Origin of the sequence: Blastopirellula marina DSM 3645 (assembly GCF_000153105.1) — a bacterium.
In the GTDB taxonomy this organism is placed as follows: Bacteria; Planctomycetota; Planctomycetia; order Pirellulales; family Pirellulaceae; genus Blastopirellula; species Blastopirellula marina.
This window is the reverse complement of sequence record NZ_CH672376.1, coordinates 2,765,200-2,945,963: the sequence shown is the minus strand read 5'-3', so window position 1 is coordinate 2,945,963 and position 180,764 is coordinate 2,765,200. Positions and strand designations below refer to the sequence as shown.

138 protein-coding genes and 1 tRNA gene are annotated in these 180,764 nt (G+C 56.8%); 89 read left to right on the top strand and 50 right to left on the bottom strand.

Features of this window, described 5'->3' with window-relative positions; genetic code table 11:
* Positions 1-52 precede the first annotated feature (52 nt).
* From DSM3645_RS13905 to DSM3645_RS13895, 3 genes are all read right to left on the bottom strand, one after another.
* Entirely contained in the window at positions 53-1,048 is a 996-nt protein-coding gene (locus tag DSM3645_RS13905; RefSeq protein WP_002652841.1) for an NADPH:quinone reductase, read from the bottom strand.
* A 92-nt stretch (positions 1,049-1,140) separates the two neighbouring features.
* Positions 1,141-2,127 carry a glycosyltransferase family 2 protein gene (locus DSM3645_RS13900; protein ID WP_050769380.1) on the bottom strand — a complete coding sequence of 329 codons (987 nt, stop codon included), beginning with the start codon at positions 2,125-2,127 and terminating at the stop codon, positions 1,141-1,143.
* 277 nt (positions 2,128-2,404) lie between these two features.
* Positions 2,405-2,713, bottom strand: coding sequence for a hypothetical protein (locus tag DSM3645_RS13895; protein ID WP_002652839.1), 309 nt, complete (start codon positions 2,711-2,713; stop codon positions 2,405-2,407).
* A gap of 193 nt (positions 2,714-2,906) precedes the next feature.
* Between DSM3645_RS13895 and DSM3645_RS13890 the strand changes: the two genes are divergently transcribed.
* Positions 2,907-4,253 (top strand): nucleotide sugar dehydrogenase, encoded by a 1,347-nt coding sequence (locus DSM3645_RS13890; RefSeq protein ID WP_040351841.1) that lies wholly within the window; start codon positions 2,907-2,909, stop codon positions 4,251-4,253.
* Between the two features lie 143 nt (positions 4,254-4,396).
* Here the strand turns inward: DSM3645_RS13890 and ilvE are convergent, their stop codons facing one another.
* The 5 genes from ilvE to DSM3645_RS13865 form a co-directional block, all read right to left on the bottom strand.
* Positions 4,397-5,257: a branched-chain-amino-acid transaminase gene (ilvE, locus tag DSM3645_RS13885; protein WP_002652837.1), complete on the bottom strand. Its 861-nt coding sequence runs from the start codon at positions 5,255-5,257 to the stop codon at positions 4,397-4,399.
* Between the two features lie 244 nt (positions 5,258-5,501).
* Positions 5,502-7,427: an ABC transporter ATP-binding protein gene (locus DSM3645_RS31700; protein ID WP_002652836.1), complete on the bottom strand. Its 1,926-nt coding sequence runs from the start codon at positions 7,425-7,427 to the stop codon at positions 5,502-5,504.
* A gap of 27 nt (positions 7,428-7,454) precedes the next feature.
* Positions 7,455-8,579 carry an ABC transporter permease gene (locus DSM3645_RS13875; RefSeq protein ID WP_040351840.1) on the bottom strand — a complete coding sequence of 375 codons (1,125 nt, stop codon included), beginning with the start codon at positions 8,577-8,579 and terminating at the stop codon, positions 7,455-7,457.
* 12 nt (positions 8,580-8,591) lie between these two features.
* The gene (locus tag DSM3645_RS13870; RefSeq protein WP_002652834.1) at positions 8,592-9,578 is read right to left on the bottom strand and encodes an ABC transporter permease; all 987 of its coding nucleotides are present in this window, start codon (positions 9,576-9,578) and stop codon (positions 8,592-8,594) included.
* A 38-nt stretch (positions 9,579-9,616) separates the two neighbouring features.
* Positions 9,617-11,614 (bottom strand): peptide-binding protein, encoded by a 1,998-nt coding sequence (locus DSM3645_RS13865; protein ID WP_116344405.1) that lies wholly within the window; start codon positions 11,612-11,614, stop codon positions 9,617-9,619.
* 412 nt (positions 11,615-12,026) lie between these two features.
* Here DSM3645_RS13865 and DSM3645_RS13860 point away from each other — a divergent pair, with 412 nt between their 5' ends.
* Positions 12,027-15,854 carry a DUF7133 domain-containing protein gene (locus DSM3645_RS13860; RefSeq protein ID WP_237564815.1) on the top strand — a complete coding sequence of 1,276 codons (3,828 nt, stop codon included), beginning with the start codon at positions 12,027-12,029 and terminating at the stop codon, positions 15,852-15,854.
* A gap of 178 nt (positions 15,855-16,032) precedes the next feature.
* Positions 16,033-17,532 carry a hypothetical protein gene (locus tag DSM3645_RS13855; RefSeq protein ID WP_002652830.1) on the top strand — a complete coding sequence of 500 codons (1,500 nt, stop codon included), beginning with the start codon at positions 16,033-16,035 and terminating at the stop codon, positions 17,530-17,532.
* Between the two features lie 7 nt (positions 17,533-17,539).
* Here the strand turns inward: DSM3645_RS13855 and dusB are convergent, their stop codons facing one another.
* The 3 genes from dusB to DSM3645_RS13840 form a co-directional block, all read right to left on the bottom strand.
* Complete coding sequence (gene dusB / locus DSM3645_RS13850; RefSeq protein WP_002652829.1) at positions 17,540-18,625, bottom strand: tRNA dihydrouridine synthase DusB; 1,086 nt, start codon at positions 18,623-18,625, stop codon at positions 17,540-17,542.
* A gap of 56 nt (positions 18,626-18,681) precedes the next feature.
* Complete coding sequence (locus tag DSM3645_RS13845; protein WP_040351839.1) at positions 18,682-19,206, bottom strand: hypothetical protein; 525 nt, start codon at positions 19,204-19,206, stop codon at positions 18,682-18,684.
* A gap of 166 nt (positions 19,207-19,372) precedes the next feature.
* Positions 19,373-19,981: a hypothetical protein gene (locus DSM3645_RS13840; RefSeq protein WP_002652828.1), complete on the bottom strand. Its 609-nt coding sequence runs from the start codon at positions 19,979-19,981 to the stop codon at positions 19,373-19,375.
* A 102-nt stretch (positions 19,982-20,083) separates the two neighbouring features.
* On the opposite strand from DSM3645_RS13840, the gene queG reads away from it, so the two are divergent.
* The 7 genes from queG (at position 20,084) to DSM3645_RS13800 (ending at position 31,586) form a co-directional block, all read left to right on the top strand.
* Positions 20,084-21,241, top strand: a complete 1,158-nt coding sequence (gene queG, locus DSM3645_RS13835) for a tRNA epoxyqueuosine(34) reductase QueG (RefSeq protein WP_002652827.1) — start codon at positions 20,084-20,086, stop codon at positions 21,239-21,241.
* 1,247 nt (positions 21,242-22,488) lie between these two features.
* Positions 22,489-23,457 carry a DUF1559 domain-containing protein gene (locus DSM3645_RS13825; RefSeq protein WP_002652825.1) on the top strand — a complete coding sequence of 323 codons (969 nt, stop codon included), beginning with the start codon at positions 22,489-22,491 and terminating at the stop codon, positions 23,455-23,457.
* 107 nt (positions 23,458-23,564) lie between these two features.
* On the top strand, positions 23,565-23,999 hold the full coding sequence (locus DSM3645_RS13820; protein WP_002652824.1) for a carboxypeptidase-like regulatory domain-containing protein: 435 nt from the start codon (positions 23,565-23,567) through the stop codon (positions 23,997-23,999).
* Between the two features lie 614 nt (positions 24,000-24,613).
* Positions 24,614-25,570, top strand: coding sequence for a DUF1559 domain-containing protein (locus DSM3645_RS13815; protein ID WP_040351838.1), 957 nt, complete (start codon positions 24,614-24,616; stop codon positions 25,568-25,570).
* A 60-nt stretch (positions 25,571-25,630) separates the two neighbouring features.
* Positions 25,631-26,146 carry a hypothetical protein gene (locus tag DSM3645_RS13810; RefSeq protein WP_002652821.1) on the top strand — a complete coding sequence of 172 codons (516 nt, stop codon included), beginning with the start codon at positions 25,631-25,633 and terminating at the stop codon, positions 26,144-26,146.
* Positions 26,147-26,264: 118 nt separating this feature from the next.
* Positions 26,265-28,457 (top strand): G8 domain-containing protein, encoded by a 2,193-nt coding sequence (locus DSM3645_RS13805; RefSeq protein ID WP_002652820.1) that lies wholly within the window; start codon positions 26,265-26,267, stop codon positions 28,455-28,457.
* A gap of 498 nt (positions 28,458-28,955) precedes the next feature.
* Positions 28,956-31,586, top strand: a complete 2,631-nt coding sequence (locus tag DSM3645_RS13800; RefSeq protein WP_002652818.1) for a HEAT repeat domain-containing protein — start codon at positions 28,956-28,958, stop codon at positions 31,584-31,586.
* Between the two features lie 104 nt (positions 31,587-31,690).
* Here the strand turns inward: DSM3645_RS13800 and DSM3645_RS13795 are convergent, their stop codons facing one another.
* The 4 genes from DSM3645_RS13795 to DSM3645_RS13780 form a co-directional block, all read right to left on the bottom strand.
* Positions 31,691-33,103: a DUF1501 domain-containing protein gene (locus tag DSM3645_RS13795; RefSeq protein ID WP_050769379.1), complete on the bottom strand. Its 1,413-nt coding sequence runs from the start codon at positions 33,101-33,103 to the stop codon at positions 31,691-31,693.
* A gap of 52 nt (positions 33,104-33,155) precedes the next feature.
* On the bottom strand, positions 33,156-36,218 hold the full coding sequence (locus DSM3645_RS13790; protein WP_040351837.1) for a PSD1 and planctomycete cytochrome C domain-containing protein: 3,063 nt from the start codon (positions 36,216-36,218) through the stop codon (positions 33,156-33,158).
* Between the two features lie 238 nt (positions 36,219-36,456).
* Entirely contained in the window at positions 36,457-37,413 is a 957-nt protein-coding gene (locus tag DSM3645_RS13785) for a DUF1559 domain-containing protein (RefSeq protein ID WP_002652815.1), read from the bottom strand.
* 125 nt (positions 37,414-37,538) lie between these two features.
* The gene (locus tag DSM3645_RS13780) at positions 37,539-37,934 is read right to left on the bottom strand and encodes a hypothetical protein (protein ID WP_002652814.1); all 396 of its coding nucleotides are present in this window, start codon (positions 37,932-37,934) and stop codon (positions 37,539-37,541) included.
* A gap of 233 nt (positions 37,935-38,167) precedes the next feature.
* Between DSM3645_RS13780 and DSM3645_RS13775 the strand changes: the two genes are divergently transcribed.
* On the top strand, positions 38,168-38,719 hold the full coding sequence (locus DSM3645_RS13775) for a DUF6924 domain-containing protein (RefSeq protein ID WP_040351836.1): 552 nt from the start codon (positions 38,168-38,170) through the stop codon (positions 38,717-38,719).
* Between the two features lie 38 nt (positions 38,720-38,757).
* Here the strand turns inward: DSM3645_RS13775 and DSM3645_RS13770 are convergent, their stop codons facing one another.
* On the bottom strand, positions 38,758-40,095 hold the full coding sequence (locus DSM3645_RS13770) for a glucoamylase family protein (RefSeq protein ID WP_002652812.1): 1,338 nt from the start codon (positions 40,093-40,095) through the stop codon (positions 38,758-38,760).
* A gap of 588 nt (positions 40,096-40,683) precedes the next feature.
* Between DSM3645_RS13770 and DSM3645_RS13765 the strand changes: the two genes are divergently transcribed.
* Genes DSM3645_RS13765 through DSM3645_RS13755 form a run of 3 tightly spaced genes read left to right on the top strand, consistent with a single transcriptional unit; the run spans position 40,684 to position 42,267 of the window.
* The gene (locus DSM3645_RS13765; RefSeq protein ID WP_002652810.1) at positions 40,684-41,205 is read left to right on the top strand and encodes a TIGR03067 domain-containing protein; all 522 of its coding nucleotides are present in this window, start codon (positions 40,684-40,686) and stop codon (positions 41,203-41,205) included.
* The gene (locus DSM3645_RS13760; protein ID WP_002652809.1) at positions 41,202-41,663 is read left to right on the top strand and encodes a low molecular weight protein tyrosine phosphatase family protein; all 462 of its coding nucleotides are present in this window, start codon (positions 41,202-41,204) and stop codon (positions 41,661-41,663) included. The genes DSM3645_RS13765 and DSM3645_RS13760 overlap by 4 nt, the downstream gene beginning before the upstream one ends.
* A gap of 43 nt (positions 41,664-41,706) precedes the next feature.
* Positions 41,707-42,267, top strand: a complete 561-nt coding sequence (locus DSM3645_RS13755) for a hypothetical protein (RefSeq protein ID WP_040351835.1) — start codon at positions 41,707-41,709, stop codon at positions 42,265-42,267.
* A gap of 32 nt (positions 42,268-42,299) precedes the next feature.
* Here the strand turns inward: DSM3645_RS13755 and DSM3645_RS13750 are convergent, their stop codons facing one another.
* The 4 genes from DSM3645_RS13750 to DSM3645_RS13735 all read right to left on the bottom strand — a co-directional run bounded on the left by DSM3645_RS13750 (position 42,300) and on the right by DSM3645_RS13735 (position 51,324).
* Positions 42,300-43,388, bottom strand: coding sequence for a tRNA dihydrouridine synthase (locus tag DSM3645_RS13750; protein WP_002652807.1), 1,089 nt, complete (start codon positions 43,386-43,388; stop codon positions 42,300-42,302).
* Positions 43,389-44,035: 647 nt separating this feature from the next.
* Entirely contained in the window at positions 44,036-47,191 is a 3,156-nt protein-coding gene (locus tag DSM3645_RS13745) for an efflux RND transporter permease subunit (protein WP_002652806.1), read from the bottom strand.
* Positions 47,188-48,600, bottom strand: a complete 1,413-nt coding sequence (locus DSM3645_RS13740; protein WP_116344494.1) for an efflux RND transporter periplasmic adaptor subunit — start codon at positions 48,598-48,600, stop codon at positions 47,188-47,190. Before DSM3645_RS13740 ends, DSM3645_RS13745 begins: the two co-directional genes overlap by 4 nt.
* A 408-nt stretch (positions 48,601-49,008) precedes the next feature.
* Entirely contained in the window at positions 49,009-51,324 is a 2,316-nt protein-coding gene (locus DSM3645_RS13735; RefSeq protein WP_002652804.1) for a serine/threonine-protein kinase, read from the bottom strand.
* A 525-nt stretch (positions 51,325-51,849) separates the two neighbouring features.
* Here DSM3645_RS13735 and DSM3645_RS13730 point away from each other — a divergent pair.
* The 15 genes from DSM3645_RS13730 to DSM3645_RS31345 all read left to right on the top strand — a co-directional run bounded on the left by DSM3645_RS13730 (position 51,850) and on the right by DSM3645_RS31345 (position 64,335).
* Positions 51,850-52,671, top strand: coding sequence for a hypothetical protein (locus DSM3645_RS13730; protein WP_002652802.1), 822 nt, complete (start codon positions 51,850-51,852; stop codon positions 52,669-52,671).
* A 135-nt stretch (positions 52,672-52,806) separates the two neighbouring features.
* Complete coding sequence (locus DSM3645_RS13725) at positions 52,807-53,070, top strand: hypothetical protein (RefSeq protein ID WP_002652801.1); 264 nt, start codon at positions 52,807-52,809, stop codon at positions 53,068-53,070.
* 124 nt (positions 53,071-53,194) lie between these two features.
* Entirely contained in the window at positions 53,195-53,497 is a 303-nt protein-coding gene (locus tag DSM3645_RS13720; RefSeq protein ID WP_002652800.1) for a hypothetical protein, read from the top strand.
* 11 nt (positions 53,498-53,508) lie between these two features.
* Positions 53,509-54,906 carry a ParB N-terminal domain-containing protein gene (locus DSM3645_RS13715; protein ID WP_161603339.1) on the top strand — a complete coding sequence of 466 codons (1,398 nt, stop codon included), beginning with the start codon at positions 53,509-53,511 and terminating at the stop codon, positions 54,904-54,906.
* A 50-nt stretch (positions 54,907-54,956) separates the two neighbouring features.
* Positions 54,957-55,895, top strand: coding sequence for a hypothetical protein (locus DSM3645_RS28285; RefSeq protein WP_002652798.1), 939 nt, complete (start codon positions 54,957-54,959; stop codon positions 55,893-55,895).
* Positions 55,885-57,720, top strand: a complete 1,836-nt coding sequence (locus DSM3645_RS13705) for a DnaB-like helicase C-terminal domain-containing protein (protein ID WP_002652797.1) — start codon at positions 55,885-55,887, stop codon at positions 57,718-57,720. Before DSM3645_RS28285 ends, DSM3645_RS13705 begins: the two co-directional genes overlap by 11 nt.
* A gap of 3 nt (positions 57,721-57,723) precedes the next feature.
* Positions 57,724-58,095, top strand: a complete 372-nt coding sequence (locus DSM3645_RS13700) for a hypothetical protein (protein WP_002652796.1) — start codon at positions 57,724-57,726, stop codon at positions 58,093-58,095.
* Positions 58,096-58,123: 28 nt separating this feature from the next.
* Positions 58,124-58,351: a hypothetical protein gene (locus tag DSM3645_RS13695; protein WP_002652795.1), complete on the top strand. Its 228-nt coding sequence runs from the start codon at positions 58,124-58,126 to the stop codon at positions 58,349-58,351.
* Between the two features lie 10 nt (positions 58,352-58,361).
* Positions 58,362-58,745, top strand: a complete 384-nt coding sequence (locus DSM3645_RS13690) for a hypothetical protein (RefSeq protein ID WP_002652794.1) — start codon at positions 58,362-58,364, stop codon at positions 58,743-58,745.
* Between the two features lie 47 nt (positions 58,746-58,792).
* On the top strand, positions 58,793-59,584 hold the full coding sequence (locus DSM3645_RS13685) for a hypothetical protein (RefSeq protein WP_002652793.1): 792 nt from the start codon (positions 58,793-58,795) through the stop codon (positions 59,582-59,584).
* A 299-nt stretch (positions 59,585-59,883) separates the two neighbouring features.
* A complete protein-coding gene (locus DSM3645_RS13680) occupies positions 59,884-61,326 on the top strand; it encodes a hypothetical protein (protein ID WP_131282554.1) in 1,443 nt (480 codons plus the stop codon).
* Between the two features lie 369 nt (positions 61,327-61,695).
* On the top strand, positions 61,696-62,238 hold the full coding sequence (locus DSM3645_RS13675) for a hypothetical protein (RefSeq protein ID WP_002652790.1): 543 nt from the start codon (positions 61,696-61,698) through the stop codon (positions 62,236-62,238).
* Positions 62,205-62,636 carry a hypothetical protein gene (locus DSM3645_RS13670; RefSeq protein WP_002652789.1) on the top strand — a complete coding sequence of 144 codons (432 nt, stop codon included), beginning with the start codon at positions 62,205-62,207 and terminating at the stop codon, positions 62,634-62,636. Before DSM3645_RS13675 ends, DSM3645_RS13670 begins: the two co-directional genes overlap by 34 nt.
* Before the next feature lie 239 nt (positions 62,637-62,875).
* Positions 62,876-63,811 (top strand): hypothetical protein, encoded by a 936-nt coding sequence (locus DSM3645_RS13665; protein WP_161603338.1) that lies wholly within the window; start codon positions 62,876-62,878, stop codon positions 63,809-63,811.
* 158 nt (positions 63,812-63,969) lie between these two features.
* On the top strand, positions 63,970-64,335 hold the full coding sequence (locus tag DSM3645_RS31345; protein WP_237564813.1) for a hypothetical protein: 366 nt from the start codon (positions 63,970-63,972) through the stop codon (positions 64,333-64,335).
* Positions 64,336-64,342: 7 nt separating this feature from the next.
* Here DSM3645_RS31345 and DSM3645_RS30460 read toward each other — a convergent pair whose 3' ends face one another.
* Entirely contained in the window at positions 64,343-64,501 is a 159-nt protein-coding gene (locus DSM3645_RS30460) for a hypothetical protein (RefSeq protein WP_002652786.1), read from the bottom strand.
* Positions 64,502-64,960: 459 nt separating this feature from the next.
* Between DSM3645_RS30460 and DSM3645_RS13650 the strand changes: the two genes are divergently transcribed.
* From DSM3645_RS13650 to DSM3645_RS13625, 5 genes are all read left to right on the top strand, one after another.
* The gene (locus tag DSM3645_RS13650) at positions 64,961-65,674 is read left to right on the top strand and encodes a hypothetical protein (RefSeq protein ID WP_040351833.1); all 714 of its coding nucleotides are present in this window, start codon (positions 64,961-64,963) and stop codon (positions 65,672-65,674) included.
* 441 nt (positions 65,675-66,115) lie between these two features.
* Positions 66,116-66,736, top strand: coding sequence for a hypothetical protein (locus DSM3645_RS13645; RefSeq protein WP_002652783.1), 621 nt, complete (start codon positions 66,116-66,118; stop codon positions 66,734-66,736).
* Entirely contained in the window at positions 66,736-67,239 is a 504-nt protein-coding gene (locus DSM3645_RS13640; protein ID WP_002652782.1) for a hypothetical protein, read from the top strand. Before DSM3645_RS13645 ends, DSM3645_RS13640 begins: the two co-directional genes overlap by 1 nt.
* Positions 67,236-67,568, top strand: coding sequence for a hypothetical protein (locus DSM3645_RS13635; protein WP_002652781.1), 333 nt, complete (start codon positions 67,236-67,238; stop codon positions 67,566-67,568). The genes DSM3645_RS13640 and DSM3645_RS13635 overlap by 4 nt, the downstream gene beginning before the upstream one ends.
* 452 nt (positions 67,569-68,020) lie before the next feature.
* Complete coding sequence (locus tag DSM3645_RS13625) at positions 68,021-69,316, top strand: tyrosine-type recombinase/integrase (protein ID WP_002652779.1); 1,296 nt, start codon at positions 68,021-68,023, stop codon at positions 69,314-69,316.
* A gap of 40 nt (positions 69,317-69,356) precedes the next feature.
* Here the strand turns inward: DSM3645_RS13625 and DSM3645_RS13620 are convergent.
* Positions 69,357-69,428, bottom strand: a tRNA-Cys gene (locus tag DSM3645_RS13620).
* A gap of 308 nt (positions 69,429-69,736) precedes the next feature.
* On the opposite strand from DSM3645_RS13620, the gene DSM3645_RS13610 reads away from it, so the two are divergent.
* From DSM3645_RS13610 to DSM3645_RS13565, 10 genes are all read left to right on the top strand, one after another.
* On the top strand, positions 69,737-70,072 hold the full coding sequence (locus DSM3645_RS13610; protein WP_131282551.1) for a hypothetical protein: 336 nt from the start codon (positions 69,737-69,739) through the stop codon (positions 70,070-70,072).
* Between the two features lie 43 nt (positions 70,073-70,115).
* On the top strand, positions 70,116-70,439 hold the full coding sequence (locus tag DSM3645_RS30455) for an Hpt domain-containing protein (RefSeq protein ID WP_002652777.1): 324 nt from the start codon (positions 70,116-70,118) through the stop codon (positions 70,437-70,439).
* Between the two features lie 476 nt (positions 70,440-70,915).
* The gene (locus tag DSM3645_RS13600; protein WP_002652776.1) at positions 70,916-72,217 is read left to right on the top strand and encodes a diphosphate--fructose-6-phosphate 1-phosphotransferase; all 1,302 of its coding nucleotides are present in this window, start codon (positions 70,916-70,918) and stop codon (positions 72,215-72,217) included.
* Between the two features lie 55 nt (positions 72,218-72,272).
* Positions 72,273-73,142, top strand: a complete 870-nt coding sequence (locus DSM3645_RS13595; RefSeq protein WP_002652775.1) for an HAD family hydrolase — start codon at positions 72,273-72,275, stop codon at positions 73,140-73,142.
* An 80-nt stretch (positions 73,143-73,222) separates the two neighbouring features.
* Entirely contained in the window at positions 73,223-74,665 is a 1,443-nt protein-coding gene (gndA, locus tag DSM3645_RS13590; RefSeq protein ID WP_002652774.1) for an NADP-dependent phosphogluconate dehydrogenase, read from the top strand.
* A gap of 335 nt (positions 74,666-75,000) precedes the next feature.
* Positions 75,001-75,786, top strand: coding sequence for an SDR family oxidoreductase (locus DSM3645_RS13585; RefSeq protein WP_002652773.1), 786 nt, complete (start codon positions 75,001-75,003; stop codon positions 75,784-75,786).
* Between the two features lie 119 nt (positions 75,787-75,905).
* On the top strand, positions 75,906-77,351 hold the full coding sequence (zwf, locus tag DSM3645_RS13580; protein ID WP_040351831.1) for a glucose-6-phosphate dehydrogenase: 1,446 nt from the start codon (positions 75,906-75,908) through the stop codon (positions 77,349-77,351).
* A gap of 548 nt (positions 77,352-77,899) precedes the next feature.
* Positions 77,900-78,532 carry a response regulator gene (locus tag DSM3645_RS13575; protein WP_002652771.1) on the top strand — a complete coding sequence of 211 codons (633 nt, stop codon included), beginning with the start codon at positions 77,900-77,902 and terminating at the stop codon, positions 78,530-78,532.
* A gap of 102 nt (positions 78,533-78,634) precedes the next feature.
* Entirely contained in the window at positions 78,635-79,987 is a 1,353-nt protein-coding gene (locus DSM3645_RS13570; protein WP_002652770.1) for a mandelate racemase/muconate lactonizing enzyme family protein, read from the top strand.
* 221 nt (positions 79,988-80,208) lie between these two features.
* Positions 80,209-81,816, top strand: a complete 1,608-nt coding sequence (locus tag DSM3645_RS13565; protein ID WP_002652769.1) for a D-alanyl-D-alanine carboxypeptidase/D-alanyl-D-alanine-endopeptidase — start codon at positions 80,209-80,211, stop codon at positions 81,814-81,816.
* 80 nt (positions 81,817-81,896) lie between these two features.
* Here DSM3645_RS13565 and DSM3645_RS13560 read toward each other — a convergent pair whose 3' ends face one another.
* The gene (locus tag DSM3645_RS13560; RefSeq protein WP_002652768.1) at positions 81,897-82,532 is read right to left on the bottom strand and encodes a hypothetical protein; all 636 of its coding nucleotides are present in this window, start codon (positions 82,530-82,532) and stop codon (positions 81,897-81,899) included.
* A 271-nt stretch (positions 82,533-82,803) separates the two neighbouring features.
* On the opposite strand from DSM3645_RS13560, the gene DSM3645_RS13555 reads away from it, so the two are divergent.
* On the top strand, positions 82,804-83,370 hold the full coding sequence (locus DSM3645_RS13555; protein WP_131282548.1) for a hypothetical protein: 567 nt from the start codon (positions 82,804-82,806) through the stop codon (positions 83,368-83,370).
* Positions 83,371-83,412: 42 nt separating this feature from the next.
* On the opposite strand, the gene DSM3645_RS13550 is transcribed toward DSM3645_RS13555, so the two are convergent.
* A complete protein-coding gene (locus DSM3645_RS13550; RefSeq protein ID WP_131282546.1) occupies positions 83,413-83,598 on the bottom strand; it encodes a hypothetical protein in 186 nt (61 codons plus the stop codon).
* 69 nt (positions 83,599-83,667) lie between these two features.
* On the opposite strand from DSM3645_RS13550, the gene DSM3645_RS13545 reads away from it, so the two are divergent.
* The 6 genes from DSM3645_RS13545 to DSM3645_RS13520 all read left to right on the top strand — a co-directional run bounded on the left by DSM3645_RS13545 (position 83,668) and on the right by DSM3645_RS13520 (position 86,969).
* Complete coding sequence (locus tag DSM3645_RS13545; protein WP_040351829.1) at positions 83,668-84,159, top strand: hypothetical protein; 492 nt, start codon at positions 83,668-83,670, stop codon at positions 84,157-84,159.
* A 166-nt stretch (positions 84,160-84,325) separates the two neighbouring features.
* Entirely contained in the window at positions 84,326-84,700 is a 375-nt protein-coding gene (locus DSM3645_RS13540; protein WP_002652764.1) for an ArsR/SmtB family transcription factor, read from the top strand.
* Positions 84,701-84,703: 3 nt separating this feature from the next.
* Positions 84,704-85,168 (top strand): SRPBCC family protein, encoded by a 465-nt coding sequence (locus tag DSM3645_RS13535; RefSeq protein ID WP_002652763.1) that lies wholly within the window; start codon positions 84,704-84,706, stop codon positions 85,166-85,168.
* Positions 85,169-85,218: 50 nt separating this feature from the next.
* Positions 85,219-85,728: an SRPBCC family protein gene (locus DSM3645_RS13530; protein ID WP_002652762.1), complete on the top strand. Its 510-nt coding sequence runs from the start codon at positions 85,219-85,221 to the stop codon at positions 85,726-85,728.
* 107 nt (positions 85,729-85,835) lie between these two features.
* Positions 85,836-86,417: an SRPBCC family protein gene (locus DSM3645_RS13525; RefSeq protein ID WP_002652761.1), complete on the top strand. Its 582-nt coding sequence runs from the start codon at positions 85,836-85,838 to the stop codon at positions 86,415-86,417.
* Between the two features lie 51 nt (positions 86,418-86,468).
* Complete coding sequence (locus DSM3645_RS13520; protein ID WP_002652760.1) at positions 86,469-86,969, top strand: DUF1579 domain-containing protein; 501 nt, start codon at positions 86,469-86,471, stop codon at positions 86,967-86,969.
* A gap of 87 nt (positions 86,970-87,056) precedes the next feature.
* Here the strand turns inward: DSM3645_RS13520 and DSM3645_RS13515 are convergent, their stop codons facing one another.
* Both DSM3645_RS13515 and uvrB read right to left on the bottom strand, forming a co-directional pair.
* Positions 87,057-87,479: a hypothetical protein gene (locus DSM3645_RS13515; RefSeq protein WP_002652759.1), complete on the bottom strand. Its 423-nt coding sequence runs from the start codon at positions 87,477-87,479 to the stop codon at positions 87,057-87,059.
* A 209-nt stretch (positions 87,480-87,688) separates the two neighbouring features.
* Positions 87,689-89,752 carry an excinuclease ABC subunit UvrB gene (gene uvrB, locus DSM3645_RS13510; RefSeq protein ID WP_002652758.1) on the bottom strand — a complete coding sequence of 688 codons (2,064 nt, stop codon included), beginning with the start codon at positions 89,750-89,752 and terminating at the stop codon, positions 87,689-87,691.
* Positions 89,753-89,929: 177 nt separating this feature from the next.
* Between uvrB and DSM3645_RS13505 the strand changes: the two genes are divergently transcribed.
* Entirely contained in the window at positions 89,930-93,673 is a 3,744-nt protein-coding gene (locus DSM3645_RS13505; protein WP_002652757.1) for a mechanosensitive ion channel domain-containing protein, read from the top strand.
* On the opposite strand, the gene DSM3645_RS13500 is transcribed toward DSM3645_RS13505, so the two are convergent.
* Positions 93,670-94,068 (bottom strand): ComEA family DNA-binding protein, encoded by a 399-nt coding sequence (locus tag DSM3645_RS13500; protein WP_081444920.1) that lies wholly within the window; start codon positions 94,066-94,068, stop codon positions 93,670-93,672. The two genes, DSM3645_RS13505 and DSM3645_RS13500, sit on opposite strands and share 4 nt — an antisense overlap.
* A 145-nt stretch (positions 94,069-94,213) precedes the next feature.
* Here DSM3645_RS13500 and nadC point away from each other — a divergent pair, with 145 nt between their 5' ends.
* From nadC to DSM3645_RS13440, 12 genes are all read left to right on the top strand, one after another.
* Entirely contained in the window at positions 94,214-95,125 is a 912-nt protein-coding gene (gene nadC / locus DSM3645_RS13495) for a carboxylating nicotinate-nucleotide diphosphorylase (protein ID WP_002652755.1), read from the top strand.
* A 241-nt stretch (positions 95,126-95,366) separates the two neighbouring features.
* Positions 95,367-95,966, top strand: coding sequence for a type IV pilus modification PilV family protein (locus tag DSM3645_RS13490; protein ID WP_002652754.1), 600 nt, complete (start codon positions 95,367-95,369; stop codon positions 95,964-95,966).
* Positions 95,947-96,753, top strand: a complete 807-nt coding sequence (locus tag DSM3645_RS13485) for a PulJ/GspJ family protein (protein WP_081444817.1) — start codon at positions 95,947-95,949, stop codon at positions 96,751-96,753. Before DSM3645_RS13490 ends, DSM3645_RS13485 begins: the two co-directional genes overlap by 20 nt.
* A complete protein-coding gene (locus tag DSM3645_RS13480) occupies positions 96,750-98,954 on the top strand; it encodes a LamG domain-containing protein (protein WP_002652752.1) in 2,205 nt (734 codons plus the stop codon). Before DSM3645_RS13485 ends, DSM3645_RS13480 begins: the two co-directional genes overlap by 4 nt.
* Before the next feature lie 27 nt (positions 98,955-98,981).
* The gene (locus DSM3645_RS13475; RefSeq protein ID WP_040351827.1) at positions 98,982-99,215 is read left to right on the top strand and encodes a hypothetical protein; all 234 of its coding nucleotides are present in this window, start codon (positions 98,982-98,984) and stop codon (positions 99,213-99,215) included.
* A gap of 1 nt (position 99,216) precedes the next feature.
* A complete protein-coding gene (locus DSM3645_RS13470) occupies positions 99,217-99,804 on the top strand; it encodes a pilus assembly FimT family protein (protein ID WP_002652750.1) in 588 nt (195 codons plus the stop codon).
* A 60-nt stretch (positions 99,805-99,864) separates the two neighbouring features.
* On the top strand, positions 99,865-100,911 hold the full coding sequence (gene pilM / locus DSM3645_RS13465) for a type IV pilus assembly protein PilM (protein WP_002652749.1): 1,047 nt from the start codon (positions 99,865-99,867) through the stop codon (positions 100,909-100,911).
* A 21-nt stretch (positions 100,912-100,932) separates the two neighbouring features.
* Entirely contained in the window at positions 100,933-101,637 is a 705-nt protein-coding gene (locus DSM3645_RS13460; protein WP_002652748.1) for a hypothetical protein, read from the top strand.
* A gap of 12 nt (positions 101,638-101,649) precedes the next feature.
* The gene (pilO, locus tag DSM3645_RS13455; protein WP_002652747.1) at positions 101,650-102,216 is read left to right on the top strand and encodes a type 4a pilus biogenesis protein PilO; all 567 of its coding nucleotides are present in this window, start codon (positions 101,650-101,652) and stop codon (positions 102,214-102,216) included.
* Between the two features lie 59 nt (positions 102,217-102,275).
* The gene (locus tag DSM3645_RS13450) at positions 102,276-102,914 is read left to right on the top strand and encodes a hypothetical protein (protein ID WP_002652746.1); all 639 of its coding nucleotides are present in this window, start codon (positions 102,276-102,278) and stop codon (positions 102,912-102,914) included.
* A gap of 37 nt (positions 102,915-102,951) precedes the next feature.
* Entirely contained in the window at positions 102,952-105,111 is a 2,160-nt protein-coding gene (locus DSM3645_RS13445; protein ID WP_002652745.1) for a type II secretion system protein GspD, read from the top strand.
* Complete coding sequence (locus DSM3645_RS13440; protein ID WP_002652744.1) at positions 105,108-105,611, top strand: tetratricopeptide repeat protein; 504 nt, start codon at positions 105,108-105,110, stop codon at positions 105,609-105,611. Before DSM3645_RS13445 ends, DSM3645_RS13440 begins: the two co-directional genes overlap by 4 nt.
* A 91-nt stretch (positions 105,612-105,702) precedes the next feature.
* Here the strand turns inward: DSM3645_RS13440 and DSM3645_RS13435 are convergent, their stop codons facing one another.
* A complete protein-coding gene (locus DSM3645_RS13435) occupies positions 105,703-106,680 on the bottom strand; it encodes a DUF6666 family protein (RefSeq protein ID WP_002652743.1) in 978 nt (325 codons plus the stop codon).
* A gap of 468 nt (positions 106,681-107,148) precedes the next feature.
* Here DSM3645_RS13435 and DSM3645_RS28280 point away from each other — a divergent pair, with 468 nt between their 5' ends.
* From DSM3645_RS28280 to DSM3645_RS13420, 3 genes are all read left to right on the top strand, one after another.
* The gene (locus tag DSM3645_RS28280; protein ID WP_002652742.1) at positions 107,149-110,055 is read left to right on the top strand and encodes a protein kinase domain-containing protein; all 2,907 of its coding nucleotides are present in this window, start codon (positions 107,149-107,151) and stop codon (positions 110,053-110,055) included.
* A gap of 69 nt (positions 110,056-110,124) precedes the next feature.
* Positions 110,125-111,270: an EAL domain-containing protein gene (locus tag DSM3645_RS13425; RefSeq protein WP_002652741.1), complete on the top strand. Its 1,146-nt coding sequence runs from the start codon at positions 110,125-110,127 to the stop codon at positions 111,268-111,270.
* A gap of 472 nt (positions 111,271-111,742) precedes the next feature.
* Positions 111,743-114,532 (top strand): c-type cytochrome domain-containing protein, encoded by a 2,790-nt coding sequence (locus DSM3645_RS13420; protein WP_002652740.1) that lies wholly within the window; start codon positions 111,743-111,745, stop codon positions 114,530-114,532.
* 659 nt (positions 114,533-115,191) lie between these two features.
* On the opposite strand, the gene DSM3645_RS13415 is transcribed toward DSM3645_RS13420, so the two are convergent.
* From DSM3645_RS13415 to DSM3645_RS13380, 8 genes are all read right to left on the bottom strand, one after another.
* The gene (locus DSM3645_RS13415) at positions 115,192-116,613 is read right to left on the bottom strand and encodes a DUF1501 domain-containing protein (RefSeq protein WP_050769377.1); all 1,422 of its coding nucleotides are present in this window, start codon (positions 116,611-116,613) and stop codon (positions 115,192-115,194) included.
* Positions 116,610-118,874, bottom strand: coding sequence for a hypothetical protein (locus DSM3645_RS13410; protein ID WP_002652738.1), 2,265 nt, complete (start codon positions 118,872-118,874; stop codon positions 116,610-116,612). Before DSM3645_RS13410 ends, DSM3645_RS13415 begins: the two co-directional genes overlap by 4 nt.
* Positions 118,875-118,882: 8 nt before the next feature.
* Positions 118,883-121,132: a DUF1549 domain-containing protein gene (locus tag DSM3645_RS13405; RefSeq protein ID WP_002652737.1), complete on the bottom strand. Its 2,250-nt coding sequence runs from the start codon at positions 121,130-121,132 to the stop codon at positions 118,883-118,885.
* A 409-nt stretch (positions 121,133-121,541) separates the two neighbouring features.
* Positions 121,542-122,903: a sulfatase gene (locus DSM3645_RS13400; RefSeq protein WP_050769376.1), complete on the bottom strand. Its 1,362-nt coding sequence runs from the start codon at positions 122,901-122,903 to the stop codon at positions 121,542-121,544.
* 8 nt (positions 122,904-122,911) lie between these two features.
* The gene (locus DSM3645_RS28275) at positions 122,912-123,364 is read right to left on the bottom strand and encodes a carboxypeptidase-like regulatory domain-containing protein (RefSeq protein WP_002652735.1); all 453 of its coding nucleotides are present in this window, start codon (positions 123,362-123,364) and stop codon (positions 122,912-122,914) included.
* A gap of 167 nt (positions 123,365-123,531) precedes the next feature.
* On the bottom strand, positions 123,532-124,569 hold the full coding sequence (locus tag DSM3645_RS13390; RefSeq protein WP_002652734.1) for a DUF1559 family PulG-like putative transporter: 1,038 nt from the start codon (positions 124,567-124,569) through the stop codon (positions 123,532-123,534).
* Positions 124,570-124,822: 253 nt separating this feature from the next.
* Positions 124,823-126,757 carry an FG-GAP repeat domain-containing protein gene (locus DSM3645_RS13385; RefSeq protein WP_002652733.1) on the bottom strand — a complete coding sequence of 645 codons (1,935 nt, stop codon included), beginning with the start codon at positions 126,755-126,757 and terminating at the stop codon, positions 124,823-124,825.
* 366 nt (positions 126,758-127,123) lie between these two features.
* A complete protein-coding gene (locus DSM3645_RS13380; RefSeq protein WP_002652732.1) occupies positions 127,124-127,903 on the bottom strand; it encodes a GntR family transcriptional regulator in 780 nt (259 codons plus the stop codon).
* Between the two features lie 574 nt (positions 127,904-128,477).
* Between DSM3645_RS13380 and DSM3645_RS13375 the strand changes: the two genes are divergently transcribed.
* The 6 genes from DSM3645_RS13375 (at position 128,478) to DSM3645_RS13350 (ending at position 136,499) form a co-directional block, all read left to right on the top strand.
* The gene (locus tag DSM3645_RS13375; RefSeq protein WP_050769375.1) at positions 128,478-130,037 is read left to right on the top strand and encodes a sodium:solute symporter; all 1,560 of its coding nucleotides are present in this window, start codon (positions 128,478-128,480) and stop codon (positions 130,035-130,037) included.
* A 45-nt stretch (positions 130,038-130,082) separates the two neighbouring features.
* Positions 130,083-130,994 carry a dihydrodipicolinate synthase family protein gene (locus tag DSM3645_RS13370; protein WP_002652729.1) on the top strand — a complete coding sequence of 304 codons (912 nt, stop codon included), beginning with the start codon at positions 130,083-130,085 and terminating at the stop codon, positions 130,992-130,994.
* Between the two features lie 5 nt (positions 130,995-130,999).
* Complete coding sequence (locus DSM3645_RS13365) at positions 131,000-132,634, top strand: L-fucose/L-arabinose isomerase family protein (protein WP_002652728.1); 1,635 nt, start codon at positions 131,000-131,002, stop codon at positions 132,632-132,634.
* 4 nt (positions 132,635-132,638) lie between these two features.
* Positions 132,639-134,315, top strand: coding sequence for an FGGY-family carbohydrate kinase (locus tag DSM3645_RS13360; RefSeq protein WP_002652727.1), 1,677 nt, complete (start codon positions 132,639-132,641; stop codon positions 134,313-134,315).
* Between the two features lie 133 nt (positions 134,316-134,448).
* Positions 134,449-135,933, top strand: a complete 1,485-nt coding sequence (locus DSM3645_RS13355) for a sulfatase family protein (protein WP_202594936.1) — start codon at positions 134,449-134,451, stop codon at positions 135,931-135,933.
* Positions 135,930-136,499 carry a hypothetical protein gene (locus tag DSM3645_RS13350; RefSeq protein ID WP_002652725.1) on the top strand — a complete coding sequence of 190 codons (570 nt, stop codon included), beginning with the start codon at positions 135,930-135,932 and terminating at the stop codon, positions 136,497-136,499. The genes DSM3645_RS13355 and DSM3645_RS13350 overlap by 4 nt, the downstream gene beginning before the upstream one ends.
* On the opposite strand, the gene DSM3645_RS13345 is transcribed toward DSM3645_RS13350, so the two are convergent.
* The 6 genes from DSM3645_RS13345 to DSM3645_RS13320 all read right to left on the bottom strand — a co-directional run bounded on the left by DSM3645_RS13345 (position 136,478) and on the right by DSM3645_RS13320 (position 144,497).
* The gene (locus tag DSM3645_RS13345) at positions 136,478-137,458 is read right to left on the bottom strand and encodes an alkaline phosphatase family protein (protein WP_002652724.1); all 981 of its coding nucleotides are present in this window, start codon (positions 137,456-137,458) and stop codon (positions 136,478-136,480) included. The two genes, DSM3645_RS13350 and DSM3645_RS13345, sit on opposite strands and share 22 nt — an antisense overlap.
* A 54-nt stretch (positions 137,459-137,512) precedes the next feature.
* On the bottom strand, positions 137,513-138,763 hold the full coding sequence (locus DSM3645_RS13340; protein ID WP_002652723.1) for an SHD1 domain-containing protein: 1,251 nt from the start codon (positions 138,761-138,763) through the stop codon (positions 137,513-137,515).
* Between the two features lie 193 nt (positions 138,764-138,956).
* Positions 138,957-140,273 (bottom strand): SHD1 domain-containing protein, encoded by a 1,317-nt coding sequence (locus tag DSM3645_RS13335; RefSeq protein ID WP_002652722.1) that lies wholly within the window; start codon positions 140,271-140,273, stop codon positions 138,957-138,959.
* 673 nt (positions 140,274-140,946) lie between these two features.
* Entirely contained in the window at positions 140,947-142,209 is a 1,263-nt protein-coding gene (locus tag DSM3645_RS13325) for an EF-Tu/IF-2/RF-3 family GTPase (protein ID WP_002652719.1), read from the bottom strand.
* A gap of 69 nt (positions 142,210-142,278) precedes the next feature.
* Positions 142,279-142,752: a GTP-binding protein gene (locus tag DSM3645_RS31695; RefSeq protein WP_002652718.1), complete on the bottom strand. Its 474-nt coding sequence runs from the start codon at positions 142,750-142,752 to the stop codon at positions 142,279-142,281.
* Positions 142,753-142,970: 218 nt separating this feature from the next.
* A complete protein-coding gene (locus tag DSM3645_RS13320; RefSeq protein ID WP_002652717.1) occupies positions 142,971-144,497 on the bottom strand; it encodes a sulfatase family protein in 1,527 nt (508 codons plus the stop codon).
* Between the two features lie 211 nt (positions 144,498-144,708).
* Here DSM3645_RS13320 and cls point away from each other — a divergent pair, with 211 nt between their 5' ends.
* The gene (gene cls, locus DSM3645_RS13315) at positions 144,709-146,130 is read left to right on the top strand and encodes a cardiolipin synthase (protein ID WP_002652716.1); all 1,422 of its coding nucleotides are present in this window, start codon (positions 144,709-144,711) and stop codon (positions 146,128-146,130) included.
* Positions 146,131-146,301: 171 nt separating this feature from the next.
* A complete protein-coding gene (locus DSM3645_RS13310; protein WP_131282543.1) occupies positions 146,302-148,254 on the top strand; it encodes a hypothetical protein in 1,953 nt (650 codons plus the stop codon).
* 11 nt (positions 148,255-148,265) lie between these two features.
* Here DSM3645_RS13310 and DSM3645_RS13305 read toward each other — a convergent pair whose 3' ends face one another.
* A complete protein-coding gene (locus tag DSM3645_RS13305) occupies positions 148,266-151,637 on the bottom strand; it encodes a protein kinase domain-containing protein (protein ID WP_002652714.1) in 3,372 nt (1,123 codons plus the stop codon).
* Positions 151,638-151,793: 156 nt separating this feature from the next.
* Entirely contained in the window at positions 151,794-152,918 is a 1,125-nt protein-coding gene (locus DSM3645_RS28270) for an FHA domain-containing protein (RefSeq protein ID WP_002652713.1), read from the bottom strand.
* A gap of 297 nt (positions 152,919-153,215) precedes the next feature.
* Here DSM3645_RS28270 and DSM3645_RS13290 point away from each other — a divergent pair, with 297 nt between their 5' ends.
* Positions 153,216-154,619: a diguanylate cyclase gene (locus tag DSM3645_RS13290; RefSeq protein WP_002652711.1), complete on the top strand. Its 1,404-nt coding sequence runs from the start codon at positions 153,216-153,218 to the stop codon at positions 154,617-154,619.
* Between the two features lie 52 nt (positions 154,620-154,671).
* On the opposite strand, the gene DSM3645_RS13285 is transcribed toward DSM3645_RS13290, so the two are convergent.
* Complete coding sequence (locus DSM3645_RS13285) at positions 154,672-155,997, bottom strand: hypothetical protein (protein ID WP_002652710.1); 1,326 nt, start codon at positions 155,995-155,997, stop codon at positions 154,672-154,674.
* Between the two features lie 305 nt (positions 155,998-156,302).
* Between DSM3645_RS13285 and DSM3645_RS30450 the strand changes: the two genes are divergently transcribed.
* The gene (locus tag DSM3645_RS30450; protein ID WP_154657805.1) at positions 156,303-156,473 is read left to right on the top strand and encodes a hypothetical protein; all 171 of its coding nucleotides are present in this window, start codon (positions 156,303-156,305) and stop codon (positions 156,471-156,473) included.
* A 63-nt stretch (positions 156,474-156,536) separates the two neighbouring features.
* On the opposite strand, the gene DSM3645_RS13275 is transcribed toward DSM3645_RS30450, so the two are convergent.
* Positions 156,537-156,722, bottom strand: a complete 186-nt coding sequence (locus tag DSM3645_RS13275) for a hypothetical protein (RefSeq protein WP_002652708.1) — start codon at positions 156,720-156,722, stop codon at positions 156,537-156,539.
* A gap of 210 nt (positions 156,723-156,932) precedes the next feature.
* Entirely contained in the window at positions 156,933-157,172 is a 240-nt protein-coding gene (locus DSM3645_RS13270; RefSeq protein ID WP_002652707.1) for a hypothetical protein, read from the bottom strand.
* Positions 157,173-157,440: 268 nt separating this feature from the next.
* On the opposite strand from DSM3645_RS13270, the gene DSM3645_RS13265 reads away from it, so the two are divergent.
* The 7 genes from DSM3645_RS13265 (at position 157,441) to DSM3645_RS13235 (ending at position 164,286) form a co-directional block, all read left to right on the top strand.
* Positions 157,441-158,334: a methyltransferase domain-containing protein gene (locus DSM3645_RS13265; protein WP_040351824.1), complete on the top strand. Its 894-nt coding sequence runs from the start codon at positions 157,441-157,443 to the stop codon at positions 158,332-158,334.
* 242 nt (positions 158,335-158,576) lie between these two features.
* A complete protein-coding gene (locus tag DSM3645_RS28265) occupies positions 158,577-160,064 on the top strand; it encodes a sensor histidine kinase (protein ID WP_050769374.1) in 1,488 nt (495 codons plus the stop codon).
* Positions 160,065-160,092: 28 nt separating this feature from the next.
* On the top strand, positions 160,093-160,578 hold the full coding sequence (locus DSM3645_RS13255) for a response regulator (RefSeq protein ID WP_116344403.1): 486 nt from the start codon (positions 160,093-160,095) through the stop codon (positions 160,576-160,578).
* Positions 160,579-160,600: 22 nt separating this feature from the next.
* Positions 160,601-160,927: an STAS domain-containing protein gene (locus DSM3645_RS13250; RefSeq protein ID WP_002652703.1), complete on the top strand. Its 327-nt coding sequence runs from the start codon at positions 160,601-160,603 to the stop codon at positions 160,925-160,927.
* A gap of 49 nt (positions 160,928-160,976) precedes the next feature.
* The gene (locus DSM3645_RS13245) at positions 160,977-162,683 is read left to right on the top strand and encodes a GspE/PulE family protein (protein ID WP_040352535.1); all 1,707 of its coding nucleotides are present in this window, start codon (positions 160,977-160,979) and stop codon (positions 162,681-162,683) included.
* Positions 162,684-162,707: 24 nt separating this feature from the next.
* Positions 162,708-163,901 (top strand): type II secretion system F family protein, encoded by a 1,194-nt coding sequence (locus tag DSM3645_RS13240; protein ID WP_002652701.1) that lies wholly within the window; start codon positions 162,708-162,710, stop codon positions 163,899-163,901.
* 190 nt (positions 163,902-164,091) lie between these two features.
* Positions 164,092-164,286 (top strand): hypothetical protein, encoded by a 195-nt coding sequence (locus DSM3645_RS13235; protein WP_131282540.1) that lies wholly within the window; start codon positions 164,092-164,094, stop codon positions 164,284-164,286.
* A gap of 7 nt (positions 164,287-164,293) precedes the next feature.
* Here the strand turns inward: DSM3645_RS13235 and DSM3645_RS13230 are convergent, their stop codons facing one another.
* Positions 164,294-166,063: an ABC1 kinase family protein gene (locus tag DSM3645_RS13230; RefSeq protein WP_040351823.1), complete on the bottom strand. Its 1,770-nt coding sequence runs from the start codon at positions 166,061-166,063 to the stop codon at positions 164,294-164,296.
* Between the two features lie 140 nt (positions 166,064-166,203).
* Between DSM3645_RS13230 and DSM3645_RS13225 the strand changes: the two genes are divergently transcribed.
* The 5 genes from DSM3645_RS13225 (at position 166,204) to DSM3645_RS13205 (ending at position 174,249) form a co-directional block, all read left to right on the top strand.
* Positions 166,204-167,481: an outer membrane protein assembly factor BamB family protein gene (locus DSM3645_RS13225; protein WP_002652698.1), complete on the top strand. Its 1,278-nt coding sequence runs from the start codon at positions 166,204-166,206 to the stop codon at positions 167,479-167,481.
* 129 nt (positions 167,482-167,610) lie between these two features.
* Entirely contained in the window at positions 167,611-168,540 is a 930-nt protein-coding gene (locus DSM3645_RS13220; RefSeq protein ID WP_002652697.1) for a hypothetical protein, read from the top strand.
* Between the two features lie 91 nt (positions 168,541-168,631).
* Entirely contained in the window at positions 168,632-169,135 is a 504-nt protein-coding gene (locus tag DSM3645_RS13215; protein ID WP_002652696.1) for a MarR family winged helix-turn-helix transcriptional regulator, read from the top strand.
* Positions 169,132-170,412 carry an efflux RND transporter periplasmic adaptor subunit gene (locus tag DSM3645_RS13210; RefSeq protein WP_002652695.1) on the top strand — a complete coding sequence of 427 codons (1,281 nt, stop codon included), beginning with the start codon at positions 169,132-169,134 and terminating at the stop codon, positions 170,410-170,412. The genes DSM3645_RS13215 and DSM3645_RS13210 overlap by 4 nt, the downstream gene beginning before the upstream one ends.
* A gap of 9 nt (positions 170,413-170,421) precedes the next feature.
* Positions 170,422-174,249, top strand: a complete 3,828-nt coding sequence (locus DSM3645_RS13205; protein ID WP_002652694.1) for an efflux RND transporter permease subunit — start codon at positions 170,422-170,424, stop codon at positions 174,247-174,249.
* A 996-nt stretch (positions 174,250-175,245) separates the two neighbouring features.
* Here DSM3645_RS13205 and DSM3645_RS13195 read toward each other — a convergent pair.
* Positions 175,246-180,120, bottom strand: coding sequence for a phosphorylase family protein (locus DSM3645_RS13195; RefSeq protein ID WP_002652692.1), 4,875 nt, complete (start codon positions 180,118-180,120; stop codon positions 175,246-175,248).
* Between the two features lie 237 nt (positions 180,121-180,357).
* Positions 180,358-180,764: hypothetical protein (locus DSM3645_RS31340; protein ID WP_237564812.1), on the bottom strand; the 407-nt coding region annotated here is incomplete at its 5' end.

Sequence of the window (180,764 nt, the reverse complement as noted above, 5' to 3'; positions counted from 1 at the left end):
TAGTCAAGTCAAGGGAATGTCTGGACTATTATAGTTCACCCGCAATCGCGAATCACGGGTGCAGTACAATTTTGCCAGCCAGCGTCTGCTGACCATGCAGCGTATTTCCTTCTTGCAACTCGTGAGCCTGGGCCGCTTCGCTGAGCGGGAACTCGGCGCCGATTTGGCTTTTCAATTTGCCGGCGGCTAGCCAGCGGCTGATCTCTTCGCCGCAGACGCGCATTTCGGCGGCGGGGGATTTAAACATCACAAATCCGCACATGCGACCTTGCTTGACGTAAAACGGACCGACCGGAAACTCCGGACGAGCGGTTCGGCCGGCCATCAACACGATCCGGCCCCGTTCGGCGAGCGATTCGACAATCAGGTCAAAGTTCGGCTCGCGCTGCGTTTCCCAAAAGACGTTCACCCCCTGGGGCGCCAATTCTTGGATCCGCTCACCGACATTTTCTGACTTGTAGAGCACGACTTCATCGGCGCCCAAATCGCGGCAGATCGCCGCTTTCTCCTCGCTGCCGGCCGCCGCAATGACGCGAGCGCCGGCTAGCTTCGCCATTTGAACCACCATCGAGCCGACGCCGCCTGAACCCCCTTGGATGTAGATCGTTTCGCCCGGCTGGAGATTCGCGTTCTCTTTGAACAGGCCGAGATGCGCCGTGATCCCTACCAGCGCACAAGCGGCGGCGGAGCGATCGTTCGCTCCCTCCGGCAACTTGTAGAGCCACTCGGCGTCGATCGCGCAGTATTCAGCGAAGGTCCCTTGCTGACCGCGAAAACCTTGATTGCTGCACCACACGCGATCGCCAGGTTGGAAGTCGCTGACCTCGGCGCCTACTTCTTCGACCACGCCGGCCAGATCCGAGCCGATGATATACGGCTGAGGCAAATCCCAATAAGCGGCGCCGCCGCGAATGTAGGTGTCGATCGGATTGACGGCGACGGCCGTCATTTTGACGAGCGCTTGTCGCGGCCCTACTTCTGGAGTCGGCACGTCGCCATATTGAATGACGGAGGGAGGACCGGGCTCAGTAAAGAAAGCGGCTTTCATGGTGCGTCAACCTGGCGAGAGCATGATACGAAAAATCAAACGATCTTCCGTATCATATCCGAGTCGACGGCGACTGACGACACGCGCTGCGACTAGGCGACGCGTCGATCCAACGGCACGGATGGATCGTAGTCGTGCTCAAAATTGGTCAGCGACCGCACGGCGTAAGGTTGCTTACGCTGATCCGAATAATAGATCCGCGCGTTGACTTCGCCGATCATCCCCAGGCTGAAAAACTGCCCACCCATAATTGTGGAGAGCACGCAGAGCAACAGCAGCGGATTGCCGGTCATATCGACGCCGGCAGCCAACTTCATGCCGACCACGCCGAGCGCGGACGCCATCGACAACATCAGGCATCCCAGCCCCAAGCGGCCGAATAGTTTCATTGGGCTCGAGAAGAAGTTGAGCATGTAGGCGATCGTCAACAGATCCAAGACGACGCGAGTCGTGCGTCCAATGCCGTATTTGGTGGTTCCGAAGCGGCGCGCGTGATGCTGCGTAACGACTTCGACGCAGCGAGCGCCGCGCTGGTGGGCCAAAATCGGGATAAACCGATGCATCTCGCCATAGAGCTCTAGCTCTTGGGCGATCTCGCGACGGACCGCTTTCAGCGTGCAGCCCAAATCATGGATCGGAAATTTCGTTACTTTCGAGATCAGCCAGTTGGCGATCTTCGACGGCAGCTTGCGATTGATGAACGTGTCTTGGCGATTCTTCCGCCAACCATGCACCAGATCGTAGCCTTCGTCGATCTTGGCCAACATCATCGGAATGTCGGTCGGATCGTTTTGCAGATCGCCGTCCATGGTGATGACGACATCGAGCGAAGCGTATTGAATGCCTGCGTGCATCGCGGCCGTTTGGCCATAATTGCGGCGGAATTCGACCACTTTGACGTGTTGATCGCTTGCGGCGACCTCTTGAACGCGGGCCAAAGTGCCGTCGTTCGACCCATCGTCGACGAAGATGATTTCATACGGTCGATCCAATTGGGACACGACGTTATGAATCTGTTCGTAAAGCAGCGGGATATTTTCTAGTTCGTTGTAGATCGGAACGACGACCGAAACGCCCATGCTATGCGATCCTCTTGTGCTAGCTTCCATGCCGCAACCGCTTCCTATGCGAATTGATGAGGCGAAGTGTAGTCAAATGCTTGCTAGGGGACAACCTCAATGGGTTATCAGATTGGCCGTTGGAGGCCTTAAGCCCCATTTGTTTCGAAGAGGAGAAACGCGACTTCAATCGGTAAGTACCTCGCCGTGTTGGGATTACCCGTCGGGTTGATGCTTCTTACCGACTTCGCCGGCCCCGATCGCGCAACTATCGCGGCCAACCCGATGAATCGGCCATTTAGCAAACTCCTCGCGCCAATCCTTCAATCTTGTCCAGCACCAGCATCAGCTGGCTCCATTCGGCGACCACGTCCATCGTGTCATACTGGGTGTCGGCAAGTCGGCCGAAGCCTTGCTCGTTCAGCGTGATCGCGTCTCCCAAGACCATGCCGCCGACCGGCTCTTGATCCATTTCGTCCGGCACTTCTTCGACCAGCGGCAACACCTGCTCCATCACACGGTGGACCGACCATAACGCGGCGCGGCGAGCGTCAGCAGCTTGAATGATCAACTGGACCGAACCCGATTCAACGTAATATTTCGACATGATTTGATTCCTTTGCTTCCTGCGGTTAGCAGCGAGTCACTCTCGCCTGCTGTATGTATCGCAGTCCGCCCGACACCTTAGGTCCTTAGACGAAAGTTTCTGGTAAAACGTTCGCGAAATACGGGTAAAGAGGTCTGTGCTAGAATTACGATTTGAAGTTAGGTCAACTGCGCAGCTTTCGATGACGGAAACCATGAGCAAACACGCTAGCACCGAACAATTAGCCGCCCAACTTCAACAGGCGATCCTCACGAAGCAAGCCAAAGTGGGGGTAATCGGGCTGGGCTACGTCGGCCTGCCGCTAGTGCAGGCATTTATCGGCAGCGAATTCTCGGCGTTGGGATTTGACGTCGACCAACGCAAGGTCGACGCGCTGACCCGCGGCGAGAGCTACATCAAGCATGTCGACTCGAAGTGGATCGCCGCGTGGGTCGCCAGCGGACGATTTGCCGCGACCAGCGATCCCCGGCGTTTGCCCGAAGCCGACATTCTGCTGATCTGCGTCCCGACCCCGCTGACGGCCAATCGTGATCCCGATCTCAGCTATGTCGAGTCAACGGCGCAGATGATCGCCGAGAATCTGCGCCCTGGGCAGTTGGTCGTGCTAGAAAGCACCACCTATCCCGGCACGACGCGCGATGTCGTCGCGCCGATCCTGGCCCAGTCAGGACTAACGCCGGGGGTCGACTTCTTTTTGGCCTACAGCCCTGAACGGGAAGATCCCGGCAACCCCAACTTCACCGCCAGCGCGATTCCCAAAGTGGTCGGCGGCTATGACCCGATCAGCTTGCAAATCGCCGACGCGTTTTATGCTCAGGCCGTCGTCAAAACAATTCCGGTCAGTAGCTGCGAAGTCGCTGAGGCCTGTAAGATCCTCGAGAACACCTATCGCGCGGTGAATATCGCGTTGGTGAACGAGTTGAAGCTGCTCTTCGATCGGCTCGACATTGATGTGTGGGAAGTGATCGAAGCGGCCAAGACCAAACCGTTCGGCTTTCAGGCGTTCTACCCGGGGCCGGGACTCGGCGGACACTGTATACCGATCGATCCTTTCTATCTCAGCTGGTTAGCCCGCGCGAATGAGATGCCGACGCGGTTTATCGAACTGGCCGGCGAGATCAACACGTCGATGCCGCAGTACGTCGTTCAAAAACTATGCGATGCGCTCAACTTGGTTCGCAAGCCGGCCAACGGCAGCAAAGTGCTAATCCTAGGAGCTGCGTACAAGAAAAACGTCGACGACCCGCGTGAGAGCCCAAGCTTCAAGATCATGGAATTGCTGTCCGAACGGGGCGCCGTCCTCTCGTACAACGATCCCTTCATCCCGAAGTTGCCGGCGATGCGCCATTACGACCTGCCCGATTTGACCAGCGTCGAGTTAACGCCGGAGAATCTGGCGTCGTTTGACGCGGTGATGATCGTCACCGACCACGATGATTACGACTATCAGCAGATCGTGACGCACTCGCAGCTAGTGATCGACACCAGAAACGCAACCAAGAACGTGGAGCACGGACGAGAAAAGATCGTCCGTGCATAGGGAGTTCGGTGGTAATGCAAATCACCGTAGCCCGAGGCGCGATCCTAGGGAATTCGCGCGGTGATTCGATCGTGGATTGAAGCTGCAGACGCATCCCCTCGGCTCGCGCCTCGGGCTACGGTTTTGTGGAAAACCAGCGTGCCTTACGTGCGAGCCAGCTTGTGGAACAGCTCTTGCAACTTCAGGGTGATTGGACCAGGTCGAGCGTCGCCGATCGGGCGGCCGTCGATCCGGACCACCGCGATCACTTCGGCAGCGGTGCCGGTCATGAAGCATTCGTCGGCGATGTAAACGTCGTGCCGAGTCAGCGTCTTTTCTTCGGTCGGAACGCCGGCGTCTTTCGCCAGCTCGAGAACCGCTTCGCGGGTCACCCCTTCCAGGATGCCGGCGTCGGTGGGCGGGGTCATCAGAACGCCGTTGCGGACGATAAAGATGTTATCGGCCGTGCATTCCGAGACTTCGCCCTTGTGGTTCAGCATCAACGCTTCTAGGCAGCCCGCCTTCGAAGCTTCGACCTTCGCCATGATGTTGTTCAGGTAGTTTAGCGACTTGATCTGCGGGCTCAACGCGCCGGGATGATTGCGAATCGTGCTCGCCGTCACGATCTCTAGCCCGTTGCGATAATGCTCTTCTGGGTAGAGCGCGATCTTGTCGACGATGATGATCACTTGCGGATTCGAGGTCCGCTCGGGGCCAAGACCCAAAGTTCCGGCGCCGCGCGTGATAACCAGACGGATATAGCAGTTGTCCAAGCCGTTTTTCTCAACCGCCGCCAACACTGCCTCTTGCATCCCTTCGATCGGCATCGGGATTTGCAGCATGATCGCTTTGGCCGAGTCGTACAGGCGTTTCAGATGTTGCGCCATCCGAAAGACTTTCCCCTCGTAGACCCGCAGTCCCTCAAAAACCCCGTCGCCGTAGAGCAGTCCGTGGTCGAAGACGCTGACGACCGCTTCTTCTTTGCTGAAGAACTTACCGTTGATATAAATTTGCTGCGACGACATGCACTCTGCCGGGGTTGGAACTGCGCCTAAGGAGGCGATCATAGTAGTGGAGTTCGACATTATAGCGACAACCTGAACGAGGGTAGGGGGGGAATAATTCGCATCCGAACTACCAGAAGAGCCAAAATAGCCGCGGCGGGTTCACGTCGCGGAAGAAATCACGCTGTTTGGGGGCAATTCGTACCAAGCAGGGTCCAATCCAATCTGCGCCCTGCCTCCATTGAGCGAAGAAGAATCCCCCTTTCTAAACTGCCGAAAGACGGGCCGCTAGGGCAGTTTTCCGCTCCGCCTGGCGGCGGCGAATGTGATCCAAGTCATCTTGCGGCGTGGCGCTGATCAGACGCTTCGTATATTCCTGCTGCGGATTGGCGTAAATGTTGTCCGCCGGGCCAAACTCGACGATCTTTCCCTGGTTCATCACGGCGATCATGTCCGACATGAACTTCACCACGCTCAGGTCATGGCTGATGAACAGATAAGTCAGACCGCGGCGAAGCTGCAAATCTTTTAGAAGATTTAACACTTGGGCCTGAACCGAGACGTCGAGCGCCGAAACGGACTCGTCGCAAATCAAAAACTCAGGCTCAACCGTCAACGCCCGCGCGATGCAGATGCGCTGACGTTGACCGCCTGAAAACTCATGCGGGTAGCGGCGCAAATGGGACGCGTTCAGCCCGACTTCTTCTAACAACGCGGCCGCGCGATCGCGGCGTTCTTTCGCTTTGCCGATCCCTTGGATCACCATCGGCTCGCAGATCGCCGCTTGCACCGTCATCCGCGGATTCAGACTTCCATACGGATCTTGGAAGATGATCTGAAATCGCCGCCGCAGTCGGCGGAGTTGTTTCGACTTCGACCAGCGATCGAGCATGGTCGGAGGCCATGAGTCGAAGACTGACGCGGCCGGGTTCAACTTCGCCAGATCGATCCCGTCAAACAACATCTCGCCCGATGTGGGCCGAATCAACTGAATGATCGCGCGCCCGGTGGTTGTTTTCCCGCAACCGGATTCGCCGACCAACCCGAGGGTCTGTCCGCGGTAGACATTGAAGCTGACGCCGTCGACCGCTTTCACATGGCCGGCGACGCCGCGAAATAGTCCTTTGCGAATCGGAAAATGGACATGCAAGTCGCGAACTTCCAACAGCGGCTTCTCACCGTCTGCAACCATCTTTGCGTCACCGGCGTGATGCCCCTCTTCCCAAGGATGCCCCATCGCGGCTAGTTCGGCCTTGGGGTGCAGCAAACGCCCGCGACCGGTCGTCATCAATTCGTTCAGCCGTTTCTCATCGACAAACTTCTCGATGATCTTCGCTTCACCTTTGTCGTCGGTCGCGACCTCCATAAAGTCATCGACCGTCGGCAGCAGTTTGTATTGGGTGTCGAGTCGGGGACGACAGGCCAACAAGCCTTTGGTGTAAGGATGCTGAGGATTCTCGAAGATCGAGACGACGTCTCCTTGTTCCACGATCTTGCCGCGGTACATCACCGTCACATGGTCGGCGATATCGGCGATCACGCCGAGATCATGCGTGATGAAGAGGACCGCCATGCCGCGTTCGTCGCGCAACTTGCGCAGGATATCGAGAATCTGCGCCTGGATCGTCACGTCGAGCGCGGTGGTCGGTTCGTCGGCGATCAACAGCTTCGGATTGCAGGAAAGGGCCATCGCGATCATCACGCGTTGCTTTTGCCCGCCTGACATTTGATGCGGATACGAGTTGACGCGCGTCTCGGGATCAGGAATTCCGACCTCGTCAAACAACTCGATCGTGCGCTGCTTGGCTTCGGCTTTGGTCACCTTCTGATGCAGCAAGATCGCTTCGGTCACTTGTGCGCCGACGGTAAAGACCGGGTTGAGCGACGTCATCGGCTCTTGAAAGATCATGCCGATATCTTTGCCGCGGATCTTGCGCATCTCGGTCTCTGGCAATTTCACCAGATCGCGCCCCAGAAACGAGATCGAACCGCTTTCGATATGGGCCGACTTGGCGAGCAGCTGCATGATCGTCAGCGACGTGACGCTTTTGCCAGAGCCCGATTCGCCGACGATTCCCATCGTCGTGCCGGCGTCAAAGTGCAGCGAGACGTCATCGACCGCTTTGACCACGCCGTCTTCGGTGTGGAAATAGGTCTTGAGATGATCGATTTGGACAAGCGTGTCAGTCATGTTTCAATTCGTCTGAGAAGTGTGCGTCTACGACGTCTCACGCGTCCGCGGATCGGTCGCTTCTTGTACGCCTTCGCCGATCAGGTTGTAGGCGAGCACGGTCGAGAAAATCGCCATGCCGGGATAAACGACCAGCCACCACATTGTCTGGATTCTCGTCCGACCTTCGCTTAGCAGCGTTCCCCAACTAGGATTCGGCGGCGGAGCCCCAAAGCCGAGAAAGCTCAATGCTCCTTCGGTCAAAATCGCCGAAGCGATGCCAAACGAGATCGGCACCAGAATCGGCGCTAGTGCGTTTCGCAAGATATGCACGAACATCAATCGCATCTGTCCGGCGCCCAGCGATCGCGCCGCTGAGACATACTCAATCTCGCGGATCTTCATGAACTCGGCCCGCGTGAGTCGTGCAATGCCGGTCCACCCGGTCGCTCCGATCAAAACCATCAAGTGCCAGATCGTAATGTCATCCAAGATGGATCGAACGGCGAGGATCAAAATCAACGTCGGCAAGCACATGACGACTTCGATGACGCGACTGAGAATCACATCGATCCAACCGCCGTAGAATCCGGCCAGCGCACCGACGATCACGCCGATCAGCGCCGCGATCCCCATCGAAACGAAGCCGACCAACAACGAGATCTGCGTCGCGTGGACCATTTGCGCAAAGACGTCGACCCCATCGTCATTGGTCCCCAGCAGGTTGTACTTGTTGGGAGCTCCCTCAATGCCGGAGGGACTCTCCGGCTGGCCTGGCCACTCGTCGGCCTCGATCGGTCGATACGGATCTTGATAGACCAGCGGCCAAATCGCCCAGCTATCGGGATCGTTCTTTTTCAGATTGCCAGGATAGACGCCGCGAAACTTGTCGTTAGTGAACACGGCCTCGGTTTTGTAGGCTTGCGTATTCAGGCCGAGGATGCGCCAGTAATAGTACGTCGCCGGAAAATAGATCTCTCCTTTGTACTTGCAGACGATCGGCCGCGTGCCGACGATCATCGGCGCCGTCAAAGCGACCAAGGAGAGGAACACGACGAACGACAACGCCGCCATCGCTTGGGGACGACGGCGAAAATTTCGCCAGGATTCGCGCCAAAAACCAAGCGACTCGCGCGGTTGGGCGGGTGTAGGAGGAGCTGTTTCGCTCGACATATTTAACTGCGTCTAGGAATAAGTAATTCGCGGATCAACCACGCCGTATAACACATCGGCGAGCAACTGGCCCATTAACGTCAGCACAGAAAACATGAGGACGAGCCCCATCTCAAGCGGGTAGTCGCGTTGACTGATCGCTTCTAGAAAGAGAGCGCCCATCCCCGGCCAGCTAAAGATCTTCTCGATGATGATCGCGCCGCTAAACAAGCTGGGCAGCGTCAGACCGATCAACGTCACAAACGGGATCAACGAGTTACGGAACGCATGCACCGTCAAAATTTTGAAGGGGCCAACTCCCTTCGCTTTGGCGGTTCGAATGTAATCTTGCTGCACCACTTCCAGCATGTTCGCTTTGATGAATCGCGTGTAATACGCGAGCGACGTGTAGGTAAAGCACGTAACCGGCAACAAGCAATGCAAGAAAAGGTCCCAAGCTTTGCCCAAGACCGACAGCTCGGCGTAGTTGGAGCTGGTGACGCCGTATAACGGCAACCATTCTAAGTTGACGTGAAACAAGATCTGCAGATAAAGCGCCGCGACGAAGACGGGAAACGAGTAGAGCATGTAGAGAATCAGACTCGTGCTGCGCTCGGGGATAGTTCCGTTCCTCGCGGTCGAATAGAGCCCTAGGGGTATCGACAGCAGATAAGCCAAAATCAGCGATGTGACCGATAGCAGCAACGTCGCCGCCATCCGATCGCCGATCAACTTGGCGACCGTTCCCGGTTGCGTCAGCGCGTTTTGCAAATCGCCTTTGCGTACGCCGTTCAACCAATCCAAATAGCCGAGCGTCCAATGCTTGTTGAGCCCAAACTGCTCTTTCATCCGCTCGTACTGCTGCGTGCTGATCGACTTGTCGGACGAGTCGCCCCCGCCGGCGATCATCGCCGTCAAGGGAGAGCCCGGCATCGAGCGAATCAGTCCGTAGACGAAAGCCGTAATCAAGACGAGCGTTAACACGCTAATCAACAATCGGCGAATGATATAAACGAGCATAGGCTTCGATTTCTTCGGTTTCGGCGAGCGGTGACAACTTACGGCTGGGCGGCCCAAATGCTATTGAAGCCGGGACTGTAGTTGTACGGTCCCCGGGGACTAAAGCGATAGCCGCGGAGCTTCTTGTTGAAACCGTAGAACGAGTTGCGATAGAAGAGCCAGGTGTAGACCTGATCTTCGTACAAGATTTTGTGAATCTCGCCGTAGATCTCGGCTCGCTTTTCGCGATCGAATTCCTTCTGCCCTTGATCAAACAGCTTGTCGATCTCGGGATTGGAATATCGTCCGTAGTTGCGACCTTCGCCGGTGGCGAAGATGTTCTCGGAGGAATAGGGATCGGTGCTCGTTCCCCAGCCCCCTAAGGTCGCTTCAAACTGCCCGTCCAGGTTCATCTGCTGCAGCGCCGTGAATTCGACCAACTTGATGTTACACGCGACGCCGATCTTGCTCAGACTGCGCTTCAGCAACCGCGCGACCCGTTCCATAATGGGGCTGGGAGGGCAAGTGACCGAAAACTCGAAGCGGACCCTCTTGCCGTTGATCTCTTTATCGCGAATGCCGTCAAAGTCGCTATCGACCCAGCCGGCTTCGTCCAGCAGTTCTTCGGCTTTGTCCAGATCTTGCTGGTAAGGCTCCGGCATCGGTTTGGGCGACATCCACGAAGTCGGATGAAACGGGCCGGCCGCCGGTTCGTAAAGGCCGCTAAACAGCTTGTCAATCATCTCTTGATGATCGAACGCATACGACATCGCCTGGCGAACGCGTTTGTCGCTAAAAAACGGAGACTTGGTGTTCCAGCAAATATGGAAGCTGACCCACTCGGTCGCTGTTACTTTCGTATTCTTTTCATAGAACTTGTCGTCGTTGGCCTGCGTCGTCCAGAGATCGGCCGTAATCGCCATCTCTTCGATCGAGCCGGTCTTCAGCGCCAACATCGCCGTATTGGGATCTTCGATAATCCGGAAGCGAATCGTCTTGAAGTACGGCTTTCGTCGCACTTGCTTGCCGTCGACCATGTAGAAGTCTTCGCGCCGCTCCAGCACGATCTCTTGGCCGCGATCGTGCTTGACCAACTTGTAGGCGCCGCCGCAAATCGGATTCGACTCTAACTTGGCGTGAGCGTCACTCAAACGCATCGTCGGATCTTCTTTGATCGTTTCTTCGTAAACATGCTTGGGGATCACCGGGAAGTTGATGTTCCAAACGTTGACCGGAGTCGATTCGCGGTGAAAGTAGACGACCGTCTGATCGTCGTAGGCCTGAACCCAACGAATCTTGTCGGTTCCTTGCTTGACGGCCGGCACGCGCGATTCGGGATCCATGATCACCTGAAACGAGAACATCACATCCTGCGCCGTAAACTTCTTGCCGTCCGACCAGTAGATGTCGTCACGCAACACAAGCTTGTCGTACATGCCGTCTTCGCTGGTCTGCCAACTGACGACGTAGTCCGAATTGGCGAGCGGATCCATGTTCCAGTCGAAGCCGTAGATCTCGATCCCCATCAATCCGACCACGTCAAACTCGGTCACCGAACTGATCATCAGCGGGTTGGTGCTTTTGGCGTCCCCCCCGACATGCCGGACGATCGTCGCGTCATAATCGACCTCTTGGTCCGACTTCGGCAAACGTCCCAACGCCGACAAGATCTTGTCGTTGTTCTCTTTGTTGGGAGGAAAATTGTTCTTCAGCTGCAGCGCCGTTTCGACATCGGTGAGCGGCGGCTCTTTTTCCAACTGCTTCGCCAGCAATTCGATCGGATCAATGACGCGCTGGTCGACCCATTTCACTTTGGCGTCAATTTCTTCGAGCGGGGGAGCGTCAAACGGCTCCAACAGCATCTCTGGCTCTTCCTCAGCGACCTCTTCTCCCTCTTCCCCAGGCATCCCATCCTTCGATGAGGTTTCTTCTTCAGAACTGGATGCGCCTGAATTTGGCGAGTCGGTGGTCGTGGGCGTTGATCCACCACAACCGGCCCCCCCCGCGATCAGCAGGAAGGCACAAAGCAAGAAACAGGAAATTAGACGCCATTTCATCTGGGAATATCCTTTCCACAGCGCCGCGAATGCGAGCGAGGCCGCGAGTGGGGAAAATCGGAATAGAGTCAAATGGGGGAAGGCAGGGCGTTTTCACAAACGCTGCATTCTATCTAGACGGGGCATTTGCATCGTAGCCCGTTGAAGCGGTGACGGTCAATAACAAGTAAATGCGTTACCTTTTTCCCTTACTTTTCTCGGAATGCAAGCGCCAGCCCACTGGCATGTTTTCGCTAGCAGGCGTGGTAATTTTTCATAATTATGCCGGACATGTCAGTTTTGCTGATTTTGTGAATCCAGAGGCCCGATCCTTGAAATGATGTCGAATTTCCTTTCCACGACGCAGCGTCGTGGGATACCGACATACCCCAGGGCAGAGACACGAAACGACGAAAACAGGCCGACTGCTCGAATGCTCCAACCAGCCATGAACGCCAAAAGACTGACTTCGCTCGTCACTTGCGCTCTCCTACTCTTCGCAGCAGGAGCTGTTCAAGCCGAGACCGCCAACTGGATTTGGGCTCCGCAACATTCCAAAGATGCGGTGCCTCGCTCGAGTTGCTTCTTTCGGAAGACGATCAACGTACGCGGATCGCAGCGCGCGATCCTGCAGGTCGCCGCCGATGACGCCTATGAGCTTTGGATCAATGGAGCCCGCGTCGCTTCCGGCTCGGCTTGGCAACAAATGCGCACGATCGACATCACGCGTCACCTGATAGCAGGCCGCAACGTCGTCGGCGTTCAAGTCACCAACACCGCTGGCGCTTCAGCCGGCTTGTCAGTTCGCGTCGAGTTCACCGACTCTAATGGCCGCGTCCAAGATGTTGTTTCGGACGGAACCTGGCTGACGAGCATCCAACCGGTTCCTCAATGGCAATCGTTGCAGCTCAACGATTCGCAATGGTCGGCCGCCCAGGTCTTTGGCCCGCTCGGGACGACCCCGCCGTGGTTGGCGGACGGCTTCGCGCCGGTTCCGCCGGTCGGCACGCCGGCCAATAACGTATCGACGTCAAGCGAACCGCAGGAAGAGCCCCGCTTTCAAATCATGCCGGGCTTTGCGATTCAAGAAGTGATTTCGGCCGAAAAGACCGGGTCGCTGATCGCGATGGCCTTCAACGAATTCGGCAGCGTCGTCGCTTCGCAAGAAGGAGGACCGCTGATGCTGTTCTCTGACGAAAACGGAGACGGCGTCGTCGACAACTCGCGCGTCTACTGCGACGAAGTCAAAAACGTGCAGGGGATCCTGCCGCTCAACGGCGACGTCTATGTCGTCGGCGAAGGTCCGCAGGGGACCGCGATGTATCACTTGAAAGACGAAGATAAAGATGGGCTGCTTTCGATCAGCGAAACGCTCATTCGCTTTACCGGCCCGCTGGGCGAACATGGCGCTCACCAAATGGCGCTCGGCCCGGATGGCTTGATCTATCTGACGGTCGGCAACCATACGCAACTCGCCGGCAAGATCTCAGAAACGAGCCCCCATCGCAACTACTACGAAGGGGACCTGGTTAAACGCTTTGAAGATCCCGGCGGTCATGCTGTCGGCGTCAAAGCTCCCGGCGGCATGGTCCTGCGAACCGACATCGACGGCAGCTTTGTCGAAATCGTCGCCGGCGGCCTCCGCAACTCGTACGACATCGCGTTCAATCGCGAAGGGGATCTCTTCACCTACGACTCCGACATGGAGTGGGACGAAGGGCTCGTCTGGCATCTGCCGCCGCGCGTGCTGCAAGTCTTCCCCGGCGCCGAATTTGGCTGGCGCAGCGGATGGGCCAAGTGGCCGTCGTTCTATATCGACAGCTTGCCGGCGACGCTCGAAACCAAAGCCGCTTCGCCCACCGGCATGGTTTTTTACGACCACCAGAAGTTTCCGATCCGCTATCAAGATCGCCTGTTCACCTGCGATTGGTCAAATGGCCGGATCACCACGCTGCAGTTCATTACCGAACGCGCCGGCTATCGCGCCCAACAGGAAGTCTTCCTAGAAGGGAAGCAGTTCAACGCGACCGATATTGATGTCGGCCCCGACGGCTGGCTGTACGTCTGCACCGGCGGGCGCGGCACCGACGGCGGCCTGTACCGCATCGTCTGGAAAGGGGAAGAACCCGCCGGCCAGTTGAAAGACGAAACCGGCATCGCCGCCGCGGTTCGACAACCCCAACCGCACAGCGCCTGGGGACGTCAGCACATCGCCGAAATCCAACAAGCGATGGGCGATACCTGGGATGCACAAGTCCAAGGAGTCGCAATCGCCGAAAAGAATCCTTCGCAGTTCCGCGTTCGCGCATTGGAGCTGATGCAGTTGTATGGACCGACGCCCAGTATTGAGTTTTTGCTGAAACTCTCGACCGATCCGGACGCCGACGTGCGTCTGAAAACGCTCAAACTACTCGGCCTGCGAACGGAACAGGAAGCGATCGATCGCATTACCGATCTCATTTCGGACGGCAGCCCCAAGGTTCGCCGCGCCGCGTGCGAAGCGCTCGCCTACAAAGATGCCCGCGTTCCGCTCAGCCTGATCCGCCCGGCGCTCACTTCGAGCGATCGCCGCGAAGCCTGGGCGGCGCGACGCTTGCTCGAACGTCAACCGATCGACGAGTGGTTTACCGAGATCCTTGCGACCAAAGATGCGCACTTGTTCAACATGGGCGCCTTAGCGGCGATGACCGCAGCCCCCACTCATGAGCGTGCGACGGCCGTTTGCGATCGCGCCAGCGAACTGCTGGACACCTACCTGAACGACCAAGACTTCAAAGATGTGATGCGGATCATTCAAGTCGCCATCTTGCGTGGCGAACTGCAAAAATCGGATCTGGGACGGATCGGCGAGCAAGTTGCCCGCGAGTTTCCGGCCGGCGATCATGTGATGAATCGCGAACTCATCCAGACGCTCGCGTTCCTGCAGGAATCATCGATCACGGATCGTTACATCGCGCACCTCGACAGCGACATCCCCAACAGCGAACGCTTGTTCCTAGCGATGCAAATGACCTTCATTCCGACCGGCTGGACGCGCGAGCAAAAGCTCAAGCTGATCGGCCACCTGGAAAAGGGACTTGAAATCGAAGGGGGTGAAGGCCTCCGTGGTTATGTCGAAATGTCGACCAAGCAGTTTGTCGGCCATCTGGACGACACCGAGAAGCTATTGCTGCTGACTGTCGGCGATGTCTGGCCCAATGCGACGCTCGCCGCGTTGTTTGAGCTGCCCGAAGATCGTCCTCCTTATATTGTTGCGACGCTGCGTGACGTCGACAAAAAGCTGCAAGGCCGCGAAGGCGCCGTGATCGAACGACTGCAAATGGGTATCGTCGCAATCCTCGCCGAAAGCGGCGACGAAGAGATGATGGCCTACCTGCGAGAGGTCTATCGCGACTTCCCGGAACGCCGCACTTCAATCGCGATGGGTCTGGCGCAACAACCGACCGGCGAGAACTTCGCACTGCTGCTAGACAGTCTAGCGATCCTGAAAGGGGAGTTCGCCAGCGCCGTGCTGGCCAAGTTACGCAACGCACCGGCGACCTCCACCAATCCAGAGCATCTCCGTCAACTGATCATCCTGGCCGACCAGCTGCAGGATGAAGGGGGCATCAACGCGATTCGTCTGCTCGAAAAATGGACCGGAGAATTCCCGGCTAGCAACTCGGCGCCGATGGCCGAACGGGTCGTCGCCTGGCAGGACTGGTTCGCCCAGACGCATCCCGAGATGCCGGAAGCGAAGCCGATCGATGTGGCCAAAGGAAACTGGAACCTGGAAGAACTGCTCGACTACATGACCGACGACAAGTTTGCCGGCGGTAATTCGATTAACGGCAAAGCGGTCTTCAAAAAGGCCCAATGCGTCGCATGTCACCGCGTTGGCTCGGTCGGCGAAGCGGTGGGCCCCGACCTGACCGAAGTGGCGCGTCGCTTCCAGAAACGACAAATCCTCGAATCGGTGCTCTTTCCGTCGCATGTCATCTCGGATCAGTACGCCGCTCGCAAAGTCCTGACGATGGATGGCCAAATCCATGTGGGGCTCGTGACCCGTACGACTGACGGCGACATCATCCTCACCGGCCAGGATGGACGAAAACGAACGATCTTCTCCAACGAGATCGACGAGATCGCCGCCAGCCCGACCAGCGTGATGCCAGACGGTTTGCTCGATCCGCTCACCGCCGAAGAGATCGCCGACCTGATGACTTTCCTGGGCGCCGCGCCCGAAGCGAAAGTCGCCGGCAAGGCATCGACCAAGCGGTAAACGTTTGACGCAACTTGAATCTGCAAGCCGGCCCCATCGGGCCGGCTTTTTTTGTCCCCATTCTCTTCGTAGCCCTCCTAAATATTTGCAATCGCACACCTCCTGCGATATAAGAACCGCATCGACCGAGGTCTGCTTCGGTGCTCTTCATCTTCTCTTTATGCAGGAAAGGCGAGTCATGCCAGAATCAGCATCGGAGCGGGTCCTTGTTCGCGGTCAGATCTCGTGGGTCTTCCATCTCTTGCGAGCGGTCGGACCGATCTTGATTGTCGTGGGGATCGCGCTTAGCGTGCAGAAAGCCGATATCTGGGATGACGTTTTCTTTTATGGCGGCATCGTCTTCACCGGCCTAGTCGAAGCGATCGGCTTCGCCAAACGCCGCTCGCGTCTGTGGTGCACCGATCTGGGCGAAGGCTTCACGATTCATGAAGTCGGCCAGGATCACGCATTCTCGGACGGCGACGTTTTGGCGATGTCGCTCTGGGACAAGAGAATCTTCAATAACGGCAACGCCGCCGGCGTGCAGCGCGATGTTCGCTACTGGGTCGCCGACCGCGACAAGCCGATTGTGATGAACTATCGCGTCAAAGAAGATCAGCCAGACGGAATCGTCGACCTGCACAATCGACTGCTCGACATGCTGGAGCAGCGCGCGACCCAGTCGCTTGAGCGCGGCGAGCATGCCGCCGGCGAGGGTTGGGCGATCAGCAAAACGGCACTCGCGACCGGCGCTTCGCAAGAGAGCCTGGTTCCGTTCGAGCAGCTGCTCGCCGTCGATGTGTTTGGAGATGAAGTCTGCATCTGGCGCACCGATGACGAACATGCTTCGATCCGCTTCCCCATCAAAGGACGGAACTCGTACTTGCTGATTCGCTTGCTCGGAAAAATGATTCCGGAGCGCGACGCCAGCGCCGCGCCCAGCGGCGGACTGGGCCGAATTCTCTTCGAGCGGGCGACCCGGTTCAAAGCGATCGGCTGGGTTCTCGCAATTGTCTTGACGCTCCTCTCACTATTACTATTCGTCGTCCATCCGTTGTTGGCGATCGTCGCGCCGTTGGCCGTGATCGGCTTGAGCGTGCTCATCTACTTCTATTGCGAGCGAACCGCGTTCCGCTGCCACGAACAGGGAGTCTATAAGTCAGGGATCACCGGCGAGCAGAAACTTCGTTACGAAGATGTCGAGTCTTTCACCTACTCGGCGACGCGGATGTACTACAACGGCGCCTACACCGGCACGCAAACGCAGATGTCGTTTGATCCGCGTCCCGGCAGCGGAGCCGGCAAAATCAGCTACAGCGCCAACATTCAAGGCGCCGATGACGATCTAGAAGTGCTCCGCTCTCACGTCTCCCAAGTCGTTGGCTCGGCGATGCTGCATGAAATCGCCGAGGGTCGACCTGTCGCTTGGACCCCCAATATCACCTTCTTCAACGATCGCATCGAGTTCGTACCGACCTCGTTTTTTGGGGGCAAGAAAGCGCCGGTGCAGCTTCCTTGGAACCAAATTCACAATTTCGATATTCAGGAAGGGACGTTTCATATTTGGTCGCAGGGCGCCGAAAAATCGGTCATTCAAGAGCCGGTCTCCTCCCCCAACTTCTTCCCCGGCTTTCATGCTTTTTGCACAATCCTGCTGCCGGAAGAAGCCAATGCCGACGAACTGGTCGAAGCCGAGTAGACCTCGCTTACGATCCGCTGGCCATCTCAGCGCTGGCCGCTTCGACCGCGTCAACTTCGGGATCGCGCGGGAACAGATTCTCGACAATCTCGTAGAACTCGGCCGGCGACGAAACCTTCGCCGCGCGCGTGCGAAACGCACGCGCTCCGTACATTCCCTGGGCGTAGCAGCAAGCGAACTTCCGCATCAGCATCGTTCCCTTTTCGATGCCAAACCGCTGCACCACCAGGTCATAGTGACGCAGCAGACACATCCGCTGCTCGGTCAGGGTCGGATCGGCCGGAACCGGTTCTCCCCGTAGCGCGGCGGCGGCCTGGGCGAACAGCCATGGTCGCCCCAAACAGGCCCGTGCGATCATCACGCCGTCGACCTGGTAACTGCGGAACGCTTCGACCACTTTGGCGGCCGAATCCAAGTCGCCGTTGCCGATCAGCGGGATCTTTTTCAGATACGGTTTGATCTCTGAGATCTTTTCCCAGTCGGCGCTCCCTTTGAAGAAGTCAGCGGCGGTTCGGCCATGCACGGTGAGTGCGGCGGCGCCGGCTTCTTCGACGACCTGGGCGATCTCGTTTGCGTTGATCTTGTCGCGACTGCAACCCAAGCGAATCTTGGCGGTCACCGGCGTCGGAGCACAAGCCTCGACGACGCGGCGAATGATCGAGAACATCTTTTCGGGCCAGCGCAGCAAGTACGATCCGCTATGCGCCGACTGCGTCACCTGTTTGACTGGGCAGCCGAAATTGATGTCGACGACGCTCACCTGAAACTCTTCGACCAGCCGCTCTCCGACGCGAGCCATCGTGTCGGGCTCGTTGTCCCACATCTGCACCGCTAACGGACGCGGCTCATCTTCGATCCCCCACAGACGATCGGGGAACTCGGCTTGTTGATCGAGCCAGACAAAGCTGCGTGCACTGACCATTTCGGTCGCTTGCAGCCCCACGCCCCCATAATCGCGGACGATCTGTCGAAAAGCGTAGTTGGTGTAGCCCGCCATCGGCGCTTGCAAGATGGGGGGATCAATGACCAGATCGCCGATCTTCAGCGGTTTTACGGTGACAGGCGGCAAAGTTGTATCGGCGGAGTCGTTCATAACGTTCTATCGTCGGCGCCATCCCGCTTGGCGTCAAGCCGCGCTTGCCGCAGTCGTTATTGGCTAACGGCGTTCCAGTTCAATCCGGCGGCCGGCGCATTGGGCGCCATGCCCTGCGTTTGCAGTGACGAGGAACCTGTCGCTGGAACCGCCGTGGTGACCGAAGGAACCGGGATCGGTTCGTTGGCGCTGGTCAGTTGGATATTGGAGGAACCCGCCTCGTTGATCCCCGAACTCGGCATATTGCTCGCGGCCGGCGGCGTCCACGTCGCCGGCGGTGCGTTCGTCCCGGGATACTGGGCCGGTGGAGCCCCATAAGGAGACGCTCCTGGTGGAGGAGCCAAAGTTCCGCCTGGCGGCGCATAGGTTCCTGCGGCAGGCGCACCGAGCGTCGCACTCGGCTGACCCGTCGGCTGATAGTAGGGCGCCGTCGTCCCTGGCTGAGCGTAGCTGCCGGTCGCCGGCGGCGGTACGCGCTGCGGACCATAGGCCGAAAATGGATTCAGCTGAGCGTTTTTGCCTTGGCAGCCGAGCGTCAGTCCTAACGCCGCGAACGCCAGCCCCAAAAATATTCGATTCATCGGGAATTCCTTTCCCCTTAAACGGCTCGTGCGCTGGACGAGCCGGACGCGAGCGCTCGTCGTTTTCGCTGGGAAGTCACGACGAGCGGATTGATTGGGTCGATGCAAGCACGCGAAGGATAGCTAGATCGCTGGCGCCGACCAAGAGGAATTATCCAAAATCTGACTACGGAGTCACAATTTTAGTAAAGCTGACCGGCACGACCGCGTTGCTATCGACAAACGGGTTCAGCACCACTTGCGGGGTGGGCCAATAGCTAGCGGCGGCTTCCTTGGTCTCGGCAGGCGCTGCTTCGTCCGTTTCTTCGGTGACTGCTTCCGCCGGCTGCTCCGCGGCTTCTTCCGTCGCTTCCGCGTCGGTCGCCGTCGTCTCTTCGGCCACGTCGGCCGGGGCTTCCTCAGCAACTGGCGCTGCGGTCGTCACGTACGGGTTGATTACAACCTGCGGCTCCGGTGTCGGCGTTTGATAAACGACGCGCTGCGAAGGGGTATACGAGCCGATCGGAAATGGGCTGATCCCATAAGGTCGCGCGACCGAGTGTGAATAATAGACCGGCGGATGCAACGCAAAGTAGGGAGGCGTCGGCACATTGATGCGACTGTAGCCATATCCATAATTGCCGTAGCCATAGGCAGGACCACCGTAGTTGGTGATTCCAAAGCCGCGGTAACCGACGCGCGGTCCAAAAGTACCAGGGAAGTAGGCTTCGGCGCTCGAACCGACCACTGACAGGCCGACCACAGCGATTATGCTGAACAAAAGGGGACGCAACATGGGAGACTCGCTTGTCGAGGGGGAGCGATAAGCACTATCGTGGACGGTATACCTCCACTAGTTCCACGCTAATTACGAACCGCTAGCAGTCAACCCAAAAGCTTGAAGAGTTTCCCCCAACCATCGACGCTCACGCATTCGTTAAAGAACGCTGCGCGTCGACTCGGATTCCTGCATGTCGGCGCTTGCCCTGCCGTATCACCGACCGGCATCGATGCGTTCCGCGATTGGCTCGCCGCCGGATACGCCGGCGAAATGCAATATCTGGCCGACCGGGTCGAAGCCTACGCCGATCCCGGCCATGTCTTGGCCGGCGCTCGCAGCATCGTCATGCTGACCCTGCCGTATCGCACCGATGACGCGCGGCCAACCGCAGCAGGGCAGGGGAGGGTCTCGCGTTACGCGTGGGGCGAAGTTGACTATCACGACCTGATCCACGGCAAGCTGAAAGCCCTCAAACGCGAGTTTCAACAGTTATCCGCCGACGCCGACATCCGCGGCGTCGTCGACACCGCGCCGCTGCTAGAGCGCGATTTCGCCCAACTCGCCGGGCTTGGCTGGATCGGCAAAAACACGCTGCTGCTCAACAAACACGCCGGCAGTCTCTTTTTCTTAGCGGCGCTGCTCACCTCGATCGAACTCGACTACGACGATCCGCACGACGCGAGCCACTGCGGCACTTGCACCGCGTGTCTCGATGTCTGTCCGACCGACGCATTCCCGGCGCCGCACGTCTTAGACGCAACTCGCTGCATCAGCTATCTCACCATCGAACTCCGCGGCCCGATCCCGCGCGATCTGCGCCCTGGTCTCGGCGAGTGGGTTTTCGGCTGCGACCTGTGCCAAGACGTTTGCCCTTGGAACAGCAAAGCCCCGCAGAGCGCCGAGCCAACGTTTATTCCCCAATCGGGATCGAACCCGCTCGAGCTGATCCCGCTGTTCGATCTCGACGACGACACGTTCCGCGCCCGCTTCCGCAAATCGCCGATCTGGCGCCCTCGACGCCGCGGGCTGCTCCGCAACGCCGCGATCGCCCTCGGCAATCGACCCACCCCAACTGCTGTCCCCGCACTGATAAAAGGCCTGAACGATGACGAGCCGCTCATCCGCGGCGCGTCGGCTTGGGCGCTTGGTAAATATGACTGTGACGCTTCGCGCCAAGCATTGAAAAACCGAGCAACGCTCGAAACCGATCCGGAAGTCATCGAAGAGATCCAGCTGGGACTCCAGGAACGGAACTGCCGCAAGATAGCGCCGTAAACGGACAAAGTCGCTGCCCCCCAAAATAAACCTACTTAACTTGCCCATTCCCGTGGGACCGTAGGACCGGACCGCAATTTTTTTTCTAGACGGCGGAGTGGACCGGACCGCAGCGTGTTTTTTTTGTTCGACACGCAAAATTTGAGGTTGCGCCTTTTCAAACCATGCGAGCACCAGCCAGAGGCGCGAACTGTCCAAGAGCAGTCAAGCCGGGCGAGAGCTGCCGCCTGGCTCGCGTTTCCGAGTCAGGTACGCTCTTAAGAAACCATCAATTATCTGCTCGCCACACCGCAATCGACCGCGAATTTGTGCGTATTGTCAACGGACAATCTTTGCCCCGTCTGGCAAGGTCGGACGAGCGGCTGAGCGCCGGAGCATGTTCATCTGCTGGTATCGCCATCCAGCCGCAAGGCCACCTCACAGGAAGTGCATGAGTACAACGCGGCGGCATCAATCTTCATAGTCCGAAGCGCCAGTTTAGAAATTGCGCTATTTTCCAGAAGAGAAGAATAGAACGCGGTCAATCCACGGATGAAGCACGGACGATACGGCGAGAAGCAGCATGACGCCGCACCGCAGAAACGGACAATTCGCGGCCGCGAAAGTCGCCAACAAGTAAAGTTCTTAGGACTGAAAGACCAGCCTAAATTAGCCCGGGGTGAAGTCATTGAAATTTACAGATCGCAGCCCCGAGCCATCGTGAAAAACCGTGATGCTGACGTTGGACAAAAATGTCGAGAACTCAAGCACAAACGTCCGCAAATCCAACAACACCGAACACTTAGCATTAAATAATGCCCCTCGGCCTCTTTACTACCCTATGCCATCCAAGCGTTGGTTCTGAGATGTCGCGTCATTGGTAACGGCAATAGATGGCTGACTTGTAGGGGAGGCATCTCTTCCCTCTCACGGGCTAATGGAGCCTACAGGCAAGATACTCCCCTTAAAACCGAGCATTTACGGCGTATCATCCACCCTTTTAACAGAGCAACCGTTGACGCGAAGCAAATTTTCAGAGAAAATGAATCTGTTATGTAATCAATCAGAAATATAGATGAATTCGCTTTTTCGATTGGTGCACAGGTCTCCGCACTGCTCCAGAGCTTTTGTGCGGATCACGCGATGAGCAAAACACGGCTCGCAGAAGACGGCATCGGCATCCCCTGCTGATTTGCAAACTCCGCTTTCAAGACCAACGCACCAGCAGACCCCAGGCATATTTGTCATCCCGTACAGGAGTCCCGCAGATGATCTCAATTCGCTCAGTTGGAGTTGACCAAAATATCATTCCCCCGGCATCGCAGCACCGCAAAGGATTCACGCTCGTCGAGCTCTTGGTCGTCATCGCGATCATCGGCGTGTTGATTGCATTGTTGCTGCCGGCCGTGCAACAAGCGCGCGAAGCGGCGCGTCGAATGCAATGCAGTAACAACATGAAGCAAATTGGGCTGGGGCTGCACAATTACCATGACACGTTCCAATCGCTCCCCTCCTTGGCCATCAATCCGGCCGATTCGTCGAAGAAGCGGAGTTGGGGTTGGTCCGCTTTGATCCTGCCATTTCTTGAGCAAAACGCACTTTATGAAACCGCTGGTATCGGCCGGGGGCGACTGCTCGACGACGAATTGAGCACCAGTGCGCGACAAGTCATCAAAGCCTATCGTTGCCCCTCAGACCCAGGTCTCGATGTGGATGATCCTTCGCAGCGATTTCTCAAGCAAGGAGCATCGAACTACGCGGCTTACTTTCATTCGCGCAGCGGCCCTTCGCTGGGATCGACTCTCGCTGATTTCGCCAAAGCGGATGGTGGTTTTTATCACAACAGCGGACGCCGCTTCCGCGATGTGACCGACGGCCTTAGCAATACGCTGGCGATTTCTGAGGCCGCGTCGATTTTGCACGGTGAGGTGCTATGCATGAAATCCTGGGCCGGATGCCAGGAAGGGCGCGACTCGAATTGCGTCGACGACATCGGCATCTCGGGACGTTGGCCGATCAACGACACCTCCAACCACAACCAAGACTTGGAGTGCGAAATGGCCAGCAGCCATCATCCCGGCGGCGTTTTGGCGCTCAAGTTCGATGGCAGCGTCCGGTTTGTGACCGAAAATATCGAGTTCCTGCATACCGCCAACAGCTCCAATGTGACCGCAATCGACAGCGTCTACGAGTATCTGATCGCGATCAATGACGGCAATGTGATTAGCGACTATTAATCGCCGCGCATTTGCCGCTTCTTCTCTCGCTGTGTCTGGCCATAAATCGATGGCCAGACACAAGCGAAGCCCCCGAAACGAGCCTACCGATTCAGGAAATTTCCCCCATGCGATTTATTTCAAAGCAACTGGCCGCTCTTGCGCCCCTGGGCGTTACATTCGTGCTTTTGGTTATTGCAGGTTGCGGCGGCGGTCGCGCTGGCGACGTGCCGGATCTGGGAACCGTGTCGGGAACGGTCACGCTCGACGGCAAGCCGCTGGCGGACGCTACGGTCGGATTCCACAGCGCCACCGCCAAACGGGTTTCGACCGGCGTTACCGATAACGAAGGCAAATATTCGATGTACTTAATGAACGACATCCAAGGCGCCCCGCTCGGCGACAACACCGTGACGATCAGCACCGCAAAAATGGGAGACGACGCCGTCCCAGGCAGTTCCAAACCAGAAACGCTGCCGGCGAAGTACAACAACAAATCGACGCTGACAGCCGACGTCAAGGCCGGCGACAACACGTTCGATTTCCCGCTGCAGTCCAAGTAAAGCGCAATCCCAGAGACCAAGCGGCCCTCGGCAGTCGCTTGGCTTTCGCCCTCGGCAAACTTCATTAGCAGTTTCTTCTCTGCCGGACCAAGCGAACTCTCCCGCCGGCGGCGACTGGGGTTCCTTCTGACTGATGCGAGAGCGGACCGTGGATTCGATCCATCCACGCTTCAGCGGCTTTCGCGATCACAGTTCCGTCGCTTCGGAATTCTCTGCTGCCAGCGTTTGACGAAGGTGCCGTGAAAACGGGAGCGCTGGACGGTCTGGACCTGTCGCACTCGGCGACCCTGGCGGTCACTTTGACGGTGAAGTTGATGGTCGATTCGTTCGCTACAGGGGGCGGCTGATCTGGGAGTTGAGGTCGCCTTCATTGGAACGTAGATCTCAGGCACCGCCGTGGATTCGCCAGACCGTCGGCATGCTGTTCTTGCCGTTGATGCCGAAAATTAGGAGGCCAGAGGTTGTCATTGGAGCCCAATCGGCTAAACTGGCGACAAATTGAGACTGATTCTCAATCCTGCCAGCGTTTTCGCTTGACGGCCTATTCGTCTCTCACCAGACCATTCACGGCTCAGGCTTCCGCTGCCCCCCCGATATTTGGAAAGGCCTTTTGGATGTCACGCCCACAACAATCCCCACGCGGTTTCACGCTCGTTGAATTGCTGGTGGTCATTGCGATCATCGGCGTTCTGATTGCCCTTTTGCTACCTGCGGTTCAACAAGCTCGCGAAGCTGCACGGCGGTTGCAGTGCAGCAATAACCTGAAGCAGATTGGGCTGGCGTTACACAACTATGCAGGAACGCACGGCACTTTCCCGCTTGAGTCGTACGTCTCCGAGTATCCTGACGGAAACTATTACTACAACAGCTGGATCCCCTGTTTGTTGCCGTACTTTGAGCAAACTGCGTTGGCGAATCTCTATGATCAAAACTACGCGTTTTTTGATGTCAAGAATCAAGCGGCGATCGAAACGAAGTTAAGCGTTTTTGAGTGCCCATCGACTCCGGGAGGCACGCAACTGACTCCCGAGCTTCGTTATCGCGACTCGTCCGGCTTTAATATCGATTCTGACCGCGGAGGCTGGACGACCGACTATGCAGGCCAACGAGGAATCCATAGCAGCACCCATGCGATTTATGCACCCGGCGCAGGCAGCACGAATCATCTAGGCATCTTCGGTGGCGGCGGAACGGGGCGCAAGTTCCGCGACATTACGGACGGAACGACTAACACGATTATCGTGCACGAATCGGCCGGTCGCGCGCAATGGCTGCATCGTGACAATGGAGAACTAATCAGCGCGAAACCGGAGTTCGGCGGCTGGTTCGACTATTGGGCCGGCCCTTCCGCAGGCTGGATGTATGGTTTTGAAGATGACGGGGTGACGAAAAAAGGCCCTCGCTTTATCAACGCCTCGAACAAGTGGGCGAATCCGCTTGGTTTTCATACCGGCGGAATTGAAGTCGCCTTGTCCGATGGATCGGTACGATTTTTGAGCGAGACGACAAACAACAACGTCTTTATTGCGTTATGCACCTACAGCGGAGGAGAAGTCGTCAGTGAAGACTAGACGACCTTCCGGCAAAACTCCTTTGCACGATCTCATTCGCCTTCCTGTAGGAACTATTTCATGTTGATTCCGCTTGCATTCGTCGCTCGTACTGCAAATCGAAACGCGGGCCTCATTGCCGCGAGCCTGGCTTTTACGGTCCTCACCGGTTGCGGTCAGCCAGAAGAACCGCGGCCCGAGTTAATCCCTGTTAAGGGAACCTTTGCGATCAACGGCAAACCTGCCGAAGGCGCCATGCTGGTCTTTCACCCAGCCAATGGAGAAGAATTTGATGTCCGCGGAACGCGCCCTCGTGCGATCGTCGGGCAGGATGGTCAATTTTCGATGACGACCTACCAGTCGGACGACGGAATCCCCGTCGGCGAATACGATCTCTCCGTGCTGTGGTTCGATAATCCAGATGCCTCCAATCCGCATGACAAGTTGGGGGGGCGGTACGCCGTGCCAGGCAAATCGAATCTGCGTGTTTTGATTGACGAAAATACTACCGAGTTAGAGCCTCTAACCATGGCTGGGGTCCGATTCGCCACGCGTCGTCCTCGTTCTGATCCGGCTGATTTTGACCAAGTGGATTAACGCGATTTCCCCAACGGCACTGTCATCTCTCCAACACTAAAGGGCGCTCGTTGATCTCCGCGCCCTGAAACTTCACTCCAAGTACGCTTCTCTCTCTAGAGATACGGAAACAAATTCTATGATTATGAAATCACATTGCGTCGCTTCGTTCCTGCTGACGATCACCTCGTTCAGCCTCTCTGTTGCATCCGCCGAAGATCACAAGCATCATCACGCGATGGCGCAGCAATCGCCTGACGTTCTTCGCACGTCCGCCAGCGGTCCCTGGTCTGCAGCGACCACTTGGGAAAAAGGGAAAGTTCCCCAGGCCGGGGATCGCGTCGTGATTCGCCAGGCGCATGAGGTCCTTTATGATGTCGATTCCGATCAGGTAATTCGTGGAGTTCAGATTGCAGGAACGCTGAAGTTCGCCACGGACCGCGACACGCGACTAGAAGTTGGCCTGATTCGCATCGAAGCGAACGAGCAATACAGCGAAGAAGGGTTTGATTGTCAGCATGCTCCTGACGATGCGGGACACAACCATGAACACGAATTAACGCATTCTCAGCGTGCCGCCCTAGAGATCGGCACGATCGAGAGTCCCTTGTCCGCCGATCACCAAGCGACGATTCGCCTTCACTACCTGGAGGGGATGGATCCCAATACGTGCCCGGCGATTGTTTGCTGCGGCGGGCGCATGGACATCCATGGAGCTCCGCTGGAGCGAACTTGGATCAAGCTTCCTTACCAGACGGCGAAGGTGGGCGAATCTCGACTGGTGATGCCTGCTTCTCTGCCGGGGTGGAAAGTAGGAGATCGAATCATCATCACCGGCACCACACGTCAATTCGGCTACATCGGCACGCGTCATCGCCGAGACGGAGATGACAATTCGGTAGCGGATAACCCCACGACCGAAGAACGGGTCATTACGCGAATGCGTAAGTGGGGCGGAATCGATTCAAAACTGCAGATCGTCAGTCTCGACAAACCGCTGGCGTTTGATCATTTAGGCGCAGGCGAATACCGCGCGGAGGTTGCGAATCTGTCACGAAACGTCGTGGTGGAATCCGCGAATCCCGATGGAATCCGTGGACACACGATGTACCACAACAATTCCGCCGGTGGGATTAGCTACGCCGAGTTTCGTCATCTCGGAAAACGCGGCGTGCTAGGAAAGTACCCACTTCACTATCATCTGGTCGATCAATCGATGCGCGGGAGCAGCTTGATTGGCCTGTCCGTGTGGGACAGTCATAACCGCTGGATCACGATTCATGGGACGCAGTTCCTGGTGGTGAAAGATTGCGTCGGCTACAAGAGCGTTGGTCACGGTTATTTTTTGGAAGATGGAACGGAAGTCTACAACATCTTCGATCGCAATCTGGCGGTTCAAGCTTTGGATGGAGATCCGTTGCCGGAACAGGTTTTGCCCTTCGACAACAATCTCGGATCCGGCTTCTGGTGGGCGAATAGCCTAAATACGTTTACTCGAAACGTCGCGGCGGAATGTGATGAAGACGGATTTCGACTGGAAGTGGTCGAACGAGACGACTTCGACCCGAATCTGAAAATTCTCCAGTCTGACGGCGCCTTCCAAAAAGTCGATATTCGGACTTTGCCGTTCATCCGATTTGACAGCAACGAAGCTCATTGCCAGCGACTATTCGCCGTCAACCTGGGCGGATTCGCGGGTGGAAGATTCCAAGACAAAGACAGCGACGTGGAAGGGGTAGGACCTGATTACCAGCACCCGTTTATCCTTCGCAATACGAAGATATGGGATTCTCACTGGGCCTTTCACATCGGTTCTCCTTGCGTGAAGATCCAAGATGCCCAACTACACGATTGTGCATACGGGCTATGGCGTTGCGTCATGCACCGGCACGAGCATCTGCGCATGAACTTTTCGCAGGTGAATACTACCGTATTCTTTCCGCGGGGCTCGAATGACGCTGACTACAAATATGGAGTTGAAGACTACTTCGACCTCGAGCCGGTGGATGATCAGCCCCCCATTACCGTCATTACGTCTGTTCAACCGATTTCCAGCGGCATGATCCGCGTTCAAGGGCTGACGACCGACAATTACGATGTCAAGCAGATCCTCGTGAATGGCGCGCCTGCACGCTTGATCGACCCCGCTGGAATGGACTGGACCATTGACTTGCAAGTGAAGCCAGGCGCCCCCGTTAAAATTGCCGCTCATGCCGAAGATGAGAACGGCAATTCCGAAACCAAAGGGCACATCCTGCACTACCACCAGCAAGAGGGCTCGGGCCCATCGAGCGGTGGACATCAAGTCACGACTTCCCACGCAGGACACTAGTAACGCGACGCGGGTAAGATAAACCAGAATCGGAACGCGCCGAACGTTCCGATTCTTTCAGGCTCGCTGAACATTGCGAAAGAATAAAGTCACCATCACGCCAGAATGTCATGCACCACGTGCCTATACACGTCGGTCAGACGAAAGTCTCTTCCTTAGTGACGGTAGGTCCGCTTTTCGTGATTGGACGAGGAAAGAAATTCCGCTCAAGCCAAGATCAACTTACGCGCACATTCCATTTCGGCACCGCCATTCACCCGCGTTCCTTATTTATCCATTTTGCTTGGCATGGCCAAGGCGAGCGGAGGCTTCCGTGGCGGAAAAATTTCAGAAATCCCCCAAACCCTAGACATGGCGGGGCCCGATGCTAAGATGCGGATGGGAATAGGCTTGGAGCGATTCCAGACTCGATTTGGTTCAACCCAAATGTGAAATCCCGGTTGATACGCACGGAAAGACCGGCGCGGAATTCTTTAGGGCCATTGGAGATCGCCTTGCATGCTGCCGAGCGACGACAGCGCAGAAAAACGGCGTCAGCTCCACAAGCTGATCCAACATCAGAACCAGCCGGATGAACCCCGGCGGCGGCCCTGGCTGGTGAAAGGCATCGTGCTCGTCGGCATCGTGGCGGCTGCGGGGCTCTATTTCGGGCTGGTACGGAAAGTGTGGGAGCTAGACCAGCAGAGCCGGCTAGATCAACCTGCCCCCGCGACCGCTCAGCTTCCGCCTGCCGCCAAGGTGGATCAACTTTCCCCGGCGGAGCTGCAGCAAATACTCGCTGGCGACGATGTCGACTCTCAGCGCGAGGCGATCATTCAGCTCGCAAAACTGCATCCACCGGAGGCGGCGACGATTGAATCGCTGGCAAAGCTGCTGACACATGCTGAACTGGCGCCGCAGGCAGTCGATGCGCTAGGCGCGATCGGTTTTGAGGCCAACCAAGCGGCGGCGGATCTGCAAAAGCTGGCGGCGGAAGAGGGCGCCCCGGCGATGCGGCGTCGCGCGGTCGCCGCTCTGTTGCGAATCAATCCCTTCTTCGTCGTTGACTTGCCGCCTCAAGCCGATGCTGATTTGCTGGCGCTCTTGGCCAGCCAGGACGAAATTACACGACGTTATGCCGCCGCCTGCTTGGGCGCACGTCAGGCCCAGGGAGCGAACATTGAGAAAGCGCTGACCGAACTGCTGAACGACGAAAATGATGAACGAATTGCCGCGATCGCCAGATTGGCGCTGTCCCAGATTCGCGGCGCTGAGCTTCCGACGCCGGCTGGCGAGCTGATTGAGCGAGCGACCAGCGACCTAGATTACATCGCCGCCGAACAACTGGTGCGCACCTACAGTCCAGACGTAGTGGTCGAGCTAGTATTTGCCATGACCCGCAACCGAGCCAGCGATGCCTCAGGTCCACCGACCATCGCGATTCGGGCCTGGGGTGCGGAGGCGGCGCCCTCTTTGATCGAGGTGCTCAGGAGCGACGACGTGCGCTCGAAAGAACTGGCTGCCGAGCTCCTGGAGGAACTTGGCCCAATTGCGGCGCCCGCTGTGCCTGCGCTGATTGCCTGCCTCGATGAATCCGATGGACGAGTGCGGATCTGTGCCGTTGAAGCGCTCCGCGCGATCGGCCCTGCCGCCAACGAAGCGATCGGCCCGCTGAGTAAATTGACTCTCGACGGTCGCGAAATCGATCTGGCGGTCGCCCTGTATTGCCTCGAGCCAACGCCCGATCGCCTGGATTCCGCTCGAAAACTGATTGAGCCCAAGCTACCCGGCCCGTACAACCAGTTCGGAACAAGCTGGCATCAACTCAAGCAGCTGCAGCCGCGGCCGATCGCGTGGCTGGTCGAACTCATGGGCGACAGCCCCAACGGCTTCTGCCGGCGAAACGTGTCCCATGTGCTGATCGAGGAGGCCGAAAGGGGTGAGGCCCACGTTGACCAGCTCGCCCAACTCCTGAGCCGACCACCCGCCCCAATCAGGACTTTCGACGACGACCAGTTCGAACCGGCCCGGCTGGCCGCGGACGTGCTGGCTGCAATCGGTCCGCCTGCCGCCTCGGCCACGGACGATCTGCTCAAGCAGCTCGACTCGCCGAGCTGGCGAATCCGTCGTTCATCAGCTCGAGCGTTGGGCCGCGTCGCGACGCGAGAATCAGCACCCCGGATCGTCAAGGCTCTCCGTGCGACCCCGCGCGATGCGAGCGAAGCTTCCCTCGCCGCGGAGTTCGCCATTCGGCAGATCGGCGTGCGGCTGGGACCGGACCTGTCCGACATGCCGAAGAGCACGCGAGCTGCGATCGCCAGCACCGCTCCCTATGCCCAGCGCGTGACCCAAGGTGCGGCGCTCTGGACGCCGCCCTACGACGCCAACATCGATCCGCCGTCCGCGGCGCGGCCGTCGTCGATTCGAAGAACACTGCCAGACTATGTGGCGGACTCGGAGCATTTTGGGCTTGGGAACCGTGGTGATGCGGAGAGGATTCTGGAGTTTGGCGAGGGACCACTGCCCGCGCAGTCGGCTGCTCCGCTGCTGCTGCTCTTACACGAACGCCACCGCCTCGAGTTCCATCGTGGGCGCGAGCACGAAGCGATCGTCCACGCTTTGTGGCGGCTGACGCAGTCGCCGCTCATCCCGGCGATCATGGTGGATGCCCGCGTCGCCCCGGCGCAAACAGTCCGCGAGATGGGGTCGGTTGGCGGGGCCCTGGGTCCCTTCCTGCACGGGCACAAAACCGCGTATGGAATGCCCGCGGCGCTGCTGCTGCCGCTGATCGGACCGCGGGCCCACGAGGAACTTCCGGCGCTGTGGGGCCAACTCAAGCGGAGCGATGGCGGCATTTTTAGCGGTGTAGCAGGCCTCACGATTTGGCGGCTCGAAGAAAATCGCGACGTGGCGACCGAGCTGATGCGGCAGTTGAAGCCCGAGCGGGTTCCCTTTGTCGAAGATTGCGAGGGTCGCGGTGATCGTCAGCATATCGCGTGGGCCTTGGGCCGAATTGGGCCCCCCGCCAAGGCGGCAATCCCGCTGCTCGCCGAAGTTGCTTATCGCGATACCCGCGCGTTCGGCGTCGCCGCTGCATGGGCCGCGCGTCAAATCGATCCACAGGCCGCCGCCGAGTGGGGCCTCAAGTGAACATTTTGCTTCCAAGATGCGGGTAAGATAAACCAGAATCGGAACGCGCCGAACGTTCCGATTCTTTCAGGCTCGCTGAACATTGCGAAAGAATAAAGTCACCATCACGCCAGAATGTCATGCACCACGTGCCCATGCACGTCGGTTAGACGAAAATCTCTTCCCTGGCTTCGATAGGTCAGTTTTTCGTGGTTGATCCCCAATAGATGCAGCATGGTTGCGTGGAAATCGTGGACATGGACGATGTTTTCGGCGGCGTTGTAGCCGAGGTCGTCGGTCTTGCCATATTTGAGTCCGCCTTGGATTCCGCCGCCGGCCATCCAAATGGAAAAACCTTTGATGTGATGGTCGCGACCGCTCCCTTGGGCCATGGGGGTGCGGCCGAATTCGCCGCCCCAGACGACGAGCGTGTCGTCCAACATGCCGCGGTTCTTGAGATCGGTCACTAGCGCGGCGGAGGCTTGATCGACTTCGGAAGCGCAGATTTGCATGCCGCGCTCGAGTCCGCCGTGATGATCCCAGCCGCGATGGTAGAGCTGGATGAAGCGGACGCCGCGCTCGGCCAGGCGCCGTGCGAGCAGACAATTCGCGGCGAAGGTTCCGTCGCCTCCTTGCGTTCCGTACATGTCCAGGACGTGCTGCGGTTCGCCGGAGACATCCATCAAGCTGGGGACGCTGGTCTGCATTTTGAAGGCCAGCTCGTACTGTGCGATCCGGGTTGCGATTTCCGGATCGTCGAGCGTCGGTTGGCGCAGCGCGTTCATCTGATTGATCGCGTCGAACACATCTTGCTGCCGCGCGGCGGTGACGCCGGGGGGGCTATTCACATACAGAACCGGATCGCCGGCCGAACGGAACTCAACCCCTTGGTGACGGCTGGGGAGAAATCCGCTGTGCCACTGCCGAGCGGCGATTGGTTGGGCCTGGCCTCCTTTGCCGATCGACGTCAGGACGACGAAGCCCGGCAGATCGTCCGCTTCGCTTCCCAAGCCATATTGCACCCACGACCCCATCGAAGGTCGGCCCGAGATCGACGTGCCGGTGTTCATGAACGTATGGGCCGGATCGTGATTGATCTGCTCGGTGACCATCGAGTTGATGATGCACAGATCGTCGGCGATCTCACCCATCTTCGGGAAGAGCGTCGCGATCGTTTGTCCTGACTCTCCATACCGCTTGAAGTCAAACCGCGGAGCGTAACATTTGAGCTGCTTTCCCTGCAGCTGCGCGATCGGTTGCCCTTGGGTGAACGACTCTGGCATCGGCTGGTTGTCGAGCCGTTTCAGCTCTGGCTTTTCGTCGAACGTCTCCAAGTGCGAAGGACCGCCGGCCTGACAAAGCACGATCACGCGTTTCGCTTGGGGAGCGAAATTCGGGAAGGCGCTCTGCTGTTGGTCGGCGCAGACCGAATCGGCGGTCAGCATCGACGCGAGCGCCGCTGAACCGAGCCCAGCGATTCCATGGCCTAAAAAAGTGCGGCGAGTTTGACGCAGGGAAGCTGCGGATTGGGAATACATAAGGTCGCCTTCGCGGGATGAATCAAACCAAGCGGTCTACGATCCAAGGGCATTAATATCGATTGATGGTCTCGTGCAAGTTCAACAAGATCCGACTGACCGACATCCACGCCGCCAGGTCGATTGCGTCGATCCCCTCCGGCGTAACGTACTCGCCCACGCTCAATAATTGTTGGGCCGACTGCGGATCACTGACATATTGTTGGCGATGCTTTTGATAGGTCGCGGTAAGAATTTGGACTTCGGCTGCGGTCGCGTCGCGCTGCTGTACGGCTTGCATGCCCAAATGGATCTTCGCCTCCGGCCTGTCGTTTCCCTCTTGCAGCAGGCGAACAGCCAGCGCCCGCGCCGCTTCGACGTAGGTCGGATCGTTCATCAGCACGAGCGCCTGTTGCGGCGTATTGGAAATATTCCGGCGCACCGTACATTCTTCCCGCGTCGGCGCGTCGAACGCGGCCAAGCTTGGGTGCAAATAGGTCCGTTGCCAGTGCGTGTAAAGGCCGCGTCGATACAGGTTTCGTCCCTGATCGCGCTGGTATTCGCGTTTCGGAAAGTTCAAGTGCGACCAATACCCAGGCGGTTGATAAGGCCGAGCGCTTTCGCCGCCGATTTGCTCTACCAGCAGACCGCTGGCCGCCAGCGCGTTGTCGCGAATCATTTCGGCCGGAAGTCGATGCGCCGACTGAGCCGCTAAAAACGCATTGCTCAGGTCTTTCTGCTTTTGGCTCGCGGTTCGTGACGACGATCGCTGGTAAGCCTGCGACTGCACGATGCGACGCACCATCTGCTTGACGTCCCAACCGCTCTCGACAAACTCGGTCGCTAGCGCATCCAAGAGTTGCGGATGCGTGGGGATCGCTCCTTGCGAACCAAAGTCGTCTGCGGTCGAGACGAGACCGCGTCCGAACGTTAGCTGCCACAAGCGATTGACAAACACGCGGGCCGTGAGCGGATTGCGCCGATCGACAAACCACTGGGCCAGATCAAGCCGCGTCGCGCGGCGTCCGTCAGTTTCTAAATCGTATCCCAAAAAACCGGGAACCCCCGGCTCGACGATCTCACCGCTGTCGTCCAACCAATTGCCGCGTGGCAACACGCGCATCGTGCGCGGCTCGCTTGATTTGGAAACGAGTGTTGTCGTCATCGAGTCGGCGAGTTGCTTGCGCTGCTCGGTTCGCTCGGCCAGTTCTTTTCTCGCGTGATCCAATTGCGGCGCAATCGTGCGATAATAGGCGGCCAGTTTTTCCTGTTGTGATGCAGTCCGTTTCGCAGCGGGCGTCTCAACAAGATCGCGAATCTCCTGGGGGACGCCGATCGCTTGATTCGCTTGAACGGGTCGGGGAGCGTCGACCAGCGCTACTCGCAATCTGCCGATCGCGTGACTGCTGCCGTAATGGTGCGTCATGGTCAGGGTCAGCTTGCTGGCCGGAGTCAGCGTCACATCATCCGGTAGTTCAAAGACCGCTTCGTTGCCCTTGCCGATGTCAGGCAAGATGGCCCAGCCATCCTTCTGATCGCTGGTCAGCAGACTCGCGATAGGCCAACCTTGTTGCGAATGGGTCGCCGTCGCCGTTTGGAAAGCGACTGGCTTTCCGTCGATGGCCCATTGAATTTCATTGAGGACAAAATTGCCGTTCCCGGCTCGTCCAGGTCCCGCCGCCGGCAGCGAATCATGGGGCAAAACCTCTAGCCGGAGAGCGGTCGCCGTACTTAACTGGGTCGTGAATTCAAGTTCATAGACCGGCTTGTCCGGATTGGCGCCGGCGGCCAGCAGCGAGCCATCTTCCAACTTCTTCCAATCAACCTCGGGGTGCGACTTCATGCTGGTCGGCTGCAGCACTTGCCACGATGGGTCCTCCGGAAGATTGGCTTCCCACTCGGCTTGCGCTTTCGCCAACTCGGGCGTGGGCGTCTGAAGCGATTGACCGAGCGTCATGATCTGTTGATCGAGTTCTTGCAACCGCGTCTCTTGTTGCGGACTGGGGACCGGGATACTCGGGCCCCAATAGCTCGTCTTACTACTGCCGGCGTAAACCCCTTGTTCTTCCAAGTCGGCGAAGAAAGCGGCGAACTGGTAGAACTCTTTGATCGTGTAGGGATCAAACTTATGATCATGACATTCACAGCACCCCATTGTCGCGCCCAGCCAAACGGTGCTCGTCGTGCGAACGCGATCGGCCGCATACTTGGCCAAATACTCTTTCGCCTGAGCGCCCCCTTCGGCGGTGATCATGTTTAGGCGGTTGTAGCCAGAAGCGATTTGCTGCTCGCGAGTCGCATTGGGAAGCAAATCGCCGGCGAGTTGCTCGATGGTGAACTGGTCGAACGGCTTGTTCTCGTTGAACGAGCGAATGACATAGTCACGGTAAGGAGACATGCTCCACTCTTGATCGCCGTGAATCCCGACCGAATCGGCGTAGCGAACCAAGTCGAGCCAATGCATGGCCATCCGTTCGCCGAAGCGCGGCGAGGCCAACAGCTTTTTGACCAGCGCAGCGTACGCCTGATCGGATGGATCGGCGGCGAAGGCGGCGACTTCCGTCGGAGTCGGCGGCAGTCCGGTGAGATCGAAGTAGAGCCGCCGAATGAGCGTGCGCGGATCGGCCTTCGCCGCAGGCTCCAATCCCTTTTCCGCCAGACGTTGATCGATGAACGCGTCGATCGGTGATGATGCGCGTTCCTGCGGAACCTTGACCTGCTTGGGAGGCGCATACGACCAATGCTCGTCGTACTTGGCTCCTTGGGCGATCCACCGGCGAATGAGATCGACTTCGTCACGCGTCAACTTGGGACGACTCGAGTCTGTCGGCGGCATTTGCAAGTCAGGATCTTCGCTCGCGATGCGAGCAAACAGCTCGCTCTCGGCAGGGTTGCCCGGAACGATCACGCTGTCGATTGCGACCTCACGCACGTCCAAACGGAAGTCCGCTTCCCGCGTCCCTTCATCGGGACCGTGACACGTGTAGCAACTGTTCGAGAGCAACGGCTTGATGTCACGCGTGTAGTCGACATCGCCCGCCGATTGGTCGGCGCCTTGCGCCGCGGCGGCGCACGAAACCATCGCCCCCAACATGAGCAGCAAAGTTGCAAAGCGAATCATACGGGCAACGGTCATGCTTGGAAGCCAGCTGAAAGAAAGGGGTAGGGGAAGGCAGGCGGGAAGGAAAGTCTACGGAGCTCATTCGTCAAATCGGGCCGGTAGTAATGCAGTCTAATGGGCGAAGGGGGAACCAACAAGGAAAACAACACGGCGCGCAAAGTTGCTTCGTCTCCGAAGCAAACAGTGCGGCAGGCGCGGTATCTGCATAAGCCGTCGTCACGAAACGCGTGGCGCCGGCGCTCGTGCGATTTTCTTAGGGCAGCGAGAACGTCTCGCTGCCGGCTCGAGAGCCGAGGGCTTGCCATACCTCGAGACCGATGGTTTCGGAAATGAAGTGGACGGAACCGTCGCACATTCCGACTTCAACCCCGCTCGGATGCCGACTCCGCGACGCCGCCGTTTCGCCGCTGCCGTTGACGCCGGTGCATGGCAAATTCAACTCCGGCTTATTCGCCGCGGTTCCGCAACTGGAGCTACGGATCGAGTCAGGCACGCTCGTATTAGGAATTTCACGCGTAAAGATCCAAGCCGCTCCGGGAAAATCATACCAATAAGAACCAACCATCGAGTCGGAGATTGCTCCAGAACCTTTCAACAATTCGCCAAACGCCATGGTGTTGCTTGTGCCGTCGATAATGGACGCCATCTTCACCGTTCGATACCCAAATGCGGCCGGCAAATGATTTGCCGAAAGAGTACGCGTGTCTCCTTTCGTCAGATTGCCGAAGAACACGGCGTAGTTTCCTCTGGCAAACACGTTGCCGGGAAAGGAGGGGTGTTCATAAGTATCCGCTCCCACGCCGTCACTAGGGCACTGCATCATGGAAAGGACCTGGGCCACCGGTCGAGTCGGACCACCTGAATTCGCCGTATTGATCCATACGATGCCGGACTGATTGAAGTCGAACTGATCGTAGATATTTCCCGCTTCCAAATAGGGATAAAGATGAATTCCCCAAGTTAAGCGAGGATTGACAAACTCAGCGTCTATGTTGTTTTGCACGACCCCCGGCGGAAATACCAGATGCGTATCGTGATAATTGTGCGTGGCGAGAACTAGCTGTTTGAGGTTGTTGGTGCACTGCATGCGGCGGGCCGCTTCGCGAGCTTGCTGCACCGCGGGAAGTAAGAGAGCGATTAAAACCCCAATAATCGCGATCACCACCAAGAGTTCAACAAGGGTAAACGCGCGAGATGTTTTGCGAATCACAAGCGTGTCTCCGATAAGAAGAGAGAAGAAAGATTGCAAACCCGAAACAGCATTGGGCAAACGTAAAGCCCGTTCTGAGAACCTCAGACCTTCGCCAGCCTTGAAGGCGATCTCACTCGTCTTTGTTATTTGGAGGTAAGCTCAAAGTCGCGAATCGTCTCGCCTTCTGATACCGTCATCTCCTCGCCGATCTCATATTTCCGCGGAATGATGCTGACCGTTTCCGGAAACTCTTTGCCAAATTCGAGATACGTCTTGCCTGTCTCCTTCATCGCGTGAAACCGGACGAGCACGCGACCGCGCGACACGTCGACCGCTCGGTATTGTCCATCCTTAATGACCGTCGAACTCGACGTTCCCGTTCCGCTTTCCAGCGGCGTGAAGGTGATCAAACCATCGGCGATCACTTGGCCATCGATCGTTACTGTTCCGTGTACGATGGGAGACTTGGGATTTTCCGAACACCCGGCTCCGACACCGACCAGGAGCATGATCCCAATCCGCGCAACATATCCAGTCATGCAAAACCCCTCCGCCAGATGGAGAAATAAAATTCACAGAACTTTGCAAAATCCTTACGTTTGTCAAACCTACACCTGTTATTTATTGATTGCAATACTTTTCAAGCGGTGCTTTTCGTGCAAACTGACGGTGTTTAACAATCTTCCTATTTCGGAAAGTACCGCACGGAACCCAACAGCAAGCATTGCTGACTGGAGGCAACAATCGATCAACCACCTCCGCCGAGAACCCGATGTCATACGCCAACCGAACGCTCGCTGTGATCGTGACGCTGCTGGTCGGTTGCGGCTTTCCCTTAGGTCCGATGCACGAACCCAACGCACATGATCCGTGGATGATCCGCACCGACTTCAGCGATGACGAAAAGTGGACGGTGGTCTGCGAACAGGTCTCAGCGCCTCAGCGTGATTCCATCGTGGGCATGGACTTCTACGCCTATGTCCACTTCAAAGAGGACCCGCAGTTTGCCGATCTTGGCCCGACCGAGCTGATCCATGCGTTGCCGGACGACTACCCCGGCTTCTTTTGCTTTGCGGCCGATGCAACGACGTTCAGCGATGATGAACATCCGATCCTGGTCATCGGGTTCTCTCCGAACAGCGTAAACCCAAAAGATTACGAAAGAACGCCGCAGCAAACGCCGCCGTCCGACATCCAGACGCTGCGTGCGGTTCCCTCCACAATTCAAGCGATCCAAAACAATCTGTCGATCGCCAACATGGACTTTGAAGATTTCACCCGCGCCGCCGATCCAGACGGCGTCTTTCGCGGATTTTCTGAATAGCGCCGGATCACCAAGCACCGGCGCAGTTGGCGCCAGTGTTACGGCGTTTCCGATCCGGTTTCAGCAACCGAAACGTGAATCGTTTCCTGCGTGCGAATCGACCGATCGGTCTCGGCCAATGATCGCGGCGTGCGAGCCTTTACGTCGGTAAACCGGGCCAGCTTCAGCGCTCGCGTTGCGGCTGGGTGCTGCATGAACATGTTCCAGACATTACCGGTCAGCATGTTCTCGCCCATCAACAGCGAAATCCCGGTGTCGATGCCGATCACGTCCGAATCGACCCAGCCGGTGGCCGGGTTAAACGCGTTGACGAACCCGTAGCGACCGTAGATCTTGTCGCCAAATTGGGCCTTCTGGTACTCAAGCGTCCGCAATGCTTCTTCTGGAACTGCGGCCAATCCGCCGGCGGCGGCGCTAGGCACAATCGTGCCGTCGATACCTCGGTCAGGCTCGATCCGTCCATTTTTATAAGGACCGCCCCAGTCTCGATAGCCGGTTTGGCTGTCACTGCTGGTAATGCCCCACAGGTCTCGTCCGTAATGACCAAGCTGCTCAGGAAATCGTTCGCTCAAGCTGGTCATAAACGAAAGTTGCGCCTTGTGAGCGACAACCGCGTTCTCCCAATAGTTGCGCCCGCCTGGCGAACGGTAATCTTGAAATTTAAAGAACGCCATCGGGTACTGATGGACGAACAGCGGCGGATAGCCGAGGAACTTATCGCCGTTGTGCTCCAGAACCGGTTCGCGGCGCCAGGCGTTCCACGACGCGGCAGGAATCGGGTTCGACGGTGCGCCGATCGCCAACAACAGCAAGATAAAATGTTCGCTGTATTGGTCCCACTGGTAGGGCAGGATCCCTGTTTCCGGTTTGTAGCCCATGTGCAAACACCCGTTGGCGCCAAGCATCCAGCGCCAATCGACGCGGCGGTACAACTCGTCGGACAACTCCGCGATTTCGGCATCGTCGCTAAAAGCGACCGACGCTGTCAGCGCGCCGGCCAGCATCAGCGCCGTATCGACGGTCGACGATTCCGACTGCATCGCTCTTGCGCCGGTCTTCGCGTCGAAGAAGTGGTAGACAAAGCCGTTTTCATGGGGCGCTAGATTGACCAACGAATTGAGCATCGTCCGCACGCGCTCTTGAATTTCGCTGTGCGACGCCCATTTGTATTGGGCCGCGACAGCGTGCGCCGCGAGTCCGAAACCGCAAGCCGCACTGCTGGCGTGGGCGCTGTAGCCGCTGCCGTCGGCCCGAGCCCGATCGGCGACCAATTGCGTCTGGGGATCGACCGCTTCTAAGAAATACCGGTAGCAGCGCCGCTGCATATCGCGAACAAACGTTTCGCCAGGCTGCCCGAGCGCAGGCTCGCTGGACATGAATTCTGCGAGGGCTCGCCGGGGCAGAAGCCCACTCATCGCTAACGGGAGCGAAAGTCCGGCAGCGAGAAAAGATCGTCGCTTCATTGCGCACGTTCCTCGGTCGAAGGAAGGAAAGATGAAACACAGAGGGAGGCAAAAATGCCCTTATTCCCCAGTCTTGGAGTCCGCCGGCACGGACCAAACATGGAGAGGAGGGGTGAGAACGGTGGAATAATATACGAAAAATGGTTTCACGTAAAGGGCAATCCTGCTCTGTAGATCGCAATCTATGGTGCAGATTGGAACATCGATGCCGCTTTTGGGTATAATCCAGGAATATGATCCCTTAATCGCTTTTGGGCGCCTGTTTGCGGGCAACCTGGGGAGTGAGCGCTTTGCGGCAGCAATTCGAATACGGACCCTTGCGCAAGAGGATTGAGCAACCTCCGGGTTGGACAGATGGAGTACGGGGCTCAGAGAGATGGCCCTGCCGTTTGCTGGTAATGCGTGCGGGAGACGACTATATTCGGCGACGCCGATCGCCACCGGCATTCGAAACGAAACCGCTTCGCTTTAAAGGCCTTCCATTTTTAAGCAGATGCAGCCATGGAACTGATTCTAAAGATGCTCCAGTATCCGACCATTCTGGCGGCAGGCGTCGTCGTCATAGGACTGGTTTACTCACACGTCACCGGCAGAGCTCTCTTTGTCTACTATCCCAACGGCAAGGAAAACGGCGACAGTTCCGAGGGGGATGAGGTGATCGACTTTGTTACGCTCGATTCCTTGCAAGGAGTTTGGCGAATGGTTTCTGTGGGAAGAAATGGAAACTTTGCTCCCCAAGAAATGATCGACAAAGGCAACGTGATCATGTCGATCACTGGTGATCGCTTCTGCTTGGAGAATAGTGGTGAAAGAGGCAAGCTCAAACTGAAGAATCACCTCCTTCCGACACACATGGACCAATTGTCGGATAACGGGAGCCCGCTTCTTTGCATCGTTCGCTTTATCGATGGCGAGCTGGAGATTTGCCAAGGCGACTCCGGCAAGAAACGTCCCAGACACTTTGCGCGAGATCGGTTCGACGGCGCTAGTCTGGCGAGATTCGCGAAAGTGATGGATGCTTGACGTTATCTGAAAAGATTCGCCAAGCGAAACAGCTCGGCTTCGAGTACCCGCAGGCAAGCGAGCCGGACATGATCGAGCGAGACTTACTCAAAATTCTGTTCGTTTGCTCGATGAATCAGTGGCGCAGTCCCACCGCCGAAAAGATCTACGCCGACAAGCCGCAGTTGCTGGTTCGATCTTGCGGGACCAGCCGCAACGCGCGGAAAACGGTCAGCTCCGAAGACCTGCAATGGGCCGACATCGTTTTTGTGATGGAGCAGAAACAGAAACAACGGCTGCTGGTGGAATTCCCTCATGAGATGCGCTTTCAGGAAATCCACGTGCTGGATATTCCTGATGACTATAAGTTTATGGACCCTGAACTGGTCGCTGAGATCCTCGCGGCGGTGGATCCGATTTTGACACGCGATGCGGGATCATTCAACGTTGGCGCCAAGAAGACGCGACGGCGCCATTGATAGGAACTTCATGACACAAGACTCCCCCACAGCCGAAGCACCAATGCCCTCTATTTGGCGACTGACCCAATGGATTTGCCTATGCGTCGTCATCGTGAGTCTGGTCGCCTGTATGGCGATGGCCGCCGTCCGCAGCGTTGGCCTGACGCAGGTAACGGTGACCGCGTTGGATCAAAAGGCCGAACCGCGGGATCATCTGATTCCGCTGGTCAAACAGACCGAGGCGCTGCCCGACTATAGGATCGTCATCAACACGACCACCGGACGGCGAATCAACCTGGGCGCCAGACCAAATCAGTCGGCTATCGACGGACTCACCTGGCGACTGTCAGATCCGATTTCGATCGACGAGATCGCCAGTATCCGCTTGGAAGACCAGGACAAGCTTGTTTCGGACGCGATTGTGGAGGTTCAACTTTCCAGCGAAGCGGTCACCGCAGGGAACTACAAGTTTGAATTCCTGACCGAACGATCGCTTGCCGTTGGGTTTCAATCGTTTTTCAAAACGCCGGTCGGGATAGCGATTGGAACCGCGTTTACGCTTGCGGTGCTGTTGATCCTATTGATGTTGTTCGCCAGCCTGTTTGGTGGAGTTGTGGGATAACGTATTTCGAGACTACTCCTCGGACGACATCGCTAACCACACTCCGACGTCCCCGCATGGATCTGCGGATCCAGATAATGTCCGGGCCGATCTTCCACATAGAACGTTTCACGGATTGCGTGCCAGTCGGCGAGGGTTCGCATCTTGGTGAACTTGGCGCGGCACTCTTCCATGTCGGGATGCAGAAACGAGTACTTGATGCCGAATTTGCGCATCTGCGTGATGCCTCGCTTTTCGCCGTACAGTTCTTCGGCCAAGCGGAGATGTTCGTTGATGACGTCGCGTTGCTCGAAGACCGTGGGCGGAGGAGGAAGCGGCTCGCCGGCGTAGAGGGCGCGGCATTGTTGGAAGATCCAGGGATTACCGATCGCACCCCGAGCGACGGTCACTCCGTCGACGCCGGTCTGGCGCATCATGTCCAAACAATCTTGGGCGCTAAACAGATCGCCGCTTCCTAGGATGACGCGACTGCCGACATGTTCTTTCACTTCACGCAAAAATTCCCAGCGACTCGGTCCGACATAACGCTGCTCGACGGTGCGGCCATGAACGGTGATTGCGGCGACGCCCAGGTCAAAGGCGCCGTCGAGAATGCGGAAAAAGTTATCGCGGCTTGCGGCGGTGTCGTCGATGCCGCGGCGCATTTTGACGGTGACCGGGATCTCGGGCGGCGTCGCGTCGCGAGTGCGTGAGATGACCTCGAGCGCTACTTCAGGTTGGCTGAGATGAAAACCACCGCGACAACGCCCCAGGACCTTGCGGACCGGACAGCCGAAATTGATGTCAATCACGTCATAGCCGGCTTGGGCCAGCTTGACAGCGCCGGCGGCGAACTGGATCGGCTCGGCGCCCATCAATTGCCCGCCGACAGGATGTTCTTCATCCGCAATGGCCAGAAAGTGCTTGTTCTTGCTGCGGTCTTTGAACGTCACCAGAAACTGATCGAGCATCACTTCGCAGACCGCGTAGGAAGCTCCAAAGCGACGCGCAATCACCCGCATCGACATGTCGCTGTAGCCGGACAAAGCCGCCTGAACGACCGGGAAATCAAGTTGAATCGGCCCAATCGTCAACGGCGCCGCAAATGAGGGAGTCAATTCCAGCCTGCTTTCATCATTCATCGACCTAACGGCCAGTTACGTACTGTCCTATCGTCAGCAATGCTCAATCCCAATGCAACGATCCACGCCCCATAAACCCCATCCAATGGGAGGCTCTAAGCCTTACTAAATTGTGGGGACTTGCAATTATTTTAAGCTAAAGCGGTCACCCGCAGCATGACGATAGCATCTATAAGAACGGGAAATCCCACCCAGAGAGGGGATTGCTCGATGCCTCACATCGAAACGTCCGTTGCGACAATATTCTAACAAGATGCCGTCCGCTTCATGTAGGCGGCGTTCTTTAGGATCGATCGGTTACCTGCCCCAACCGTTCGATCCTTTTTTCTTTCTTGCCGCAGAACGCCGCAATCGGATGGTGCGACGTGTGACCTGTTTCGCTTTGTTGCCCGAGGTTTTGAAGTTGTGCTGTATCACTAGAGCGTTTTCCAACAAGCGGAACCAATCGTCGCAGTTCGCTCCGGCTTCTCCCACAAGATCCGCCGCTCGGCCCTAGCCGCGGTTTCTTGTCTGCAAATTTCCGGCGGCCATGAGTTCCTGTCAGAAACCGCGGCTAACGCCGTGCGGCGGATGTCGATACGGGGACGCCAAGTCTCACCGTCTCCGCTAGCGCTTCGGACGACGAAGATAGGCGCCGACCAAATTTTCTACGCCGCTGGTTTTGACTTCTCGGCTGGTTGCTTGGCGAATTTTCGCAAGACGACGTAAAACACCGGCGTCAAAAACAGACCGAAAATGGTCACGCCCAGCATTCCCGCAAACACCGCGGTCCCTAAGACTCGGCGCATTTCGTAACCGGCGCCGGTCGCAATCAAGAGTGGAATCACTCCCAAGATAAACGAAAACGCCGTCATCAAGATCGGACGCAGACGCAATCGGCAGGCGCTGACCGCCGCTTCGAAGCGATCTTTGCCGGCGTCCTCTTCGGCTTTGGCGAACTCGACGATCAAAATCGCGTTCTTACAAGCCAGACCGACCAACACGATAAAGCCGATCTGCGTGAGGATATTGTTATCCATCCCGCGAAACCAAATGCCGAGAATCGCGAACAACAAGCAGAGCGGGACGATCAAGATGATCGCCAGCGGTAAGATCCAACTTTCGTACTGCGCGGCTAACGTCAAAAAGACGAACAACACCGCCAGCGGAAACAGATAGATGATCGTATTGCCGGCCTGACGCTCTTGAAACGCGATATCGGTCCAAGCGTAACCAAAGCCCGGCGGCAGATTTTGCTCGGCCAGTTGTTCGATCGTCGCGAGCGACTGCCCAGTGCTGTAGCCAGCCACGGTGTCGCCGTTGATGTCGGCCGCGGGAAACAAATTGTAACGAACCAATCGATCTGGACCGGTAATTCGATTCAGTTTGACAACCGATCCCAATGAGACGCTCGCTCCGCGAATACTGCGCGTGCGGAGTTGCAGAATATCGCTCGGATCGTCGCGAAACTCCGGTTCGGCCTGGGCTGTCACACGGTAGGTTCGTCCCAGAAAATTGAAGTCATTAACGTACAGCGAACCGAGGTAAACCTGCAGCGCCTCGAACACGTTGCTCACTGGAATCTCGAGCATCTCGGCCTTCGTCCGATCGACGTCGGCGAAGACTTGCGGCACGCTCAACCGATAGTTGGAATAGACCTGCACCAAGCCCGGCTGCTCGTTCGCCTGAACCAACATGCGATTGGTGACTTCGTTCAGCGCGTCGAGACCGGCGCCACCTTGGTCCTGGATGTACAGCTTGTAACCGCCGCCGCGGCCAATACCGCGCACCGGAGGGGGCTGAATCACAAAGATCTCGGCCTCATTGATTTGGCTCATCTCTTGCCGCAGGTCGGCCATGATCGCCGGCAGATCGCGTCCCCGCGCACTGCGTTCTTTGGAGTCTTCTAATGGCAAAAACGTCACGGCCGCGCTGGGACTGATCGTGAACGTTGCGCCTGACAACCCGGCGATTCCGACCGCATGTGCGACGCCGTCAACTTTGCCGCCGATTTCGGCGACTTTTTGCGTCACCACATCGGTACGCGCCAGCGAGGCGCCATCCGGCAGGCGAATCGCGACGATTAGATAGCCTTGATCCTGGGGCGGAATAAATCCGGTCGGGACCATCCCAAAGCTGTACCACGTGCAAGCCAACAAGCCGACATAGCCCACCAATACGACCGCCGAGACGCGGATCGTACGTCCAATCAAGCGACCGTAGAGGTCACTCGTAACGTCAAACGTTCGATTGAACCAGCGGAAGAACCAGCCGAATAGGATGTCGCCAACTTTGCCCATCCCCTTCTTTTCTTCGTTTTTGGGTCGCAACAGCAAGGCGCACATCGCCGGGCTCAGCGTCAAAGAAACGAAGGTTGAAAAAGCGGTCGAAATCGCGATCGTCAACGCAAATTGCTGATAAAACTGCCCGCTGATACCAGGAATAAACACGGTCGGCACAAAGACCGCGATCAACACCAACGTCGTCGCGATCAACGCCGAGCCGACCTCGTCCATCGCTTTATGCGTCGCGGCCCGCGGGGCCATGCCCTCACCGATCAGGCGCTCCACATTTTCGACCACCACGATCGCGTCATCGACGACAATCCCGATCGCCAACACCAGACCAAACAGCGATAGCGTGTTGAGCGTCACCCCCAGCGACTGCATCGCCGCGAAGGTGCCGATCAGCGAAATCGGAATTGCGATCACCGGAATGATGGTCGGGCGCCACCCGTGCAAGAACAGAAACACCGTCAGTACGACCAACACCGTCGTGATGACCAGCGTATCAAACACTTCGGCGATCGACTCTTCGACAAAATTGGTCGGATTGTAGGCGATTTCGTAACCGACGCCTTGCGGGAAATCCTTTTCCAACTCGGCCATCGTGCGTTTGACTTCATCCGCCGTATCAACCGCGTTCGTGCCGGGGCGTTGATAGACGATGACCGCAATGGCCGGCTTGCCGTCAAGATAGCTGACGCGCGAATAGTCCTGTGCGCCAAGTTCGAGACGAGCGATATCGCCCAATCGCGTGACGCGACCATCGTCGCCCCGTTTGACGATCACCTGTTCAAACTCTTCGGGGTCGCGCAGTCGTCCCCGCGTCGTGACGTTCAACTGGAATGCGCCCGTCTTATCGGTCGGCGGTTGCCCAATCACGCCGGCGGCGACTTGCACATTTTGGCCACGGATCGCGTCAACAACATCGCCAGGCGTCAGATCGAGATAGGTCATCCGCTCGATATCGAGCCAGACCCGCATCGCATATTCATTACCGCCGGCGATGCGCACGTCTCCCACGCCATCCAAGCGCATCATTGCGTCACGAACTCGCAGGAACGCGTAGTTACTGATGTAAAGCTGATCGCGACTGCTGTCTGGCGAATTGAGATGGACCACCAGCAGCATGTCAGGAATCTGTTTTGTCGTCGTCACGCCGATCTGACGAACCGCTTCGGGCAATCGCGGCAATGCGATCGCGACACGGTTTTGAACCAGCACCTGGGCGTCGTCCAGATCGGTCCCCAACTTGAACGTGACGGTCAACAGCATCGAGCCATCGGCGCTGGACGAAGACTCCATATAAAGCATGTCGTCGACGCCGTTCATCTCTTGCTCAATCGGCGTTGCGACCGTATCGGCGATCACCTGAGGCGTTGCACCGGGATAACTGGCGCGCACTTGCACCGTCGGAGGCGCGACGTTCGGATACTGCGAGACCGGCAACGTCAGATACGTAATTCCACCGACCAGCACGATAATGAACGAAAGCACCGACGCGAAGATCGGTCGCTCAATGAAAAAGTGAGGAAACTTCATTGGACTTGCTCCCGCTTCTCGATCGCCGCATTCGCCGTCTCTTCGGCAGTCTGCAACGAACTGCGCCCCGCCGAGATCCACTCGTCCGGCGGTAACGGCACATACGTATTGGGCAAGCCGTCTTCCGCGATTTGAATCGTTTCCGAACTCGATTGAACTTCAAGACCTGGCCGCGATAACAGCAACCCTTGAATCACGAGCGATTCCTCACCGCTCAAGCCTTCTCGCACGACGCGTAGCCCGTCTACGATTGGCCCTAGCGACAGATCGCGGCGTTCGATTTTTCCATCGACGACGATATACGCGTACTGAGTCGCCTGATCAGCGCCGATCGCAGAATCGGGGATCAAGACCGCATCATAAGCGGCGCTACCCGGCAAGCGAATACGAGCGAACATGCCCGGGACGAGATCATGCGTTTCGTTTCGAAAAATACAGCGCACACGCATGCTGGCGGTGTCGACGTCAAAACGATTGTCGACGAAATCCATGTGCCCTTGATGCGGAAATCCCGATTCGTCGGCCAGTCCCAGATAGACCGGATTTTTGGCGACGCGCGAGCTCTCGCGTTTACCGGCTTGGGCAAGACGAATGTACTTGAGCGCCTGCTGTTCGTTCACGTCGAACGTGCAATAAATCGGCTCGACCGAGGTAATGGTCGTCAGCAACGTCGAAGTTGCAGCGCCGCCGCTCACCAGGTTCCCCTCGGTGACATACTCGCGGCTGATGCGACCGGAAACCGGCGCGTGTATTTTGGTGTAGCTCAGATTCAGTTCGGCGGTCTCGACGCCGGCTTCGGCCGATGCGATCGCGGCCTTGGCCGTGGCGATTCCCGCGACGGCGAGTCCCATTCCGGCTTCGGCGGCGGCGACGTCGGCTTGCGCCTGCAGGACTTCCGCTTCGTGCTGGTCCAATTCGTCTTGAGAGACGGCAGCCGAACTTCGCAGCGTTCGCGCACGTCGGACGCGCGCGTCGGCCAATTGCAGGCGAGCATCGGCTTGCTGCTGTTGGGCCTTCGCATCCTGAGTCTGCGCGTTGGCTTGGGCCAATTGCGATTGCGCCTGGTTTAGCGTCGCTTTGGCGCCGTTCAGTTCGGCGACGAAAGGCCGAGTGTCAATCACAAACAACAGATCGCCGGCATGAACCAGTTGCCCTTCGTCAAAATGAATCGACTGCAGATAGCCGCTGACCCGCGCACGAATCTCGACAAATTCGATCGGTTCGAGCCGCCCGGTATAGGCGTCCCACTCGACGATCTCTTTGCGAATCGGCTGAGCGACCGTCACGGTCGGCGGCGGTGGCTTGGCGGGTCCGACGGCTGCTCCGCCGCAGCCCGCTACAGACGCCAGTCCGAGTCCAGCGGAGATGGTTACGAGATAGAGCAGGGGGCGTATGTGAATTTTTTCCATGTGGTCCAGCAAGTTACTCAACGAAAATTTTCGACAAATACCGCAGTTTTTTCGGTGTTTTCGAGCCAATCGCGTCTCGCGCTTCGGCTGCTCACTCATCCGTCATGGAGATAAAGCTTAGCCTAAAACTAATTCGTTAGAATATTGAATTGAGGGAATTGATTGATAAATCAACAATTTTCGGGTTGTCGCGTGTGGGAGCGGGCAATCCAGGAAAAATTGAGGACAACAATGGGTTTGTTGTCAAAGCGCGGGTGGTGGAGAGGAATTGGCAGGCGGGCGTGCTCACACGCACGCAACAGATATTAACGCTAGGCGAGCTAGACTTTCGGTATGATCTAACACATTAGCAAGCGAACGAAACAATTTGCGGGAGACGGGTCGAGCCTCTTTTTCCGCTCTACTTCCCTATCTCTCTAGCAACTGCAGCACCACGCCGACCGTCGTTTTGTCATCCAATCGATCCAACGTCAACTTGGTGGCGATTACGCCGTTGGCCGAGTCGAGGTGACGCGTCGCTTCGGTGTCGCTGAAAAAGTCTTTCAATTCAGGCATTTGCGCTGTAATCGGCGTTGGCTTGTTGGTGGCGACGACGCCGACGCCTGGCTCGTCACTGACCCAGATGTTGCCTGCGGAATCGGTCACATCGATGATCGCCGTGTTTTGATCGACGCGTTGCAGAAATTTGGAGATTCGACTTAGCAGATCGGACTCTAGGACGACCACGCCGAAGAGTTCGCCGTGGACGGCGTCGTAAACCGGAGTCGCCGCAAACAGACGAACGCCGTCGTCAACGTTGTCCTGGGGATCATCGCTGGCGCCTCGCAGAACGAGATGAATATCGCCGCGGTCGAGCAGCAGCGCCTTTTTCAACACGTCCTGGTCTTCAAACTTCGTCAAACGACTCGCCGGCACGCGCCGGAGGTAGGCGGGATCGGTGGTGTTGCGTTCCACGCGGACGATATCGGTCGCCGCTTCGGCGGTCAGCTTCATATAGGCGATCGAAACATAGTCGGGATTGGCCCGCAAAAATTCTTCATAGATCATTTCGAGCCGATCTTGCCAAACTGCTTCAGGTTCGCCATCCGTTTTTCCTGCTTCGGCCGCGATCAAAGCCTGAATCGGGGGGAGATTGGACATGAAACGAGCGTCCTTCGAGATCTGCTCGGTCGTCGTACGCAATTGGACTTCGATCTCGCGGTTGTAGGCGCGCATCTCGTCCAAGCGAATCTGGCGATTGGCCCGCGACGCTTGGTGCGAAGCGACAATCATCACGGTCAGTCCCACAATCCCGGTCACCAACAACAAACCGATCGCCTGCGACATGATCCGATTGTTTTGGATCCAGCGAGCCAGGCGTTGGGCTGGACGTTCGCGATAGGCCGAAACGTGTTCGCCCGCCATCCAGCGCTCGACATCTTGCGCAAGCTCGGTCGCCGTCTGATAACGAGCGTATTGGCGACGAGACATCGCTTTGGCGCAGATCGCTGCTAGCGCCGGGTCCGCGTCTGGATTGGTGTCGAGCGCGTCAGGCGTGGGTTGCCCGGCGATTGCGGTCAACAGTTCACGACTGGTCGTTGATTTCGCTGTTTCGCGCGTTTGCTCGTGCGGGCCCTCCCCAGTAAGGATTGCAAACAGAATGGCGCCCAAACCGTAGATGTCGGTCCGCTCATCCAATTCGTCGACGCGGCCGGCCGCTTGTTCCGGCGCCATGTATAGCGGCGTACCGAGAATCTGGCCCTCCATGGTGCTTTGCCCGCTGCCTGAGCTATCGAGACCGCCGGAGAGATTGTCAAACGACTGCAGCTCGTCGACGACCTTGGCGATGCCCCAGTCGATGACGATCACCTGACCAAAGCTATCGATCGCGACGTTTTCGGGCTTCAGATCGCGATGGATCACTTTACGTGAATGCGCGTGTCCGATCGCCTGACAAACGTTGACAAAGTCAGTCAGCAATCGCCGCAAGAGCATGGGATCATGATCCCCTTCGCTCCGCCGTTCATGGTATTCCAGGATGGTGTCATGCAGCGTCTGCTTTCCCAGAAAACGCATCGCGTAAAAGGCTTCGCCGGTGGTCGCATCTTCTCCCAGTTGATAGATCGGCACGATCCCGGGATGCTCTAGTCGTCCCGTGATCTCCGCTTCGCGGCGAAATCGCTCTTGCGCGACTACCTGATCTCGCGCGGTGATTTCTTTGACGGCGACAGGACGCTTCAGATGTTCGTCGAAAGCAAGCCAGACGCGACCTAGACCTCCTTGGCCCAGTTTGCGCAACAGTCGATAGCGGGCCGCCGAAGTTCGTACGCCTGTCGCGTCATTTGCGCCGGCGCCGGCTACGCTGCGGACCCCCATCAGCCGGGCGATCGTGCCGGAAGGATCAATCGAGTCCAGCGTTTGCGCAACGGCGCATTCGACCGACGAATTCCGTTCGTTGCCATACTCATACTCTTGCAGCAACTGTGGGGCGCTCGCCAGCAACCGCCGGTTCGCATCTTCATCAATCAGCCCGCGCTCCAGCAAATGCTCATTGATCGGCAAGCTGCCATGGATGGTCCAAGTTGCAAACGCATGGGCAAGTTGACGTTCTGTCAAAATCCCCATCCGCAGAATCAACGCCGAGATCGCGATATCCTGTTGCTCTTTGGAAAAATCACCGCCGCTGCTGTGCGCCATGGTTGCAGCGGCGCTGGAATCGTTGAGTCGAGCTTCCGATGAAGTCATGCGTGTTGGGTCGGCGAGAAGAGGGGCGAGATATTCTGACGAGACTCCTCAAGTTTACCTGCGGAATCGCCAGCGGGGGAGGATTTTTGCGACTGCGGCAAGCTGATCGATTCGCTGAGTCAAAAAAGAAAGAATGGCGACTTCGGGCAAGATAGAAAGCGCCGCCCTCAAAGCCGAGAAATCCGCGGCGAAATCCACGATTTCGACCGCGCATAAAAAAACCCAAGTCGTTATTTGACTTGGGTTTAAAAAGAGGCGCCGCCCGGATTCGAACCGGGGATGGTGGATTTGCAATCCTGTAATTGTGTACACTATGAGGTATCTGATATGGTGATGATACGGGAAATTACGATAGATGCATTTAGGCTGGTTATTCCGTAAACCGGCGAAGATGCACGGATTTCTGAACAGTTCTCTGAACACTTTGAAAATCGGGTTGCGGCTGATCCCCGCGAGATTGCCCGCCAGGGTTGCCGGTAGCCTCCGCAGCGCTGGCGGGCGGTCGCCCGAACCGGAGGCTACTCTATGCGAGAAGTATCGAAAGCTGAGTCTGCTGAATCGTCCAACCCCATGAAGCAACTGGACGAGTTATTTGATTCACTGACCAGGAACCTGCGGTCGAGTCAATTTTTAGTTCGTCAAGGCGGGTTTGGGCGGGAGAATTTTTCCGAGCTGTACGCTTCTATTCTGGTCGAATGTGCCGGACGCATGGGGCGATTAAGATTTCTATATTACGAAGCATGTTCAGAGTACCTCTATCCATCTCATGTTGAAATATTCGGCGCACGCCCGATTCATCTTTTCGGATCTTGCGACGCTGGGGACTATCACGAATTTGCGTTTGAGTATTGCCAGCATGCCCTCGAAGGGATCATTGGAAGTCTCAATGATCGTCTTTTGCCCTATCTGGCTATATGTGAGCCGATAACGATAGCGCAGGTGATGTCCGGCGATTTTGAATCGCTTGCTGGCTGGTCATCCAAGCAGTACGAGATACCCGTTTTAGACGAACATTTCGCAACGGCCGATCTTTTCAGGATTGAGAAGTACATGCAGCGAGAGTACAACCTCGCTCTAAAACTCGCTGCCGATCGACTTGAAAAGCAGCGGTCGCTTTCCGATCGATACAAGGAACCACAAGAACCAACTGGAGCTAAGAGCGATTCAAGTGATGCTGCAAGCGTGGTCATAACCACGAAAGAGGCGAAAGATTTGACTGGAGCTATCGATTACCGGACATTGAAAAAAAGGATCGAGAGCCTGGGAGGAAAAAAGCTCGAAGGGCAGAATCAGTGGCAAGTTCCCTCGTCCGACTGGAGGGCGTTTCAGCTAAAGAAAGTTCTGTAATAGTTTGTAATTGTCTGTAACTAGTGGGAGCTTTCTGTAACGCCCACTTTTCCCGCTATTCGCCCACTTCATCGACCGTATCTTGACGTTAGTCGAAACGCTGGTTCGCCAGAAAAACTAACCGAAAGGAACGCGATGATCTCTACCGCAAAGACTCTTGAACCGGAATCGCTTGAGCGCAATCGCACGTACCGCATCTCTGCCGTAAAGCAGATTCTTGGTGCCACGTCAAAGCCATCATGGGGCCGCGTATTGCGAATGAAGCTTGGCGACGGCACTAAGATCGCCGACCACATCTTGGGAAGCCGCACGAAGTTTCTCGAGGGCGCGATCGTGATTGACGCCATGAAGAATGAAGCAGCTACGCGTCGCAATTCTACTGCGAGTGCCAGCGTCTAGACGGCAAAAAGAGAAGAGCGCGGCCACGGCCAAGCGACCGCGCTCAAGTGAATCAGACGGAACATCTCACCGCGGCGACAGGAGGACCAGTCCGAATCGCCGCCCAAAAAGCAGGAAGCATCAAATGCACTTCAATCGTATCCAATGGTACGCCAATTGGCCAGAGAGTCAGGCGGCGTTTTCTCCACAAGCCGAAGTCCCGATCACCACGGTCGACGACATCATCGGCGTCTGTCCAGCGTTCGGTACGCTGCTACGCCGGGCTCGAGCAGCACGACGCCGGCGCCGCGTTAGTTGCAACACGTACGAATACTACAAGCGGCAACTACACCAGCTTGTCGGCTGGTATACCAAAAACGAGCGGTTGCAAACCACCGATTGCTACACCATCGCCCACAGCGCGTTAGTCGACGCGTTGGATTTTTAAAGGGGATGGCCATGATCGCAAACCCCCTGGAGCGATACGCCGTTCGCATGGTTCCCAGCGATGAAATCAACCCATCGCCGGAGAACGACGAAATTTACGGTCCGATCGTTCACGATGACCAGATGGTCGCATTGATCGAGAGCATCGACGACAACGGTCTGGCCGAACCGATCCTATTAACGACAGATGGCTGGATTTTATCCGGTCACCGCCGATTCTACGCGTCCCAATGCCTGGAATGGTCCGAAGTGCCGGTCAAGGTGCATCCGACGATATGCCGCGAAAACTGCGACGACTACCATCGCAAGCTGACCGAATACAACCCGCAGCGGGTCAAGACGGTCGGCGCCACGTTGCGGGAAGCGTTGCTGCGGGATCAATCGGCGGATGATACCTATGCTGCGATTCGAGAGCACCACGAAGCCCGCTGTCGCGTCGACGTTGATTTTATGGACGTGCTGGGCGAGAAGACGACGCGACCCATTTCCGGCGCCAAGGCCGATTTTTTACGCGCCGCACAAAAGATCGTCAACGGCATGCGCGACTACTGGCCGCTGTCGATTCGGCAAATTCATTACAACTTGCTGAACGATCCGCCGCTGACGCAAACGCCCAAGGATTCCCGGTACAGTGCCGAACATTTCCGCTATAGGAATGACAAATCGTCCTACACGAAATTGGTTCGCTTGTTGGGACCTGCCCGCAAGAACGGTCAGATTCCAATGGAGTCGATTGACGACGCGACGCGACCGCAAGTCTATCACCGCGGGTTCGACAACGTCAGCCATTTTGTGCAAACCGAAGTCGAGAATTTTCTAAGCGGTTATCACCGCGATCGCCAGGCGGATCAGCCACGGCATATCGAAATTTTGGGCGAAAAGAACACGTTAATGGTGATGCTCAAACGAGTGGCGAGCGAGTATCACATTCCCCTCAGCTTGGCGCGTGGGTTTTGCTCTCTGCCGGTCTGGCGAAACATGTCCGAGCGGTTCCGTCGATCCGGGAAGGAATCGATGGTGCTGCTGATCGTCAGTGACTTTGACCCCGAGGGCTTGGAGCTCGCCGACGACGCTATCCGGTCCCTGCGGCAAGCACCCTGGAACATCCCTGTTGAAGGTCACCGCGTAGCCGTCGAACGCTATCAGGTCGATGAGTTAGGGCTGGCCGCAGATTTCAACGCCGCCAAGCCTACCAGTAGCCGTTTTAAATCATTCGTGAGCCGAACCGGGAGCGATCAGTCATGGGAATGCGAATCGCTCCCGCCCGATTACCTGATTGAGCAATTAAAGGCCGCCGTTGAGGCGAATCTGGACATGGAAACCTTTCGCAAAGTGCTGGAGCAAGAGCGGTCCGACTGCGACGAACTGCTGGCGATCAAACGGCAGATCGCCGGGGAGTTGGAATTTTGAGCCTAGATACAAAATCCTCTGCCTACGTCCAACGCCCGCCATTTTTCGCCATGCGGTTTATCAGGTTGCTAGGGAAGACCTGCGCAGCCGCCGAGATGGGGCAAGCTGCCACGCTGCTGGTCACCAACGTGGTGACGACCGAGGACGCTGCGGGCTATCGACGACCGGTCACTTTCTTCAACGAGCAGTTGATGCAGATACTCGGACTTGGCAGATGGGAAACATTGGACAAAGCGAGGAAGGCCGCGATTGACGCCGGCTGGTTGCGATACGAAGCGCCCCCGCGCGGAATCAAAACGGCAGGCCATTATTGGGTGGTGATCCCGGCGCATGCCGAAGGGCTAGACGACGGTCCGATGGATGAAGGGGTTCGCGAACCATCACTAAAAATTAGTGATCACCCTAGTGATGATGACGGTGATGATCCCCCGCAAATAGATAACGAGACTGGGGGGTCATATCTAAAAATTAGTGATGACCCTAGTGATCACCCTAGTGAACCACCATCCCTTACCCTTACCCAAGAAAAGAAAGAGTGTCTTTTCGACAAGTCGGAAGAGGTCGGCCAAGGGAAGACACCCAAGGCCAAGTCGACCAGCAAGGCCAAGCGAAAGCAGGCCAGCGACCACAGCGAATCCTTTGGTCGTTGGTACTCGGCATACCCCCGCAAAGAAAAACCTCAAAAGGCGCTCGAGGCGTTCGAGAAGGCAATCAGCCAGATCACCGCCCAGCAAACCGTCGTCAAGCATCCTGACCTGACCGACGAATCCAGTGCCGTCGAATTTCTCATTCGCCGCGCCGAAGCGTACGCACGCGAAATGGTCGGCAACGAACGCAAGTACATCGCGCATCCAACGACTTGGCTAAACGGCGGCGAGTACGACAGCGAGTACGCGAGCGACGCTCCACCACCCCGGACAAAAGCGACGGCCGAGGATTGCGCCGCCGCTGGTTACACCATGCTAGAGGATAACGGCGATGACAATTGAAGTTCACGACCTGAAGCGCGCCGCGGCTGGAAGTTGGACTGGAATCTTGGTCAGCGTGGCCGGAATTCCTGCGAGCAGCCTAGACCGCAAGCATCACCCATGCCCACTTTGCGGCGGCACAGATCGCTTTCGCCTGCTGGACATCGACAGCGGCGCCGTGATCTGCAACCAGTGCCATCGAACGCAAAATGGTGATGGTATCGCAACAGTCATGAAATACCGCAACGTCGATTTCACGGAAGCCAAGCAACTGATTGCCGATCACCTTGGAATGACCGACACGCCCAGCAAGCCGACGAAACGCGTCGACCTGATCGAGAGATTAGCGGCGGCGAAGTCATGCCCCAAGGAATCCCTGATCGAGTACGGCGCTGTTGCTGACCATGCGACGGGTTGCGTCACGTTTCCGGTTTTCGGCGAAGATCGACAGCAATGCAGCGAGTTCAAAATCTGGCCGATGGCTCCGGCTGGCGATCGTCGACTTAAAGGGCTGCTGTCGAAGGGAAAGCCGAGTGGCGTTTTTCTACCGATGACAGATGGCGGCGCGACGCATTACCCGGTTGCTGGCGAGCGATGGGCGATCGTCGAAGGCTGCAAAGATGCGGCGTCGCTTCACGGTTTGGGATATCTCGCTTGCGGCACAAACGGCGATCACCTACCGCAAAAGTTCACCGGCCTATTTCAAGGCGTCGACGTCGTATTGATTCCAGATCGGACCACCGACGCAGAAGCGAAAGCCGAACTATCTGCCGCTCGTCTTGCAGGCGTGGCCAAATCGGTACGCATCGCAAGTTTGCCGCTTCCTTTGGACGGCGACAAGGGCGACGACTGCCGGGATGCGCTGAGGCAGAAGGACGGCGAAAAGCTGCTGCGAGCTGCGATTGACCATGCCAAGGAATGGGGGCCCGGCACTTCGCAGAATCCAGCGTCAGGCAAGCGGCGGAAAATGACCGAGCTGGTCAGCGGCGTCATCACGCAATTGCGGGAACATGGCGAGACGCCGAAAGTGACGACTGGCATTAAGAGACTCGATGATACGCTGGGCGGCGGAATGCGATACAGCGATCTGGTTGTGATCGGGGGGCTTTCCTCTCACATGAAAAGCGGATTCGTCCAACAGATCGGCCACCACGTTACCTGCAACGAGAAGTTGCCATTCGCGTTTCTATCGCTCGAGATGGCGCCGGATGCTTTAGCCGAGCGAACGATTCAATATGCGTCTGACGTGCCGAAAGAGAACTGGCACCGAATGACGCATATCATCGAGCAAGACGCGAACAAGCACTTCGCCGACGCCGCACCGTTTGAAGTGATCGAGTGCGACGCGACGCTGGTTGAAGTCGAAGCGGCGATTCTCGATCTGTTCAAGAGCGGCACCAAAATCGTAGCCGTCGACTATGCCCAAATGATCATGGCCGATGGGCGAGACGATCCCAATATTGCGATGCGGAAAGTATCGGACCGATTGAAGCAACTTGCAAAAGGCAATGACGCAATCGTGATCGTGCTGGCGCAATTGCGAAAGGACGTTGAGAACCGCAAGCCGCTTGTGCCAAGGCTAACCGACATCGAGTACGGTCCGAAGCTAGGCCAGAACGCCGACGTTTGTTTGTTCGTCGTCTGGCCGCACAAGGTCGATCCGTCTAACCCTCCGAACGAGTATCAGATTTTCCTCGAGAAGCAGCGAAACGGCCCATCGAAAGTCGCAATCACTTGTCGCTTTGAACCGTCGAGACTTCGCATCACGGAAGGCGAGTCAGAGTATACCCCGCCTGAATCGGCGACCTCTGATAACCCTTGGCACGATTGGAACAATGGAGGCTAACGCATGACCGAGCTACTTGAAATCATCGACATCGGCGACGCAAAGTTCTCTTGCGGCTATCGGGTTTGCCAATGGCGCGGCGAAATCTTCGAGTTCAGCGAACAAGCGGCGGCGGCGGTTCGAGTGCTGGCCGAGTCTCACCAAGCGGGCGTGCCGGCAGTCTATGGCGGAATGCTTCTCGACGAGCTGGCCAAGCTGGACATGCTCCCGAATCGCGTTGACGAAATCTTTCGCACGAGTGGAAAGCGTCACCCCGCATGGGATCGGATGATCAAGCGCGTTGGCCGAAATACTTACCGCCTAGAAATTTCTGGCGAGCCACAGAAAAGCCACACTTTAGCCACAGTTCCGAAAAGCGATTTAGGGCAGAATTAACGCATCACAACCAGCGGAGGTTTACGAAATGCGACTTATCAGAATCAACCAACTGCCAGACGTTGTCGAAGCCGGATTGATGGCCCGATGTTACGGCGTACGTGCCGGCGATCTTCGCGACATGGTCAACAGCGGCCAACTGCCAGGCGTGCCGATGGGGACGAAAGTCCTGGTCAATCCGCAGCGCGTCGATGAAGCGCTTTTGCGACTGACAGGCGGCGAAATTCCAACCGATCACATCGAAGCAATTCAGTAAGGAAACGAACATGGACGCACTTTTAGTGAGCTGCCAATGCGGCCACCAATTTGAAACGCCGATTTATAGCCAAGCGATACGGCAGGTGGCGAAACACAATTGCCCGCAGTGCCTATATCCAAACGCACTGGCGACGGCGCAGATGGTGACAAGTTCGACGCAATTGGCCGGCGCGTCTCATGCTCGGCAGTTGCCCCCAGCGGTACGGCAGGCCCCAGTCGCGAAACCAACCCCCAGACGATCCGCCACGGAACTTTGGGAAGAGAGCGTCGCGTCATTCGTGGCGAAGGGGATGAGCAAGATGCAAGCAGTTCGTGAGGTGGTCACCACGGTGCCGCAGCTGTACGAGCAGTACCTAACGGAATTCAACGCAAATCACGGCGGCAAACGGTAGTCGCCGATCACTTTTTTTGACAGGGAGTCACGACGCTATGAGTACGAATGCAACGACAATTCTGGAAGAGCTCAAGCAATTACGCGCCGGCGACGAGGAGGCGAGAGAGCGCGCCTACTGGGCATTGCTGCAAGATTGCTTGCTCGGCAAAAAAGGATGCGCTCGAAGTAGAAAGCGAGTGCGAGAATCTGGAAGTTCCGCTCGAGCAGTGGAAAGTGGATATCGAGTTCCTGCAGCAGTGGGAAGACAATCTCGCGGCGTCGCGGGAGCATGATCGGCTATTCGCTGAACACTCCGACGCGTGGGCCGCGGTTAAGGCATACGAGGCCGAAACCAAAGAGGTCGTCAAACAGCGCGCCAAGGAGTTCAAGCGATTGAAAGGGATTGCCACTAATTTGCGACTGGACACAAGCCGCGCCCAAGACGCTGGAGCCTTCCTAGTTCGCACCGCTGCGACGGCCGGGCGATTGGGGCGCCTGACGGGCATAGAGCAGCAAGTCGAAATGCTCACCAGTCGCCGTGAAGGACTGGCCACCGGTTTTGCAGAGGGAGAGGCCAGGGAACTGGAGCGACGAGAACACAAAGTTTCGCATCGGCAAGCGAATCCGGACAAGTACACCGCGGAAAGGGTCGAGTACGCCGAAACGGAACTGCAGACATTCAGGCCAGCGTATGACAAGCGAAAAGCGGAACTCGATCGCGAAGTCGCCAAGATCGATCAAGAGTTGGCGGAACTTCAAACGGAAAAAATGCGGATCGCCGCGGCAGTTGAAGAGTACCGCAAGGCACAGGCCAAGACCATAAAAATAGGTCAGGCGAAGAAAGCCGACCAAGCGTAGCGCCGGTTACGGTGGTAGGCGACATTGCCACCGTAACTCCCGGGGCGGCCGGCTTTTGATTCGGGCCGGTCGCCTTTTCTTTTATTCACTTCCAAGGGGTTTGAAATATGGGAACCAGAGGCGAAGTCAACGTCGTGCTGAAAGCAGACGAAGCGCCGGCGGTTGAAGCGTGGTTGCGTATGATTCGCCAAGGTCCGCAGGCGATGCATACCGAATTGGATAAGCTGAACCGCAAGGGAAAAACCAACAAGCGAACATGGGACGACTGGATGGGCGGCGTCGCCAAGGGAATGCCGCAAATGGTCGCGCAGTTTGCGGGGTTCAGTTCAATGTTGGGCGGAATCCATACGACAATTGGCCTAATCCGCAAAGAACTGGAGGCGGCGCAGGCAATTCGCCTTCAGGGAGTCGCGCAGCAACTAAGCGTTGGGACGGAAATGGGAAAGCTGCAGAACATGCTCCCCACCGACACCGACCTATCTATTGGCCAACTGATGAAGCGAGCCAAGAATGATAAGTCAGGCGTTCCGATGGCCGAAATTCTGGCGATGTACAATTCCGCCGCGTCGTCGGACGTGAACGCCAAGATGAGCGAGCGCGCCGACATTGTTGATGCTGTCTTGAGATACTACCCCTACGGCGATTCGGAAGAACGAAACCAACTCACATCGGCCGCACTTGCGACTTACAAGATCAAAGAGTTTGGAGGCACGCCCGGTGAACACGTTGCAATGCACCTGCAAGCGCTGGGCTACTCTCGCCAGACAAGCCCGGGAGACTGGGCGAAAACTGGAGCGCCGACGATTGCGAAACTGGCGGCAATTGGCAGCAACAAAGACGACCCCCGGTTCCTCGAGGCGCTTTTCGCTGGCGTGTCGCTTCGCGCCGAAGATCCCACCGGGAGAACGACGGCGAATTCTCTCATGACATCGATGACGCAGTTGCGATCGGAAACGGAAGACATCATGCCCGATGCAAGTATCGAGGACCGATTGAACTGGATGCGGGGAGGGAGCGAGCGAGCAAACAAAACTCGCGCGAAGATACTGGGACCGTTCGCCGATCCTGAAGCAATGGATGCCTATGAAAAGTCTGGCGGAAATCTCGAACTGCTTTCGATGGATATGCGAGCCAGAGCAAGCCACGTTATCCCTGTCAGCGAAGTATTCTCACCGGAAGACAATCTTACTAAGCAGATGATCAACACCGCGCGTGAGGGCATGCTAGGCCCTACGCCGGAAGCCGTTAATTTTCTAGAGCAGAGACGGCAAGAGCTAAACTCACAACCGGAAATGGTCGCTCTGCAAGTTCAGCGTGCGATGGATGACTTCGAGCAAGATCTGCAATCCGATCCTGCAGAAGCCATTCGCGGGATGATTATCGAGAAAATGAAAACGCTTGATAAACGCGCCGGTGGCAGCGCCGTAATTGGCGAGTACGAATCGCTCTTGATGCAACTATCCGACGGCGGAAGTCTCGAGGAAGAATTGGGCGGATTCGAAGGAACGGTTCGCGGCAAGGCTTGGCGAAAACGTCAACCGATAGTTCACCAAGGGCCGGGCGGCGGCATGGAAGCGCCATCACCACGCGATATTGATATCTCTAATCGCCTATCTGAATTGGCCGACATGTTGCAGACGATCAACGAGACTCTCATGAGCAACGCTGACAGGCCGCAGAAGGTGGAAGTCGCCGGACCAGAGAGACCGGGCATATCTCCGCTGGGAGGATTGTCGGAATAGGTGGGGCATAGTCGGGGGCGCCCCGGGGGAGCATGCCGTCGACCTAATCGATTCGCAAAATGCTGTGCACCATATCGACGACCTGCACGCAACCCGCTTGCATCACCAACAACCAGAAGCGACGCGACGGAAAGGAGAACGGGACCGATGAGCCGACGAACAACTGAACCGAAGACGCGCGGCGAAAGTGACGCGTTTGATATGCCAGTCGCAAACTTACTTGACGTGCAAAGTATCGACGTAAGTCTAGAAACTTCGCGGGTCCTTCCCAGGGGGGTGGGGGCCGCTGAGGGTAAGGCACCGCGTCACTTTTGCACACATAACGATAATTTGCACACTAATGACGCCTCCTTCCCCTAAGCCCGAGTTATGCCCAAAAACACGAATCAAACCGATGAAAACGGCGAAATCATCGTCGACACGCAGGCCAGAGCGGCGGCGTTCTTTGGGGTGAATCCCCGCACGATCAAGGAATGGCGACGACGTGGGGCTCCTGTGATCGAAACCGGCATAGCGAACGCCCCATACCGCTACGCGTTGGGTGCAATCTCTCAATGGCTGATCGCCGAGCGTGAGGCCCAAGCCGCAAAAGAGGCCCCGAGTGCGTCAGGCAGCGATCTGGAGCGTCAGAAGCTACAGGAACAAGTTCGCGCGCTGCAGTTGGGGAACGACCTGCGCCAGACCAAGTACGTCCGGCTCGTCAACACGCTGGTTTGCCGCAAAGCAGTCGAGAAGACGTTTAAGTGGTCCTGTGACAAGATCCGCAATCGGTGCGAAAGTCTGCCGAGTGAAATTGTCGCTACCATGCCCGCCAAGTATCGCGACGACCTGCAGGAAGAGGCGGCACATTTAATTGGACTCATTCTAAAGGAATTGAAATGCGTTTCAGTCAAAACGTTGGAAACAGCCTAGAAATCGACGGACCCCGCGCAATCCGCGTCGTGGCGTACCTATTCGGCAACCGCGGCATGGTGGAGCATATCCGCACGCAGTTGACCGAGTACCCACCCGAAGACGTAAAGACGTTTCTCCATCTTCAAATCAGCTTGCTGGACCGAGCGCCGCAAGTATTCGACGCGATGCGGGATCACTTCGCGGCCGGTCACGACGTACCCGACGACCTGGACTTCACCGGCGCCGATGCCTGGTGGTTTCTGCAGGCGGTGCTTCCCGAGATCGCCGAACAGTTTGCGGCAGATGTCACCGCGCGCGGGTTCGGCGACGTCTGCATGGAGATCATCGATTCGCAGGATCCGCCCGAGGTGTTACGGGAGCTGTTTTTGAAGAGCGGGAAGTATCTAGCGGGCTGATTGGTCCAAGATCGCCGGCCAACGCCAGAAGGGGCTTAAAGCCGCGTGCACGAGATCCAGGCTGACGAGACGTTGGGACGCATGATCGCGCTGGCGGAGCGTACGCGGCGGGGGCTGGACATTTAATTGCTAGATAGCGCAGGATGTTTTGAAGTCGATAATTTGTTGCGTGCGGCAGTTGCCTTAGATATAACGTCCTTCCCGAGATCTCACCACAAATGATGACGAATGGGGACAACGTGAAGGCAACGATAGTAGGCTTTACCATAGAAACGAATACGCCGGTAACGCTGGCTGATCTTTGGTCGCATCTTGCGAAACAACCAAAGGAGCATGAATACCGCAAGGCAAGACGAGTGCTCTACTTGGCCATCGAGGATGGTCATGCGATTGGGCTAATGCTCACTACGAAATCACATAAGAAGGCATGCGAACTGGTCAGTGAGGGCGGGAAGCTTAATATTTCGATCACAAAGTCGGCGGCGAACGCTGAGCGAGTAGATTTCAACTTCATCATCATTCGACTATCGTCCAATCGAGGCCTCTACTTGCAATATCGCGGTTCGTGGAGCATGAACGCGTTTGGTGACTTTCTTCAAAAGCAGTTTTCGGAATTGGTAGCTACCCAGAAGGAGAAGGCGTTTAAGGCATCGGGGGCGACGGTTGCCAGCAAGAAAGGAAAGCAAGTCCGGGATCTTTACAAGCGGCCAAATCTAGATCTGACTCTTATGGTACGCAAGGAAAAGTTTAGGACACTTCTTCAGCAGATGAAAAAAATCAGAAGCTTCGAATTTCCGCTGATGAAGTTAACGATGGATGACAACATTTTCACGCCCCTGAGTGGAAGCGTCAAATCAGAACGCCATAAGATTACCTTTCTCGGTGAGGCAGGGAAAAGTGGAATTGTACAGGGTATTTTGAACGTCATTAATTCCGCTGGCATTGAGACTGGGACTGTTCATGGGAGGGATGCTGGCGACCTGGAAACACATATTGATATCGTGAACAATCCAGATGTGTATCACTTCTTTAACTTTGACGACATTGCTGACGAGCAGAATCTCGATTTGGATGACTTCAAGTCGTCAAAACTGCTTCAGACTATGAGGGGCTTACTTGATGCGAATGAGGAGGTTTTCGGAAAACACTCTCCAGACGAAAGCGAAGAAGAATGAGCGATCTCCATAGCTTAATATTGAGTATCTGGCCGACACCTGAGTTTCAACAGTGGTTTATTGATTGCTATAGAGACGCGATAAGATCGAGCATGTTCACCGGCTTCTTGTCGCTTAGTGGATTCTTGCTGTCCGCTACCACTTTCATAGTCATTCAAATGAAGAATGAAGTCTTTGATCGACCGGAATATCTTGAACGATATCGCGTGAGTCAAAAGCATGCTTCAAAGTCCAATTCAAAGTCGACTGTGTATGGTCCTCTCAAGCGATTGAGCAAAATACTCACCTCAACCATTTGCATTTCACTTTTTGCATCCGTTGCTCAGATTACAATCGGCCTGATCGGAACTTTTGAGACCGTATTGTTTTGCTACTCAGTCGCGCTAATAGCCATAGGGTTTGTTTTTTTCGTACTCTGGCTTATCGCATGCAATTTGAGCGCATGGTTCAAGGACCTTGATGAAAGGGCTGAAGATAAACTCGCTGCTTCAAGTTCCGGCGGTTCAGTCTTGAAGTCCAACTAGGCTCAATTCATCCCCGTTGTCGTCGCAATTCCAGCAGAATCTCAAGCTGCGCAACCAGCATCACCAAGGCAAAGAACACACCCAGCAACACGACAGCCGCGGCGATCGCAACCGGACCGGCGAACATGGTGCTGTTGAAGTCGATCGCCGACGGTTTGGCAATCATGGCGTTGACTCGCCATCCCGCTGAAGGATCAAGTTCTTGCATCGAGACAGGCGGACGTCGACGAGAAAGTCTGGCGAGTTCTCTTTCAGATTTCCAATATTCCAAGACTCAAACCTTGCCGTCTTCATCTGCCCGTCAATCGAAAGTTTTACGCTTACCGACACGCCGTGCTTTTCCTGATCGCGAGAGACTTCCAACTCGTCAACGTCTGGATTGCTACTCCACCAATGGTTCACGGCGGCAGTTACGCGGTTTATCCAGTCTTCTAGATCGTCCATGGCGGTTGCTCCAGTGGAACAGCAGAAAAGCCGGGGCGGTCCTTTTCGCGTTGTGTCGACGCGTCAAAACTCTGAGTAGGAGCGACCGCCCCAGCAAGGGACAGGATAACCCGCCCAAAAGTGGGAAGCAAGTTCTGGCGTTTATGGGACTGACGAGGGAGAATCGGGGCGGAGAAAAAACATGAAAGACAGCCTATTCCCCTACGCAGTAGCCGGCGCCGTCATGCTGGGCATCGTGGCCGTAGTCGCAACGGTCCTTTTCGTTGGTCCGGTCGGCAAGCCAGCGCCCGAACCATCGCAAGCAACCACGGCCAGGGCGCCGGAAGTCTCGTTTCCCGCCGAAGTGGATTTGATCGAACTGGAAGAGCCGGTAAAGGCCTCAACGCCACGCACCGAAAAGAAAGTGACGATCTTTCTACCGCAGCCGATCACGACCGAGGAGCAATTTAAGAAGGCCAAGATCGAAGCCGATGCGCGGATTATTCAACTGCGCGAGATTACCGAATTCGTGAACAAGGAAAACGGAATCAACCTCCCCATAAAGGACGCGGTTTACCGGCTGGGCGATTGCTACGTGATTCCCATGCCGACCGGGTATGAAAAGTATTACGGCGACGGCGTTATGGTTCGCCAACACGTCATTTCGGACAAATTGGCGTACATAAATCTATTCCTTGACGGGGTGGGAATTCTGAACATCAAGTTGCATGACGATGATTTGATGCAGATTACCTACAATAACAAAAAGACCGGCGAAGAAGCGATGCTTCGCATCGATCGCGGAAAGGTATACGGAGGTGCGGGCGATATAACCAACGCCCTGGAAGCGGCCAAGTATGCGCAAGATTGCATGGAAGAGTTCCTGACTGCCAGCCGGTTGAATCGGAGCGAATGAGCGGCTGTGGGTCGATGGGGACCAATTGGTCCAGTGATGCAAAAAAGTAATAGCTACGCCATCTACGATGACTTCCATGCATTCCCCCATGGGCGAAAAGGGAATCCCGGTTGACCTGCTGGGGGTGAGATGCGATATTCCGGGCTCCTGATTTGGTCGTAAAGCCTGAGAATTTTACGAATCAAACCACCTTCGAAATTCAGGAAAAACCAATGTTTGAACGTTCAAACAGGGCAATAGCCCGATTCATCGTATGCCATCAAACCTTATCTGTGAGGTGCCATAGGGCGCTGAGAGACGGCGGCATGCTCTGTTCGAAGCAGGGCCTCAGCGGTGAGTCGGGCTTTTGCCGTTACGGGACGTACAAACCAAAGGGGAGTCATGGCCAATGGGTCACGGCTCCCCTTTTTCGTGCGCGCGTCCCGAGGAAGGGACATTCCTATGTCTTCTGCAACTCTTGCAAAACGATCGACGAAGAAGAGCGGCCCTAAGAAGGCCAAGACGGACCCAGCCCCGGCGAAGTTGTCACCGCCGATCGAGCAACTTTGGTACGCCGACGAAATGCTTTGTAGTGATGGCCGATTCTTTCGGCGCTACCATTACTTTTCGCACACGGACAAGATCGGCAAGATGTTCGACCTGCCGAACAATGCGCGCGTTCTGTTGGGCAACGGTAGCGTTTCGCAAGAGACGCTGGCATGCGATCCACCGGCGGCCGCGATCATCTTTGCGGATATCACAATCAGTAAATGGTTGTGGGCCTCTATTCAGATCTCGAGCTTCTACGCCACCCGGAAAGAAGCCGAGGCCGATCTCGATGATGATGGAACGAAATTCAGATCGAAAACAGAGCATTATTTCGTCGTCGATGTCGATCGAAACGGAATGCCGCTGCAATCGGAAGTCGACCGCCTACGCCCGATCGTCTTGGAGAAAATCGAAGCGGAAACAAAGCGGACCGCAAAGCTGGAAAAGGACCGAGCGCGGCGTGATTCGGCTCGAGCCAAGAAGGCAGCGGCGACCCGACGCAAGAACCGCCAAGCGGTGAAAGGGGGTGCGTAATGCTCACGCAAGCTAAAACCACCCCACCGCCCCTGGATATTCGCACTTTCTTCAATCGCCTGAATCGCGCCGTGGGCGGTCAGATGACCGTTCGCATAACGGCCGATGCTGAGGACCTGGAGAACGACGAAATAGCCGTTGTCTGCTGGGACAACATGAAGCACTTTGCCGGCATCCAAGTTCATTTCAACCGGGAAGGCGGAGTCTGGTTGCCTGTCGGCGGCGACGGGATGATCGCCGAACTTGAAAAGCGAATCGGTCAACTGCAAGTGCTGCTGGACGCGATGCACGATGTCGATAGTCAGCCCCAGGCTCCCGGCGACGTGTATCTCGTCATGGCCGGCGACAAGTGTATTCGTTGCAGCCTGGACCACGACAGCGCCGTAAACATGGCTCTTGGCTATAACAGCCTGGAACGGATCAATCGGCCAATCGCTCGCGTCGTCTTGTTTGACACGTTGACGCGGACGATGACCGAACTGACGGAAGGGGGTGACGCATGAACGGCACCACCACCAAAACGCCACAGGAACTTCTGGCCGACCAATTGACCAGCGCGACCGACGGCGTTTTAGGCTTTCACTTTGAACCGTTCTGGACGATGGACGACGAGCAGGGCCAAGAGATCCCCGCAACCAAAGGCCACACGTTCTACGTCTGCGCTGACGTTGCCGGCGATATTATCGACGATTGGTTCTGCGACCTGGACGGGCCGATTCTCGATCAAGCGATAGAGCGGTTCGAGCAACGGGCTTGCGTCCTGATGGACATCATCAACGGGCTGCATGACGCCCAGTTGGAAGCGGTCACGGTGAAAGGGGGTGAAGCATGATCGCCAACCAAGCACCGCCTAGCGACTGCCTGACGCCGCGTGGGCAAACCAGACGTAAGAACTGGACCGAGAAAGCCGGCCTATCGTGGCAAGTCGTAGCGCTCCACAACGGTAACGCTGTTTGCATCGTTAGGAACATTAGGCGAGAGACAGCCGAGGCGATAGCCACGGTTCTGAACGGCGACGACTCCGCGCCAATTGTTTTCGCGTGCCAGATGGGACCGAGCAATATCGACCCTGACGCAATCCGAGTGCTGGCGTTATCAGGCGGCGTTCGCTTGACCAGACAGGAAAGCAACCTGCTGCGAATCGGGTAGGCGTCAATCGTAAAACCCGCAGCGGTTTGCCGGATGGCGCATTCCGCTTAACGCAGTAGAATTGCACATGCCGAAGCAATGAAGCATCGGCCACCACGCCAGGGACGGCGCTTTTCCTTTTTGGGAGCGCGACGCGTGGAAGATATCAAGGTTTTGATAACCCAGCGGGACGACCGCAAATTCTGGCAAGCGTACTACGTCGACCCGATCACCGGGAAGCAGAAGTTCAAGTCCACCGGCGAGACGAGCAAGCGGGAAGCGGAACGAGCCGCGGCCAAGTGGGAACAGGATCTTCGAGAGGGCCGCTACAAGGCGCCATCCAAGGTTACGTGGGAAGAATTCCGCGAACGCTTCGAAACGCAGCACGTCGCCTCTCTGGCCAATTCTACCGGCAGGCGATACAGCACCGCCCTAAACGTCTTCGAGAACACGACGCCGGTCAATCGGCTGCGAGACGTTGACGCCAAGCGGCTAAGTCAATTCCAGACCGCCCTGAGAGCCAAGGGAACAGCCGAGGCCACGATCGCCGCCCAACTGCGGCACGTCAAAGCGGCGCTACGCTGGGCGCACGACATGGGGCTGATACCGACGGTCCCCAAAATCAAAATGCCCAAGCGCGTCAAAGGGGCGTCGATGATGAAGGGCAGGGCGATCACGGCGGAAGAATTCGACCGCATGGTGGTCAAGATCCGCACCGGGCTTTACGTCGATCCGGACGCTGACAAGAAGCAGGCCGAGAAAAAGCGGAAACTCAAGCCCAAGCCGGCGCCGACGGCCGAAGAGTTGGCGGCGGTCCGGGCGATCGAAGCGGCGGTAGTCGCCTCGTGGGAACATTTCCTGCGCGGTCTCTGGCTATCCGGTCTGCGACTGGGCGAATCCCTGAATCTATTTTGGGACGGCGCCGAGGGGATTATCGCCGACCTGGACCGACGGTTCCCGATCATGGTCATCCCCGCCGAGGCCGAAAAGGGGAACAAGGACCGCTTGCTCCCGATCACTCCGGACTTTGCCCGATTTCTGGCCGAGACGCCGCGAGAGCAGCGGACAGGCCGCGTATTCGGTCCGCTGACGCGCGACGCCAAAATGGTGATGCTGAACCAAAACCGGATCGGGGCGAGAATCACCGCGATCGGGAAAGCGGCAGGCGTCAAAGTGAAGGACGACGGAAAAGAAACAAAGTTCGCCAGCGCTCACGACATGCGGCGAGCGTTTGGGCATCGGTGGTCCAAGAAGGTCATGCCGGCAGTTCTCAAAGAGTTGATGCGTCACGAAGCGATCCAGACCACCATGTCGTACTACGTGGGCCAGAACGCCGAAAGCATCGCCAATCAGTTATGGGCGGCCGACGATGGGAAAAATGCTGCCAGTGATGGCAAGAATGAACACTTTTCTGAACAGTCGCCAAATTCGGCAAATTCTACCGGCGCATGAAAAAACCCCAAACTATTATCTAGCATGGGGTTAGATCAAGAGGCGCCGCCCGGATTCGAACCGGGGATGGTGGATTTGCAATCCACTGCCTTAGCCACTTGGCTACGGCGCCGTGTCATTTGTATTCACGCAAACTTAGGGAAACTGCTTTCGCTGGTCAAGTGGCGGTAGCAGTTCCGATCGTAACGATTGATTCGTTCGCGATAAGTTTCAATATCGGCGTCATGATCGTTCAGCTTGATCTAAATGTTACGAAAGTTACCAGCGGCGCCGTTTCGCTGTGCGGACTAACAGGACAAGCGGCGAGAAGTTTGATCGCGCCGCGTGATAAAGTTCGAAATTAGAGATGCGTTAAACCGGCGCCAAGCCGTGAGCGACGCACTTATCCTTCAAACTGCCTAAACAAAGGAGGGGAACGCCATGGATTGGTTGAACCCTTGGGGAAGAACACGACGTCGCATGGTTGCTGAATTGTCGGCCAAAATCGCCACCTCGGCGATTCCCTTGGTCCGGCGCCGTCTGGATGACGAATGCCGTGACATGTCAGACGCCGAATTTCGTGGATTTGTTCGCGCTCGCGCCGCACAGGCCATCCATCTCGAGCTCGACAAAATCCGGGGCGCCGAGCGCCACCTGGTAATTCGTCATCGCGAGCGACTGTTTGAAGCCGCATTGTCGCTGATGCTCGTCTCCGAACTTTTGAAACCGACCGTCGAGCAATCGCGCGACCTCATTCGTCTCGCCAAGGCGGCGTAAGCGATTACGTTCTCGCCCAAAATCCTAACAGGAGCCGTTTACCTTGGCCGATACCCATTTGCCCGATATCTCGGGCATGTCGCTCCGGATTGCGTTTAATAATGTCCGCGTCCAAAAATTTTTGGACGGTCTGACGCCTCACATCGACGACCTGGTCGCCGCCGTCAAAGAAAAAAACTGGTCCGAAGCGGGCCGCTTGAGTCACTTTATCTATCGCTGCAGCGAAGTCTACGGATATCCGGAGATCGCCGAAATCGCCGGCTCGGTCTGCAACGCCGCAGCCGGGGGAGACAAACAGCAAGCGGGGAGACATGTGCTGAAGTTGCTGGGGGCCTATGCGCGGGCAGGGCGATCGACGCCGGTCTAGAAAGAAAAAGCGGAAACGGGAAAGCCGAGAGCGGAACATGAACGGTGCAGGGCGATTCGATCGTCGTCCCCGATCCCCCAGCCGCATCGTTTCCGCCCCCTCTCTCATATTCGCCGATCCGCACTTCCAGCAACGACCACCACCTTCTTGCACCGCTTTCCGCTTTCCGCTTTCCGCTTTCCGCTTTCCGCTTTCCGCTTTCCGCTTTCCGCTTTCCGCTTTCCGCTTTCCGCTTTCCGCTTTCCGCTTTCCGCCCCAACCGGGGTCCTCTCCCCCGATTTTCACCCTCTTCTTGGGCTAATCCCCCAATCTCCTCCCCAATCGCGCTATCTTCGGCGCTTGCCTGGGTTCTCTCGCCCCTAATTGTCCGGTTCTTTTTACTCGACTAAAATTGGCGGTTTTGTCGCGGCTCACTCTTCACCCAGAGGAGCGAGCGGCGCGAATTTCTTACGCCCCTTTGCTGCCCGAGTTACGAAATGAGCGCTCCCAAGAATATGATCGTCGCCCAAAGCGGCGGACCGAGTCCAGTGATCAACAATACGCTGCGCGGCATCATCGAGATGGCCAGCGACCTGGACAACATCGGTACCGTCTACGGAGCGCATCACGGTATCGAAGGGGTGCTGAAAGAAGAGCTGATCAATCTTTCGGATCAGCCGGCCGACGAAATCTCACTGCTTCGCTACACGCCGGCCGCCGGCTCGATCGGCACTTGCCGCTACAAGTTGAAGGATTGGCAGAACGAAGATTTCGACCGCGTGATCGAAGTCTTCAAAGCCCATAACATCGGCTATTTTATCTACATCGGCGGCAACGACTCGATGGACACCGCCAACAAGATGGCGTTGATGGCCCAAGAGCGGGGGCTGGATCTGATCGGTATCGGCGGACCGAAAACGATTGATAATGACGTCGGCGATAGCGAGTTCAAGCTGATCGATCACACGCCGGGCTACGCGTCGACCGCGAAGTACTGGATGCACATGGTGCAGTACGCCAACGAAGAAAACCAAGGGAGCAGCCCTGCCGATCCGGTGCTGGTGATGCAAGCGATGGGGCGCAAGATCGGATACATTCCGGCGGCGGCGCGTCTGGCCGATCCCCATCGCGAAATGCCGCTGCAGATCTATCTGGCCGAATCCCCCTGTTCGCTGGAAGAGCTGCACCAGAACGTCAATGAGCAGCTGAAAAAAGATGGCCGCTGCATGGTCGTCATCAGCGAAGGCTTTAACGTCGGCGACATCGGCGAAGTGAAAGACTCGTTCGGACACACTTCGTTCAGTTCGAGCCAGATCACGGTCGCCCAAACCGTGACCAACTATCTCAATCAAAATGGGCTGGCCGCCAAAGGCGCCGCTCGCTGCAACGTTTCCGGCACCGACCAGCGCCACGCGATGGCGTACGCATCGAGCGTCGACCTGGACGAAGCCTATCACGCCGGCCAAACGGCAGCGCTGCTGGCTTCAAAGCGGGAGTCGGGCTTTATGTCGACCATCTTGCGAAACGACGGCCCCGTCTATAGCGTTCGCTACGACAAAGCCCCGCTGGCCGAAGTCGCCAACAGCGAACGGACGTTCCCCAAAGAATGGATCACCGCCAACGGCTATGATGTGACCGATGACTTTATTCGCTACGCCAAGCCGTTGCTGGGCGAAGGAATGGTTTCGCTGCCGATGATTGACGGCCGCCAGCGGATGACCCGGCTGCAGCCGATGTTCGCCGACCAGAAACTAGCCGCTTACGTGCCGCAAGCCGATCGCCAGAAGGCGCCGAAATAACCGGCTGATTTTGGCGTTTTCACCCAGTCACCCACCCCAAAAGTGATTTACGACGATGACCTATCAAATTGAACCGAGCAAAAAATTCCTCGTTGGCATCGACTCGGACGGCTGCGTCTTTGACACGATGGAACTGAAGCACAAAGAGTGCTTCATTCCCAACATCATCAATTACTACGAGCTGCAGGGCGTTAGCAAGTACGCTCGGGAAGCGGCCGAGTTCGTTAATCTCTACTCGAAGAGCCGCGGCATCAATCGCTTTCCGGCGTTGATTGAAGCGCTCGAATGGCTCGGCAAACGTCCCGAGGTCAAAGCTCGCGGCTACGAGATCAAGATTCCGCAATCGATCGCGCAGTGGGTCAAAGAAGAAACGAAGCTCGGCAATCCGGCCCTCGAGAAGAAAGTGGCCGAAACCGGCGACGCCGAACTGAAGCATTGCCTCGAGTGGTCAGTCGCCGTCAACGACATGATCGCCGGGATGGTTCGCGGAGTTCCGCCGTTTCCGTACGTTCGCCAATCGCTCGAGAAGCTGAAAGATAGCGCCGACATGCTGGTCGTTTCGGCCACGCCCAACGAAGCGCTCGAAGCGGAGTGGTCTGAGCATGATCTGTCGAAGTACGTCACCTCGATTTGCGGCCAGGAAGCTGGCAATAAAAAGGAGACTCTGACCAACGCGACCAAGTACGCCGAAAATCATACGTTGATGATCGGCGACGCTCCCGGCGACTACGCCGCCGCCAAAGCGAACAACTGCCTCTTCTACCCGATCAATCCGGGCGACGAAGAAAACAGCTGGAAACGTTTTGAAGCCGAAGCCATCGACAAGTTCCTCAGCGGACAGTTCGCCGGCGCCTATCAAAAGGCGCTGCTGGACGAGTTCGATCGCTACTTGCCTTCGCGTCCCAGCTGGCCCGTTGAAGATTAACGAACACCGCGAATTTGAAGTTTCCGCCAGCAGCGCGTCACCGCGTCTGACCACGACATCTTGTTAGAAAGTGAAGAACCATGTCCGAACAATGTGATTTCGGTTTGATCGGTTTGGCCGTCATGGGCGAGAACCTCGCTTTGAACGTCGAAAGCCGCGGCTATAGCGTCGCTGTTTACAATCGCACGACGGAAAAGACCGACGAATTCATCAGCGGTCGCGCCGCCGGCAAAAAGTTTGTCGGCTGTCACACGCTGGAAGACCTGGTCAAGTCGCTCAAGGCTCCCCGCAAAGTGATGATGCTGGTCAAAGCGGGTCCGGCCGTCGATTCGATTATCGATCAGCTGATCCCGCTGATGGACAAAGGCGACATCATCATCGACGGCGGTAACACGCTCTACAGCGATACCGAACGTCGCACCAAGTATGTCGAAGAACAGGGGCTGCTGTACTCCGGCACCGGCGTTTCCGGCGGTGAAGAAGGAGCGCTCAAAGGTCCCAGCTTGATGCCCGGCGGCAGCGAAGCGGCCTGGCCCGAGCTGAAAGAGATCTTCCAGGCGATCGCCGCCAAGGTCGGTCCGAACGACGACATTCCGTGCTGCGAATGGGTTGGTCCCCGCGGCGCCGGCCACTACGTGAAAATGGTTCACAATGGCATCGAGTACGGCGATATGCAGATGATCTGCGAAGCCTACTTCCTGCTGAAGCATGGCATCGGACTGACCAACGAAGAACTGTACGACGTCTTCGACGAGTGGAATCGTGGTTTCCTGCAAAGCTACCTGATCGAAATCACCCGCGATATCTTCAGCGTCAAAGACGAGAAGACCGGCGATTTCTTGGTCGACAAGGTTTTGGACGCCGCCGGCGCCAAAGGGACCGGCAAATGGATGAGCCAACTTGCGCTCGACCTGGGCGTTCCCAGCACGCTGGTCACGACGGCCGTTTATGCACGCAGCTTGTCGGCGGTCAAAGAAGCTCGCGTTCGCGCCAGCAAAGTACTGGCCGGTCCCAAGGAATCGTACACCGGCGATAAGAAGCAGTTCATCGAACATGTGCGGGACGCGCTGTACGCGTCGAAGATCATCAGCTACGCCCAAGGCTTCGTGCAGTTGCAAGCTGCCGCGGCCGAACACGATTGGCCGTTGAACTACGGCGACTGCGCTTTGCTATGGCGCGGCGGTTGCATCATTCGAGCCCAGTTCCTGGACCGGATCAAAGAAGCGTTTGACGCTGATCCGAACCTCGAAAACCTGCTGCTCGCTCCTTACTTCACCGATGCGATCGACAAGGCGCAAGCCGGCTGGCGTAACGTGGTCACGACCGCGGCGACGCTCGGCGTTCCGGCGCCTGCTTTTGCGGGGGCTTTGGCCTACTACGACGGATATCGTCGCGCCGACCTGCCTGCCAATTTGCTGCAGTCGCAACGAGACTACTTTGGCGCTCATACGTTCAAGCGAAACGACATGGAAGGCACCTTCCACGCCGAATGGCTGAAGCTGCGTAAAGAGCCCAAAGCGTAAGTATTGAAGTTGCGTATTCGGAAAATATAGCTGGCGCCTAACTTTGTAGCGCGCCAGCGCAATTTTTGAAGTCGCACACTTGCGCCCCATTCTCAGTGAGAGTGCGGATTTCCTTGGAAATAGCAAGTCACTCAGCCGATCGTAGACCGAGGCGCGAGCCGAGGGAATGCGGCTGAATACTTCAAGCCGTATTCGAATCGTGGGAAGACATTCCCTCGGCTCGCACCCTCGGGCTACGATGCAATGAAGCTCACGAATTAGCAAGAATCGCTGCTGAATGCGCCACTTCCAAGTTTGCGCAGCGAGCTACGAAGAAAACGTCGAGAAAGGTCGAAATGTCGGATAGTTATTTGCGGGGCTTGTTCGGTCTCGAAGGTCGAACAGCCATCGTCATCGGCGCGACCGGCGTCTTGGGCGGGGCCATTGCCGAAGGGCTGGCCCAAGCCGGCGCCAACGTCGTCGTGTCTGGCATGAACGAGGGACGCGGGAGCGCGCAAGCGGTCCGCATTCAGGAACTCGGCGGTGAAGCGATCTTTCAGCCGGTTGACGCCGTTAGTCGGGCGTCGCTGACCAAGTTGAAGGATGTCACGCTCGAAAAGTTCGGCTCGATCGACATGCTGGTCAATTGCGCCGGCGTCAATTCGTCCGTACCGTACGAAGAAATCACGGAAGAAGATTGGGATCGCGTGATCGCGACCAATCTGACCGGCACGCATTTGGCCTGCCAAATTTTTGCACCGCTGATGGCCGAACAACCAGACGGCGGGTCGATCTTAAACATCGGCAGCGTGACCGCTCATTTGCCGCTGTCGCGCGTGTACGCCTATTCGGCCTCGAAAGCGGCGGTCGTCAATTTGTCGCAAAATGTGGCCCGCGAGTATGCGACGCGCAAGGTCCGCGTCAACGTGCTTTGTCCTGGCTTTTTTCCGGCCGAGCAAAACCGAAAAATCTTGGACCAAGATCGCGTTTCCAACATCATGGCGCAAACGCCGATGAAACGCTTTGGCGAACCGGAAGAATTAGTAGGGGCGGCGATTACCCTCTTATCTCCCAAGGCGGGCAGCTTCATCACCGGCGCAACAATCTACGTTGACGGCGGATTTACTTCGATGCGATTCTAGTCCCGGCTAGTTGCGCAAGAATCTGGTTGTCGGGTTTCGCACGCAGTCAGAGAAGTTCTAAAATACCTGGATCGCACTGCGCGCGCTCTGTTCGATAACTCTCCATGAAAACAACCAACATGTCGCACACGATCGTGATCTTCGGCGCTTCCGGCGACCTCACCAGCCGGAAGCTGATTCCCGCGCTCTATCTGTTGTATCGCAAAGGGCGTTTGCCTGACTCGACTCGCGTGGTGGGCGTTTCACGAACCGAATACTCGCACGACGCTTGGCGAGCCGACTTAGAGAAGACGACCAAGCAATTCACGGGTGATTCGTTTGAGCCAAAAATGTGGGCCGAGTTCGCAGCCCTAGTCTTCTATCAGCCCGGCGACCTGCAAGATTCGGCCGACATGGATCGTCTGGCGACCTTTTTGAACGAGTTGGAAGGGGGCGAGTCGACTCGAATTTATTATCTCTCGACCATGCCCAAACTCTATCCGATCGCGGTTGAAATGCTCGGCGCCGCCGGCTTGGCGGATCAATCCGCCGGTCCGCGCCGCGTTGTGATCGAAAAGCCGTTTGGCACCGATCTGACGACCGCCGAGCAGCTGAACACGCGCGTCCACAAGGTCTTCGCGGAAGATCATGTTTACCGAATCGATCATTATCTGGGCAAAGAGACGGTTCAAAATCTGTTGGTCTTGCGATTCGGAAACTCGATTTTTGAACCGCTCTGGAATCGCAACTATATCGACCATGTGCAGATCACGGTGGCCGAAGAAGTGGTCGTGGGCCGCCGCGGCGGATACTACGACACCTCAGGCGTCATGCGCGACATGGTGCAAAACCATCTGCTGCAATTGATGATGATCACGGCCATGGAATCTCCGGTGCGCTTTGACGCCGATATGGTCCGCGGCGAAAAGGTGAAAGTGCTGGAAGCGGTTCGCCCCATGACCGGCGCCGACTTTGCGCAGAATACCTTACGTGGTCAGTACTACGGCTATCTCAACGAAGAGGGCGTTCCAGCCAACAGTCAAACAGCGACCTTCACCGCACTAAAACTGTGGATCGACAATTGGCGCTGGCAAGGCGTTCCTTTCTATCTGCGAAGTGGAAAAGCGATGTCTTGCCGGACGACGCAAATTGTCATTCAGTACAAAGAGCCGCCGCTCACCCTGTTCGACCATTGCGAGTCGATGGAAGGGAACCGCTTGGTGATTCAGATTCAGCCGGCAGAAGGACTCCAGATGCACATTCAGAGCAAAGTCCCCGACGCCGGGATGCGGACACGAACGACCGATCTCGACTTCCGCTTCCGCCGTCAATTTGCCGGCGACTTGCCTGACGCCTACCAACGTCTGCTGCTCGACGCGATCCAGGGAGACGCTAGCCTGTTCGCACGCAGCGATGAAGTCGAACTTGCCTGGGGAATTGTCGACCCGATCCTGGCCGCCTGGAATAGCCCGGCTGCGCCTGAATTGGTGAAGTACGAAGCCGGCGGCTGGGGCCCCGATTCATCGACCGACTGGATGATGAAACAGGGACGCCAGTGGTTTGACGTCTGCCCGATCCTTCATTAAGACTCGATCTAACCGAACTTTTTGCTGTTTTACCCCCATTTTTTTACTTACTGCAGTTCTGCGGTTTGAGCGCAAACGGTGCTTTGTTTTCCTGTGAAAAGCGTTCGTTCTGCATCCTTTCGCAGGGATTAATCGCTGGCAAGGGCTGCGTTTTCACCGCATTATCTTGTGCTCAATCGAATTTAACTCGCTGTTTTCCTTCAAAATAGCGATGTTTATTGGCCGTCCGCGGAAAACCGCTGTAGCAACAACGTGCGGTTGTCGTAATGATTGCTTTAGAGGGGAGAGGGCAAGCATTCCCCCCAGTGGAATCCCAGCCGCGAGGCAAAGGTTCAAATAACCCATTTTTTGTCGTTTTTTCCCTACAATACCCAAGATCTTTCGCCACCTAACTTTTAGGCAGGCTGTTTGGCGCCGGAAGTGCTAGAAATTTGTCGTAAATCCGACCCGATTTTCGCAAAGAACCTAGTGTCGCGACGCCACTAACACCGATGGCGGGTACAATAAGGGCGAATACGACAAGTTGAGCGTTGCATCTGGAGTGTTGAATGACCATTCGATTGTTAGTTGCGGACGATCATGAAGTCGTCCGTTGCGGTTTGAAGAGCCTTGTTTCGGGCACCGACATTGAAGTCGCTGGAGAAGCCCGAACCGGGGAAGAGACGGTGCGGATGGTTACTTCCGTTAATCCTGACGTTGTCCTGCTTGATATCCGCATGCCCGAAGGGGACGGACTGACCACGCTAGGTCGGATCAAGCTCGAACGTCCTGATTTGCCGATTCTGATCCTGTCGACCTACGACAATCCGACCTACGTCGCGCGAGCAGTTGCTCTTGGAGCCAACGGTTACGTATTGAAAGGGGATCCTCGTGATCGCCTGGTTGATGCGATCCACACGGCCGCCAACGGCGAAAGCGCTTGGACGCGAGACGAGTTGCGCCGCGTTACCGGCGCTCTTGCGACTCCGCGTTTGAATGCGGATGTTGAAGTGCCGCTCACGCAACGCGAGAGCGAAGTGCTGCGGCAACTTGCGTTGGGCTTGACCAACAAAGAGATCGCCCAGGCGCTCCATATCAGCTATGAGACCGTGAAAGAGCACGTCCAACACATTCTGCGTAAAGTCGGCGTTTCGGACCGCACCCAAGCAGCTGTGTGGGCCGTTCGCAAGGGTTTGGTCTAAAAGCTCTTTAGCTTGGTTGCGGCGGAGCCTGTCTACCGCCATATTCTACGGTTCATCCCACGCCGGCAATTTTCCGCTAGCGTTGAACCAAGGAGCAACTCTGTGGCCAAACCTACCGATATTCGCATTCGCGACGTCCGCATCTCGGCGGAACACATCAACTACCGCACCCCGATCAAGTTCGGGGGGCGCGTGGTCAACGACGTCACGCTGTTGAACGTGGCGCTGGATGTGGAAACAGCCGACGGGCGACGCGGCAGCGGATTTGGTTCGATGCCGATGGGCAACGTATGGGCTTGGCCGACATCCACAACTTCGGGCGACGCGACGCTGCAAGCGATGGTTGACATCGGTACGGCGATCGCCGAAGCCGCGCCGCAACTAGATCTCAGCGGACACCCGCTTGAACTGACCGCCGCGGCGCATTCGCAATACGGCAGTATCGCCAGCACGATCGCGCATAAGGCGAACATTACCGAAGCCGTTCCCAAACTGGCGACACTCGTCGCAGCCAGCCCGGTGGAAGCGGCGATTCATGACGCCTATGGCAAAGCCCTGGGGCTCAACAGCTACAACGTGCTCGGCGCGGACTTCGCCAATACGGATCTCGCGAGCTATCTCTCGCCCGAATTCGCCGGCGAATATCTTGATCGTTACACGCTGCGAACGCCGCAGCCGCAAATGCCGCTCTATCATTTGATCGGCGCGCTCGATCCATTGGATCAGGACGAATTGCAAAACCCGGTAGGGGACGGCTTGCCTGAGACGCTGGGCGACTGGATCACCGCCGATGGCCTGACCCATTTAAAGATCAAGCTGAACGGCGACAACCTCGACTGGGACGTCGCACGAGTGGCCAAGATCGACGCCGTCGCGATCGACGCCCAAGCGAAACGAGGCTGCAAAGCCTGGCAATACTCGCTGGACTTCAACGAGCGGTGCCCCAACGTGCAGTACATCCTGGATTTTCTCGCCAAACTGAGCGAGTCGAGTCCCGAGGCGCTCGATCGAGTTCAGTACATCGAACAACCAACCAGTCGCGACCTGCGAGCCAATCCCGAAAACCGCATGCATGCCGCCGCGAAGATCAAACCGGTCGTCATCGACGAATCGCTGATCGACTACGAGTCGCTGCTGCTCGCGCGCGAACAAGGCTATAGCGGCGTCGCGTTGAAGGCCTGCAAAGGCCAAAGCGAAGCGCTGCTGATGGGCGCCGCAGCCCAGAAGTTCGGGATGTTCCTCTGCGTGCAGGATCTGACCTGCCCTGGCGCGTCGTTCCTGCACTCGGCCAGCCTGGCCGCACGCATGCCCACGATCGCCGCGATCGAAGGGAACGGTCGACAATACTGCCCAGCCGGCAACGCTGAATGGGCGAAGCGCTACCCAAGCATGTTTGACATCACGCAAGGATATGTCGGCACCGCGGTGCTGACCGAACCGGGACTCGGGTACTAAACCGTCTCGACATTGGGTCCCCTGTGCGGCCCATTGAAACGCTATTCAGCTTGGTTCGCACAGCGGCCTTGTGACGTCTTATGCGCAATCGGCGGCCCGAGATTGGCGGGCGATGAAGCCCAACTTTTCCGTTGCCTGGGCCGGCGCGTGTCGTACGTTTGTACTGCCGATAATGCTGCGCGCAGGCGTAGCCAATTCTCCCACGTGCAACGAGCATCAAGATGCATAACTTCACGCAATTAGTCCTGACGATTCTGCCGGCAATAGCGCTTAGCCTGACCGCCTCGGTCCAAGCCCAAGTTCTGCTTGCGCCGGAAGTCGACGCGATCTTGCAAAAGCCGATGTACAAGGATGCGACCTGGGGGCTGCTGGTCATCGATCTTGAAACCGGCGACACCGTCTACTCAAAGAACGCCGACAAACAGCTTCTGATTGGTTCGATCCGCAAACTGTTTAGCGTTGGCCTGGCTCTCGACCAACTGGGAGCCGACTATCGCTTCGTCACGCCGATCTATCGCCAAGGGGACGTAAAAGATGGAGTTCTCACCGGCAACTTGATTCTCGTCGCCAGCGGCGATCTATCGATGGGGGGACGAGAACGGGCCGACGGCACGATTGAATACACTAAATTTGATCACAGCGAATCCAACGCACTAGGCAATTCGATCCTTACTAAGGCCGACCCCTTGGCCGGTTATCGCAGCCTGGCGAAGCAAATCGCGGCAGCCGGGATCAAGCGTATCGAAGGGGATGTGATTATCGACGATCGCTTGTTTTCGCCGTACGAGTTTCGTGAAGAGTTTGAGCTTCGTCCGATCTTTGTCAACGACGATCTTGTCGACGTGATGCTTCGTCCCGGCCAAGTGGGTGAATCCGCGAACGTCGATTGGCGACCTCGCTCGGCGGCGATCTCACTTTCTCCGACGTTGCTGACCGGCAAGCCGGGGTCCGAACTGGACATCGACTATGATCCCCTCCCAAAATGCGTTGGCCAGTCCAATTGCAACGTGCCGCTTGGGGGCACGCTGCCGGTCGACTTAAAACCGGTGCTAACCGGCAAGTGGCCGCTCGTTCGGACGGTTCGCATCACGCAACCGCAAAACTATGCTCGCACCGTCCTGATCGAAGAATTGGCCAAGGTGGGCGTGGTCGTCACGGCGGATAAAACCGCCCAGAACGCCGCCAACCGATTGCCGGCTCGTGACTCTTATCAGGCCGAGCAGCAAGTCGCGAAACTGACCTCCGCCAAGTTCGACCAATACGTCGAGTGGATCTTGAAAGTCAGCTATAACATCGGCGCCGACACCAGTTTGCTGTTGTATGGCGTCCACAATGGCGTCGATACGCTCGAGAGCGCGCTGAAGCTGGAAGCCAAAACGCTGCGGGCCCAATTTGGTATTTCGCCCAGTGAAATTCATTTTGTCGACGGCAGCGGCGGCGGCGTTTCGTCAGCGACGCCTGCAGCGATTGGTCGGCTGTTGTCCGCTCGGGCCAAGCTCGACAACTTCCCCACGTTCAAAAAATCACTTCCCCAGCTGGGCGTCAACGGCTCGCTCGCGACGGTCAACAACTACGAGAAGGTCGAAGCGATCCAAGGGGCCAAAGGAAACGTCTGGGCCAAAACCGGGACCTATATCACGCTCAACGACAAAGGCCAAATGGTGGTCAAAGCGCAAGGAACCGCCGGCTACATTGACGCCGCCAGCGGACGCAAGTTTGCCTTTGTACTGATCGTCAATGACATTGGCGCGATCTCCGGCATCGACGATATCGTGCAGGTGATGCAGGATGAAGGGGAGATCGCCGCTTGGTGGTGGCGCGAAAACTAACCGATCTCAGGCGTAGGGTCCGCTGCGCGGACCATAGAATCGCCATCGATTTTGGTCCGCTCTGCGGACCCTACGGCGTGTTAAACGCCTTCCCCCTTCGTTTCGCAAACGAAGCGGAAGGTAGCGCCTTCGATTTCGCCGTCGGCGGTGATCGGGTAGGTGAGCCCTAGCTTCTTCATGAAGTCGAGCATTTGCCAGCAGTCGGGCGCCGGGAACTCGTCGTCTTCGTAAGCTTTGCGCTCTTCGTCAAACAGCGCATCATCCCAGCGGATCAGATACTTCTCGATCTCGTCGGGATCCAAACCAGGCGCCGCTTCGGCGACCACTTTGGCGTCGCCGGCCCATTCGGCCATCTCTTTTTCGCTCAGCGATTCGTCCCAATAATCGGGCGTCGGATTGAACGAGTCGATGACCTGTCCTTTACGGAACAGCAGGTACATCCAAAGATCTTCGTCATGGATATGCAGCGAAAAGACCGGCGTATCAAGTGCGCGAGAAAGGTACTGACTCGCCGCATCCCAATCGAAGAACTCGTAGGGATACAAAATCGAAACGCGATCTCCCTCGCCGGCCAACACCAGGCAGTCGTCGTCGTCGGTCGTCCGCTCCGCTTCGCCGAACTCTCCCTCTTTTTCCACCGCATAGGCGGCCAGCGCAGCTTGAACCGCTGCGACGTCTTTGCCGATGACGCCAGACATTGAGAGAAACAGACCCATGAGTGGATTCCAACTTGAACCGAGAGAAAAAAAACGACAGCCGCTTCTGTCGCGCCCCTGAATATAGCCGCGATGCCGCTTGGGCGGGTCGCAACGCGGTTGTTGTGTCGAAGAATTCGGGAAATCGCGGCTTTTCGGCAGATGTTTGTCTAACGCTAAGGGTCTCATTGACCGCTTTTTTCCTACCCAGTCGAAGCTTGGTTGCGATAGAATGCTCGAAATCGTGATTTCTGCCCCCCAATACCCAATCGACTTAAAGGAGGGATCTCGTATGTTTCCAGCCAAGTTTTGCGTACCTCAAGATCACGAGTACGTCGAGTACGACTATGGTGATCTCTTTTTCGAGCAACCTTGCGGATCTGCAACACGCTTGGTGATCGGTCCATCGAAGGGAGAAGTGGACCTTCTAACGGAACTAGCGGCGCTCTCGGAGAACCAGAGCTGGTACATCCTATACGTACTGCTAACTCCCCGCCAAGGAAATCGCGAAAGCGGCAGGTACCAGTCGACTCCTTTTGACACGCTAGAGAAACTCTCCGCGTTCATGACGTCGTTTCAATCCTATTTTGAAGGTGACGCACGCCACCATGTTTGGATCGGCTCGCTGTCGAATGAAGTGCTACTCATCTATGACCAGCACAACGTGATCTTCGCCTATGGCCCTATCGATCGGTTCCGAGCCATTTTAGAAAAGCACGGCTTTCGCGAAGAGGAATTCTGGTTCCCCACTCCCCACTCCCACTCATACGCTCCCCAGTACGACGCGGAGGAGGAGCGACTGATGAAGGAATTCGAATGGCAGTATTTCCCGCTCCAGCCGGGCGATGAATGGGAATAGGGTAACCAAGCTGGGCGCCGAAAATCGTGACGCAGCCGATCCCTAGTCTGCATGTCGCAACTCCAGCAGCACCAACATCGGCCAGCCGTTATATCTCTCGGCGCGAGGAAACGCTTGCGCGAATGCTTCATCCGGCGAATACTCGCTCACGTTCTCGACCTGAAAGCCGGTTCGCGAAGTCGCGTCGAACTTGGGCGGGAAAAAGTCGAAAGGATCTCTCAATGTCATTAGAAAAGCGACTATGATGTTGACGCGAACTGCTCTGATTTCGACCAACGGCTGCATCGAAGGAAAATCATGCCCTCATTGGATTCCAAATATCTTGCACCAGCCCGACGCACTTTACGCAGCGTCGCTTGTTTGCTGGTCCCTCCCTTTTTGGTGCTGATATCAGGCGTGGTTTTGATTTCTCAATTTGCGGAAATGAAGAATCGCAATGAAATCCTCTCGTTCACTTCGTTCATCGTGATCTTGTCTTTAAGCGCATTGGCCTTCAATTGGTGCCGCGTCACTCCGACCTTCGCTTCGGAAGCCATCTTAAAGCAGATCTACCGAGCAGGAATTGACTTTTTCCTGGCCAGCATGATGGCGTTGATCGCGACCTGTCTCGCCTGGATGCGAACGCTGCCGTTGCCCGCCGGGATTTTCGCCCGCAATCTTTCCGACGCGAGTTTTTATCGCATTTTGTTTTGGATGCACTGGTCGTTTCTTTCCTTTGCGTTGATCCTGACCTTGGGAGCGATCCTCTCGATGATTCTCGCCATCGGAAGGTCCGACGAGGAAAACTAATCAGGCGACATCGCATTTTCCGGGTCGATTCACCGATCTGAAATTCGGTAGAGCGGCCAGCGCGACGCCGGGTCATCATCTCCCCTCTTTCATCCACAAAGTTGGATTTGAACTTTCTCTCCGCCGGACCGTTGACACATTCCGGTATGGGAATATAAATAAAGTCATGCCCAGAGCCGCGACCACCACGGACGTTTTTAATGCGATCGCCGAACCACGGCGCCGGCAGATCATTGACCTGTTGGCGCAAAGTACTCGCCCTCAAGCGGTGGGAGATTTGGTCGAGGCGCTTCAGCTGTCGCAGCCGACGGTGTCGAAGCATCTGGCCGTCCTCCGCAAAGTCGGCGTCGTGTCGGTGCGCAAACAGGGGCAGCATCGCCTGTACGAACTGAATGCGGTGGAGTTACGTCCCGTGCATGACTGGGTCAAAACCTACGAGCAATTTTGGAGCGGTCAGCTGTCGCGAATCAAACAGCGGGCCGAAAAACTCGCGGCCGAACGAGCCGCAGCAAAGAAGTCATCCAATTCTCAGGAGTTGTAATCGATGGTTGCTGTCAACAGTTCAGAAGCCGTACGCGTGCTGCACATCTACCAAGAGATCGAGATCGCCGCGCCGATCGACATCGCGTTTGAAGCGGTCCTGACCGAACTAGGACCTGCCGGAGTGATGCCCCAAAATGACCAGCCGTTCCCGATGGTGCTGGAAGCATGGCCCGGCGGACGTTGGTTTCGCGATCTGGGCGAAGGAGCAGGGCACTTTTGGGGGCACGTTCAAGTCATCAAACCGCCCAAACTGTTAGAGATCTGCGGACCGATGTTCATGTCTTTTGCCGCGACCAATCATCTGCAGTATCGCCTGGTGGAAGAAGGCGACATGACAACCATCCAGCTGACGCATCGCGGTATGGGTCAGATCCCGCAAGAAGTTTTTGACGGGGTCACCGGCGGCTGGGACTTCCGCAACCAGCGGATCAAACAGTTGGCCGAAAAACTGGTCAGCGAGCGCTAGATTTATCCCTCGTCCGATTGGAACAAGGAAATATAAGTAGGAGTAAGCCGATGTCCGCTGCAAATGTAAATCCCGAAATTGATTTCCAATTGACCCGCATTTTCGACGCTCCGCGCGAATTGGTCTACCAGGCCTGGACCGAGACCCCGCATTTAGAGCAGTGGTGGGGACCGCCCGGTTTGTCGGCACGCGTCGTCAAGCTCGACCTTCAACCAGGCGGCGTGTTTCACTACGCGATGAAGATGCCGGACCGACCAGAGATGTTCGGCAAGTTCGTCTATCGTGAGATCGAGCCGAATCGGATGCTGACATATGTCGTCTCGTTCTCGGACGCCGAGGAAGGAATCACCACGCATCCGTTCAGTCCAACTTGGCCCCAGGAAATGCTAAGCGCTGTCGAACTTTTTGATGAGGATGGTCAAACCCGTGTCGAACTTTGGATCACGCCGATCAACGCCAGCAGGGAACAGGAACAGACATTTCGGGAAGGTCACCAAAGCATGCAGCAAGGATACGGCGGGACGTTGGACCAGTTAGAAGCGTATCTCGCTGCGTTGTAATTCATTTTCTTCGTTGAGCAAAATCGACTAACGGCTCTTCCTGCGGGCGATGTGGGCTCCGGTAGATCTCTTTATTTCCTATCCGTTTTATTGCGGAGACTACGGATATGATTCTAAAAATTATCATCGGCGTTGTTGTCGCACTCGCCGGCCTGGTCGTCATTGTGGTGATCGCGGCAATGCTGCAGCCGAATGAATTTTCGGTGCAGCGTTCGTTGTCGATGAGCGCGCCCCCGGAAATCGCATTTGCTCACGTCAACGATTTAAAGAAGTGGGAAGCGTGGTCTCCCTGGGAAAAGTTGGATCCCAACATGCGGAAAACCTATACCGACAACGTGGTCGGCGAAGGGGCCTCGTACAGTTGGGACGGCAACAGTGACATCGGCGAAGGTTCGCTAACAATCATCCAATCGACGCCGGAGCAACAGATCGACATGGACCTGAAGTTCGTTCGTCCGTTTGCTTGTGAAAACGACGTGGTGTTTACGTTTGTCCCGAGCGGCGAGCAAACGACCGTCACGTGGAAAATGGATGGCAAGAACACCTTCTTCAGCAAAGTGATGTGTCTGTTCATAAGCATGGACAAAATGGTGGGCTCTCAGTTTTCTGAAGGCCTGGAAAGCTTGAAGAAGATCTCAGAAGCGGAGACGAAGCACGCTTCGCCGGGGGTCGCTAATACGCCTTCGTAAGATTTCGGTACTGTCGCGTTTCGTTGGATTTGTTTCGCTGGGGAACTTTTTATGTTTGAGAATCAGACGACCAAAGAGCACGAGTGGCTCCAACAGATGGTGGGTAAATGGACTTTTGAAGCGGAGGCCGTGATGGGGCCCGATCAACCGACCTCCAAGGCGACCGGCAAAGAAACCGTTCGCATGCTGGGCGCCAATTGGCTGATCGGCGAAGGGGAAGGAGAGATGCCGTGCCCTGAAGGACAAACCGAAGGCGGCGTCGGTTACACCGTCATCACGATCGGCTATTCGCCTGAGAAAAAAGCGATGGTCGGCACGTGGATCGGTTCGATGATGAACCACATGTGGCTCTACGAGGGTTCGCTTGATCTTGAGAAGGGCCTGCTGACACTGAATTCGTCCGGCCCTAGCTTCGACGGCAGCGGCATGTCCGCCTATCGCGAAACACTACAGATGATCAGCCCGAGAGAGCGGACGTTCTCTTCCGCGGTAAAAGGGGAAGATGGCGAGTGGCTCACCTTTATGACGGCGGTCTACAAGCGAGTTGACTAAATCGTGACCCTGGGCAAATACGAAAAAAACGGCCGAGCGCTTGCTCGGCCGTTTCTTTGTTTTCGGTTCGTTCGACGTAAGTCGACTTTAGAACTGCTGACCGCCGGTGACGTAGATCGGACGCGAGCCGGTCGAGTAACGCAGTTGCAACGCCGGATCCCACGTCGCGTCGGTTCGCAGGTTCGAGTAATGACGGAACATCGGCGTCGAGTTCGTTTCGGGTCGAGCCAGCGAAACGCCGTACCAGTCGCGAGCGGCGATCCGCGAGATGCGCTGACCGGCGATGAACTGGGCGCGTTGCAGACGCAAAACCGACGGGCTCTCGGCGCGACGCGCTTCCTGCAAGTAGAACCACATCTCCGGCGTCGACGACGACAAGGCCGGCGCTTGTTCCAGCGGCTGCGACGGCTGATCGCTAGGGCTGCTGCGAATCGTGAAATCTTGAGCGATCGTGGTCGAGGAGACCAGCAACGTCATCAGCGCCGTGGCGACGCAAATCATCATCTTCATTATTCGACTCCAGGCAATGTTCGTTCGCTGGCGGATTCTCAGCCAAGAAAGCGCACGACGGACGCGCGTCGTCCGTGTACAGGTCTGGATTCGGCGTTTTCCGCCCGCAGATCCGCATAATTTGGACGAACCGTTAGAGTTCTCCAATGGGCGGCCGCTAGAGTCTTCGCAGCTTGCCCAGACGACCAACCACATGCGCCGCAGAAGAGCTAGCCCCGTTTCGGTCGCGGCGTTTTGGCGCCTCCACGGCGCCGTTTTCCCTTTCCTTTTTTGTCGTCGCTGCGGCCGATATCGCTGATCTTTTTGCCGACCGAGTCTTGCATCTTGGTGATGCGATCGCGAATTCCGGCGGCGCGCTCAAACTCCAGATTCTCGGCCGCCGCTAGCATTTCGGTTTGTAGTTCCGAAATGTACTCCAGCGTGATGTATTCGGCGTCATCCGTTTTGCCCACGGCGGCGCTGGCCGTCCGATGCGCGTCGGCGTCGTTTTCGATTCCGCGGCGAATGTTCTTTTTAATCGATTCAGGCGTAATGCCGTGCTTCTCGTTGTATTCTTGCTGGATCTTGCGCCGACGGTCGGTCTCGTCGATCGCCGCCTGCATCGAGTTGGTCATCCGATCGGCGTAGAGAATCACTTTGGCGTTGACGTTACGTGCGGCGCGACCGATCGTTTGAATCAACGAGGTCTCGCTCCGCAGAAATCCCTCTTTATCGGCGTCAAGAATCCCGACCAGCGATACTTCGGGCAAGTCGAGACCTTCGCGCAACAGGTTGATCCCAACCAAGCAGTCAAATTTTCCTTCGCGCAAATCACGCAGCAACTCGACACGCTCGAACGCGTCCAATTCGCTATGCAACCACTTACAAGCGATCCCTTGCTCACTCAGATAATTGGCCAAATCTTCGGCCAGTCGTTTGGTGAGCACGGTGACCAATACGCGTTCTTTGACGGCGACCCGCTCGCGAATCTGCTCAAGCAGATGCTGGACCTGTCCGCGCGCCGGTTGCAATTCGACCACCGGATCAAGCAGCCCCGTCGGGCGAATGATCTGCTCGACCACTTCGCCTCCCGCTTTTTCTAATTCGTAGTCGCCGGGAGTCGCCGAGACGAAAACCGCCTGGTTGACGATGTTTTCCCACTCGTCGAACTTGAAGGGGCGGTTGTCGAGCGCACTGGGCAACCGAAAACCATGCTCGACCAAGTTCATCTTGCGACTGCGATCGCCATGGTACATCGCACGGATCTGCGAGATCGTAACGTGCGATTCGTCCACAAACAGCAAAAAGTCTTTCGGAAAGAAGTCGTACAGCGTGCTGGGCGCCGAGCCTGGAGGTCTGCCGGAGAGGGGACGGCTATAGTTCTCGATGCCGGGACAAAAGCCGACCTCTTGCATCATTTCGATATCAAACCGCGTGCGTGCGTTCAACCGCTGCGCTTCTAGCAATTTGCCGGCCGACTCCAACTCTTGCAGGCGAGCCGCCAACTCATGCTTGATATCGACCACCGCTTTCGCGACGCGCTCTTCCGGCAGCACAAAGTGCTTGGCCGGATAGATGTACAGCTGCTCTTGCGGAGCGATCACTTCACCGGTCAATGGATTGATGATCGAAAGCTGCTCGACTTCGTCTCCCCACAGTTCGATTCGATAGGCGAATTCTTCATACGAAGGCCAAATCTCAATACAATCGCCGCGGACGCGAAACTTCGAGCGTTCGAACGCGACGTCGTTGCGCTCGTAGAGAATTCCGACTAATCTCCCCAAAACTTCATCACGGTCGATCATCTGCCCTTTGGCGATGCTGACCATCATCGCTTTGTAGTCCGACGGCGATCCAAGCCCATAGATACTAGAGACGCTAGCGACAATGATCACGTCGCGGCGGCTGACCAGGGCGCTTGTCGAAGCGAGCCGTAAACGATCGATCTCGTCATTGATGGACGCGTCTTTCTCAATATAGATGTCGCGCTGCGGGATATACGCTTCCGGCTGGTAATAGTCGTAGTAGCTGACGAAATAGTGAACCGCGTTGTGGGGAAAAAATTCTTTGAATTCGCTGTAAAGCTGAGCCGCCAAAGTTTTGTTGTGCGAAATCACCAGCGCCGGTCGCTGCAGTTGTTGAATCACATTGGCGACGGTGTATGTTTTGCCCGAACCGGTCACCCCCAACAGAACCTGGTGGCGGCGCTCGGCGCGAAGTCCTTCGACAAGCTGCTCAATAGCGGCGGGCTGATCCCCAGCGGGCGCAAAAGGGGCTTGAAGCTCGAACTGCATCAACAATCTCGTACAACAGTGGAAGCGGCGCAAAAGGTGGCCCCGGATCGTGCAGGGCGAATCTTTTTATTATCGCCTTATCGGCCGTAAATGACATCCCCACGATCTTCGCCGCCGCTGACTCATCTTCACGAGAACCCATAAATTGCCGTAGAATCGAATCCGTAGGAGACAAAAATGCTGAATCGATCGACGGAAAACCGCTTACTTTTCTCTCTGGCGCTTTGCCTGGCGACCATGCTGGTCCCCAACTTTGCGCCGGCGCAAGATGCTCCTCCGGCCGCAACGGACGCTGCGCTCACGGCGAAGGATGTCGAAGTACGCCAAAAAGCGGTCGCCGATTTCGGCGGAATTGAAGACGCCGAAAAAGAAAAACTAGCCGGACAGTTTGACGCCGCGGCGAAAAGCCTGAAAGCGGCCACGCTCTGGCAAGAGAAAAAAGCGGAATGGCAAGCCGCCATCGATCAACCGGACGAACAAGCGGCCAAACTCAAGAGCCAGTTGGAAACGGCTGAACAATCGATCCGCTCGTCGGTCGGAGAAACTTCAAAACTGCCGGCGATCGAGTCGGAGGTCGAAAAGCTGCAGCGCGACCAGGATCAGTCGAAAGCCGATCTGCTAAGCATCGCCGCCGAAGTCTCTCGTCGTACCGAACGTCAGGTCGCCAATCCCAAATCGATCGCCAACCTGACCGCGCAAACGACGACGCTGCAAACTGAACTTGCGACCTTGCCAACGGCGATTGAAGCGAATCCAGCGCAGTTGGCCCGCCGGACCGAAATCGAAGCGAAGCTCGTCGAAATCGCCGCCCAGTTGGACGCCGAAAAAATCGAGCTCGACGCATACGATGCGTCAAGCGAACTACTCAACCTGAAAAAAGAACTCGCGAGTAAGAAAGGCGCCTTCCTCAAAAAGGAGTTGGAACGCGTTCGCCAATTGGCGACCCAAAAGCGTGAATCCGAAGCCAAGATGCAATTAGAAGCGGCCAAGGATCAACTAGAAGAAGCGAAAAAAAACACGACCGACGCTTCGCCGGCGATCACCCAATTTTTTGAGCTCAACACAAAGCTACTAGAAGTCCGCACCAAGTTATTAGACGAACTAAAACAGCGCGAGGCCGACCTAGAGCAGTCACGTGTCCGCTTGGACAGTCTGCTTCAGCTCAAGCAAGATACCGAAGACAAAGCGGCCCAAGATCTTCCCTCGGATGCGATCGGCGTGATGCTGCGAGAAGCACGCGCCCAGTTGACCGAAGAACGACAATTCCAAGTAGAACTGCAAAACCGCGATGAAGAGCGTAAGACTCTGCAGTTGAATCTGCTGGACGTCCGCGATGCCGACCGAGATTTGCTGCTGCTTAAATCGAACGTCGAAGCCGGCGTTATTGATCCGGTGGCGTTTAAAGATATGGCGGCGCGAATTCGCCTGCGTCTATCGCGCAGTCTCAATCGTTTAGCGCAGATGGATAGTGCGTTTGCGTTCGCGAAACAGGAACCGCGCGATGCGACATTGATCACTCCCGATTTGGAAGATCCCGAAGTCGTGCAACGAATCGCGGAGGCTTACGATAGTCGCTTGACGATTGTGGACGACTACAAAAAATCGATTGATCAACTGTTCAAAAAGATTATTGAACTGGAGAGAAGCGAGCAAAAGCTGGCGAGCACAACGCGCGAATTCAAAACCTTTATCGACGAGCGAATTCTGTGGATTCGCTCTCCCAGCGCCCTCGATTGGGAAGAAGCCAGCGAAGTGGTTCGCACCGCCAGTTGGTTCCTTTCGCCCGGCAATTGGCGAAGTCTCGCCAATCTGGCGTTCAACGATTTCAAACGTCGTCCCTATGTTTTTCTGATCACGGCCGCATTTTTCGGCGTCCTGTTGTTTTACAAACGGCGGATGCGACATCGGCTGAACGACATTGGATCCGAGCTTGCTTGGAAGCGACTTTCGCCGCTGCGAATGACGACCGAAGCGTTGATCATGACGACGCTAACGGCGTTAATCTGGCCGTCGATCTTTTTAGCGATCGGCTATTTCCTATCGCTGCTGCGGGCCGAGTCAGCAATGGCGGCTGCCCTTTCCGCCGGATTTTACGCGACGACGTTTGTGCTGTTTCCGCTGGAAATGCTGAAACAGCTGGCCCGGCCCAACGGCGTCATGGCGGCCCACTTTCGCGTTCCCGACGAAGTGACCAAAGATATTCGCTGGACCAGCGGATCGTTGAAATATCTGCTGCCGATAGCTGCCGGCATTAACGCCGCCGCCGAAGAACATAGTGGGTCCGCCGTCGACGATCCGCTCGCTCGCGCCGTCTTTATCATTTCGATCGCGCTCGTTTCGGTCGTCCTCTGGCGAGCGCTCGGCCAGGAGCGTTCGGCGCGCAAATGGATCCAAGACAACTACAGCAGCGGCATTTTCGCAACTCTGGCGCCGGCCGCCTTTTTGGCGTTTATCGCGTTGCCGCTGGGGTTGGCGATCGCGGCGGCTTGGGGTTACTACTATGGTGCGGTTCGCATTGCGGAAACGTTGAATGCAACTCTTTATTTAGTGATCGCAGTCGGCGTAGGACAAGGCTTTCTGTTCCGCTGGATCATGTTAAAGAGAACTTTGCTGCTACGTGAACGCTTGAAAGCGCAGCTGCAAAAGAGTGAAAAAGAGACGCTTTCTAGCGAAGTTGTCGGCGCCGCCCAAGAAACGCCTGAGCTGGATCCCTCGATCATCGGCGAGCAGACGCGACATTTGGTCAAAGTGATGTTCGGCGGGATTCTGCTTGTCGGCTTGGCGATTATTTGGAAAGACGTTTTACCAGCGGTGCGCAGTTTGGGCCGCACCACTATCTATCCCGTCATGGAATTTGGCCAGACGTTGGATGTCCCTATGATTGCGTCCCCGGCCACGGCGCCCGCGACAACCCCCACCGGCGAAGATCGCGTCGAGTCGACAGTCGTTCCCGCGTTGAATCTCGACAATGCCCCCGCATCGACGACCGCCTATCGACTAACGCTTGGTTCGTTGACGCTGGCGATCTTGGCCGCTTTTATCACCTTCGTCTTGGCGCGCAATCTGCCTGGCGTGCTGGAACTGTTTATTCTGCCGCGACTCGAACTCGACTCAGGCGGGCGTTTCGCCGTCGCAACGATCTGCCAATACCTGGTCATTACGCTCGGCGTGATCGCCACTGCTGGTTGGCTCGGTTTGCAGTGGGATAAAATCCAATGGCTGGTCGCGGCGATGTCGGTCGGTCTTGGTTTTGGCTTGCAAGAGATCTTCGCGAACTTCATCGCCGGTCTGATTCTGTTGATCGAACGTCCGATTCGGATCGGCGACATTGTCACGATCGACGGAGTCACCGGCACGATCGCCCGCATCCAGATTCGTTCGACGACTATTTTGAACTGGGACCGCCAAGAGTTTATCGTACCGAACAAAGAGTTCATCACTGGTCGCGTGTTGAACTGGACCTTGAGCAGCACGCTGAATCGGATCGAGATCCCGATCGGCATCGCTTATGGATCCGATACCCGCAAGGCCGAAGCGATGTTGCGTAAGGTGCTGAGCAACCATCCGTATGTTCTGAAAGACCCCGAGCCCTTGGTGACTTTTGAAGCGTTTGGCGACAGTGCGTTGACCTTCACCGTTCGCGCCTACTTGGCGAACTTCGACCATCGGCTCGAAACGATTCACCAACTGCATTTGCAAATTGACGACGCATTTCGCGAAGCGAATATCGAAATCGCCTTTCCGCAGACCGATCTGCATATTCGTTCGGCCCCGGAAGAATTCACCAAGAACTGGGAAGAGTCGCTCCGTCAAAATCGGAGCAATGTCGCCGGAAATGGAAACGGCAAGCATATTGACGGACCGCACAGCTCGTCCGAATCGACCGCTTCTGCGACCGAAAACGGAGGCTCCGCCAATTAGCTGCCTGCCTCTTGGAGTGTAAGGGAATCACCGGCGATGTTTTCGACATCGGCGGTCGGCAGCAGATAGGGACGCAGTCGCTCTAGCGTTCGCGGCCCGATCCCGCGAACGCGTTGCAGATCATTATGATCCAGAAATGGCCCCAGCGTTTCGCGCGACTCAATAATTCGCCTGGCCAACGTTTCCCCGATGCCTGGCAACTGGGTTAGTTCGGGCCAGTCGGCTTGATTGATGTCGACGATATAGGCGGCTGGTTGAGGTTCGACTTGCTCGATGTCGATCCAGTGCGTGCGACGATTCTGATCGCGCCACGCGTAGATCGACGCCCCTACGGTCAAGAGCAGCAGGACGATCACCACCGCCAGCTGGTCTCCCCGGCGCAGCGTCCAACGCATGCGACGATCGGATCTTGGCGGCGGTGGATTGGGCGGCGTCATGCTGAATTTCTGGTCGGAACGAGCCCCCCTATTATCGACAAACCGGCAGCGTCAAGCGAGACTAAAGCTTGTTCTATTTCCGCCTGTTTTCCTGTTAGATGTCATGCCGAAAGAATACCGCCAGGTTTCGTGGGATCCCCAACTGGTCGATGACTGCCGCTATTTAATTCGCTTGGCGTTTCGCGAGGATCTCGACAACGAGCAAGATTGGTCGACGGTCTCACTGGTCGCGGCCGACGCCCAAGGGAGCGCCGATATCGCCGCGCGAGACTCCGGCACGTTGGCCGGGGTGCAAGTGATCCCGCTAATTATCGAAGAAGCCGAACTCGATTTGGTCTGGACGCCGCAAAAGCAGGATGGCGACTCGATCCAATGCGGCGACGTGATCGGCAACCTGCAAGGCAACGTGCGTGACTTGTTGACCAGCGAGCGCACGATTCTTAACTTCGTCTGTCGGCTGACCGGCATCGCCACTTTGACGCGGCGCTATGTAGACGCCGCAACCGGCCAGGCGCGCGTCTATGACACGCGAAAGACGACTCCCGGTTGGCGACGGTTGGAGAAATACGCCGTGCAATGCGGCGGCGGGGTAAATCATCGCGTCGGCTTGTACGCCGCCGTCATGGCCAAAGACAATCATTTGGCCTGGAGCGCCACGCAGCGGACCTTGGCCGACATCACGCCCCAGGTGCGCGAATTCCTGGTCGCTCAGCTCGGCGAAGCGGGCGCCGCCGAAAAACTGATCGAAGTGGAAGTAGACAGTCTCCAGCAGTTGGAAGCGGTCCTTCCGTCGCAGCCCGACATTATCTTGCTCGATAACATGCCGCCCGAAGTGTTGCGACAAGCGGTCGAGATGCGCAATCGCCTGGCGCCGCAGGTCGAGTTGGAAGCTTCCGGCGGCGTGAATCTGCAAACGATCGGCCCCATCTCCGCCTCAGGCGTCGAGCGGGTCAGCGTCGGCGCACTAACGCATGGCGCCGTTTCGCTTGATCTGGGTCTCGACTGGAAATCCTAACAGGACCGCCCTCGTCGCTTGCCTATTTTTCTGGCGAATGTAGCGCAGGGACGTTGCATTTTCGCAACATTCTTCGATCCACCAGCGCATTTCTTGGCGCGATTTGACTCTGGCCTTAGAGACCCTATCTTTCAGATGAACTGAAGCCTTGGGGAGGGGTGAAGTTCGCTGCGCGGCGAGGAAGCTAGGAGCTTGAGGGGACCTCGCCGCGTTTTTTTATTTCTCATTCACTCAGCCCGCCATGCGACTCCACTACCAACTCCCACGCCGCGGATTCTCACTGATCGAAGCGTTAGTTTGTCTAACGATCATCACGATCACTTCGGCTGCGCTGCTGCTGAGCGTCGAAAGCACTCTGGAAGCGACCATGGACGCCCAGGAGATGACGATCGCCTCGGGGCTGGCCGATCAAATGCTGGACGAAATCCTGGGACAAGACTGGGTCGATCCGGCGCTGAGCGATCCCTATCCAACGTCGCTTGGCGCCGCTTCCAGCGAGACAAATGCGGAGGGGCGAACCAGATTTAACGATACCGACGATTACAACGACTATTCATCGACCCCGCCTGAGGCGATCGACGGAATAGCGCTTGGACAAAGCGACGGGGCAGGGCGATACTTGCCGGCCAGCTTTCGGATGAGTAACACGTTTATGCAGCGTTGGCGCTGCAAATGTGAAGTCTATTACGTCGACAAAGATGATCTGGGCAGGGAGCTCGACGACAGCAACGCCGGCCCTTATCGCGCGATTGAAGTGAGCATCTTCCATCAAGATGGAACCGATTGGCGCGAAGTCCTGACACGGCGAAGGGTATTCACGTATGTACCACCGACGACCTAAGCGTCTGAAACGCCGCGGCATGACGCTTGCCGAAATGCTAGTGGCGACCGCTATCATGGGCATGATGGCCGCTGCGCTCAGTACGATCGCTTTGGCGGTGCAAATGGCCCACGAATACGCCGCCGACCAAGGCGTCATGGCGCAGCATGCTCGAGTGATCATCGAGCGAATTCAACGCGCCTTCGCCGGCGCGACCGCCAGCGAGTCGTTTCCCGGCGCCCAAGTCATCACCTACAACGATTCCACTTACACTTTTCCGCAAGCGATCGCGATCTGGCGCCCCGAGACCATCGCGCTGGATCCAGACGGATCGCCGCGAATCGAAGAATTGAGGTTTTTCGCATCCGATCCGGACGAGCCCAATCGCTTGCTCGAATTTCAAGCGACAGGCGACACCCGACCGGCGCCCACCACCGCCGCCGGATGGCGCGATCTGGTCGAAGCGTTACTGGACGATGACGATGTCGAGAAGATCGATTTAACCGATCTCATCGCCGCCCCTAAGCTGGTCGCCGGCGGCGAGCGATCGTACAGCACGCTCCGATTTGAGATGCGTGTGCGCCCCGATGCGGCCGAAGTCGCCGATATGCGCGACGGCCTGAAGAGTTGGACGTCGCTCCGGTGGCCGCAAAGATCGTATGGACTCCACTCAGGCACGCGTCAGTCGTGGATCGCATTTCAATTTCAAGTCGCGCCTAACGCGGCGGCGGCGAAGCAGTCGTCGGTTGACGTCGAAGCAGCGCCTTTCTTCGGCTCGGCCTCTCTTTATTACACGCTGAACCAATGAACCGGGATCGCAAGCAACACGTAGTTCTCCGACCACGACGACAAGGAATCGCCGTCGTGATCGTGCTTGCGCTGCTCTCCATCACGCTGGCGATGTCCTACGCGATGATGCGCACGCAGATGAGCGCCTCTCAGATCGAACGAAATATGCATCGCGCTGGATCTGCGCGGCACGCGGCGTTATCTGGCTTGGCGATCGGCGTACGAAAAATGCACGCCGCCAACTGGCAGGGAGTCGGCGTCACCGTGAGCGGGTCGCTGAGCGACAACGAAAGCTACATCGTCACCTACGAGACAGGCGATGCGAAATTGACCGCAGCCGATCCCGACTGGGGCGAGTATCCTTACCGCGTCACCGTTCGCGCCATTGGAATCGCGTTTGATCCGCTCGATACGACCTACAAGTCTGAATATGCCGCCGAAGCGGTCGTCCAGCTGGTCCGCAAACGCCGCACCGCCAATCCGGCCCATTTCACAACGTCGCAAGCCTATACGAGCTATCTCTGGGGAACCCAGACCAACAGCATTGAGATGCCGATCTCGCTGAATGGTCCGACGCATATTCAGGGAGAACTGCGGCTTTGCGAGTCGATGCCTTCCACGACGCGCCCCTTTTATGGCTTGATCGATGAGCTGGCGATTTACGACTACGAGGTTGGAGGTCTGAGTCTCCTGTTTACGACACTGGCCGGCAATTCGAGCGACACGGGTCTCTACAATCAGTTGAATGCGATGGGCCCCAGATATTGGTGGCGATTCAACGAATCGTCATCCACCGCCGCAACAGTCGCCGCCCAAGCAGGCGGGAGAACCGGAACCTATGGTGGCGGTACGTTGCCTGGCGTCGTCGTCTCTGGCTCAAACCGTGCAACCTTCTTCGACGGTGAAAATGGACATGTGGATCTCGGAAAATTTGAACTTCCCTCGTCCGGAAGATTCAGCATTATCGCCTGGATCGCTCCATTCAACGGCGACGACGACAATGAGCAAGGGCGAATTATTTCCAAGTCGACGGGAGTTGACGCCTGGGACCATACCTTCATGTTTGGGTTGGATAACGGCGACAGCAACCCTCGATTAAGGGCTCGGCTGCACCGAAGCAACTATACCTACACTTATACTGCCAGCGGCGGAACGCTTTCGTTTTCGCAATGGGCCTGCGTTGCGCTCACCTTTGACGGATATCAATACCGGTTCTACAAGAACGGATTTTTGATCTCCACCCATGGGATCGGAGGTTCGCCGGTCAACAATCCGGCGGCTAGCGTCTGGATCGGCGACAATCCTCCGGGAAGTCCCCGAACGCGTTACTTGGGCGATCTTTTGAGCATGAAGAACGCAGGGCAAGGAGACTATCGCCCACTGACCGGCGAGATTCGCTTGAATCAATCGACCAACTCCAACGCCAATTGGCTGACCTTGTCTCGAATGCTCGGCCTGACAGTCAACTATTCCAATTTCAGCGTGACGACGCCGACGGAAATCACCGCTTCGGCCAGCACCTATCGGCTCTATCCCGGAGGAAAGAGCTACTCGGCGACCTCGATTTCCGGCAATATCAATAATCGCACCTACGCGCCCGACATGCTGGAGAATCCGCTGGGCGTTTTGCGACTGAACGGCAACACAACTCTCGGCAATCGCGTGACGATTGACGGCATGTGCATCACGCCTAGCGACGGAGTCGACCTAACCGTCAGCGGCGACGATGTCCAACTGCGAGCGACGACGTTGCCAGCACTGGTCGGGGAATCTTCGGTTTGGCAATTGCCGGCGATCTATGGCCGTGACGACGTGCTGATCGAGGATGCGAGAGTTACGATCGATGGCGCCGTGATCGTAGGGGATCGTTTTGAGATCGAAGAGGGAAAAGATGATACAAGCTGCGTCTTGACCGGAATGCTGCACGCACAACGAGCGACCGTAGGAACGCGCCGCAGTTGGGATTACCACTCTTCAGGTTGGGAATCGCAGCTTTCGCAATTCGTCAATGCGACCGGCGGAGATGCCGACGACTATTTTCCGCAATGGTTGGACCAAGAACGAGATCTGGATTTGAACCAGAATCTCTCGATTTCCCCCCCCGCCGAGGCGAAAAGCTACTATTGGCCCGATCTGTCACAACCGATATACGTAGCGGATCCCGGCGACGAAGGCCTCGTATGGGAATATATTCGGCGCAGTGAAAACGGCGCAAGTTAAACGACTCGATTTAGGAGCTGAATTGCGATGAACAAGGAAAAACGGTGGTTTGTCCTGCTAGGACTAAACGCTTTAGCAATCCTAACCATGATCTCGTGGCAATCCTGGGCTGCGCCGCCGGCCGCGAACTTGCCGTTCGCCAACGCCGTGACGCAACGCGAGCAGATGATCCAATATCTCAAAGAGTCGAATCAGTTGCTGAAAGAGCAGAATACCTTGCTCCGCAGCGGAAAACTGAAAGTGGAAATCGTGGAGAAATAGGTTGACGCCTGGACTGGCTCAAAATCGCGGCGGCTTTACGCTGATCGAACTGTTGTTAGTCGTGGCGCTAATCAGCGTCATCACGGCGATCGTTTTGCCGCAGCTTGCGCCGACCTTTGATCAACAGCTGCAAAGCTGCGGCGAGATTCTCGTCTCTGACTTGGACTATGCGCGAAGCCTGGCGATCGCCAATGGCTCGACTTATCGCGTCACTTTCGACACGGCCGCCAATACCTATACGCTGACGCATGTCGGCTCGAACGTGACGCTCGACAAGTTGCCGCACTCACCGTTTCACAATACTGACGCGAATCCCAATCAGCAGGTGACGTCGCTCTGGGACCTGCCGCATGTCGGCGTAAGCGTTACGATCATTGGAGCCGTCATAACCGGCGGCAGCGACACCCTGACAACCTTCGTCGAATTTGGCCCACTAGGAGAAACTGCCGCGACGCGGCCCACAATCATTTGGCTGCGCGCCGGGAGTGGCGTAGATTCCAAATACGCGGCCGTGCGGATTCATCCGATTACCGGCATCGCCGCCTATGAAGAACCTACCCAAGTCACTCCGAGTATTCCCGCCTCTTAGCGGCTGTCGACATGCGACAGACGGAAGCGGAATCCTCCTCGTTCGTCTTCGTTAGCAAGCATGATTCGCCTTCCCTTTAATTCGACCGGTCCGATCGGCGTCGACATCGGCTCACGTTCGATCAAAATGGTGCAATTCACCGCTGATCGGCAGCAGCTGTTCGAATACGCCAACTACGATCTTCCCGGCGGGGGAGCCGAGAGCGTACCGACAGGCGAAAGTCTGCAAGCCGCCCTAAAACAGTGCATGGAAGGGAGACGCTTTCGCGGCAAAGACGCCATCGTATGCGTCGGTCGTCGCGATCTGTTTTTGCAAAACATTCGCATTCCCAAAAACGAAACCAAGCCGCTCGAACTGCTGGTCCAACAAGAAGCGGCCGGGCGCATTCCGTATTCGGTCACCGATGCTGAAATTCGCCATTTCGCCACGTGCGACGTACGTCAGGGAGATGTCGCCGCCCAAGAAGTGGTGGTCATGGCCTGCCACCGCCCGACGCTCGAACTCCGCCTAGAAGCGATTGAAGCTTCCGGATTAAGGCCGTTGGCGGTCGATGTCGAACCGGCGGCGATTCTGCGCAGCTATTGCAATCAATATCGCCGCGAATCGGATATCACCGATCGCGTCTTATACGTTCATATCGGCAACACTACCACGGTGGTCGTTATCGCCGAAGGCGAAAAGATCTTGTTCATCAAGTATCTCGACCTGGGCGGACGGCAATTTGACGAAGCGGTTGAGAAGCGCCTCGACATGTCGTCGCAGCAAGCGGCCGACTTGCGTAAACACAACGGCGATCGCCGGCGCACTCAACAAGACCCGGAAATCGCTCGCAGTCTGGCCGAAGCGACGCGCCCGATTGTAGAAAAGCTGCTGGCCGAAATGTCGATGTGCATTCGCTATCACAGTGTGACGTTCCGCGGCAAACCTTTGGTCCGTTTGGTTCTGTCCGGCGGAGAAGCGAACGATCAATTGGCGGACGTTTTGACCAAACGGCTCTCGCTCGACGCCGAACTGGGCGATCCGCTCCGCGCTTATGACGAAACGCAACAAATCACGCGCCGCGGTATCTGGGATGTCGCCGCGGGGCTGGCCTTGCGGGAAACGTAAACGCGTTTCCAGGAAACAATCATGCAAGACATCGACTTTTTACCGAAAAAATTTCGCGATCGGCGCAAACGCCGCCGAGCCAGTCTCTACCGCTGGATCGGCGTTGCGTCGATCGGCGCATTGCTCGCGGTCGCCGCTCTGCTGCAACTAGGCGTCCAACATCAATTGCAGGTTCAGCGCGATGCGCTGGAGCCGGCGTATCTTGCGGCCGTCGCCAAGCGCGATCTACTCGTCAATTTGCAATTCAATCTGACCGAGCATCGAAACGAAGCGCAGCTTTATGCGACGCTCAAGAGCCATTGGCCGACGACGCAATTGCTGGCCTGCCTGACAGGGCCAACCCCCGAGACCTTGTCGTTTCGCGAGTTGAAACTCTACCAAGAGATCGCTTCGGTCGCTCGACGCCGTGAAGAAGAAGACGCAGCGGCGGCGAATCAAAAATCGGCGACGCTGCGCGACTTTGAGTTCTTTTTATCCGAGCGTCAAAAGCGAACCGCCAAGTTCGATGTCGACGGCGCGGTGATGGACGTTTCGCAGTTGTACGAATACCTGGTGAAGCTTAACGATCACCCCCTCGTGCAACGCGCCATCATCGAATCGGTGGAGCCGGTCGCCCAAGGAGACGACTCGGGGCGATCCGATTTTGAACTCCAAGTCGTTTTGACTCCCCCGCCGGGAATCCGTGCGGTTCCCGCAGCGTCCACCGCTTTGCGGCAAGGGCGATAAGGAAACCAACTCATGGCCGAATCCGTTTTCAACGCCAAAAAGAATAAAACCGTCAAATGGCAGTATGTCGTCGTCGTGGCGGCCATCGCCGTTGCGTACGCTGCGTTCGTCTACTTGCCGCGGCAACGACATATCTCGGCGCTGCGCGATGAAATTACCTTGATGAAATCGACCATCGACTCGGAAGAGGCGATCGATACGCAATTGGCGACGGTTCAAGAGGAATTCGATCAGGTCGAAAAATTCCTCGACTCCTGGCACGCCGTTTCGGAAAAAGATATCGACGCCGGCCGCGTCTATCATCTGCTGACATCGCAAGCACGCGAAGCTGGCGCCGAAAAACTGAGCCTGGTCCCGATGCCCGAGCAACGTCACGCCAGCTTAATCTCCCAACCTGTCCAAATTGGCTGTCAGGCCCGGTTTGCCGAGGTTCACGCCATGTTGAAACGTTTTGAGCAGCTTCCCTACGTCCTTTGGGTGAGAAGCATCGAGCTGTCTCCGCTATCACCCGGCGATGATGTTTTGAAATGCGAGCTAACCTTGGAGTTTTTTGTCGATTTTGACGGTAAATCCGGTTAGCTCAACGCTATCAGCGGCCGATACATAAGGAGACGGAGCGGAAACGTTCTGCAGAGACCATGAAATCGCAATCCTTGATCCCACGGATCAAAAAAGAGATCCAAAAGAGCCCGCAGAAGGCTGCGGTGCTGGCCGGGCTATTTTTGATCGCGATTTGGTTTTGGACGCCGTTGGTCATCAAATGGATGCCTGCCATGAAGTCCAAGCCGGCCTCCAGCGCCGTCGCAAAAGTTCAGCCGTTGGTCGTCACGCCGAAAGCGTCGGCGCCGACCACGGAAGACGACATGAACTGGCGAACCTGGGCGAAACGAATGAAGGAGAATCCTCGGATGCAATCGGCCGACCTTCCGAAAGATTCGCTCGACCCGTTTCGCAAGCAGAAAGTCGCCGTTTCCGAGTCACCGGCAGATAAGATCGCCGCGCCTGTCGCGGTGGTCGCTCCTCGGCCGGATGACTTGTTTGTTCGCTCGGTAATCGTCGGTCGCAAGCGAGCGATCGCGCGAATTAATCAGGCGAACTACGAAGTAGGAGACGTGGTGCAATCGAATCAAGGAGCCGATTTCGTCGTCAGTTCGATCGAACCGACCGGCGTCATACTCGCTCGCAACGGAGAGAAATTCGATTTGCCGCTCAAAACTTATGATGCGATCGAATCGAACCATACGCTGGTGATGCGGCAGGGATCGCAGCAGCCGTAACACGGCAAAACCATTTACTTACCGACATGGAAGTCGAATGCAATTCTTACTCCGAACAACGGTCTTCGTACTGTGCGCCGTCGCTGGCGTCGCTGCTGCGATCGGATTGGTTCACTATTCGGACGATCTGCTCGACAGCCCCATGTTCGCCGCTTCGCAAGTCGCGGCGCCCCCCGAATCGCCGCCGCCGATTGCGTCAGCCGTGACCACGCCGACTCCGGCGATAGCTCCCTACGTACCGGCGGTGACTCAACAGGTCGATATCGATAGCTTGAAAAGGAGCATCGAAGCGGTCAATGATCGACAAAGCGAAAGCTTTCAATTTTTCACCAAGGCGCTCGATTCGATCCGGGACGTCGCCGAAACCAGCATCAACGCCCAAAAAGAGAATCCGCCGGTCAATCCGGCCGTCGCCCCCATGAACGGCGTGATTCAGGCTCCTCCGCCGGTCGCCGACACGACGCCAGCCGACATGCGGCCGACACCCCAGAACGAACTGCCCGAGCCGAAACCATTGCCGACCGGCCCCCGCATCGTACGCGGCGAAGGGGACGACGGCCTGACGATCGTGATTCAAGACACCGACATTCGCGAAGTGCTGGAGATGTTAAGCGAGCAGGGGAATCTCAACATCCTGCCGACCAACAGCGTGCGCGGCACGGTTTCGGCTTCGCTTTCTAAAGTGGATGTGCAAACCGCGCTGAACGCCATTTTGCGTTCGACCGGATATATCACGCTGGAAGAAAACAATTTCATTTACGTGGGTACGCCGGCCGAGCTTCACGCGATGAACAATATGGCCGATCGCGTGCAAACGCGGATCTATCGACCGAACTACGTTCGCGCCGTCGACCTGCAAACGCTGTTGACGCCGTTGCTAACCGCCGAAGTCGGGGTCATCAGCGTGTCGTCCGCTTCTCAGGTCGGAATCTCCGCCGATAGCAACGCCGCCGGAGGAGACGATTTTGCAGGCACCGAAGCGGTGATCGTCCGCGACTTTGAACACAAACTGAACGAAATCGACGAAGCGGTGCGCGAACTCGACCGTCGTCCGCTGCAAGTTGCGATCGAAGCGACCATCCTGTCAGTCAAACTGGACGACAGCTTGAACCTCGGGGTCAATTTCGAGGCGCTGATCGACAAGAACAAGGTCCGCTTGGTTTCCGGTTTTCCGCTATCAGCGCTCGACCAGATCAAACTGACCGATGGGGGACTGAAGTTTGGCTTTCTCGATTCGAGCCTGGGAGTCTTTATTGACGCGTTGGAATCGTTTGGCGACACCAGCGTCATCGCTTCGCCGCAATTGCTAGTGTTGAACAAACAACGCGCCGAGATTTTGATCGGCGAACAAAAAGGTTATATCAGCACTACGGTCACCGAGACGGCGTCGACCCAGTCGGTTGAGTTTCTGGAAATCGGTACGCAGCTTCGCCTGCGTCCGTTTATCACCGATGACGGCATGGTTCGTCTGGAAGTTCACCCCGAAATTTCTGACGGCGATGTCAAAGTCGAGGGCCAATTTACGTTGCCCAACAAGATTGTGACCCAAGTGACGACCAATGTCATTTGCCCGGATGGCCGCACCATCATCATCGGCGGTTTGATCAAAAGCGACCTTCGCAAAAAGGGCTCGCAAATACCCTACTTGGGAAGCATCCCTATCTTGGGGCCTGCATTTCGCCAGAAGCAAGAGACGACGGTGCGTGACGAGTTGATCGTGCTGCTCACCCCGCGAATTGTCGACGCCGCCCATATCCCCAGTGATGGGGAAGAGCTGCGCGGAGTCTTTGAACAACAACATGAAAACATGGCCGACAAAATGTCGCCGCTCGGCAAACGCTATCTGGGACGCAAGTATTATCGCTTGGCGACGGCGGCCTGGGCGACCGGCGACGCTTACTCGGCGCTTCGCTACTGCAATCTCTCGATCCATTTTGACAACGGCAATTTGGAAGCGGCTGAACTGCGCAACGTTGTGACGCAGCAATCGGGTCTCGGCGATCGATCGGTGGTCACTCACTTGCGTGAAGGCTGGGTCCCTCCCAGTCCGCCGCGACCGGTGCAGGTCTCGCCCTGGCACATCGAACAAATCCAAACGCCGCCGGTCGTCGCGCCGCATGAGTATGCTCCCGCGCCGGTCGTCAGGCCCGAAGACTTTTCTCCCGCTCCTTATCCGCTCCCTGAGATGAACCCATGATCCGCACTCTCTGCGTCATCGCTTTCACCTTGTCCAGCGGCGTCGGTTGTTCGAGCTTGCCCAGCTGGAGCGAACCAATTTTGCACCCTGGCCGGGATGTCGAAGAGCGCAAAGCGGAACTAGCCGAGACGCTTTCCGAGCGTCGCGCCGATACCCAATTGAAAGCGGCTCAGGCTCGCTTCGCCGCCGGCGAAACCGCGAAGTGCCGCACCTTGGTCGAAGAATCGCTGTCGCTTCGCCCTGATTCGATTCCGGCCCTGCGTCTCGCGGCGGAAGTCGCGTTGGCCGAAGATCGCGGCGCCGACGCAATCAGCTACTATCGCCGCTTGTCCGAAGTACAACCAGGCGACGCCCAGACGCATCATCTGCTGGGCGTGGCGCTAGAAATCGAAGGCCAAGTGATCGAAGCCAATCAACACTTCGAACGCGCCGCTCAACTAGCGCCCGGCAATCCGATCTATCAGATGAGCCAATTGCCGACCAAGCCGCCGCTGCGCTAGAGCCGTCAGCGCAGCCCGTACTTTTCTTCGCATTTTCCTCGCTTGCGCTTCGGACTACAAAAAGTTTGAATCGTCGTCTATACGGCGTTGCTTACCGGGACAAGTCGGTGACAAACGTCGGACTGCCGGCGACCGGCAAGAGCGGCGAGAAGGTTTTTCGTCGCCATCCCAGTGCGCCTCCGCCTGGATAGAACGCGAAGCCGAGATAGGCGTCGACCGAGCCGGTGTCGGCTGGCGTGACAAAGTTCGCTTCGCCGAAAATCGCCCAATGATCGCTCACCGGGCAATGCAGGTCGGCGCCAAAGACGACGACAGAATTGGTTCCTTGCGTGTTCATCAGCGCGGCGTTCTCTTGACCATGCGAATCGGCGGCGCCGAGCCACATCGTCGTCTGACTGCCGTATTGCCACAGGTGACGCCAGAAGAAACTCCCCTGCGCCAATGGACGTAAATGAACGGCGTTGCCCGCCCAATTGGCGTCGGAACCCGACATCGGCAAACTGCCCATGACGCCGATTTCGTCGCGATTGGTAAGGTCATAGCCAACCCGTCCGCGCCATTGGCTGAGCGTTTCGGTATCGTAGTCTTGCTGATAAAGAACGTCCCAAGCCAACGCCCAGTTCCAACCGCTATCGGCCCGCTGAAACAGTCCGATCGTCGTAAAGCTTTGCGTGCGACTCGACGAGCCTTCTAAAGCGTGCGTCACGGCGACGGCATGATCGGTCTGCGTGACGGCAGTACCGATCTGCAGCCCGAGACTATGATCGAACGACAACGGCGCCCCCCAGTTAATGTGGGCCCGTCCGCCAAAATGTGCGTTCACGCCGAAGTCTTGCGGCTGCTTCGAACCATCGAGCCCTAAGAACAGCTCGAGACTATCGGTCCAGTTCCAACAATATGCCTTGGGCGGATTCAGCGGATAGGTGGGCGCCTCTGAGAAACCCGCATGACGCTCCATCTCATCCATCGAGATCGGCGAATCGTGTTCGGTCATCCAAGTTTGGGCGACGCCCATCGTCGGCAGGCAAGCCAAACAAACCAATGACCAACCAAACGTCCAACGCCACATATTCGATCACACCCGTCCGTGGAAATTGAGGGCGCACGGCTTCCGACGCATCCTGCGACCGCGCATTACGCAACTTATCGTCGGTTATTTTGACCATCAATTGAAAGGGTTCCTCAACGCCGTCCGACAACCGGGACAAGCCTCACTATTGGTTCTGGTAACACCATCGCTGCATCACGCAAAATGCAAGTCGAACAGCAGCTGGAGGTCGCCGGGGATTCGCCGATCGCGGCAAGTTTCACCTCGTCCACCGTTTAGCTAGGCGTCGCACTCGGTTTCAGAGCCGCGAACGACGTTCGCAGTCGCAACTTTCCCACGAAACGAGAACCATCACGCCGCCAGCCGAGGGGTGCGGTTATCAACAGCCATCGGGAAAAGGGATGAAAAGTATCCTACGTTTTTAGTGCTGGACTCCCGTTTTCTCGATCAGCTTGCCGCGACAGGGCAAACGAGACACCGAAACGCGCTATGACTGAAGATCCGCTCGACAAGACTGGTGTAATCTCTGACGACGATTTTATCGGCGATCCTTCCTGGTCGGACGGCATGCGGGAACTATGCGCTCGGCTTGCACAAACCGAAGTCGATCACGCCGCTGATTTGCGCAGCAGTTACGGCCCATCGTCGCCGCTCCCCTCTCTCGGCAAACGCTATCAGCCGATTCGAAAACTGGGCCAAGGCGGCATGGGAGCCGTATATCTCACCGCCGATACCCAAACCGGCGGCCTGGTCGCGGCCAAAGTTCTGCCGCCAGAGTCTTTGCCCAACAAAGAAACGCTCCAGCGGTTTCAAAAAGAATCGCGGCTCCTGTCCGAAGTACAGCATCCCCACGTCGCCAACTTGCTGGATGTCGGTCGCTGCGGCGAAGTATCGTATCTGATCATGGAGTTGGTCGAAGGAACCGACCTGAAGGCCGTCGTGCAGAAGCAAGGAGCCTTACCCGAGCGCCTTGCGTTGCAGATCATCAGCGATGTCGCGGCCGCCTTGGCCACGGCTCATGACGCTGGCATCGTCCATCGCGACTTGAAGCCCGGCAATATCCTCCTTTCGGCCTCGCCGCTAATCGGCGCGTCGCCGCAGGAAGCGGTCTTTGCCGCGATCGCTGCCGAAACGCTTCCCACCGTGAAGCTGTCCGACTTTGGCCTCGCTCGCCATGTCGATCAGGCGGCGTCGCTTGATCTGACCAAAACCAGCGCCATGCTGGGAACTCCTTACTATATCTCTCCCGAACAATGCACCGACAAAGCGAAGGTGACTCCGGCGTCCGACGTTTACTCGCTCGGAGCAACGTTGTTTGAGCTACTGACAGGTCGACCTCCCTTTACCGGAGACGATCCGGTCCGACTGATCACGCGGCATTGCTTCGAGCAAGCTCCTGATCCGCGCAAGCTCAATCCGCAAATTAGCGATGGCGCCGCCGCGTTGGTGCAGAGAGCCTTGCAAAAGGCGCCGGCCGCACGTTTTGCCGATGCCGGACATATGCTCGCCGACCTGGATCGACTCGTACGCGGTGAAGCCAACAACATCGCGATTCATCCCGTGGTTCCCGAGGCGAATGGCAAAGTCTTCACCGCCCAATGGGAATGGGATTTCGACGGCCAGCCGGCTGATTTGTGGCCGCTCGTCTCCAATACCGAACGCATCAACGCCGCCGTCGGATTGCCGCCGGTCGAATACGTTAACCATCGCGACGAGCAAGGCGCGCTGCATCGCATCGGTTCGTTTCGACTCGGTTTCACGCGTCTAACGTGGGAAGAACATCCGTTTGAATGGGTCGAAGGACGACGCTTGGGCGTGTTGCGCGAGTTTCAGAATGGCCCGTTCCAGTGGTTTGTGAGCGTCGTGGAAGTAACGCCGCGACCGACCGGAGGAAGTCGCCTGACGCATCGCGTGCGCATTGCTCCCCGCGGCTGGCTCGGTCGCTTGATCGCCTATGTCGAAGTCAATCTCAAAGGTCGCAAGCCGCTCGATCGCGTCTATCGCCGAATCAACGAGATGGTGACCGGCCGGCTGAGCGGTTCGTCGGCGACCGATCCCTATGAGTCGGCGCCAAAAGTTTCGCACTCCTTGCACAAGAAGCTCGCTACGGCGCGTGCTCGCTTAGCGGCGGAAGTGAGCGAGACGACCAGTCTCGATCGCTTGCTGGAGTTTCTGGCCGTAAGCCCTCCGCAGGAACTCGCGCGAATTCGTCCCCGCGCGTTGGCGACGCGATTCCAGCTGAACCCCGATCAGTTTACGATCGCATGCTTGGCCGCGTGCCATGCGGGCTTGCTGGAAATGCACTGGGACGTACTTTGCCCCACTTGTCGCGTCGCAGCAGAAGTCAAGCAAACGCTGAGCGAGATTGACCGACATGCGCGGTGCGAAGCCTGCAACCATGATTTTGAGACCGATTTTTCCAGTTCGGTCGAGATGATCTTTCGCGTTCATCCTGAAATTCGTCAGGCCGATATTCGCACCTATTGCATCGGCGGGCCCGAACATGCGCCGCATGTCGTCGCCCAAACGCGATTGTCTCCCGGCGAACGGTTAGAGTTGGACCTGACGCTCGATCCAGGATCGTACATCCTGCGCGGGGCGCAACTTCCTTACACGGTCAGTCTCTCGGCCGAAGCGGCCTGCGGCTCAAATCGCCAACGAATTCGCCTGAACGCTGACGTGACCAATCACCGTCCGCTGCGCGTTGGCGCCGGCCGCCAACTGCTGACGCTGGTGAACGACTATCCGCACGCATTGGTGATTCGTCTAGAACGCGCAGCGGCCGCAAGCGATGCGATCACGGCCGCGGATGCGATGCGATTGCCTGAGTTCCGGAAACTTTTTCCAACAGAAATCATCACGCGCGATCGACTCTCGAACCTGGCGACCAGTACGCTGCTCGGGCTGCGCATCACTAACGTGCTCGACCTGTTTACGGCGCTAGGCGATGTTGAGACCTGCGATCGGGTTCAAGACACCTTCCAGTCGTGCCTTCGCATTGTACTGTCGCATCGCGGCAAACTGGTCAAAGAATCGGACGATCGGATACTGGCCGCTTTTTCTACGGCAAGTTCGGCGCTAACCGCCGCTTTAGAAATCCGACGCGACATCCTCGCCGCCGGCGCCCATTCGCCGCGTCTGCAGCTGGCGTTGCATCGCGGCATGACGATGTCGACCAGTTTCAACGGTCGCTCGGATGTATTCGGCCGTTCGGTCACCTTCGCCAATCATTTGCTCGACGCCAACGATTCACATGGGTTGGTGATCTCGCAAGAGCTGTTCGACGACGAAGATTGTCAAAATCTTTGTGCCGAGAACGGCCTGAACCTGCGTCCAATTTCTCACAACAAAACGTCAATCGCCTACGCGCTTAGCGGTTTCGCAACCCAATCATAGATCGACTTTACTTTACGTCTTACCTCGAAAATCTGTCCCCCATCTACCTTGATAACGAATGGTTCACGAATGAATCACTCTGGTTTGAATGCATCGCCCAACTCGCATGACCGCGAATTCGCCGCGCCGCCGCAGTGGTCGCTCGAAGGCTGTTTGCCCGATCATGCGTCGATTTCGCGAATCCCGCTCAAGACGTACCCTTTTTGCGCCGGCCGCAATTCGACCTGCGAACTGCAGGTCGCCTCTCCGAATGTTTCGAAGCAGCACGCCGCGTTACAACGGATCGACGACAAACTCATCATCGAGGACCTGGGGAGCACCAACGGCACTTTCGTCAATGGACACTCGATTTCTCAGCCCACTTTTGTTGGTCACGGCGATTTGATTCAATTGGCGGATGTCGAATTTCGTTTGCTCTTGTCCAGTGAGATCATCGCCGAGGTCGATTTCACCAACGTCAACAATCAACCGGAGCAGAACTGGACGATTTCACGCATGCACGAAGTGCTGAATGAAGGTCGCATGACGATCTTTTTTCAACCGATTGTTACCGGCGCCGCTCGCGAGGTTTTCGGTTACGAAGCGCTCGTCCGAACCGACGTGCCGGGGCTCGAATCTCCGCTTGCGCTCTTTGACGCCGCGTCGCGACTAGGCCTGGAAGTTCAACTGAGCCAAGCATGCCGAACCGAAGCGATCAAGACGCTGGAATCGTCTGGCGTGCCGGGGGCTCTCTTCCTCAACACGCATTGTCACGAACGTCTCGGACCGGAGCTGGTCGAATCAATGCGTGAGATTCGCAGACAAGCCGGCGATCGCACGCTCGTCTTAGAGATCCATGAAGAAGCGGCGACCAGCGTTCAATCACTGCGTGATTTCGCCGTCGCTTTGCGACAGCTTGGCGTACAACTTGCGTTTGATGATTTTGGCGTGGGCCAATCACGTTTGTTAGAACTGTCGCAAGTTTCGCCAGACTATCTCAAATTTGACCGCTCCCTCGTAAAAGATCTTCATCAAGGCGCGGCCCACACCGGACTGGTCGCCAACCTGCACAGAACAGCGGTTGAATTGGGCATCACCACATTGGCCGAAGGTCTGGAAACGCCGGAATCGATTGCGGCATGTGATGCGATTGGATTTACGCACTACCAAGGCTTCGCCTTCGGCCGCCCGCAGCCGATCGCCAACTTTATGACGTTTCCACCGCAGACAAGCTAGTCGAGAAGAAACTCGCTGCGTTGGAGAGAGCGAAAAGCCAGAAACCATCGTCCCCGAGCCGGACTCGCAATGCATTATCGATTGGCGCACAATGCCGACCAAAACTGGTGCGACGGCTGTCTAATCGAAGTCGTCTAGAACTCGGTTTTGTTGGTGCATTCGCGTCGATATGCTAAAATTCGCCTACCCAGGTTTGCCTAGAATCTGCGGCCTCCGCTCACCCTTGTTGCCCCTCCCTTGTTGAGGTTGTTCGCCTGACTGTTTCCACGCCGAGGGCGGCAACTCGACGCGAATACGCTTGTTGGCTGTTTGTTCCGAGCGCTCGATGAAAATAATGCGTTCGATCGAAGGCCGACGCTCGCACGATGACTGCGAACCTTCCTGCTCCTAACCTCCTTTGTTGGATTCGCTGAAACTTTCTACCGGCCTTCAATCGCCGGTCGTACGCGGTCCAACCTGCCAGGATCCAACTATGCGACTTTTCGCACTCTCGCTTGTTGCGGCGCTGACTTATGGTTCGATCGCCTCCGGCGATCCCATTCAGGTTGCCGAGGTCCAGCGCACGACGCCGGTTCAATTTGATCAAGAGATCCTGCCGATCTTGCGGCAAAGCTGTCTCGCATGTCATAGCGACAGTGAGCGAAACGGGGGCCTAGTGCTGGAAACCCCGCAGGCGATGCTCGCGGGAGGAGACTCCGGTCCTGCGCTGGTCGCCGGCAAAGGCGCCGAGAGTCTGCTGCTGAAACTGGCCGCCCATCAAGAAGAGTCGTTCATGCCGCCCCCGGACAACGACGTCAACGCGCCCGTCTTAAAGCCGCAAGAGTTGGGATTGATCCGTCTTTGGATCGACCAAGGCGCACGCGGTGGAGAAACAGCGACTCCGGCCGCGCCTTGGAAATGGGAGCCGTTGGCTGGGAGTCTCGGCCCGGCTTATGCCGTTGCGATAAAACCCGATGGTCGGCAGATCGCCGTCACGCTGGCCAATCAGTTGTATGTCTACGATGCGGCGTCGGGCCAACGACTCGCCCAACTGCAAGACTCCGCCCTCGATCCGGCGACGGCGCATCGCGATTTAAGCAAAACGCTGGCCTGGAGCAGTGATGGAACCTTGCTCGCTTCCGGCGGCTACCGAGAAGTCAAACTCTGGCGACAACCGCACGAGGCCCGCTTGGCGACGTTGCCGACCGGCAGCGCCGCAACCGCGATTGCAGTGAGTCCCGATCAAAAATGGCTGGCCATCGCCGCCGCAGATCATACGATCCAGCTTTGGAACGCCGCTACCGCCGAGCCGGGTCCGAAAATGACCGGGCATGACAAGCAAGTTACAGCACTCCGCTTCACAGCGGACGGCCAGCGACTCGTCTCGGCGTCGCTGGATGGAACAATCCGGATCTGGCTCCGCGAAGATGGAGCGGCGGTCGGAATGCTGCAGTCGCCGACCCCTGTGCATGCGCTGGAACTGGTCGCAACCGCAAAGCCATCCAACGAGCAGGCCAGCCCTCCGCAGTTGATCGTCACCGGCGGCGCCGACAAGCTGCTCCGCACTTGGAAGCTGCCCGAGACGCCGTCGCCAGAGTCAGCGTCTGACGCCGAACCTGCCGATGTCGCGACCAGTGAGATCGCTGCTCACGATGATACGATCACCGCGTTGGTCGCGGCGCCTGATCAACCGATGCAGGTTTATTCGGGAAGTCTGGACGGAAAAATTCGCCGCTGGAATCTAACGCCGATGAAGCAAATGGCGCAATGGGACCATGGCGCCCCCGTCCTAGATATCGATGTCCGCGCTGATGGAAAACGGCTCGCGTCGGTTAGTGAGAACCATACGGCGAAGCTATGGGACGCCAGCGGCAAGCAAATCGCCGAGTTGAAAGGGGACCTGCTGAAACAAAGGAACGCGGCCCGCTTGCAGCGTGATTTACAGGCGGCCCGTCAGCGCGTGACGATTCTCACACAAAGAGTCGCCGCGGCGGAACAAGACCTGACGACTCGCACCGAAGCGCAGAAAACGACAGACGAAGACCTGCAAGCCGCCAACGAAGAAGTCGCCAAGAAGAAGCTGGCGCTTGATCAGGCGCAGCCGGAAACGCCAACCGACAAAGATGCTGCAACGGACAAAGCGGCGCCGGCTGACAACGCAGAGAAAGTCGACCACCAGCAAGCCTATCGTGACGCCGAAATGGCCCAGAAACTCGCGCAGCAAAAGCAAACCGCGGCGATCACGGCCACCCAAGCGACTCAGAAACTTCTCGCCGATGCGAAACAGTCGGTCGCCGCGGCCGAGACGAACGTCCAACAATTGCAAGCGCGTCTCGACGCCGCCAACCAACAGGCCGCCGCGTCAGAACGCCCGCTTCGTTCGGTGCGTTTCGCTCCGGAAGGTAAAACGGTCGTTACCGCCGGCGACTTTCCCAGCGTACAAACATGGGATGCCGAAACCGGCGTTCCCATCGAAGCGTTCACCGAACAGGCGGCGGCGCTTTACCCGTTGGAGTTCTTGGATAACCAGCGTCTGATCTCCGCCGCCGGCGATGCGGAGGCAGTTATTTGGAACCTGAACCCGCAGTGGCGCTTGCTACGAACTATCGGTTCGACGGAACAGGCCGATTTAATCTCTCATCGCGTCACTTCGCTCGACTTCAATTCAGACGTTTCTCTGCTGCTCGTCGGCAGCGGCGCTCCGTCACGCAGCGGTGAGTTAGGGCTGTTCCGCGTCGCGGATGGAACCCAACTGCATCATCTGCCGAAGGCCCATACGGATGTGGTCTACGCGGCGAAATTCTCTCCCGATGGAACACAGTTCCTCTCGGCCGGCGCCGATAAGTACCTCCGAATTTGGGACGTGAAGACCGAAAAACTGCTGCGGCAATTTGAAGGACACACCGACTACGCACTGGGAGTCGCCTGGAAAGGGGACGCTCAGACGATCGCTTCCGCATCGGCGGATCAGACGCTCAAAGTCTGGAATGTGGAGTCGACCGACCAGCAGCGTACGATCACCGGCTACGGCAAAGACATCACCGCGCTGAAGTACGTAGGCGAAACCGATCAGGTGATTTCCAGTTGCGGCGACGGAACCGTTCGACTGCAGACTAGCGCTAACGGCAAGACCATTCGCAACTTCGCCGCCGGCATCTGGTTGCACTGCGTCGATGTGACGGCCGACGGCACGTTGGTCGTCGCCTGCAGTGACGATGGACGCTTGTTCGTCTGGGATGGCGCTAGCGGCAAGCAACTCCACGCGATCACCGTCGGGCAATAATTGGTCTGCGGTAAGCGATCCGGCTGCTCCCCCAAAATCCGCCGCACAACGTTAGCCACGGTTTTGCGTCCTCCAATTTTCGGGCGCCATGCTCTTACGGCGTCTTCGCCGAAAGAGCATGGCGCCAAAGCCGAAAGTTGCCGTGTGACGAAGCACTAGCCCGCTGCGGCGAAAGATTGTCGCTTGCTTGCCTGCTCGATATTCTCCGATAATACCCCCTTCGGTCTGGATGTCTGATCTTTCGTCTTGGGGATTCGCTTTTGGCGATCTCCGCTTTGGGGCCGCGGGGGAAAAGCAGGTTCTGATGCGTCTAGACGCACCTTGTCTAATTCGCCCAGACTTCTGTTGGGGCTGCATTCAAAAAAAACGGACAGCGGTCCGGTCCAACTTGTTAAACCGTAGCTCAGGGCCTGTTTGGCACAGCGACAAAGCGCCCAAACCACCACATGGGCAAACTGGGTAATTTGATGAGAGAAATTTTCGCAGTCCGGTCCGGTCCAATCTCGGCGGGAATATCGGATGCGTGACGATCTACAAAAAAAAGAGAACAGTCCGGTCCAACCTGATGGCCCTTTCGTCGGGCCTCGGCTTGCACACTCGGGCTACGGTTGGATTGGTTCAACGCACTGGAGAGAAAAAACGATGCGGTCCGGACCACCCTAGGAGATCAGTTCTGGAATCGGTTCGCCGTGATCGACGATCGGCGTGGGACGACCGTTGAGGTCTTTGATAAAGACCTTCCTGCCATCGATCCCGAGGTGGTGATAGATCGTTGCGAGAAAGTCGCCGGGTTTACAGATGCGGTCGATCGAATCTTCCCCTTTGGAGTCGGTCGCACCAATGAAACGTCCGGTCTCGATCCCGCCGCCGGCCCAGATGTTCGAGAACGCTCGGGGCCAATGGTCTCGCCCTGGCTGTTTGGTTCCGGCCGCGGCGCTGGCGTTACCGGCGCCGGTGCTGGGCTGATAATTGACTTTCGGAGTTCGTCCAAATTCGCCGGTTACCACCACCAACACGCGTTCACTCAGTCCACGCTCATGAACATCTTCGATCAATGCCGAGACCGCCTGATCGTAGGCTTGAGCGCGAAATCGCATCGCGTCAAAAACGTGATGGTTGACGGCATGATCATCCCAGTTGTTCACGCGTCCACACAAGGGACCATGCAGACTGGTCGTCAGGATCTCGACGCCGGCTTCGACCAACCGACGCGCCAGCAGCAATTGCTGCCCCCATGCGTTGCGTCCATATCGATCGCGCGTCTTTTCGTCCTCTTGGCTCAGGTCGAAGGCGATTTTTGTTTTGGGATTGGTCAACAAGGTCATCGCCTGCATCTCGAACTCGTCGAGCGCCTGCAGTTCGCCTGCTTTGTCGAAGGCTCGCTCCAGCGTGTCCAATTTTTGACGCAGACTGGCGCGGCGCTCCAGACGCGTCAGTTCGCGCGGATCCGACACACCGATATTGGGGACCGAAAAGCTGGGGTTGTTGGGATCGCCGGTCACGGCGAAGGGAGAGTAAGCGTCTCCCAGGTAAGCAGGACCGGTGTAGTTGGTCGGCGGATTCACGCCGGCGTACAACGGCAGCGGATTGGTGCGTGGGCCGTCTTGCGATCGCAGATAATTGGCGACCGACATCCAATCAGGCAAGCGCGGAGCCGGTTTATCGCGGGTATCGGAGTCTCCCGACAGCAGTTGCATCGATCCGGCCGGATGTCCACCGGCGTTCTGACGCATCGAGCGCAGCACGGTGAACTTGTCGGCGATGGCGGCCTGCTTCGGCAGCAATTCGGTAAAGTGCATGCCGGGCACTTTGGTCGGAATCGCGCTGAACGGACCGCGATACTCAAGCGGCGCATTCGGCTTCGGATCGTAGGTATCCAGATGAGAACAACCGCCTGGCTGCCAGACCATGATGACTGCGCTCTTTTGCTTCGAGCTTTCGATCGTGGGACTTTCGGCCCGCAATCGCATCACGCCGGGCAAGCTGAGCGAAGCGAAGCCGGCCAGCCCCATTCGCATGAAGCCGCGGCGGGAGACCGGTCCAGGACAGTAGGCCGACGCTGCGTTGAATGGGTGAGTCATTTCTGGGTTACCTCTACCGCGGGAACGACGCGGATTTCGATTGGCTTGGAGACAACGATGTCGACAATATCCTTGGGCGCCCCTTTTTTCGTGGCGGCCTGCAATTCTTTTTCGGCGGCCGCGACAGCCGCAGTCGCCGCTTTTTGGCGCGCGGCGGCCTCTTTGGCGGCTGCCTCCGCCGCTTGTTTCTCTTCGTCCGTTGTCGGCTCGTCCGTTGTCAAAGGCTTCGCCGCTTCGGCCGCTTCCTTTTGGGCGAGTTGCAACGCGACTTCGGCGACCGCAACCGCGTTGGGGTGTTCGCTGTACTTGGCCACGGCGCTGCCGTAGAAAGCAATGGTATACGTTCCCGGCGCCGGCTTGAGCTTGGCGAGATCGAGAGTCGCCTCGGAGGAATCTTCCGTCAATTTCAAATCGAACGCCGCGTTCCCTTCAAAGCCATGACCAAAGGTCTTCAGGCTCATGCTCGGTCCCGAAAATTCGCAGCGGCGCGTGTGCACCAGCGGAATCGTCAGCGTCTGACCCGCCGTCACTTCCCAAACTTGATCCTGAGCGGCGGCGATCGAAAGCGGCGCTACTTCGGCGCCGCCGACCGACACCGGAAAGTCAGCCAACAAGCGCGGGCTGGGAATCTCGCTCCAAGCATTCGTCACAGGCCAAGCCATCGAAGCCATACTTCCATTTCGCGTCACGGCAACGCCGTTGATCTCGGCTTTGCCGACAAAGTTGGCGCTCGTCAGACCGCGGGGAGCATTTTCTTCAGCGGTGAATAGAAGGATACCGCGCGACTTGCCGGCCGGAATTGTCAGCCCGCTGGCCGATACGCCGGGGGGTAGATTGTCGACCGCGAGTTCAATCGGTCCGGCGAAACCATCCCGGCGAATCGCGATCACTTCCATCGCCATGGTCGCGCCGCCGCGCAGCGCGATTGGTTTCGAGAGCGCGTTGCGGTCGCCGTTGCGAAGATTCATGTGCAGCGCCCAGCCCACGACGGCAAAGTCAGGTTGCGCCTGACGAATAATCAGGCGATAGACATTGCGAGGATCGTTGCGAGTTCCGCCGAACAGATCGGTTAGCTGCAGACGGTAGACGCCGTCCTCGGGGATATCCACTTTGCCATTGATGTCGGCTGAACCGGCGTTGTAGCAAGGACCATCGTAGCTATAGCCGTTGCTGGAAACCTTGATGGGACTCGGGATATCGGTCAGTTCGACCACGTCGACCAGCGCCGCTTCGTCTCCCGTTCCCTGCACACGCTGAACGACTATCGACGGATCGGTCGGAAGGCCGAGTCGCTCCGAAGCGACTTCGACCCACCACACGTCCCCTTTTTTGGCGGTGAACTCAAACGCGTCGACATCGGCGGCCGGATAAAAGCTGCCGCTAATGTCGCATGGCAGCGTGATTTGCTGCACTTGCTCGGCGGTATTGTTCGGTTCCTGCTCACTGGCGATCTGGTCATCGTTCCAATTGGCAGGCGGCCACGAGAAAGCGTTGACGTTTCGCGTTGCAGCGAACTGCGGCGCGACGGCCTCGGCCGGAATCTGTTGTACGGCAAGACGGTAGAAGTGATACGGCCCGCCGCTGAACGTCAAATCATGGACTTTAATCACGTACTGACCATCGGCCTCAGGCATGAAATCGATCGCACCGCCGCGACGTTCGACCCGCAAGTCGTTTCCCTGTTCGTCGGCGACAATGAGGACCGGCTTCAGCTTCGAGTCGATTCCCTGCGCGGCGCAGCTGATAATCAGACGCTCACCCTGCTTCGCGGCGACGGTGTAAAAATCGACCGCTTTGGAAGTCATTTTACCGTTGCAGACCGAGTTCACCTCCAGCGGCATCGCCGTCTCCAACTGCGTGTTCGGAGTCGTCGAACTGGTTTCTTTCAAAGCGCCGACGCTAAACACGCGCGAGGAAGAAATACCAAGCCGCGTCATGATGCGAGCTTCATGGATCCCCTCTGGACAATCGGGAGCGATCGTCACCGCGTACTGATTGGCGAGCGGAGTTCCGTCGGCAGCGAGCTTTTGCGTCGCTTGAATTTTGGGATGAGAAAAACGGAGCTCGTCGAGATCCTCGAGATGCTCTCCCGTGATCGTCACATCGACGGTGGTTCCCGCTTTTCCGCCCATCGGCATCGTCGTCAGCAAGCGGGGAGCCGGCAAACAGACGGACTGCGCCGCCAAAACCGACGGCCATGCCGCGGCGGCCAGCAACAGCAGGAGCAGGCGGGGGACGACGGTCCAATGATTGTCGCTCATCGCATCCTCTAGTGGTTAAACAGGAACTCTTTGGAATTCATGATCGCCCAAATTAGGTCCTGAAAGTTCTGACGGGCGGCTTGATCGGCGCCGAGCGGGTTTCCGGCGGCGTCAGTCGGAATTTGCTGGAGATAGTCGAGTGCGATTTCCATTTCGTTCGGATCCGGTTCGCGCGAGAACGCGACCAAATAGATCTCGCGGATCTTTTCTTCCGGCGGAACGTCGGCACTGACCAAGGTCGCGGCGCGTCCCTGGGCCGCGCTGAGCTTTGTTTTGATTTCGGCCGAATTGATCAAGTGCAGACTTTGGGCCAAGCTGGAAGACTGGACTCGTTCGCATTCGCAGACGCTCGAATTGTCGGGACGGCCGAACACGCGCAGGAATAGCGACGAATTGTTGTAGCTGTTGTCAGGCAAGCCTACAGCTCGCGTTCCCGGCGGCAGGTTCGCGAAGTTGGTCGGCGACGCTGTCAAGTCATTCACGGCGTCCAGCATCACTTCGGCCTGCATCCGGCGTGGATAGTAGCGCGAGTAGTTTTGCTCGTCGACCAGGTTGTACTCGTTCGGCAGGGCGCTCAATTGGTACGCCTTCGATTGCGTGATCACGCGCACCAACGCTTTGAGGTCATAACCGCTCTCGATAAAGTGCGCTTCCAACGCGGCCAACAGTTCTGGGTTCGAGGGAGGATTGGTGTCTCGAATATCATCTTCCGGTTCGATCAATCCCCGCTTGAAGAAATGTTTCCAGTACCGATTCACCAGCGCCTTGGCGAAGAACGGATTGTCAGGCTTCGCAAGCCAATCCGCCAAACGCAGACGGGGATCGCGGTCGGCGGGGATCGCGCCGACGTCATCTCCCAGGGCAGCCGGTTTGAGGGCGACGCCGGTTTTGACGTTGGTCGCCGCGGCGATTCCGCGCTTATGAAAAATCAAATCCTCGCCGCGCGTGTCAGACGGCTTTCGCCCAATCTGACTGAAGAATGCCGACAGACTGTAGTAGTCATCTTGGCTCCAGCGTTCGAACGGATGGTGATGACACTGGGCGCATTGCAGACGAACGCCCAAGAATAACTGGGCGACATCTTCCAACTGTTCCTTGGGTTCCTTCACGCGCTTGTACCAAGCAACCGGAGGATTCGCGACCACCGTGCCGGTCGCCGCCAACAACTGCCGAACCATCTGATCGTAAGGGAGATTCTCTAGCAGACTATCGCGAATCCACGCATGGAAGGCGAAGTTCGAGGTAATGTCGCTCGCGTCGTCACGTCGGTTTTTTAACAACGACGTCCACTTGTTGGCGAAAAAGTCGGCATAGCCGGGGCTGCGCAGTAGCCGGTCAATCAGTTGATCTCGTTTGTTCGGCTCGGTGCTGGCCAGAAACGCTTTCGCTTCTTCCGCCGTCGGCAAACGTCCGGCGAGATCGAGCGAAATACGACGCATAAACGTCGCGTCGTCACAGACCGGGGAAGGGGGGATGCCGATCTCGGTAAGGTTGGCGAAAACCAACTCGTCGACAAAGTTTTTGGGCGCCGGCAAATCGCCGACCGACGCTCCTAACGGAACCGCCGCCGTAAAGACAGCCGACTTGTCCTGGTAACGCAGCATGATCGCGACGCGCCCGGGGATGTCATGAATCTTGACGAGCCCATCCGCGGAAACCTCGGCCATCGCTTCTGAATTGGATTCGAAGAGCGCGAAACTGGTGACGTCTCGCTGGCTGCCGTCAGAAAACGTCGCGATTGCTTTTAGCTGTTGTTGCTGCCCCATGTTGATCAAGCTGCGATCCGACTGAACCTCAATCGATTGCAGGTCAGGATCGGCTTCTGGTCGGTAAGCGGCTCCTTGGCTAATCCAGCGACGAATCAGCTCGTAACCTTCCGAGTCCTTCGGCAAGCGAACTCCGCCGCCATGCGGCGTTTCGGCCGCTGCTTTTAACAACAGCAGGCTTTCCTTAGGAACAGGAGGAAACAGACGTCGCCCGCGACTTTCACGCACAATACTTTCATAATCTTCCGCCGCTTCAAACCCAAGCAGAGAGAGTTGGAACCCGTTTTGACCGCCGCCTGCTTTGGCGTGACAAGTTCCCATGTTGCAGCCCGCTTTGGTCAACACGGGGACGACGTCGTTTACAAAGCTCACCTTCTCAGGCGTCGTTTCCGCCGCCGAGACCATCGGGCTGATTAGCAATGCGAACGCCGCGCCTAAAACGCCGCAGCGCCACTTGCCCCAGATCGAATGGCGAGTAGGGAGGACCATCATGGTTCGCACTATAGGTTGCAGGAGGGACTCATTACGAAGGAGTTCGCAACGAGTAGCGGTATGGCAAGGTGGGGCTTGAAGTTTACCAGTTCGCAAAATTGTCGTCTAGAAAATATTCATGCAACCTGCCGCTGCATTCATGCAACCTAGTCACTTTCGATTGCACGTGGAATCTTTTTTTGCAGCACTTCGCTCAATTCGGGCGTTTATGTGCGCAAGCTGGCTCTTTTGTCGCGCGAAATTGGTAGAGCAGTGAGCCAGCTTATCTGTTAGAGAGTCACAACCCTCGCGACAGAGGTTGCGCCATTTAGCCAAACCGCGTCCCGTTGGCCCCGATAGCGGAGCTATCGGGGCCAACCAGGCCAATCGTGAAGAGATGACGAGATCGCAAGCGTCGGTTCGCCAATTTTCAGGGATGCGTCGGCATTTGGGCGCCGACTTTGGTTCGCCATTGGGCCAACATCTTGCGCAGTTCCGTCGCTTGTTGCGGCATTTCATTGGCCAGATCACGTTGCTCGCCGGGGTCGGAACTCAAGTCGTAAAGTTGGGCGCGGCCGGTTTCCAAGTGTTCGACCAGTTTCCAACGTCCTTGACGCATGGCGCTGCAGGGCCGGGTCGATCCCCAATAATGCGGGAAGTGCCAATAGAGCGCGTCGCGGTCGAGCTCGCTCTGTTCTCCTGTCAGTAAGCCGGCGATGCTGTGGCCGTCGAGCTTGTTGTCCCGATACGACCGCTCGGCAAAATCAAGAAAGGTCGGAAAGAGATCGTGACTGATGACCGGCACGCTGCAAGTGGTGTTTGGTTTCACCACGCCGGGATAACGGACGATCAGCGGGACGCGCACGCCCCCTTCGTACAACGATCCCTTGGATCCGCGCAGCGGCGCCATCGACGTGATCCGCTCGCCGCCGTTGTCAGACATAAAGACAAACAGCGTGTTGTCAGCTAGGTTCAATTCGTCGAGCGTCGCCATCAGTCGACCGACCGAGTTGTCCACGGTTTCCATCATCGCCGCGTAAATCGCTGGGCGCTCTTCAAGTCCACGCTCGCGATACTTGGCGATCAACGACTCTGGCGCAAAGTATCGCCCATGCACCGACCAGTGAGAAAGGTAAAGGAAGAAGGGACGCTCGCGATTCTCTCGGACAAAATCGATCGCTTCGTCGGTCAGCCGATCTGGCAGATAATCGCCGGGGTTACCGGGAAGCGGTCCGGCATAGGGCCACTTCTGCTGATCCACAAACGGATAAAAGTAGTTGAAGATCCCATGATGCTCGCTCAACACCACACGATCGAAACCGCGGTTCTGCGGTCGATACTCGGGGCCATGCTCTTCGCCCAGATGCCATTTTCCGATCATGGCGCACTGGTACCCGTCGGCATGCAGTTCCTGGGCAATCGTCTTTTCGTCGAGCGGCAGCACATGATTGAAGCCCGGCGGAATCAACTTACCCGCCGGCAATTGACGCCCGATCTGGGGAATGAAGTTGGTCAGATGAAGTCGCGCCGGATGCTTGCCGGTCATCAAACTGGCCCGCGTAGGCGAGCAGACTGGCGCGGCGTAAGCATCTGTAAACCGCATCCCTTGATTCGCCAGGCGATCGATATGCGGCGTTGAAAAGTTGGTCGCGCCGTAGCAACCGGCGTCTTTGCAGCCCATATCGTCGATCAGGATGAAGACGATGTTTGGCTTGGTCGGCGCCGCATCACTATGTAGTGCGCCGCTAGCCAGCAAGACCAGGATTGCCGCAATGCATTGGCGATAATTCATGGAAGGACTCATTCCGAAAGTTGGAGCGTTCTTTCGACCGGAAGATCGGTGATAGTTAGTCGCAGGTCGGTTGTTTCCGACTTCGTATATTTCTCTGGCACCAACGCTTTGCGTTTATTTGGGCGTGAAGCGGACTGCGCCAACGCGGCGTCTTCCTCGGGTGAAGTAGGATCAGGGGGCAAATCGGCCTCCGGCTCGTACTTGGTGACAGTAACGGTGTAATCGCCTGCCGGGACGCCGTTGTAGCGTCCTTGCGTTTGCACGACCGCTTTTCCGGAAGCGTCGGTTCGCCCCACGCCAACCCAATTGCCCTGAGACGGGATTAGCGTGACCGTCGCTTCACTGACCGGCGCCTGCTTGTATTGAATCTGCAGAGTGCACGCCGTAAGCGGCGGCAAGTTTTCGGGCAGTGCGGGACCGCGGTTGCACCCGAGCGTGAGACTAGCGAGCAAAAGCGTCATTGCAACGGCGGATATCCGACTACTTCGCGCGACCATACGTAACTCCTGCATTGACTGGGGCATCACGACAATTCCGATGATTCATATCAGGGAGGCTGAATAACGTGAACTTAAATGGATCAACGCGTCGAGGTTTCCCGTGCAAATAAGGAACACGTCACGAAGAATTAGGGAAGCGAGACGGCCTCGCCGCCCGCCTTGGTGCCGAGCGCGCCCCAAACGCCAAACGGAGTCGAACCGCTTTGGCTGGTCGTCGGGATTGTGGCGGCGATCGAGCCAGAGTCGATGGTTTCGGCGACAAAACGGGACGAGCCGTCCGACATCAACACGTTACAGCCGCCGGGATGCCGACTACTGGCCGAGTAGACGCCGAATTGCGATCCGGTGCTGGCCGACCAGCCGCTGGTTGTTGAACAGCTTGGCGAGTTGGGGGGCAGGATGGTCTGAACCGCCGTAAACGCGACGAACGCATCATGCCAACGCCAGCCGCGGGCTGCCAAAAAGCTGGAGCCTGCGTATTGCTTCGTCGTGTTGTCGTACGACGCGGTGCACTCTGACAAGGTGAACGATCCGTTCAGATTGGTGATATCGCCAAAGTCGCCGTGATTCGCGGGCCGAACATATTCGGCGCTGGCGATGGTATTGCTTGTGCCGTCGGCGATGTCGGCGATGCGGGTCCACGACAGATTGGTGAAAACGCCGCGTGAAACGCGATAGGTTCCAGTATGGTCTTGATTGATCCGATTATCGCCGACGCACAAACCGTAGTTCAGCTTGCCGCTAGTGCCGGCCAACGCGCCGTCATTGATGTCACTGGGACAGATCAACATCGAAAGCTCGTAGTCTCCCACAGGGTGGCTGTAAGAGGCGGTCGTCACCGGCCCCATTGTAATATCGAAGATCGCTTGTTGTTCTAAAAACGCCGACATCCGCGGGAACGGCCCCAGCCGCAGAATCAAACCGGTCCCGGTCGACGTTCCATATTCGGGACCTCCTTTCAGCGTCGGAAATGCGCCAAACGTATCGTGATAGTTGTGCAGCGCCAGGCCGAGCTGCTTTAAATTGTTCGAGCATTGCATGCGTCGCGCCGCTTCGCGCGCCACTTGCACCGCCGGCAGCAGCAGCGCGACTAACACGCCGATGATCGCAATTACGACCAGCAACTCTACCAACGTAAATCCGCGATTCAAACTTTTGGTTTTCATGAAAATACTCTCCTAACGGGGAATAGATGAGAACAGGAGAAGATCGACCTCGAGAAAAGTTGCGCTGCGGGGAAGCCTGACGGACTTTCTGGCGGCGCTAGTCAAACGGCGGAACGTATTGTTGATTCGCGTGTCGTTGACGACTTCGCGATATTCGACAGTGACGCCAACTCACGCCGCAGTGACAGGAATTCAGGATCATCGGATGCTCGCGCCATCCAACGGACGGCGCAAACACGAGGAGGACTACGAGTTATTTCGTCGAGGCCGGAGCCTCGTTGTTCTTTAGATAGTAAAAATGACCATCTTCAGCGCCGATCAACAGATCGGGACGCGCGTCTTGATCCCAGTTGACGATGGTCGGGCTCGTCGTGTGTCCGGCCAAGCGATGCTCGTGAACCTGACCGCGATTCTCAAACGCCCAGGGGAGCTTCTCGGTCGAGACATTGCGGAAAAAGTCGACGTTGCGGCTGTTGATCAACAGGTCCAAGCGTCCATCGCCATCCCAATCCGCAAAGCAAAGCTTGCGGCGTCCGCTTCCGCCTGCGTTCTTTTCGTTGAGGCGTAACGGCTCTCCATTGGGTTGGGTAAAGATCCGTTTGCCAGGCGACAGGGTGAGCGTTTCGCCCTGTTTCCGTCGCTCGAACAGCGCCAAGTAGCCTTCGTGATCCAAGCAGACCAGATCGTTCAAACCATCTTGATTCAGATCGATCACGACCGGCGTGGTTCGCCACTGGGTGACGAGTTCTTTACCCTTGGGATTCCACCAGTTCCAGGCCGGCTTGGGAGGCGCGCCGGGCCACTGCACTTCGATCGGTTGCGCGGCGGCAAGCTTCGCCGGCGTGCCGCCGAGATTGCGATACCACTCGATCTTGCCCCAGATCGAGTTGACGATCAGATCCAACCGGCCGTCATGATCCCAGTCGGCGACGTTGAGCGTGGTATATCCCCACTTCGCTTCGGCAGGGCCTTGGATCGAACCATTCTCGCCGGCTTGAACGCGAATCGGCTGGCCATCGACTTCTAGCTTGCGAGGAGCCGCCCACTTCGGAGGATTGCCGCCGTCGATGTTTTCGATAAACGCGATGTAGCCTGCCGAGTTGCCGGCGATCAGATCTTCATCGCCATCGTTATCCCAGTCGACGCTGAACGGCGTGACCAGCGCGCCAAACTTCAAGCGATCGGCTTGCTGTTGGAAGTATTGCGGCTGCCGAAACTGCGGCGCGCCGTCGACGATCTTGCCGGTATGTTCGACCAGCGCGACGCGACCATCTTCATCACCGACAATGAGATCGACATCGCCGTCCGCATCCCAATCAATCGCCGTCGGCGTGATCATTTGCAGATCCATTTTTAACGGCTGACCGTTGACGGTAAGCTTGCGACCTGCGGCGAAATGCGGCTCGCTGCGCGTCCCGGCGTTTTCAAAGTAAGTGAAGCCGTCCAGGAACTCGCCGCACAACAGATCAAGATCGCCGTCCCCGTCAAAGTCGGCCAGATTGGGCGTCGGCATGCCAAAGACGTCGACCGGCGCCCCAGCCGCTTCTAACTGCACCGGCTCTTGGTACTTGGGCTTATCCGTCGTCCCTTGGTTGCGGATCCAGTAAACGTAGCCATGCAGCGGTCCACGCGTCCATTCTCCCTGGGCATTGAATGCATCATCCCAACCGTAGTCGCTCCAATCTCCGACGCCGACGATCAAATCCTGCACGCCGTCCGCGTCATAGTCGGCGTAGCGCCATTGATTGGCCCGCACTTTGTTTTTGTAGATGTTTGATTTTGGATAGATGCTGGCTTTCTGCGTGAGTCGCTTTTCCCGGATGTCTCGCCACTCGGTCGCCGGTGATAAGACTCGCGGTACGCCGTCTACGTAGGAGACTTGCAGGGAGTGCATTCCATGACCGATTTTTACGGGCGGTTTAAAAACCGGCAGCTTCGGATCGCCGCCGGGGTTCTCAAACAGATACGATCCGTTGAACGGAACGTCAGGACACGAAACGACAAGATCCAAGTCGCCATCTCCATCCCAATCCATCGGCAACGGCCAAGCCCATAATCCGACTCCCAAGTCAACGCTCAACTCAGAGTCGCCGTACAGCACCGGCTGCAGCGGCTCTTCCGCTTTCAGATGCAGCGTAGCGAGTAGCACCAAACAGGCGGACAAAACGCGGGGGGGCGTAATCTTCATCGTCAGTCGAAACTCCGACAGAGCTAGAAAGCGTTGGGGGGAACGAGTAGGAAAGCGAGAAGTTCGTACGTGGTGATTCGAGGAACGAGCGTAAGACGGCGATGCTTACGAAACGCGACCGCAGTCGTAACAAATCGAACGAAAAACACCGCGAAAACGCATTGCATCCCGCTGGGATCCCAAGATAGGTCATGCAAATCGTGAAATCAAGTAGTTTTTTCTGACAGTAATCAGAAGGAGGCGATGGGGGAAGCAATGACGCGAAAGAAAGTACCGCCAAGATTCGCGCGGTAAGCGCGAAATTGCAAATTTCGACTCCGGCTCGCTTCGCCAGATCGGCTTGAACCGTCAACCGCAACAGCAGGCTTAAGTCTTATTCGCTTCGCGCGCTTCGATCTGATTAAGCTCTTCCAGCAAATCTTGCGGCAGCGCCAGCGGCATCGCATTTTTCGCTTCGCCCAGCGCTTGTCGGCGATCAAACGATTCGAGGGCCAGACGACGACTGGCGCGGATGTGCTCTTGCATCCAGTAGCGGGCCATTTTGCCGTTGGCCGTCTTCAACGCGCGTAATATGCGTCGATGGAATCGATAGACATTAACGACGATATTCAGGTTGTGGGGTTCTCGTTTCGCCGCAAAAATGCGCGACAACACGCGTAGATCGGAGACGATTTTCATCATCCGGCGATTACCGCCTGCCCGCAATATCACCATGTGAAACCCCATATCGGCGGCCAAAAAACTTTGCAGCAGTTCGGGGCTAAAGGTCTTCTCGTCGCTCTCACGCAGTTCGCGGGCCACTTGCAGCAGTCGCTTACAGAGGAGCGAAAGCATTTGCGTATCTTCGGCCGACAAGCGGCCTGCGACTGACTCGGCGGTGTGACTCTCGAGAGCTTCGCGCACTTCGTACAGTTCCGCCATTTCGGCTCGATCAAGGGAATGGACAATCGTGCCGAACCGAGGAACTTGGCGGACGAGTCCTTCAACTTCCAACTGCCGAATCGCTTCGCGAATCGGCATGCGGCTCATGCCGATCTCTTTGGCCAACGTAAGTTCCGAGATCTGGCTGCCGGCCGGCAAATCTCCCGAGAGAATCCGCTGCTGAATATAGAGATAGGCCTGACGTCGCCGGGGAATCTTTTCCATGACTTTCTATGCACTTGCAGACGCTGGAGCCGAATGAAGCGGCGATTGGGTGGTCGTGCGTCCCTGACCATGGCCGATGGAAATGTAGGTTACTCGGTACGATTGCCGCCTGCCAAGGAAAAGCATCGCTAATCGGCGCGAATCGAGCCCAAGCGGAAGCGAAAAAGAAGTCCCGACCAGCAAACCGGTCGCCTAACTTCCGCTTGGCTATCTTCGCCGTGTCACCAACTGAACCCTAGTCTATTCCCCCGCGAAATGCCAGAGCAGCGAACCTTGTTGATCCGGATGCGATTCTTCCTAACATCAATGCTGCAGCAACATTTTCGTCGTTCTCGCCGGGCTTCCGCATCGACCGTCCGCCGTGTTGTTTTTTGAACCGGGGGATCTGTTACGACCTCGACTGCAAACGCCAGATCGGCTGAACGGCGAAGGAAAAACGGTGATCGGCGTGCGAGTCGCCAAACATTAGATTTAAGGGGTTGCATCGCCCCATTTCGCCGTGCATACTGCTGGGATACCAGCGGGATACACCGTGTCAGACGGCGCGGTGTCGATACCAGGCGAGGAGATCTCTGTGCACCAATTTTCCCCGGTCGACGTCGTTGTGCTCGTCATTTATTTGGTGGGCGTCGTCGGTTTGGGCGCTTGGTTTTATGGCAAGAGCAGCAATCCCGAAGGCTACATGGCGGCAAGTCGCTCGATGCCGGGCTGGGTTATCGGGCTTTCAATCTTTGGCACCTACGTCAGCAGCATCAGCTTTATCGCGTTGCCCGGCAAAGCGTTTTCTAGCAACTGGAATGCGATCGCGTTCAGTATATCCCTTCCCCTGGCTGCCTGGGTCGCGACGCGCTGGTTCGTCCCGTACTATCGCCAAGGGAACTCGGTATCCGCTTACGAGCATCTAGAAAAGCGGTTTGGCGTTTGGGCGCGTACCTATGCGGCCGTCTGTTACTTGTTGACGCAGATTGCGCGGATGGGCTCGGTGATGTACCTGTTGGCGCTGCCGCTTCACCAGTTGCTGGGCTGGGATATCCCCACGCTGATTCTTGTCACCGGCGGACTAACCACTTTCTATACGTTACTGGGCGGTATCGAAGGGGTGATCTGGACCGATGCGCTGCAGAGTTTGGTGCTGGCCGCCGGAGCGATCGTCTGCGCCATCCTCATTCCGTTGAATATGCCGGAAGGTCCCTCTCAGCTGTTTGAGATCGCGTCGTCGCACAACAAATTTAGTCTCGGCAGTCTCGAGCTGATGCTTTCGGAGCCGACGTTCTGGGTGGTGCTGGTTTACGGCCTGTTCATTAACCTGCAAAACTTCGGCATCGATCAAAGCTATATCCAACGATACATCGCCGCTAAGTCGGACGCCGACGCGCGTCGATCGGTCTGGTTAGGCGCGATGGTTTACGTGCCGATTTCGATCCTTTTTTTGTGGATCGGAACAGCGCTGTTCGCTTACTACGATGCACGGCCCGAACTGTTGCCGCCGGCGCTGCAGGAAGACATCGCCAAGGGGACCGGGGACGGCGTGTTTCCGTACTTCATCGTCGCCGGACTGCCTGTCGGCGTCTCTGGTTTGTTGGTCGCCGCCATTTTTGCGGCCGCCATGAGTACGCTCTCTACCAGTCTAAACGGCGCCGCGACGTTGACGTTGGCCGACTTTTATCAACGCTTCTATCGTCCGCAGGCTAGCCCCAAAGAATCGATGATCGTCCTTTACGTCAGCACGATGCTCTGGGGCTGTCTGGGCACAGGCACCGCGTTGGCCATGATCGAAGTGCAAAGCATTCTCGACGCGTGGTGGAAATTGGCGGGAATCTTTAGCGGTGGCATGCTGGGGCTCTTTTTGCTCGGTTTTCTCTCGCGGCGTGCTCGCAACCCCTCCGCGATTCTCGCCGTGATCGCCGGCGTCTTGGTAATCTTATGGATGACTTTATCTCGTACTTCGATTTGGCCCGCGGCTTGGGCGGACTCCCAAAGCCCGTTTGATCAATTCCTGGTCATCGTATTTGGCACGCTCACTATTTTGCTCGTCGGATTTGCGTTGACGCAATTGTTCAACCAATCTGCCGACAAGTCTGCGGAAGCGAACCCGCGCGATCCCAGCGACTCCCAGACGCCAGAAGAAGCTTAACCGCTGCTGTAATTCACAATCCAAGAGACCTGCACGAGTCACCCTATGTCGACATTTCATGGAATCGTTCCGCCGCTTGTTACTCCGCTTTTGGGGCGTGATCAACTCGATCATGAAGGGCTGGAGCGTTTGATCGAACACGTCCTGGAAGGGGGCGTACACGGCCTCTTTATTCTCGGCAGCACCGGCGAAGCGCCCAGCCTAAGCTATCGATTGCGACGGGAAGTGATCGCCGCCGTTTGTCGGCAGACCGATAACCGCGTACCGGTCTTGGTCGGGGTCACCGACACGGCGTTTGTCGAGTCGATCGCATTGGCGCAATATGCGGCGGATGCCGGCGCTGCGGCCGTCGTTCTGTCGACGCCGTATTACTTTCCAGCAGGTCAGACCGAACTGCGGACCTACGTCCGAAACATCGTCTCCGAATTGCCGTTGCCGTTGATGCTCTACAACATGCCGGCGCTGACCAAAGTTTGGTTCGAGATCGAAACGCTCCAAAAGCTGACCGACCTGGATGGGATCGTCGGGCTAAAAGATAGCAGCGGCGATCTCGACTATTTCGCCAAAGCGACTCGCTTGAAAGAACAACGCCCAGATTGGTCGATCTTGATCGGCCCCGAAGCGATGCTTCCGGCCGCGATGCGTTTGGGCGGAGATGGCGGCGTCAACGGAGGCGCCAACATTTTGCCGCGTCTATTTGTGGAATGTTACGATTCGATCATTACTCAGGACGAAGTGAAACTGGCCGAGTTGCATCGTCGGATCGTCGACTTCCAACGGATCTACGATGTCGGCAAATATGCGTCCAAGTACATCAAGGCCACCAAGTGCTGTTTATCGCTGCTAAATATCTGCGATGATTTTATGGCGGAGCCCTTTCATAGCTTTCACCCGCCCGAGCGTGAGCAGCTCGCGCAGATTTTGCAGGAATTAGATATCCCCGTCGTTCAAGGTTGAAACGCATGCCCCCAGATCAACCCTCGGTTCAACTTGTCGCCAGCGGCGATTCTCGCTTGTCGGCCAATCAAGTCTGCTGGCCGGCCCAACAAGCGCTGGAAAGCAAATTACAGCTCGCCCTCGAGCAGCTCGGCTATCGTTTGCAACGCGCCCACGGCGTCACCGCTGCTGGGCATGGCTTTCTCGATAGCCAAAAGCGCGGCATCGAAGTCTTTCGCGAGATCGATCCCACCGCGCCGCTGATCGTCGCCGAGGCGGTCTGGCAATATTCGCACCATGTGCTCGCCGGCTTGATCAGTCATCGCGGCCCTATTTTGACCGTCGCTAATTGGTCTGGACAATGGCCCGGTCTGGTCGGCATGCTCAACTTGAATGGTTCACTAACGAAAGCCGGCGTCACCTATTCGACGCTCTGGAGCACCGATTTCACTGACGAATATTTCACCAGCCGCTTGCAACAATGGCTAGCAACCGGCGTCTGTGAGCACCCGCTCGAGCATGTCGCGAAGCTCGATCCCCAGCGGATCCCCAGCGCAGAGGCTGCTGTGGGCGAAAAATTGGCGAGCGAGTTACGCCGCGATAAAGCGATCATGGGCGTCTTCGACGAAGGCTGCATGGGAATGTTCAACGCGATCATTCCGGATCACTTGCTGCACCCTGTCGGCGTTTTCAAAGAACGACTAAGCCAGTCGGCGCTCGTGGCCGCGATTGGCGAAGTTAGCGACGCCGAAGCAGAGCAAGTGCTGGCCTGGTATCAAGCTAACGGCATGCATTTTCATTTTGGCGAGATCGATGCCGAAGAACTAACGCAACGTCAGGTGTTGCAGCAATGTCGCATGTATGTGGCTGCGGTCCGAATGGCCGATCATTTCGGCTGCGAAACGATCGGCATTCAGTACCAACAGGGACTGAAAGACATGACGCCGGCCAGCGACCTGGTCGAAGGGACGCTCAACAGCACGTCGCGGCCGCCGGTGTTGGACGCATCTGGTCAGCGGGAACTCTTCGCCGGGCGAAGCATTCCACATTTCAACGAAGTCGACGAATGTGCGGGGCTCGACGCGTTGATGATCCAACGGCTGCATCGGGCGCTCGGAGAACCGGTCGAGACAACGCTCCATGATCTGCGTTGGGGATGCGAAGACCAGTCGGGAACGACGGACCAATACGTGTGGGTCTTCGAGATTTCGGGATCGGCGCCGGCCGAGCATCTCGGAGGCTGGAACCAGTGCCATGGTTATCGCCAGCCATCGATGTATTTCCCGAATGGGGGCTCGACGCTGTCTGGCGTTTCGCGACCCGGCGAGATTGTCTGGTCACGAATTTACATTGCCGACGACGCTCTGCACATCGACATCGGTCGCGGTGCGTCGATTGCTTTGCCAGAAGCGGAAACGCAACGCCGCTTGGACGCGACCACTCCGGTCTGGCCGATCATGCACGGCGTGACGTATGGAGTGACGCGCGATCAGATGATGGCCAAGCATCAAGCGAATCACGTCCAGGTCGTCTACGCCAACGATGCGGCGTCCGCCGATCGAGCCCTTTGGGCGCGAGCCGCAATGGCCGCTGCGTTAGGGCTGAACGTCCATTTATGTGGGACCAACAAAGAGGGCGTCCGCTGGAACGGAGCATCGTGAGTTGATGAACAAACACTATTTCATCGGCGTTGACGTTGGAACCGGCAGTGCGCGGGCCGGAGTATTTGACGGCCTCGGAACTCGGCTTGGTTTGGCCACGCAGGCCATCGAGACCTATCGCCCCCAGGCCGATTTCGTCCAACAGTCTTCAAACAACATCTGGCAGGCCGTTTGCCAGTGCGTGCAGCATGCGATTGCCGAAGCCGAGATCGATTGCGCCAAGATCCGCGGTATCGGCTTCGACGCGACCTGCTCGCTGGTGGCAACCGACGCGGAAGGGCGCCCCGTGACCGTGAGCTTGGATGGGGACGACGAGCAAAACGTCATCGTCTGGATGGATCACCGCGCGGCGAGTCAAGCCAATCGCATTAACACCGGCGACTATGACGTGCTCAAATATGTGGGCAACGTGATCTCGCCAGAGATGGAAACGCCCAAACTGCTGTGGTTGAAAGAAAATCTGCCAGACACCTGGCGACGCGCCCAAAAGTTCTTCGATCTGCCGGACTTCCTGACGTATCGCGCAACGGGGGATGAAACGCGTTCCCTCTGCAGCACCGTTTGCAAATGGACCTATCTGGGACACGCAGCTGACGAAAACGCCGATCAACCCGGTCGCTGGGATGCGGAGTACTTTCGCGCGATCGGCTTAGAGGATTTGGCGGACGAAGACTTCCAGCGGATCGGTCGGCGCATTCGTGCAATGGGAGAATCAATCGGGCAAGGAGTCACCGCACAAGCATCTGCAGAACTGGGCGTACCGCAGGGGACCGCGGTCGGGGTTTCGATTATTGACGCCCACGCCGGCGGCATCGGCATGATCGGTGCGCGTCTTGAGGAGGAGGGGGCGAACGCGATCGATCTCGACCGACGAATCGCGTTGATCGGGGGGACGTCAAGCTGCCACATGGCCGTCTCTGCTCAACCGCGCTACATCGACGGGATTTGGGGACCTTACTATTCAGCGATGGTTCCGCAAATGTGGCTGACCGAAGGAGGCCAATCCGCGACCGGGGCGCTGATCGATTTCGTCATCGAAAACCACGCCGCCACAGGCCAGCTGCAGCAGTTAGCGACGGCAGACGGCAAGTCCGTCTATGAGGTGCTCAATGATCGCTTGGCGGCGCTCGCCAAGGACCGCCAGGTTCCCGCTTCTCTGACGCGCCAACTGCACGTCTCTCCTTACTTTCATGGCAACCGATCTCCGTGGGCCGATCCCACGCTGCGCGGCATGATCTCGGGCCTATCGATGTCGGCCTCGCTGGATGATTTGGCCCGGTTGTATCTGGCCGTCATTCAGGCGATCGCCTATGGGACCCGGCACATCATTGAAGTGATGAACCGCGAGGGATACCGCATCGATACAATCTTTGCCTGCGGAGGAGGCGTCAAAAATCCGATCTTCTTGCGGGAACATGCCGATATTACGCAGTGCCGAATTGTCCTGCCGCGCGAAGCCGAATCGGTCTTACTAGGAAGCGCCATGCTGGGCGCCGTCGCGTCTGGCGCACATTCTAACCTGCTGTCGGCCATGGCCGCGATGAGCGGCGCCAGTCAGATCTTACCGCCAACGTCCGGCGCTACAGCCGAATATCATCGGGCCAAGTACGAAGTATTTCGGCGGTTACACGCCGATCAACTCGCCTACCGGCAGTTGATGCAAGGAACCGCGACCCCCTAGGTCGCTATTTCTGCAATTCCCAGCGACGCAGACGCCGCACGAACATTGACCCGTCGGCGGCGTGCAGAGATACTGAGGGATTCTCCTGCTTCGCCTCGTTTCGAGGCCGCCTCCTGCCCTTGAGGACCCCTTCATGAACTTCGCCCCTCGTCGTCGCCTGCGATCTCGACTCACCTCTGCAATGACGCTGGCTTCGCTCACGTTATCGCTCGGCTTTGCGACGGTAACCGTCGCCGCAGAGAAAAACGCAACTCCCAACATCGTCGTCATCTTTATTGACGACATGGGCTACGCCGACATCGGGCCGTTTGGGGCGAAAGACTATCCGACGCCGCATCTGGATCAATTGGCGCAGGAAGGGACGATTTGCACCGATTTCTACGTCACCCAGGCAGTTTGCTCCGCTTCGCGAGCGGGCTTGCTGACGGGATGTTACAACAATCGGATCGGCATCTTAGGGGCCCTTGGTCCGCAGTCCAAAATTGGCATCAGTGCTGAAGAGACGACGCTGGCCGAGATCTGCAAGCAAAAGGGATACGCGACCGCTTGCTACGGCAAATGGCATTTGGGACATCACGAAGAATTCCTGCCGCTGCAACATGGTTTTGATGACTACGTCGGTCTGCCGTATTCCAACGACATGTGGCCCTATCATCCCGAACTTCGCCACCTGACGAAGGATCAACAGCAAAAACGTTATCCTGATCTGCCGTTGTACGAAAAGAATGAAATCATCGACACCGAAGTGACGCCAGAGGATCAGCGCAACCTGACGACGCTCTACACCGAGAAAGCGGTCAAGTTTATCGATGACAATCACGCCCAGCCGTTCTTCTTGTACGTTCCCCACTCGATGGTTCACGTGCCGCTTTACGTCTCCGACAAATTCGCCGGCAAGTCAGGCGCCGGACTGTTTGGCGATGTGGTGATGGAAGTCGACTGGTCCGTTGGTCAGATCATCGAGGCGCTGCGACGGAACATGCTGGACGAAAACACCCTGGTTATTTTCACCGCCGACAACGGCCCCTGGCTCTCGTACGGAGACCATGCTGGCTCGGCCGGTCCGCTGCGAGAAGGGAAGGGGACCATGTTTGACGGCGGTTGCCGCGAGCCCACGATCTTCTGGCAGCCGGGGACCATTCCGGCTGGTAAGACCTGTTCGACGCCGATGATGACGATCGATATCTTGCCGACCGTCGCCGATTTGATTGGCGCCAAGTTGCCCGACCACAAGATTGACGGCAAGAATATCTGGCCCATTGTCACCGGTCAGCCAAACGCCAAGAGCCCGCACGAAGCGTATCTTTTCTACTACGGCAATCAATTGCAGGCCATCCGCAGCGGCAAGTGGAAGTTGCATTTCCCGCACGGCTATCGCACGTTGAATGGTCGCCCCGGCGGCACAGATGGATTGCCCACCAACTATGAGCAAGCGCGGATTGGCCTGGAACTGTTTGACTTGGATAGCGATATCGGCGAAACGACCGACGTGAAAGAGTCGCATCCCGAAGTCGTCGCACGACTGCAAAAATTAGGAGACGAGGCGCGAGCCGATCTCGGCGATGGCCTGACCAAAACCAAAGGCGCCGGACTTCGCCCGGTGGGCCGCGTGAAATGACGCGAAGTATTTATTGCTTCGCGATATTGGCCAACTGCTGGCTCTGGATGCAAGCAGTTCACGAGTTCGGCCATGTGCTGGCCGCTTGGCTCTCCGGCGGCAGAGTACGGCTGGCGTATCTCGTGCCGTGGGACATCTCACGAACCGACTACGTTGCGGATCAATACGAGCTGTCGATTGTTTGGGCCGGTCCAATCGTGGGCGCAGCCCTGCCGGTTACGATTTGGCTGGCGATGCGTCTACTTCGCAGCAGTCATGAACCGCTTGCTGCGTTCTTTGCAGGATTTTGCCTGATCGCCAACGGCGCCTATCTTGGCGCCGCGATACTCACGCCGGTCGGAGACGCCGCCGAGATCTTGCAACTCGGCGGTTCGCTCTGGATGCTCGCTCTGTTTGGCGTTATCTGTCTGCCGCTGGGCGTCTGGCTGTGGAACGGTCGCGGCGGATATTTTGGGTTTGGCGCCGGCGCCCAGGAAGTAACGCCGCAAGCAGCGGCGATCGCTGCAGGATGGTTGGCGACGACCATCTTCGTCGAGACGCTCTGTTACTTCGCGCTGGTCGCTTGATCGGCCTGTTGCAACTTCAGTCCGACCGCATGCCCATCCAGTTGCCAAGCGTCGTCGATCTTGATTCCCAAATACGTCAACAACGTGGGCACGGCGTCGACGATATAGACCTGTTCGTCGAACTTGCCGCGCTGGGCGCCTGCGCCGCTGACGATCAAAAAGCTGTGCAGGATGTCCGGGTTCGTATGCCCATTACTGTGCCCGGTTCCCGCTCCGCCGTGATCGCTGGTGACGACGATCAGCCACTCTTCGTCGGTTCGTTTCTCGATCGCATCCAACACGGAACCAATGAGCGAATCAACATTTTCAATCGCGGCGATGTACGGAGGAACGCTGGGGTGAAATCCGTGGGCGTGCCCGGCTTCATCCACTTCCCCCAGGTATAGCATCAACGCTGTCGGCGACTCGGCTGCTAACAGTCGAATCGCTTCAGCCGCCGCATCTGCGTCCGCTTTGTCATAGGCCTTTTCGCTGTTGGTCGTATCGACCGAAACGTCAGCGGACGAGACGATGTACCTGGCGATCGGCGACCAGTTGATAATCGAGGCGGTTCTCGCCTTGGGGTCGGCAAGCTTCACATAATGAAAAAAGTGGGGAAACTTGTCAAAGCGAGGCTCTTTGAACTGGTTCCCTTGCACGTTGTGCTTGTCGGCCCAAACGCCGGTGTTGATGCTTCCCCAGCCTGGTCCGCTGATCGTGTCGTTCTTCCGATAACGATCTCCCAGAATCAATGCGGTCGGCGAATAGATTCCTTCGGCCATCAGACGATCCAGATTGGGCGTTTTGGCTTTTTGCAGCGCGTCAAACCGGCAACCGTCGATGCCAAGCAAAAGCACGTGCTTTTCTTTTTCGGCGGCGGAAAGAGGCGCGGCGACGGCCAATAGCAATAGCGTCAACATGCGTGCGAACATCATCGTGATTTCCGAGAAAGCGACTTGGGTGCAGGGACGATCCTGCATTCTGCCTTACTACGGAATCCGCGTCGAGCAACCTTCACCCGCTGCGCCAACAAATCACTGGTTCGCTCTGATATAGGCTCGATCGTCGTCGCTAAGACTCGCTGTCGGCGCCGAGATCTTCGAGCCGTCCGCTTTTTCCAGACTGACGGTGCCGTCGTCGTTCACTTTCAACAACTTCGCTTCGACCGAAAATTTGCCGTCGGCGCTGGTGAACGTGCGCATTTCGTGTTTCGCAGGCAACTCGCTGACCTGCATGCGTTGAATCACGTACATTCCCAGCGACATGAGACTTTTGTCTTGCTCATACGTTCCAAAGATGCCGGCGATCGAGTGTCCCTCAGCGTAAAAGTCCTTTGGACTTCCGCCGTCGGACCCGATAAGATCACCAAAGTAGCCTTGTTTGGGATCGACTTTGGTTCCCTGGAGCGGGCCATACGCCAACTGCACGGAGTCCATAATTAAACCAATCCGCGCCTTCACGCCGGCAACGACTCCGCCGGACTCGGCCAGTTGTTGGATGGGGCGATCGGTTTCGTTACCGCAGATCTTGCCTTTGACGTATTCGTCGCCCACCTGGTAGATCGGCTGAATCCCGGCGACCGAGTCCCCAAAATGATCGCCGATAAAGAAGATTGCGCCGACCATCACGCCCCCTTCCGGCGCGCGATCGATAAAGCGTGCTCCGTTCGCTTTGCCCAACAGCGGGCTCTCTTGAACGGCTTTGTCGACATACGAAATACTGCCGAGCGATTGCGGCGGCTTTGGCAATTCGAGGGCCGCTAGTCGGGCCGCTTCCTTTTCGCGCCGCGTTTTCTCTTCGAGTTCTTTGGCAAGTCGTTCTCGCTCACGATCGGCCGCTTCGCGTTCTTCTTGGGCGCGCATCCGCAGGGCTGCGTTCGCTTGGCGATCTTCTTCCGCGCGACGTCTTTCCGCTTCGCGTTCTTCGCGACGCTTGGCGTCTTCCGCTTCTCGCGCCATTCTTTCGGCAGGCGTCTCACCGGCGACCGGCTTACTTTCTACAAGCGGTTGGGGCCCTGGTTGAACAGGTCGCTGCGCGGCGTTGACGGGAACCCCGTTGCGAGTGACGTTTCCCTTTTTGTCGAGTCCATATCCCATCGAAATAGAAATGGCCGCGAAGAAAGCCAAAACGCCAACCAAGCAATAGCTAGCGCCAGTGAACACCGCGAAGCCGGGGGAGAACTTTTTAACTCCGAACATCGCGAAGATATATTGATCGCGGGCCCGTAGCAGGACTGTTTTCGTGACAATCCCAAAGATGCCGAGGCCGAAAAACAGAATGCCCATCGCAACGAAAACGAGAGCTTTAATCCCCGCTTCGTTATCGCCAGCCGCAACAATTAGATGCCAATTAACCACCAGCCCCCCCTGTAGATTGCTCTTATGAACCATTGAAAGCATATTTAAACAACAGGAGCCCGGTCAACCATCCATTCACCTAATTCGCGAGAAATGAATAATGCCCGAAATTGCGAACCAATTACTGGTTCGCGCGGATATACGCCTGATCTACATCGCTAAGACTCGCAGCCGGCGCTGAGATTATTGAGCCGTCCGCTTTCTCCAAACTCACCGTGCCGTCGTCGTTCACCTTCAACAGTTTCGCTTGGACCGTGAACTTGCCGTTGGCGCTGGTGAACGTGCGAATCTCCATTGGGGCGGTGGTCGGAGCGGACTCAGTGACTTGCATTTGCCGAATCGCGTACATCCCCAACGACGTCAGACTCTTTCCCTTTTCATACGTCCCAAAAACGCCGGCGATCGTCTTACCGTCAGCGTAATAGTTAGCCGGATATCCGGTGTCGGAACCCATGTAATCGCCAAAATATCCTTGCTTCGGATTGATTTTGGTTCCGTTGAGCGGCCCATAGGCCAACTGCATCCCATCTATGATCCTACCGGTTTGCGACTTGAAGCCTGCAGCGACTCCGCCGGGTTCCGCCAACTGTTGTACAGGGCGGTCGGTCTCGTTACCACAAATCTGGCCTTTGACATATTGGTCACCGATCTGGTAGATCGGTTGAATGCCGGCGACCGATTTGACGTAGTAATCTCCAATAAAGAAGATCGCCCCGACCATGACGCCACCGGGCGGCGCCCGATCCTCAAAACTGTCGCCTCCACCTCTTCCCACAGGCTTACCCTTTTGAATCGAACCTTCGGGGTAGCTGAAATAGTCGAGCGACTGCGGCGGCTTGGGCAGTTCTAAAGCGGCCCGTCGGGCCGCTTCCTTTTGTTGCTGCATCTTCTCAGCGGCTAATTTGGCGATTCGCTCTTCCTCTTGTTGCGCCGCTACGCGTTCGGCTTCCTTGCGCATCCGCTCTTTTCGGTCTTCCTCGGCGCGACGCCGCGCCTCTTCCTGCGCTTCGCGGTGCTTTAGTTCTTCCGCTTGCCGCTTCGCCTTCTCCTCTGGCGTCTCGGGCACAACTGGCTTGGGGACGACCGGCTTGCTCATGGGAACTGACATCGGCGCCGGCATGTCAGGTAGCTGGTAGACCTGTCGCGCCTCATCGTGCGTATCCTCTTGTTCCTTCATCGCCTGAGAGCCGCAGGCAAATAATACGATGACTCCTATTACGCAATAGCAACTGCCGATAAGTGCTGGGAAGCCCGGCGTGGATTCATTCAATCCAACCAACGAAAAGAGCAGGGCGGCGCGACGCGATATCAGCAGCGACTTGGTGACGATTCCGTAAACACCCCCGCCTAGGATAAGGAGTCCGATCGCAGCGGCCCACAAAAGCGACTGACTCTGACTCATCTCATTTTCTGCGGCCAGCAAGATCCAGCTTTCCACTTCACCCCCCTACGGTCATTGCACCTTTAAGCAGACGCAAGATTAACCAGCAGCAGAATTGGGGTCAACTAATTTCGATAGATTTTTGTCGAAAATGTCAGTTAAAATATTGCGCATTTAGAGGCGGCGACAATCGATCGATTCCAGCGACATCTGACGCGGCGGCTTCAAAACGATTTGCCGTCTGCGTTAAGTTCTCGCGCAACGATTGATTGGCGACCAGGCTGCTCTCGAAGAATTGGCTAGGCGTTGGGGGTACTGGTTGCTGGAAGCGCCTGCGGATTCTTTCCCTCGCCCTTCGAATCGGAATCGATCGATACGACAGCGACAGAGAAAAAAACTGCCCCCATCATGCAGAAGCCAATGGCGATAGATCGCGCGCATTGGAGGAGAAAACCCTTTCTTCCCCAACAGCCGCTGGACAGCCCGGTCCTGCGGGCTGAGCAGGAGCGATTTTGTAACAAGGCCGTAAACGCGAATTTCAAAGAATAACGCGCCAATCGCAAAGAAGAATAAGCCGGGCCGAACTGCGAGTTGATCGGATCCAGCGGCCAGATGGAGATCCAAGTATTCGCGACATCTCCGTTAATCTTGCGTCTTTGGTTAGACGCAAGATTCAACCGTCGTCAAAAAAGGAGCAATAAAACTTGGTATCCTTTTTTGAGATCTGTGACTAGCCTTTGCGCCCGGTGCGACGACGATCCGCTTCTTTGAGGGTCATCTTGCGCAGGCGGATAAAGTTAGGAGTCACCTCCACGAGCTCATCGTCTTCGATGTACTCCAGCGCCGCTTCCAGCGACATCTGACGCGGCGGCTTGAGGACGATGTTTTCGTCCGAGCCTGAGGCGCGCATGTTGGTCAGCTTCTTCTCCCGGATCGGGTTGACGACCATATCTTCGTTGCGAGCATTCTCGCCGACGATCATGCCTTCGTACAACTCTTCGCCGGGTCGGATGAACAACTCCGAGCGATCCTGCAAATTGAAGAGCGAAAAGCCGACCGCTTTGCCGGTCGAGTTGGAGATCAGCACGCCGTTGGGACGACGCGGCACGTCTCCGCTGATCGGACGATACGACTCGAAACGATGATTGATAATCGCTTCTCCTTGCGTCGCATTGAGCATTTTGGTGCGGATCCCGATCAGACCGCGGGCCGGGATCGAAAAGACGACCTGCGTGAAATCGCCGCGCGGCGACATTTCGACCATTTCGCCGCGTCGCTCGCCGACCATTTCCATGACCGGCCCCATCTTGATCGACGGGACTTCGACCACGAGGTTTTCAAACGGCTCTTCTTTGCGGCCGTCCACTTCACGCATGATGACTTGCGGCTTGCTGACCGCTAGTTCGAATCCTTCGCGGCGCATCGTTTCGACCAAGACGGCCAAGTGCAGCACGCCGCGTCCGGCGACGGCGAACGCATCGGCTGACGCGGTGTCTCGAACTCGCAGTGCGACGTTGCGTTCCAACTCTTTGTAGAGTCGATCGCGGAGATTGCGCGACGTGACGTACTTGCCGTCCTTGCCGACAAACGGCGACGTGTTGATGGTGAAGACCATTTCCAACGTCGGTTCGTCGACCAACAATCGCGGCAGCCCGTTCGGCTTTTCGAGATCGCAGATCGTATCGCCGATATCGATATCTTCAATACCGCAGAGCGCGACGACGTCGCCTGCTTCGGCCGAATCGACATCGACGCGACCGAGATTCTCAAAGACCTGAACGGAGCTAATTTTCGCTCGCTGCAGTTTGTCGCCGACCTTGGTGACGGCGACGTTCTGCCCCTTTTTGATGCGTCCGGCCTTGATGCGGCCGATTGCGATACGTCCCACGAATTCTGACCACGCGAGCGTCGTGCAGAGGATTTGCAGCGGCTCTTCGGGTTCGACTTCGGGGCCGGGGATGTGCTTTAGCACCAAATCAAGCAACGGCTCCATCGTGCCGGTGCGACCCGCCGGATCGTGCGTCGCGAAGCCTTCTTTGGCGCTGGTGAGATGAAGGGGAAATCAGTCACGTGTCGTCGCGCCAGAGCCAGAAGAGATCGAGCACTTCGTCGACCACTTCATCGGCCGCGCGTCAGGCTTGTCGACCTTGTTGATGACGACAATCGGCTGCAGTTTGCATTCCAGCGCCTTGGACAGCACAAACCGAGTCTGCGGCATCGGGCCTTCCGCCGCGTCGACCAGGACCAGGGCGCCGTCCGCCATGCTGAGGACGCGTTCGACTTCGCCCCCAAAGTCGGCGTGCCCCGGCGTGTCGATGATATTGACCTTCACCCCCTTGAACGGGAGCGCGATGTTCTTGGCCAAGATCGTGATGCCACGCTCTTTTTCTTGATCATTCGAGTCGAGGATTCGCTCGCTGCTCAGTTGGCTGTCACGGAACTGGCCGCTTTGCTTGAGCAGGCAGTCAACCAAGGTCGTTTTGCCGTGGTCGACGTGGGCGATAATTACGATGTTGCGAATGTCGTCGCGACGCATGGACGTATCTCTAGCGCGATTCTGGAAAAAAGTGAATCGTGAATCGTACCAAATGGCGCCAATTATGCGGTAGGGGAGTCGCCGCAAAGGGGCGGTAGTTACCGCTGTCCATCAAGAATTTTCGATGAATAAATGGAGCCGATCCCACGCGAACGGAAAAACAGCATGCCTAATCCGGCAAGGCGGTCGGCTGCTTCTCCGCTAAGCGGCAACACACCCTATTCGGCCCAATCGGGCTTCGGGAAGTCGCGAATTGGACTAAATCGAGGATAAGACTCCCAAACATCGCCAGAATCGCTCATCCGGGGATCACCGGTCTTTGTCAGATAGTTGTTGAGCAACTGCTCCATGGCCTCCCGGATGCTCTTGTGGGATCGATCATCCGCTAAATCTCGCAGGCAGGCAGGATCGGTTTGAATATTGAACAACTCGATCGCTGGGCGTCGATCGACGGCAGCGCCAAATAGCCGAGCGACCGCCGCATCTTCACGATGTTCGACCATCCAGTCGAGTGTCGGCGAGCCGTCGATATCGTGATATCCGCCATGCGGCGGCCCCAGCATGCCGGGCTTGGTGAACACCTGCGGAGCTCCCGCCGGCCAACGTTGCGGCTGAAAATTGCGGATCAGCAAAAATCGTGCGCTGCGGAGCGAACGCTGCGGGTAGGTAAGGTTGTTCCATCGCGACGACGAATGACGCTCACGCGAACTAAATGCGCCGCCAGCGAGCTTTTCCTGTTCTCCGGTAAGTCGCGGCAGTAGATTTCGACCAATCATCGGCGGCGTACCTTCCGCAGGAAATTGGACGCCGGCTGCCGCGAGAAACGTGGGCGCCAAGTCGGTGAGACTGACAACTTCGTCAATCGTTTGTCCTGCCGCAATTTTCGCAGGCCACGCGATCGCCAACGGCATGTGGATTCCATATTCGTAGTTGTTGGCCTTCGCTCGTGGAAAAGGCATGCCGTTGTCGCTAGTGACCACGACGAGGGTATTGTCGAGCTGACCGATGGCTTCCAATTGCTTCAGCGTTGCGCCCAGTTGCTGATCAAACCACTCGATCTCCCGAGAGTAATCAAGCAAATCGCCGCGGATCGGTTCGGCCTCAGGCAGAAACGGAGGCAATGTCGCATCGGCAAGCGTTTTCCCAGCTTCTTCGCCGCTCCCTTTTTGATAGGGTCGATGCGGCTCCATGGCGCCAAACCAAAAGCAGAACGGAGCGTCCGCAGGACGATCGGCCAGAAAGTCGGCGAAGTTCGCCGCATAGTCGTTGTTGCTGATTCCTGCGGCCGGCTTCTTCGCCAGCTTTCGCTTTTGATAAGCAGGCCCCGCCGGATTGCGCTCGCGTCCGCTGATTTTGAAATTGCCTGGTCCCCAGCCTTTGCCGGTGTAGCCCACAAAATAGCCAGCCGCTTCCAGCAGATCGGGATAAACGACGTACTTTTGCGGAAACGACGACGCATGCGTCCCCGCTTCTTCAAGCATCCAAGGATATCGCCCCGTCAGCAGCGCGGCCCGCGATGGAGAACAACCGGGAGACGCGGAGATCGCATTCTTGAAATAGGCGCCGCGGCGCGCGATCTGGTCAAAGTTGGGAGTCGCCGCCGATTGGCTGCCGGCGATCGAAGTATCGAGCCAGGATTGGTCGTCGGAAATGACGAGCAGGATATTCGGACGCTGGTCAGCATACAAATTGGTCGCCAACCAAAAGAAACAAAATAGGCCAACCACGAGGGCACGACGGGGCATGGGGGTCTACCGGTTGAAACGAAGACTGGACGGGAAACGTTTCCCTAGTATGCGGCGCCTGAGCGATCGATTCAATTCTTCCTGTTTGCTTCGATTCTCGATAGAACGTTTACCCCGCGTATCGGCCTGATGCGGGGATCGTGCTATGCTTGATCGCCCCCGCCGTGAAAGAACCAGATCAACAAGCGATCGCCGTCCGGAAAATAGTTGTATGGAGTGGATTCGAGAGATTGGGCTGATCGCCCTTTGCGCCCATTCAATCGGCGTACTGACGGCCGTCAATGCGATCATGAAGACGCGCACCTCGCAGGGAGCGATCGCGTGGGCGATCACGCTATTCATGTTTCCGTATGTCGCGGTTCCCGCTTATTGGATCTTTGGCCGCAATCGCTTTCATGGGTATGTCGAAGCTCGTCGTAGCGAGAACCGCGGCGTCCAGCACATCACCAACACCCTGCGCGGGGCCGCCGGCGAATTCATCGTTACCGACGATATGCCGTATGAGTTGAAGACGTTCCAGATCCTGGCCGAATTTCCCTTCAGCCGCAAGAACTCGATTCGCTTGTTGATCAACGGCGAAGCGACCTTTGACGCGATCTTCGCCGCGATTGCGACCGCCGAAAAATATGTTCTCGTGCAGTTCTACATCCTGCGTGATGATGATTTGGGTCGAGCGCTGCAGCAACAATTGATCGATCGAGCCCAAGCCGGCGTTCACGTATCCGTCTTGTATGACGAAATTGGCAGCTATGGGCTGTCGCGCAAATATGTCGCCGAACTGCGCGAAGCCGGGGTCTTGATCGTGCCGTTTCATACGACCAAAGGACGCGGCAATCGCTTTCAGCTCAATTTTCGTAATCATCGCAAAATCGTGGTCGTCGATGGGCAAACTGCCTATGTCGGCGGACACAACGTGGGCGACGAATATATGGGGCGTGACCCGAAAATCGGTCCCTGGCGCGATACCCATGTAGAGCTCCGCGGTCCTGCCGTGCAGGCGGTGCAGCGTTCGTTTCTAGAGGACTGGAATTGGGCGACGCACGAACTGCCGCCGGTTGAGTGGATCCCGCAACCTTCTGACGATGACCAGCAGGTATTGGTCGTGCCGACAGGTCCGGCCGACGATATTGAGCGCTGCACGCTATTTTTCGTCCAGGCGATCAACATGGCGCAAAAACGGATCTGGATCGCGAGTCCCTATTTCGTGCCGGACCCGCCGGTTATTGCGGCGTTGCAGTTGGCGGCGATCCGGGGATGCGATGTTCGCATTATCCTGCCAGAGCGTCCCGACCATATCTTGGTTTACTTGTCGGCCTTCTCGTTTATCGCCGAAGCGGCGCCCAGCGGAGTTCGCTTCTTTCGGTATGAGCCTGGTTTCTTGCACCAAAAGGTGGTGTTGATCGACGATCACTTCGCCGCTGTCGGCACGGCGAACCTCGACAATCGCTCGTTTCATCTCAATTTTGAAATCATGATCGCGGCCGCCGATCACAAGTTCGCCGCCGAAGTCGCGCATATGTTGGAGGAAGATTTCCAGCAATGCCGCGAAGCTCACGCAGATGAGCTGGCCCAGCAATCTTATGCATTTCGCCTAACCGTCGCGCTCTCGCGCTTAATGGCCCCCATTCAGTAGGGCGCATGCTAGCGACGAGAGCGGCAGATTCGGCAGAATCGTAAAAAACGACAAGCTCGCCTGAACTTGCCTAGTCGGTGCGACCGAAACAAAAAGAGGAGATGCGCTGGGGCAAATTGCTAGCAGCGTCTTCCGCTTTGAATCTGACGCATCATCGACGGAGTCGACCAAATGCCACGCGCGACCTCGCTGCTTCCTCGCCTCACCCTACTCGCACTGGCGTTAATGTCGGGCTGTGCTTTTCCCTTCTTCCGCTCGAAAGACAAATCGTTGGAAGAGATGGTGACCGTCGAAGCGATGACCGAAGAAGGGCTTCAAACGCCGGTGGTCGAGCCGAAGCCGGCTGTCGCTGAAAAAGAGAAGCCGATGCCGCCGATTGCGCGGTTCTTTGGCGGCTTTTTTGGCCGCGGCAAATCCCAGCCCCAGCCAGATCCCGTCTCGACTCTGCCGGAGACAGATGAACCCCCGTCGGAAAGCGTCGCCAACAGTTCGCAACCAAAAATCGAATACAACAACACTGGCGATGTCGGCGCCGGCATCGTAGCGCCGAAGGCAGCCGAGCCTACTCCGGCCCTCGCGCCGCAGATCAGCAATCTGGCCGAAATGCATTCCAGCCAACCTGCTCCAGCACCCAGGCCAGCCGCTAAGGCGCAACCAACCGAGATCGTCAATCCGCACGCTGTCGCCCAAACGCCGGCCGAACAACCGGCGTCGCAACAGAATGCGACAATGCCTAATCCCGCGAAGCAGACATTCGCGTCGCAATCGACGCGATCGCAATCGGGGTCACTGACCGCCGCACTTCGGAATGCGTTGGACGATGCGACGAAAGATGGCTTGGCCCAGGAAGCGCCCGAGCGCAAGTCGCCGACGGTCGCCGCCGCCCCCAGCAGCGCGTCCCGTTTCAACACTCCCTCACCGGCGCAATCGCAAGTTGTCGATCTTAGTTCGTCACCGCTTGGCTCCGAGCCGGCGGCGCCTCGTTCGCAGCCGACGCCGGCGATCGGCAACAATCCTCCGGCGGTCGCCGAGAAGATTATTGAAAACCCGACCACGTCCTCCTCGCGAATCGTGACTGCCGCTCAGAAATCGGACGACAATCCCCTCCGCGAAGATGCAGCGACAAGCCGCACGCGTATGATCGATCTCGCGGCGCAACCGATCGGCGTTCGCACCGAGAAACCGCAAACGGTTTATCCGGCTCAAGAAGTCGAACCTGCCGTCGAATCAGCCTCCCAGCCGACCGATGCAACCACGCTGGTCGCCTTTCAGTCGCACGTTCATTCGGGCGATTCGATCATCGACCAGCTCAAGCAAAGTCGCCGCGTCAATCAATTCCGTCCAATGTACGACACCGAAAGCGTAACCGCCGCCGCGACCGATCGCTCGGTCGCCCCGCCGAAGCCCCAAGCCGTCACCGCCGCAGTCCGTCCCGCTCCGTCGATCGAGCCGATGGAACCGCAGCCAACTCGGCCGACCGTTGTCGCAGCAATTCCGATGCAGGCCCCGCAAGAGGTCGCCGCTGCGGCTCAACCATCCGCGCCGCAAGCAAGCCCCACGGTGATCGCCGCCAGACCGACGCCGGTTCCGGTCGAAGTCGCCGCTCCTGTCCAAGCGCCGACGCCGCAACTTCCGACTGATTTTGCGGCTACTATTCCGCTGGAGAATCCGGCCGCGACCAAACCGGCGATGAGCAATCCGGAGCCAAGCACGCCGCCATATCGTCCCGAGGCGCTGTCCCAATTGATCCCTTCCGAGACGCCGATCACGACCGCCCAATTGGAACAACCCGGCAGCTTGCCAGCAGAACCGTCGGTGGATATGCCGACTCCTCAACTCGCGACGACGCCCTCCAATCCGGTTCGTGCGATTCCGCGGGTTGCGGTCGCTCCGCAAACCGCGTCGCGCTCGACCACCGATCCAGCGCCACAATCGCGGCCGACTCCGCAGATTGCTGATCGCCCGACTCCGGTCGCGGTCGAGCCGATGGTCATCCCGACTCCACGAACCTCGTCGCAGGTCGTTTCGCCGGTCACAATGCCGAAATTAGCGCCGGTGGTCACCGTCGAAGAATATCGCCGCATGCAACAGCAACGTCGTAATCAAGCGACGCAAAAGTACTAGAGTGCTAGGGGCTACAGTTCTCGCCAGTTCACGTCGATTCTCCCATGCAATCGCGATGCGATATCGCGATACTCCGGCCGATTGTCGACCAACATGCGAGCCGCTTCGCGGAGCGGCGTCCCATCGACGTGCTGACAATAGACGACTTCCGGCACATCGCACGGAACAAGCCCTGCCGCCCCTTCGGAAGTTGGCAGCGCGCCCACCTCTGATTCGGCGATATTCGAGCAGGGAAAAAAGACGCTCACTGAGCAGGAGCCTCCCAAAGTCGCTAGTCGCGGGCGACAGTCGGTCAGCGCTTTGGCGATCTCATCGCGTGGCGGAGCGCCGGTCAACGAAGCGGCGCTTGTCGTCTGCGACAGATCGGTTTGCGCTCGGATGACGACGGTGCGGCAGATGTTCTCTAGCATCTTCGCCGCTTTCATCGTTCCATCACGCGTGCAAACTAGCAGGTTCTGCAGCCCGTGGTGTTCGTCGCTGATCCGAGTACGCGCTTCGCGGTCGGCGACCAGTAAGAATTCGTGGAAACGGGGCTCCACGGCGCGAATGGACGTATCGGCGAGATTCCCCACTTCGAGGTCGAAGAAGTTCGCTAGTCGACGAAGTTCTCCCTCAACGTTCTTCAGCGCTAGATTGGAATCGAGGATCTTGGCCCGCACGACCTGGGCGAACTGACAGACGCCCAACAAAGCGACGCCATGCGTGCGGAGATGTGCGTATTTGATCCATGCATCGTAGTCGCTCGCCGCCTTCTTCGCTCGATCGCGAGATCGTCCATCAGCGCCGTCAAAATTTGTTTCCAGCAACTTTTGCCGATGCCGATAGACTTCGCCTTGCAGGCGTTCCGCCATCGCGCGGGCTTTGTCTTCTAACAAGCGAAAATAACCGTCGACTGCGGTTTGCAACTCGCGAGTCCGTTGCAGACGAAACTCTTCCTGATCCAAGTGAGCCAAGAGCCAGGCGATCACCTTTTGCGCCGTCGCTTCGCCCAGGGCGCGCAGTTGGGGCGCGATTTCGCTGCGGAGAGAAACTCCACGCTTCTCCGACGACTCCATTTCGGCCGCACTTTGACCGATGACTTGATCAAGAAACTCGAACACGCTGAGCGATTTTTGCACGGGATCGTCGCACGGCTGGTCAAGCTGTTTGAATTCTTGCGCCAGCAGCGTGCGAAAATATTCGTCAGGATCAGCCCCCAGTTCGTTGTGCACCATCACAAACATGGTTTGCAGCAGGGGATCGAGCGCCAGGTTATCGCGCACCACCAGTTCTTCGACATGTTGTTGCAAGATCCGTTCAAAGCGATCTTGTCGCTCATCGCTCTCTTCATCCTGCTTGTTTAACATCGCCATCCGGCGACGATCTCCAGCGGGACTCTCATCTGTTCCCAACCATCGCTGAACAACGGCGCTGGCGACTTCGCAACTGTAACGTTCGGTCGCGGAGCGCGAACTAAGGGGGACCGTGTAGGTCGAAAAAGTGCTGACTGTCGGCGCTTCCCCATCATCGTACGCATTGTCGGCATGCAAGTTATCCAGATAGCCGCCGCTACGACTGCGGGCTCGCATCAACAGATAATCCGAGAGCTCGTCGATCTGTCGATCGTAGTCGCCGTCGCTCAGTTCGTCTCCCCAATGAAGTAGTTGGAACACCGGTCGACGCGAACCGCGAAAGTCAATCGCCGGGATTCTGGCGGAGGGATCGCCGGGATATTTCTGCGACTGCAAAATCTGATGCAGTTCGGTCATGCAGGCCAGACTGTTCGCCCGCGCCAAATCCTGCTCGCCCGCTTTCCGCGGACCAGCATGGATGAGCAGCACCTCTAAGTCGCTGAGGTGTTGTCCCCGCTGTTGCAGTAAATGGGAGATCGCAAACGCCATGTCCAACACGATTCCGCCGCCGGCGCCGCCGTTGATAGACGCCATCAAAATGATGCGGGGATCGCCGCCGACAGCATTTGGAGTCAACTGAGATTGCTCTGCGACGTTATCGAGCGCATCCCCAATGGATTGCAAAATCGTATCAATGTGATCCAGATATGCGATCCGTCCCAACGGTCGCAGGCCTTCAGTCGCCAACGAATTGGGAATATTGTACAACCACCGCCGGCTCACGGACTGCGTGATGCGAGCAGATTCGCTGCGATACGATTGCGGACGTCGCAGCGGAATCAACAACCGGGTAATGTCGGTCGCCTCGGGAAGCGGCGGAGGAATCTCCATCGAATTCATCGTCCGCGCATCGGTATCGACGGCGATCGCACGATACCAGGCTTGTCCCTGTTCTTTGCCGCTATCGCGGTACTTTTGCTCAATCGCGTAAGCCAAACGTACGCCGACTCCTCCCACGCCGATCACCAATGTCGGGCGATGTTTGCAATCCGCCGTGCTCCAGGTCCGAGGTCCCTTATTTTCTACCTGACGCTCCGGCAGATCGCCCCAAAGCAGAGGAGATACCGGCGACGGATCAGAACCCCCAATCTCGAGCGTGCGAGCGTTGTCGTTCGACGCTTGCGCTTCGACAGGATCGATGGTGCGCGTGTCAGCGGCGCAGATCGTCTTGGTATCGGTATTGGCGATATCCTGCTTCCCTGCCGCTCCCGATGAGGGCAAAACGCTCGTCGGATCGGATGCAGCGACCAGCGCTTGCAGCATTTCTCGACAGTTGTGGAACCGATGCCGAGGATCCTTGGCGAGCGCACGATCGATGATCGCACGATCGGCCTCGGGCAATGAGTTGAGTCGCGGCTTGCTGCTGAGATGCTGCGCCGTCAACTGCGCCGGAGTCTTGCCCGGAAAGGGCAGGGCGCCGGTCAGCATTTCCTGGAAGACGATCGCCAGGCTGTATTGATCGCTTTGCATCGACGGTTGATCGTGAAACACTTCCGGCGCCGCGTATACCGGCGTCAGTCCCGCCATCATCGATGCGGTGACGTCCTGCAGATGTTTCACCAACCCAAAATCGGCCACTTTGGAGTGATCGCCGACAATCAGCAGATTCTCGGGTTTGACGTCAAGATGCTGGAGCGAGTGCGACTCGCTCATGTAGTCGAGGCCTTCGGCCGAATCGCACAGATAGCGGAGCAATTCGGCTCGGGGAACGCCTGGCAGACCTTCGCTGCGACATTCTTCAAACCGATCCTTCAAACTTTTGTCGGCCAATTCGGTCACGATAACCAATTGACCGTCGATCACTTCCACGCGCTCCAGTGAGAGCAAGAAAGGATGCCGTACGCTCCGGATACGGTGGAGCGCTTTCAATTCGCGAGCGGCGCGAGCTTCGTCATGGAATCCATAGACGAATTTCACCGCCTTCTGCAGTCCGCCTGGGGCGTCGGCGATCCATACTTCGCCATAGCCGCCGGCGCCAATTCTTTGGCGCACGCGGTAACCTGCTACCTCACGTACATGTGCAGGGACTTCGGTTGTCACGAAAACTTCGCCTCAATTCGCATTCATGTGTGCATCCGGTTCTCGACAGCCCCGTCAAGAACTCTTTCCGATTGGTCAATCAGTTTGTTATCTGAAAGACGTCGCTTGCTACGCTTGCCCAGCGTCGCGACGTCGATACCTTCCTCGACTCATGTTGACTCCCAGGTCGCGAAACCGCTGCGCGCTCGCTTCGGCATGCACCCCAGTCGCTATCGTCACAATATGTTTTTCTTCGCAAACGCCGATCACTTCACGAACGCCGGCTTGCAGCGCCGTATCGTCGTCAATTTCCCGAGCGACCGTTTCGCGGAACTCGATATAATCCGGAGCCAGATCGAGATAATCTTCAAATCGAGATTTGGAAGGATGAAAGCCGGCGAACGCCGTTTCGCAGCCGATTGACTGCAGTTCATTCATAAAGTCGCGGAAAAACGGTAATTCGCACACCGCTTCATCCGGAATGACGATCACGGTGCGCCGCGCTTCCGGCGATTGATCACGAGCGTAGGCGACCGAATCGAGAAAACTCGTCGAACCGATCTCGTGCGATTCTGGTCGCAAAAACAAGCAGACGTTTTCAGGCAGCATCTCCGCCGCCGAATAAGCTCGCAGTCGATGCACTCGCTGTAAACGTTCGGTTAACCGGCACTCAGTATCCAGTATCTTGCGACTGATCGGATCGTCGGCGCCGACGTTACTTTCGATCATGCGACGCACCAAAAACCCAAACGGATCGCCGCTTGAGAGGTCGTAAATGCCGTCAAAATCGACGCGAACGCCACCTACTGCGGCGATCTCTTGCCAGCGGCGAAACGCTTGGAGCGAGTCGAAATAGGTCGCGCCGTTTTCGGCGGCGGCTCCGCCTCCGTCCATTTGCAGCGTGACAGTTTGACGCTGTTGCGACTGGTTACCGCTATGGAAATCAAATTCGATGTCGGCGACCATCAACGTGTCGCCGTCGGAGATGATTTTCTCCGTGATCTTCTCGCCGTTAACAAACGTCCCATTCGTGCTGTTCAGATCGCGCAGCAGATATTGGCTTCCTTCTTTCAGTAACAGCGCATGCTCACGGGATACGCGCCCTGATTCCACCGGATAGTCGCACGAATCATTTCTGCCGATCGAAAATGGAAATTTTTCGATCGGCAATTTTCGCGTTTCGCCGCTTTCCGCCGAAAAAACTTCGAAAAATGGTGCGCCTACCTGGGGATCGAACAGAACTTCGGTGTGCATAGGGAACCTTCTCGCAGGCGAAAAGTCACATCGATTTCACCCCTTACGACAACGAGAGTTGGCCGGAAAAGGGGACGCTTGATAAGGAAAACGCAATTTGGCTGCAACCTTGTGCATCGAAAACATAGCATTGAATTCTTCCTCCAGACGGAATTTCCGAATTCGATTTGGATTGTTTCAAGTTGTTCGCCGCGCTTGCCGGCTCTTTTTGACCTATGTTTTCGATGGCCTCGGCGGCGATGTCGCCAAAAGTCAACGCGCTTCCCATCTCGATTGCTATTCAGCCAAGAGACGTTTATGCAACGCCGACCGCTCCGCGTTTTGCTTGTATCGCCAGACCGTTCATTTCTCCGTCGCACGGCCGAGTTTTTAAACGCGTGCCGGCTGGAAGCGTATGTCGCCGGCGACGCCGATCAGGCCGAATGGGCGCTGGCCAGTCGCGAGCCTGATATTGTGGTCGTCGATTCTGCGGCGCCGCGAGCCGCCGCCGTGCTGCAAAGTTCACGTCGTGATCGGCACACCACGCAGGCGTACGTCTACGCCATCTTGATCACCGACAGCGACTCGCCGGAACGCATTTTTGACGCGATCGCCGGAGGCGCAGACGACGTGATCCCCCGCCCGCTGCGGTTTACAGAATTGCTCGTCCGGATTCGCGCCGCCGCTCGCTCGCTGGAAGTTGAAAGCCGGCTGCATCGTCGCGTCGGTCGACGATCGGCGTCCGGATTAGGGAATGCCGGCGTTCTGCTGCGTCAGCTACGCGAAGACCTTCGCGACGCCGCGACAACCGGAAATGAAGTCAGCCTGGTCTTGTTTGATATCGACTATGCGTTGCGGTTTGGACCGAACCCCGGATTGGATCACATCATCGAGCAGGTAACATCGACTATTCGCAGCGAGTTGCTTCCCACCTATCGGATGTGCCAACCTTCGGTCGACCAATTGGCGGTCATGTTGCCGAATTCGACGGCGGCGGAAGCGTACGAATGGGGAAACGAACTGCGACAAAAGATCGCCAACACCGAGTTCCAGCATGCCGAGACCACGCTCCAACTTACGGTCAGCGTCGGAGTCGCCGCTTCAGCCGATTCGGGGCCTATTGCCGAAGAATTGTGGGAAAACGCCCAGGAACGGCTCGAATTTGCGAAAAACTCTGGCGGCAATTTTGTCGCTTCGATTCGAGAATTACAAGCGGAAGATACGTCGAACGGCAGTTCTCACGGCCGGCTGTTTGACGGCACGACAACGGCCGACGTACTTCGTCCCACGTTCGTTCAGCTATCCACCAATGCGCCAGCCGACGAAGTGATCACGGCGTTCGCCAAACATGATCTGGATATCGCTCCGGTCATCGATGCGCAGCGACATTTTGCCGGCGCCATTACACGCGAAGTCGTGCAAAATCGAGCCGCCCGATCTCGCGAACTCACCGCGGCGGAACTGGTCGACGCCAATTTTCCGCAAATGGAAGCAGACGCGACTTTCAGCGAATTGGTCAACTTCTTCTCCGAGCATCCGTCTCCCTGCGTCGCGATCGTCCGCCAAGGAAAGCCGCTCGGCTTTGTCTCACGCGACGATCTAGCGCTGCTCAGCGAACCGCTCGATTCGTCGAGCTACGCCGAGTCTCGCGACGAAATCCCGACAACAGAATTCTACGTGGTCAGCCGTCCGCAATTGATTGAAGTCGGCCCCGAAGAGTAGGAAGAAATACGGAGAATCGCCGCCAACCTTTTCTCCGCTTTCCGCTTTTCTTCTAGTCGCCTGCGACGACCGTAAAATAGCTCTTCACCACGCGGTCAAAGTACTCCGGTTTCATCTCCATCGGAATACCTTTGTACAGGCAATAGTTGCGGATTTGACTAAGCAGGTCGCGCGGCTGGCAGCGGCGCATGGGGCGATTGATCGGTTGATAGTGACGTTCGATCAAATGCTCGACGGCGTCGGCGTTGTACTCGAAGTTCAGCTGCTTGGCGAAAATCCGGAAGAGGGTTCGGAATTCGTCGATTTGCGCGTCCCGAACTTCAATTTTGTACGGGATGCGACGTAAGAAGGCGTCGTCGGTCAGGTCTTTTGGCTCAAGGTTGGTCGAAAATATGATCAACTGCTCAAACGGGACCTGAATCTTTTTGCCGTTTGCCAGCGCCTGATAGTCGACTCGATTTTCGAGCGGTACGATCCAGCGGTTGAGCAATTGCGTCGGCTCCATTCGCTGGCGGCCAAAGTCGTCGATCAGCAAACAACCGCAGTTGCTTTTCATCTGCAGCGACGCTTCGCCGATGTTGTTGATCGTGTCGTGTCGTATTTCCAAACTGTCCAGCGTCAGCTCCCCCCCGACAATTACGGTCGGACGGCGAATCTTCACCCAACGATGATCGTAGCTCTCGGACTTCAAAATGGTGCTATGCGCTTCTTCGATCACTTCGTGATAGACGGTGTCGAACAGCTTGACATATTGGCCGTCCTCGATGATCGTTCGCGGGATCCAAATGTGCTGGCCGTAGCAAGCGGTGATCCGCTTTGCTAGCGTGGTTTTCCCATTACCTGGGGCGCCATACAAGAACAATCCGGCGCCGGAGTTCACCGCAGGCCCCAGATTGTCGAACAGATCGTCGTCAACCGAAAGTCCGGCGAACGCTTCTTCCAACTGCTCGCGCTGCGGCGATTCGTTTCGAATCGACTGAGCTTCGACCGACGTAATATAGTCCTCCAAAATGACCGGAGCCGCCCCAAAATAGGTGCAACTAGCCATATAGGACTGGGCGCGAGTACGCCCTTGGTCGGTTAACGCATAGGTATAGTCATTCAGCGCCGCAGAGCCGGTATGTTGCAAAATCTGGCGCGTACGGAGCGACGTGAATAGCGATTCGAGAATACCAAACGGCAGACAGATCTTTTCGGCGATCTGTCGTCCGCTGGCTGATCCGATATTCAACAGCAGCTTGCAGATGAGCGATTCAATCAACTGCGGCGAGAGACGCGTCTCGGCCATCGATTTAGGCTCTTCTGGACGAAAGTTTTCGTCCGACATCAGCGAGGCGAGCAAGCTGTTTTTCAGATCTAGCGTAGAAGTCGCGGACACGGCGTCTCTCCGAATGAGCAGTGGAAAAGAAGGGCGCTGAAGCTTAGTTCAATAAACCGCTTCGGGCTGGCCATTCCCTGCACAGATCGCACTCCTATAATTGGCGCAACCGTCATAATCATCGCGCGCTAGCAATGCGACAGCGCCGCTAGCGCCATAGGTTTACTGCAGATGACTATTGTTAGCCTGGCGCGCAGGTCGATAGAAGGCTTGCGCACGACAATTTTGGAAGTTCGTATTTCTTGAATGCCTTTTCGGTGCTATGGTTGCACCGAACCGGTCAAACCTTGGGGGAGCAAACGCCCATGGCCTATGAAAAAGCGAAACTGCTGCTTGAGTCGTCGCACTCTTATTTAGAACGCATCGCTGCGATTCAGTCGTCGCTGGAGCTCGGAATGCCGTATGACGAGATCGAGGATTATCTCGATTGGGTCGAGCTGATGCGGTGCGAAGCTTCGAGCGGATCTGCCGAATAGGCGCCGCTATCAGAGCGTAGCCGATCTTGGACCGCGCCCCCAGCAGCCGGCTGCTTTAGGCAGCTAGCCGGCCGCTTCTAGATTCTTTAGAACGCGCACTGCTTCGTAGGCGTTCACGAGTCCGCCAATCCGTTGCACGAAGATCTGTACTTCGAGCACTTGCGAGGGGGACAAAATGTCGCTGCCGCACGAGAGCAAAATCTCGATCTCTTCGGCGGTAAGATTCTCGACGTCCAATTCCTTCAGCATGAGCGATCCTGAGCAGTAAGAAACCAATCGGGGCGAAACTATCCCGAAGTATCGGCGTGGCAATGCGTCGGATTTAGATTGCCTTCGATCGGTTTCCCACGTTCTTCCAGATCGCGACGCGGCGCGAAATTTTTATCGGAGCGATCGGCACATCCAGCGCGTGTTGATAGCACGCGATGTTAAAAGCTCATGGTTATTCGGTCGATGCCGCTAGACCGTTGAAGCCTTCGAGGATCCGCCAGCAGCATGCTGCGGCGTCAGGTCGGTTGCCGCGACCGCATTTGCGGTTACGCCGGAGACGCGCTCGCCCAGCAAGCAATGCAAACCCCAAAAACTGACCGCGACGGCGGTCCAGGCCAAAGGGTAAACGATCAAGCCGGGCCCCAATGCATACGAGCCAAGCATGATCCAACCGGCGCCGATCATCAGAAGCAAGCTTTTTAGCGGCATGAGGGGTGAACTCCATTTCGAGAGAGGAGCGTCTGCGGGATAGGCGGCGCTATCATTGCGTCCTACCCGTTCTATTTTATTCCATACCAAGCGAAAAATACGAGCCGATTTCCTGAAATTTAGGCTTTCTCCAATCGCTGCCAGCGGAATTTCCCACCGGCGACTGCAAAACAGGACGCGTTTCTCGCTTGCGTCGACTGCTGGCGCCTGCTATTTTTCGCGACCCCGCAGGCGTATGAAACCTAGTTCGCCAATCAAAGTAAAATCGATGCCCAAAGCCGCCGAAGTTCTTGGACAGTTCATTCCACTGCACTATCACTTTGAAATGCTGCGCGATCGCTATCGAATGCAAAGCTTTCGAGAAGCGATTGAAGCGACGGTCCGCCCCGGCGATAAAGTGGTCGATCTTGGCGGCGGCACCGGAGTGCTGTCGTTCTTCGCGGCGCGAGCCGGCGCCGAAGTCTGGTACTGCGAACGGAATCCCGAATTGGTCGACGCCGCCCAACGAATCCTGCGCGACAATCACGTTTCGCAGCAGGTTCATATCGTCCAGGCCGACGCAGCCGAATTCGCGCCGCCGACTCCGGTCGACTTCGTCATTTGCGAGATGTTGCATGTCGGCCTGCTCCGAGAAAAACAGATCGCAGTGATCTCGGCGTTTCAACGCAACTACCAGCAAGCCCATGGACCGGCGCTTCCCCGCTTTATTCCTGAAGGAACCTTGCTGGCTTGCCAGCCTGTGGAGCAGGACTTTGTGTTTGAGGGTTTCCTGGCGACAGGTCCCCTCTTTCAGGCGCCGGCTGACGACCATGCTGACACCAAAGTGCTGGCGGAAGCGGCGATTCATCACATGGTCTGGTACGACAAACCGCTCCGATCCGATATCGCGTGGAGCGGCAAATTTGAGATCGCCCAAGACGGTCAATTGAATGGGGTTCGTTTTATCACCAAAAACGCGCTGACGGTGCTGATCGAAGACCAGCGTGTCATTCCTTGGCACAACCAATTTCTCGTGATGCCGATCGAACAGCCGCTGCAAGTTTCGGCCGGCGACGTGATCGAAATTTCGTTCCAATACGAAGCTGGGGCCGAACTGGCGCAGTTGGGCGATACGCTACATGTGGCTCGCGCCGGCGAGCAAAAGCGGCCTCAGGTCGCATAACTGAATTCTGTGCGGCATCCCGTTCCCTCGGCGCTACGCGCATAACCGGCATCTGCGGCGCCTTAAACCCCGAAAAGGGGTAGCTTCTCCTTGGGTTCGATTGCGCCGATTTTTGGACAAATGCGTTGTCCGACCTAATTTTGGGTAGACGTCAATCCACGACGAGCGGGTCGCCATGCGCCGCGACCCACTCACTGGCGTTGCGCCGCTAGGGCAAACCCGAACGAAAAATGAGTAAGACGATGAGCAAGAAGTCGCATATCGCCACGGAACTGATAGCCGCGATCGCCTGCGCGCTGCTGTTCGCGGCGGCGACCGTTACTTGCCTGGTGACCGGAGACCTGGGAATCGGCGGCATGGTCGCTTGCGGGGCCGCCGCGCTGGCCACGATTTGCTGTTTCGCCTTATGGCGAACGGCTCAAGTCAACGAAGATCGCGCCATTTGCCAGTTCCAATTACTCGCTTCCGCCTCGCTCGAACAGTTGGAACACGACGATCTCCAAGCCGCCTGTCCCCAAGCCCGCGAGTTGCGAAAGTGGAAGTCGCCGTTGGAGCAATGCTATCGCCGCATGAAATTGCTGGCCGACGACGCGCGCCAGCTGCAACAGTCGCGCGTACGAAGTGAAGTCAAAGCGCACTTGACCGGGCTACGGCACGAACAGATGCGTGAAATCGTCGACAAGCTGTCAGAGCCGGTCATGATGACCAATCAATACGACGAGATCATCTTCGCCAACGAAGTCGCCCGCGAATTGTTCGGCATTCTCGATCTGGCGGAAAAGACGATGGCCGCAGACGCGATCGCGTCGGAGGGGATCGTCCAATTACTGCAAGAGACGCGTCTGCGGAAGACGCCGACGCAGCGTGTGAGCGAAATCGAGTTGCTTGATTCAGCGGATGACAAGCACTGGTATCGCATCACCGTCAGCACGATCGCGCAGCATCTCGACAACGAAATGGGCGCCGATGAGCCTAACTATGGCGCTGTCGCCGTCTTGCGCGACATTAGCGGGTACAAAGCAATTCAGCGCCGCAACGCCGAGTTTGTTTCGGCCGTCAGTCACGAAATGAAAACTCCCCTGGCCGGCATCAAAGCCTACGTCGAACTGCTGGCCGACGGCGAAGCGGAAGATGAGCAAACGCGTGACGAGTTTTTGCAAGTCATCAACAGCCAGGCCGATCGCCTGCAGCGGCTGATCGACAATCTGCTGAACTTGGCGCGGATCGAAGCCGGCGTGGTCAACGTCAACAAAAAGCCGCGTTCGCTGAACGAATTGCTGGAAGAAGCATTTCGCATCGTCCATCCGACCGCCGAGCAAAAGAACATCACGCTTATTTCCGATCTCAGCCCCATGTATCTGGGGGTACTGGTCGATCGCGACATGATTATGCAAGCGGCGATCAATCTGCTCTCCAACGCGCTGAAGTACACCCCCGATAACGGCAAAGTGACGCTCCGCAGTCGCCTGCAGGATCGTGAAGTGGTGTTTGAAGTGGAAGACACCGGCGTCGGTCTCAGCCCAGAAGATTGCGATCGCGTTTTCGAGAAATTCTATCGCGTGAAGAAAGACCAAAAGATGGCGTCCGGCACCGGGCTCGGTTTGCCGCTAGCCAAACATATTGTCGAAGACGTCCATGGGGGCGAATTGAACGTCACCAGCGAATCAGGCGTCGGCTCGACGTTCCGAATTCGACTTCCTACGGTCCAAGTGGCCGAAACGGTTAACTAGCGTTGGTTCCGACTTGAAGGCAATCAAGATGAACACGTCCCCCAACTATCTCGACGCATTTCCGCAGGCGGTGACCGAATTGAACCAAACGACAACTTCGTCGACCGCCGGCAAACGCATTTTGTTGGTCGATGACGAAATGCACATCCTGCGGGCCGCCGAGTTCAAACTAAAACGAAGTGGTTACGAGATCGAATGCGTGGAAGATGGACAACAAGCCTGGGAAGCGATTCAAGAGCAAATGCCTGACTTGCTGATCACCGACTTTCACATGCCGCGTCTGGATGGACTCGGCCTTTGTCGCCTTGTACGCGAAGACGAAGCGACGCGTCAACTGCCGATCATCATGCTGACCGCCAAGGGGTTCGAAATGACCTCGGACGACAATCTCGAATCGCTCGAAATCGCCGCGATTCTAGCCAAACCGTTCAGTCCCCGCGGTCTCGTCAACTGCGTCGAGGCGGTCTTAACGACCGGCTCGTTTGAACAACCGCCGATCAGTTACCTCCGCTAAACCTGTCCCCGTATAGATTTCCATGAGCTTGCCGACCGAAATTTTTGGAGAAGTCGTCGTGGTCCATACGCCCGAAGAACTGGGCGAAGATCAAGCCGATGCGGTCGAAGCGTTCTTGCTTTCGCGCGAACGTAATCGGGTGATCGTCGACCTCGACGGCACCGAAACGCTCGACAGCGCCGGCTTGACCTGCTTGCTTTCGGCGCAGCAGCGTCTGCGTGAAGCGGGGGGAGAATTAAAGATCACCACCGCCAATCACGTCAATCGCAAGATTTTGGAGATCACCCGATTAGACAAGCGTTTAGAAGTATTTGAAAACATGATCGAAGCCGTCAAGAGCTTCGTCTAATCGTCACCGGAATGAATCCCCCATGAACGCGCCCACGACGAGCGCCCCGATGCGATTAGGTAACGTCCTCACCAAACGAGGGTTCGTTACGATCGAACAGTTGGAAGGCGCGCTCGACTACCAAAAGAACAAAGGGAAGAATAAGCTGCTCGGCGAGATTCTCGTCGAACTCGGCTACTGCTCCGAAGATCAGATCATCGAGTGCTTGGCGGTCGAGTACGGCATCCCCTACGCCAAGCTCGAAGCGCGATTGTACGACCCCAAAGTGATCGGGATCCTGCAGCGCGAGTATATCGAAAAGAACCTTGTTCTCCCCCTCTTTTTGATCGACGACGTTCTGACAATCGCGGTCACCGAGATCTCCAATCTCTTTTTGATCGACGAAATTCAGACGCTCACCGACAAGCAGGTGCAGATCGTCGCGTCGTCTCCGCGCGACGTTCGCCGGATGATTCAAAGCTTGCCAGACTCGAAGGTGTTCGTCATCGACGACATCATTGAGGATAGCGATCAGTCGGAAGTGACGCTGATCGAGGACGCGATTGAAGACATCGGCGATGTCGAAGAAATCGCCGGCCAATCGCCGGTTATCCGTCTGGTGAACTACATCATCTATAACGCGGTCAAAGAGGGCGCAAGCGATATTCATATTGAACCGGCCGAGCGCTGTATGCGCGTCCGTTATCGAATCGACGGCAAGCTGCACAAATCGCTCGAAGTGCCGCAGCATCTGCTGAATGCGGTCAACAGCCGTATCAAGATTATGGCCGGACTCGACATTAGCGAGCGTCGCTTGCCGCAAGATGGTCGCGTGCACGTCATGCTTGACTCGCGCAAGATCGACTTGCGCGTCAGCACCTTCCCCGGCAACCGGGGCGAAAAAACCGTGATTCGCGTGCTCGATACGAAAAAGGTGACGCTGGTGCTGAAGCACCTGGGGTTCGCCGAAGATATTCTCGATCGATTCCTGGCGAACATCCATGCTCCTAACGGAATCGTGCTGGTGACCGGACCGACCGGTAGCGGTAAGTCGACGACGCTTTACGCGGCGCTCAACGAAATCGCCACCATGGAAAACAACATCTGCACCGTCGAAGACCCGATTGAATATCATATTCCGCTGATCAATCAATTTCAGGTGCAAGAGCGGGTCGGACTTACTTTCTCGAAGGCGCTTCGGACGCTGCTCCGCCAAGATCCCGACGTCATCATGGTCGGTGAAGTTCGCGATGAAGAAACGGGACGCACCGCGATTCAAGCGGCCCTGACCGGGCACTTGGTCTTCAGCACGCTCCACACCAACGACGCCGTCTCGGCCGTGACGCGATTGATCAACATGGGCGTCGAGCCGTACTTGATCGGCGCCGCGCTCAACATGGTCTTGGCGCAGCGACTGGTCCGAAGCATCTGTCCGAAATGCAGCGAATCGTACGAGCCGCCGCGCAACTTGCGAAAAACGCTCGACCGGATGGGCTACGAAATCCCCGTCTTCCGCAAAGGCATCGGTTGTCGCTACTGCCGTAACTCGGGCTATAGCGGTCGACTAGGCGTCCACGAAATCTTGACGATCGACGATGAACTGCGTGATGCCGTCGTCGCCGGAGTGCCGATCGGCGAACTGCGGCGCATCGCGATTCGCAGCAAAAACTTGATCACGATGCAGCATGACGGCTTCCGCAAAGTTCGTGAAGGCATCACGACCATTGAAGAAGTGCTGCACGCCACCGGCGACGTTTCGATGTCCGGAACAACCTAACCCTAGTCGCCAAGAGCCCCATCCATGTTGACCTACGCTTACCAAGCTCGCGATTCTCTCGGTCAGGTGCACGAAGGCGCTGTCGACGCCGGCTCGCCCGAAGAAGCGCAGATGCTGCTGCACCGCGACGGGATGCATGTCTTGTCGCTCGAGCAAGAAACGGAAGGAGGCTCGCTCTTTCCGTCTCGAATCAGCAAGTCGGACATCATCTACTTCACCAATCAGTTGGCGGTGATGGTCGATACCGGCATCAACCTCTCCACCGCGATCGAGTCGGTCTCGTCCCAAGAGAAGAACGAAGCGCTCAAAACGCTGCTGGTCGATATCCGCCGCAGCGTCGAGTCAGGCGAAGACTTTTCGGCCGCCTTAGGGAAGTATCCGAAGCATTTCAATAAGACCTATATCTCGCTGGTCAAAGCGAGCGAACAGACCGGCATGTTGGGCGAAATGCTCGAACGTATCGCCGCTTACATGCGCAACGAAGTCGAGATTCGCAATAAGGTCCGCGCAGCGCTGGCCTACCCGGCGGTGATGGTCGTGCTCGCGACTGCGGTCACGATTTTTCTGCTGACCTATGTCCTTCCCAAGTTCACGCCGCTGTTTGAACGCAAAGGCGCGAAGCTGCCGACTCCGACCATCATCATGATGGCCGCTTCCGACATCTTGCTCGACTATTGGTGGGCCTGGCTAGCCGCGATCATTGCCGTTAGCGTTAGTTTTTACTTTTTTCGCAAGACGGAGCGCGGTCGCAAAACGATCGACGGCGTCAAGATTAGCCTGCCGATTCTCGGTCCGCTGCTGCGAAAAATCACGATCGCCCGTAGTCTCAGCACGCTGGGAACGCTGGTTCGCGCCGACGTGCCGGTGCTGATGTCGCTCGAACTGACGGCCGATATCAGCCAAAACTACTATTACGACAAGCTCTGGCGAACCGTGATCGACTCGGTGACTTCTGGAAATCAAATCCACGAAACGCTCGCCAAAAGCAAACTGATTCCGCCGACCGTTGTTCAAATGATTTCGGCCGGGGAAGAAACGGGACGTCTGGAAGAAGTCCTCAATAAGATTAGTCGTCACTACGACCAAGAGGTCGACCTGTCGATCAAAACGGCGACCAGCCTGATCGAACCGTTGATGATCACCGTCATGGGCGCCGTTGTCGGCGGCATCGCGATGGCGCTGTTATTACCCATCTTCTCGCTATCACGGAACGTCTAGCGCAGGCAGATGGCGCCTCCTTGCTAGCGAAAACCGCGACAGCTGCCGGACATGGTTTGCGCAGGCGTCAAAGTTTCTCACTCGCACCGCGCGATCTTTCTTCGCGGCGCTTCCGCGCGTGCACAGCAAGGGCTGCGCTGGCCGATCTTCGGTAGACAGCTTTGAGCCAACCATCGACGAGGAGCATCCCTTGCTAAAGTTACCACTGGGCAACAATATCGTCGAAGAGATCAACGCTCGCCAAGATTACGTCTTAGAAGAGTTGGACGTGCTGAATCGCCGTCTCGAAGACTTGCTCGCGTCCCTCACCGCTCGCCCCACGGCTGAGCCAAGCGTTGTGCCGATCCCGGTCCCGGTCGAAGCAGACCAACGCCGCGCGGCGTAATTCGCCTCTACTCGGGTCGATCCAAGTGCCCTGACTTGTTGATCGCCAACAGCAGGCGCAACGAGATGCCGAAGCTGATGATCAGGCCGGACATGCCCATGATCGAGATATCGCGCATGCCCATGTACGACGTATCGTCCGTATATTGAGTCTGCGCCGGCGGCGTCTGCTCACTGTCGGACGTCTCTTCCAAGGGGCGCACCACCGGCGTTCGGTGATGAAACAGAAGCGGGGGCACTTTCATGCTGAGCATCAGCGCTGAGCCAAGAAAGAGCGAACTCGCGACGATTCCGGTCACCAACCGATTGACGGTCGGCCCCAACATCCGGTGATCCAGATGCACGTCAAAGCGGCCGGTTCGAACCTGCTCGAGCATTTCCGACATGCGCCGCGGCGCGACTTCGGCCAGACGTTCCATCTCGCGATAAAACCGGGTCCACTTCCGCCAGCGCCGTTTGGGCGAAAACCGCTTCATCATGATCCGTCGGCGATGTCTTTGCAGCAGCTGGACCAGGTTAAACTCGGGGTCCAGCAGTCGCCCGGTGCCGTCTAACATCACCATCGTCTTGAGCAACATGGCGACCTGGGGCGGCAACGCGATCTGATAGCTCCGGATGATCCTGAACATGTCGTTGATCACTTCGCCAAAGTTCATCTTCTCGAGCGGACGATGCGCATAGTCGCCGATAAAATCCGAGATTTCGCGACGCAGGCTGTTGTCATCCAGCTCCTTCGGCAACGTTCCCCACCGCATGATGACGCTGCTCAGCATGTCGGCGTCGCCGCTAGTCAGACCAACCAGCAAGTCTTCCATCTCTTCCCGCAGACGATCATCGATCCGGCCCACCATCCCAAAATCAAGCAAGCCGATCACGTCGCCTGGTAAGACCAAGATGTTGCCGGGATGGGGATCGGCATGATAAAAGCCGTGGTCGAAGATCATGCTGACATACAGCTCGGCGCCGCGACGCGCGACCTCGGCGAAGTTGACCTCCATTTCCTCCAGGGCTTCGCGCTGCGACAGCTTGACTCCTTCGATATATTCCATGGTCAGCACGCGGGAGGTGCAATACTCGGAATAAACGGCCGGAATCAAAACCGTTTCGTCGTCGCTAAACTGCGCCGCAAACTGCAACATATTCCGCTCTTCGCGGCCATAGTCCAATTCGCGTCGCAAGGCGCGTTGGAACTCGGCGACGGTGGTCGTCGGGCGATACGGAGCGAACTCGGGCAAGCGTTCGGCTAACGCTGCGAAACCGGCCAAGATGTCGAGATCTTCGTTGACCTTCTTTTCGATGGCCGCGTGCTGCACCTTCACGACGACCGTTTTGCCGTTGAGCAATTCGGCCAGATGGACCTGTCCGATCGAGGCCGAAGCAATCGGCTCGACGTCAAATCGAGCGAAGATCGATTCGATCGGCTGACAAAGTTCGGACTCCAGCGTTTTCTTAACCGCGTCAAACGAATCGGCGGGAACGTCGGCCTGCAGCTTTTTCAGCTCGTCGGCCAATTCGACGCCGACAATATCGGGGCGCGTGCTCAGAATCTGGCCCAGCTTGATGAAAGTCGGCCCCAGATCGGAGATCGCCATCCGAATGCGAGCTTCCCGCGAGTACTTCGAGAGCAGCTCGCCATCGTTCGCCTTCAAGATTCCCTTGGCGAAATCAAGATTCAATTGATGAATCCAATCGGCCAATCCATACCGGCTGAGCACCGTGAATATCTCGGTGCCGCGGTTCATGTTGCGGTAAAGCTGGGGGATGCTGGACAATCGCATGCAGTTTTCGCCTAGGGAAGTTCTTCACTATTCTAGCTTACTTCACCCCTTGAGCAGCCCCCGCTTTGCTTGACCTGCCGCCCCAAATCCCGGAAACTAGACCCTCTTGGTCGTTTTTTCCGCCTACCGAGACCGAAACCATGCCTTCTCGTATCCTACTCAGCTCCCTCCTGACCGCCGCCTGCCTGACGATTCTATTGCCGCGCGCTGTCGCGCATGCCGAAAACTGGCCTGACTGGCGCGGTCCCAACAACGCCGGCATTAGCCACGAAAAGAACCTGCCCACGCAATGGTCGAAAGATCAGAACGTCGCGTGGCGCGTCGAACTGCCCGGCGCCGCCGGCGCTACTCCGGTGATTTGGGACGACCATATCTTCCTGACTTCGGTCGAGGGGGACGACTTGGTGCTGATTTGCCTGGACACTTCCGGCAAACAGCTCTGGAAAAAATCGGTCGGCAGCGGCAATCGCGTCGTGCGAAGTGACGAAGGGAACTCGGCTTCTCCTTCTCCAGTTACTGACGGCAAGCACGTCTGGTGCTTCTTTACGACCGGCGACTTGGCCTGTTTTGACTTTGCCGGCAAGGAGATCTGGAAAACGAACGTCCAGGATCGTTTTGGCAAGTTCGACATTCAGTTTGGGATGACGTCGACCCCGGTGCTGGACAACGGCAAGCTTTACTTGCAATTGATCCATAGCGGCGGCGCCAAAGTGATCGCACTCAATGCCGAGACCGGCGGCGAAGTTTGGCAAGTCAAACGAGAAAGCGACGCTTACGCCGAATGCGAGCATTCGTACGCTTCGCCGATGATCTACGATGACGGGCAACTGAAGTTTCTGCTCACGCACGGCGCTGACTACTCGATCGCCTATGACCTAGAAAGCGGTAAAGAATTGTGGCGCGTCGGCGGTCTGCATCCGCCGGCCGGCTATGACGAGACGCTTCGATTCGTCGCATCGCCGCTGGCTGCGCCCGGCCTAATCGTCGTCCCGTCGGCCAAACGCGGAATCCTGGTCGCGGTCAAACCCGACTCGCAAGGCAATATCACAGACAAAGCCGACAGCTATTTCTGGAAGTTCGACACGACGCCAGACGTCCCTTCGCCGCTAGCAGTGGGTGACTATGTTTACCTCTGCCGCGAAAACGGCAACCTGATTTGCCTGGATCGTAAAACAGGCGAGGAACTGTATGAAGAACGAACCCACCGTGACCGCCATCGCGCTTCGCCCGTTTTTGGCGACGGTAAAATCTATCTCACCAGTCGGGACGGTCAGGTGACGGTGGTCAAACCAGGTCCCAAGTTCGAGATTCTGGCCGAAAACAAGCTTGACGAAGAAATTTCGGCATCGCCAGCGATCTCGGGGGGACGGATTTATCTCCGCACGTTCAAAGCCCTGTGGGCGATTGGTCCTCAGTAGTTCGGCGAAATCCGACCGCAATCCGCTTGGTTTTCTGAAATCCCAACCCGTCCTACGCCGATACGTCGGCTAGGGCGCTGCTTGTTACCTCTTTATCCCGCTATCACTAGCGTCACTTGAGAAGTTGTTATGCCACGCAATTTGGTCTTCTGCGTTTTCCTTGGTCTTGCTTCCTTCGCCCAATTTGCGGCGGCCCAGTCGCCGGTTGTGCCCGGTTCCGGCACGCGGATTTGGTACGACGACTTCGAAAATGAAGAATGGGCGTACATTCCCAACAATCCCAAAGCCAGTCACGAGCAAGACAATCAGACCCGCTTGCCAGGCGGAATGTCGAATAACAAGATGTGGGGCGAAAGTTCCAAGCGTGGTCATCCCGATCACATCGAACGCTTCCATACTCCCCAAGACGGCATCCCAGGCAGCGAAGGCTCGCTGCTGCTAATGACGCTGCAGTCAAACGTCCCCGGCCGGCCAAACGGCAAGCTAGGCCAGGACGATCTGATTTGCCGCATCCCCGGCTCCTATTCCGCCGGCTCGTATCCCAACTGCGTCGTTCGCGTCTATTTGCAACCGTTTGAGAAATGGGAGCAATACACTGCCGCCGCTTCGTTTGGCTTCCGCGCCACCGTAACCGGCAGTCGCCGCAAAGCTGGCGGCGGCGGACTCTTCAGCTCATCCAAGACCGAACGTGAACAAAGCTGGCCCGGCATCTTCATTGAACATCGCGTGACCGAAGAAGGCTCTCGCGCATTCTGGGTCATTCGCGGATCGGAACGCGGCGATTATCGCGGCCCGGAAATTACGGAAACCGGTTGGTACACCATCGGCATGTCATTTACGCCGGATGGGCGTTGCCACTATTACATCTCGGAAGGGGTCGACAACCTAACTCCGCAAGACCTGGTCGGCTCCCACAAACCCTACAATTTCACGGTTGAATCGGTGCAGGGAATGTTTTTTAACATCTTCAACCATGATGACGGCAAGAGCTGGTCGACCCCCTGGATTATCGACGACCCGTCGTTTTACGTCGGTCGGGGGGGTGGACGAAGTCGGTAATAATCGGCAGCTCTCGCCAGATTGCTCTTGCGATCCATTCTTGCTAGCGAATAATTATGTTAGTTAGGCTAACTAATTACTAGCGGGAAATATGGACCCTCTACATTACGATTTTCACGCGAGCATCGGCTATTGGATCGGGCTCACGGCGCATACGATGCAGCAAACGCTTGACGAGCGTTTAGCGCCGTTTGGCATTACGTTCCGCCAGTTTCAGGTTTTGGCCTGGCTGATTCACGATCGCGAACTAACTCAGGCCGACCTTGCGAAGCGGCTGATGATCGAACCGCCGACGCTTGCAGGCATCTTGTGCCGCATGGAGGCGATGGGGTGGATCGTGCGGAAAACGGCAGCCAATGATCGCCGCCGCAAACTGATCACGGTATCTCCCGGCGCCGCGCCGGTCTGGCGACAAGTTGTCGATTGCCTGATCGAGTCGCGTCAGCAAGCGACTGCCGGTATGACCTGCGAAGAGATCGACCAGCTGCAATCGCTGTTGAAGCGAGTTTTAAACAATCTATCCCCCCCTGCGTCCAGCCCCATGCTCTTGATGGACGCCGCTCTCACCCCACAGCAACAGGAATCGTCCTCATGAAACGCCCTTTGTTCTTAAGCGCCCTGTTGGCGATTGCGAGCGTCACAACCGCTCTGGCGCAGCCCGCCGCGCCGGTCGTCATTGCGCCGCTGGAAGAAGCGGAGGTTTCTTCCAGTCAAGCGTTTGTCGCCACCGTGATGCCGCGTCGCGAAGCGGTCATCGGCAGCGCCGTCGCGGGCCGCGTCTCAGAGTTCTACTTTGACGAAGGCGACGCCGTCGAAGCGGGCCAGCCGATCGCTCAAATCTTGACCGAAACGATCAAGTTGCAAATTGCCGCCGCCCAAGCGGAACTCGAGCTTCGCACGGCCGAGCTGGAGGAACTGAAAAACGGCAGCCGTGAAGAAGAACTCGCCCAGTCGAAAGCGGAAATGATGTCGGCCAAAGCGCGGAAGGATTACCTGGTCGCGCGCCGCAATCGCACCGCCGATCTCTACGAAACCCGCCGCGTCAGCTCGAAAGAAGAGTATGACGAAGCGGTCTCGGCCGCCGAAGCCGCCAGCGAAGCGTTCAATGCCGCCGAAGCGGCGCACGGATTGATGGTCAAGGGCCCGCGTATCGAGAAGATCGCTCAAGCCCAGGCTCGCGTTCAAGTGCAAGAGGCCGTCGTCGGCGAGCTCGAAGACAAACTCAAAAAGTACACGATCCGCTCCCGCTTTAACGGCTATATCAGCCGCAAACATACCGATGTCGGATCGTGGGCCGAGCAGGGCGCCGATATGGTTGATGTCGTGGAATTGGACGAAGTCGACATTACAGCGTATGTCGCCGAACACCATGTGCCGTACGTTGTTCTTGGGGCCGAAGTTCGCATCGACGTCTCTGCGATTCCCGATCGAATCTTTACCGGAACCGTCGTCGCGATCGTCCCGCAAGCGGATGTCCGAACGCGCACTTTTCCGGTCAAAGTCCGCGTGACCAACGAAATTCAACACGGCGTGCCGCTGCTGAAAGCCGGCATGTTGGCTCGCGTTCAATTGCCGACCGGCGGAACCAAGCAAGCGCTCCTTTGCCCGAAAGACGCATTGGTGCTCGGCGCCGGTAAAGCGGCCGTCTATATCACCGCTCCCGGCCCTGATAACACGACGATCGTGCAATTGGTTCCGGTCCAACTGGGCGTCACCAGCGGTGATCGGATCGAAATCATCGGGCAAATTCCTCCCGGCAGCCAAGTCGTCACGCGCGGCAATGAACGGCTTCGTCCCGGCCAGGCGATCAACGTGCTCGCTCGCACCGAATCGCTCTCCAGTCCCACCTCCACTAGTCGCGCACCGCGTTAAGGCCCTGTCATGATCGACGCACTCCTCACCAATCCTGTCAAAGTCGCGGTCGGCGTCTTGCTCGTCTCGCTCTTCGGCGTGGTGGCGCTGCTCCGCATGCCGATGCAGCTGACCCCGGAAGTGGATACTCCCACGTTGACCGTCGAAACCAAATGGACCGGCGCCAGCCCTCAAGAGGTCGAACAAGAGATCATCGTTGAGCAGGAAGAGCAACTGAAAAGCGTCGAAGGCATCAGCAAGATGACCTCTGAAAGCGCGGACTCCAAAGGAACGATCACGCTTGAGTTTCTGATCGGCACCAACATGAGCGAAGCCCTGTTGCTGGTTAACAGTCGTCTCGCCCAGGTTCCTGACTACCCCGAAGACGCCGACCAGCCGGTCATCACCACCAGCAACGCGTCCGACAAACCGATCGCCTGGTTCATGCTTAGCGCGCGGATGCCGAGCGAAGCCCGGTATACGAAATTTATTAACGAACATCCCGATCAGGCGGAGGCCTTGAAACAGGCCCGCGCGACCGATAACCCGGCCGTTTTGATGGTTCGTTTGCGGAAGCTCGCGCTGACCAATCCCGAATATGTCAAGCTTCTCCCTCCCCCCATTTTTGATGAACATCAACTGGATGCTTTCGCCCACGCGAACCCTCAGCTTGCGCCCGAACTGACGAAGGCCCGCGACGAAGTCGACAACAACTCTGAGCTCCTCTATCGCTTGCAGCTGCTAGCTCAGGATCACCCCGAATTTGTCGTGCTTTGTTCCCCCAAACAGTTCGACGTGATGAACTATCGCCGCTTCGCCGAGGATGAAATTGAAGCGCGATTCGAACGCGTCTCCGGCGTTTCGCAATCCAACGTCAACGGCGGCCTGGAAGACGAACTGCAAGTGATCGTCGATCCCGAGCTGCTCGCTTCTCGCCAAATCACCATCGCCGACGTGCGCCGTGTTCTAGTCAGCCAAAACCAAGACACGTCGGCCGGCGACTTCTGGGAAGGAAAACGCCGCTACGTCGTGCGCGCCCTTGGTCAGTTTAAATCGCCGGAGCAGGTCGAGTACCAACTGCTCGCCGTTCGCGACGGCGCACCGGTCTTTGTCCGCGATGTGGCCCGCGTCGAACTAGGGCACAAAAAGCCGGACAGCGTCGTTCGCCGCTTTGGCGAATCAAGCATCGCGATCAACTGCATGCGCGAAACCGGCGCCAACGTGCTGGATGTCATGGACGGTTTGCAAGCGACCATGAATATGCTGAACGACGGCGTGCTGAAAGACAACAATCTCGAGTTGACCCAGGTCTATGACGAGACCGATTACATCAAGTCGTCGATCCGATTGGTCCAAGAAAATATCTTTGTCGGCGGCGCCTTGACGATGTGCGTGCTGATGCTCTTTTTGCACTTGGGCGCACGGACGCTGATTTTGATTCCGTTCGCCATGGCTTCGGCGATCGCGTCCGCTTATCTTAGCCCGTGGTGGTTTGTCCTCTGTATGGCGATTTTAATCGGGTCTGGATTCTGGTTCGCTCGCGGAGCCTTAGTCGTAGCGCTGGCGATTCCGATTAGTATCGTCGGCACGTTTTTGATTCTGGGCGCCTTAGGGCGATCGCTGAATGTGATCAGTCTCGCCGGCATGGCGTTCGCCGTCGGCATGTTGGTCGACAATGCGGTCGTCGTCCTCGAAAATATTTACACCTATTACTCGAAGGGCTATTCGCCGTTGGCGGCGGCCGCTCGGGGTACGTCGGAAGTGTGGGGCGCCGTGTTCGCTTCGACCGCGACGACCGTCGCCGTGTTTCTGCCGGTCGTCTTCGTCCAGGAAGAAGCGGGGCAATTGTTCGCGGACATCGCGCTGGCGATCAGCGCCGCGGTCGCTTTATCGCTGGTCGTATCGATCACCGTCATTCCGGTCGCCGCATCGCGTCTGTTCAGTAAAGAAGACGATAAGAATCACGACTCCAACAAACAGATCAGCGACCCGCGAAACGCACCGTCCGAGATCGCCGCCGACGGTCATCGGATGGGAACCGTCGAAAGTACGATTTCGCATGCTGGTCAGCGAATGGTCAACGGCATCGTCGGGCTCAATCGTTGGTTTCAGCATGGCGTCATCCGCCGTCTGGTTTTGATCTCGGCCATTACCGCGGGCGCGATCTTCCTTTGCTGGGCGTTCTGGCCCAAGGTCGAATATTTGCCCAACGGCAATCGCAACCTGGTCTTCGGCGTGTTGTTGCCGCCGCCGGGCTACAATCTCGATCAGCTGATGGAACTGGGTGAAGTTGTCGAGGCCGACCTGAAACCGTACTGGGACGTCAATCCGACCGATCCCGATTTCAACCAAGGCGAGTTTCCAGCGATCCGCGACTTCTTTTTCGTCGCGCGGGGTCGCCAGGTCTTCATGGGCTTGAAATCGTACGACGAGCAACGGGTCGCCGACTTGATCCCGCTGATTCAAAAAGTGAGCGGCAAATTGCCGGGTACTTTCGCGGTCGCATCGCAGTCCAGCTTGTTTGAACGAGGGCTGACCGGCGGACGAAAAATTGAAATCGAAATCACCGGTCCCGAACTGCCGAAACTGGTTACGCTGGGCGGAAACATCTTGCGACAATCGGTCCAACTGATTCCCAATTCGCAAATTCGCCCGGTCCCGAGTCTCGATCTTTCCAGCCCCGAAGTCCATGTGACTCCACGCTGGGTTCAAGCGGCTGACATCGGCCTTTCCAGTACCGACATGGGCTACGCGGTCAACGCACTGGTCGACGGCGCCTATGCCGGCGACTACTTCCTGGAAGGGAAGAAGATCGATGTCACCATCAAAGGCGAAACGCGATTCGCCGACGCGACACAAAAGATCGAAGCGTTGCCGGTCGCGACTCCGCAAGGCTCGATCGTGCCGCTGGGGGCGATCGCCAATATTGAAATCAACAGCGGCCCCGAGCAAGTCAATCATCGCGAACGTCTCCGGTCAATCATCATCGAAGTGACTCCGCCGCCGACCGTTCCGCTGGAAGAGGCGATGGATCTGATCACGTCGGATATCATCAAACCGCTGGAAGCCAGCGGCGAGTTGGGCCAAGAGTATCGCATCAATCTGGCCGGCACCGCCGACAAGTTAGGCAAGACTTGGACCTCGCTCCGTTTCAATCTGATGCTGGCGCTGCTCATCACCTACCTGTTGATGGCGGCCTTATTTGAATCATGGCTCTACCCGTTCGTGATCATCTTCAGCGTGCCGCTCGGCGCCGCAGGCGGGATCTTGGGACTGAGTCTGCTGAACCTCTTCGTGCTGCAGTCGCTCGACGTGCTCACGATGCTCGGCTTCGTGATTTTGATCGGCACCGTGGTGAACAACCCCATTTTGATCGTGCATCAGGCGCTCAACCACATGCGTGAAGACGGCTTGAAACTGGACGAAGCGGTGCTGGAAAGCGTCGGCTCTCGTATTCGCCCGATCTTTATGACCACCACAACCACCGTCTTAGGACTGATGCCGCTGGTGATGTTCCCCGGCTCCGGCAGCGAACTGTATCGCGGCCTCGGCAGCGTCGTGTTGGGCGGTTTGATTCTGTCGACGATCTTTACGCTGGTGCTGGTCCCTAGCTTGTTCAGCTTGACGGTGGAAACGTACGAAGCGCTGGTCCGGATGATCTGGGGCAAAACCGCAAAGCTCGAAACGCCGCGCGTCACCCGCGCCTTGCCGGCCACGTCGCACGAATCGACGGAAGAAACCGTCCATGACTTTGTCCTAACCGATCAAGGAACCAATGGAGGCAACGGCTCGCATGGGAAAAATGGCGCCAACGGCACGAGCCCAACCGAGTCGGAGAAGACAAAATACGGCATCTAGCAATCTCTCCCAAAATTTCCCCCACGCACTCCCGGGCCAGTTCTCACCAACTGGCCCTTTTTTTGTCCGTTAGGTGGGACTGGACCGGATCGCCCCGTTTTCTCGTTCGAAAGCTGGGACTGGACTGGACCGCCGCGTTTTCTCGTTTGAAAGCTGGGACTGGATCGGATCGCTCCGTTTTCTCGTTCGAAAGCTGGGACTGGATCGGATCGCTCTGTTTTCCCGTTCGAAAGGCGGGACTGGACTGGATCGCTCCGTTTTCTCGTTCGAAAGGTGGGACTGGACCGGATCGCTCCGTTTTCCCGTTCGAAAGGTTGGACCGGACTGGATCGCCCCGTTTTCCCGTTTGAAAGATGGGACTGGACTGGACCGCTGCGAGTTTTTTGGAGTCCAACGATCCCCGCATTCGACATTCCCCCAACATTGGACCGGACTGCACCTGTTTTTTTGAGTTAGCCCCATCGTTCCCCCAAACGCCGCGCGATCCGCTTCCCAAGTGCGCGCAGCAAACAACGCCGCCAACCTTTCTCGAAGTTGGCGATTCAAACCACAGCACGGCGTTTCCGCCGATGGAAGCGGGTTGCTCTGCGCATGAAAAGATGTGAATAAAGTATAACGAAATCCTCCGTAAACTGCAATTCTGAAACAAGACTTTACTGCACCACGGGAAGTCCCCGTCAGCTGCGTGGAGACGCCTTCGCAAAAGTGAAGTAGGGACCTATGCATCGTTGCACATAGAGGCCGATGGACTCGCGGCGCGCAAAACGGAATGCCCGATTGTGACCAAGGTCGGTTCGTCCTGGGTCAAAATGACGCATTGTGCGGGGCACTTGCAATGGTTGCAACATTGGTCCCGGAGTCGATCTCGATAAAATAGCTGGAGTCAGTTCAGTCGCCCCCACTTCGATCAGTGCGACCGAAGTATTTATTGCGATTGATTCAAGATCGTCGTGCGACCGGTCCACCAAGAACGTCAAGTCCAAGACCCGGCCAACTTTATTCTTCAGAATTCTGATTCTTCTTTCTTTGTTGTCGTCGTCGGCGGCGTGGCGTGCGACGACCTTCGGGGTTGACCTCGTCCACCGCGTCAACGTCTTTCAGCGCATTGTTTGCTTCGTCAAGACCTGCGCAAAGAAGCGTCTCGAAAAGGTCTAGCCCCGCTGATCTTGTGTCCTCGAAACGCTGGAGAGTCATTGCGATATCGACCAAATAGGGCCCGACTTCATGTGCATTGAATTCCCGACGCCGAAGTTCGTCAAATCGCTTTTCTACCAAACGCTGAGCAAAGGCCAAAATCTCAGGTCGCAAATGCGGAAGAATATCGGTTAACCGACATAGCACCTCTTCTGCCAATGCTCCGCTAACCGCTTCAATCTTCTCTGTTAACTTTCGCAAGATACCAGAGGTTTGCTCATCGGCCGGCAACGCAATCTCACTCCAAAATAACTGTCGAATGGCATTTGTCGCGCCTGCATCTCCATAGCCAACCACCTGAGCGATGATTCTTGAACACTCGCGTGGCTTATTAAGGTCATTCCATAGATTCGATGCAGCGTGGGCGACGCCTACCAAAAAGGCCGGATGGGGAGCATTATTCGCGTCGTTCGGAAAAACATGACTATTTAGTAACGGCATTCCCCATTCCGACGTTTCATCCAACAAAGCACAAAGCGTTATGAGTTCGCCACCCGCTTGTTGGTCGAATTCATCCTCGGACTCGGTAAGGCGCTCAAAAATCACCTTTTGGAAATTGAGGTCGAGAAATGTAACGAGCATTGCGAGTAACCTGCAACCAAACGTTTCAGATGCAAGTTGCGGGAATTTTGTAAACAATTTAGCGATCATGCCCTTTCCCATTCCCTCCGAACAGTAGGATCTTCGCACATAACGCAGGCTGTTACAAAACATTCGCCACGTCTTGTACGAGACCTCGTTATCGAGATGCGAAGAAAGCAAGGCAATCCACCTGTCACCCTGAGGATTGTTCTTGCTGAGCAGACTCTGAGTCAGAGCGATGAGCGTATAGTAAGAATTATCGGTATCGACGATTACCGCGCCCAGATTCGCCCAGAGAAAGCTCTGCTCAGGACTCCACTCTTTCTTGTCGTCTTCGACAACGACTGAACGAGTGGTATCCCAAGGTTTCGCGAGCCATGTTTCCAAGAGAGCGATGACTTCTTCGGGCAGGCCATCATCATTGCAATGTGAGCGAAATAGATCAGACGCGGCAGATCGAAACGCCTCGCTTTCGGCGCACGCATCACTGATTTCCTTAGCGAGTGAGAAAACGAGATCACGATCCTCGCATGCTGAAAACCCTCGCAAGGTACGATCGATATTCGTCGTCAGACCTTTCGAGACCAGCAACCGGATGATCTCTGCCGCTCTCGACGGATTAGTTTCCGCTAGTGTTGAAAGCTCGTCTGCAGCAGCCTCGCTTCCGCCTTCCTCTTCAAATCCACCATCAACAGGAATCCACTCTCCATTGCCGGTTTTTGGCTTTGAAAATGCGTCAAGGAGTTGATCTTCCGATGCTGTAGCCATTTTCGTGTGGTTCATAGGCGGAATCGTCGTCACGCGCCCCCAATGCGTGCTTTTGCGTTCTCGGCCCCAATTCTCCAATTCCGTTTTTTCTTGTTCAATCAACTCAGCCACAGTTTCCGAACGGTACTTCTCAGGAATTGCTATGAGTAAATAGAGTCGCGCCTCTCGGTCCCATTCAAGCTGTGATTCGCAAAGCTCAACTTCTGGTTTGTATTGGCTCCATTGCATTATTTTCTCGACGAGACGTTCCTGTTGTCCCTCTTTGAGATAAGGAAATAGGCCGTTGATTAACTTCACTGATTGCGAGCCCTGGCATTCGTTATCCTGTCCAACCGTAAATCGACGATCGTCGCCCATAAGGTACTCAAATACCTCTTCGGTACACGCATCAACAGCATTGATCAGTCCGTCAATGAATATTCGATGCACGATGGCGTTCTCCGATTGCCAGTATTTCCTGAACAAGCTAACAAACGTCTCAGGATTCTCTTTTGAGACAATTTCGACGCATTTGCAAATCGCCGTCAGGATCGACGCTTCAGCAGGATATTCCTGTTCATCCAGCGCCCAGCAACTACCAACATAATGTGCGCGTGACGAACCTTGGTATCCGCCATGAAACTCATTCGCTGACGCAACGAGCCAAGGGGTTATCTCACTCAAGAAAACAACCGGTGCAATCTTCGCGATTTCTTCCAGGTCATACCATCGATCCCGTGATTCCAACGGACTGTTGTAACGGCCTTTCGAATCCGGTTGCACGTTGGTCGGGGTAGAAATAATTCGCGCAGCGAGTCGTGCTGCATCTTCGGGTGCATCAATAGACATTACTCCAACGATGATCTCAATCTGAAAATTGCGACCATTGCTTTGCTTGATTCTCGTTGCTATTCGCTCAATCAGCCAAACGACATCCGGAATCCATCTACCACAATGTTCCATCACTTGTAGCGTCATCCCATCAAATTCTTGGTGTCTCGCCCAGTGTTTCTTGACCAAACTGAACGCAACTTCCCAGTCAAATGTCCATGCGTTCCTAAGCACGTTAATCATTGGCCACTGCTCAAGATCCGGGTTGCTCATGATGCTGGGCAAATGAGAATGTTTGAGCGCCTCAAACCAAGCCGGACTGTTGTTTATCCCGACGAGAATCCTTAACCTAAGTCCATCGTCTCGAAGTGAGTTTCCAATGATGGCGATTTCGTGCTCTGTCGGGCTAGGCTGACGACAAATAAAATCGACAAGTAAAAACTTCACATGAGGACGGGGTTCATGCTTCAGGATTGCATCGACCTCAGTCGAGTATCTCTCTTTGGCGATGTCTCTTAAATAGGTGAGCACGGCCCAGATCGTTGGACGCTTAAATATCGTGTCTTGGTGCTTCAGCACAAATTCGGAAAGCGAAACACTTAATTCGGCAAACAGCCGCGCCACCGCGTATTCTTGAATGGTTTGGTGGGAGAATCTTAGTTGGTTGTTCTCACGCTCCAGAAGACCTGCGGAACACATTTTAGTTACAACGGTCTCATCAATTTCAATCGAGGCCATCGGGACCCAAATTGACTCGGTATCAACCAATCTCTTCGTCAATTGGTTAATAAATGCCATTTCGTCTGCTGACCTTACGGTGGCGTCCCAAAACGCACTCAGCATCTCAGAGTAAGTTTCAAATGCTCGCGTTCCGGAATGAGTTTTCAGCCGGAGAAACATCGACAAGTGCTGTGGCGTGCGTAGCAACTCTTTTAACTTTGGTTGGATTTGCTCCGCGTCAATTCCTGCATCACGCAGCTTTTCGCTGGCTTGCTCCCACGTCGGTAGCTCAAGCAAGTAGGTTCGCGGATTCATCCGTCGGAATCGTGGATCGTACGAAAAATCAAAATTCCTGCAGGAACTGATGACGTGGACATTCGGCAGTCTGCTGCATCTCGCGATAAAAACAAGTAATTCGTTTAATCTGGACGACGTTAGGTCCACTGTATTTGCCAACGCGTCAAGCTGGTCCACCAGCACTACAACGGGCTCTCGCGCAGAAACCGTTTGCACCAATTCGTGGAAAGTCAGGTCGCTACCTAATTCCTCACGCGCCCATTCGTCTAGTGACTTGTTGTGCGGAAACAAATCAGCCTTGATTGCAAGAATGGCAAATCCTTGAGTAATGAATTTACTTCCGATGCGCGCCAATAGACACGTCTTGCCGCTGCCGGGACTTCCGAGCAATAGTGACACGGTCTGTTCCGAATAGAGCTCACTAAGGGCATCTTCAACACTAAAATGGATTCGTTCCTCATCGGTTAGCTCATATCGCAAAAGCCAATCCGAAACGCGAAACATCGTGGCACGTAAGTCCGCTACGTTCGGTGTGGTATCGGATGCGACCCTATCTGTCCGTTTAGATTCTGGCGGCTCCCTTGGTGACAAAGTGGGCCCCCAAACGGCAACCGGGAGATTCTTAACAGCCGCAACGAAGAAAGCCGCTGCTGTGTTACAAGCAAAATCGGTCCATTCTGGTCCGCGTTTGAATCCGACGACGTCGCTGATGCCTCTTATGCAGAGCAACGGAATGTGGCGGTCATGACAGACGAAATAGACACCGCCAGCCTCCATTTCAACAAGCTCGATGTGCCGAGCCACCTTTTTGAACTGAGAAACAAGCGACGCATCCTTGATCAACGTGTTGGATGTTGCCAAACAACCGTCATGGTACTTTGGCTTCCTGATCGTCTCGAAGTGGCGACGTAACGACTTAAGGATCGTAACTTGATGTTCTTCTCCGCCATAGATGCGAGAGTCGGACGCCGATTGCGGTATCTCCAGCATAGGTCTTGCGGAACCCAGCTGGCCTTCAGTATTCCAGTCCCCCAGCGTGTTTTCCTGACTTGGAATCCAACTCAGTAGGTTTTGCACGTCCCGGTGAACTGGTCCGCCTCCAGTAGCGTATTCGGTCGTCCCACCATCATTGGCGGCTTGGACTGCAAAGTCGACAATACGAGAGGCCAATATGACATCACCCAAGGAAAAATCGTCATTTGGAAACGCGCCAGCGATTCCTATTAGCACGAACCACTTCGGCTCAAGGTCCAGAACCATATTGTTGGCGACCTGTTGTGCTGGTCCATGTCCTTGGCCTTGCGTTCTCGCGATCGCAACGCTAACAAACTCGTTATTAGCGGTTTCAACGTCTGCGTATTCATATAGCCAATTACCTCCCATCACCGCCTTCCGGTTCGGTATCCGATCCAAGACTGCTTTGTACTCGTCCGGCCTGATCGTGATGATTGCGAAGTCGACTTTTCCTTTTAGGGTTTTGACGTTGATAGTGTCTGACATATTTCAACAATTTGTGATGGCTTAGGCTTGTACCAAACGCTCGTGCATTATATGGGCTATCGCAGGTCAATACTTTATTGTAGGGACCGTTTGATCGCAGTGTTCCCAGAACAGAAATCGAAATTCTAACGGAATAACAAGGCAATTGTTAGCAACTCGACTCGCTTTAGTAGCGATACGCCGATGTGGTCGCTTTGCAGAATCAGTTCGGCGACGCCAACGCCCTGGCACTACGATTTACGCCGCATTGGTCTCAAAGTGCATCAGGATGGCGTGTCCTGAGCAAACATTCGATTTGCCCCCAAGTTGCAGCGGCCCGAAACACCGATGCAAGCTTTTACTTAGAATCGTTTCGTAGGGTGCGTTAATATCAAAACACCCCTGAAGCCTGCTCCATCCATCGCCAGCCAATCCCGCGCCGCAACGCAAGGGATCCGGCGTTCGCCGACAATTCGCAGTTATTACGAACGAATTCAAAACAACAAGAGCGATCGCAATCGGCTGGCGATCGTCGCGACGGCTGATGCTTCCGCTAGAAAAAGTAAGGTGCGCGAACTGGCTAGGCCAACCGGTTGAATTGCTTGCCGCTACCACTTCACCGCAAACGTCTGCTGATGATTTTGGTGGCTCTTGTCGTACGATTG

Coding starts and splice junctions, on each gene's coding strand:
- DSM3645_RS13900 (WP_050769380.1), bottom strand. CDS start 2,127: ATGGGCGTTTCGGTCGTCGTTCCGATCTACAACGAACTAGAAAATATC.
- DSM3645_RS13220 (WP_002652697.1), top strand. CDS start 167,611: ATGCCACGCAATTTGGTCTTCTGCGTTTTCCTTGGTCTTGCTTCCTTC.
- DSM3645_RS13380 (WP_002652732.1), bottom strand. CDS start 127,903: ATGGAAAAGATTCCCCGGCGACGTCAGGCCTATCTCTATATTCAGCAG.
- pilO (WP_002652747.1), top strand. CDS start 101,650: ATGGCCGAATCCGTTTTCAACGCCAAAAAGAATAAAACCGTCAAATGG.
- DSM3645_RS13410 (WP_002652738.1), bottom strand. CDS start 118,874: ATGAGCGACAATCATTGGACCGTCGTCCCCCGCCTGCTCCTGCTGTTG.
- DSM3645_RS13685 (WP_002652793.1), top strand. CDS start 58,793: ATGCAACGACAATTCTGGAAGAGCTCAAGCAATTACGCGCCGGCGACG.
- DSM3645_RS28265 (WP_050769374.1), top strand. CDS start 158,577: ATGAGCAAGAAGTCGCATATCGCCACGGAACTGATAGCCGCGATCGCC.
- DSM3645_RS13690 (WP_002652794.1), top strand. CDS start 58,362: ATGGACGCACTTTTAGTGAGCTGCCAATGCGGCCACCAATTTGAAACG.
- DSM3645_RS13530 (WP_002652762.1), top strand. CDS start 85,219: ATGTCCGCTGCAAATGTAAATCCCGAAATTGATTTCCAATTGACCCGC.
- DSM3645_RS13460 (WP_002652748.1), top strand. CDS start 100,933: ATGCAAGACATCGACTTTTTACCGAAAAAATTTCGCGATCGGCGCAAA.
- DSM3645_RS13480 (WP_002652752.1), top strand. CDS start 96,750: ATGAACCGGGATCGCAAGCAACACGTAGTTCTCCGACCACGACGACAA.
- DSM3645_RS13210 (WP_002652695.1), top strand. CDS start 169,132: ATGAAACGCCCTTTGTTCTTAAGCGCCCTGTTGGCGATTGCGAGCGTC.
- DSM3645_RS13640 (WP_002652782.1), top strand. CDS start 66,736: ATGCTCACGCAAGCTAAAACCACCCCACCGCCCCTGGATATTCGCACT.
- DSM3645_RS13770 (WP_002652812.1), bottom strand. CDS start 40,095: ATGTCCAGCGAGCCTGCGCTCGGGCAGCCTGGCGAAACGTTTGTTCGC.
- DSM3645_RS13765 (WP_002652810.1), top strand. CDS start 40,684: ATGGAACTGATTCTAAAGATGCTCCAGTATCCGACCATTCTGGCGGCA.
- DSM3645_RS13870 (WP_002652834.1), bottom strand. CDS start 9,578: ATGCTCGTTTATATCATTCGCCGATTGTTGATTAGCGTGTTAACGCTC.
- DSM3645_RS13310 (WP_131282543.1), top strand. CDS start 146,302: ATGCCACGCGCGACCTCGCTGCTTCCTCGCCTCACCCTACTCGCACTG.
- DSM3645_RS13525 (WP_002652761.1), top strand. CDS start 85,836: ATGATTCTAAAAATTATCATCGGCGTTGTTGTCGCACTCGCCGGCCTG.
- DSM3645_RS13535 (WP_002652763.1), top strand. CDS start 84,704: ATGGTTGCTGTCAACAGTTCAGAAGCCGTACGCGTGCTGCACATCTAC.
- DSM3645_RS31345 (WP_237564813.1), top strand. CDS start 63,970: ATGAAGAATGAAGTCTTTGATCGACCGGAATATCTTGAACGATATCGC.
- DSM3645_RS13440 (WP_002652744.1), top strand. CDS start 105,108: ATGATCCGCACTCTCTGCGTCATCGCTTTCACCTTGTCCAGCGGCGTC.
- DSM3645_RS13240 (WP_002652701.1), top strand. CDS start 162,708: ATGTTGACCTACGCTTACCAAGCTCGCGATTCTCTCGGTCAGGTGCAC.
- DSM3645_RS13195 (WP_002652692.1), bottom strand. CDS start 180,120: ATGTCAGACACTATCAACGTCAAAACCCTAAAAGGAAAAGTCGACTTC.
- DSM3645_RS13490 (WP_002652754.1), top strand. CDS start 95,367: ATGCGACTCCACTACCAACTCCCACGCCGCGGATTCTCACTGATCGAA.
- DSM3645_RS13290 (WP_002652711.1), top strand. CDS start 153,216: ATGCAACGCCGACCGCTCCGCGTTTTGCTTGTATCGCCAGACCGTTCA.
- DSM3645_RS13270 (WP_002652707.1), bottom strand. CDS start 157,172: ATGCCGCTAAAAAGCTTGCTTCTGATGATCGGCGCCGGTTGGATCATG.
- DSM3645_RS13795 (WP_050769379.1), bottom strand. CDS start 33,103: ATGTATTCCCAATCCGCAGCTTCCCTGCGTCAAACTCGCCGCACTTTT.
- DSM3645_RS13575 (WP_002652771.1), top strand. CDS start 77,900: ATGACCATTCGATTGTTAGTTGCGGACGATCATGAAGTCGTCCGTTGC.
- pilM (WP_002652749.1), top strand. CDS start 99,865: ATGATTCGCCTTCCCTTTAATTCGACCGGTCCGATCGGCGTCGACATC.
- DSM3645_RS13565 (WP_002652769.1), top strand. CDS start 80,209: ATGCATAACTTCACGCAATTAGTCCTGACGATTCTGCCGGCAATAGCG.
- DSM3645_RS13790 (WP_040351837.1), bottom strand. CDS start 36,218: ATGACCGTTGCCCGTATGATTCGCTTTGCAACTTTGCTGCTCATGTTG.
- DSM3645_RS13540 (WP_002652764.1), top strand. CDS start 84,326: ATGCCCAGAGCCGCGACCACCACGGACGTTTTTAATGCGATCGCCGAA.
- dusB (WP_002652829.1), bottom strand. CDS start 18,625: ATGAACGACTCCGCCGATACAACTTTGCCGCCTGTCACCGTAAAACCG.
- DSM3645_RS13275 (WP_002652708.1), bottom strand. CDS start 156,722: ATGCTGAAGGAATTGGACGTCGAGAATCTTACCGCCGAAGAGATCGAG.
- DSM3645_RS13350 (WP_002652725.1), top strand. CDS start 135,930: ATGACGCGAAGTATTTATTGCTTCGCGATATTGGCCAACTGCTGGCTC.
- DSM3645_RS13370 (WP_002652729.1), top strand. CDS start 130,083: ATGTCGACATTTCATGGAATCGTTCCGCCGCTTGTTACTCCGCTTTTG.
- DSM3645_RS13500 (WP_081444920.1), bottom strand. CDS start 94,068: ATGCGTTGGACGCTGCGCCGGGGAGACCAGCTGGCGGTGGTGATCGTC.
- DSM3645_RS13320 (WP_002652717.1), bottom strand. CDS start 144,497: ATGCCCCGTCGTGCCCTCGTGGTTGGCCTATTTTGTTTCTTTTGGTTG.
- nadC (WP_002652755.1), top strand. CDS start 94,214: ATGCCGAAAGAATACCGCCAGGTTTCGTGGGATCCCCAACTGGTCGAT.
- DSM3645_RS13805 (WP_002652820.1), top strand. CDS start 26,265: ATGATTATGAAATCACATTGCGTCGCTTCGTTCCTGCTGACGATCACC.
- DSM3645_RS13845 (WP_040351839.1), bottom strand. CDS start 19,206: ATGAATCGAATATTTTTGGGGCTGGCGTTCGCGGCGTTAGGACTGACG.
- DSM3645_RS13555 (WP_131282548.1), top strand. CDS start 82,804: ATGTTTCCAGCCAAGTTTTGCGTACCTCAAGATCACGAGTACGTCGAG.
- DSM3645_RS13435 (WP_002652743.1), bottom strand. CDS start 106,680: ATGTGGCGTTGGACGTTTGGTTGGTCATTGGTTTGTTTGGCTTGCCTG.
- DSM3645_RS13725 (WP_002652801.1), top strand. CDS start 52,807: ATGATCTCTACCGCAAAGACTCTTGAACCGGAATCGCTTGAGCGCAAT.
- uvrB (WP_002652758.1), bottom strand. CDS start 89,752: ATGCAGTTCGAGCTTCAAGCCCCTTTTGCGCCCGCTGGGGATCAGCCC.
- DSM3645_RS13650 (WP_040351833.1), top strand. CDS start 64,961: ATGAAAGACAGCCTATTCCCCTACGCAGTAGCCGGCGCCGTCATGCTG.
- DSM3645_RS13875 (WP_040351840.1), bottom strand. CDS start 8,579: ATGTCGAGCGAAACAGCTCCTCCTACACCCGCCCAACCGCGCGAGTCG.
- DSM3645_RS13365 (WP_002652728.1), top strand. CDS start 131,000: ATGCCCCCAGATCAACCCTCGGTTCAACTTGTCGCCAGCGGCGATTCT.
- DSM3645_RS31700 (WP_002652836.1), bottom strand. CDS start 7,427: ATGACTGACACGCTTGTCCAAATCGATCATCTCAAGACCTATTTCCAC.
- DSM3645_RS13345 (WP_002652724.1), bottom strand. CDS start 137,458: ATGCAGGATCGTCCCTGCACCCAAGTCGCTTTCTCGGAAATCACGATG.
- DSM3645_RS13390 (WP_002652734.1), bottom strand. CDS start 124,569: ATGAAAACCAAAAGTTTGAATCGCGGATTTACGTTGGTAGAGTTGCTG.
- DSM3645_RS31695 (WP_002652718.1), bottom strand. CDS start 142,752: ATGCGTCGCGACGACATTCGCAACATCGTAATTATCGCCCACGTCGAC.
- DSM3645_RS13355 (WP_202594936.1), top strand. CDS start 134,449: ATGAACTTCGCCCCTCGTCGTCGCCTGCGATCTCGACTCACCTCTGCA.
- DSM3645_RS13865 (WP_116344405.1), bottom strand. CDS start 11,614: ATGAAATGGCGTCTAATTTCCTGTTTCTTGCTTTGTGCCTTCCTGCTG.
- DSM3645_RS13740 (WP_116344494.1), bottom strand. CDS start 48,600: ATGGAAAAAATTCACATACGCCCCCTGCTCTATCTCGTAACCATCTCC.
- DSM3645_RS13405 (WP_002652737.1), bottom strand. CDS start 121,132: ATGATGGTCCTCCCTACTCGCCATTCGATCTGGGGCAAGTGGCGCTGC.
- DSM3645_RS13855 (WP_002652830.1), top strand. CDS start 16,033: ATGCCAGAATCAGCATCGGAGCGGGTCCTTGTTCGCGGTCAGATCTCG.
- DSM3645_RS13810 (WP_002652821.1), top strand. CDS start 25,631: ATGTTGATTCCGCTTGCATTCGTCGCTCGTACTGCAAATCGAAACGCG.
- DSM3645_RS13860 (WP_237564815.1), top strand. CDS start 12,027: ATGCTCCAACCAGCCATGAACGCCAAAAGACTGACTTCGCTCGTCACT.
- DSM3645_RS28285 (WP_002652798.1), top strand. CDS start 54,957: ATGCGGTTTATCAGGTTGCTAGGGAAGACCTGCGCAGCCGCCGAGATG.
- DSM3645_RS13255 (WP_116344403.1), top strand. CDS start 160,093: ATGAACACGTCCCCCAACTATCTCGACGCATTTCCGCAGGCGGTGACC.
- DSM3645_RS13205 (WP_002652694.1), top strand. CDS start 170,422: ATGATCGACGCACTCCTCACCAATCCTGTCAAAGTCGCGGTCGGCGTC.
- DSM3645_RS13750 (WP_002652807.1), bottom strand. CDS start 43,388: ATGAATGATGAAAGCAGGCTGGAATTGACTCCCTCATTTGCGGCGCCG.
- DSM3645_RS13775 (WP_040351836.1), top strand. CDS start 38,168: ATGTCATACGCCAACCGAACGCTCGCTGTGATCGTGACGCTGCTGGTC.
- DSM3645_RS13755 (WP_040351835.1), top strand. CDS start 41,707: ATGCCCTCTATTTGGCGACTGACCCAATGGATTTGCCTATGCGTCGTC.
- zwf (WP_040351831.1), top strand. CDS start 75,906: ATGTCGCACACGATCGTGATCTTCGGCGCTTCCGGCGACCTCACCAGC.
- DSM3645_RS13325 (WP_002652719.1), bottom strand. CDS start 142,209: ATGGAGCCGTTGCTTGATTTGGTGCTAAAGCACATCCCCGGCCCCGAA.
- DSM3645_RS13265 (WP_040351824.1), top strand. CDS start 157,441: ATGCCCAAAGCCGCCGAAGTTCTTGGACAGTTCATTCCACTGCACTAT.
- DSM3645_RS13610 (WP_131282551.1), top strand. CDS start 69,737: ATGGATTGGTTGAACCCTTGGGGAAGAACACGACGTCGCATGGTTGCT.
- DSM3645_RS13475 (WP_040351827.1), top strand. CDS start 98,982: ATGAACAAGGAAAAACGGTGGTTTGTCCTGCTAGGACTAAACGCTTTA.
- DSM3645_RS13250 (WP_002652703.1), top strand. CDS start 160,601: ATGAGCTTGCCGACCGAAATTTTTGGAGAAGTCGTCGTGGTCCATACG.
- cls (WP_002652716.1), top strand. CDS start 144,709: ATGGAGTGGATTCGAGAGATTGGGCTGATCGCCCTTTGCGCCCATTCA.
- DSM3645_RS13635 (WP_002652781.1), top strand. CDS start 67,236: ATGAACGGCACCACCACCAAAACGCCACAGGAACTTCTGGCCGACCAA.
- DSM3645_RS13560 (WP_002652768.1), bottom strand. CDS start 82,532: ATGGGTCTGTTTCTCTCAATGTCTGGCGTCATCGGCAAAGACGTCGCA.
- DSM3645_RS13730 (WP_002652802.1), top strand. CDS start 51,850: ATGCGAGAAGTATCGAAAGCTGAGTCTGCTGAATCGTCCAACCCCATG.
- DSM3645_RS13415 (WP_050769377.1), bottom strand. CDS start 116,613: ATGACTCACCCATTCAACGCAGCGTCGGCCTACTGTCCTGGACCGGTC.
- DSM3645_RS13675 (WP_002652790.1), top strand. CDS start 61,696: ATGCCCAAAAACACGAATCAAACCGATGAAAACGGCGAAATCATCGTC.
- DSM3645_RS13715 (WP_161603339.1), top strand. CDS start 53,509: ATGATCGCAAACCCCCTGGAGCGATACGCCGTTCGCATGGTTCCCAGC.
- DSM3645_RS13420 (WP_002652740.1), top strand. CDS start 111,743: ATGCGACTTTTCGCACTCTCGCTTGTTGCGGCGCTGACTTATGGTTCG.
- DSM3645_RS13680 (WP_131282554.1), top strand. CDS start 59,884: ATGGTCGCGCAGTTTGCGGGGTTCAGTTCAATGTTGGGCGGAATCCAT.
- DSM3645_RS13700 (WP_002652796.1), top strand. CDS start 57,724: ATGACCGAGCTACTTGAAATCATCGACATCGGCGACGCAAAGTTCTCT.
- DSM3645_RS13905 (WP_002652841.1), bottom strand. CDS start 1,048: ATGAAAGCCGCTTTCTTTACTGAGCCCGGTCCTCCCTCCGTCATTCAA.
- DSM3645_RS13890 (WP_040351841.1), top strand. CDS start 2,907: ATGAGCAAACACGCTAGCACCGAACAATTAGCCGCCCAACTTCAACAG.
- DSM3645_RS30460 (WP_002652786.1), bottom strand. CDS start 64,501: ATGATTGCCAAACCGTCGGCGATCGACTTCAACAGCACCATGTTCGCC.
- DSM3645_RS13595 (WP_002652775.1), top strand. CDS start 72,273: ATGACCTATCAAATTGAACCGAGCAAAAAATTCCTCGTTGGCATCGAC.
- DSM3645_RS13585 (WP_002652773.1), top strand. CDS start 75,001: ATGTCGGATAGTTATTTGCGGGGCTTGTTCGGTCTCGAAGGTCGAACA.
- DSM3645_RS13505 (WP_002652757.1), top strand. CDS start 89,930: ATGCTGAATCGATCGACGGAAAACCGCTTACTTTTCTCTCTGGCGCTT.
- DSM3645_RS13780 (WP_002652814.1), bottom strand. CDS start 37,934: ATGACTGGATATGTTGCGCGGATTGGGATCATGCTCCTGGTCGGTGTC.
- DSM3645_RS13550 (WP_131282546.1), bottom strand. CDS start 83,598: ATGACATTGAGAGATCCTTTCGACTTTTTCCCGCCCAAGTTCGACGCG.
- DSM3645_RS13745 (WP_002652806.1), bottom strand. CDS start 47,191: ATGAAGTTTCCTCACTTTTTCATTGAGCGACCGATCTTCGCGTCGGTG.
- DSM3645_RS13520 (WP_002652760.1), top strand. CDS start 86,469: ATGTTTGAGAATCAGACGACCAAAGAGCACGAGTGGCTCCAACAGATG.
- DSM3645_RS13225 (WP_002652698.1), top strand. CDS start 166,204: ATGCCTTCTCGTATCCTACTCAGCTCCCTCCTGACCGCCGCCTGCCTG.
- DSM3645_RS13895 (WP_002652839.1), bottom strand. CDS start 2,713: ATGTCGAAATATTACGTTGAATCGGGTTCGGTCCAGTTGATCATTCAA.
- DSM3645_RS13400 (WP_050769376.1), bottom strand. CDS start 122,903: ATGAATTATCGCCAATGCATTGCGGCAATCCTGGTCTTGCTGGCTAGC.
- DSM3645_RS13695 (WP_002652795.1), top strand. CDS start 58,124: ATGCGACTTATCAGAATCAACCAACTGCCAGACGTTGTCGAAGCCGGA.
- DSM3645_RS13820 (WP_002652824.1), top strand. CDS start 23,565: ATGCGATTTATTTCAAAGCAACTGGCCGCTCTTGCGCCCCTGGGCGTT.
- DSM3645_RS13670 (WP_002652789.1), top strand. CDS start 62,205: ATGCGTTTCAGTCAAAACGTTGGAAACAGCCTAGAAATCGACGGACCC.
- DSM3645_RS13545 (WP_040351829.1), top strand. CDS start 83,668: ATGCCCTCATTGGATTCCAAATATCTTGCACCAGCCCGACGCACTTTA.
- DSM3645_RS13600 (WP_002652776.1), top strand. CDS start 70,916: ATGAGCGCTCCCAAGAATATGATCGTCGCCCAAAGCGGCGGACCGAGT.
- DSM3645_RS13425 (WP_002652741.1), top strand. CDS start 110,125: ATGAATCACTCTGGTTTGAATGCATCGCCCAACTCGCATGACCGCGAA.
- DSM3645_RS13645 (WP_002652783.1), top strand. CDS start 66,116: ATGTCTTCTGCAACTCTTGCAAAACGATCGACGAAGAAGAGCGGCCCT.
- DSM3645_RS13245 (WP_040352535.1), top strand. CDS start 160,977: ATGCGATTAGGTAACGTCCTCACCAAACGAGGGTTCGTTACGATCGAA.
- DSM3645_RS13840 (WP_002652828.1), bottom strand. CDS start 19,981: ATGTTGCGTCCCCTTTTGTTCAGCATAATCGCTGTGGTCGGCCTGTCA.
- DSM3645_RS13720 (WP_002652800.1), top strand. CDS start 53,195: ATGCACTTCAATCGTATCCAATGGTACGCCAATTGGCCAGAGAGTCAG.
- DSM3645_RS13815 (WP_040351838.1), top strand. CDS start 24,614: ATGTCACGCCCACAACAATCCCCACGCGGTTTCACGCTCGTTGAATTG.
- ilvE (WP_002652837.1), bottom strand. CDS start 5,257: ATGTCGTCGCAGCAAATTTATATCAACGGTAAGTTCTTCAGCAAAGAA.
- DSM3645_RS13445 (WP_002652745.1), top strand. CDS start 102,952: ATGCAATTCTTACTCCGAACAACGGTCTTCGTACTGTGCGCCGTCGCT.
- DSM3645_RS13485 (WP_081444817.1), top strand. CDS start 95,947: ATGTACCACCGACGACCTAAGCGTCTGAAACGCCGCGGCATGACGCTT.
- DSM3645_RS13800 (WP_002652818.1), top strand. CDS start 28,956: ATGCTGCCGAGCGACGACAGCGCAGAAAAACGGCGTCAGCTCCACAAG.
- DSM3645_RS13230 (WP_040351823.1), bottom strand. CDS start 166,063: ATGCGATTGTCCAGCATCCCCCAGCTTTACCGCAACATGAACCGCGGC.
- DSM3645_RS13705 (WP_002652797.1), top strand. CDS start 55,885: ATGACAATTGAAGTTCACGACCTGAAGCGCGCCGCGGCTGGAAGTTGG.
- DSM3645_RS28270 (WP_002652713.1), bottom strand. CDS start 152,918: ATGCACACCGAAGTTCTGTTCGATCCCCAGGTAGGCGCACCATTTTTC.
- DSM3645_RS13515 (WP_002652759.1), bottom strand. CDS start 87,479: ATGAAGATGATGATTTGCGTCGCCACGGCGCTGATGACGTTGCTGGTC.
- gndA (WP_002652774.1), top strand. CDS start 73,223: ATGTCCGAACAATGTGATTTCGGTTTGATCGGTTTGGCCGTCATGGGC.
- DSM3645_RS13735 (WP_002652804.1), bottom strand. CDS start 51,324: ATGACTTCATCGGAAGCTCGACTCAACGATTCCAGCGCCGCTGCAACC.
- DSM3645_RS13825 (WP_002652825.1), top strand. CDS start 22,489: ATGATCTCAATTCGCTCAGTTGGAGTTGACCAAAATATCATTCCCCCG.
- DSM3645_RS13450 (WP_002652746.1), top strand. CDS start 102,276: ATGAAATCGCAATCCTTGATCCCACGGATCAAAAAAGAGATCCAAAAG.
- DSM3645_RS13360 (WP_002652727.1), top strand. CDS start 132,639: ATGAACAAACACTATTTCATCGGCGTTGACGTTGGAACCGGCAGTGCG.
- DSM3645_RS28280 (WP_002652742.1), top strand. CDS start 107,149: ATGACTGAAGATCCGCTCGACAAGACTGGTGTAATCTCTGACGACGAT.
- DSM3645_RS13215 (WP_002652696.1), top strand. CDS start 168,632: ATGGACCCTCTACATTACGATTTTCACGCGAGCATCGGCTATTGGATC.
- DSM3645_RS13340 (WP_002652723.1), bottom strand. CDS start 138,763: ATGGGCATTCTGTTTTTCGGCCTCGGCATCTTTGGGATTGTCACGAAA.
- DSM3645_RS13385 (WP_002652733.1), bottom strand. CDS start 126,757: ATGAAGATTACGCCCCCCCGCGTTTTGTCCGCCTGTTTGGTGCTACTC.
- DSM3645_RS28275 (WP_002652735.1), bottom strand. CDS start 123,364: ATGACGCTTTTGCTCGCTAGTCTCACGCTCGGGTGCAACCGCGGTCCC.
- DSM3645_RS30450 (WP_154657805.1), top strand. CDS start 156,303: ATGGCCTATGAAAAAGCGAAACTGCTGCTTGAGTCGTCGCACTCTTAT.